The organism is Flavobacterium sp. FG68 (assembly GCF_057808895.1).
Window position 1 is genome coordinate 1 of sequence record NZ_JBMDIY010000006.1, and the last position, 195,831, is coordinate 195,831.

General features: G+C 35.4%; 120 protein-coding genes. 75 read left to right on the top strand and 45 right to left on the bottom strand.

The window, feature by feature from the left end; translation table 11 throughout:
- Positions 1–362 precede the first annotated feature (362 nt).
- From ACODSB_RS05520 to ACODSB_RS05530, 3 genes are read left to right on the top strand one after another with little or no spacing between them, the layout of a single operon-like run.
- Entirely contained in the window at positions 363–1,001 is a 639-nt protein-coding gene (locus ACODSB_RS05520) for a 2Fe-2S iron-sulfur cluster-binding protein (protein ID WP_053471955.1), read from the top strand.
- Positions 998–1,978, top strand: a complete 981-nt coding sequence (locus tag ACODSB_RS05525; protein ID WP_488936288.1) for an FAD binding domain-containing protein — start codon at positions 998–1,000, stop codon at positions 1,976–1,978. The genes ACODSB_RS05520 and ACODSB_RS05525 overlap by 4 nt, the downstream gene beginning before the upstream one ends.
- An 8-nt stretch (positions 1,979–1,986) precedes the next feature.
- On the top strand, positions 1,987–4,191 hold the full coding sequence (locus ACODSB_RS05530) for a xanthine dehydrogenase family protein molybdopterin-binding subunit (protein WP_488936289.1): 2,205 nt from the start codon (positions 1,987–1,989) through the stop codon (positions 4,189–4,191).
- Between the two features lie 102 nt (positions 4,192–4,293).
- Here ACODSB_RS05530 and ACODSB_RS05535 read toward each other — a convergent pair whose 3' ends face one another.
- The 11 genes from ACODSB_RS05535 to ACODSB_RS05585 all read right to left on the bottom strand — a co-directional run bounded on the left by ACODSB_RS05535 (position 4,294) and on the right by ACODSB_RS05585 (position 24,894).
- Positions 4,294–4,857 (bottom strand): DUF2911 domain-containing protein, encoded by a 564-nt coding sequence (locus ACODSB_RS05535; RefSeq protein WP_488936290.1) that lies wholly within the window; start codon positions 4,855–4,857, stop codon positions 4,294–4,296.
- Between the two features lie 102 nt (positions 4,858–4,959).
- Complete coding sequence (locus ACODSB_RS05540; protein ID WP_488936291.1) at positions 4,960–6,762, bottom strand: glycoside hydrolase family 2 protein; 1,803 nt, start codon at positions 6,760–6,762, stop codon at positions 4,960–4,962.
- A gap of 255 nt (positions 6,763–7,017) precedes the next feature.
- The gene (locus tag ACODSB_RS05545; protein ID WP_488936292.1) at positions 7,018–9,432 is read right to left on the bottom strand and encodes a glycoside hydrolase family 2 protein; all 2,415 of its coding nucleotides are present in this window, start codon (positions 9,430–9,432) and stop codon (positions 7,018–7,020) included.
- 120 nt (positions 9,433–9,552) lie between these two features.
- The gene (locus ACODSB_RS05550; protein ID WP_488936293.1) at positions 9,553–10,728 is read right to left on the bottom strand and encodes a glycoside hydrolase family 88 protein; all 1,176 of its coding nucleotides are present in this window, start codon (positions 10,726–10,728) and stop codon (positions 9,553–9,555) included.
- Between the two features lie 199 nt (positions 10,729–10,927).
- Positions 10,928–12,448 carry a RagB/SusD family nutrient uptake outer membrane protein gene (locus ACODSB_RS05555; RefSeq protein WP_488936294.1) on the bottom strand — a complete coding sequence of 507 codons (1,521 nt, stop codon included), beginning with the start codon at positions 12,446–12,448 and terminating at the stop codon, positions 10,928–10,930.
- Between the two features lie 13 nt (positions 12,449–12,461).
- Positions 12,462–15,464: a SusC/RagA family TonB-linked outer membrane protein gene (locus ACODSB_RS05560; protein ID WP_488936295.1), complete on the bottom strand. Its 3,003-nt coding sequence runs from the start codon at positions 15,462–15,464 to the stop codon at positions 12,462–12,464.
- A gap of 378 nt (positions 15,465–15,842) precedes the next feature.
- Positions 15,843–19,928 carry a two-component regulator propeller domain-containing protein gene (locus tag ACODSB_RS05565; protein ID WP_488936296.1) on the bottom strand — a complete coding sequence of 1,362 codons (4,086 nt, stop codon included), beginning with the start codon at positions 19,926–19,928 and terminating at the stop codon, positions 15,843–15,845.
- 265 nt (positions 19,929–20,193) lie between these two features.
- Positions 20,194–21,822: a hypothetical protein gene (locus tag ACODSB_RS05570; RefSeq protein WP_488936297.1), complete on the bottom strand. Its 1,629-nt coding sequence runs from the start codon at positions 21,820–21,822 to the stop codon at positions 20,194–20,196.
- 309 nt (positions 21,823–22,131) lie between these two features.
- Positions 22,132–23,316, bottom strand: coding sequence for a mannonate dehydratase (gene uxuA / locus ACODSB_RS05575; RefSeq protein WP_488936298.1), 1,185 nt, complete (start codon positions 23,314–23,316; stop codon positions 22,132–22,134).
- Positions 23,317–23,442: 126 nt separating this feature from the next.
- Entirely contained in the window at positions 23,443–24,255 is an 813-nt protein-coding gene (locus tag ACODSB_RS05580; RefSeq protein WP_488936299.1) for an SDR family oxidoreductase, read from the bottom strand.
- A 186-nt stretch (positions 24,256–24,441) separates the two neighbouring features.
- Positions 24,442–24,894: a NanQ anomerase/TabA/YiaL family protein gene (locus ACODSB_RS05585; protein WP_291148473.1), complete on the bottom strand. Its 453-nt coding sequence runs from the start codon at positions 24,892–24,894 to the stop codon at positions 24,442–24,444.
- 214 nt (positions 24,895–25,108) lie between these two features.
- Between ACODSB_RS05585 and ACODSB_RS05590 the strand changes: the two genes are divergently transcribed.
- Positions 25,109–26,116 (top strand): LacI family DNA-binding transcriptional regulator, encoded by a 1,008-nt coding sequence (locus tag ACODSB_RS05590; RefSeq protein ID WP_488936385.1) that lies wholly within the window; start codon positions 25,109–25,111, stop codon positions 26,114–26,116.
- A 378-nt stretch (positions 26,117–26,494) separates the two neighbouring features.
- Here the strand turns inward: ACODSB_RS05590 and ACODSB_RS05595 are convergent, their stop codons facing one another.
- On the bottom strand, positions 26,495–27,664 hold the full coding sequence (locus ACODSB_RS05595; protein WP_488936300.1) for a BT3233 family polysaccharide utilization protein: 1,170 nt from the start codon (positions 27,662–27,664) through the stop codon (positions 26,495–26,497).
- Positions 27,665–27,829: 165 nt separating this feature from the next.
- Between ACODSB_RS05595 and ACODSB_RS05600 the strand changes: the two genes are divergently transcribed.
- The 9 genes from ACODSB_RS05600 (at position 27,830) to ACODSB_RS05640 (ending at position 48,975) form a co-directional block, all read left to right on the top strand.
- Positions 27,830–28,753 (top strand): YybH family protein, encoded by a 924-nt coding sequence (locus tag ACODSB_RS05600; RefSeq protein WP_488936301.1) that lies wholly within the window; start codon positions 27,830–27,832, stop codon positions 28,751–28,753.
- A 68-nt stretch (positions 28,754–28,821) separates the two neighbouring features.
- Positions 28,822–29,289 (top strand): NUDIX hydrolase, encoded by a 468-nt coding sequence (locus ACODSB_RS05605; RefSeq protein ID WP_488936302.1) that lies wholly within the window; start codon positions 28,822–28,824, stop codon positions 29,287–29,289.
- A gap of 87 nt (positions 29,290–29,376) precedes the next feature.
- Positions 29,377–30,015, top strand: a complete 639-nt coding sequence (locus ACODSB_RS05610; protein WP_488936303.1) for an HAD family hydrolase — start codon at positions 29,377–29,379, stop codon at positions 30,013–30,015.
- Positions 30,016–30,541: 526 nt separating this feature from the next.
- Complete coding sequence (locus tag ACODSB_RS05615) at positions 30,542–33,472, top strand: triple tyrosine motif-containing protein (protein WP_488936304.1); 2,931 nt, start codon at positions 30,542–30,544, stop codon at positions 33,470–33,472.
- Positions 33,473–34,110: 638 nt separating this feature from the next.
- Entirely contained in the window at positions 34,111–38,067 is a 3,957-nt protein-coding gene (locus tag ACODSB_RS05620) for a family 16 glycosylhydrolase (RefSeq protein ID WP_488936305.1), read from the top strand.
- 176 nt (positions 38,068–38,243) lie between these two features.
- Positions 38,244–40,913, top strand: coding sequence for a beta-1,3-glucanase family protein (locus ACODSB_RS05625; RefSeq protein ID WP_488936306.1), 2,670 nt, complete (start codon positions 38,244–38,246; stop codon positions 40,911–40,913).
- 171 nt (positions 40,914–41,084) lie between these two features.
- The gene (locus tag ACODSB_RS05630) at positions 41,085–42,725 is read left to right on the top strand and encodes a glycosyl hydrolase family 18 protein (RefSeq protein ID WP_488936307.1); all 1,641 of its coding nucleotides are present in this window, start codon (positions 41,085–41,087) and stop codon (positions 42,723–42,725) included.
- A gap of 263 nt (positions 42,726–42,988) precedes the next feature.
- Entirely contained in the window at positions 42,989–45,850 is a 2,862-nt protein-coding gene (locus tag ACODSB_RS05635) for an RICIN domain-containing protein (protein ID WP_488936308.1), read from the top strand.
- Positions 45,851–47,049: 1,199 nt separating this feature from the next.
- On the top strand, positions 47,050–48,975 hold the full coding sequence (locus ACODSB_RS05640) for a metallophosphoesterase (RefSeq protein ID WP_488936309.1): 1,926 nt from the start codon (positions 47,050–47,052) through the stop codon (positions 48,973–48,975).
- A gap of 437 nt (positions 48,976–49,412) precedes the next feature.
- On the opposite strand, the gene ACODSB_RS05645 is transcribed toward ACODSB_RS05640, so the two are convergent.
- Positions 49,413–50,471, bottom strand: a complete 1,059-nt coding sequence (locus ACODSB_RS05645; protein ID WP_488936310.1) for a phosphatidylinositol-specific phospholipase C1-like protein — start codon at positions 50,469–50,471, stop codon at positions 49,413–49,415.
- 265 nt (positions 50,472–50,736) lie between these two features.
- Here ACODSB_RS05645 and ACODSB_RS05650 point away from each other — a divergent pair, with 265 nt between their 5' ends.
- The 5 genes from ACODSB_RS05650 (at position 50,737) to ACODSB_RS05670 (ending at position 58,215) form a co-directional block, all read left to right on the top strand.
- Positions 50,737–51,261 (top strand): RNA polymerase sigma-70 factor, encoded by a 525-nt coding sequence (locus tag ACODSB_RS05650; protein ID WP_073489226.1) that lies wholly within the window; start codon positions 50,737–50,739, stop codon positions 51,259–51,261.
- Positions 51,262–51,344: 83 nt separating this feature from the next.
- Positions 51,345–52,274, top strand: a complete 930-nt coding sequence (locus ACODSB_RS05655; protein ID WP_488936311.1) for a FecR family protein — start codon at positions 51,345–51,347, stop codon at positions 52,272–52,274.
- 73 nt (positions 52,275–52,347) lie between these two features.
- Positions 52,348–55,629 (top strand): SusC/RagA family TonB-linked outer membrane protein, encoded by a 3,282-nt coding sequence (locus tag ACODSB_RS05660; RefSeq protein WP_488936312.1) that lies wholly within the window; start codon positions 52,348–52,350, stop codon positions 55,627–55,629.
- Positions 55,630–55,635: 6 nt separating this feature from the next.
- Positions 55,636–57,405, top strand: coding sequence for a RagB/SusD family nutrient uptake outer membrane protein (locus ACODSB_RS05665; protein WP_256635222.1), 1,770 nt, complete (start codon positions 55,636–55,638; stop codon positions 57,403–57,405).
- 429 nt (positions 57,406–57,834) lie between these two features.
- A complete protein-coding gene (locus ACODSB_RS05670; RefSeq protein ID WP_053471925.1) occupies positions 57,835–58,215 on the top strand; it encodes a SpoIIAA family protein in 381 nt (126 codons plus the stop codon).
- A gap of 139 nt (positions 58,216–58,354) precedes the next feature.
- On the opposite strand, the gene ACODSB_RS05675 is transcribed toward ACODSB_RS05670, so the two are convergent.
- Genes ACODSB_RS05675 through ACODSB_RS05685 form a run of 3 tightly spaced genes read right to left on the bottom strand, consistent with a single transcriptional unit; the run spans position 58,355 to position 59,524 of the window.
- Positions 58,355–58,576, bottom strand: a complete 222-nt coding sequence (locus ACODSB_RS05675; protein ID WP_053471924.1) for a hypothetical protein — start codon at positions 58,574–58,576, stop codon at positions 58,355–58,357.
- A gap of 29 nt (positions 58,577–58,605) precedes the next feature.
- Positions 58,606–59,007 carry a hypothetical protein gene (locus tag ACODSB_RS05680; RefSeq protein WP_488936313.1) on the bottom strand — a complete coding sequence of 134 codons (402 nt, stop codon included), beginning with the start codon at positions 59,005–59,007 and terminating at the stop codon, positions 58,606–58,608.
- 28 nt (positions 59,008–59,035) lie between these two features.
- Positions 59,036–59,524, bottom strand: coding sequence for a hypothetical protein (locus ACODSB_RS05685; protein ID WP_053471922.1), 489 nt, complete (start codon positions 59,522–59,524; stop codon positions 59,036–59,038).
- 336 nt (positions 59,525–59,860) lie between these two features.
- Between ACODSB_RS05685 and tnpA the strand changes: the two genes are divergently transcribed.
- The 4 genes from tnpA (at position 59,861) to ACODSB_RS05705 (ending at position 62,548) form a co-directional block, all read left to right on the top strand.
- The gene (tnpA, locus tag ACODSB_RS05690) at positions 59,861–60,322 is read left to right on the top strand and encodes an IS200/IS605 family transposase (RefSeq protein ID WP_488936314.1); all 462 of its coding nucleotides are present in this window, start codon (positions 59,861–59,863) and stop codon (positions 60,320–60,322) included.
- 519 nt (positions 60,323–60,841) lie between these two features.
- Positions 60,842–61,240: a hypothetical protein gene (locus tag ACODSB_RS05695; RefSeq protein ID WP_488936315.1), complete on the top strand. Its 399-nt coding sequence runs from the start codon at positions 60,842–60,844 to the stop codon at positions 61,238–61,240.
- A 205-nt stretch (positions 61,241–61,445) separates the two neighbouring features.
- Positions 61,446–61,922, top strand: coding sequence for a TlpA family protein disulfide reductase (locus tag ACODSB_RS05700; protein ID WP_488936316.1), 477 nt, complete (start codon positions 61,446–61,448; stop codon positions 61,920–61,922).
- 11 nt (positions 61,923–61,933) lie between these two features.
- Positions 61,934–62,548, top strand: coding sequence for a thioredoxin family protein (locus ACODSB_RS05705; RefSeq protein ID WP_488936317.1), 615 nt, complete (start codon positions 61,934–61,936; stop codon positions 62,546–62,548).
- Positions 62,549–62,598: 50 nt separating this feature from the next.
- Here ACODSB_RS05705 and ACODSB_RS05710 read toward each other — a convergent pair whose 3' ends face one another.
- On the bottom strand, positions 62,599–63,330 hold the full coding sequence (locus ACODSB_RS05710; protein ID WP_488936318.1) for an AAA family ATPase: 732 nt from the start codon (positions 63,328–63,330) through the stop codon (positions 62,599–62,601).
- Between the two features lie 30 nt (positions 63,331–63,360).
- Entirely contained in the window at positions 63,361–64,092 is a 732-nt protein-coding gene (locus tag ACODSB_RS05715; RefSeq protein WP_488936319.1) for a YggS family pyridoxal phosphate-dependent enzyme, read from the bottom strand.
- Between the two features lie 184 nt (positions 64,093–64,276).
- Here ACODSB_RS05715 and ACODSB_RS05720 point away from each other — a divergent pair, with 184 nt between their 5' ends.
- From ACODSB_RS05720 to ACODSB_RS05730, 3 genes are all read left to right on the top strand, one after another.
- Complete coding sequence (locus ACODSB_RS05720) at positions 64,277–64,504, top strand: thioredoxin family protein (RefSeq protein ID WP_488936320.1); 228 nt, start codon at positions 64,277–64,279, stop codon at positions 64,502–64,504.
- A 270-nt stretch (positions 64,505–64,774) separates the two neighbouring features.
- Positions 64,775–65,038 (top strand): DUF2024 family protein, encoded by a 264-nt coding sequence (locus ACODSB_RS05725; protein ID WP_256635213.1) that lies wholly within the window; start codon positions 64,775–64,777, stop codon positions 65,036–65,038.
- 73 nt (positions 65,039–65,111) lie between these two features.
- Positions 65,112–65,717, top strand: coding sequence for a MarR family winged helix-turn-helix transcriptional regulator (locus ACODSB_RS05730; RefSeq protein WP_488936321.1), 606 nt, complete (start codon positions 65,112–65,114; stop codon positions 65,715–65,717).
- On the opposite strand, the gene pdxR is transcribed toward ACODSB_RS05730, so the two are convergent.
- From pdxR to ACODSB_RS05770, 8 genes are all read right to left on the bottom strand, one after another.
- The gene (gene pdxR / locus ACODSB_RS05735) at positions 65,712–67,124 is read right to left on the bottom strand and encodes a MocR-like pyridoxine biosynthesis transcription factor PdxR (RefSeq protein WP_488936322.1); all 1,413 of its coding nucleotides are present in this window, start codon (positions 67,122–67,124) and stop codon (positions 65,712–65,714) included. The two genes, ACODSB_RS05730 and pdxR, sit on opposite strands and share 6 nt — an antisense overlap.
- 121 nt (positions 67,125–67,245) lie before the next feature.
- Entirely contained in the window at positions 67,246–67,893 is a 648-nt protein-coding gene (locus ACODSB_RS05740; RefSeq protein WP_488936323.1) for a protoglobin domain-containing protein, read from the bottom strand.
- A gap of 119 nt (positions 67,894–68,012) precedes the next feature.
- Positions 68,013–68,579, bottom strand: a complete 567-nt coding sequence (locus ACODSB_RS05745) for a cysteine hydrolase family protein (protein ID WP_488936324.1) — start codon at positions 68,577–68,579, stop codon at positions 68,013–68,015.
- A 73-nt stretch (positions 68,580–68,652) separates the two neighbouring features.
- Positions 68,653–69,615, bottom strand: coding sequence for a GlxA family transcriptional regulator (locus ACODSB_RS05750; RefSeq protein ID WP_488936325.1), 963 nt, complete (start codon positions 69,613–69,615; stop codon positions 68,653–68,655).
- Positions 69,616–69,632: 17 nt separating this feature from the next.
- Positions 69,633–70,526 carry a dienelactone hydrolase family protein gene (locus tag ACODSB_RS05755; RefSeq protein ID WP_488936326.1) on the bottom strand — a complete coding sequence of 298 codons (894 nt, stop codon included), beginning with the start codon at positions 70,524–70,526 and terminating at the stop codon, positions 69,633–69,635.
- A 131-nt stretch (positions 70,527–70,657) separates the two neighbouring features.
- Positions 70,658–70,951 carry a DUF3861 family protein gene (locus ACODSB_RS05760; protein ID WP_053471908.1) on the bottom strand — a complete coding sequence of 98 codons (294 nt, stop codon included), beginning with the start codon at positions 70,949–70,951 and terminating at the stop codon, positions 70,658–70,660.
- A gap of 19 nt (positions 70,952–70,970) precedes the next feature.
- Positions 70,971–71,702, bottom strand: a complete 732-nt coding sequence (locus ACODSB_RS05765) for a LytR/AlgR family response regulator transcription factor (protein ID WP_488936327.1) — start codon at positions 71,700–71,702, stop codon at positions 70,971–70,973.
- Positions 71,702–72,745 carry a sensor histidine kinase gene (locus ACODSB_RS05770; protein WP_180856641.1) on the bottom strand — a complete coding sequence of 348 codons (1,044 nt, stop codon included), beginning with the start codon at positions 72,743–72,745 and terminating at the stop codon, positions 71,702–71,704. Before ACODSB_RS05770 ends, ACODSB_RS05765 begins: the two co-directional genes overlap by 1 nt.
- 266 nt (positions 72,746–73,011) lie before the next feature.
- Between ACODSB_RS05770 and ACODSB_RS05775 the strand changes: the two genes are divergently transcribed.
- The 4 genes from ACODSB_RS05775 (at position 73,012) to ACODSB_RS05790 (ending at position 79,557) form a co-directional block, all read left to right on the top strand.
- Positions 73,012–74,166 (top strand): efflux RND transporter periplasmic adaptor subunit, encoded by a 1,155-nt coding sequence (locus ACODSB_RS05775; RefSeq protein ID WP_180856640.1) that lies wholly within the window; start codon positions 73,012–73,014, stop codon positions 74,164–74,166.
- 5 nt (positions 74,167–74,171) lie between these two features.
- Positions 74,172–77,339, top strand: coding sequence for an efflux RND transporter permease subunit (locus ACODSB_RS05780; RefSeq protein ID WP_180856639.1), 3,168 nt, complete (start codon positions 74,172–74,174; stop codon positions 77,337–77,339).
- Between the two features lie 18 nt (positions 77,340–77,357).
- Positions 77,358–78,764 (top strand): efflux transporter outer membrane subunit, encoded by a 1,407-nt coding sequence (locus ACODSB_RS05785; protein WP_488936328.1) that lies wholly within the window; start codon positions 77,358–77,360, stop codon positions 78,762–78,764.
- Between the two features lie 304 nt (positions 78,765–79,068).
- Positions 79,069–79,557, top strand: a complete 489-nt coding sequence (locus ACODSB_RS05790; protein WP_053471902.1) for a hypothetical protein — start codon at positions 79,069–79,071, stop codon at positions 79,555–79,557.
- A gap of 108 nt (positions 79,558–79,665) precedes the next feature.
- On the opposite strand, the gene fucP is transcribed toward ACODSB_RS05790, so the two are convergent.
- The 7 genes from fucP to ACODSB_RS05825 all read right to left on the bottom strand — a co-directional run bounded on the left by fucP (position 79,666) and on the right by ACODSB_RS05825 (position 87,585).
- A complete protein-coding gene (gene fucP, locus ACODSB_RS05795; protein WP_488936329.1) occupies positions 79,666–80,979 on the bottom strand; it encodes an L-fucose:H+ symporter permease in 1,314 nt (437 codons plus the stop codon).
- Positions 80,980–81,138: 159 nt separating this feature from the next.
- Positions 81,139–81,579 (bottom strand): MaoC/PaaZ C-terminal domain-containing protein, encoded by a 441-nt coding sequence (locus ACODSB_RS05800; protein WP_488936330.1) that lies wholly within the window; start codon positions 81,577–81,579, stop codon positions 81,139–81,141.
- A gap of 202 nt (positions 81,580–81,781) precedes the next feature.
- The gene (locus ACODSB_RS05805; RefSeq protein WP_488936331.1) at positions 81,782–82,849 is read right to left on the bottom strand and encodes a Gfo/Idh/MocA family oxidoreductase; all 1,068 of its coding nucleotides are present in this window, start codon (positions 82,847–82,849) and stop codon (positions 81,782–81,784) included.
- Between the two features lie 78 nt (positions 82,850–82,927).
- A complete protein-coding gene (locus tag ACODSB_RS05810) occupies positions 82,928–84,154 on the bottom strand; it encodes an ABC transporter substrate-binding protein (protein ID WP_488936332.1) in 1,227 nt (408 codons plus the stop codon).
- 2 nt (positions 84,155–84,156) lie between these two features.
- Positions 84,157–85,293 (bottom strand): CaiB/BaiF CoA transferase family protein, encoded by a 1,137-nt coding sequence (locus tag ACODSB_RS05815; RefSeq protein ID WP_488936333.1) that lies wholly within the window; start codon positions 85,291–85,293, stop codon positions 84,157–84,159.
- 1 nt (position 85,294) lies between these two features.
- Positions 85,295–86,440, bottom strand: a complete 1,146-nt coding sequence (locus tag ACODSB_RS05820) for a CaiB/BaiF CoA transferase family protein (RefSeq protein ID WP_488936334.1) — start codon at positions 86,438–86,440, stop codon at positions 85,295–85,297.
- Positions 86,437–87,585, bottom strand: a complete 1,149-nt coding sequence (locus ACODSB_RS05825; protein ID WP_488936335.1) for an ABC transporter substrate-binding protein — start codon at positions 87,583–87,585, stop codon at positions 86,437–86,439. The genes ACODSB_RS05820 and ACODSB_RS05825 overlap by 4 nt, the downstream gene beginning before the upstream one ends.
- Positions 87,586–87,908: 323 nt before the next feature.
- On the opposite strand from ACODSB_RS05825, the gene ACODSB_RS05830 reads away from it, so the two are divergent.
- The 5 genes from ACODSB_RS05830 (at position 87,909) to ACODSB_RS05850 (ending at position 92,574) form a co-directional block, all read left to right on the top strand.
- Positions 87,909–88,673: an SDR family NAD(P)-dependent oxidoreductase gene (locus ACODSB_RS05830; RefSeq protein ID WP_488936336.1), complete on the top strand. Its 765-nt coding sequence runs from the start codon at positions 87,909–87,911 to the stop codon at positions 88,671–88,673.
- A gap of 102 nt (positions 88,674–88,775) precedes the next feature.
- Entirely contained in the window at positions 88,776–89,630 is an 855-nt protein-coding gene (locus ACODSB_RS05835; RefSeq protein WP_488936337.1) for a fumarylacetoacetate hydrolase family protein, read from the top strand.
- Between the two features lie 215 nt (positions 89,631–89,845).
- Entirely contained in the window at positions 89,846–90,859 is a 1,014-nt protein-coding gene (locus ACODSB_RS05840; RefSeq protein ID WP_488936338.1) for a zinc-binding alcohol dehydrogenase family protein, read from the top strand.
- 80 nt (positions 90,860–90,939) lie between these two features.
- Positions 90,940–91,737, top strand: coding sequence for an SDR family oxidoreductase (locus ACODSB_RS05845; RefSeq protein WP_291148357.1), 798 nt, complete (start codon positions 90,940–90,942; stop codon positions 91,735–91,737).
- Between the two features lie 6 nt (positions 91,738–91,743).
- Positions 91,744–92,574 (top strand): amidohydrolase family protein, encoded by an 831-nt coding sequence (locus tag ACODSB_RS05850; protein ID WP_488936339.1) that lies wholly within the window; start codon positions 91,744–91,746, stop codon positions 92,572–92,574.
- A 272-nt stretch (positions 92,575–92,846) separates the two neighbouring features.
- Here ACODSB_RS05850 and pelA read toward each other — a convergent pair whose 3' ends face one another.
- Positions 92,847–94,037 (bottom strand): pectate lyase, encoded by a 1,191-nt coding sequence (gene pelA / locus ACODSB_RS05855; RefSeq protein WP_488936340.1) that lies wholly within the window; start codon positions 94,035–94,037, stop codon positions 92,847–92,849.
- 14 nt (positions 94,038–94,051) lie between these two features.
- Positions 94,052–95,731 carry a glycoside hydrolase family 28 protein gene (locus ACODSB_RS05860; protein ID WP_488936341.1) on the bottom strand — a complete coding sequence of 560 codons (1,680 nt, stop codon included), beginning with the start codon at positions 95,729–95,731 and terminating at the stop codon, positions 94,052–94,054.
- Between the two features lie 422 nt (positions 95,732–96,153).
- On the opposite strand from ACODSB_RS05860, the gene ACODSB_RS05865 reads away from it, so the two are divergent.
- From ACODSB_RS05865 to ACODSB_RS05880, 4 genes are all read left to right on the top strand, one after another.
- On the top strand, positions 96,154–98,658 hold the full coding sequence (locus tag ACODSB_RS05865) for an L-rhamnose mutarotase (RefSeq protein WP_488936342.1): 2,505 nt from the start codon (positions 96,154–96,156) through the stop codon (positions 98,656–98,658).
- Between the two features lie 167 nt (positions 98,659–98,825).
- Positions 98,826–99,890, top strand: a complete 1,065-nt coding sequence (locus tag ACODSB_RS05870; RefSeq protein ID WP_488936343.1) for a Gfo/Idh/MocA family protein — start codon at positions 98,826–98,828, stop codon at positions 99,888–99,890.
- Positions 99,887–101,467: a sodium:solute symporter gene (locus ACODSB_RS05875; protein WP_488936344.1), complete on the top strand. Its 1,581-nt coding sequence runs from the start codon at positions 99,887–99,889 to the stop codon at positions 101,465–101,467. The genes ACODSB_RS05870 and ACODSB_RS05875 overlap by 4 nt, the downstream gene beginning before the upstream one ends.
- Before the next feature lie 199 nt (positions 101,468–101,666).
- Positions 101,667–102,929 carry a GTP pyrophosphokinase gene (locus tag ACODSB_RS05880; RefSeq protein WP_488936345.1) on the top strand — a complete coding sequence of 421 codons (1,263 nt, stop codon included), beginning with the start codon at positions 101,667–101,669 and terminating at the stop codon, positions 102,927–102,929.
- Between the two features lie 69 nt (positions 102,930–102,998).
- On the opposite strand, the gene ACODSB_RS05885 is transcribed toward ACODSB_RS05880, so the two are convergent.
- Positions 102,999–103,205 (bottom strand): helix-turn-helix transcriptional regulator, encoded by a 207-nt coding sequence (locus ACODSB_RS05885; RefSeq protein ID WP_056254593.1) that lies wholly within the window; start codon positions 103,203–103,205, stop codon positions 102,999–103,001.
- 164 nt (positions 103,206–103,369) lie between these two features.
- Between ACODSB_RS05885 and ACODSB_RS05890 the strand changes: the two genes are divergently transcribed.
- Positions 103,370–103,573, top strand: a complete 204-nt coding sequence (locus ACODSB_RS05890; protein WP_089056467.1) for a SymE family type I addiction module toxin — start codon at positions 103,370–103,372, stop codon at positions 103,571–103,573.
- A 333-nt stretch (positions 103,574–103,906) separates the two neighbouring features.
- Here ACODSB_RS05890 and ACODSB_RS05895 read toward each other — a convergent pair whose 3' ends face one another.
- Positions 103,907–105,118 carry an MFS transporter gene (locus tag ACODSB_RS05895; protein WP_488936346.1) on the bottom strand — a complete coding sequence of 404 codons (1,212 nt, stop codon included), beginning with the start codon at positions 105,116–105,118 and terminating at the stop codon, positions 103,907–103,909.
- A 101-nt stretch (positions 105,119–105,219) separates the two neighbouring features.
- Here ACODSB_RS05895 and ACODSB_RS05900 point away from each other — a divergent pair, with 101 nt between their 5' ends.
- From ACODSB_RS05900 to ACODSB_RS06050, 31 genes are all read left to right on the top strand, one after another.
- Entirely contained in the window at positions 105,220–106,038 is an 819-nt protein-coding gene (locus ACODSB_RS05900; protein ID WP_488936347.1) for an AraC family transcriptional regulator, read from the top strand.
- Positions 106,039–106,373: 335 nt separating this feature from the next.
- Complete coding sequence (locus ACODSB_RS05905) at positions 106,374–108,560, top strand: alpha-L-rhamnosidase-related protein (RefSeq protein ID WP_488936348.1); 2,187 nt, start codon at positions 106,374–106,376, stop codon at positions 108,558–108,560.
- A 272-nt stretch (positions 108,561–108,832) separates the two neighbouring features.
- Entirely contained in the window at positions 108,833–110,506 is a 1,674-nt protein-coding gene (locus ACODSB_RS05910) for a hypothetical protein (protein WP_488936349.1), read from the top strand.
- Between the two features lie 178 nt (positions 110,507–110,684).
- Positions 110,685–111,809, top strand: a complete 1,125-nt coding sequence (locus ACODSB_RS05915) for a glycoside hydrolase family protein (protein WP_488936350.1) — start codon at positions 110,685–110,687, stop codon at positions 111,807–111,809.
- Positions 111,810–112,044: 235 nt separating this feature from the next.
- Complete coding sequence (locus tag ACODSB_RS05920; RefSeq protein ID WP_488936351.1) at positions 112,045–115,386, top strand: glycoside hydrolase family 2 TIM barrel-domain containing protein; 3,342 nt, start codon at positions 112,045–112,047, stop codon at positions 115,384–115,386.
- Between the two features lie 248 nt (positions 115,387–115,634).
- Positions 115,635–119,039 carry a glycosyl hydrolase gene (locus tag ACODSB_RS05925; protein WP_488936352.1) on the top strand — a complete coding sequence of 1,135 codons (3,405 nt, stop codon included), beginning with the start codon at positions 115,635–115,637 and terminating at the stop codon, positions 119,037–119,039.
- A gap of 266 nt (positions 119,040–119,305) precedes the next feature.
- Complete coding sequence (locus ACODSB_RS05930) at positions 119,306–120,730, top strand: sialate O-acetylesterase (protein WP_488936353.1); 1,425 nt, start codon at positions 119,306–119,308, stop codon at positions 120,728–120,730.
- A gap of 109 nt (positions 120,731–120,839) precedes the next feature.
- Positions 120,840–123,170 (top strand): DUF5703 domain-containing protein, encoded by a 2,331-nt coding sequence (locus ACODSB_RS05935; RefSeq protein ID WP_488936354.1) that lies wholly within the window; start codon positions 120,840–120,842, stop codon positions 123,168–123,170.
- A 19-nt stretch (positions 123,171–123,189) separates the two neighbouring features.
- Positions 123,190–125,649 carry a pectate lyase family protein gene (locus ACODSB_RS05940; RefSeq protein WP_488936355.1) on the top strand — a complete coding sequence of 820 codons (2,460 nt, stop codon included), beginning with the start codon at positions 123,190–123,192 and terminating at the stop codon, positions 125,647–125,649.
- A 233-nt stretch (positions 125,650–125,882) separates the two neighbouring features.
- Positions 125,883–127,901, top strand: coding sequence for an aceric acid hydrolase (locus tag ACODSB_RS05945; protein WP_488936356.1), 2,019 nt, complete (start codon positions 125,883–125,885; stop codon positions 127,899–127,901).
- 148 nt (positions 127,902–128,049) lie between these two features.
- Entirely contained in the window at positions 128,050–129,033 is a 984-nt protein-coding gene (locus ACODSB_RS05950; RefSeq protein ID WP_488936357.1) for a pectinesterase family protein, read from the top strand.
- Between the two features lie 655 nt (positions 129,034–129,688).
- Positions 129,689–133,057, top strand: a complete 3,369-nt coding sequence (locus tag ACODSB_RS05955) for a SusC/RagA family TonB-linked outer membrane protein (protein WP_488936358.1) — start codon at positions 129,689–129,691, stop codon at positions 133,055–133,057.
- Positions 133,058–133,074: 17 nt separating this feature from the next.
- Positions 133,075–135,042 (top strand): RagB/SusD family nutrient uptake outer membrane protein, encoded by a 1,968-nt coding sequence (locus ACODSB_RS05960; RefSeq protein ID WP_180856605.1) that lies wholly within the window; start codon positions 133,075–133,077, stop codon positions 135,040–135,042.
- Positions 135,043–135,180: 138 nt separating this feature from the next.
- Positions 135,181–136,890: a polysaccharide lyase gene (locus ACODSB_RS05965; protein ID WP_488936359.1), complete on the top strand. Its 1,710-nt coding sequence runs from the start codon at positions 135,181–135,183 to the stop codon at positions 136,888–136,890.
- Positions 136,891–136,962: 72 nt separating this feature from the next.
- Positions 136,963–137,652, top strand: coding sequence for a DUF3826 domain-containing protein (locus ACODSB_RS05970; protein ID WP_488936360.1), 690 nt, complete (start codon positions 136,963–136,965; stop codon positions 137,650–137,652).
- Between the two features lie 49 nt (positions 137,653–137,701).
- On the top strand, positions 137,702–139,408 hold the full coding sequence (locus ACODSB_RS05975) for a polysaccharide lyase (protein WP_488936361.1): 1,707 nt from the start codon (positions 137,702–137,704) through the stop codon (positions 139,406–139,408).
- 263 nt (positions 139,409–139,671) lie between these two features.
- Positions 139,672–142,827: a DUF6298 domain-containing protein gene (locus ACODSB_RS05980; protein ID WP_488936362.1), complete on the top strand. Its 3,156-nt coding sequence runs from the start codon at positions 139,672–139,674 to the stop codon at positions 142,825–142,827.
- Positions 142,828–143,042: 215 nt separating this feature from the next.
- Positions 143,043–144,440, top strand: a complete 1,398-nt coding sequence (locus ACODSB_RS05985) for a glycoside hydrolase family 140 protein (RefSeq protein ID WP_488936363.1) — start codon at positions 143,043–143,045, stop codon at positions 144,438–144,440.
- Positions 144,441–144,672: 232 nt separating this feature from the next.
- Complete coding sequence (locus ACODSB_RS05990; protein WP_488936364.1) at positions 144,673–146,241, top strand: glycoside hydrolase family 28 protein; 1,569 nt, start codon at positions 144,673–144,675, stop codon at positions 146,239–146,241.
- Between the two features lie 104 nt (positions 146,242–146,345).
- Positions 146,346–147,263, top strand: a complete 918-nt coding sequence (locus ACODSB_RS05995; protein WP_488936365.1) for a glycoside hydrolase family 43 protein — start codon at positions 146,346–146,348, stop codon at positions 147,261–147,263.
- A gap of 177 nt (positions 147,264–147,440) precedes the next feature.
- Positions 147,441–149,303 carry a six-hairpin glycosidase gene (locus tag ACODSB_RS06000; protein WP_488936366.1) on the top strand — a complete coding sequence of 621 codons (1,863 nt, stop codon included), beginning with the start codon at positions 147,441–147,443 and terminating at the stop codon, positions 149,301–149,303.
- Positions 149,304–149,623: 320 nt separating this feature from the next.
- Positions 149,624–152,395, top strand: a complete 2,772-nt coding sequence (locus ACODSB_RS06005; protein WP_488936367.1) for a glycoside hydrolase family 78 protein — start codon at positions 149,624–149,626, stop codon at positions 152,393–152,395.
- Between the two features lie 271 nt (positions 152,396–152,666).
- On the top strand, positions 152,667–154,085 hold the full coding sequence (locus ACODSB_RS06010) for an acetylxylan esterase (protein ID WP_488936368.1): 1,419 nt from the start codon (positions 152,667–152,669) through the stop codon (positions 154,083–154,085).
- Positions 154,086–154,314: 229 nt separating this feature from the next.
- Positions 154,315–156,765: a glycoside hydrolase family 95 protein gene (locus tag ACODSB_RS06015; protein WP_488936369.1), complete on the top strand. Its 2,451-nt coding sequence runs from the start codon at positions 154,315–154,317 to the stop codon at positions 156,763–156,765.
- Positions 156,766–157,043: 278 nt separating this feature from the next.
- Positions 157,044–158,612 (top strand): MGH1-like glycoside hydrolase domain-containing protein, encoded by a 1,569-nt coding sequence (locus ACODSB_RS06020; protein ID WP_488936370.1) that lies wholly within the window; start codon positions 157,044–157,046, stop codon positions 158,610–158,612.
- 151 nt (positions 158,613–158,763) lie between these two features.
- The gene (locus ACODSB_RS06025) at positions 158,764–161,514 is read left to right on the top strand and encodes a glycoside hydrolase family 78 protein (protein WP_488936371.1); all 2,751 of its coding nucleotides are present in this window, start codon (positions 158,764–158,766) and stop codon (positions 161,512–161,514) included.
- 143 nt (positions 161,515–161,657) lie between these two features.
- Positions 161,658–162,803, top strand: a complete 1,146-nt coding sequence (locus tag ACODSB_RS06030) for a sialidase family protein (protein ID WP_488936372.1) — start codon at positions 161,658–161,660, stop codon at positions 162,801–162,803.
- A 256-nt stretch (positions 162,804–163,059) separates the two neighbouring features.
- Positions 163,060–163,941, top strand: a complete 882-nt coding sequence (locus tag ACODSB_RS06035) for a sugar phosphate isomerase/epimerase family protein (protein ID WP_488936373.1) — start codon at positions 163,060–163,062, stop codon at positions 163,939–163,941.
- 196 nt (positions 163,942–164,137) lie between these two features.
- Entirely contained in the window at positions 164,138–166,867 is a 2,730-nt protein-coding gene (locus tag ACODSB_RS06040; RefSeq protein WP_488936374.1) for an alpha-d-galacturonidase, read from the top strand.
- 340 nt (positions 166,868–167,207) lie between these two features.
- Positions 167,208–170,633 carry a malectin domain-containing carbohydrate-binding protein gene (locus ACODSB_RS06045; RefSeq protein WP_488936375.1) on the top strand — a complete coding sequence of 1,142 codons (3,426 nt, stop codon included), beginning with the start codon at positions 167,208–167,210 and terminating at the stop codon, positions 170,631–170,633.
- 276 nt (positions 170,634–170,909) lie between these two features.
- Positions 170,910–173,327: a glycoside hydrolase family 2 TIM barrel-domain containing protein gene (locus ACODSB_RS06050; RefSeq protein ID WP_488936376.1), complete on the top strand. Its 2,418-nt coding sequence runs from the start codon at positions 170,910–170,912 to the stop codon at positions 173,325–173,327.
- Positions 173,328–173,650: 323 nt separating this feature from the next.
- Here ACODSB_RS06050 and ACODSB_RS06055 read toward each other — a convergent pair whose 3' ends face one another.
- From ACODSB_RS06055 to ACODSB_RS06070, 4 genes are all read right to left on the bottom strand, one after another.
- Complete coding sequence (locus ACODSB_RS06055; protein WP_488936377.1) at positions 173,651–174,649, bottom strand: FAD:protein FMN transferase; 999 nt, start codon at positions 174,647–174,649, stop codon at positions 173,651–173,653.
- Positions 174,650–174,653: 4 nt separating this feature from the next.
- Positions 174,654–176,837 (bottom strand): PepSY domain-containing protein, encoded by a 2,184-nt coding sequence (locus ACODSB_RS06060; protein ID WP_488936378.1) that lies wholly within the window; start codon positions 176,835–176,837, stop codon positions 174,654–174,656.
- A gap of 136 nt (positions 176,838–176,973) precedes the next feature.
- Positions 176,974–177,456, bottom strand: a complete 483-nt coding sequence (locus ACODSB_RS06065; protein ID WP_488936379.1) for a DUF2271 domain-containing protein — start codon at positions 177,454–177,456, stop codon at positions 176,974–176,976.
- Between the two features lie 29 nt (positions 177,457–177,485).
- The gene (locus tag ACODSB_RS06070) at positions 177,486–178,973 is read right to left on the bottom strand and encodes an ankyrin repeat domain-containing protein (protein ID WP_488936380.1); all 1,488 of its coding nucleotides are present in this window, start codon (positions 178,971–178,973) and stop codon (positions 177,486–177,488) included.
- A 731-nt stretch (positions 178,974–179,704) separates the two neighbouring features.
- Here ACODSB_RS06070 and ACODSB_RS06075 point away from each other — a divergent pair.
- The 3 genes from ACODSB_RS06075 (at position 179,705) to ACODSB_RS06085 (ending at position 184,163) form a co-directional block, all read left to right on the top strand.
- Entirely contained in the window at positions 179,705–180,679 is a 975-nt protein-coding gene (locus tag ACODSB_RS06075; RefSeq protein WP_256635149.1) for a ribonucleotide-diphosphate reductase subunit beta, read from the top strand.
- 11 nt (positions 180,680–180,690) lie between these two features.
- Positions 180,691–182,388, top strand: coding sequence for a ribonucleoside-diphosphate reductase subunit alpha (locus tag ACODSB_RS06080; protein ID WP_180856582.1), 1,698 nt, complete (start codon positions 180,691–180,693; stop codon positions 182,386–182,388).
- Positions 182,389–182,561: 173 nt separating this feature from the next.
- Positions 182,562–184,163, top strand: a complete 1,602-nt coding sequence (locus tag ACODSB_RS06085; RefSeq protein WP_488936381.1) for a Na+/H+ antiporter — start codon at positions 182,562–182,564, stop codon at positions 184,161–184,163.
- A gap of 22 nt (positions 184,164–184,185) precedes the next feature.
- Here ACODSB_RS06085 and ACODSB_RS06090 read toward each other — a convergent pair whose 3' ends face one another.
- Positions 184,186–185,763 (bottom strand): FAD-dependent oxidoreductase, encoded by a 1,578-nt coding sequence (locus tag ACODSB_RS06090; protein ID WP_488936382.1) that lies wholly within the window; start codon positions 185,761–185,763, stop codon positions 184,186–184,188.
- 158 nt (positions 185,764–185,921) lie between these two features.
- Complete coding sequence (locus tag ACODSB_RS06095; RefSeq protein ID WP_488936383.1) at positions 185,922–186,578, bottom strand: DUF6766 family protein; 657 nt, start codon at positions 186,576–186,578, stop codon at positions 185,922–185,924.
- Between the two features lie 209 nt (positions 186,579–186,787).
- Here ACODSB_RS06095 and ACODSB_RS06100 point away from each other — a divergent pair, with 209 nt between their 5' ends.
- Entirely contained in the window at positions 186,788–186,991 is a 204-nt protein-coding gene (locus ACODSB_RS06100) for a hypothetical protein (protein WP_180856571.1), read from the top strand.
- A gap of 129 nt (positions 186,992–187,120) precedes the next feature.
- A complete protein-coding gene (locus ACODSB_RS06105) occupies positions 187,121–187,303 on the top strand; it encodes a hypothetical protein (protein ID WP_180856570.1) in 183 nt (60 codons plus the stop codon).
- A gap of 74 nt (positions 187,304–187,377) precedes the next feature.
- On the opposite strand, the gene ACODSB_RS06110 is transcribed toward ACODSB_RS06105, so the two are convergent.
- Complete coding sequence (locus ACODSB_RS06110) at positions 187,378–188,229, bottom strand: outer membrane beta-barrel protein (RefSeq protein ID WP_053471839.1); 852 nt, start codon at positions 188,227–188,229, stop codon at positions 187,378–187,380.
- A 52-nt stretch (positions 188,230–188,281) separates the two neighbouring features.
- On the bottom strand, positions 188,282–195,831 hold a 7,550-nt coding region (locus tag ACODSB_RS06115; protein ID WP_488936384.1), incomplete at its 5' end, for a T9SS type A sorting domain-containing protein.

Consider the following 195,831-nt stretch of genomic DNA (forward strand, 5'->3'; position numbering starts at 1 on the left):
CTTCGCTCAACACAATGTGAGATAAAAAACCTTTGCGCACTTTGCGTTAAAAAAATACCCCAATATTCAAATCCCAGCTTTGTGAACTTTGCCTTCGCTCAACACAATGTGAGATAAAAAACCTTTGCGCACTTTGCGTTAAAAAAACACCCCAATATTCAAATCCCAGCTTTGCGAACTTTGCCTTCATTTACCACAAACTGAGATAAAAAACCTTAGTGTTCTTTGCGTTAAAACCCACACCGAAATTGTAATTATTCTAAATAAGCACAATGTTTGAATTTCGTAACTTTTTGTGGATTAAGATTGTTAAATTTGTTAGAATACCCAAGAGTTTTTTGCTAATTTAAAAGAGAGATGGAATGGCTTCTAAAAAAACAAATCCAGATAAAGTAACAGAGAATGACTCAAATTCCCGTCGCGACTTTATAAAAAAATCAGGACTTTTTACCGCCCTTGCTCTGGCGCCGCCTTCGCTGGTTATGGCTTCAGAGAATAAGTGGGATGAAAAAATAGCGGAGTATTTAGAAACAGTACCGCTTTCTATCGAAGTAAATGGCAAAAAACACAGTCTTAATATTGAGCCAAGAACCACTTTACTCGATTTATTAAGAGAACAATTATTGCTTACAGGAACAAAAAAAGGCTGTGACCACGGACAATGCGGTGCGTGTACAGTTCACGTAAACGGAACCCGAATTTTGTCGTGTCTGACTTTGGCAACCATGCAGCAAAACGCTCAGGTTACCACAATCGAAGGACTTTCAAAAGGAAAAAAACTGCACCCAATGCAGGAAGCTTTTATCAAACATGATGGATTTCAATGTGGTTACTGTACACCCGGACAAATCATGTCGGGAATTGCCTGTATCAAAGAAGGCCATGCCAACAGCCGCGAAGAAATTAGAGAATATATGAGCGGAAACATCTGTAGATGTGGCGCTTATCATAATATCGTTGATGCCATAACAGAAGTGAAGGAAGGAGGGAAGGAATTATGAAAAATTTTCAAATAATTAAAGCATTATCCTCAAGTTCAGCGGTATCGAACATTAGCAAAGAAAAAGAAGCTATGTTTATTGCCGGCGGAACAAATCTGGTAGATTTAATGAAAAAGAATGTGGTGGCTCCAGACAAACTGGTTGACATTACAGGATTAGATTTAAAGAAAATAGAATTCCTAAACGGAAAAGTTTCAATAGGAGCCTTGGCTAAAAACAGTCAGGTTGCCGAAGATGCATCCATAAAAGAAAAACATCCTTTGCTGGCTTTGGCTTTAGCGGCCGGAGCTTCTCAGCAAATTAGGCACATGGCAACGGTTGGCGGAAATATGCTGCAAAAAACACGTTGTTCGTATTTTTATAATACCGATATGCCATGCAATAAACGAACTCCCAAAAGCGGCTGCGGTGCCATTGGCGGTTCTAACAGAATGCACGCTATTTTTGGAGCTTCAGACAGCTGTATTGCCGTTCACCCAAGTGATATGTGCGTGGCATTAGCGGCATTAGATGCAACTGTTTTAGTCGAAGGTCCAAAAGGGAAAAGACAAATAAAATTTACAGATTTTCATCGTCTGCCGGGAAATACTCCTGAGAAAGACAATACTTTAGAAAATAAGGAATTAATTACTTCGGTTGAAATTCCAGATAATAATTTCACCAAAAATGTACATTATTTAAAAGTTCGCGACAGGACTAGTTATGCTTTTGCATTAGTTTCTGTTGCTGTGGCTTTAGATTTAAAAAATAATGTAATAAATGATGTGCGACTGGCGATGGGCGGTGTAGCACATAAACCATGGAGATTAACTGAAGCAGAAGAATTTCTGAAAGGAAAAACAGTTTCAGAAGAGATATTTAGAAAAGCGGCAGATTTGTCAATGAAAGGTGCGAAAGCATACGGTGGCAATGATTTTAAATTAACGATTGGGCCAAATGCAATAACAGAAGCACTTACAATAGCAGCATCAAAATAATTAGAATTATGAGCAAGACAAGTAATATTAATAGAGTTGACGGATTTGCTAAAGTAACGGGATCAGCAACTTATTCTGCCGAATATAAAACGCCCGGAGTAGTGTATGCCTGTTTGGTTGGAAGTACAATTGCAAAAGGAAGGATCAAAACCATTGATACTAAAAAAGCAGAATGGGCGCCGGGAGTTCTGGCTGTCATTACGCATTTAAATGTGGATAAACCTTCCGGATATCAAAAAGCAAAAGACAAACATAATTTTGGACAGCCGTTGCAGATTTTCAAAGATGATTCGGTTTTGTATTACGATCAGCCCATTGCGTTGGTAATTGCCGATACTTTTGAGCGTATGCAATATGCAGCGAGTTTAATTAAGGCGGATTATTTAAAAGAAGAACATTCGACTGAACTTCAAAAAGCTGCGGATAAAGAGAAAAAAGTTGAAACAGATAAAGGGAATGATTATCACAGAGGAGTTCATGACGGTTACAAAAATGCAGAAGTAATTTTAGAAGCCGATTATACGATTCCAACTGAAGTTCATAACCCAATGGAGCTGGCGAATATTATTGCAAAATGGGATGGAAACAAACCCATTTTATATACCAAAAGTCAAGGTGTTGAAGGAACGCGAAAAAGTGTGGCAGGAGTTTTTGGAGTGCCGGTTGAAGATGTAGAAGTACATTCTGAATATCTTGGAGGTGCATTTGGAATGGGATTGCATACCTGGCCGTATGAAATCGCAGCATTAATAGGCGCAAAAAAATTAAACCGTCCTGTAAAATTAGTTTTGCACCGTGAGCAGATGTTTACCAATGTTGGTTTCAGACCTTATACGATTCAGAAAATGGGTCTTGGTGCAACAAAAGCCGGAAAACTAACTGGATTAACACACGAAGCTGTTGCGATGACTTCGAGCTATGAAGATTTCATGGAAGGAACCGTAAATATGTCCCGATTTATTTACGATTGCGAAAATGTTTCAACACGTTACAGAATTGTTCCGTTAGACACTTGTACACCAATCTGGATGCGTGGGCCGGGCGAGGCTACAGGTTCTTTTGCATTAGAATGTGCGATGGATGAAATGGCCTATAAATTAAATTTAGATCCAATTGAATTTCGAAAGCTGAATTATGCTGAGAAAGATTTGGAACAAAATAAACCGTGGAGCAGTAAATATCTTTTAGAATGTTACGAAGGCGGAATGGAACGCATTGGCTGGAAAAACCGTAAAAACGAACCTGGTTCTGTAAAAGAAGGAGAATGGCTAGTAGGTTACGGAATGGGAACCGGAACTTTTGGCTGTTATAGAAGTCCAACTTCTGTAAAAGCAAAATTTTTATCCGATGGAAATTTAGTGCTTCAGTGTAGCGTCAACGATATGGGACCGGGAACGGCAACGATGATGACGGCAATTGGTGCTGAAATTACTGGTTTACCTGCAGAGAATGTAATTATTGAAATGGGAAAAAGCGGACTGCCAAAAGGCCCAACGCAGGGAGGTTCGGCAACGACTTCGTCTGTTGGTTCTGCGGTTCATGATGCTTGTAATTTGTTGGTAAGTAAAGTATTGGGATTAGCGACTGAAAATCCTGCTTTGAAAGGAACTCCAATTACAGATTTAACTTTTGCAAATGGAATTGTTTCTTCAACAAAAGATACCGCTAAAACTGTTGCTCTAACTTCTTTGCTTAGTGCTAATAAGTTAGATGGATTAGAAGTTGAAAACCAATCGAAAGGAACGGAAGAAGCTAAGAAATATTCGATTTATTCGTTTTCAGTTCACTTTGTAAAAGTATTAGTAAATCCGAATTTGGGTAAAATACGTTTGGCGCATGTTGTTTCGTGTGCTGATATAGGAACGGTTATCAACCAAAAAACTTCTGCAGGACAAATGTATGGCGGTGCAGTAGGAGGTATCGGAATGGGATTAATGGAAGCATTGGAAATCGATCATCGTTTCGGTCGTCCAATCAACAATAATTTCGCCGATTATCATGTTCCCGTAAATGCCGATATTGAAAAACAGGAAGTTTTCTTCGTTAATAAAAAAGACCCAATCAGTAACCCGATGGGAACGAAAGGTCTGGGTGAAACGGCTTTGGTTGGAATGGCGCCTGCAATTGCAAATGCTGTTTTTAATGCTACCGGAAAACGTGTTAGAGATTTACCAATTACATTGGATAAAATTATAGAAACCGTTAAGGTTTAAAACAAAAAAGAGACATTGAAAAATGAACTGCCCCCAAATAGTGTCTAACTTTTTGGGGGCAGTTCAAAATGGCTCTTTTTTTTTATATCTGAAAATGATTAATTATTTAACCGTAATAGGCAATTCAGCAGTTGTTTTATCCCATCCAATAACAAGATTTGCTACATTACCCTGAGATGTAAAAGCAATTGATAAAGCTTCGATTACTTCATTTACAGGTTTTACAGGAACAGAAACTCTAACAACATCTTTACTTTCGTCGTAAGCATAAGCACCCCATAAATCAATTTCTTTATTGATAATGATAGTCCATTTGTCTTTTTCAGGAATAGCAAATAAGCTGTAAGTTCCTGCTGGAATATTTTTTCCGCCAATTGTTACTGCTTTGTAAAATTTAATTTCTGTATTTTCATTCGCACCAACTCTCCAAACTTCACCAAACTTCACGATATCGCCAAAAATTGTACGCCCTTTTACAGAAGGTCTTGCGTAGATAACTTTTACAACCGGACTAGGATTGTCTGTTTTTTTGAATTTAACAGATTTGTTTGGGAAATAAGAAATATCAACCGGACTTGCATCAAGCGGAGCAAATTTTACTACATCTTGAGCTTGAACTGTAAAGGCAGTAAATAAAGTAACTGCCATTAAATAAAATTTTTTCATAAGGTTACAATTTTTAGAATAACTACAAAGTAAGTTAATAATGAAGAAAAATCATATAAATACAGTCTGTTTTTTGTTAATGAATTGGTAATGGTTCTTAATTTATTTTTCTTCTTTTTTCTTTTTGTAGTACCAATTCTGCATAATGTAAAAAGCTTTCTTCTTTTCACCGTCATTTGAGATTAAACCTTTACGATTGTAACCGTCCTGAATACCCGGAAGTAATCTTTTTGGAGATCTGAAATCAACTAAAATCCACGGACTTAATCCGCTTAAATGAGGGATTTTTTCAATCATTTTCAAATTCTGGATGTATAAATATTCCTGATATTCTTCTGTCCAGCGTTCGGTTTTATCTCCGTGAAAGCCCGCTTTTGCATCACCTCCGAATTCTGAAACAAAAACAGGTTTGTTGTATGGAGTAGTCCAGAATGTTTTTTCAGCATTTTCTAAGTTACCGCCGTACCAGCCTAAATATTGATTGAAAGCAATGATGTCAAGAGATTTACCAATTTCATCGTCAATTTTTCCGTTACGCGTTAATAAAGCCGCACTAATTAATCTTGTATTATCAAGAGATTTTGTATGCGTTACTAAATTCGTGATAAAAGTGTTTCTGGCGTCAGAAATTGGAGTTTCATTTGCCATAGACCAAATTACGATACTCGCTCTGTTTTTATCTCTTGTAATGGCAGCCGTTAACTGATCTTGGGCATTTTTATAGGTATTTTCATTTTTGAATTCAACCGTCCAGTAAACCGGAATCTCTTCCCAAACCATTAATCCCATTTTATCAGCTTCTCTAATAATGTTTTCGTTATGCGGATAATGTGCTAAACGAACATAATTACAGCCTAATTCTTTTGCCCAGTTTAGTAAACGTAAAGCATCTTCCTGAGAATTTGCACGCCCGCCTTTTGCATTTTCTTCATGAATCGAAATTCCTCTTAAAAAGACCTGTTTTCCGTTCAATAAGATTTTATCTTCTTGTGTCTCAATCGTTCTAAAACCAATTTTATCATTTAATTTCTTTCCGTTAAAATCAATTGTAACATCATATAATTTCGGATTTTCCGGTGACCAATAAGAGATTTTTTTAGCTGGAATTTCAAAATTTAAAATTCCGTCAACGCCAATTTTTCCTTTGTAATTGATCTTTAATTCTGGAATAGAAATAGAAGCCTGATTTTGCGTAGGATTCAAATTATTGATTTTGATAAAACCAGAAATAATATTGGCATTATTTTTTTTAAGCTGAATGGTGTAATCTTCAATAAATGCAGATTCTTCTTCAATTAAAGTTACATCGCGCGTAATTCCGCCATAATTCCACCAATCCGTATTAACTGTTGGGACATCTTCTTTATGGCGTGTATTGTCTACTTTAATAACCAAATAATTGTCTTTTGGTTTTACAATCGTGGTAACTTCATAATTAAACGGAGTAAAACCACCTTCGTGAGTTCCCAGTTTTTTTCCGTTTAAATAAACATCGGCTTTGTAATTGATAGTTCCCAAATACACAAAAAGACGTTTATTAGTAGCCAAATTGTAATCGAAAGATTTTTTGAACCAAACATTTCCTTCGTAATATTTTAGTTCTGTAACCTGTGAATTCCAGTCGCCCGGAATATTTATTGTTGGCGATTTATCAAAATCATATTCTACTAATTCCTGTTTGTTTTGTGCATGATAATTACTGAAAAATGCGCCTTTTGCCGGTTTTTCCTGTTTGTCGTATTGGTCAAGGTGAAAGCTGTAAAAGCCTGTTTGATACGGATCAACAATGTAATTCCAAACGCCGTTTAAAGAGGTTGTGTTTCGGTTTGGAACGTTTGAAATTAAACCTTGAGATTGTCCGGCAGCGAACGTTGTCAGGAATAATAGTGTTAGGATTTTTTTCATTTTTTGTAATCTTTGTTTGTAATGTATTTATGTGTTTTGCCACAAAGGCGCGAAGGCGCAAAGTTTTTTCATTTTTGTCAAGATTGGCGATTTACATTGTGGAAATTCTAGTGCGATTTACTTCGTCCGTTCGCTATCGCTCGGGTCTCTTTCCTCGAAATGACAAACTTCACGCTTATTTTTTAAAATCTTTTTAATACTTTTAATCTGTGGCAAAAAAAACTTTCTGTCTTAGCGCCTTAGCGGCTAAAAATCTTATTGAACAGGTATTTTCAAATATTCACCTTTAAAGCTCTGATTTAAAGCCGTCATTTCAATAGGATCACCAGAACCATCAGGAATAACTTCAATCGAAGCTTTTCCGTTTGCCATTTTTATGGATTCACTTCCAGTTGGTGTTCCTTGATTCTTCAAAGTTTTTCCACCTTTCAGGCATTGGAAATAAACACTTTCTTCATAATCTAAGCAGCGTAAATTGTTATTATCAATTGCAATTGCCGTAACCAGATAATTACCATTTTTTAGTTTCTCTGAGGACAATTGTAAAGACGAAGCTGTATCATTTTTATTGAAACGATAATTAACCTTAATCGTATCAGAAACCGTTTTACCGTCTTTATTTTTACCAATAGCAACTAAAACATTTTCTCCTTTTTTAAAATTGACATCCCAAGTTAACCCATTTGCAGGATATAGAGCAAGATTTCTTTGCTTTTCGCCAAGAGATTTTCCGTCATGGAATAAGGTAACTTTTTCGCAGTTACTAAAAACATTTATTGTTCTTGGTGTATTTTCAGGACCTTGGCGTTCTGTCCAGGTATGCGATTCTATGTAAGCGAAAGGCTCTTTGCCCCAATAACTTTTAAAAACATAATACGCATCTTTCGGGTTTCCGTTTCGGTCCACCAAACCTTTTTGGTTCATATACGGAATATCATCTTCCGGACGTAAAGGCGTTGCAAAATCCTTAAATGCCCATTGTACATTTCCCACAAAATTTGGGTCATTCTCGGATATATGCAAGTGCCAGTCAAATAAATCAACGATATAATTTTCGCTCCAATCGCCAATTTGGGCAATATTCGCAACTTTAGTCTGTACAATTGCTTCTTCCCAACCTTCCGCTTTTATGACATTTTCGCCTGTTACCGGATTCTCGCTGTGACGGCCTACGTGACTGTCACCGCCATATTCGGCATGAATGAAATGTTTGTATTCTTTTTTGTAAACATCAATTGCTTTTTGGTAGTTTTTGTAACTTCCAGAATACCAGCCAGACCAGATAGAAGGGGAGAAAACATCGACAATATGCGAACCTTCATAATATTTTCTAATTGCCGTTTTTCTGGTTGGGTCCAGTTTATGCGCAATATCATTTAGTTCCGTTAAAAATATATTTGTTTTTTCTGTATTGTCACCATTAGGAAAATCAGGAAGCCAGTTCATTTCATTTCCAAGTGACCAGATTATAATACTTGGATGATTGTAATTTTGATTAATAATTTCTTTAAGCATGTTTTTAGTATTTGTCTGCCAAAGTTCATCACCAATCCCGCCGCGGCACCAAGGCAATTCATCCCAAACCAATAAACCTAATTCATCACAGGCTTTATAAATTTCAGGATCTTGCGGATAATGTGCTAAACGAACAAAGTTAGCACCCATATCTTTTATCGATTTCATGTCGGCCCAATGTTGTGCGTTGCTCATTGCCGCACCAACTCCGGCTTGCTCTTCATGGCGATGTGTTCCGCGAATCAACAAACGTTTTCCGTTTAAATAGAAAGGACCGTGATCTTTAAACTCAAACCATCTAAAACCTACTTTCTCAGAAACGCTGTCTTTAATTTGATTTTTTTCTGATAAAATAGCCGTTAAGGAATATAAATTTGGTTTTTCGGTATCCCAAAGTTCCGGGTTTTTGATGTTTTCGAAAGTGATTGTTGAAGTTTTATCTGAAACAGGAATAGTTTTGCTGGCCACTTTTTTCCCTTTCGGATTTTTAAGTGTTACCGTTAACGATAAATCTTTTGAATTATCAGAATTTATAAAAGAAGAAACAACTTGTACCGAAGCTTTTTTAGCTGAAACTTCAGGCGTTGTAATCTTCAAATTATCAATATGGTTTTTGTATTTCGAAACAAACCAAACATCGCGTGTGATTCCGCCATAAATAAAGAAATCACTTTTTTGAGATGGAATAATTTCGATGTCGTAACTATTATCAACACGAACAAAAATATCATTGTTTCCTTCTTTAATAAAGTTGGTAATGTCTATAGAAAAGCCAATGTAACCGCCAATGTGTCCGCCGGCTTCTTTTCCGTTTACATATACTTTTGTTGTAATATTTGAACCTTCAAAGTATAACGAATACACTTTGTTTTTGTCAATTTGGAGAATATTTAATTTCTTTTGATACCAGCTTGCATCACGTCGGTAACCCGGATATAAATCGGTTGCATCTTCGGCGTTCCAGGTATGTGGTAAATTTATAGAAGTCCAGTTTGAAGCCTTTTGAGCTTCGGTAAGATTTGAAGTATGATTTTCAAGATACAGCCAGTTGTCGTTAAAATTCATCTTTGTCTGAGCAAAACTGCTGCTCAGACAAATCTGAAAAAAAACAAAAAGCGCAAAAATTGAAAATGTATTGTTTTGATAATTCTTCATGTGTGTTTAGGTTCAAAGGTTCATAGGCTCAGAGGTTCAAAGGTTTTTAGGCTCAAAGGTTCAGAGGCTCAAAAGCTAAAACCTTTGTCGCTTTGTAACTCTGTACCTTTGTACCCTGTATCACTTTTTTCTAAGTAACGCTTCCAGAAAATAATAGTCGGCGTAGATTATTGGTTCGTCAATTTCGTCGTGTTTTGGCCAGTTTCCTGTGCTGTGATCAAATAGAAAAGGAGCCTTAATTTTAGGATCTAAAATATATTTATCAGTTTGAACCGATGCTATTAGTTTATCGGCGAAAGCCAAATAACTTTTATTTTGTGTATAACTGTATAATTCATATAATCCTGATGCCATTACCATTGCTGCAGAAACATCTCGCGGCGAATTTGGAATACTCGGATCTTTTAAATCCCAATACGGAATTCCGTCTTCAGGAAGGTTTTTATTCGTCATAAAAAACTTTGCTGTCGCTTCGGCTTGTTTTAAATAAGCCGGATCTTTTGTATATCGGTATGACATTGTAAATCCGTAAACTGCCCAGCCTTGTCCGCGTGCCCAAACCGAATCGTCATTAAAACCTTGTAAAGTAGTTTTCTTTCTGACTTCACCCGTATTCGGATTATAATCTATTACATGATAACAGCTGTTGTCTTCTCTAAATTGATTTTTTAAAGTGGTATTAGCGTGTTGAATGGCAACGTCACGATATTTTGGGTTTCCTGATAATTTAGATGCTTCAAAAAGCAATTCCAGATTCATCATATTGTCGATGATAACCGGATAATCCCAAATTTCTTTGTTGAAATCCCAGGAACGAATAGAACCTACTTTTGGATTAAACCTTGTGCATAAAGTTTCAGCGCCTTTAATAATTACCGCTTCGTACTCTTTCTTGTTTTCCACTTTCAGCGCTTCTCCGAAACTGCAAAACACTTTAAAACCTACGTCATGCGAATTACTGTTAACACTTTCCTTTTTGCTGAAAGGAGTCCATTTTTGAGCTTGTACTTTATATTTAGAATCGCCTGTTAATTGGTATAAATGCCAAAGATTTCCGGCAAAAAAACCGCTTGTCCAGTCTCTTGAAGGGACTTTGCGAATCTTATTGGTTTTGATATTCATGCTTCTTGGCATCGACAGAGAATCTACCGGATAATCGAGTAACATTTTGTAACGCGTTTCCAGAAGATTATTTGTTACCGCAGGGGTATTTTTTGTTTGAGAATTAATCCCGGACTTGCACGCTGTTACCAGCGATGCAAACCCAAGGATTAAAATGAAACTAACTTTATTCATATTACTAATTAATCTAATTTTTAGTTTCTAGACTTTGTTTTTAGACGCGAATTTTTTTCTCTCGCAGATTTGGCAGATTTGGCTGATTTTTTTTATTTCCAACAGATTTTTAAAAAAATAATTCAATCTGCTCAATCTGTCAAATCTGCGGGAGACAAATTATTATTGACATATCCGCGTTCAATATAATTATGCTAAATTAATAACCCGGATTATTTGGTTTTAAATTTGGATTTATTGCCAGTTCTGTTCCCGGCAATGGCCATAAATAATCTTTGTTTGGATCAAAATTTGCATGCGGTTCTAAACCTGCAGGACCAAATACTTCAGGACCATTTTTCAATCTTTTGATATCGTACCATCTGATATATTCAAAAGCTAATTCTAATCTTCTTTCGTCAATAACCATTTTTTTGAAATCAGCTTTTGACAAACCTGGTGTTACATTTGCGGGGAAAGAAACTTGTCTTCCTGCTTTATTTCTCGCTCTTGCACGAACTCGGTTTACATAACCATCAGCTTCTGCAGTTCCCGGATTAATTTCGTTTAAAGCTTCAGCAGCTGTCAATAAAACTTCGGCATAACGCATTGTAATATAGTTGTGCTGAGAAGTTCTTCCGTTTGCACCTGCTTTTCCCGGAAAACGGAAATATTTTGCAATATGCGGACGTGGCGCTTTTTCGTTGTCGCTTGAAGGATAAACCTGCAATGATCCGCCCGGCCCGGTTTTCTTTCTAATAATGGTATCAAAACTTACGGCTCTTCTGTAATCTCTTTGATCCCAAGTATTAAACACTTTTAATGACGGAACGGCAACAGAAAATCCTTGTCCGTAGCTGTAACTATCATCTTTTAATGAACCTGTAAAAAACGCCGTATAATCCTGACCGTAATTTCCAGATGTTAAGTTATTAAAATCTACTGTAAATAATGGTTCTTTTAATGAAGCTGCTTTTGTAGCATTAAATAAATCCTGAAAATCTGCATCAAGACCTAAACCAAATTTTGTTTCGTTTGTAATAACATATTTTGCTTCGTCATACGCTTTTTGATATTGACCCAAAGTTAAATAAACAGAAGCTAAATATCCTGCTGCAGTCCCTTTTCCTGGAACGGCTTTTACTTTTGGTTTGTCATCCAGCCATTGTTTTGCAAATTCTAAATCGGCAATGATTTTAGGATACACATCGGCTTCTTTAGTTTTGCTGATAGAGTTTACCTGAGAAACATCATTCACCACAAAATCAATGTACGGAATATCTCCAAAAAGACGTACTAAATGATAGTAAGTAAAAGCTCTTGCGAAATAAGCCTGAGCTACAATTGCGTTTACTTTTGCAGGATCTCCCGGTGTTTTTTTAGCACCTTCAATGGCCTGATTTGCTGCTGTAATGATAACATATGACTGCGGCCAAAAGTTAGCTACAAGCGCATTTGTATCGTTCATACTCATATCGTTTACATCGATACGTGCGGCTTGTGTAGTTCTATCACCAATGTCAGACATATCGTCGCGAAGCATTAAGGCAATTGTAAATTCTCTTCCCCAATAATTATTATGTGCAATGTTTGCAAAAGCTCCGTTTACAGCTGCCTGTAAATCGTCGGTATTATTGAAAAAGTTTTCTGGACGAATGACTCCCACCGGATGTTCTTCTAAATCAGAACATGCAAAAAAGGTAAGTGTTCCCAGGAAAAGAAAAGCTATATATTTTTTCATGATATTTTTATTGTTAGAATTTTACGTTTAGACCCATTGTAAACGTTCTCACGTTTGGATAACCTCCATAATCCAATCCTAAATTGGTATTACTTCTTGAGTTGTTGTCGTTTAAGTAACTCGTTTCAGGGTCAGTTCCCGGATAATCAGTAATGGTCCAAAGGTTTTGTGCACTGATGTAAAAACGAACTTTGCTTAATCCGAATTTAGAAACAACATTCTCACTTAAACTATATCCTAAAGAGATGTTTTTTAAACGGATGTAACTTCCGTCATAAACAAATCTAGACGTAACTCTTTTTGTTCTTGCTGCATTTTTAGGAACATTTGTATCTGTATTTGTTGGAGTCCAAGAATCTAAAACTTCTGTTGTAGCATTGTTGTTTCCAGATGCTAATTCCATTAAAGTATAGTTTAGGATTTGTCCGCCTTCTGAACCTTGGAAGAAAATATTCAAATCAAGATTTTTATACGTGAAATCATTGTTTAAACCAAAGATGAAATCAGGATTTGGATTTCCAATAATCGTTTTATCTTGTGAATCTAATTTTCCGTCACCATTGTAATCTCTGAATTTTTCACCACCTGCAGTTGTTTCAAAATTCCCAGGTAAAGCAGTTTCTCCTTGTTGAAGAACACCATCATAAATGAATCCGAAGAAAGAACCAACCGGCTCACCAACTCTCAAAATTTGAGATTCTGTTGCCAAAAAGTGACCTGGAGTTGAGTTGATCAATAAATCTTTATTATCAGCTAATTTTAATACTTTATTTTTATTTGAAGAAATATTAAAACTTGTATTCCATGTAAAATCCTGACCAATAAAGTTTTTAGAATTAATACCTAATTCCCATCCTTTGTTTTCTAATTCTCCAACGTTTTGAAGCTGAGAAGCAATTCCGGAAACTCCCGGAAGCGGCCTATTGAATAATAAATCTTTCGTGATCGTTTTATAATAATCTGCTGTAATGCTGATTCTGTTATCAAATAAACCTAAATCAATTCCGTAATCTTGTTGGTATGAAGTTTCCCATTTCAAATTCGGATTATCTAAAGATGTCAATTGAACCGCATTTACAATAACGTCACCGCTCACATCATAAATTTCAGAGAATCTTGAAAGAGTAGAGTAGGCACCAATAGATGGATTTCCTGTTGCTCCGTAACTTGCTCTCAATTTAAGATTAGAAATTGTTTTGCTGTCTTTTAAGAAATTTTCTTTACCAATATTCCATCCAATGGCTCCAGAAGGGAAAGTTCCGTATTTGTAGTTTTTACTAAAGCTTGAAGAACCATCTCGTCTGGCCGTAAACGTTAGTAAATATTTATCATCGTAATCAAAGTTCAACCTTCCGAAAGCAGAGATTAATTCCGTTTCAGATAAATTAGAATCTGGTTTTAAGAATACAGTTCCTGCACCAAGATTTCTATATGAATTCGTATTTGTTAAAAATCCTCTTGAAGCTGCGAATGAACTTTCGTTTTTGTTCTTTTGGTATGAATAACCTCCAAGAACCGTTAAAACCCCTTTTTCGATAATTTCACGTTTAAAAGTCAAATAATTCTCTGTTAAGAAAGAAGAAAATCTAGTGTTGTTTACAGAAGCTTCTCCTTTAATATTTTTTCCTGCAATTAATGTTGAAGGAATAAATCTTCCTGTTTGAGAATTATTATCTGTTAAACCTAAAGTCGTTTTAAAATCTAAATCTTTTGTGATTTTGTATTGTGCAAAGAAATTGTTTCTGTTTACAATAGAAACTGTTTCCAAAATATTTTCCATTGCCGTTGCATACGGGTTATCAATGTCATCACCAATCGGTGCAGTTGTTGTATACGTTCCGTCTTCGTTATAAATTCCTTTGTCTGGCATAAATCTGTAAGCCGATGCAATTACACCCGCAGCTCGAGTTCCTCCGGCTCCAGTCTGGCTTACAATTCCGTCCTTGTTTTGTTTACTTGTAAAAGTGTTTAAACCCACTTTGAATTTAGGGGATAAATCAGCTTCAAGATTGGCAACAATCGTATATCTGTCAATTCCTGAATTGATTACAACACCATTTTGGTTGAAATAAGTTCCGGAAACATAATATTTCACAGTGTCAGATCCGCCTGAAAATGATAATTGTGTATTCGAAATCATTCCGTCACGATAAATAACATCCTGCCAGTCTGTATTTGCAGGACCTTGCGTGTGCGTTGTAAAACTTTTTCTGTAGGCTGCAAACTGATCTGCATCTAATAAATCCAGTTTATTGTTTACAGTTTGAATAGAAGTAGAGTTGCTGAATTCAATTACCGGTTTTCCTGGTTTTCCCTTTTTAGTCGTAACCATAATAACCCCGTTTGAACCTCTTGATCCGTAGATTGCCGTTGCCGAAGCATCTTTTAAAACCTCAATAGAAGCAATATCCTGAGGAGCAGGCATTGAAACTCCTGCAAAACCGTCAACCACAACAAGAGCATCTCCACTCGCATTAATAGAAGTTCCGCCACGAACCCTGATTTTTACAGGCGCACCCGGCTCACCTCCATTATTACTTTGTACCGAAACCCCTGCTGCACGACCTTGTAAAGCTTGTTCTGCACTTAAAACAGGATAAGCAGTCAATTCTTTTGCCGTTACAGAAGATACTGAACCTGTAATGTCGCTCTTTTTGCGAGTTCCATAACCTACTACAATTACTTCTTCAAGATTTTTAGTATCTGGTTTTAAACTTACATTAATGGCAGTTTTGTTTCCAACCGGAATTTCAACGCTTTGGTATCCTACGAAATTGAATACTAAAACAGCATTTTTCTCAGAAACAAAAACGGTATAATTTCCATCCATATCTGTAGTTGCTCCAACAGAAGAATTCTTGATATAGACATTAGCACCAGGAAGACCAAGTAAATCCTCGCTCGAAGTTACTTTTCCCGTAACTTTTCGTTCCTGTGCAGTCATCATGATACTTGCCAATAAAAGAGATACTAGTAAATACCATCTAAACGATTTAATTTGTTCGTCTGTAAACATTCATTTTTTGGTTTTAAGGTTAATGTTAGAGAAAGTAGAAAAGCAATAGACTCATTCCGATTATCATAATGACAAACAAAATTTGCAGCAATAAAAAGTTTGTTTTCCTGATTTTCATATCGCAAATGTATAGGCCGAAAACGATATAGAAATACAAAAAAGGGTATCTAAAAATACAGATACCCTTTTTTAAGCCCTTTAAAAATGCGGTTTTTAAAATTTATGACAATTAATCCTGCAAGGTTTTCAAAACCTTGTAGGTGTAAATAACTGTAATGTTTTTTAACCGTGCAGGTATTAAAATTATCGTTATGTTTTTAGTGATTGGTAAGTATTGAAATTATACCTACAAGGTTTTGAAAACCTTGCAGGAATACATCAAAAAGTTTTTTCGTAAAATTTGTCAGCAAATTGCGACGGAGTTTCTCCGTATCTTTTTTGGAAGCATTTGCTAAAGTATTTCGGATTGTTAAAGCCGACTTTATAGCTGATTTCTGAAACGTTTAATTTGTTTTGTTCCAATAATTGAGCGGCACGTTTTAACCTGATTTCATGAATGAATTCGTTTGGTGTAAAATTTGTCCAGGCTTTTACTTTTAAGAATAACATGGTGCGGCTTACGCCCAATTCTGAACAGAAAAACGGAATATCAAATTGTTCGTTCGAAATATTGTCCTCGACAATTTTAAAAGCTTTTTTTAATAATTCTTCATCCAGAGATGAAACCGTGATTTCTGACGGAATAAAACTGTCTTCGCTTGAAAACTTAAGTTTCAAACGTTCGGTTGAATTTAAAAGATTTTTAACGCGAAGCCTGAATTCCATTAAATTAAACGGTTTACTAATATAATCGTCGGCACCGCTTTCTAAACCTTCAAATTTATATACTAATGAAGATCTCGAAGTCAGCAAAATAACCGGAATATGACTCGTTTTTAAGTTTTCCTTTATTTTAGAACAAAGTTCAGTTCCCACCATTTCGGGCATAATAACATCGCTGATAATCAAATTCGGAACAAATTTTAAAGCCTTTTCAAAAGCAATTTTTCCGTTTTCGGCCTCAATAATATTATAATCTTTTTTGAGCAGGTTTTTCATGAACTTTCTCAAAACCTTATGATCTTCAACAAGCAGAATCGTCTGCTTTTCTTCATTAACAATCAAATCGTCAATGTCTTCATTTTCTATAGTTTCCGAAGGTTCAAGCTGTGCCGTATATTGCGCAATATCATCGCTGATTTTAAAATCAGGAATAATCTCGCTGTCTAAAAGATGTTCACGCCCAAGCGGAAGCGTTACTTTAAAAATAACGCCGCCGGAAGTTTTATTGCTAACATCGATTGTCCCTTTATGCAGTTTTACAATATTTTTTACAATCGAAAGCCCAATTCCGGTTCCTTTATTATAATTTTTCTGAACCTGATTGTGTGTTGGCACTTCAAAAAATAAATCAAAAATCTTGTCAATATGTTCTTCTGAAATTCCCACTCCGGAATCTTCAACCTCGATAAAAAGATTTTCGGGATCGTGATTTATTTTAATGTTGATCGTTCCGCCTTTTGGCGTATATCGAAACGCATTCGAAATCAAATTATAAAATACACGCTCGAGTTTATATCGGTCAAAATAAACCGATATTTCTTCATCCGAAGTTTCAAAAGTATAATCGTAACCGCCGTCTTTGGCATATTCTATAAACGATAAAAAGATTTCTCTGGTGAATTTTACAATATTTCCGTTAGCAGATTCTAACGTAACCTGATCATTTTCAAGTTTTCTGAAATCCATTAAACGGTTAATTAAACTTAAAAGATGATTCGCGCTTCCTTCAATTACCAAAAGCTTTTTGTACATTTCATTCGTTCCGTTATAATCTGCCAGAATTTGCTGCAATGGCCCTAAAATCAACGTTAAAGGCGTTCTAAATTCATGCGAAATATTAGTGAAGAAATCTAGTTTTGCACGGTTATTTTCTTCAATACGTTTCGTTTCAAGATATTCCAGTTCTAATTTCTGTTTCAATCTCGCTTTCGATTTCATAATCCAGATCAAACCGTATAATCCTAAACCAATTACAATTCCGTACAATAAAAATGCCCAGATACTGCGCCACGGAGCCGGATTTACAACAACCGTAAGCGTTGCGGGAGTTTTGTTCCAAACGCCGTCGTTGTTTGCACCGCGGACTTCAAAAACATAAGTTCCCGGATTTTGAATCGCAAAATTAGCTTCAGCATTTTTAGTCGTTGTCCAGTTATTTTCCAATCCAATTAAGCGATAACTGTATTGATTGTTTTTTGATCGAATGTAATTTGGAATTGCAAAGTTTATCGAGAAATTAGCCTTATCATAATCCAGCGTTATGGTTTGGGTAAAACCAATACTTTTTTCTAAAATTCCGTCTTTATCTTCTGCATGAATAGTTTCATTCTTGATTTTCAAATCGGTAATTAAAACCTGCGGAGCGTATTGATTCAAGGAAATTTTGGCAGCATCAAAATAAGTAGCTCCAGACGGACTTCCGAAATAAAATTGATTGGAATCTAATTTTAAAGCCGAATTATCATTGAATTCATTACTTGCCAATCCATCTTTTTGATCATAAATCACAATATTCTTTTTCGTTGTATTGTATTTAATAATTCCCAGATTGGTGCTGATCCATAGGTTTTTATCATCATCTTCTAAAATAGAATGAATAGAAGTAATTACAGTATTTCCTATTTTAAGATTAATGTGATTGAATTTTTTTCCATCAAAATAATGCAGCCCTTTTGCTTTTGTTCCCACCCAGATTTTATGTTGAGAATCCTGAAATAAAGTCAAAATATCATCACCGGACAAAGCGGCATGATCGTAAAAGAAATGTTGAATTTTATATTGCTGCGGATTGAAATTTTTGAGCGGAATTCGGTTTAAACCGTTTTGAGTTCCAACCCAAACGTAATTTTGTTTGTCAACTAAAATAGTTCTAACAATATTATTGGTCAGAAAAACGGGTTTTGTATTATCATTTCCAATAATTTGAAAAGTTTTATTTGCTGTATCGTAACGAATTAAACCTTTTCCAAAAGTTCCAATCCATAAAACAGGACCTTCGGTTTTAAGCGAATAAACACCGCTTTCTTTCAATAAAGCAAGTAAATCTTGGGTAATTCGACTGTCTTCAATTCTTTTTGAAATCGTATTATAAGCCGATAATCCTTTGCTAAAAGTTCCAATCCATAAAATATGATCGTCAGAAAGACACATCGATTTAATATCATTTTTATTGGATTGTCCGGTTTTGCTGTTTATGTAACTTACGGCTTCGGTATTTTGGTTGAAAATCGTGATACCGCCGCCTTCTGTTCCAAAATAAATATTGTGATTTTTATCGGCAATGATCGAACTAACCACGTCAAAACTCATTGGAATCTTTTTCGAGTTCTGATTGTAATTAGAGAAATTGACATTTGAAACGTCCCAAAGATTCACGCCTTTGTAATAACAGCCAATCCAGATCGAACCTTTTTTATCCATATAAACAGATTTTACTTTATCGATTCCATTGTTGTTATTGCTGTTGTTTATTTTTTGCAGACTTTTATCCTGACCTAAAATGTAAATTCCGTCATAAGCGCCAATCCACAAAGAACCTTGCTTGTCAATTATTAAAGATCGAATGTCTGTATTGATTTCGCGGTATTTCGCAGTATCTAAAAAAGGAACATAAGCTTTTTGTTTTTGATCGAATTTTAAAAGTCCTTTATTTTTTGTCCCAACCCATAAATTACCTGTTTTATCTTCAATAACCGATTGTACCGTTAATAAATCAACAGGATTTAACGGATAATTTTTAAACGAAAATTTACTGCCTTTTCTGCTTGTCAACTGGCATAAACCTTTTGTAGTTCCAATCCAGATTTCACCTTTTTTGGTTTTTACAATGCTTAAAATATTATTGCTCGGAAGTGTAGAAGTATCCGTATCTGAATGAAAAACCGAAGTAAAATTTCCTGTCTTTTTATTCAAAATGGTCAAGCCTTTTGAAGTCCCAAACCACATTTCGTTACCAATTTCTTTAATCGTCCAAACCGCATTATTGCTTATCGTGTGATTGGCTTTGGTATGCAGATATCGGGTAAATTTGCCAGAAACAGGATCGTAACAATTTAAACCATTATAAGTTCCAACCCAGATTTTTCCGGAATTGTCTTCTACAATTGCCAGAATATCATTGTTGCTAATGGAAGATTTATCATTGACATCATTCCTGAAAATCGTAAATCGGCTGCCGTCGTATTTATTCAATCCGTCGCGCGTACCAAACCACATCTGCCCAAGCTTATCCTGATGTATGGCAATAACAGAACTCTGCGAAAGCCCGTCGGTTGTAGAAATATTTTTAAGGCGGTATTTATTTTGGGAAAACAGATTTCCGAAAATAAGTACGGTTACGAGAAAAGCTATTTTGTATTTCATAGCGTTTATTTTTTTAGGTTCAAAGAGGCAAAGGATCAGAGGTGCAAAGGTTTTTATATTGATATAGAATTTAAAACATAGCCAGCGGTTTCAACCGCTGGAACACAAAGTTTTTTCTCATTTCGACGAAGGAGAAATCTCCACAAGTAGCTCGCCAACGAGAGTCCAATCTTTGTAGAGTTTCTCGCGAAGATTTCTCCTTCGTCGAAATGACAAAAATGAGAAACTTTGCGTCTTAGCGTCTTTGCGAGATTAAAAAAGAACTTTACTTCAATCGTTTTTTTAATTGATAATCATACAGCGACGGGATTTTTTCTATCGGCGTGTTTAAAAATTCAATATAGGGATCGACATCGTATTTGATTTCAAATTTTGTATTTCCATTTACGCCAATAATTCTGGCGAAAGCCCCGTCTTTCATTCCGTATAATAAAACCGGTTTTGACTGATCCGGATTTTCGACTTGTACATTTAAATTCCAAAAAGTACTGAAAGGCCCGTGCGAAGGTTTCCAGTAATCAGCACCGCCGCCGCCAAATAAAAAGTAACTATTATTTTTATCAGCTGTAATATGAACCGTTATATTATCAAACAAATTTTGATGATTTGCACCGGAATGCTGATCTAAAAGCGCATCGGCAAATATTTCACAATCCTGATATACATTTTTAGTAGAAAAAGTATTGAAACTCAACGGATGAACCGCTTTATTGTAGATTTTAAGATTCTTCACCAAAACATTATGAACGCCTCCTAAAGTTACCGTATAATGAGATAAATGCGGTCCATCGGTAATAATATTCTGAACTGTAACATTTGAAATTTCTTCCCCTAAAATACCGCTGTCGGCATTTGTGATTTTTACATCATTCACCCAGCTGTTAAAAAGACGGGTCAGGAAAATAGCATTATTTCCCGGTTCAACGTGATGCGCCACTCTTGGAATATCAGGAAAAGTAAAGCGAAGATGTTCGATTCCTACTTCATCTAAATGTTTCCATTCTACCAATTGCGCCTGATAACTAGGTTTTATCGAAATGGTTAAAGGTGTTTTAATCGTAATTTTTGAATTTGAAATCTTCACAATTTCAACCTGTTGTCTCACAATAGGAAGTTTTGGAAACTGCCAGTGATGCGAACCCGGTTTTACTTTTGCGCCTTGATATAAATCTTTAATGATTTCGCCGTTTTCACCGTCTTTATTGAACAACTCCAATTCGACAATATCACCAACTTTTAGATTTTTTACATCAGAAACATTGATCGTAAATTCGCCCATTTTCCCAGAACTGACTTTCGCCAAAACATTAGAATCCGGTTCGTATTTATCCAAATAAGATTTTACACGTTCACCCGGAATCTGTGTCCAAATGAAACCGCCAGACCACGCATATTGCGAGAAAGGCAAATCGACATTATTTTCAGGTTCGCGTTGTCTTTTGTCAAAAGTGGTAAGATATTCACGAAGTTCCGCCAGAGATTCAGGATCTTTAAGATACATCATTGGTCTTGGGCAGTAAATTTCAGTTCCATTTTCGCCAGAACCTGTACCGCGAAGTAGAAAATTGCTTCTTTCGATATAGACAATTTCACTCAGAATAATTTTGCCTTGAGGTAATTGTAAAATAACATTTCCGTCAACAGCATTGGCTGCTTTTAAAGCCTTCAATAAAGCTTTTGAATCGTCTAAATTATCATTTGCTTTTACGCCAAAATCAACTGCATTAATAATTTTTCCATTTGCCTCAGGAATTTGGCTTTCGCCGAAATGATATCCCGCAAAACTAAAATCAGGAAGATAATCTGTTTTTGAAGTAATAATTTTAGGTATTTCCTGCGCCAATACAGCATTCATAAAAAGGCTGCAGGATATAAGAATGGTTTGGCGAATCATGGTTTTGTGGTTTTTGTGGTTAGTTAGTTTTATTGTGTGGGTTTGCCACGAAGGCACTAAGGCGCAAAGTTTTTTTGTTTTTTCTTTCACGCAGATTTACTCTCATTTTTGTCATCCTGACGAAGGAAGGATCTTCGCAAGCAGCTCCACAAAGATTGACGATTTTCATTGCGGAGCTTCTTGCGAAGATTCCTCGTTCCTCGGAATGACAATTCTACCTTTAAAACTTTGCGTCTCTGCGACTTTGCGAGACTAAAAACATAAAGCTTTAAAAAATCTTCGCGCCTTAGCGCCTTCGTGGCAAACCCATTATATAGATCGCTTAATCCCTAATTCAAGTCCTCGCAATTCTGCCAGACCTCGTAAACGGCCAATTGCAGAATAGCCCGGATTTGTTTTTTTCTTTAAATCATCCAGCATTTGATGTCCATGATCCGGGCGCATTGGCAATTTGGTTTTGTTTCTTTTCTCCACTTCCAAAATTGCTTTTACAACTTCGTACATATCAACATCACCTTCAAGATGGTTTGCTTCGTAGAAACTACCTTCTTCGTCTCTTTGCGTGCTTCTTAAATGAATAAAATTCATTTTATCACCGTGACGTCTCACAATTCCCGGTAAATCATTATCCGCTCTTACGCCGTATGAACCCGTACACATAGTAAATCCGTTTGATTTAGAAGGAGCAGCATTCATTAATTCAATCAAATCTTCCTCTGTACTAACAACTCTTGGTAAACCTAAAATCGGGTAGGGCGGATCGTCTGGATGAATCGCCATCAAAACACCTTTACTTTCGGCAACCGGAATAATCTGTTGTAAAAAGTAGAATAAATTATCTTTTAAAGCTTGTCTGTCAATATGATGGTAACCACTTAATGTAACTAGAAAATCTTCAACAGAATAAGCTTCTTCAGCACCCGGAAGTCCAGCCAGAATATTTTGTTGCAGTTTTGCTTTATCTTCATCCGTCATTGCCTGAAAATAGCTTTTGGCTTTTTGAGTTTGCTCTGCAGAATATTCTTTTTCTGCGCCCGGTCTTTTCAAAATGAATAATTCAAAAGCCGCAAAAGCATTAATGTCAAAACGTAAAGCTTTCGAACCGTCTTCAACTGTATAGGACAAATCAGTTCTTGACCAGTCTAAAACCGGCATGAAATTATAACACACACATTTGATGCCGCATAAAGCCAGATTGCGAATGCTTTCCTTATAATTTTCAATGTATTGAAGATAATTCCCCGTTTGTTTTTTAATGTCTTCGTGTACCGGAATACTTTCTACAACCGACCAAGTCAAACCCGAAGCACCTTTTTTAGGATCTCCGTTTTCGTGTTCAATTTCCACTTTTCGTTTAATAATTTCTTCAATACTCCAAACTTCTCCGTTTGGAATATGGTGTAAAGCCGTTACGATTCCGGTTGCTCCGGTTTGTGCAATATCTTGTAAAGAAACAGGATCATTTGGTCCGAACCATCTTAATGTTTGTTCCATTTGTTATGTGTTTTTGGTTTGTTCTCCTGCAAGGTTTTCAAAACCTTGTAGGTATTATTTTTTATTTATATAGATGTATAATTTAGACCTACAAGGTTTTGAAAACCTTGCAGGACTTGAGAAATCTTAAATGCTAGTTGCGGCAAAACCTCCGTCAACTTTTAAAATTGTTCCCGTAACGAATTTTGACATGTCGCTGCATAAAAATAAAAGTGCACCGTCAATATCTTCCGGAGTTCCAAATCTTCCCATTGGCGTGTGATCGATGATTTTTTCGCCTCTTGGAGTCAATTTTCCTTCTGGAGTTAATAATAAAGCACGGTTTTGTTCTCCAATAAAAAATCCCGGAGAAATGGCATTTACGCGAATTCCCTCGCCATATTTTTGAGCTAATTCAACCGCCATCCATTGTGTAAAATTGTCAATTGCCGCTTTTGAAGCAGAATATCCCACAACTCTAGTTAAAGGTCTTTGTGCCGATGCCGATGAAATATTGATAATGTTTCCTGATTTCTGTTTCGCAAAAAGTTCAGCAAAAACCTGAGTTGGAAGCATAGTACCAATAATATTCAAATCGACAACTTTTTGTAAATCATCGCTTTTCATATCATAAATGGCCTGATCCGGCTGAATTGTTGCGCCCGGCATATTTCCTCCGGCAGCATTAATTAAGATATCAAGACGACCATATTTTTCAACGATAAAGTCTTTTGCTTTTTCTAATTCTTCTTTGCTTAAAACATTCGCCTGAATCGCAAATCCTTGCCCGCCATTCGCTTCTATATCTTTTACAGTTTTGTTTGCTTTTTCAATCGATTGAGAAACAATCCCAACAATTACGCCTTGTTTTGCCAAAACATTTGCAAAGTTGCTTCCTAATACTCCGGCACCGCCTGTTATAAGTGCAATTTTTCCTTTTAGATTAAATATTGAATCCATATTTTGTGTTTAAAATTCAATACTTTAAATTCCAAATTCCAAACCTCTGGAAAGTAAAGTATATTTATATGTGTTTGATTTTATGTTTAAATCTCAATATTTTAAATCCCAAATTCCAATTTTTGAAAAATAATCTTTTAAGTTTTCACTTGGAATTTGGAATTTAAAATTTGGAATTTTTCTCCGTTAGGAGATCCTAACTTTAAATACCAGTTTTTTCAAAAAACCTTCGCCAATCATCGCGGCATGAACATCTTCGGGAAATAAAATCGCAAATTGTTTTTCCTGAAGTTCAAAAAACATATCCGGTTTATCGTGAAAAAAACGAACATCTCTTTCGTCGCTGTAATCACCGTTTGGGCTGACACATTTTTCTCTTGGTTTCCATGCAAAAGTTTCAGGGCCTTGTATTGAAATTTGAATGTCAATGTTTTTATCGTGGCATTCAAAGCCTTTAATACTTTCTTCTCTCGTACTTCCGTCGCCGTGAATTACGATTAGTTTTAAGCCTTCATTAATTTCTATAGTTCCCGCTTCAAGATTGGCAATATCAGTTTGATTTACGTACTCAAAAGCTTTTTGAAAATTAGGATGCAGACTATAATATTTAGCTGCATTATGTAATGAATCTACAATCATTGGGTAAAGTTTTGTTTTGGTTTTTGAAATAATAATATAAAAATTGTTTGCCGTTTTTATATTATGTGTATTTTTACGTGTACGCACACGGTATTTTACAAATGTATGTAAATTGTAATGTAAAACAACTTATTTTTGCTAAAAAAAATAATTTATACCAAAGAGCTTTTATTATTTTAACTAAAAAAGAATCAATATCATAACAATTAAAAAAATTGCCGAATTAGCCAATGTTTCGCCCGGAACTGTTGACAGGATTATACATAATCGCGGTCAGGCTGCACAGGAAACTGTAGATAAAGTCAATGCTATAATTGAAGAATTTGGCTATAAGCGAAATATTCTGGCCAGTAATCTTGCCTTAAATAAGAAGTTTCATTTTGCGGTTTTTCTTCCTAAATATGAAAAATTAGAATATTGGAGAAGTCAGGTTGAAGGTATTGAGAAAGCTGCTTTGGAGTTTAGCAAATTCGGAATTGTGCTGGATTATTTCTTTTACGATTTTAATGCCGCTTCTTTTAAGGAATCTGTCAATAAAGTATTGGAGTTCGATTGCGATGGATTATTATTTGCTCCAATATTTTACGAAGATTCTGTTCAGTTTTTAAACGAATACAAAAAGAAAAATATTCCGGTTGTGATGATCGATTCGAATATTTCAAATGAAGACGATCACGCTTATGTAGGTCAGGATGCTTTTCAGAGCGGTTATCTGGCCGGAAGATTAATCAGTTTTGCGGTAAAAAATGAAAGACATGTTTTGATCTTTAAAATTACCCGTGAAATCGAAAGCACATCGGTTTACTTACAGCGTATTGACGGATTTTATTCTTTCTTTAAAGGAAATGAAGAACTTACGAATTTTAAGTTTTCAGAAGTTACGATTAAAGATTCGGGAATCGACCAAATGAATTTGGAGATGTTTTCAGGAATCAGCAGTATTTTTGTGCCGAATTCAAGGGCTTATATTGTTGCCAGATTTTTGGAACAAAACAATATAAAAGGAATCCGAATTATTGGCTACGATTTATTAAATGAAAATATTGAATACCTAAACAAAGGCGTAATCGATTTTTTAATCAACCAAAGACCCGAAAGTCAGGGCTATATGGGAATCAATTATTTGTATAAAAAGCTGGTTCTTCAGGAAGATGCAGAGCGTACACATTATATTCCGCTGGAAATTATCTTAAAGGAGAATTATTTTCCTGCGAGGCGGTGAGTTTAATAGCCCGCGGGTTTTACGGATTAAACGGATTGACGCAGGTTTAATTAAAAAAATAATCTGTGTGTAAACAAATAGTATTTCAAACATAGCCCGCGGTTTCAACCGTGGGACTCAATGCATAATCACAATACGTTTCCCACGGTTTCAACCGTGGGCTATATTTAAGTTAGAAATTATCTTATAGTAGAATTATTTTCCTGTGATAAAATAAAAAATAAGGATTAAAGACAAGCTTGTCATTTCGAGGAACGAGAAATCTCCGTAAGTAACTCCGTAAAGAAAGTCGTCAATCTTTGTAGAGCTACTTGCGGAGATTTCTCCTTCCTCGAAATGACAAAAATGAGTATAAATCTTAGTGCCTTCGTGGCAAAACTATTTCTTAACCTCCACAATCAAAGGATTATTTACTTTTTCAGCGAAAGAAGTCAAATAGGTTTCCCATTCTTGTTTGGTTTGAAACGGACTTCCTTTTTTCCATCCAAAACCAACATAATAAATTGCTTTGTTGTTTTTAACCGAGATATCTCCGTAAAGGTTGCTCAAATCTTTTTCATCGGTAACATGATTATCAAAACTCGTTAAAGTACCTTTTGGAGCGACTAAACCTAAACCAATTTCAGAATCGTCGATTGGTTCCCAGTAACTCAGCCAGCCATTTTTTAAATTCGTTCCAATAGTTCCTTTTTTCTCATGAAGCGTTATTCCGGCAGAAATGGTTTTAGTTCCTGTAATATTGATTTCGAAACGCGAAAACTGACTTCCGTAATCTAAACTGATTAATTTTGATTCTGTTATTTTATTTCCTTTTGCATCCCAATCGGCGTAGGTTAAAATGAAACTCGTTCTGATTGGCCCGGTTGTAATTGTTTTCCAGCTTACGAAATTCTTAGAAAAATAATATTTACCATCTACTTTTACAGCAATTCCACCAATTCCGCGGCTGTCGCCCACGTGAAAATTATCCAGACCTTCTCCAGTATCTTTGTGATATGTTCCCGTTCCGTTAGTTGCTTTTTCGTACCATTTATTGATAATAGGATAATCGACTTTTTTTAGCCAAGCGTCAATTCCGCTGGTTAAAGTTCCGCCTGGAATTTTGTCCTCGACCATTTTTTGGGCTACAGGTCCGTAAGTTCTAAACGCCACTTTATTGTTTTCCCACGCATAATCATCTGTTCGTTCCGGAACAAATCTTGAATAACAACTCACAATTTTTGAAGCCGAAGGATTTGTTCCAACAAAAACCTCAAAATCTTGTTTTGACGAAGCTTTTACTTTAGGTTGAAACAAAAGTACATCCGCAGTTCCGTCACCGTCATTGTCTACGGTTTGGGTTTCTAAAAAGGAATTATTACTGATGTCTTTTACAGCATAATTTTCAAGTTTAGAATCTGCAGCTAATCCGAGTGATTTTTTTGTGAGTTCAACGGTTTCAAATTCTCGATCAACTTTCAGATTATTGCTGACCGTTATGATTTTATTTTGAGCCTGAATGGTAAAACTTCCAGCCAGAATTGCGGTGAATAAAAAATGTTTTTTCAAAATATAATAGTTTTAATTTTTTGCTTTTTTTATTTCATAAAAATACAAATCTAAACGGCACTCTGAATACATAAAAGGAGTAATAATGTACAAATCGTTGATATTGAATTTTATATATGTATTTTTTTTCTACTTTTAAGAGATCAATTTAAATATTCTAAAACCATGAAAAATAGATATTTATCGATTATGATCTTCCTTTTGATTTTTACGAATTTAGAAGGACAAACTATTAAAAATACAGAGCAGTTAAAAGAGAAACTAAAAGCAATAAACAGCCAGATAACAGATTCTTTTTTACATAATGATAGTAATGTTATAATACAATATTATGATGATGCAGCGCCAGTTTGTATGCCCGAATATCATAAAGCATTATATACAAAAGAAGATATAAAATCCTATTATGAGCAATGGCTTTCTAACTTTAAAATAAATGCTTATAAACGAGATATTTTTGAAGTTCAGCTGATTGATAATTATGGAATTGAAATTGGAACTTTCAATATTGATGCAGTAAACGATAAAGGCAGTGCGCTGGTTTATGACGGAAAATATATGAATGTATGGAAAATAGGAAAAGACGGAAAACTTACTTTGGTATCAGAAATTTGGGGAGCAAACAAAGCAATTGACGGAACTAATTTTGCTTCCATAAAAACAAAAGAAAGTGATACGCCAAAACCTGCTGTAAAAAAGTCTTTAGAAGATGAAGTTAATAAACGTAATCAGCGTATTGCAGAACTCGTAACAAAAAGGGAAGGCGAGAAACATGCGGTTGAATTCTTTACAAAAGATGCTATTTACCTAACATACGATACGCCAATGTTTATTGGATTTGAAAATATTAAACAGTATTTCGTTGAACACGAAAAACCAAATGGAGTTTCAATTGATTCGATATCCATTAAAGCAAGCAGAATTATTCCCATAAAGAATTTTGTTATCGAGTACGGTTATTATTATGTCGATGTTTCGTGGGACAATAAAAAGGGAAGGGCAATTGTAACCGGAAAAAGCATTAATCTTTGGAAAAGGGATGAAAACGGAATCCTAATGCTTTACCGTCAAATGGTTAACCATAATTAATCTCTGATATTCCAAAAAGTATAACGATATTTATAGACTAGATTTTTGAAAAAATAAATAACAGCCTCATGAAGAAACAAAGCGCCGGCATATTACTGTATAAATTTGTAGACAAAACAATCTTTTTCTTTTTGGTGCATCCGGGCGGACCGCTTTGGAAAAACAAAGATTTAGAAAGCTGGTCGATTCCAAAAGGGGAGTTCACAGATGATGAAGATCCGCTTGACGCTGCTATACGCGAGTTTAAGGAAGAAACAAGTTTTGAGGTCGATGGCGATTTTATTAAACTGGAATACGTAAAACTAAAATCGGGTAAAATTGTTCATGCGTGGGCGGTTGAATTTGACGTGGATGAAACTTTAATAAATAGCAACGATTTTGAAATGGAATGGCCGCCGAAATCCGGAAAATTAGAAAGTTTTCCCGAAGTAGACAGAGGCGAATGGTTTCAAACTGCCGAAGCTTTAAAGAAAATAAATCCAGCACAAGCCGATTTTATAATTCAAATGGTTTCTAAAATTTCGGCTACGTTATAAATCAAAGTAGTTTTTGAATTAATTTTTGTAATTTCCATTTTGTCATCTGATGAATTTATCAGATTAATTAAAAGTTTAAAATTAGATATGGAAGTTAAAGGTATTATTTTCGATTGTGATGGAGTTTTAGTCGATACAGAAAAAATTGGTAACGGAATTTTGCTCGAAATGGCAGCAGAACATGGTTTTGAAATGGAACTTGAAGATGCTTATCGCAATTTTAACGGCCGAAATTTAAAAGACTGTTTCCGACATATTGAAGAAGCCATTGATCAAAAACTTCCTGAATCTTTCGAGTCAGATTACCGCCAGAAAAGTTTTGAGGCTTTTAAAACGCAGGTGAAACCAATGGAAGGTGTAGTTTCGTTTATCGAAAAATTAAAGATTCCGTATTGCGTGGCCTCGAGCGGACCAGTTGATAAAATCAGATTGAATCTTGAAGTAGCTGGATTATTGGATAAATTCGAAAACAAGATATTCAGTTCCTATCAAATCAGCAGTTGGAAACCAGATCCGAGAATCTTTTTATTTGCCGCCAAAGAAATGGGTTTTAATGTAAAAGAATGTGTTGTTTTAGAAGATAGTAAAGCGGGTGTAAAAGCGGGTGTAAGCGGCGGCTTTAAAGTTTATGGTTTTGCTAATGGATATAACAATGATGATTTAGAGGAAGAAGGAGCGGTACTTTTTCATAGTTATGAAGAGTTGAGTGAGATGTTGGGAGTTTAGATTTTAGATTTTAGAATTCAGATTTTAGATTTATGCTTTGGGTTTAGTCACAGGAGGGGGCTTCGACTTCGCTCAGCCTGACATGACTGGAGCATGAGATTAAGTTATTTAAGTTGTCAGCCTGAGCGAAGTCGAAGGCACACAAAGTATATCGACAAAGATTGGTCTTTGAGAGGAACGAAGCAATCTCACGTGCTAAATCAATTACTGATCTTTGTTAGTGTGGTTGCTTCGTTCCTCGCAATGACAAGATTGTGTTTGGAATTTGGAATTTGAAGATTTGGAATTTAAAATTTAATCTTACAATTACTAATTTGTTTGATTAAATTGTAATTTGTTGCATTAAAATAAATTTTTATATATTTGAATTTCGACATTCTCTATTTTGATTTGATAATAATGAATAATTGTTATTGATACATTTAAAAAATGAATGTTTTTTGCCTGGAAAATGGCTTTCCCCAAGAGTCAATTTCCTAAAATGTGATTCCCAAAAATCACACAATAACCTACAGACAGAAACAAAATGACGAAATGTATAATTAGAATTTTAGTTTTATCGATAATACTCGTTCCTCCAATTGTAAAGGCGCAGATTAAAAAAATTGGAGTTCCATTTATAACCAATTATAATCCGAAAACGTATAAAGCCGCTTCAGAAAACTGGGATGTTTTACAGGATTCTAAGGGAATGATGTTTTTTGCCAATCACTTCGGGATCATGCAGTTTGACGGTGTTCGCTGGAGCATTGTAACGCAGCCCGAAAACAAGAGTATGGTTCGTTCGCTCGCCATCGACAAAAAAGACAAAATGTATGTTGGCGCTCAGGGCGATTTTGGTTACGTCATTCAATTGCCAAACGGGCAGTACCAATACACCTCTTTAGTAAAATTACTTCCGGAATCGGCGCGAAATTTTGGTGACGTGGTGCATACCGTTATCCGAAATAATGAAGTGATTTTTTTCTCTTATGAAGAAATTTTCATCTACAAGAATAATAAAATCAAGGTTGTAAAGTCTAAAGTGAAATTTGATGATTTCTTTGAAGTCAATAAGGAAATCTATGTTTTGGATAATGCAAAAGGTTTACTGCAGTTAAAAAATAATGCATTAACGGCGATTACAAACAGTGATCAATTTGCCGGAATGAAGATTCGAAAAATCTTTCAAACTAAAAATGGACTTTTGTTACTTTCACAAAAAAACGGACTTTTTACTTTTAAAGATAATCAGCTAAAGCCATTTGTAACAGAAGCCGATAATGTTTTAAAGCAAAATCAAATTTCTACAGGGATTCAGCTTTCGGATGGATATTTCGGAATTGGAACCCGACAATCGGGGTTGATAGTCATAGATGGTTCGGGACGTTTGATTCAGCATATCAACAAACAAATGGGTTTGCAAAATGATTATGTAACCAATTTAAAGGTTGATAAAGAAGGTAATTTATGGGTTACGCTTAAAGAAGGAATTTCGCTGATTCAGATTTCTTCGCCTTTATCCAGAGTTTTAGATACTTCAAATTCAGAAACCAAAATATACTGCAGTCAGATTTATCAGGACAAATTGTATATCGCTACAGACAACGGTTTGTTTTGGATGGATTGGCTTTCTTATAAAAACGGAAAACATGAAAATGCAAACTTTCAACACGTTTCTGGAATGTCTGAAAATGTTTGGAATATTGGTGTTTTTGGAAATTCGCTTTTAGCTTTTGAAAAAAACGGAATCTTTGAGGTTTCCGGTAATTCGGCAAAATTATTGGCAAAAACAGATGGAGCTTGGAAAGGAATATTAGTTCCTAATCATCCTGATTTATTGATCGTGGGCGGTTATAACGGAATGTATCTTCTCAAAAAAATGAATAATACGTGGGTTTATCAAAATAAAATAAAAGGTTTTGAAGAAAGCAGCCGCGTTATCGAAACCGATAAAAACGGCGATTTCTGGATTGCTCACGGTTACAAAGGAATTTATAAAATTCAGTTTAATAAAACATTCGATGCGGTTTCAAAAGTGGAATTTTACAATCAAAAGAATGGTTTCCCGTCGAGTTTGTTTCTGAATACTTTTAAAATTGACAATCAGATTCTTTTTGGAACAACAAAAGGAGTTTACAAACAAGATTCGCATTCGAAGAAAATGATTCCAGAACCTGTTTTTAGGAAATATCTTGGAATGGAAAATCATATTCGTTTATTAAAATCGGATAATCAGGATAATATCTGGTATGTTTCTGGAGAAAACACCGGAAAAATAACTAAAAGAGCCAATGGAAGTTTTGAGGTTGAAGAACTGCCTTTTAGAAAACTTCGTTATTTATACGTTCCGGGTTTTGAGAATATTCAAACCACAACGACGGGTGATGTATTTTTTGGTACGCAGGATGGTTTAATTCATTATAATACCATTAAAAACAAGCAGTATCAAACAAAATATAAAGCCGTAATTTCAGAGGTTAAATGTATTTTTCCGAAAGATAGTCTGTTATTTTCAAGCCGATTTGATGTGCTTCCAAATAAAACAAAAGAGGCGTGTGAAGAAATTTCAAATGTTTTATCGCATTCCCACAATGCACTTCATTTTTCTTTTTCATCACTTTTTTATGATGAAGCCGATGCCACAAAATACGAATACTGGCTGGAAGGTTTTGAACCAAAATGGTCAGAATACAGCCTTCAGACAGAAAAAGAATATACGAACTTACCTGAAAACGAATATGTTTTTCATGTAAGGGCAAAAAACATTTATGATGTGGTAAGCGAAGAAGCGGTTTTTCGTTTTGAAGTTTTACCGCCTTGGTACAGAACAATCTGGGCTTATATTTTGTATCTAATACTTTATAGTGTTGTGATCTATTTTATTATTAGATATCAAAAATCTCTGGCAGAACGCGATCGCCAGCAATTAATCCTGAATCAGGAAAAAGAATTGCTTCGCAGCCGAGCAGAACTTAATGAACAGAGATTGACCTTGGAACAAGAAAATATGGCCATTGTTCGCGAAAACCTTCAAACTACGATAAATCTTAAAAATGCTAAAGTTGCTTCGAATACCGTGAACCTTATTCATTTAAATGAAATCCTGCTTTCTATAAAAGAATTGATAGGGCAGATGGATAAGAAAAATGATCCGAATGTGAACTTTAGTTTATTGACTAAAATAAACAAATTGATCGATCACGAATTGCAGGGAGATAAACATTGGAACGAATTTGAGGAAATCTTCAATCAATTGCATGATAATTTTATGCAGAGGATGAAAACAACTTATCCGGAATTGACTCCGCGCGATATGCGATTGTGTGCGTATTTGCGAATGAACTTTAATACCAAAGAAATTGCTCCGCTTTTAGGAATTTCTGTTCGTGGAGTTGAAGATACCCGATACAGAATTCGAAAAAAATTGCAGCTTCCGTCTGATGCAAATATCACAGAATTCATTCTAAATTTCTAGATGGTTATTTAAACACATAGGGACATAGTTTTAATTTGTCTATAAAAAAGGCGTTTCACTAGTTTAAACAAACATAGCTATGTGTAAAAGTGAGCTTTAAATTTCTAGACGATTATTTAAACACATAGGAACATAGTTTTGCTTTGTCCATAAAAAAGGCGTTTCACTAGTTTAAACAAACATAGCTGTGTGAAAAAGAAGTAAGTAAATTACTGGACGATTATTTAAACACATAGGAACATAGTTTTGCTTTGTCTATAAAAAAGGCGTTTCACTAATATAAACAAACATAGCTATGTGTGAAAGCGAGCTTTTTTTATAATCTCAAATAAGAAACAAGAAGAAAATCCATGTTTCTATGTGTTTAAAATTTTTCACGCCTTTAAAATCTCTAGCAGCTTTTACGATTAAGAGTAACTTCCAAAAACGGGATTTCATCTCGTAAGTAATATCCTAAGTAGTTTTACGCTTTTTTTCTGCATTTTTTTTAAATCACCGTAGTCAAACCGTACTCAAAAATGTAAGTGTAGCCTGATTTATTTGTTAATATTGTCGGATTATTATTAGAATAAGAACCCATTTTTGCAAAATAGGTTTTTGTCGAGGTAATAAACTTTACTAACAAAAAACTAAAAAAAATGAATCAAAATGACTCTTTTTTCGGCCGACCACCGAAAGACAATTTCTATTATTTTAAACGATTTTTGGCTGCAACGATATTTGTGTTGCTGCCAATTTTGAATGTCCAGGCACAATGTAAAACATTGGTTTGGTCTGATGAATTTAACGGTACTACTGTCGACCTAACCAAGTGGCAGAGTATTTCAGGAAACGGTTGTCCGGCACTTTGCGGATTCGGAAATGCTGAGGCTCAGCGTTACGATCCAAATCAGGCTACAATTGTAAAAGAAGGAGCAAACAGTTATTTGAACATTCAGGCAAAATACGAGCCGAATGGCGCATTTCCTGATCAGCCTTACGCTTCTTCAAAATTAACTACAGAAGGAAAGTATTCCCTTAAATACGGAAGAGTTGAAGCCCGCATGAAGTTATCAAACGGACAAGGTGCATGGCCTGCGTTCTGGATGCTTCCGGTAGGTGGAAACTGGCCGTATACAGGTGAAATTGATATCATGGAAGCCAAACACAGAAACCCACAATCTGTAGACGGAACAATTCATTATGATGGAAACGGATATCATTTTACGGGAAGAAGTTATAGTTCTCCAACGGATTTATCTACAGACTTTCACGTGTATGCGGTAGAATGGGGACCAAATTTTATTAAATGGTATGTTGATGATGTTTTATTTCACACCGCAACTCCAAATACTACTGTAAACGGCGGATGGCCTTTTAACGATAATCAGTTTTATATCATTTTAAATCTGGCTGTTGGTAGTGCAGGAACGCCTTATACAAGTGTAAATGGGGCAGGAGTGGCACCAGTTCCGGCTGATTTTCCGGCAAAATTGCAGATAGATTATGTTCGTGTTTATGACGGAAGTTATAAATATGGCGTTGCCGGAGATGCAAAAGTGTATCAAAATGAAACGGGTAAAACGTATTCTATAAATGCTATTACCGGTGCAACTTATAATTGGACAGTTCCTGCGGGAGCAACAATTACTGCCGGACAGGGAACAAATGCCGTAACTGTAAATTGGGGAACTGCAGGCGGAGATGTTTCGGTAACAGCAACAACTTCGGGCTGTACGGCAAATACATATAAACTGGCTGTAGCGACAGAACCTGCCATTCCTGTAGAGAAAATTCAGGAAGATTTTCAAACGAACAGAAATGTTGTTTACGGAAACAAAACGGGAGTTTTAACAGAAGCCGTAGCAAATCCTTCTGCAACCGGAATTAATACTTCGGCTTTGGTTGGAAGATATGTTCGTAACTCATCTGAATTGTACGATGTTTTCAATATCAAAAATGTAGTAATCAGCAATGCAAATGATTATGTATACGGAAGAAAAAGAATTTCTTTTGATTTGTATACTTCGGCTCCGGTTGGAACTAAAGTTTCATTGCAGTTAGAAAATAGCAATGTCACCACAGCGACAAATTATCCGTTAGGAAGACACAGCGGTTACAAAGCGACTACAACAGTTCAAAACAAATGGGAAACGATTGAGTTTGAATTCGAAAAAATTATCGATGCAAATACAAGTGCTTTGACCATCAATAATGTGGCTTTACTTTTTGAATCGAATTCAAATTCTGGAGCAACATATTATTTTGATAATCTGTTGACAAGAGCTACACCAGAAAAACCAATTGTTGCCACAGACGTATTGCAGAATTACGACGGCATCAACAAAATTATAAAAGGAACTACAACAGGAACGTATTCTGTAGTAGCAAATCCGGGTTCAAACGCTGTGAATTCGTCTGCAAATGTGGCGAGATACGTTAGAAATGTTACAGAACAATACGATGTACTTTTCTTTAATACACAAAGTACGATCGAAGATGCTGGTTTATTAAAAAATCAGACGAATAAAATCATGATTGATGTATATACTTCGGCACCAATTGGTACGGTTGTAAGTTTGAATTTAGAAAACAGCGCAACATCGCTTCCTGCTAATTACCCAACAGGAAGAAACAGTAATTATGTTGCGATTACTACGAAACAAAACCAATGGGAAACTCTGACTTTTTATTTCAATTCAAGTCCTGATGCCGGAACTTCAAATTTGGCAGTAAACCAAATGGTTTTATTGTTTAACTCAGGTTCTTTTACAAGCGATACCTATTATTTTGATAATATCAGAATTGGAGCTACCAAACTTCCGGATACATTTACGCCAGGAGTTGTTTATGAAGATTATCAAACGGTTCACAATATTACATTTAGAGACGCTATCGGAACTTATACAGCAAACGTAGCAAACCCGAGTGCGACAGGAATTAATACATCTTCAAATGTTGGAAGATATGTTCGTAAGTCAACAGAATTATATGATAACTTCTCATTCAATACGACTTTAACCAATATTGGAGATTTCAAAGCGGGAACTAAAAAATTCGCTATGGATGTTTATACATCTGCTCCGGTTGGATCTGTTATTTCATGGCAGGCAGAAAGCAGTGCTTCGGTTCCGTCAAATTATCCGGTAGGAAGACACAGTATTTATCAGGGAGTTGTAAAACAAACTAATACTTGGCATACCGTAACTTTTACGTATGTAAGTACGCCAGACGCTTCGACTTTAGACAGCGAAGTAAACCGTTTTGTTTTCTTGTATGAACCGGGAACAAATTCTGGAAACACGTATTATTTTGACAATTTAAGAGCTTTAAATTTAGTTTCGACAGAAACTCCAGTTGGATTACCTGCACCGTGGGTTAGTACAGATTTAGGTGCGGTAACACCAGCGGGAGAAGCCACACATTCAAGCGGAACTTTCACTATAAAAGGTTCGGGAACTGATATTTGGGAAACCAGCGATCAATTTCAATTTGTAAATCAATCTATTACTGGTGATGCTGAAATTATTGCCAAAGTAAATTCGTTAACGAATACCAATACATATGCAAAAGCGGGAGTAATGTTTAGAGAAACGCTTACAGCAACTTCCAAACATGCTATGACAGATGTTACACCGGCTGCAGGCGTTGAATTTTTATCAAGAAATGCTACTTCGGGAGTAACGGTTGCAGATGTTGCCGCGGGAACAGCTCCAAAATGGGTTCGTGTGGTACGTACAGGAAATGTATTTACTTCTTACACATCTGATAACGGTACAACGTGGACACAACTTGGAACTCCAAAAACAATTACGATGGCAAATACCATTTATGTTGGAATGGCGGTTACTTCTCACGCAAACGGAACTTTAGGAACGGGAGTTTTCAGCGATGTTATTGTTAGAAATATTACAGCAAATCCGAATGTAAATTTAGCTTTGTCAAAAACGGCAACGGCTTCTACAGAAGAAAATGCAACATTGTCAGCCAGTAAAGCTACAGACGGAGACGGAACGGTTTCAAGATGGGCAAGTTCTTTTGCAAATGCTACCGAATGGATTTATGTTGATTTAGGAAGTAACTACAACCTGAATCGTGTAGTATTGAAATGGGAAGCAGCTTTTGCAACGCAATACAAAGTACAGCTTTCTACAGATAATATTTTTACCGAAAACGAAACTATCAACACACAAACTGCCAGCGATGGAGGAACGGATGATTTAACCGTAAGTGGAACAGGAAGATACCTGCGTATTTTATGTACAACAAAAGCTTTGGCTCCTTACGGATATTCATTATATGAAATCGAAGCGTATGGATCAGCTTCGGCGGCTAAAAAAGCGAATGTTATAGTTGAAGAAAGTGCTCCGGAAAGTGTTGTTTTTGCCATCTATCCAAATCCGGCGAGTAACTATATTCAAGTTGCCATTCCTGAAAATTTAGATAACAAAATCATCACGATTTATGACAATTCAGGAACATTGGTTCTTCAGAATAAACCGGAGAAAGAAGCGAGTGAAAGCGTAATTGATTTGAGCAGACTAACAAAAGGAATTTATATTTTGAATTTCAAATCAGATCAAAAAAGCTGGACAAAAAAGCTAATTAAGAAATAATTAAAAATCCGTTGGGTGTAGTTTGTTTTAAAATAAACCCTCTCATTCAATTGTAAGCTGGAATTAAATTTAAATGGATAGCACCAAATAATTGCACCTGACGGATGATTAAAAAGTCATGATTTAAAATGACTTCAGTTTAGAATCTATTTACATAAACCCACAATTATTTAGATATGAAAAAAAATAAACTTCAAAGATTTTCACTACTGACAGCACTGTTTTTGGTGTTTTCAAATTTTATGTTCGGGCAGGGAGCCATTCCTTTTACGATTAGCAATACTTCTACATTTAATGACAATGAATTGTATGTAGCCATTGTTGGTATCGATTATACTACCGGAAACCATGTTTGGGTAAATGCCAAAACAAGTCAGGTTTTACCAATGAGTTCTTCTTATAATACCGTTACGGGACCAACAATTGGCGGAAATACCGGACCGGGACAAAATTCAAAATACGCAGCTTGTTTTACCAAGCTGAGTGAAATTCCAAACAAAACTTTTACGCTGCCTTTAATTGCAGGCTGCAGGGTTTTTATTTCTAAAGGTTCGCAGTTGTATTTTTACTTTTTTGGTGCCAATGGAGCTCCTTCGGGATATACATCGCCAAATCCGCTGAATGCAACAGATCCAAATCAGGGAATTTTATATGAAATAATCGAATTGACTAACAATCAATATGGTTTCTTCGGAAATCCTTCAAGAGTAGATTCATATAAATATCCAATGGGACTGGAATTATTTGGCGCAAACGGATATCAAAAGAAAGTTGGTGAATTAAAAAAACACGCTGATATTGTTGCTGCTTTTAAAGCCAATGTTCCATCAGAATTTCAAGGTTGTGTAAACAATACAACAGGTGAAATTACAGCTCCGTCAAAAACACCTGCTTTCGCAGATGGAACAGGAGGAACGACAGTTGGGCCGCAAGCCAATTATTTAAAATCGTATATCGATGCGATCTGGAATAAATATAAAAATGAAGATTTAATCTTTTATGCCGGAGACGCCGGAGTTTTTAAAGGAAGAGTTATTGGCGAACAGCTTGAAATGGTAGGACAATCTGGAGGATTTGTTGGCCGTACAGGAAGAGTTCAATACAGACCAAGTACTCAGGAAGCACTTGAAGGAAAAGGTGTTTTGGACAGAAGATTGGTTGACGGAGATTTAGATCTTGTGATTCAGGCACAATTAACAGCAGCTATTAACAGACACGTTGTAAATACTACAACAGCAAATCCGGGACAGCAAAACTGGTACGATGCTTCAAAATTTTATCAGGTAAACCCAACAAATCATTATTCTAAATTCTGGCATTTACCGGGAATCAGCATTGATAATTTAGCGTATGGATTTGCTTATGATGATGTTGCAGATCAGTCACCATCGTTGCATTCGACACAGCCAACAAAAGTAATTGCCGTTTTTGGAGGTTACGCAGGAACGGTTCCTTCTGTTCCGGCTTCGACAGATGTTATTACAGTTTATAAAGATTGTAACTACACAGGTTTCTCTGGCGGATTAACAATTGGAGATTATAATTTAGCTCGTTTAAATACTTTAGGCGTATTAAATGATGATATTTCTTCATTAAAAATCACGCAGGGTTATCAGGCGATTTTATACCAAGATGATAATTTTACAGGAGCTTCAACGGTAATTAATTCTGATAATTCTTGTTTAAACGCAACCTGGAACGATAAAGTAACTTCTATCAGAATCCTTGCAAACGGAACTACAACTTTAGGAAACCAAACTTTCTTTTTACAAAACAGAAACAGCGGTTTGTATATGGATGTTTGGAATGCAAGTTTATCTAACGGAGCAGGAATTAATCAAGGTGCGTTGAATTCTGGAAATAATCAGAAATTCACCTTTACACATTTAGGTGACGGATTGTACAAAATTATTGCCAACCACAGCAGCCAGTCTTTAGACATCAATAATTTTAATAAAGCAAACGGTGCACGTTTAGAGCAATATCCATACAATGCAACAACAAATCAGCAGTTTGTATTGGTTTCTACAGGCGATGGTTTCTATAAAATTGTAGCAAGACACAGTGGTAGAATTGTTGAGGTTGCAGGAGCAAGTACAGCTTCTGGAGCAATTATACAACAATGGGATAATAACAACCAAACTTGCGGACAATGGAAATTAGTTCCTGCTACAAGTTCGCAGACTTCAGTTTTAATTCAGGCCGAAGATTACTCAGCAATGAGCGGAATTCAGGTTGAAGCAACGACAGATACAGGCGGAGGATCAAATGTTGGTTACACAGAAACTGGTGATTGGTTAGCGTATAACAGCATTAATTTCCCAACAACAGGTTCTTATTTAATTGAATACAGAGTGGCAAGTGCTGTTACTGGCGGAAGATTATCATCTGATTTAAACGGAGGAACCATTGTTTTAGGAAATGTTGATATTCCAAATACAGGAGGATGGCAAAACTGGCAGACGGTTTCGCAAACGGTAAATGTAAATGCAGGAACGTACAATTTCGGAATTTATATTCAAAATACAGGAATGAACATCAACTGGATTAAAATTACTAAAGTTGGTGCGGGCGCAGCGGCTAAAACGGCTTCGGTACAACCAGCAGAAGAACCGGTAGAAATTGCTTTAAATGTTTATCCAAGTCCGGTTGAAAATACATTGTATGTAACCACAGATCTTTCTGGCGGAAGCGTAAAAATAGTCGATTCACAAACGGGGTCTACTGTAGCATCTCAAAAAATCAATAACAACAGTTTTGATGTTTCGCATTTGAAACAAGGAATCTATTTTATTGTTTTTGAAAAAGAGGGCAAACAGACGATCAAACGTTTCATAAAAAAATAGTTTTAAAAACGATTTTAGGCTTTAGATTTTAGATAACAATTAGGGAGCGTTAGTTAGTTTGACCCAATTAGATTGCACAGCGATCAAATCTAAAATCTGAAGTTTGAAATCTAAAATTTTTCATTTCCCCCAATATTTACAAATTTTTATTAATCTATTAAACAATTTATTATGAAAAACAATTACCGAAGAATGCTGCAGAAATGCATTATTATTTTAGTGTTGGGTGTTTTTAACTTAGCTGCGGCCCAGCAGAAAAAAGTAATCGCTTATGTCCCGAACTGGGTAGATTTAAATGCTTTAGCAGGAACAATCCAGTACAGTAAATTAACGCACATTAATATTGCGTTTGAAAATCCTGATGCAAACGGATATTTAAGTTTTAATTCTGGAAATAATGCCATTATTAATACTGCACATGCTCAAAACGTTAAAGTTTTTGTTTCTCTTGGAGGAGGTGCTATTTCTGAAGGCGGTGCCATTCGCGACAATTATTTTAATTTAATTACGCCGGGAAACCGTACCGCTTTTATTCAAAAACTGTACGACTATGTGGTCGCTCACAATTTTGACGGAATCGACGTAGATTTAGAAGGTCCGGCAATTAACGGCGATTACGGCGGATTTGTTATTGCCTTGGCGAATAAACTGCATGCCAATGGAAAATTGATTTCGTCAGCACTTTCAGAAGGATATGGTGGTGCAAATGTACCTGCATCTACTTTTGCGGCTTATGACTGGATTAATATCATGGCATACGATGCAACTGGGCCATGGCAGCCAGGAAATCCGGGACAGCATTCTCCATACAGTATGGCTGTAAACCAATTTAATTACTGGACAGGAAGAGGATTACCTGCAAGTAAAGCTATTATTGGATTACCATTTTACGGATATGGCTTTGGAGCATCTGCAAATCAGGGAATTTCTTATGCTAATATCGTAGCTCAATATCCGGGAGCAGAAAATTTAGATCAGGTTGGAAATACAATTTACTATAACGGAATTCCAACAATTAAAGCAAAAACAACTTTTGCGATTCAAAACGCAGGCGGAGTTATGATTTGGGAATTATCTCAGGATGCAACAGGCTCTAAATCATTATTGACTGCCATCAATCAGGTTATTACAGGAAGTAATCCTCCTGGAACAGGAACTTTAATACAAGCCGAAAGTTATAATACAATGAGCGGTGTTCAAACAGAAGCTACAACAGATACAGGGGGAGGTTTAAATGTAGGTTATGCTGATACAGGAGACTGGATGGCATATTACAATATTAACTTTCCAACATCTGGTAATTATGTTATTGAATACAGAGTTGCAAGTGCTGTTAACGGAGCAAGATTATCATCTGATTTAAATGCAGGAACAATTCAGCTTGGTGCCGTTAATGTACCAAATACTGGAGGATGGCAAAACTGGCAGACTATTACGCAAACTGTAAACGTAAATGCTGGAACATATAATTTCGGAATCTATATTCAAGCTTCAGGAGTAAATTTAAACTGGTTTAGAATCACGAAATCAGCTTCTGGTTTAGCGGCTAAATCTGCTGCACCTGCTGCAGAAACTTCTGCTGATATTGCAAGCGTTACTATTTATCCAAACCCAACAGAAGATACACTTTTCTTTAGTTCAGAAGTTTCCGGAGCAAATGTAAGTGTTATCAATTCTGAAGGCGGCGCTACAGTTTCTTCACAAACAGTAAACAACAACAGCATTAATGTTGCTGGTTTGAAAAAAGGAATTTACCTGATTTCATTGGAAAAAGATGGAATCAAAACGGTAAGACGTTTTATTAAAAAATAAGTTTTACATAAAGCACTTTTCTTCTTTGTTTCGGTAGAGAAGATTAGTGCTTTTGTTTATAGAGTGTTTTTTAAACACATAGAAACATAGATTTTTTCTTCTGAAATAAAGGAAATTCAAAAAACTAGTTTTTACACATAGCTAAACGCAAAACACTATGATTGTTTATGCGAGTGAAACGTCTTTATCCATAATGAACTATGTCTCTATGTGTTAAAAAAAACGCTCCATTTAAATTGTAACCCCCCTTTAACCCCAATTATATGAAAAATAATTACAGATTTCGGTTAAGTTTACTCTTGATAATTTCCTTTGGATATTTTGCCACGGCGCAGACTTCTTTAGGTTCGAGCAAAACATTCTTGAATAAAATAAAAAATGGATTAGTTTCTTCAACAACTGCAAAAGGTCCTGAAAAAACAATTCTGCTTCAGGCAGCGGATTCTAAAAGCTTTAACGGAAAAATAAACTATAAAGAATCAGACGCATCAAGTGAATTTTTAATTGGAGAAATTAAAAATATTGCAGAATCTTCTTTTTATATTAAAGTTAAAGATCAATCTCTTGAAGGTCATATTATTTTAAAGAAAACCAGAGAAGCCTACAAATATTACTCTGATGCACAAGGAAATGCTTTTGTTTCTAAAGTAGATATTAATACTTTGGTTTGTATTGATTATAAAAATCTTCCATCAAAAGCAGCAAATAAAACAACAGCGGCGGCAGAAATTGCTCCGGCATTGCTAAACCTTCAAAGTTTACCGGGTGCAGCAGGCTGCGTTTTATTAGATTTTGATGGTTATTATATGCCTGCAGGAAATCTTTGGAACAATGGTAATGCTATAAACGCTGCAGCTTCAGGAATGAGCGATGCAGCAGTTCAGCAGCATTGGGAAGTAGTTTCAGAAGATTACAGACCTTTTAATTTAAACGTAACCACAAGCGAAGCTGTTTTTAATTCTTACCCAAGAAACAGAAGAATGCGTGTTGTAGTAACGCCAACAAATACGGCAGCTCCGGGCGCGGGAGGTGTGGCTTACATTGGTTCTTTTAACTGGGATAATGATGTACCTTGCTGGGTATTTATTACTTCCGGAAAATCGGGTGGTGATGCTTCTTCTCACGAAATTGGACATACTTTTGATTTGGGTCACGACGGACGTACCAATCCTGCCGAAGATTATTTCGTAGGTTTAGACGGAACTTCGTGGGCTCCAATTATGGGTGCTGGATATTACAGACCAGTTGTACAATGGAGTAAAGGTGAATATAATTTTGCTAATAATTTACAAGATGATGTAGCGACAATTGCAGGTTCTAAATTTGGAGTTGGATATCGGGGAGACGATTATGGAGATAATACCGCTTCTGCAGCCACTTTAGATTATAATGCAAGTGGAGCAATCAATCAAAAAAATGGAATTATTTCAAGTGCAGCTGATTATGATTTCTTCACATTTACAACTGGCGGCGGAAATGTTTCTATAAATGCAAACACTGTTTCAAGAGACGGAAATCTGCATCTTTTACTAAGATTATACAATTCTGCCGGAACAGAAATGGGAACGTATTGGAATTCTGATCCGTTTGCTTTAAATGCTTCAATGAATGTAAATCTTCCGGCTGGTAAATATTTTGTCGGCGTTGATGGAAACGGAGCAGGAAATGCCGGAAGTGGTGGATATTCGGCTTACGGTTCTATCGGAAGTTATTCGGTTACAGGAACAATTCCACCGGGAGGAAATATTAGTCCATCTACAGATGTAATTACCGTTTATAAAGATTGTAACTACACAGGTTTCTCAGGCGGATTAACGATTGGTGATTATAATTTGGCACGTTTAAATTCTTTAGGAGTTTTAAATGATGATATTTCTTCACTTAGAATTACACAGGGATTTCAGGCGATTTTGTACCAAGATGATAATTTTACCGGAGCTTCAACTGTAATTAATTCTGATAATTCGTGTTTAAACACAACCTGGAATGATAAAGTAAGTTCGATTCGAATTCTGGCAAACGGAGTTACAACTTTAGGGAATCAAACTTTCTTTCTTCAAAACAGAAACAGCAACCTAAATATGGATGTTTGGAATGCTAGTTTAACAAACGGAGCAGGTATCAAACAAGGAACTGCAAATACTGGAAACAATCAAAAATTTACGTTTACACATTTAGGTGACGGTTTATACAAAATTATTGCAAATCACAGCGGACAATCATTAGACGTAAATGGTTTTAATACAGCAAATGGAGTGAGTGTAGAGCAATATCCGTACAACGGAACTACAAACCAACAATTTGTGTTAGTTTCTACAGGTGACGGCTTTTATAAAATTGTAGCCAGACACAGCGGAAGAATCGTTGAGGTTGCCGGAGCAAGTACTGCAAATGGTGCTAATGTTCAGCAATGGGACAACAACAACCAAACTTGCGGGCAATGGAAATTAATTGCAACAACAACTTCTCAGACTTCTAGTTTAATTCAGGCCGAAGATTACTCAGCAATGAGCGGCATTCAGGTTGAAGCTACAACTGATACTGGCGGAGGTTCAAACGTAGGTTATACCGAAACAGGAGACTGGCTTGCGTATAACAATATTAATTTCCCAACAACGGGTTCTTATTTAATTGAATACAGAGTAGCAAGTGCCGTTACTGGCGGCAGATTATCATCTGATTTAAACGGAGGTACTATTCTTTTAGGAAATGTTGATATTCCAAATACAGGAGGCTGGCAAAACTGGCAGACAGTTACACAAACCGTAAACGTAAATGCCGGAACATATAATTTCGGAATCTACATTCAAAATACGGGAATGAACATCAACTGGATCAGAATAACGAAAGTTGGAGCAGGAGCACCGACTGCATCAAAAGATATAGATGAAAAAGTTGAAGAGGTTGTATTTAATGTTTATCCAAATCCGGTTTCAGAAACACTTTTCTTTACAAAAGATGTTTCGGGAGAAAATGTTAAAGTAATAGATTCTCAAGGTTCTGTAGTTTCATCACAAAAAAGCAATGATAATAGTTTGAATGTTTCGCATTTAAGACAAGGAATTTATTTTGTTGTTTTTGAAAAAGATGGACAAAAAACAATAAAACGTTTTATAAAGAAATAATCCATTTCGCCATAATGGTTTTATATACATTAAATTTTAGGTTTTAATGTAAAGGCTGTCAGTAATGACAGCCTTTTTTTATGATTAAAATTACTGCAAAGCACGCAAATATTTACGCAAAGTTCGCTAAGAATTTTATAAACATTCTGAGGAAGCTAACACAAGTTCGCAAAGCTTCGTGAACTTTAGTTTATTTAAAACTTACTTTGAAAAACTTCGCGAACTTTGCGAAAAACCTTTGTGGCTTTGCGTTAAAAAAAAATAGAAATGACAGCCTTTTTTTGTTGTCAATATTTATTTAGAGTTAGATAATTTTATGTGTAGTCCCTACGGGACATTTTCGGGGGGCGATAATCTATGTTCTACCGATATTTAACCTCTAACGAGGTAAACTTACTGCAATTTAGAAAACTCCGTTAGGAGTTAAATATCGGTAGAAAAAAAAATGTGATCACAATATAATTGTCCTGTAGGGACTATACATTTTTTATAATAATTATTAGTTTGATTTTTATGCGGTAATTGCTAGGGGGTGTCCCTGCGGGACATTTTTCGAGGGGCGATAATTTCTGTTCTACCGATATTTAACCTTTAACGAGGTAAACTTATTACAATTTAGAAAACTCCGTTAGGAGTTAAATAACGGTAAAAAAAAATTTGACCACAATATAATTGTCCCGTAGGGACTATACATTTTTTTATAATAAATTATTCGTTTGATTTTTATGCGGTAATTGCTAAGAGAGTTGTCCCTACAGGACAATTTTGCTTACGTCATATTCTTTTTTCTACCGACCATAAACTCCTAACGGAGTTTTTAAAATTTTGTAAAAATTACCTCGTTAGAGGTAAATCGTCGGTAAAAAAATAAACGACTCGTTCCATAAATTGTCCCATAGGGACAACTGAAATTTTAACCAATCGAAAATTCCGCAAAGCACGCTAAGATTTTATAATATTTTGAACGCAGCTATCATAAAGTTCGCAAAGCTTTGTGATCTTAGTTTTTATTAAAAACTTACTTAAAAAATCTTCGTGAACTTTGCGAAAAACCTTTGCGAACTTTGCGTTAAAAAAACAACCTCAATAAAAACATTATCATTCGATAACAATAACATAAACTCATTTCATCATTAAATCGATAAAATTGCTGCTTATTACTTTTAATAAATTCCCCATTTTGCAAAAGCTTAAAACCTATGAATTTAAAATTTACTTCGCCAATAATTATACTCTTTATAATATTCTTCAATAATACCATTTCAGCCCAAAACCAAAAGAATTTAGACGGCGTTCAGGTTGCATTTTTATCTGATGTTCATCTTCAGGATTTGTTTGGAAGCTTCTCTGATAATGAATTTAAAGGTGTTTTGAATACCAAAACCGGAAAATATGCGTTAATAAGAACGATGGCCTCGCAGTTACATTCGACGAGAATTTTCAATGAAAATTATTTTGCCTTCATCGCCGCTCTTGAAGATATTGCAAAAAGAAAAATAAAATATGTTGCACTTCCGGGCGATTACACCGATGACGGACAGCCGATACACGTGCGCGGATTGAAGAAAATTTTAGATCAGTACCAAAAAAAATATGGTATTGAATTTTTTATAACGACCGGAAATCATGATCCGGTTGGACCATTTGCTCAGGAATCGGGAAAAGAAGATTTTTTAGGAAAGGAAGGAAAAAGCCAACCCATTTTTAGCAAAGACGGCATGTATAAGCCAAACATGAATATCGAACAGCCAGTTGTCATAACAGCCGATATTGCTAAAATGGGTTATTTAGGCATAACTAATGATCTGCAAAACTTCGGATTTTATCCGAATAAAAAATACAAATTCTGGTCGACTCCTTTTGCCAGTTATAATTCCCAAAACTACAATTACAAAAAAGCCGTTGAAGCTTCTCAATTAAGCAAAAGAGTTTACAATGTTGCGCCTGGATTTGAAGTTCCGGACGTAAGTTATGTTGTTGAACCAATTGACGGCCTTTGGTTAATGGCAATTGACGGAAACGTTTATATTCCGAAGAAAACCGATGGCGATCCAAAAGATTCTAAAAGTTATTCAGAGGCAAGTACAGGATATAATAATGTACTTTCAAATAAAAAACACCTTATAAAATGGGTTCAGGATATTTCGGCGGAAGCCAAACTTCGCGGTAAAACTTTAGTTGCTTTCAGTCATTTCCCAATGATTGATTTTAATGATGACGCTTCCGCGGAAATTAAAGAATTATTAGGCCCGAATAAATGGCAGTTAAACCGAGTTCCGGTTGAAGAAGTAGCGCAGGTTTTTGCCGATGCAGGTTTGAAGATTCATTTTGGCGGACACATGCACATTAACGATACAGGATTGCGTACAACTGCAAAAGGCAATACTTTGGTTAATATTCAAACGCCGTCGCTTGCCGCATATATTCCGGCTTATAAATTATTGACGATTAAAAAAGATAATCTGGTAGATATTCAAACTATTACAATTGATGAGGTTAAAGGATTTGATGAACTTTTTGATTTGTATAAAATGGAATATCAGTTTTTACAAAGTCAGAACGCAAAGGACATTTGGAATATCGATATTCTGAAAACTAAAAATTACCACGATTTCACCGATTTCCATTTGAAGGAATTGGTTCGATTAAGATTTTTATCTGATGACTGGCCTTCTGCTTTTAAGGATTTTATTCTGAATGTTTCTGCCAATGATTTATTGGTTTTAGCTAATATTCAATCGGATAAAGATTTTGATTCTATTCTGAAAAACAAATCACAATTTCAAAAAGAATGGAATGAGGCTGAAGCAAAATCGGAACAAATTTTAGCTCAAAATAACCTCAAAAAAGAAGATTTTAACTGGAAAGGAAATGATCTTTTAATTGATTTTTACCGTTTTAGAAGCGCCGATGAATTAGCTCTTGTAGATGTTGGAGAAAAACGTGTCGCAGCTTATAAGGTTTTATCGAAGCTGTATTTAGAGAATTCTAAAGAAGAAGCGTCAAAACCTTTGCAAAAACAGATGAAGTTATTTCTTGTCATCTTTAACAAATTCATGCACGAAGTTCCCGCAGATCATTTTACAGTTGATTTGGAAACGGGTGAAGTTAAAAGCTTGAAGTAATTTTAGTGTTAGATGTATATTTTTAACGCAAAGAGCGCAAAGGTTTTTCGCAAAGAACACAGAGTTTTTTTAAAGAAGATTTTTTATAAAAATCAAAGTTCACAAAGCTGTTATTTATAAAGCTTTGTGAACTTTACGTTTATTAATAAACACTTAAAGAACCCTTTGCAAACTTTGCGAAAAACCTTTGCGCTCTTTGCGTTAAAAAAATCACAGCCATAAGCTGAAAGTAATGGCACGCAGATGACGCAGATTTAAACAGATTTTTGTCATTTCGACTGAAAGGAGAAATCGCACTCGTTAATCTACAAAGAAAATCGCCAATCTTTGTCGATACACTAGTGCGATTTCTCCTTTCAGTCGAAATGACATACTTTATGTTTTTCAAATTTCAAGTCCCAAAAGGAACCTGAAACTTGAAACAATAAAACTTGAAACTATTTTTCACCATTAACCGGATCAACTCTCACATAAGTTCCATCATCATATTTAATTTGATAAGGAGAATTAAAGAAAGTACTCGGCAGGTAATAATCTGTAGTGATGATTTGTGCTCCTGACGATTTCGCAGCGTTGAAATGCGTGTAATCATTCGCTCTTGCTTCTTTTGTATCAGCATCAGCTCTCGTTCTTATTATGTAGCCTTTTTTAACTAAATCAGGTATTGAAGCATCTTCAGGATTATTTCTGAATATTGTTGCAGCTTCTGGTTTTCCTGGCTCGGCGTTGATGAAAACCGCGCGTCCTTTTAATGACGGATGATTTAAAGCATATAAATCTCTTTTTGCTCCGTTATTATCCAAAATAAACAAGAATTTACCTTTTGCTTTCTTTAGCGTTGGCCAGTTGTTGTTTAAAACTGCTTCTTCAAGCGTTTTGTATTTTCCACGAACCATGTCTGGTGTAATTAATTTATTTCCTAAACCTTTACGAAGTTCTTTGTCTAAAGCATCAAAAAGTTCAGATGTAAATTTCTCAGCTTTTGTTCCCAAGTAGCTATCATCGTCTTTTGGTTCTAAAGTAATAAAAACCGGAACGTGATCAGGATTTGCGTCAGACCATTTTTTTAGTTCTGCAAGACAGCCCTGAAGCGTGTAGCAAGAAGTTCTAAAATCGATATCAATCATATGAAAAACTTTAAAACCCGGTTTTTTCATTTCTCCATTTGGGTCGTAAGCTTCTTGTGGTTTTACAATGTCAAGACCTTTTGGGTGTACAAATTTTCCGCCTTGAGGATCGCCCTGAACATCAATTTCTAATTGACGTAAACCTTTATTCAACTGGTCTGTAAGGCTAATGTGTGTGTATTGCAAACCTTTTAGTGAACGTGTAGTATCTTTTGCCTGAATAAAATTGAATAAGTCAGGTTCGATATTATGGCGGTAACTGTTGTGCGAACCGATAACTTGTATTTGGTTGATTTTTAAATTCTCATTTTGCGCTTGACTCAATTGTACTGTCCCGGCAAAAAGCAATGCAAACAAAATTTGTTTCATGATTTTTAGATGAAATTAGGATTAAAAAGTATGGAGACGCGGCAAAAGAGAATTACATTTTAGAGATTACTAATGTAGCGCCGCAATTTAATTTTTGTGTTAGCTAAACGAAAAGAAATCGCAAATCGATTATCATTTTTGCCCGAAAATCGTAGTATTAATAAAACAAAACAATTCAAAATTTAATTTAAAGATAACTTTCAGGCAAAAACTATTGGTATAACATTTCCTTATTTTACATCACTTAATGTGATTAAAATAACCAATGAAGAATCCTGAAATTTTTGAAAAAACGTATACTGATTACTGGCAGAAACTCAATGCCTTTTCCTATACGATGACTCAGGATAAAGACTTGGCGCAGAATATTGTTCAGGATGTTTTTATTGATTTATGGGAACGAAAAGACGATTTGAACATTAATGCAATCGAACCTTATTTATTCAGAGCGGTAAAAAATCAGATCTTTAAACATTATCAAAATAATCGTTTCGATAAGACGATTATGGAAGATAAATTTGAAGATTACATTATTGACAACTTTCAGTCAATTGATCCCGAAGTAATGGATTTACTTTATTCCTTATTAGACCAGCTTCCGGAGAAAAGAAAAGAGGTTTTATTAATGTATAAATTTCAGGATATGTCAATTGATCAAATTGCAGAAGAACTTGGAATTTCAAAACAAACGGTGAAAAACCAAATTTCATCGGCATTAAAACAATTACGCGAAGGCTTGAAAGATCTGGCCTGGATAGCTCCAATTATCTTTTTTAAACAAAATTTTTAAGATAACTTTCTGTTAATGGTTTCATAATATTTCCGGATAGTACGATTTTAAACTTTCGGTACTTATAGGTAACAATAAGTATTATGATAAAAAGAATTAAACATAGTTTAGAATATCTTATAGATAAAAGTTCTCGAAATAAAACTTCAGAGGCAGAAGAAAATCTGCTGAATAATTTTGCTTTAAGCGAATATCAAAATTCTAAATGGGATGAATCTTCAATGGGAAATTCTGTTGAAGTTTCTAAAAATATATACGACGGAATTCAACTTCGAATTGTACATAAAAAAGCATTCAATTTTAATCCGTACCTAAAATATATGGCGGCTGCCAGTATTCTTTTTCTTGCTGGTTTAGGTTTTTTCTTTAAGCCTGATTTTGCAAAAGAAAAACAATTATCATTTAAAACGTCATCGAATCCCAAATCTATCAAATTAAGTGACGGCTCGAAAATTTATCTGGCAGCAAACTCATCATTTCAGTATCCTGAAAAATTCGAAGGCGACGAAAGAAAAGTCGTTTTATTAAAAGGAAATGCCTTTTTTGAAGTTGCCAAAGACAAGAAACATCCTTTTATAATCACTTCTGGCGAGCTTAAAACTAGAGTTGTGGGAACTTCATTTCACATTCAAATGTCAAAATCTAAATGCGAAGTCATTGTTGTAACAGGAAAAGTAAATGTTACTTCAAAAGGGCAGAGCGTTGATTTAGTTCCAAATGAAGAAGCATTATTTGAATCGCAAAAACTGACCAAACAACTGGCTGATAAATCATTTTTGGTCAATTGGTACAATACAGATGTTACTCTGGATCAGACTACACTTAAACACGTTATCACCATTTTACAATATAAATACGGAGTTTTATTTCAATATGATAATGAACAAGTATTAGCAACGCCGTTAACGGTATTCATTAAAAAAGACGCAGCATTAGAGAATGTTTTAGAACAAATAAATTATATCACAAACCTAAAATTCAAAGTTTATGGCGAAATAGTAAAAGTGGATTAAAAACAAAAAAGCAGTTGCTGAGAACAACTGCCATTAATAATTAAGTATCGTAAAAAAACCAATAACTTAAATCATGTATTTTAAACCTTCTTATTTAAATCTAAAGAGTTGTATCTTTTTAGTACTAGCGTTACTAACCATTCAGGGTGGTTTTAGTAAAACTAACTTAAAAAAATCAAAAATAGAAAATAAAATAGAAAAAGCTACACTTGTTTCTATTTTTTCAAAATTAAGTCAGAAGACTGACTATAAGTTCAGTTACGGACAAGCTGTAATTGCTGATAACACATCGTATGTTGTAGATTATAGTAAAGAATCGGTTACATCAATTTTGAGTGATCTTTCAAAAAAAGCTAATTTCAATTATAACATCAACGGAAAATTAGTTTTAATTCAGAAAACAACTTCTGCTAAAATTTCTAAAGCCGTAGATGCTGAGAAAATAAAAGTAAAAGGAAAAATTGTTGACGAGAACGCAGTGCCAATGCCCGGTGTAACGATTTTAGAAGCTACAACTAAAAATGCAGCAGTTAGTAATTTTGATGGAGAATTTGAACTTTCTGTTGAAGAAGGAAAAACGCTGGAAATTGCTTATTTAGGATATAAAACTAAAACAGTTACGGCTCAAAAAGGTTTTATGACTATTCAATTAGAACCAAACACTTCAGAATTAAGTGAAGTTTTAGTGGTAGGTTACGGAAAACAATCTAAAAAAGATGTTACCGGAGCAGTTACACAATTAGAAGCTGCAAATTTCAAACAAGGAGTTAACGTTTCTGTAGATAATTTAATTCAGGGAAAAGTTGCAGGTGTACGTGTGGTAAACACAAGTGGTGAGCCAGGAGCAGGAGTAAATGTTACGATTCGTGGAGTTGGATCTATCAGAAGTGGTAGTACACCTTTATTTGTTGTTGACGGAATGCCATTGACTAATGATGATGTGAGCCCTTCTGGAAGTAATGTTGGATTTGGTAACTCATCTGCAAAAAATCCATTAAACTTTTTGAATACAAGTGATATCGAATCGATTACGGTTCTTAAAGATGCTTCGGCTGCAGCAATTTACGGTGCAAGAGGATCTAACGGAGTTGTGTTAGTTACAACTAAAAAAGGTTCAAAAGGAGAAGGAACATTAACTGTTGACTCTTATATGGGAGTTTCGACTGTTGCTAACAAATTAGACGTTTTAAGTGCAAGTCAATATAGAGGTGCTATTAAAGATAAAGCATTTGACCATGGTGGAAACACAGACTGGCAAGATGTAATTTACAGAAGTGCAGTTACTAAAAACAATGCGTTGTCTTTTGCAAAACAAACAGAATCAGGAAATTATTATGCATCTGTTGCACAAATGGATCAGGAAGGTGTTATTCGTAACAGTAATTTCAAACGTCTTTCGGGTAGAATCAATGCTGCAGAATCATTTTTAGATAACAAACGTTTAAAAGTAAAAATGAATCTTACTGCAAGTGAAACTAAAGATGATGGTGTTCCTACAAGTGATGATGGTGGTTCTAACGGACAGTTAATCGTTCATACTTTAATGGCAAACCCAACAAGATCAGTTTTTGATGAAAACGGAAACTACACAAACTTTAACATGAATGCGCATTATAATCCTGCTTATTTATTGAGTATTTATGAGGATCAAACGCGTACGCTGCGAGTTTTAGGAAATTTTGAAGCGTCTTTAAGAATTATTGACGGATTAGAATATAAATTAAATGTTGGTCTGGATCGTTCTACAGCTGAAAGAAATACTACTATTTATCCAAACGTGACGGATTTAAATCCAAAAGGAAAATATGTTCAAAATAATTTAGATTCTAAAAACTCTTTAGTTGAACATTATTTAACTTATAATCTTGCATTAGACAAACATAAAATAGAAGCTTTAGGTGGTTTCTCTTATCAAAAATTTGAAAGATCAGGAACAAGTTTCAGTATTGACGGAATTGCTGCTCAGGGAGTTGGTATAAAACCATCAATTAATCCTGGATTTGCCGGAATTCAATCAGGAACTACAGGTTATGCTCAGGAAAATGAATTACAATCGTATTTTGGCAGATTAAATTATTCTTTTAATGACAAATACCTTTTTACAGCTTCGATGAGAGCTGACGGTTCTACACGTTTTGGTGATAACAATAAATACGGTTACTTCCCGTCATTTGCTTTGGGATGGAATATTTCTAAAGAAAGTTTCTTAGAAGATGCAACCGCTATAAATAACTTAAAACTTAGAGCGAGCTGGGGACAAACAGGAAACCAGGAAGTTCAAAACAAATTGACTAAAGCAAGTTATTCATTATCTGGTCCAGACGGATATTATTTATATGATGATTTGAATTTGGTTAACGGAGTTTCTGTAACAAGAACAGCAAATCCTGATTTGAAATGGGAAGTTGTTACACAATACAATGTAGGTTTAGATTTCAGTTTATGGAATGATAAATTGTACGGAACTGTTGATTATTTCAACAAAACAACTACAGATGCGATCTTAAACGTTCCTTCAAGCCCTTTGAAACCAACAACAACGGTGTGGACAAATATTGACGGGAAAATCGTTAACAAAGGTTTTGAAATTATGTTAGGTTCAAAAATCGTTGATACTAAAGATCTTAGCTGGAATATTGATGCAAACGGAGCAACATTAAACAATAAAATTGAGGACTTACCAGTTTCAGAAATCTTAACAGGAACTATTTCAGGGCCTGGACAATCTGGGGTAAATGCTAACATTTACAAAAGTGGTTATGCAGCAGGTTCATTTTATTTGTTACAACATGTTGGTTTTGATGATAAAGGCGGAAACATCTTTAAAGATCAAAACGGTGACGGTAAAATTGATAACAGCGACAGAATTATTATTGAAGGAGCTTTACCAACTTTTTACTACGGATTTAATAGTGACATGAGATACAAAAACTTTAGTTTTTCATTCTCAATCATTGGACAAACAGGTGGTTACTTATTGAATAATACAGGATTGAACGCATTAAATATTAACAACCTAGCTTCTGACAGAAACGTTGCTACAGGTTATTATGAGTCTGGTGCAAACCCTGCAAACTCACCAATTTTATCAACACTTTTCTTAGAAAAGTCTGATTTTATTAGATTGAATGCAGCTCGTATTGGTTACAATTTTGATTTAAAAGGTCAAAACTGGATCAACGGATTAACACTTTATGTAACAGGAAATAACCTGATCACAATTACAAACTATACAGGATATGATCCGTTAATCAACAGTCCAAAATCAAACGGAGGAAATCAATCTATAGGTATTGATTACGCTGCTTACCCAACTTCGAGAACCTTCAGTTTTGGAGCAACTTTAAAACTATAATAAAACATGAAAACAAAGACATCTTTTAGCATAAAAATTATAACGATATTCTCTTTTATTTTTCTATTAAACAGCTGTACAGATCTTAATGAAGCTGTATTAGATGAAAAATTAGGAACAGATGCTACAGACCCTGCAGGTTCGCTTGCTGCAGCATATGACAGACTTGGAGACGGAACTTTTACAGATCACGGAGCTGTTTTTGCAATGCAGGAATATACTACAGATGAAGCTATTTTACCAACTCGCGGAAGTGACTGGGGAGATGGTGGAAAATGGAGAGATATGCATGAATTTACTTGGACTTCAAGTAATGCTATTATAGTAGGTAACTGGGATTTATTGACAAACGGAATTACACGTTCTTTAACGGCAATTAAATCATCTGAAGAAAATACTTTTCCTGAAAAGAAATTATTTTTAGCAGAAGCAAAAGCTCTTTTAGCATATTATACCTATACTACATTAGATCTTTACGGACAAGCTCCATATAGAGATCCGTTGAATGTAGATGCACCGATACAAATTTTAAAAGCAGATACTCAAATTGACCAATTGATCAAAGATGTTGAAGCGATATTACCAGATTTGGCTGATATTGGAACTCAAAGAACGTACCACGGAAGATTTACAAAACAAGCGGGTTATGCTTTTTTAGCGACAATGTATTTAAATCGTGCGACATTTAAAGATCGTTACAATGCTTCATCAAATTTCAATTTTAATGAACCAGCTGTATCAGGTACAGGAACAGATATGGACCGTGTTATTTATTACACTTCATTATTGATTGATTCAGGGAAGTTTAGTTTAGAAAGCGACTTTTTCAAAAACTTTGCAAGAGACAACGATAATGGTAAAGAGCTTATTTTTGCAATTTCTCAAAAGATAGATTATATCCGTAACGGATCTAACAGTTTTGCTTATGTATGTATGGAGCGTAACCAGAGAACATCTGCTTTAAACAGAGGAACAAATGCAGCATGTACAACTCCTGAATTCTACGCAAGCTGGGATGGAAATCATGACGATCCAAGATTTGAGCAGCATTATCAATATGCTGATGGTACATGGTTTATGAATGATGGTACAGATGTAAGTGTGCCTGCAACAGATATTGTTCCTAAAAGCAGCCCAGCACAACCTTGGTTCCATTTTAACAGAGGTATTCAGGCCGGACCTCAATATGGTCCTGTATTATTGACTTCTGCATCTTTTCAAATGATTGGTAACCGTATTAAAGTTTCTCCATTAGTTATGGAAAAAAGTACTACTACGAGAATGGATTTTACACCATCATTAACGTTTGCAGATCCTACTAAATCTGTTTTTGCTCAAAATGAAATCAATCAGGGTGCTCGTGTATTTAAATATGAGTTTGATCCGGAAGGAGGAAACGGAAACAGTAATGTTGATATTCCTTTATTCCGTTTAGGTGGAATGTACGCTATGAGAGCTGAAGCACTTTACAGAAAAGGAAGCACAGGACCAGCAATGGATGATTTGAACAAATTGCGTACAAGCAGAAAAAGAGAATCATTATTTGCAAATGCTCCGGGAAAAGCGCTTACTTCATTAGATGGAGCGCAATTATATAAAGAATTAGGTTTCGAATTATACTGGGAATTACAAAGAAGACCAGAGAGCATCCGTTTTGGAAAATTTGATTTAGCCGGAACTGCAAAAGCTGCTACTCAGCCATTCAGAAGATATTTTCCAATTCCACAAACAGTTATCGATCAAAAACTGTTTAAACAAAACCAAGGATACAATTAAGAGTTTGTGTTAGTTTATTTTTTATTTTTTTTTGAAAAAAGCCTGTCTTCGAAAGAAGCAGGTTTTTTCTTTTTAAGGAACAGAGGTTCAGAGATGCAAAGGGACAAAGGTTTTTATTGCAACAGGTTATATTAAATTGACAAAGATTTTCCGTAGAGACGCACAGCAGTGCGTCTAACATCGCGTGAGAACAACACATGTTTTATTGGAATGGAATATTGGACGTTAGACGCACTGCTGTGCGTCTCTACAGAAAAAAACTTAGAACCTTAGCATCTTAGAATCTCAGAAACTGAAAAAAATATAATAAACAATTAAGAAAAATGTAAGATTTAACTGTTTGAAAATAAGTAAATTTGAGTAGCATTTGATATTGGATATCAAAAGAATAAAACAACTATTTAAATAACTCAAAAAGTGTAAAAAACCATGATACATCAAATTGACACTACCGATAACATTGTTGCCTTTAGAGCATTGGCAGAAGTAACAAAAGAAGATTTTTTAACCGCTGTGGTTCCTGCAGTAGAACATTTAGTAAAGCAAACTAACGAAATCAATTTTTTATTGGTACTCGACACTGATATTAAAAATTTCACAGCCGGTGCATGGCTTCAGGATGCACTTTTAGGATTAAAACATTTAGGGAAATGGAATAGGGCGGCCATCGTAACAGATTCTGAAGATATTATCTCTTTCACAAACGGGTTCAGTTATGTAGTTCCCGGAGAATTCCACGGATTTAAAAAAGAAGCTTTCAACAAAGCCTTAAACTGGGTTGAAGGAAATATAAATTTGCCGGCTAATTAATAAATTAGCTAATTAGAGAATGCGACAATTAGATAATTGATCATCAGCAAATAAAAACAAACATGACATTAATAGAAAATGCCCGTTAGGTTTAAAACCTTAACGGGCATTTTCGCAATTAGCAAACGTTTTTCTTTTATTACTTTGCTACTTTTTTATAAACTGCTGCAGACAATAATGGCAGTGCAAGACTTCCTACAATTGCGGCAGCTTTATTATGTCCGGTTTTCTTTAAAACAGCTCCAACTAAAATAGAACCAAATCCGGCAATAGCCAGCTGTTTTACAGAAAGATTAGCAGTATTATTTTCGATAGGTTTTATTCCGTGCAATAATGGGTCAATGAATTGTAAATTTTCCATGATTTTTATTTATTTAATTATACGTATTTCTATTTGTTAATATTCTTTTCTTTATCAGTTTCAGTCTCAATTTTTTCAATTTCCACTTTTTCTTTTTTTATAGCTTGTCGAAGAAGTGCAAAAAGACTCATATAAATGTTTGCCATAAACACCAGCGAAAACCCGGCCAAAATATAACCGCGCCAGTCGTTTAACAAAAGTTTATAATCTGTCAAAAATAAAAAGCCAATTGTAACGTAATGACTAAAACAATATTCGCAGGTAAAAAGATAAAAGAACTTTCTAGTGAGTAAAAACTTCTCATTTTGAGACCGTTTTACACACCATTCATGAGGTTCTCTAAAAATCTCTTCGTGCGTTATAGTCCAGCTGATACAAGCTATGGGAACAGCCAGTATAAACAGCCAGAAAATTTGAGTTGCTATAGTCATAAACTGATAATGCTTTAACTAGTTTTTCTTATTCTCTCGGGTGGTTTTCCGGATAATGTTCAGCGTCAAAATCGTCTAACTCTTCGTCATTATCAAGATCTCCGTCTTTTTCTAAATCATCTTCAGAATCTAAATCCGGATCATACTCATCATCAAAATCATTTTCTTCACCGTCATTGGTAATGGCATCATCTTCATTTATGATTCTTTCCTCATTTGGAATATTTTCAGATCTAACATTCGAATTTTTTTCAAAATCCTGTTCAGGATGTTTCAAATCTTCGATAAACTCTTCCTGATATTGATAAGGATCTTCATCTCTTGCATAATTGTCATTATCTATCAGTGTATTTTGCTCTATAACATCAGGATCGCTTTCGCCAAATTCCCAATTATTTTCTTTCTTTAAATCCTGTTTGTATTGATCTTCATTAGAATACGTCCCATCTACAAGCGTATTTTGATCTATAAAATCCGGATCCGTATGACCGTAGTCATAGTTGTTTTGCTTTTCCATGGCTTTACGTTTTAAAGTTGTATTTTACAAAGTTAACAAGCGTGTAGACGGAATGTTTTACAGGAAAATAAATTATAGTTGCATAATTAACAGTTGGTTATATAATACAAAGTATTATTGAAAGAAACTGGTTTAGATAATTCTTCAGATGAGAATAAGCTTTTCACCCTAAATTAATATTTAAAGGACTTTTATGAGATATTCTAAATATTTGATGTTAGTTAATTTTATAGAAATTTTAGAAATGAAATGTTCCATCGGAACATTTCATTGGTAGACTTAAATAGCATTATTTTTTATTACGTTCCGTAGGAACGTTTGATAATATACACAAAGATGGCAAACACATACACACAATTACATATACAATTTGTATTCGCAGTAAAATTCAGAAAAGGATTAATTGCAGCAGAATGGAAAGACAGATTACATCAATACATAACTGGCATAATCCAATCAAATCAACATAAAATGCTTTGTATAAACAGCATGCCAGATCATATTCATATATTTATAGGAATGCGCCCAACGCAATCTGTTTCTTCACTAATTCAAAATGTAAAGACAGAAACAAGTAAATGGATTAAAGAACAAAAATTCTCCGTGAATTTTGCTTGGCAGGAAGGTTACGGAGCATTTTCATATTCAAGGAGTCATGTTCAGAATGTAATTCATTATATACAAAATCAGGAACAGCATCATAAAAAAGAAACATTTTTGGAGGAATATCAGAAGCTTTTAAAAGCATTTGAAATAGAATATGACGAACAATATATTTTTAAAGAACCAATTTTGTAATATCAAACGTTCCTATGGAACGTAACTAAAATACGTATATTTTTTTTCTACCAATGAGATGTTCCTACGGAACATTTTCGTTTTGAAGTTATCAATTGTTGGTAATGGAAGATAATTTTTTGTATTCATTAAAATATTATGTTCCGTAGGAACATCTTGTAGGTAGTCCTAAATTGATTAATGAAAATAACGTTCCGTAGGAACGTTTGATTATAATAGAGAACATTTGTATTACAATTTTGAAATAACCAATTATGTATTACCAAACGTTCCTACGGAACGATATCGAAAACGCAAATATTTTTTCTACCAATGAATTGTTCCTACGGAATAGTTCTAGCAAAATTTTATGGTTAATGATTTTTTATGATATTTAGATTATAAAAAATATTTTTGGCGACTTTTTTATTTCATTAAATTTGACTTATCATAACACATTAAAACTTTTTGCAGGAAATGCAATGTTATAGACAATCCTAAATTTACTTGGATTAATACATAATTAAAGAATAAAAGAATATGAAAAAACTAATTTTAATTCTACTGTTTTTATTGCAAATCTCAGCAGTCTTTGCACAGAATCAATCTGAAGATCCTTCATCAAAAAAAATTATCGGAACCTGGTATAATGATGCAAACCGAAATGCAAAATGGATATTTGGTTCAGATGGAAAATTGTATAATTATGACAAGGATACCTTTAAGGTTATGTTTCGCTACACTATTTCACATAGCTGTCAAAATAATTCAGATGATAATACCGAATTTATAACTTTAATGGATAAAGACGGAAATGAATTTTGTTTTAAAATAATTGCCATAAATGAGAATAAAAATGGGATTTTATCTTTAACCAAAATGGATACGATGCAGCCACTTTTGTTTGTTAATAATGTAAATATTAAAAGCGGAATGTAATATCAAAAGTTCCTACGCAACGATATCAAAAAAACTATTAAAAAAATGTTCCCATGGAACATTTTTTTGTTTTGAGAAATAAAACTTTGCGTCTTTGTGCCTTTGTGGCAATTTTTTTTCCTGCATTAAATTTTCATTAACAAAAAGTAAGATTTCATTAGTTTATATTTGTAAGGCACAAATTAATCCTAAAGCACTGTACCTCATGAAAATCAAGTCTTTTTTGTATGTATTTCTATTTGGTGTTTTTTCAATTTCAGCTTATAGTCAGAATGTGAAGCTGTTAAATATCAATCAACTTAATGAAAGAATCAAAAACGGAAAAGACAGTACTTATGTAGTCAATTTTTGGGCAACCTGGTGCGCACCCTGCATTAAAGAACTGCCGCATTTCGAAAAACTCAGCGCAGAACACAAATCCGAAAAATTGGCCGTTTTATTAGTAAGTCTTGATTTTAAATCAAAATTAAGTTCGAATGTCGTTCCGTTTGTGAAAAGAAAAAACCTTAAAAATGAAGTATTTCTTTTAAACGAAAGCAGTCCGCAGGAATTTATCGACCGAATTGATCCAAGCTGGTCAGGAAGTATTCCCGCAACACTTTTTATCAAAGATGACAAACGAAAATTTGTAGAAAGTGAATTTACCTATGAACAATTATTAACTGAATATAAAAAACTGTAAACCCGTAAACCATGAAAAAAATAATTCTATTATTCGCATTGGCACTTTCTGCCTTTTTAGCGCAGGCGCAAACAGGAACAACTCTTAAAGCCGGAGATACTGCACCGGATTTTAAGTTAAAAAATGTAGACAATAAAGAAGTTTCTTTTGGAAGTTTTCCAAATGCTAAAGGTTATATCGTTGTTTTTACTTGTAATACATGTCCTTACGCTGTAGGTTATGAGCAAAGAATCATTGATTTAGATAAAAAATTCAAACCACAGGGATATCCGGTAATTGCCATTAATCCAAACGATCCGGAAGCTTCTACGGCAGATACTTTCAATAAAATGCAGGATTTGGCAAAAGAGAAAAAATACCCTTTCCCATATTTATTTGATGCAGGACAAAAAATTACAGACGAATACGGAGCAAAACGTACACCTCACATTTTTATCGTTTCTAAAACTGCAAAAGGAAATGTAGTAGAATATGTTGGAGCAATTGACAACGATCCCGAAGGAACAAAAGCGGAAAAAGTAAAATATGCCGAAGATGTAATTGCATCTTTAAAAAGCGGTCAAAAACCAGCTGTAACTCAAACTAAAGAAATTGGCTGTACAGTAAAAAGAAAAGCAAAAGCTTAGTTATCAGAATTTAATTTGTTTAAAAAACGCCTCATTTATGAGGCGTTTTTTTATGAAATAGTTTCGCTGATTTTTTGTTCTTTAAGTTCCAGTTCAGCAATAATTTGTCTTTTCATTATCGTCTGAATATAATCTTTTGCTTCAGCATAAGAAATATCATATTTACGTGGAATATCCTGAAAATGAACAGGAAAATCAGCCAATATTTTATCGTAATAAATATCCAATTCCTTTTCGTTTGGCATTTCAAACTTTAGTTTAATTTGAAATCTTCGCAGTAAAGCTGTATCTATACTGTTGTAAAAATTGGTAGCGCAAATCAGAAAACTATCTGTTGGTAAATAATCGATTAACTGAATAATAGTATTTACCAAACGTCTCATTTCGGCAACATCTTTGTCGTCGCTTTCACGGCTTTTTCCAATTTGATCAAATTCATCCAGAAATAAAACAGCTTTTTCGCGAATCGCTTTATCGAAAATAGCTTTTACATTTTTAGACGTTTCACCAATTTTAGCATTGATTAAAGTGCTCAGATTGATAATAACAATACTTTTATTTAAAGCCGTTGCAATAGCTTTTGCAGTTGTCGTTTTCCCGCAGCCAGAATGCCCGTGAAGCAGAATTTTATTATCAACTTTTAAATTGTACTTTTTTAATTCTTCAATGTATTTATGCTCTTTTATTGTTTGAAGCAAGGCAGATTTATTCTCTTTGCTAAAAAGCAGATCTTCAAGCGCAATTTTTTCAGTATCGGTTACAACAAGTTCGTACAGATTCATTTGAGATTTTATTTGGTGCAAAATTAAGTTTTATTCTGCAATATTTTCATTCCAGACTTCTTTCCCTAAAAAACGGTTTCCAAAAATAGAAGTTCCAATTCGCACCATGTTTGAACCTTCGGCAATAGCTAACTCTAAATCCTGAGACATTCCCATCGAAAGTTTTAAATTGGTTATTCCATCAATTTTTGCATCATAAATTTCATCCCTTATTTCTCGAAGCAAACGAAGCGACGGACGCATTTTTTCTTTCTCAACATCTAATAATCCAATCGTCATTAATCCTTTGATTTTTAAAGTGTCATACTTCCTGATTTCTTTAATAAAAGAAACAACTTTTGAAGGTTGCAATCCAAATTTACTTTCTTCAAAAGAAGTGTTGACCTGAATAAAAACATCAAGATTTCGGTTTTCTTTTAAAAGTTGTTTGTGTAATTCCTCTGCGAGACTTAACCGATCCAGAGATTGAATACAGCTTACATATTTTAAAACATCTTTGACTTTATTAGTTTGTAAATGACCAATAAAATGACGTTCTATTTTTAAATCTTTTAATTCAGAATCCTTATCTCTGAACTCCTGCATTTTATTTTCACCAATCAGGTTTTCTCCGGCTTCAATTGCAATTTGTATTCTTTCTGCAGGAACAGTTTTGGTTGCCAATAATAATTGCACATCAAAAACATCTCTGCCCGAAACTTTACAGGCATTTTCAATACGATCGTGAACCTGTTTCAAATTAAAAATAATATCCTCTTTCATATTCACAAAGGTATCGCAATCGTGGAATGTAAAAAAGATCCAGTTTTTTCTATATGAACTAGTCCAGATTCTTAAAGAAACCAGACCAGAAAATGCTCAGAAATGACAAAACTGGATTATTTAATGGTTAGGTATCCTGCCTAATTTTGTCTCGGCAATAAAGTCAAATTAAAATCAAATCAAGATGAGTAATTCAATTTTTTATCATGCAGGTTGTCCAGTTTGCGTAAGCGCAGAACACGACATTTTAAATTTAGTAAAAGATGTTGAAGTAGTAAACATCGGAGAAGACAGATCTCGAATTGCTGAAGCTCAAAAGGCTGGTATAAAATCAGTTCCGGCTTTGGTAACGCCAAACGGGAATGTATTGCACATTAATTTTGGTGCTTCTATGGAAGAAGTGATTGGGTAAATACAAATAGTCTTCAAACTTTGTCAAAGTTTTAAACTTTGACAAAGTTGACTTATCAGAGTAAATAATATACTTAAAACAAAACAAGGAATTTAATTTTTAACACATAGAAACATAGATTTTTTCTTTTAAAAAGAGCGCAAAAAGAAACTAGTTTCTAACACATAGCTATGTTTGTTTAAACAAGTGAAACGCCTTTACTACGCTTTAAAAACTATGTCTCTATGTGTTTAAAAATAACAACACAACAAATAAAAAAATAAAAATAAGATGAAAGTAGCAGTATGGGATACTTATGTAACCCGAAAAGACGGTAAAATAATGCATTTTGATATTTTGGTTGATGAAACTACAGAAGATGCAAATCAGGTTTTTGAATATGGTAAAGCATACCTTAAAACAGTTTTACAGGAAGGTCAGCCTTTGACCTCAAAAGAATGCAGATTTTGTCATATCGATAAAGCTCCTGCAGATATAGAAAATCAAATTCTTAAAGACGGTTTTTCGATTATTGAAATGGAAAACTGTTATTAAATTTTTCGTTTAGAATTATTAATTCGTAGACTGAAAGTGTGGGGGCTTTCAGTCTATTTTATTTGTTATAATTATGAAAAATATCTTCGATTTAGAAACACAAAACAATAGTTTAGACGGAAAAATTACGGCAGGATTTGAACGCTTATCGCAGGTTTTCAGGGTTTTGTTGTGGGAAAAAGCAAAAAAACACGATTTGAGTCCGATACAAATTCAGGTTTTGATATTTATAAAACATCACACCAAAACTAAAGCAACGGTAAGTTATCTGGCGAAAGAATTCCATTTAACAAAAGCTACAATAAGCGACACGATTAAAATTTTGGAACAAAAAAAATACATTACAAAAGTTGTAAATGTCAATGATTCCAGAAGTTCTACAATTGAACTAACAACTAAAGGTTTAGAAATGGTTTTAGTTACCGAAGATTTTACAGATCCTTTATTTGATTTAGTAAAAATTGTACCTGAAAAGGAGAAATCAATTTTATGGAAAAATCTTAGTTCTGTAATTGAGCAATTGCATAATCTGCAAGTTATAAATGTTCAGAGTACGTGTCACAATTGCGGTTATTTTGTACAGCAAAACGGAAATAAGTATTGCCGATTAATGGGCATTAAATTAGAAACAAAAGACATCAGATTAGATTGTAACGATCACAAACCAGTTCGTTTATAAATATTTTGAAATTGCTTTTATTCCTTCTTCCATTTGTTCTTCGGTAAGCGATGCATATCCTAATCTAAATCCATTTATTGGAGTGCCAAAACTGAATTTTTCAGGAAACATAATTTTGATTCCTTTTGAAAGCAATTCGGTGCAGATTTTTTCTGAGTTAACAATTTTATTCGGAACAATCCAAAAAGCCAAACCGCCTTCGGGTTTAATAAAAGTAATTTTATCTTTTAAATGAAGTTTGCAAAGGCTTTCAAAATGATCTCTTTTGGCTTTGTAAATCAGGTTTGTTTTTTTGAGATGTCTCTTAATTTTCCCTTCATTGATAAGATGCAGAACCGCTTCTTCCATAATATTATCACCCTGAACATCAATTATTCTGCGGTGATTCGCTATTTTTTCAATATTTTGAGAAGAACTTGCAACGTAACCAATTCGCAAAGCCGGAGCTACAATTTTACTCAAAGTTCCAATGTAAATAAAGTTTTTCGCATTGCTGTAACTCGAAATGGGCAATATTGGACGTTGTCCGAAATGAAACTCATTATCATAATCATCTTCAATAATCGTAAATCCGTATTGATTCGAAAGTTTAATAAGTTTTAATCTTTTCTTCAAACTCATCGTAACCGTAGTTGGAAACTGGTGATGCGGCGTTACATAAATCGCTTTTACAGAAGAATGTTTTTTAAGATGATTTTCGACTTCATCTAAATCCAAACCATCTTTGGTAACACTAACCGGAAGCAGACTCGCACCGGCATTTTCAAACGCTTCCCAGGCAGGTTTATAACCGGGATTTTCGATTATCACATAATCTCCTTTTGACAATAAACAATGCGCCGCCAGATACATTGCCATTTGACTGCCGCGTGTTATGCAGATTTCATCCAGAGAAACATTCATTCCGCGTTTAAAATTCAGCATTTGTACAATCGCTTTTCGAAATTCGATATTCCCAAGTTCATTGCTGTAACCCATAATCTGCCAGCGCGATTTTCTGTTGAATATTTCTCGATATGCACGGGCCAGATCGTTCATAGGAGCAAGGCGGCTGTCGGGAAGTCCGTCATCAAAAACGAGATGCGGTTTATGGTTTTCGACTGTAATATTTACTTGTGTTTCTGCTTTTTTATTCGGGCTGATTTCAGGCAGGATATCGGCAATAAAAGTTCCTTTTCGTTCCATCGTAATCAGCCAGCCTTCGGCAATTAAAACATCTAAAGCTTCAATTACCGTATTTCTGTTCACATTTAATAGTCCAGCAAGTTGACGGCTTCCGGGCAAAGCATTTCCACTGGTTAGTTTTCCGGATTTAACCGCATTGATAATAGCATCAGCAATTTGCAGGTAAAGTGCTTTGTCTGATTTTTTATCTAAGTGAATTTCAAATTGCCAAGGTCTGAGCATCTGGACTAGTGATTTAAATTAAAAGTGTATTTTGTGGATAGACCAAATTTACAATAATTTTGTCGTGCAATAAATAAAAAAACAGCCAGAACTGATCATTAGTTTAGGCTGTTTTTTGGTTTTAGAATTCTCCTTTTTTCATGTAAGGCTGACCCCAAAGTATACTTTGCATTAAAACACTTTTTACCCAGGCATTATACATTTTATCAACATCGGCAGTACTTGCTCCGGTTTTTGCCAAAAATGGTTTTAACGTCGTTGTAACCGGAATGGTTAAAGCCGGAATATAACGATAATTGATCACAGGAACAGAAGTAACGTTATCTGTTTTGTTTTTCTTGGTGGTGTAATGTCTTAAGCCAATTTCATATTGGTAATTAAGCCAATCCTGATCGTATTTTGCTTCAGTCGTTTGGAGAATCCACATTTTAAAACGACCTCTGACTTTTGCCAAATATTCTCCGTCTGGTTTTCCGGTTTTGGTGTTTCCAAAAAAGTAAACCAATTGCGGCGTCGATCCCACAAATCCGTACCAAACGTCCAAAATGGCATCTGTTTGGCCTTCAAGAATGTCGTGACTCATTTGTAAATACTTTACATCTTCTTCAGAAAAAAGTAAAGATTGTTCTAAAAGTTTTAATTCTTCAAGTGTAAATGGTGATTTTGCTACTTCTTTAGTTCCGTACGTATAACCTTGCGGTGCTTTTGTTTCCTGCGCTGCGGTTTGCAGGGTAATAACTAGTATTACTGCTAAAATTGCTTTTTTCATTTTTTTGATTTTTTGTTAGGACATTATTGTCATGACAAACTTAGGTAGGCATCCTAACTAAAAAATGATCCAGTTTTTTGATTTATAATGCTAAACTGGTTTAAAAAGCTGTGATTATTTTATACTAATTCCAATAGTTTTTCTGTCGTAATTACTTCTGCAAATTCCTTATGCAGACTGGCTAAAGTAGTTTGATGAATTAATTCTGAATCAAACTTTTCGCCATTTACACCCATTCTGTCAAACGTAGCTGTAGCATCCGCAATTAATAAAGTTTCATAACCATAATTTCCGGACATTCTGGTTGTTGTAGAAACACAGTGATTGGTAGTTAAACCCACAATAACAAGATTGGTGATGTTTTGCGAGTCTAGTCTTTCTTTTAAATCCGTGCCAATAAAAGCGCTGTTTACATTTTTTGTAATTACAGGTTCATTGCCAATTGGTTTTGCTTCATCTTTAATTTCAAATCCGGGATTAGAAGGATGCAATTTTGAATTTGGATGTACAGAACTGTGCACAATGTGAAAAATGGGTAATTGCAGCGTTCTCCATTCTTTAAGAATTATTGCAATTTTTGTTTCGGCATCTTTATTGTTTCGGTTGCCGCCCCAAAAGTCTTCTTCATTAAAACCTTTTTGCATGTCAATTATGACCAAAGCGGGATTTTTTTCTCTAAGTTTCATTTGTTTATCTATTTGATTAGATTACAAATGTACTTTGGAACTAAATGCAGAAAAAGGACAAACAATAGTCGGTTTAGGACAACAGACTTTTGATAGAAGAACTCAAAGTATCGCTATTTTGATGCAGTACAATTTTTAATTGTTTAGAAGTTTTATAACCGCATAAATGTGCAATATGTTCAATTTTATAATCTGAATTAGCGAGAAGACTTTTTGCTTTTTCAATTCTTAATTTGGTGCGATATTCAGCAATTGTTACGCCTGTTTCTTTCTTAAAAATTCGAGTGAGATTTCGCGGACTTACATAAACTAATTCGGCTAAAAATTCAATTGTCGACGTTTTTTCTAAATTGTAAATAATCCAATCCTGAATGGTATGGATTTTTTCATCGCGATGATTTCGGTATTGTAAATAAACACTTTCCTGTTCTTCGGTTCCGTTTCTTCTTTTATAAACTACGAGTTCTTTGGCTATTTTTGATGCTGTTTCTTTACCGTGTCTTTCTTCAATTAGAAATAAAGCCAAATCAATTCCGGTAACAATTCCGGCACTTGTATAAATATTTTCAGATTTAGTATAAAGCGTATTTTTTTGTGTTTTTAGAAGAGGAAAATCACTTTTAAGTTTCTCAACAAATTTCCAATGCGTGGTACATTCTTTATAATCTAAAAGACCGGATTTTGCCAAAAGAAATGCTCCGGTACAAACACTGCAAATTGTAGTTTGATTTTGATTTGCTTTATGCAGCCAGTCAAAAAAATCTGGATCATCAGAAATGGTATGTAAAGAACGAGTGCTAAATCCGGAGATAAAAATAATATCTTCTTTCTGAGGGTTAACTTTTGTAAAATGAATTAAGGAAGAAAGTTCTAAACCTGAATTTGAACTTACAGAAGATTGCCCGCTGATAAATACCAGCTGATAATCTAAACCCAAATCACGAGCTTCCTGAAATACTTCGACAACTCCGCTCAAATCAAGTAAAGTTACCTGTTTTGGAATATAGAAATAAACCGATGGTTTGGTTTTTGTCATTGTTGGAGAATTCCCGTTTATTTTTTCAGTTTGGTTTTAAAAAAATCGATAGTCCTCGTCCACGACAGCGTTGCCGCTGCTTCATCGTATCTTGGCGTTGTATTGTTATGAAAACCGTGATTTACATTTGGATAAAAATAAGCGGTATTTTCGACTTTATTTTTGTTTAAAACTTCCTGAAATACCGGCCAGCCTTCGTTTACACGAGTATCTAAACCTGCGTAATGCAATAGGAGCGGAGTCTTTATTTTTTCAGCTTCTTCTTTTGTTGGCTGTCCGCCGTAATACGGAACCGCAGCCTTTAAATCGGGAATTTTTACCGCCATCATATTCGAAATCCATCCACCAAAACAAAAACCAACAACGCCAATATAACCGTTACAATCTGGGTGCGCTTTAAGATATTCGTAAGCAGCAATAAAGTCTTCGAGCATTTCTTCTTTGGTACGTTTCTTTTGCAGTTCTCGACCTTGGTCATCATTGCCGGGATAACCGCCTAATGGCGACAAGGCATCTGGTGCAAGAGTAATAAATCCTTCAATTGCAGCTCTTCTTCCCACATCTTCAATATACGGATTAAGTCCGCGATTTTCGTGAACCACAATTATTCCGGGTAATTTCTTTTTGGTTTCAGCGGGCTGCGATAAAAGCCCTTTTATAGAACCGCCGCCTTTTGGAGAATCGTAGTTGATGTAGCCCGTTTTTAATCTAGGATCTGTTGGCTGCACTAAAATACTGTCGACATAATTGGGCGTCATAAAACTTAAAAGTGACGGAAGTGTAAGCGAACCAACCGCAAATATGGAAAGTTTTTCTACAAACTGTCTTCGGTTAATTTTATTATGAGCATAATCATCATATAAATCAAATACTTCCTGACTGATATCTTCTTTGGTTATTTTGTTATCCATGATCTTGATTTTTTGGGATAACTAAATTAGGGAATAAAAAGTTAATTGTTGATTATGAATTATGAATATTCCTTAGTGAATAGTTTTAGCTGGAGAAACTGAAAACTGTGACTGCGACTGAAAACTTCCGTTTAAAGACTTTTCAACTTCTTCATAAAAACAGGAAACACTTCATTCAATTCATCAAATAAAGGATTATTTCGGTGTTTTAGTTTTATTTCGCTGAACAATTTTAAACCAAGTGCAAATTGTGTGGCTTCATGCGGATTTTCGAATATATTTTTGTCTTTTATTTTTTGGATGATTCCGAAAATTTCGTCGTGATTATCGAATTCTATTCCCAGTTCTTTTGCCGGATGCGTGTCGCCGTTGGCATATTCTTTTAAGCTTAGAGTTAGATAATATTTGTTGGATCTTTTTTGCATGATATTTTAATTTTCAATATTATTTCAGCCATTTATCGACAATCGTTTTAAACGTTTCTTTGTATTGTTCGCCCACCGTAATTTCAGTTTTTCCAATGAAAATTGAATTCTTGGTAATGGCGTTTATTTTGTCAAGAGAAACGATAAACGAGCGATGAACACGCATAAATTTTGCCGATGGTAGTTTTTCTTCTAAAGCTTTTAAGGATATCAGCGAAAGCACTCCTTTTTGAGAATCGTCAAGATGTACTTTTACATAATCTTTTAAACTTTCGATATATAAAATTTCTTTAAGTGGAATTCGAACCCATTGATATTCTACTTTTAAGAAAATAAATTCGTCATCTGCAGCAACCGTCTGGAAGTTGTTTGAAGCTTCTTCTGTTATTTGCAATACTTTATTTGCAGCGCGCAGAAATTCCTCATAACTAAAAGGTTTTAAAAGATAATCGACTGCATTTACTTTATAACCTTCAATAGCATAATGATTGTAAGCCGTTGTAAAAACGATTTTTGGCACTAAACCCGGCTGTTCCTGCAAAAGTCTCGCCAGTTCCATTCCCGTTAAATTAGGCATATTGATATCCAGAAAAACAAGATCTGGCTGTTTTTCCCGAATTATACTCATGGCTTCAACAGCATTATCACAGCTTGCCGTTAATTGTAAAAAAGGAGTTTGTTCGATAAAAGTTTCGACAAGTCTTAATGCGAGAGGTTCATCATCTACTGCTATACATTTTAATGTTGTCATTACTCTAAGTTTATTTGCAGTTTTACATCATACATTCCGTTTTTACCAATGCCGGCTGTCAGCGTATGTTTATTTGGGTAAATTAAATGAAGTCTGCGTTTTGTATTCGTTAAACCAATTCCGCCTTCATCAGTCGTTGCTGTTTTTTCGAAATAGGTGTTTTTTACCTCAAATTCAAGATTACTTCCGTCTTGTCTCAGCGAAATATAAATTTCACTTTTATCCGTAGCATGAATGCCGTGTTTAAAAGCATTTTCTACTAAAGGTAGTAATAACATCGGAACAATTGGGTAATCGTGTATCTTTTCCGGAATATCGGTTGTAATCGTTAATTTTTTGTTTGCACGAAGTTTCATCAGCGAGATAAAATCTCTCATAAACTCGGCTTCTTTTAATAAAGTAGTTGTTTCTTCCGTACTGTAAAGTAAGTAGCGCATCATTCGGCTTAACGTATGAAGCGCATTTCTCGAATCTTCAATATTTGTATACGTAAGCGAATAAATACTGTTTAGGGAATTAAAGAAAAAATGCGGATTAATCTGCGCTTTCAACATTGCCAGTTCGGCCATCGTTTTATCCTGTTCCAGTTTTTGTTTGTGCTGTGCGGCTTTCTGCCAATGCTGTAACATTGCCCAGCTCGTGCTGATTCCTAAAACCAATAAAGTGAGCATTAAAACATAATTGTCAAAATATGGATTTCGGTATTTTTTAAACCCTAAAACTAAACTGATTTTATTGTGAAGATCGGTTTGAGAAGTATAAAAATAAGCAATAACCTGCATGGCAAAAACGGTGAGAAAAGCCCAAATCAAAAACGGAGAAGTATTGTCTTTTATAATGGTTTTTGGAACTATGATTTTAGCATTAGAATAAAAAATGATAATTAGTAAAACCAATACAACGATCTGCCAAATCCAAAACACACCGGGAAGTATTACATTCCAGGTTAAAGGCATGTAAAACAACATGATAAATCCCAATAATACCCAGCTCAGAATATGAAGTCCGGTAAAATAATAAGGTCTGTATATTTTTGGTGCCATTTCGAATTTTATCTTTTTTTGACAATATTACTCTTTATTTAAATGCGATTTTGAACCAATCGCTAAAAACAGAATTACAGTCCGTAAAAACCATTTTTGAGCCGATGAGTTTAGGAATTAAACGCTTGTTTAACTTTTAAAAAATCCCATCGTGTGTCAGGCTATCTTTATCGATTGTCATTTGCTCTCCGTCTATTTCAAAATTTTTGCTTGTTATATTTTATTTCTTTTGTTGTCATATAATCGATAATTAGATATTATTTCAAATGAATAAGCAATCATTTTTAAGCATTCTCGCAGCATCAGTTATTATCGCATCTTGCGGTAAAAATGATAAATCGGCTCAGGCCGGAGGCGCACCGCAGGTTAAAGAGTATAAAACGCTGACTTTACAGCCGGAATCTGCTACATTAAACAGCGATTATCCAGCCAGTATTCAAGGCCAGCAGAATATAGAAATCCGACCTAGAGTTGAAGGATACATCGATAAAATTTTTGTTGATGAAGGAGCAGTTGTAAAAGCAGGACAGCCATTATTTAAAATAAGCGCGCCAGAATACGAGCAGCAAGTTCGTACAGCATCTGCCAGTATTAAAAGTGCTCAGGCTGATTTAAGTGCAGCAAAATTAGCTGTAAACAAAGTAAGGCCCTTGGTTGAAAAAGGAATTATTAGTAAATACGATTTAGAATCGGCACAATATACTTATGAATCTGCTGTAGCCTCTTTAGCTCAGGCAAATGCCGCTTTAGTAAATGCTAAAACTAATTTAGGATATACAACTGTAACAAGTCCGGTTGACGGCGTTGTAGGTTCGATCCCGTTTCGTTTAGGAAGTTTGGTAAGTTCAAATACAACAGAGCCTTTAACTACTGTTTCGAGCATTGGAAATGTATATGCTTATTTTGCTTTAAATGAAAAAGCACTTTTGAATTTTACTAAAGATTCCGGAGCTTCATTAAATCAAAAAATTAAAAGTCTGCCGGCAGTTTCTTTATTGCTTTCAGATGGTTCTGCATACGATCAAAAAGGTAAAATAGAAACCGTAAACGGATTAATTAATACGGAAACCGGAACGGTAAATATCAGAGCTCGTTTTCCAAATCCAAGAGGAGTTATCAGAAGTGGAAGCAGCACAACAGTTAGAATTCCAAATGACGTGAAAGATGTAATCATAGTTCCTCAAAGCGCAACTTTTGAACTTCAGGATAAAATATTCGCAGTAGTTTTAGGAAAAGACAATAAAACTAAAAATGTGAATATCACGGTACTTGAAAACACAACTAATAATTATTATGTAGTAACAAGCGGTTTAAAAGCAGGTGACGAAATTGTATTAGAAGGAGTTGCTGCTCTTAAAGAAGGAAGCGAGATTAAAGCTCAAAATCAAAAAGCAGAAACAGTATACGCCGATTTAAAATAAAAGAAATGTTTAAAAAATTTATACAAAGACCTGTACTCTCGACAGTAATATCTGTTATTATTGTCATTTTAGGTGTTCTGGGCCTAATTGAGTTACCTATTTCTCAGTATCCGGATATTGCGCCGCCTACGGTAAACGTGTCGGCAAGTTATACAGGTGCCAATGCAGATGTGGTATTAAAAAGTATTGTAATTCCGCTTGAAGAGCAAATTAATGGTGTAGAAAACATGACCTACATGACTTCTTCAGCTACCAATGATGGAAATGCATCGATCAAAATTTTCTTTAAAGTAGGAACAAATCCTGATTTAGCAGCGGTAAACGTTCAAAACAGGGTTTCAAGAGCAACCAGTTTACTGCCAGTAGAGGTAACTCAGGCTGGGGTTACAGTAACTAAAAGCCAGAGTAGTAACTTATTGATTTTCTCTTTATACAGTGAAGATAAAGCTTACGATCAGACATTCCTTCAAAATTATGCGAAGATCAATCTTGTACCGCAAATTCAGCGTGTAGTTGGAGTAGGAGATGTAACCGTTTTTGGTGCCAAAGATTATTCGATGAGAATCTGGCTGAAACCAGACGTAATGCAGCAATACAAATTGATTCCGAGCGATATATCGGCTGCTTTGGCAGAACAGAATATCGAAGCTGCACCGGGTAAATTTGGTGAAAACGGAAATCAGGCTTTTCAATATGTAATTAAATACAAAGGACGTTTAACAAGTGCTCAGGAATTTGAGAATATTGTTATAAAATCTGTTGGAAACGGACAAATGCTTCGCCTTAAAGATGTGGCAAAAGTTGAGTTAGGATCTTTGAGTTATGCTTCAACGATTAAAACAAACGGTGTAGAATCGGCAGCGATGGCGATCAGCCAGACTCCGGGATCGAATGCGCGTGACGTAATCAACAATTCTAAAAAATTGATTGAAGAAGCAGCGAAGAGTTTTCCAAAAGGAGTAAAATATACGATTCTGGTTGACGTTAACGAAAACTTAGATGCCTCTATTGAAAAAGTAATTCATACTTTGATCGAAGCTTTTATACTGGTTTTCATTGTAGTATTTATTTTCCTTCAGGATTTTAGATCTACTTTAATTCCGGCAATTGCAGTTCCGGTTGCGATTGTAGGAACGTTTTTCTTCCTGAGTTTATTCGGATTTACGATTAACTTATTGACGCTTTTTGCGATGGTTCTTGCCATTGGTATTGTGGTCGATGATGCCATTGTGGTCGTTGAGGCGGTGCATGCCAAATTAGATCATGGTTATAAATCGGCTAAGAAAGCTACGATTGATGCGATGAGCGAAATTTCGGGAGCCATTATTTCGATTACATTGGTAATGGCTGCGGTATTTATTCCGGTAACTTTTATCAACGGATCAACAGGGGTTTTCTACAAACAATTTGGTATCACGCTGGCTGTTGCGATTATTCTTTCGGCAGTAAATGCCTTGACTTTGAGTCCGGCTTTGTGTGCTTTGCTTTTAAAACCACACGCAGACGATCATAAACATAAAAGTTATCTGCAAAGATTTTATACGTCGTTTAACGTTGCATTTGAAAATGTAACCGAAAGATACAAGCGTTCGGTAAGTTTCCTTTCCGTTAAAAAATGGATTGTGTTGGCAGCTATTGTTATTGCTGGTGCGAGTTTATTTTATATGATGAAAACTACGCCATCGGCTTTCGTTCCTGCGGAAGATCAGGGAACTGTTTTTGCCAATATTAGTTTGCCGCCATCGGCTTCGATGGAACGTTCTGATGTAATTGCGAAGAAAGTGGATAGTATTGCGAAAACTATTCCGGGAGTAAAAAATACACTTCGTATTGTGGGGCAAAACTTTACGGCTGGAGCAGGAAGTGCTTACAGTATGGTTATTGTAAAATTATATCCTTGGGATCAGCGTGAGTTAAGTGTTAATGATGTTATCGGACAGCTTTTTGCTAAAACAAGCGGCATTCGTGAAGCTAATATTTTCTTTATTTCACCGCCAACAATTCAAGGTTTTGGACAAAGTGGTGGATTCGAATTCCAGCTTCAGGATAAAGGCGGACACACAACTGCTGAATTCTTTAAAGTAAATACGGAGTTCTTGGAAAAATTATCAAAACGTCCCGAAATACAATACGCAACAACGCCGTTTAATCCTGGTTTCCCTCAATATATGATGGATATTAATTTGGCAAAAGCCAAAGATGCAGGAGTTTCGATAAATTCAATTTTATCAACAATGCAGGGATATTATGGCGGATTGTATGCTTCGAACTTTAATAAATTCGGAAAACAATACCGTGTAATGATTCAGGCTTCACCGGAATTCCGTACCAATACCGAAGGACTGAACAAAATCTTTATTAGAAACAGTGCCGGAAACATGGCGCCAATTACAGAATTTGTAAAAATGACCAGAGTTTTTGGACCGGAATCTATTTCAAGATTTAACCTTTTCTCTTCAATTGCTATTACGGGAGCGCCAAATCCTGGATTTAGTTCCGGTGATGCGATTAAAGCAATTCAGGAAGTGGCAGCAGAAGATCTTCCGGCGGGTTATGGATATGAATTTTCAGGATTAACACGTGAGGAATTAGCCTCTGGAAGTGAAACGATTTTCATCTTTATTCTATGTTTGGTTTTCGTTTATTTCTTACTGAGTGCACAATACGAAAGTTATATTTTACCGTTTGCGGTTTTATTCTCAATTCCGTTTGGATTAGCGGGAGCGTATTTATTCTCGATTATTTTTAAACTGAACAGTAATATTTACCTGCAGATTTCCTTAATTATGTTAATTGGACTTTTGGCCAAGAACGGTATTTTGATTGTCGAATTTGCTTTGGACAGAAGACGAAAAGGTCTGCCAATTGTACAAGCTGCAATTGAAGGAGCCGTGGCGCGTTTGCGACCAATTTTGATGACTTCTTTCGCCTTTATTTTAGGATTAGTTCCGTTGATGTTTGCTACCGGAGCAGGAGCTGTGGGGAACAAATCGATTGGTACAGGAGCAGTTGGAGGGATGTTAATTGGAACCATTTTAGGAGTATTTGTTATTCCGGTTTTATTTATCATTTTCCAGACTTTACAAGAAAGAGTGAGCGGCCCTGCAAAAGATGGTTATGATGATGAAGACGATGACGAGGAAATTCAGTTAATAGAAGCTCACAAAGAGTAAAATTAAATTAAAACAGAGATGACTAATAGTTCAAATAAATATATTCTTATGGTAATTGCAGCCACGCTTTTAAGTGCGTGCTCGATTACCAAAAAGTACGAACGCCCAACAACACTCTCGACAGATAAACTGTATCGTGATGAAGCTTCTGCCGATTCGACTACGATTGCAGATATGCCGTGGCAGAGCGTTTTTAAAGATGAAAAACTGAATGCATTAATTCAAAAAGGATTAGACAATAACCTTAATTTGAAAAATGCAATTGAGAATACCATACAGGCACAAGCTTCACTTCGTCAAAGTAAATTAGCGTATTATCCAACCTTACAATTGGATGCCAATGCAACCCACACGAAACAATCAGAAGCAGGGCTAAACTTTCCCGCGGGAATCAACATTAATACCTTAACTACGACTTATAAATTAGGTTTAAGTACGTCTTGGGAAGCTGATATCTGGGGAAAACTGAGCAGTTCTAAAAGAGCGGCTTTAGCAGCTTATTTAGCTACAGATGCGGCGAAACAAGCGGTTCAGACGCAATTGATTTCAGATATTGCGAACAATTATTTTAGATTGCTGGCTTATGATAAATCTTTAAAAATCACACAGGAGACATTAGAAAGCCGTATTAAAAATGTGGCAACCATTAAAGATTTAAAAGAAGGCGCAATTGTAACAGGTGCGGCGGTTGTACAAAGTGAAGCTAATCAGTATGCGGCAGAAGTTTTGATTCCGGATTTGAAGCAAAGTATTCGTGAAACCGAAAATGCTTTGAATATCTTATTAGGACAAGCTCCGGGACCAATTGACAGAGGTGAATTAGGAACGCAGGTTATTCCCGAAAATATCGCCGTTGGAGTGCCTTCGCAGTTATTACAAAACCGACCTGATGTTCGTCAGGCTGAGTTTAATTTTAGAGTTGCTTTTGAATCTACAAATTTGGCTAAAACCTATTTCTATCCAAGTTTAACGCTTACAGCAAGCGGCGGATTTTCGAATTTAGAGTTAAAAGATTTCTTTAGTAATTCTATTTTTTATTCGATTATTGGAGGATTAACACAGCCTATTTTTAATCAGGGAAAAAACAAATTGAGATTAACAACTGCGCAGTCGCAGCAATTACAAGCTTACAATAACTTCCAGCAGAGCCTTTTAACGGCAGGTCAGGAAGTTTCGAATGCTTTGTATGCGTATCAAATGGCAGTTGAAAAAGAAGATTCAAGACAAAAACAAATTGAAGCCCTTGAAAAAGCAGTCGATTTTACGCAGCAGCTTTTAGAATACAGCTCTGCAACCAATTATACAGATGTATTAACTTCTGAACAAAATCTTTTAGCGGCGCAATTAAGCGGAATCAACGATAATTTACAAAAATTGCAAGCCGTTGTGAACTTATACAGAGCTTTGGGCGGAGGCTGGAAATAAAATTGTTTCAATTTGAATATTACGTTCGTCGTCAAAATTCAGACCTTGGTCTAAAAGATAATTTAGTGTAAAAAAAAGATTATATTTTTGATTGGTTAAAAATATTAGTATATCCGCCATTAAATTAAATTGAAACATGACTAAAACGCCTCAGAAATGGGGCGTTTTAAATTTAATATATATCGGTTGAAAAGTACTCTTCGTCGATTGATTTAATGTTTTTGTATAATGGATATTGTAAATGTAGATTTTGGCACTACTTTAGATTAATATCTACTAAAATTAATATTAAAAACTCAAAATCATGAAAAAATTAGTATTCGCCTCAGTATTATTTATGAGTGTATTTTTTGCCCATGCGCAGGTATCAGTCAATGTTAATATTGGAACACCTCCAAGCTGGGGACCAGAAGGGTACGATAACGACAGGTATTATTATTTGCCTGACATCGATGTGTATTATGATGTAAACCAAAGTGTATTTATTTACGACAACAGCGGAAATTGGACTCGTGCTAAAAGGCTTCCTTCAAGATACAGACAATATGATTTGTATTCAGGTTATAAAGTAGTTTTGACCAATTATAGAGGAGACGCTCCGTATACGTATCATACCAAACACAGAGCTAATTATCCAAAAGGTTATCACGGAAAACCTCAAAAAAACAGAGGCCCAAAACCTGAAAAGTACAACAAACCTAAAGGTGAGCACAAACACGATAATAAAAACAACAATAAATCTAAAAAAGATTCAAAAAAAGACCACGATCATTCCCACAATGATCATCATTAATTAAATAAACATGACAAAAAACGCCTCAGTAATGAGGCGTTTTTTTATAAATAAAATTGATGTAAGATTTATTTTCATCATTCACAATTCACAATTAACAATTCGCAATTAACCATTCACAATTTGATTGAGATTTTTTACTTTATGTCCATACAAACCAAACGATAAAATAATCACAAAACAAACCAGAGGAATTATATATCCAGACTGAATATCATCGTGTTTCATATCAATTAAAGTTCCCATTGCGTATGGAAGAATCGCTCCGCCTACAATTGACATTACCAGCCATGAAGAACCAGTTTCAGTATTTGATTTTAAACCAACCAATCCTAAAGAGAAAATAGTTGGAAACATAATTGACATAAAAAATCCAATGCCGCCAAGTGCATAAATAACTACAATTCCGGTTCCGTAAATGGCTAATAAACAAAGTACAATACTGGCACCACAGTAAATCGAAAGTAAGACATAATCTTTTACAAACTTGAGGAAGAAAGTACCAATAAAACGCCCCGCCATAAACAAGAAACCATAAACACCAAGATAATATCCGGCTGTTTTTTCGTCTAAATGTGCACCTTGTTGTGCAATTCTAATAAAGAAACTCGTGATACAAACCTGTGCGCCAACATAAAAAAACTGCGCCACAACTGCCCAGCTTAAATGACGGAATTTTAAAACAGAGAAAAATCCAGGTTTTATTTCAGCTTCTGTATGTTGTGGTTTCATCGAAGGCAAATGCATGAAATAGAATATAATTGCGACTAAAACCAATACACTTCCTAAAATGATATAAGGCATTTTTACCGCAGCTGCTTCACCTAATAAATACGTTGCTTTTTCAGCTTCGGGCATCGCTGCCATTTGTGCCGGAGTATGATTTTTTCCTGATAAGATGAATAATGAACCTACAATTGGAGCCACCATTGCTGCTAATCCGTTGAAAGAAGCCGCTAAATTCAATCTTTTAGAAGAAGATTCTGCAGGACCCAAAATCGCAGCATACGGATTGGCACTTGTTTCTAAAATTGTTAAGCCGCAGCCAATAACAAACAAAGCGAATAAAAACAATTCATAAGTTCTTGAATTGGCGGCAGGCACAAATAAAAATGCTCCGGCAGCGAAAACCAATAATCCGGTAATGATGCTATTTTTATAACCAAATCGTTTAATGAGCATTCCCGCCGGAATCGCCATTATAAAATAAGCAAAGAATACCGAAGTATCAATCAATGTCGATTGGCGGTTGTTTAATTCACACGCTTTTTTCAAATGCGGAATTAAAATAGAATCCAGATTGTGTGCCATTCCCCAAAGGAAAAATAAGCTGGTAATTAAAATAAATGGCAGAAGATAGTTGGTTTTTCCGCCTTCAGTCGGCACTTCGTGTAGATCGCCTGTTTGGTTTGTTACTTGCATTTGTTAGATAGTTTTTTTTTAAGGTTCAAAGTGACAGAGTGACAAAGGTTCAAAGGTTTTTCTGTAGAGACGCACTGCAGTGCGTCTATTCTAAAGGTACTGAAAGGAGAAAAAACCTCTGTCCCTTTGGCACTTTGAACCTTTGTACCTCAAAAAGGATTATTTCTTTTTGACCAGAAGAAGGTGGTCGCAGATCAAAACCACTTCACCTCTTTGGTTGATGATTTCGACATGTTCTGTTACGGTTCCCATTTCTGGATTTTTTGCTTCGCCTTTTTCAGAAATCGTGATTTCAGAATGGATTGTATCGCCAATATGAACTGGTTTTACAAAACGCATTTTGTCGTATCCTCTTGAAAAAGCTTCAGGATTTATTTCTGATGCCGTTAATCCGATTCCGATGGCAAAAACCATAGTTCCGTGTGCAATACGCTGTCCGAATGGCTGTGTTTTGCACCATTCCTCATCCATATGATGCGGGAAAAAATCTCCCGTGTGTCCGGCATGAACCACAAAATCGGTTTCTGTAATAGTCCTTCCTAATGTAACTCTTTTATCTTCAAGTTGATAATCTTCGAAAAAGGTTGATTTGAAATACATAATATTGTTTTTTTATTTCACCATATAAGTGATATAAGATAATTTAAGCAATGCGTTGAGTTTAAGAGCGTTTATTTTAGGTCATAAAAGCTATGCGCAAAATGATTTAAATGAACTTAAATTACTTATATGGTTTTAAATTATTTATTGTTTTATACACAAAGTGATTAAATGAACTTATATCACTTATATGGTTTAAAAATTATAGTTCAGTGAGGGAAATTCCTCCATTGTTATTACTGATATAGCAGGCTTCAACGACTTTCATGGTGTCTAAAACGTCTTGAACACTTGTTAATAATTTAGAATCTGAACCTTCTTTAAAGCGCATTAGATTCGACATTGTCCCGATGAAAGCTTCTGGAAACCAAGAACCTTCAAGGTTGATTTTTTTCCATTCATATTGACCTTTTTCGTCCTCAATTGCATATTCAAAAATGTCAGGAAGTCCGTCAGGGTAATTCATTAATAATCCCATTTTGGCTTTAATGGCGCCTTTTGTGCCTTCCCATTTTATGTAGCTTTCTTCGTGATTTGGGCCAAAATGATGATCGTGATTCGTATTGATCACCACATGTTTATCGTCACCATAATCTAAAATAATAGTAGAACGGCTCGATGATAATTTTTTAAGCGGATGTTTGGCTGTTTTCGCCATCACACTTTTCGGATTTCCCATAAAAGACCGAATGCAATCGATATAGTGAACACTATGAAAAAGAATTTCTAATCGAGGATGTTCCTTAATCAGCGGAAACAATTCCCATGGTGTATTTACGGTTACTTTAAACTCAAAATCGTATAAATCGCCAAGCAGTCCTTCGTTAATTAAATATCTCGCAGCGCTGACAAAAGGGGAGAATCGAAGCTGAAAATTGATAGCAGCAATAAGGTTTTTTCTTTCGCATACTGCTGCAATCTCTCTTGCCTGAGTCAAATCATTTCCCATTGGTTTCTGAATCAAAACTGCTGCTCCATTAGGCAATTGCTCTAATATTTCGATATATTGATCCGGTAAAACGGTAATATCGTAAACCGCATTTGACGGTGCATTTTTAACCGCATCGGCAACATTTTCAAAAACATGCTGAATCTCAAATTCTTTGGATAAATCATGTGCTTTTGCAATCGTTCTGTTCGTAATACCAAAAACTGTAAAACCAGCCATTTTGTAAGCGGGCAAGTGCGCATCTTTTACGATTCCGCTAGCGCCGATAATGATAATGGGCTGTTTGGTTTCGGGTAGTAAAGGTTTATATGGAATATTCATTTTGTAACTATTTTAAGTTCATTTAGTGGCGCGAACTTTGTCAAAGTTTTAAACTTTGACAAAGTTGACTACACGTAATCAGTTCGTTAATTTTTCAATATTTTGCTGCGTTTCTTCTAAAAGTATTTCCGACGAAATATCCGTTTCAATTGCTTTTAAAACCATTTGATCAATTAATTCTGCTACTTTTGGCCAAATTGGAGTTTGCGGTAATGTCAAAGCATTTTCATGCAGCATTTCCAGCTTATGATAATACGGAATCGTTTTGTTGATTTCGGTATCACTCCAGGTTGATTTTCTGCATCCAATTCCGCCTTCGGTAGTCAATAATTTATCGCTTTCTGCTGTTGTTGCAAATCGTAAAAAATCATAGGCAAGCGCTTTATTTTTACTTCCAATGCCAATTGTATAAAGCCAATACACATTTAATGAAGCCGTTTTGTGGTTTTCATCATGCGGTAATTCGGTAATATCAACTTTGCCTTTTACTTTCGATTCTTCAATTACTTCACACATCGAAGCAAATCCAAACCAATTGATTGCCATTGCGGCTTGTCCTTCGGCGAAAGCCATTCCTGCTTCAACAGAACCAAAATTCTTCGAACCCGGATGAACTGCATTTTTATTATTAACGATTTCTCTATAATAATCTAAAGCTTCAATTGCTTGACTATGATTGATATTTATTTTGTTTAGAGGATTTAAAAGAGATCCCCCGCGCGTCCATAACTGCAGGCAGAAATCGAAAACCATATTATGACCGTCAGGATAATTGGCAAAAACACAGCCGAATAAGTTACTTTCCGGCCGATTAAAAAATGTGGCAATTTGGGTGAATTGCTCCCAAGTTTTTGGAGGGAACAATTCGTAACCAAATTGTTTCTTGAAGTTTTCTTTTTCGGATAAATCTTCAAATAAATCTTTTCTGTAAATCAAACATTCAGGTCCATCGTGAAACGGAAGTCCGTAAGTTCCGCCATTAATCTGCTGCAGATTTAATAACGATTGATGCCAGCCTTCAGGATAATCCTGCGGCGGATTTTGATTGATAAAAGAAGTTAAATCCAGAACAGCTCTTTCATTTGCGGCATCAAAAATCCAATCGGTATTTAAGTGTGCTATATCCCATTTTCCGTTTTTTAAACCTTTATTGACGATGGTTTCTTCATAAAGATCGTGCAGTTCCAGCGGAACCATTTCAACCTCAATCTCAATATTGTTTTTCAGGCAAAATGCGTCCCACAGCTTTTGCAGCGTACTTTCAAAAGGAGAAAATTTTCTAACAGCGATTCTGAATTTGTCCATACTTATGCTATAAATTCTTTTATAATTCGCTCGTTATCTTGTCCTAATTTTGGAGAACCTTTATCAGATGTAAAATATTCGCCGTCAATTTTTATGGGACATCTTGTAGTTTTATACGAATAGCCATCAAGCATTTCAACTTGCTGCGTAAACTCTAAAACTTTAAAACCATCTTCTTTGAAGAGCTGTTCGTAGTTTAAAACTCCCGCACACCAAATGTCAGCTGGTTCTAAAATATCCAGCCAAAACTGCGTTTCCTGTGTCAATAGGTGAGAAGCCAGGATATTTTTTATTTCGTCTCTTAGCGTAAATTTATTCTCTGGAAATTGTAATAATTCATCACATTTCAACAGTGAAGCCAAAACCGGAATCGATCCCATTGCCAAAGCCAGATAACCATTTTTAGTTTGATAAATTCCGTATGGCGCGCCTAAATAAGCGTGAGCATTATTAGTTTTAGTTCTAACGGGTAATTCTCCGCCATCATTAAAGAAAGTAGTAATCGTTTCAAACTGAAAATCAAAAGCAGATTCAAGCATACTTACCTGAACCGTTCCGCCTATATTTTGTGTTACTTTTCGATATAAAGCCGCTAAAATTCCTTGTGCTAAATGTGCGCCCGCAAGCATATCTACAATCGATAATCCCATTGGTACCGGGCCGTCTTCCTGATTACCGCTCAGCCAGGTTAAAGCCGTTAAAGATTGTAGTAACAAATCTTGTCCTGGTAAATCTTTAAGTTCTGGATGATTCCCGAAACCAGAAATCGAAGCGTAAACTACCGTAGGATTTATCGCTTTTACATCATCATAACTTAAACCAATGCGTTCCATAACGCCAGGTCTGAAATTGTGCATGACAACATCGGCTTTAGCCAGTAATTTTTTTAATTTTTGAAGTTCCTCCGGCTGTTTAAAATCAATGGCAAACGATTCTTTATTTCTGTTTATGGTATGAAAAACAGACGATTCGCCGTTCATGATTAAGTCAGAAGTATATAAGGTTCTGCAAATATCACCAGTTCCCGGTTTTTCAATTTTTATAACGCGTGCGCCCAAATCAGCCAAGCGAAGACTTGCCGACGGACCAGAAAGAAACTGACTAAAATCTACTATTAAATAATCTTCTAAAGGTTTCATTCTACTCGTTTAAAAATTGCTCGTGTATTATTAAATTATCTTCGCCCACTTTAGGCGCTGCTTTTGTGCTGCTTAAAATTTTGCCATCAAGCTGAATCGGACTTCGGGTTGTAACCAAAGTTTCGCCGTCTGAGTTTTTTACGGTTTGTTTTAAGTTTAATTCCTTTACAAAAGGCTGCTTATCCAACGTTTCATAATTGAGAACTTTTCCAGCCCAAATACCTTGTTTTTGAAGTAATTCTAGCCAATAATCTGCTTTTTGTTCGGCTAATTTATTGGCTAAAAGAATTCTGATTTCGTCTCTTTTTTCAAACCAAAGATGTTTATCAGCATATTGATTTAAATCGACTCCGAGCGTATTTCCTATGAAAAGTAAATCACCCATTGCCAGCGAAATATAATCGTCTTGTGTTTTGTAAACTCCGTAAGGCGCACTTAAAAAAGCGTGTGCACTTCCTTTAATATCGCCTCTTTCCGGTTGTTGCCCGCCATCGTTTAAGAAAGAAGTAATCGCTTCAAACTGAACATCTAAAATAGATTCCAGTAAACTCACTTCAACCAAAACACCTTTTCCGGTTTTGGCTCTTTTTAATAATGCCGCTAAAATTCCCTGCACAAAATGATTCCCGCACATTAAATCGGCGACAGCCAGACCAAACGGAACTGGTCCCTGACTTTTTCGGCCGCTCAGCCAGCTTAAACCCGAGAGTGACTGTAAAAGCAAATCCTGTCCCGGTTTTTTTGCCCAAGGGCCTTTATCTCCGTAACCTGTTATAGTTCCGTATATTATCTTCGGATTTATGGTAAGCGTTGTAGTATAATCTAAACCGATTTTTTCCATCACACCCGGTCTGAAATTATGCGTCATAATATCGGCCTTTTCGATTAGTTTTTTAATTAAAACTAAATCGTCGGGATTTTTTAAATCGGCTGCAAACGATTCTTTATTTCTGTTAATTGTATGAAACAAAAGACTGCTGTCGTCAACAAAAAGATCTTTAATGCTTAATTGTCGGCACGCTTCGCCTTTTATAGGACGTTCAATTTTAATAACTCTCGCGCCTAAATCGGCTAACTTTAATCCGGCAGAAGGACCCGCCAAAAACTGGCAGAACTCTAATATAATTAATCCTTCTAATGGTTTCATGAGTTTTGCAGTTTTAAAGATTTAGCATAAAGTGCGTTTAATGCATCTAAAACCAGTTCTTCGTCACCGCCATTCATTAAATAATCACGAACTACATTGCCCGCATGATCCTGAAAATACATGTGTCCGGAATATCTTGGTCGTAGAAAAGCTCTTTCTAAAGCGGGTAAAGTATTTTTAAAATAATTGTTGGTTATAGAATTGATTCGGTCGTTTTCCCAGGCCTGTAAATGTCCCGGCTGACCTCCGTTATCAGCAAAAATATTCTGCTGTACCGGAGACGAACCTGTAAATTCAGCATAACGAATGGCTTCCGGAATATGTTTACTGAAAGATGAAACCGCTAATCCTGTTCCGCCCAGAGAACTTATCATAGGCGCATTATTGAGCTTAACCAAATCATAAAAATGAAGTAGGTTTTTGCTGTATCCGGCTCTCGAATAATTTGAATATCCGTAAGCAAAAGGGCAGTAGGCAATTTCATCTGAATTTACCATCGCTTCATAAACCTGAATTGGATTTCGGTTAAAGTTAGCCGGATCAATTAATTGTGCCAATTCATGAAACATCTGTAATGCTTTTTTTCCTGTTTCTACAGAAATAACTTTTTCTTCAGACTGAAACGGGGCTTCGCTTAAACTGCAGCAAAACATATAAAAACTCATTAAAACATCAACCGGGATTCCGGCAAATGCGACTAATCCTTTTTTGGCTAAAGCCAATAAATCATCGTATGTCTGAGGTACTTCAAGTCCCTTTTTTTCTAAAATATCCAAACGTGCGGCAGCAACCGGAGTCGCAGCGTCAATTGGCAAAGCCCATAATTTATTGCTGAAAACATAGCTTCCGTATGATTTCCCTACCGTATTTATTTCCTGATCTTTAATATAATCGGCAGGCAGATAATCAGAGAGTGGGAGGATAGCATTTGTATGTGCTCCAAAACCTGTCCATGGATGATCGATAACCAACAAATCAAATCGTTTTGCTAAATCTTCGATAGAAGCATCTGCAAATTCTTGTAAACTTCTTTTCTCCCAGGTAATTTCGATATCCGGATTTAACTCGGTAAAGCGTTGTGCCGTTGCAACCATCGGTAATAAACCTCTTGTATGGTTCCACGTTATGCCTTTTAATACTGCCATTTTTCTTGAATTATGTATTTGGAAAATAATAAATGTAAAAAATACAATTACAAAATTAGGAATTAGATTGAATTGAGCAAGAAAATGTAACTTTTTACATTGATTTTTTTATCAAAAGTTTTGAACAAGGCATATTTTTTTACAAAGCAAATAAAAATTGTTATAATTTATTAAAGAATGATCATTTTATTATATTAGTAGAAAAATAAAATGCAAAATTATATTTAATCGATTACATTTGTAATTGTGTATTTTACATTTATTAAATTAACCACATTATTGGTCCCATTAATTAAGATTCTTAAATATTAAATTATATTAAAATGTTTTCATTACAAAGTAAAAAAGCAGTCATAACAGGAGGCGGAAGCGGAATAGGAAGAGCAATTGCGGTCTTGTTTGCCAAACAGGGAGCAGAAGTTCATATTATTGATTTATCTATTGAAAGTGCGCAGGATGCCGTTGACGAAATTAAAAATGCAGGAGGAAATGTGTTTTCGTATGCGTGTAATGTTTCCAGTCAGGCTGATGTTAAAGCGACTTTTGAAAAAATAGGAAACATTAATATCTTAATCAACAATGCCGGAATTGCCAATGTTGGAAAAGCCGACACGACTTCTGAAGCTGATTTTGATCGTGTAATGGACGTAAACGTAAAAGGAGTTTACAACTGTTTGTTTGCTGCGATTCCACAATTTCGACTTTCAGGCGGTGGTGTAATTTTAAACATGGCGTCAATTGCGGCATGGGTTGGAATCTCAGACCGATTTGCTTATTCAACTGCAAAAGGAGCTGTAATGGCGATGACTTTATCTGTAGCAAGAGATTATTTAAGTGAAAATATCAGATGTAATTCTATTTCTCCGGCAAGGGTTCACACGCCTTTTGTAGATGGATTTATTTCTAAAAATTACGTCGGAAAAGAAGAAGAAATGTTCGAAAAACTTTCTAAATCGCAGCCAATTGGTCGTATGGGAAAACCAGACGAAATTGCTGCTTTGGCTTTATACTTATGCAGCGAAGAAGCCGGATTCATCACCGGATGCGATTACCCAATCGACGGAGGATTTATTAAATTAAACAATTAGATACTGAGATTCTAAGATGTTAAAACTCTAAGAAAAAGCTCAGTATCTTAGAATCTCAGCATCTTAGCAACTTTTAAAAAATAACCTAAAAATAAGAATACAATGAAATTAATACGTTTTGGAGAAATCGGAAAAGAAAAACCAGGAGTTTTAATTAATGAAAAAAGATATGATGTTTCTTCTATCGTTTCAGACTTTAACGAAAGCTTTTTTGAAGATAATGGTTTAGAAAAATTACAAAAAGCATTAGAAAGCAACCCAACTTTACCAGAAGTTGATGCGAGTGTACGTTTGGGATCGCCAGTTGCGAGACCTTCAAAAATAATCTGTATTGGATTAAATTATGTGGATCACTGTAAAGAAACAGGTGCTCCAATTCCAACAGAACCAATCATCTTTTTTAAATCCACGACTTCTTTATGCGGTCCTGACGATGATGTAATTATTCCGAAAAACAGTGTAAAAACAGACTGGGAAGTGGAATTAGCATTTGTTGTAGGTAAAAAAGCAAGTTATGTTGAAGAAGCGGAAGCTTTAGATTACGTTGCAGGTTATGCTTTATTGAATGATTACAGCGAAAGAGAATTTCAAATCGAGCGCGGCGGACAATGGGCAAAAGGAAAAGGATGCGATACATTTGCGCCTCTTGGACCATTTTTGGCTACGAAAGATGAAGTGATAGATGTTGATAATTTATCGATGTGGCTAAGTGTAAACGGTAAAAAATACCAAGACAGCAACACGTTAAATTTGGTTTTCAAAATCCCTTATTTACTGCATTATTTAAGTCAGTTTATGACTTTGCTTCCGGGCGATATTATTAGTACAGGAACGCCTCCGGGAGTTGGTTTGGGTATTAAACCAGATCCGATTTACTTAAAAGCAGGTGATGTTGTAGAACTTGGAATTGAAGGTTTAGGTACAAGTAAGCAGACTGCAGTTGCATATAAAAAGTAATTATTAACTCGTTGAGTATAATTATAACACATAGAGACATAGATATTCTATGCTCAAAAAAAGGCGTTTCACTTGTCTAAATGCACATAGCTATGTTTAAATGATATATCATTTATTTTCGTCTTCTTATTAAAAAAGGAAAAACCTATGTTTCTATGTGTTAAATAAAATTTTTACGAATTGTATCCTACGAGTTAGTTTTAAAAAAATCAAAGATGAAATTTATTGTATGCGAAAAGCCGCAGGAATTTAAATTAAAAGAAAAAGAAATTCCCGAACCAAAAGACGGTGAAGTTCTCTTAAAAATAAAAAGAATCGGAATCTGCGGGACTGATATTCACGCTTTTGGCGGAACGCAGCCGTATTTTGAATATCCCAGAATTTTGGGTCACGAACTGGCAGCAGAATATGTAAAAGGAAATGCAGCAGGTTTTAAACCGGGCGATAAAGTAACTTTTATTCCGTATTTCAACTGCGGAACTTGTGTTGCCTGCCGAAACGGATTAACAAACTGCTGTGTAAATATCAAAGTTTTTGGAGTTCATATTGATGGCGGAATGGCCGAGTATGTAACAATTCCAGAACAGTATTTACTTCATGGTCAGGGATTAGATTACGATGAACTGGCGTTGGTTGAACCTTTGGCAATTGCAGCCCACGGAGTACGAAGAGCGGCTGTTAAGTCAACCGATACCGTTTTGGTAATGGGAGCTGGGCCAATTGGAATTGGATTGATTCAGTTTGCTAAAATTGCCGGCGCAAAAGTTATCGTAATGGATATCAACGATTACAGATTAAACTTCTGTAAAACTGAATTAAATGCTGATGAAACTATTAATCCGTTAAACGATGATGTAGCAGTGAAATTGGCAGAATTAACAAACGGTGATATGGCCAATGTTGTGATCGACGCAACCGGAAATCAGAAAGTAATGAACAGTGCTTTCAATTATATTTCGCATGGCGGAAGATTTGTTTTAGTTGGGCTTCAAAAAGGAGAATTGAGTTTCAGTCATCCTGATTTCCATAAAAGAGAATCGACTTTAATGAGCAGCAGAAATGCGACTATTGAAGATTTTGAATATGTAATGAAATGTTTGAAAGAAGGCAAAATCGATCCTAAAAAATACATTACGCACAGAACAAGTTTCTCAGAAATGATTACTGATTTCGGACAATTAATTGATCCTAAGAATAATGTAATCAAAGCGTTAATTGAGATAGAATAGCAAATATCTACAGCCTAGGAAACCCGACAGGTTTTTAAAACCTGTCGGGTTTAATTAGCTAACCTTAATAACCACAAAAAATGGATTTAAATTTAAAAAATAAGATTGTTGTCGTTTCCGGTTCTGCTGGAAAGGAAGGCAGTATTGGAGAAACAATTATTAACCGAATTGCAGACGAAGGTGCGATTCCGGTTTTGGTTGACAGAAATGCAAGAGGTTTCGCTTACGCGGAAGCTTTCCAAAAAAGAGGAATAGATTCTTTATTTGTGCAGACTGATGTTACTGATCCTGTTGAAATCGAAAATGCTGTAAAAACAATCGTGGCAAAATACGGAAGAATCGATGCTGTTATCAATAATGTTGGTGTAAATGACGGCGCAGGTTTAGACGCTTCTTACGAAGAATTTATGGATTCTTTAAAACTGAATGTAGTAAGTTATTTTTTGCTGGTTAAATATGCGCTTCCGTACTTAAAAGAAACAAAAGGAAATATCTTAAATATTGGTTCAAAAGTAGCTTTAACAGGGCAGGGTGGAACTTCGGGTTACGCTGCTGCTAAAGGCGGAGTTTTAGGACTTACAAGAGAATGGGCCGTAGATTTGATTCAATTCGGAATCCGTTCGAATGCGATTATTATTGCAGAAAGTTATACTCCGGCGTACGAAGACTGGATTAAAACATTGGCAGATGGAGAAACCGTTTTAAAGAAAATCAATAAAAGTATTCCGTTTGAAGGCAGAATGACCAAAACAGAAGAAATTGCAGATACGGCGCTTTTCATTATTTCTGATCGTTCTTCGCATACTACAGGACAATTTGTTTTTGTTGATGGCGGTTACGTGCATTTAGATCGTGCTTTAATCAACGATGTAAACTAATTCATAATGAATAACCGAATTGATTCTCATCAGCATTTTTGGAAATTTGATCCCGTTAGAGACAGCTGGATCGATGAAAGTATGTCGAAAATTCAAAGAGATTTCCTTCCGGAAGATTTATTGCCACTGCTTAAAGAAAACAAATTTTCGGGTTGTGTAGCGGTTCAGGCAAGTCAGTCTGAGGACGAAACCAATTTCCTTGCAGATTTGGCTTCAAAAAATGATTTTATAAAAGGAATTGTAGGCTGGGTTGATCTTCGTGCAGATAATATACCAGAACGTTTACTTCATTTTTCTTCGAATAAAACTATTAAAGGTTTCCGACATGTTGTGCAAGGCGAAGCCGATAATTTTATGTTTAGAGAAGATTTTCGAAACGGAATTTCTGCTTTAAAAGAGTTTAATTTTACGTACGATATTCTGATTTTTCATCGTCAGTTACCGGCTGCGATAAGTTTGGTAAGAGATTTTCCAGACCAAAAGTTTGTGATTGATCATATTGCGAAACCTGATATTAAATCAGGAAGCATTGATTCGTGGAAAAAAGGCATCGAAGAAATCGCAAAATACGACAATGTATGGTGTAAAGTCTCCGGAATGGTAACAGAAGCCGATTGGAAAAACTGGAAACCAGAAGATTTAAAACCGTATTTAGATATAATTTTTGAAAATTTCTCAACAGATAAATTGATGTATGGTTCAGATTGGCCTGTTCTAAATGTGGCTTCTGATTATAACGAGGTTGTAAAAACTTTAGAGGATTATATTTCGAAATTTTCTATCGAAGATCAAAATAAGATTTGGTTTGAAAATGCGGTTTCGTTTTATAATCTCTAATAGATTTTTTGCCACAGATTAAAATGATTTTTACAGATTTTTTACTCGTAAACTTGTCAAACATAGCCCGTGGTTTCAACCACGGGAACATAATATGAGACGTGACAATATTGCGACCCCGTGGTTGAAACCACGGGCTATGTTTGAAGATAGAGGGGCTAGTTTGTCATTTCGACCGAAGGGAGAAATCGCACTCGAAATTCCGCAATCTGGTATCGCCAATCTTTGTCGATTATTCTAGTGAGATTGCTTCGTTCCTCGCAATGACATCCCTAATTCTTCAAAACATCATTGCCAGGATCCCATTTCTTTTGCCAGGCTGGATATTTCTTCAAAACTTTTTCCGGTTTATCGGTATACCACGCATAACCGCTTCTGCGCTCTCGGCTTACTTCTGCTAAAGAATACAAAAACTGACTGTCTCTATCGCAAAATAAAGGTTTATGAGTTCCTAATTCATAATATCTCGTCCAGATTGGCGGTGCAGTAGAATCTGTTACGATACGCACATCATTGGTGATTTTTTTGTATTTAGATTCCATTTCGGGAGCCTTGAAACTTTCAACTCTTGTGTTGTAGATTTTTGAATCCTGAAACCATTTTACGGCACTTTGCACCGAGTTAATTATCTTTTCATTCGGATTATCGATTGCCATTAAAAACAGGACAACATCAACACTTTCGGCATTACAGATACTTGGCGGTTCAAACTTACGTGCCCATGCCGGTAAAAGTGTAATTTCATCATGCTGCTGACACCAGGCCGTTAGTTTTCCATCGTCTTTAATCTGCATTTTTAAAATACAGTCAATTCCTTTTTCGTATGATGCCGTTACTTTTTTTCTGGTTTTAGCATCGATAAATGCAAAATCAGGATCGTTGTTTACTATCTTTTTCAAAAGATTCATAATGCCCATATAAGCGCCATCATTAAAGGTAATATGTCGGCTGTAACCTTTTTCTAAAGGAGAATATTGAGGCCATCCACCGTTATTGTATTGCGCTTCCAAAATAAAATCAATTCCTTTTAATGCACCGTCTTTGTATTTTACCTCTTTAGTCAAAGTATAAACCTGAGCCAGATAATTGACATGCGTATAAGTCGTTTCATTGTCAAAAGTAGTATGCAGAATGGGTTTGGTTTTAATAACCGTATCGATTTGTTTTGGAGTCAGAATCGCTTTCATATCGTAATTTTTCGGCCATCCACCATTATTACGCTGAAAAAGCAAAATATTATCAGCGATTTTACCATAATCTGTTTCAGCATATTGTGGATGATTCGGAACCGGATTTACAATATTGGTCGCATCTTTAATGTGATACCAATGATTGGTTCCATCTGTAAAAGGTTTTGTGCTGATTTCTGATTTTTCTTCTTTGTTATTTTGTGCATTCGAATGTAGAAACGAAAAAGCACACAGACTTAAAACAACTGCTTTTGAACTATTGATAAAATTCATTTTTGAAATTGGGATTAAAATTTTACAGCTCCTTTTGGAACATCATTTCCAAGCGTCGTTGTTTTAGAAAAATCTAGATTTCTAGAAGAAACCAATTCGATATTAGCGTTTCCTTCACCATTGATATTTACAGCTTTTGGAGAAGTAGAATTGAACTCAATATCTTTTAAAGACATATTTTTTGCGTTGTAAATTTCGAATATAGTATTGTCTTTAATATCCAGTTTCGCATTGCTGATTTTGATTCCATTCGCGTCAATAATCGAAAATCCTTTTTCTGCCGTAACCGTTAAGTTTGAGATTTCGATATTCTCTAAATTCATTTCGGGAAGACCTTGTAAAAATACCGCTTGCTGCGCACCTTTAATCGTAATGTTTTTGATGGAAATATTTTTAAACTGAGGCGTTTTTTCATTTACCGGAACCGCTTTTGTACTAACTGTATTTCCGCCTTCGGCCAAAGTTTCCGCGATCGATTTTCCTCCATAATATAAATCAAAAGAAATAGCCTGAGAAGGAATATCAGTCATAAAAATATCTGAGATATAAATGTTCTCTACAATTCCGCCGCGTCCGCGGGTACTTTTAAAACGCAAACCAACATCAGTTCCCATAAAAGTACAATTGGAAACATGGAGATTTTTTACACCGCCAGACATTTCACTTCCAACTGTTACACCGCCGTGTCCGTGATATACAATGTTGTTTCTTACGATAATATTTTCGCACGGAATTCCTCTTTCACGTCCATCTTTATCTTTACCGGATTTAATGCAAATAGCATCATCACCAACATCAAAACTTGAATTTTCGATCAAAACATTTTTGCAGGATTCAACATCAAGTCCGTCACCATTTTGAGAATACCAAGGATTACGAACTGTTATATTACGGACAATTAATTCATCAACCATTAAGGGATGAATATTCCACGCCGGAGAATTTTGAAAAACAGGTCCATCAAACAAAACTCTTTTACTATTTTGAATGCTTACTAAAACAGGGCGAAGAAAATCATGAATAGCTTCAAAATCTTCTTTGGTTTTTAAATCAGGACGAACATTTTGGTCAGCACCTTTAGCGCCTTTTAAATATTGTTCAGACGGATACCAGCTGTCTTTCTTTTCATTTAAAACACCACCCGAAGCCACAAATTTTTTCCATTGTTCATCTGTTAATTTACTTTTTTTAACTTGTCGCCAGGCTTCGCCAGAACCATCCCAAACACCATTTCCGGTAAAGGCAACATTCTCTAAGTTTTTGCCATAAATAGGTGAGATACAACGCCAAGTATTCAAACCTTCAAAACTGGTTTCGATTATTGGATATAAAGTTTTATCTGTAGAAAATTTGATTAAAGCTCCTTTTTGTGCATGTAATTCAATATTGCTTTTTAGGATAATTGGCCCCGTAAGCCAGATTCCAGGCGGAATAATAACTTTCCCGCCACCTTTTTTAGAAACAGCATCGATAGCATCGGCGAAAGCCTTAGTATTTAAAACATAACCGCCATTAACGGCACCAAAATCTTTTATGTTTACGCTCCTTGAAGGGATTTTAGGCTCGTTAATTTTTACCATTTTAAATTCAATGTTTTTGTAAACATTTAGTTTTTGAGCAAAACCTGTAGTAGATAAACTCGTTACCAAAATGATTATAACGGTGCAAACAAGGTTAATTCGGTTAGTTTTCATTCTTATTGTATTGTGGTTATTATTTTCTTCGGAATGCTAAGTCAGTCTTTTATGTGTTAATTTTTTATTCAATGAATAAAAATACTGTTTTATAAATTATAATTTATAAATGTAATCGATTACACAAATCTATTAAAAAAATATTATGAAACGACAATTTTGATAAGTTTATCACAGATTTTTTGAGAATTTAACTTTTTTCGAATGCAAAACGAAAGAATATTTAAAAGTTAATTTCCCGATTTTGATTTATAAAACCGAAGGATCATCAATATTACAGGAGGGTACAGGATGCATAGTTGTTTATGTTCGATTAAATTGTGCCGTATATTTAATTTAATTGTTAAAAATAATCAGAATGTAAAATATTTAGTATTTTAAATTTAGTTTCTGATAAGTTTAATGATGAAAAAAAGAAAATAATGCGTTTAATTCCTTTCAACAAATTACTGGTCGTTTTTTTAATGGTATTCACTCTGTTTTCAGCAAATGCGGCTGAAATTTGGGTTTCATCATCAGGAAAAGATTCGAATCTCGGAACAAAATCAAATCCGCTGGCAACGGTTCAAATGGCAATGCGAAAAGCCAGAGAACTTCGTCGTTTAAAAGATCCATCAATAAAAGACGGAATCCGAATCATTGTAATGAATGGAATTTATTATTTAAACGAACCATTATTTGTGCGTCCTGAAGACTCTGGAACTGCAGAAAGCCCAACAACAATTGAAGCTGATGTAAATGCAAAACCAATTATAAGCGGCGGAATTGAAATTAAAAATTGGAAAAAAATCAGCATTTTAAATGGCAAAAAAGGAACATTCTGGGTTGCCGATGCGCCTCAAAAAGCAGGTTCATTAATCAATTACAGACAATTATGGGTAAACGGAAAAAAAGCCGTTAGAGCCAAAAATACCGCAGGAAATGCAATGGACAGAATTTTGTCTTGGGATCATGAATCGCAAACCTGCTGGATTCCGTTTAAAGACAAGTCGGTTAAGTTCGAACCGGGAATGGAAATGTTTATCGTACAATGGTGGTCGATTGCGAATCTTCGAATTAAAAATATTGAAGTACAAAAAGACAGTGCCAGACTTTCGTTTGAAGAACCAGAAAGCCGTATTCAAAGTGAACATCCGTGGCCAGCGCCGTGGATTTCTAAAAACAACGGAAACTCAGCTTATTTCTTAAACAATGCTTTTTCGCTTTTAAATGAACCGGGAGAATGGCATTTGGACAAGAAAAATGCTAAAATCTATTATATTCCAAGAGCTGGAGAAGATATTAATTCGGTTACCGTTACGGCTCCAGTTTTAGAAAATCTGGTTGAAGTAAAAGGAACAATCGATTCTCCTGTGAGCCATTTTAGATTTAAAGGAATTTCATTTCAGTACAGCAACTGGCTTCGTCCTTCTCAGCAAGGTCATGTGCCGTTGCAGTCTGGATTATACTTGTTGGATGCTTATAAATTAAAAGTTCCAGGAACGCCAAATCAGGCGAATTTAGAAAATCAGGCTTGGGTGGGAAGACCACGCTCGGCAGTTGAAGTAAATTATGCCAACAATATTCAGTTTGAATCATGCCGTTTTGAGCATTTGTCTTCGACTGGTTTAGATTTAAATAAAGGAACAAATCATAATATCGTAAAAGGAAATTTATTTAAAGATATTGGCGGAAGTGCCATCAATGTTGGGATTTTCTCTGAAGAAGCTTTCGAAGCACATTTGCCTTTAATTATAAAAGATGAAAGAGAAATGTGTTCGGATGAAGTAATCGCTGATAATTTACTTACCAACGTAACCAATGAAGATTGGGGAACTTTAGGAATCAGCGCTGGTTTTGTTCGAAATATTACAATTGAACACAACGAAATTTCGGATGTATCGTATTCTGGAATGGCGATGGGCTGGGGTTGGACGCATACGCCAAACGTGATGCAGAACAATAAAATTCTGGGTAATAAAATTCATCATTATGCGAAACATTTACATGATGTTGCTGGAATTTACACGCTTTCTGCTCAGCCAAACAGCCGAATCGAAGAAAATTATATCAACAAAGTTTACAACAGTCCGTATGCACACGATCCATTTTTATGGCTGTATTTATATACCGATGAAGGAAGTGAAGGTTTTACAATAAAAAACAACTGGATTGCCGAAAAGAAAATCCTTAAAAATCATAATGGTCCAAAAGGAAATATTTGGGAGCATAACGATCCGTATGTTAGCTCTAAAATTAAAGACAATGCCGGAATCAGAGCGCCTTACAAAGATTTAGAAAAGGAAGTTGTAATTGATGAAAAATGGGGATTGCAGGAAATGCCAAAACCATATGCGATTGAATTGATCGGTTCTGATTTTGATATCGAAAAAATCAAATCGACTTTAGTTGGTTTTAGAATTGTAGGTCAGGAATTGTATCAATGGAAAAATCATTTGGTGATTTACGGAAAAATGAATCAGCCCGAAAGAACAAAGCGTAAACTGGCAGGTGCTTTTCCTTCTTTAGAAATTAAAATCTATGATGATTTAGTTTACGATTTCCAAAATTTCGAAAGATGTAAAGACTCAAAACCAGCATCAGATTGGGAAAATGTGGTTTTAACAGCAAATCTTCCTGCCGGCGAAAAATTGCAAAAAGAATACGTGGATTATCATAAAACGCAATTTGAAAAATGGCCAGAAGTAGCCAAAGGTTTCTGTAATGCCGATTTTCAGCAATTGCAGGTTTTCAAAAAAGACAGACAATTAATCTTAGTAATCAGTATTCCGAAAGGAGAAAATCTGGATAAACTAAATCCAAAAACAACCCAAAATAATCCACGTGTAGACGAATGGAACGCCTTAATGAAAAAATACCAAAGCGGAATCGAAGGCGCGAAACCAGATGAAACCTGGATTTTCTTAAACAAAGTAGAAGCGAAATAGTACGTTACGTTAAACCCGACAGGTTTTTAAAACCTGTCGGGTTTGTAATGCAGAAAATATTTTGCCACAGATTAAAAAGATTTTTCTAATCTGTGAAAATCGTTTTAATCTGTGGCAAGAAAAAAAATCTAAAATCTAAAATCAACAATCTAAAATAACCACAACCAATGTTAAAAATAGCCATTCTAGGACTTGGAGAAGGACGAAGCACGATGTCGGCTGCTATAGAAAGTTCAAAACTAGAACTCGTTAAAATATGCGATCGAAACGAAGAATTGTGTAAACAGCGAGCAAAAGAATTCGATTTTCATTCGTACACAACTAATTATGATGATTTATTGAATGATGAATCAATTGATATTATCGCGATTTATACGCCAGATCATTTGCATGCACAACATGTGAAACAAGCTTTACTGCACGGAAAACATGTCGTTTGTACAAAACCGTTTATTGATGATCTTTCTGATGCAAAAGAACTCTTAGAATTAAGCAAATCAACAGGAAAGAAAGTTTTCATTGGTCAAAGTTCTCGTTTCTTTGAACCAGCCAAAAGACAAAGAGCCGATTATGAAGCAGGTTTAATTGGAGTTTTAATTACGATTGAAGCTCAATATCATGCCGATCACAGATGGTTTTTGAAGAAAGAATGGTCGCTTTTACAATCGTTTAAATGGTTGTATGGAGGTTTGAGTCATCCTGTAGATTTCATCAGATGGTATTTGCCAAATATTCAGGAAGTAATGGGTTACGGAATGATCAGCAGTAACGGACAAAATGCAGGATTGAAGAATGAAGATACAATGCATTTTATCTTCAAAGCAACGGATGGAAGAATCGCCCGTGTAAGCGGTGTTTATACTTCGCCGACTCAGCCCGCACAACGCGACAGTGGAATGAGCACGATTTTAAGAGCTACAGAAGGAGCCAGTCAGGCCGATTACCATGAATTGCGTTATGCCGTTACAGATAAAACAGGAGAAGAAAAAGTAATTACTTGGGGGGACAGTACGATAAAATATTATTTCCGTTTTGAAGGACAAAGTCATCACGGCGGGGAATATCAGAACTATTTAGAATATTTTACAGATAGTATCGAGCAAGGTTTTGAAGCTTATCCAAATATGGAAGAAGGAATTGGAACCGTTGCTTTATTACAGGCAATGGATAAATCTTTGCAAACTGGAATGCCGGTTAAAATTGCCGATACTCTTAACGAATACGGACTATGAACAGTATCTACGATAAATTAACCACGCTCGATTTTGTAATTGTTGCCAGTTATTTAGTAGCTTTATTGGTCATTGGATACGTGGTAAGTATGAAACAGAGAAAGAAAAATGAAACGCTTTTTCTGGCCGGAAACTCCTTAAACTGGTACAGCATCGGGTTTAATATGTGGGGTACCAATGTTGGGCCTTCGTCATTACTGGCTTTCGCGAGTATAGGTTACGCTACGGGAATTGTAGCCGGAAATTTCGAATGGTACGCTTTTGTGTTTTTACTGCTTTTAGCAATGGTTTTTGCGCCAAGATATATTGCCAGTAAAGTAAGTACGATGCCCGAATATATGGGAAAACGCTACGGCGACAGTACGCAGAATATATTAGCTTGGTACGCTTTGGTAAAAATATTAGTGAGCTGGTTGTCTTTAGGATTATTCAGCGGAGGCGTTTTAGTACGCCAGATTTTGGGAATCCCGATGTGGCAGAGCGTTACCGTTTTAGTGATTTTCTCTGGAATATTTACGTTTGCCGGAGGATTAAAAGCGATTGCAAAAGTGAATGTTTTTCAGATGATTTTGCTGATTGTAGTTTCATTGACACTTTCCTTTTTAGGTTTGCAAAAACTGGGAGGAATCGATGTTTTAATAGCTAAAACTCCTTCAAACTTTTGGAATTTAGTTCGTCCTTCAGATGATGCGCACTATCCGTGGCCGGCTATTTTATTGGGATATCCTGTTGCTGCGGTTGCTTTTTTCTGTACCGATCAATCGATGGTACAGAGTGTTTTAGGAGCTAAAAATCTGGAACAGGGACAATTAGGCGTAAACTTTATTGGATGGTTAAAAGTTATGGCTTTGCCGTTGTTTATTCTTCCCGGAATTTTGTGTTATGCGTTATATCCAGAATTAGGAAGTAATTCTGATTTGGCTTATATGACCATGGTTACGAACCTTTTCCCAAGCGGAATGAACGGTTTGGTAATCTGCGTGATGATCGCGGTTTTGGTGGGAACAATTGGTTCTTCGTTAAACGCTTTAAGCACCGTTTTTACGAATGATATTTATGTAAAGAAAATCAACCCAACAGCGACGATTCAAGATCAAATTAAAATTGGCCGTTTAACAATTGCTGCTGGATGTGTGTTTGCGATTTTGATTGCCGTTGCGATTGACAATATCAAAGGACAGAATTTATTCAACATTTTTCAGGCGGTTTTGGGTTTCCTGGCGCCTTCGTTGTCTGTTGTTTTCCTTTTGAGTGTTTTCTGGAAGCGCACCACCAAAAAAGCAGTAAATGCAACGCTTTCTTGGGGCTCGGCCTTTAGTTTGTTTGTTGGGGTTTTATATCTATGGATTTTTCCTGCGGATAAATATCCAGCTTGGCCTCACTTTTTATTGATTTCCTTTTACATTTTTGCTGTGCTTTTAATTACAGCAGTGATTATTTCTTTAACCGATAAAAATCCTGAAGTTAATGTTTCAGATGAAAGGGATATTCCTAAAACTAGCAAGAAGGTAAAGCTTTTATTTGGTTTGTTGGGGTTGATGATTTTGGTTTTGTATTTGGTTTTTAATGGGAATTGAATATTTAAAAATTTTATAAAAAGCGCTTTCTTACTAGAAAGCGTTTTTTATTTTTATCAAATAAAGAATAGTGAAAACGCGTGTAAATACGTATGAATTTAAGGAGAATAAATAGTAGGTTTGTTTATGTAACTTTTTGGTAAATCAAAATTTTATAATTTATAAGTTTGTTGTCACCAATTTCTATAAAAAGCAGTTAATGAATATTATTGAAGAATTTATTAAGCAGTATAACAAGGAATATGATTATTACCAAAAGTTATCGCAAATAATTGCAACGAAAATTGAAGATCAGTTGTCTAATAGAGGAATTAAGGCAATAGTATCATTTAGAGCTAAGAAACCTGACAGATTATTTGATAAGTTAGTTAAAAGAAATGAATCAAAAAAATATAAAAATATCCAAGAGATATATAATGATATCGTCGATTTATCAGGCGTAAGAGTGTCATTATATTTTCCTTCTGAGAGAGAATTATTAGATGAAATAATTAATGATATATTTGACGTAAAAGTAAAAAAAATATTTCCTAATGAAACTCATAAACCAAAGCATGAAAAAAGATTTTCAGGATACTGGGCAACTCATTATAGAGTGAATTTAAAAGAAAATTCCGTTTTAACTAATCGATATATGGATTCAACTACTGAAATCCAAGTTGCATCAGTTTTAATGCATGCATGGTCGGAAGTTGAGCATGATTTAGTTTATAAACCATATTCAGGGGATTTGTCTAAAGAAGAACTAGCAATTTTAGACGAAATAAATGGATTAGTCTTATCAGGTGAAATTGCTTTGGAAAGACTTCAATCTGCAATGGCAGAAAGAACACGAAAATCCAATAAAGTTGATGATAAATATGAACTGACAAACTATATCTATACCAGATTTAAGGACAATGATAAAATAAGATTGGGAAATACTAATTTTATTAATAATTTAATGAAGTCTAATAAGGATTTGGACATCAATTTATTAAATGAATATTTATCACTTATAAATTTAGATAATAAAGATGATACTATTGCAAATCAACTATTTGATATTTACATAAGCAATAATAAAAATATAGATGAAAAGTCGATAAAAAATTATATTAAAGATTTAAATTTATCTAGTTCAAAAGCGACTAATTTTGAAAGTTTCATTAATTGCTGGAAATTATTGAATGAAGCGTCAGATCATTTTGTAAACAATGGGAATGAAAGTAAGAATATAGTAATTCCTCTTGTTAAATTTAAATTGTTATATGAAAATAATGTCCTTAATAGTTTTGAGTATGATGAATTATCAAGGCTACGATTATTAAGAAATGATATGATTCATAAACTTAATGCCCCTAACTTTCTAGATTCTGATTTTAAAATTCTTTTAGATATAACCGAAACAATAATTGATAAAATTGAAGTTAAGACGGTAAGAGATAAGTTAAAAAAAGAATTAAAAAAATTACAACTTTAATCTTTGGTAGAAAATTAAATTGATTTAGATATAAGTTATCAGAAAACGCGTTTAGATATAAACGCGTTTTTATTTTGTAGAAACCAACAACTCCCGAATATCAACCTTCAAATATTTAGAAACCTCATAAAGTGTTTCAATAGAAGGCTGAGCTTCATTTGTACACCAACGAGAAACAGTTGATACAGTTTTACCTAAATGATTAGCTAATTCCTTACTAGTTCGATTGTTTTCAACCAAAACAACTTTTATTCTATTTAACTTAAGTTTCGACACAATGTTGATTTATTGACATTTCATGCAAATATCTTATAATTTAAATATAATAAAAAGTATACTTGAAATACTTAAAATTGCCCTAAAACAATAATTTATTGTCTTAAAAATATTATTTGTAGTATAATTTTCACTATTTTTGTTTCAATGAAAGAAAAAATAAAATGAAACAATCAGCGAAAAGACGATTAAAAATACAGCCAAAACATATTGCAAGATCATATCATCGATACGTTATATTTCCAGAAATTCGTCTTTGCGGAAAATGGCTTCAGAAAATTGGTTTTAATTACGGGAATTTCGTAACGATTGAACATCAGCAAAATAAAATCATTATTACAACCAATAATGAAATTGAAACGAAATAAAAATCATCTATTTAAACATAACCCGTGGTTTCAACCACGGGGACGCAATGTATAACATTCTGTTTATCAAAATACGTTTTCGTGGTTGAAACCACGGGCTATGTTTTGAAAAAGATTATAAATAATAATGCGAAGCTATTTTATAAGTTGCCTCCAGTTTTAACTGGAGGTATATTTAAAAAGAATAGAAAAAGGCTTTAGCCAAATTGTAGATATTTTGGCTAAAGCCTTTTGAGCTTTATATTTTTTCTCATCCCGATTTATCGGGACGCAATTAAATCTTATTTTTTTAATAAAAACTTTGCGTCTTAGCGACTTTGTGGCATAAAAAAATCACTCAAGCTTCTTTTTCTTCTCCAAATTAGGCAAGAACCCAGTAATAACACCAATTAAAGGCAGAAACGCACAAATCTTAAATACATATTCAATACTTGTAGCATCGGCAATTTTTCCTAAAATAGCAGAACCTAAACCGCCCATTCCGAAAGCAAATCCGAAGAAAAGACCCGCAACAAGTCCGACTTTTCCGGGCATTAATTCAGTTGCATAAACTAGAATTGCTGAGAATGCAGAAGAAAGAATCAATCCGATAATTACAGATAAAGTTCCAACCCAGAATAAAGAAACGTAAGGAAGTAACAAAGTAAAAGGAGCAACGCCAAGAATTGAAACCCAGATTACATATTTTCTGCCGTATCGATCGCCAATTGGCCCTCCAATTAAAGTTCCAGCTGCAACAGCGCCTGAAAACAAGAACAGATAGACTTGCGACTGCTGAATTGAAATATGGAATTTGTCAATCAAAAAGAAAGTGTAATAGCTTGTGATACTGCTCATATAGAAAAACTTAGAGAAAATCAGAATCAATAAAACAACTAACGAAACAGTAGCTTTATTTTTTGATAAATGATGCGTTTCAACTTTATATGCCGATTTATTAGCATTTCTCTCGGACAAATGTGCGGTGTACCAAATGGCAATTTTATACAATGCAAAAATGCCGACTAAAGCAATAATGCAGAACCAAGCGACAAAACTCTGTCCGTGTGGAATAATGATAAACGCTGCCAATAAAGGACCAATAGCGCTTCCTGCATTTCCTCCTAATTGAAAGATAGACTGCGCTAAACCTTTTTTTCCGCCTGAAGCTAAATGGGCTACACGAGAAGATTCTGGGTGGAAAATAGAAGATCCAATTCCGATTAAACTTACCGAAAGCAGCAAAAAGGTAAAGTTGGTCGAAATAGAAACCAAAAATAATCCAATCATTGTAAAACACATTCCGACAATTAACGAATACGGTCTTGAATTTTTATCGGTATACATTCCCACAAACGGCTGTAAAATAGAGGCAACCATTTGGTAAGTCAAAGTAATAATACCAATTTGAGTAAAACTTAAACTGAAATTTTCTTTTAAAAGCGGATAAATTGAAGGAACAACAGCCTGTAAAAGATCATTAATTAAATGAGAAAAACTGATGATGAATAAGATCGAATAAGTGGTTTTTTTTACTATGTCAGGATTTGCTTTAATAGTTTCCATGAGATATTTTTTGATTTTTAAATTAGGTTAAAAAACAACAGCTGTATTATTTTTTGCAAAGATTAAAAGAATACTAATGTCAGAATTGCTATATTTGGACAATGAATAACCAGATTCGGACATATCGAATGGCGCAGGAACATGGATACAGAGTTGATCCATCGATTCCTGTTATTGGCTACACCGAAATGGTAACCAATGAAATGTGTATTTCGCACTCACATCCACGTGGACAACTTATTTATGCGACACGTGGTGTAATGAATGTTGTCGTGGGCAATCATATTTGGGTTGTAAATCCGTTGCAGGGCTTGTGGCTTCCGGGCGGAGTAGAACATCAGGTTACTTTTCAGAAAGACGTTAATTACTACAGCGTTTTTATCGATCCATCGGCAATTGAAGGATTGCCGACAAATAGTTTTTCCTTTGATATTCCGATGTTTTTAAAGCAGTTGGTTTTTAAAATTATTTCTTTTGGAGTTGAAGGAAATCTTACGCCATCGCAAAAAAGAATTAGTGACGTTTTTTTAGACGAATTAGCTTTAATTGAGCCAAGTGCAACTTTTCTCCCAACAACCAATCACGAAAGACTTCAAAAAGTTGTTGAACTTTTAATGAATGATGTTTCAAGCAAAAACACAATAGAATATTACGCCGAACTTTCTTTTATGAGCACCAGAACTTTGTCTCGCTTGTTTATTAAAGAACTGGGAATGAATTTCAGCGACTGGCGTACCAGATTAAAGTTGTTAGAAGCCATAAAACGTTTAGGTGAAAAGCAATCTATTAAAGAAATTGCCTTTAATTTAGGTTACGAAACTACAAGTGCCTTTATTTATATGTTTAAGAAACATTTGGGTAAAACGCCTTCTAACTATATTTTAGAAGATGAAAATGAATCTGAAAGGATGATTGCTTAGATTATAATTTACACAAAAATAACCACAATCATTGTCATTTCGACGAAGGAGAAATCTTCGCAAGTAACTCCGCAACGAATGTTCAATCTTTGTCGAGCTTCTTGTTGAGATTTCTACTTCGTCGAAATGACAAAAAACACTAAAATAATTAGAATCCGTCTCATCAGTGTCCCATAAAATTATAACATCATTTTTTTTAGTACTAAAAAAGTGATACCTCATAATTTTTACCTTAAAAAATTATCAATAAGTATTATTTTTTATGAAATAGCAGGATAGTGCAGGTTGTGAAATGTAAAGATAACACTTATCTTTAGTCCCAAAATAAACTTACTATGCTAAACCGCTTTTCCATTTTTAAAATTTTACTTCTTTTTGTTGCTCTTTTTTCTTGTTCGCTGTCATCAGCACAGGAAAAACCAAAAGAAGCGACATGGATCTGGTATCCAGGGGATTTTGAAGTTTGGTTAAGCAATAAAATGCAGGTAAGACGTACAGAACGTGAAGCAGTATTTCCGCCACTTTGGCAATACTACAGTCCTTATGCCTTGGTCACTTTTCAGACAGAAGTAGATATTCCAAAGCCAGATGAAGTGAAAATCTTCTCAGAAGGACCTTTTCAATTACTTCTTGACGGCGTTCAAATTTACGGACAGCCAAAATCGATTACAGTTCCTGCTGGAAAACACAAAATTTCTTTTAAAGTTTACAATCAGGAAGTATTGCCGGCTATTTATATTGCTGGTAATTATGTTAAATCTGATGCGTCTTGGAAAGTAACCAACGAAGATAAACTTTGGATTGATGAAACTGGAAAAGCACAACAATCTGGTACACCGTGGGTTCCTGTTGGTTCTTGGAATTTTAATTCACCAGAAAATAAACCTTCTGGATTTAAACTTACAACTAAACCTTTGAATGCTAAGAAAACAGAAAAAATAGGTGCAGGTCAGTTAGTAGATTTTGGCAAAGAAACTTTCGGTTACATTAAAATTCATGGTTTAAAAGGAAAAGGTAAAGTAGCACTTTACTATGGAGAATCTCGTGAAGAAGCACTGGATTCTGCCAAATGCGAAACTTTAGATCATTTATCTTTTGATGGAAATCAGCCTCAAACTTATACACATGATGGCTCGAAAGCATTCCGTTATGTTCAAGTGCAAGCAGATGCAGGTGTCAAATACGATTCTATTTCGATGTTGTATGAATATTTGCCATTAGACTATCGTGGTGCATTTAAATCTTCGGATGAACAATTGAATAAAATTTGGGATGTGTCGGCTTATACGATGCATTTAACCTCTCGTGAATTTTTTATAGACGGAATTAAACGTGACCGCTGGGTTTGGTCGGGCGACGCTTATCAAAGTTATTTAATGAATTATTATTTATTCTTTGATTTGGCTTCTGTAGAACGAACGTTGTTAGCGCTTCGCGGAAAAGATCCTGTAACGGCTCACGTCAATATCATAATGGATTATTCACTCTATTGGTTTGTAGGTGTTTACGATTACTATTTACATACAGGCGACACGAAATTCATCAAAACTTTTTATCCAAGAATGAAATCGCTTATGGATTTCTGTTTAGAAAGAAGAAACAAAAACGGATTTTTGGAACCATTAGAAGGCGATTGGGTTTTTATTGATTGGGCAGATGGATTACCAAAAACAGGCGAAGTTAGTTTTGAGCAAATGCTTTTAGCAAGAAGTTTAGAAGCCATGGCTGTTAGTGCAGAAATTGCTGGCAAAAGTGAAGACCAAAAACAATATCAAAAATTAGCTGCTGACTTAAAAACAAAGCTATTTGATGTATTTTGGGATAAAATAGAAAATGTCATGAAGCACCAGCGTATAGAGGGTAAAATGCAAAATATTGTAACCAGATATGCTAATATGTTTGGTATTTTCTTTAATTATTTTACTGAAGAACAAAAACAAAGCGTAAAAAATAAAGTACTACTAAATAAAGATGTACTTCAAATCACAACGCCGTACATGCGTTTTTATGAGTTGGAAGCGTTGTGCGCGATGGGCGAACAAGATTACGTTTTAAAAGAAATGAAAGATTATTGGGGCGGAATGCTGAATGAAGGTGCAACATCTTTCTGGGAAGAATACAATCCAAATAAAAAAGGAACAGAGCATTTAGCGATGTATGGTCGCCCTTATGGGAAAAGTCTTTGTCACGCTTGGGGAGCAAGTCCGATTTACTTATTAGGAAAATATTATTTAGGTGTAAAACCAACAGCTCCCGGTTATTCCCAATATGAAATCAAACCAAATCTTGGCGGTTTAAAATGGATGGAAGGAAAAGTACCAACACCAAACGGAGAAGTTGCTGTGTATTGCAGTACCAAAGAAATCAAAGTAAAAGCAGGCGAAGGAGAAGGAAAATTGATTTTTGAAAGTTCATCTAAACCAAAAACAAGTTCGGGAACGATTACAGAATTAGCAAAGAATAAATATCAATTGATTGTAAAACCGAATGTGGAGTATAAAGTGAGTTATAAGGCTTTGTGAGTTATGAGTGATTAGTAATTAGCCGCTAGTTTATAACGTCTAGTTTGTCATTCCGACGAAGGAGACCCGAGCGATAGCGAATAGGCGAAGCAAATCCCACTCGTAACCACAAAGATTATCACGTACAGTTTGTCATTTCGACGTAAGGAGAAATCTTCGTAAGTAGCTCCGCACCGAATGTCGCCAATCTTTGTAGAGTTTCTCGCGAAGATTTCTCGTTCCTCGAAATGACAAGATTGAAGAAATTCAGAGTCAATAAAAATAAAAAAACAATGTTTTCAAAAAATAAAATACACAACTTCAAATTAAAAACCGCTTTCCTAATGCTGTTTGTAACCTGCATCCAAGCCACAGCACAAACGGCATGGAAACCAGCATCATTTGAAATCGTAAAATCCAATTACAAAACATTCAAAACCACCCAATATGCTCATGTTTTCTCAGGAAGCAAACAAAATATTGTTCGTTTAGCTCCAGAATTGCAAGGTTTGACTGGGATTGAACTTCCTTTAGATAAATATAAAAATGGAACAAATTCTCCATTACAATTAAAGTTTAAAGAGCCAGTTCATGTTTTAATTGGTGTTTTTCAGGATAAAAATGCGGAATATCTTCAGGCAGATAAACTTCAAAATGCCAAATTAATTTTAGAAAACGGATTGACGATTACAGGTTTACCTCCATTAAATGTATATGCGGTTTCTTTTTCAAAAGGAACACAAACATTAAATCTTGGAAAAGGATTATTTGCTGTTTTAGGAGTTGTAAAAGCTTCTGAAAAGCTAGAACCAAGAAATGCCAATTTTCCAGACGGAAAACTTTGGAACCCAACCTTTATCGTTGAAGGATTTTCAGATGAAAAACCACTTTTCGAAATTATCGGTGGAGAAAACAAACCTGTTATTGATGAAGGAATGTCAGGAACAGAAGGCATTCAAGGTGGTTTTGAAGGCGGACGAGTAGTAAAAGTCGGCGATACCTATCATATGTTTCCAACCGAAAGAGCTGGAGAAAAAGGTGTTGATTACTATTACGATCGTGTAAAAACAAGAATCGGACATTGGACAAGTAAAGATGCAATTCATTGGAAAAGAGAATCTACAATCTATCAAGCCAGCGGAACTTACGCAGTAACCGAAGACGATAATCCGATGAATGATCGTCGTGCAGCTATTTGGTCTTATATGCCAATTTTTAATGAAAAAGCAAACAAATGGTACGGCTATTATTTGGCTTATACCGTAAGTAAAGAAATAGAACCGAATCACTCTTTCGGAAGAATTTGGCGTTGTGAATCAACGGTTGAAGGAATCAACGGAATTGGTGGGCCGTATAAAGATATGGGAATTATTATGGAACCAGGATTGGATTCTCAGCCTTGGGAAGGACGTCAGGGTGTTGCTTCGTTTTTTCCGTATCAAGTAGGAGATAAATATTTCGGATTTTATAGCGGTGCATATCCGTTTAATTCTTGGGCAGATTATCCGAAGAAATCAGGAAAAGGCTGGTTTGTGGCTTTAGCTGAATCCAAAAGTTTAGAAGGCCCTTGGTTGAGAATGAATAAAGGTTTGGAACCAATTAAAACCATGCATCCACTTTTTGTTGAAAATCCAATTGTAAGTCAATTGCCAAACGGAATGTACATTGCTATTTTCGACGGAGGTCCAGACGGCTGGGGACATCATTTACCAAATATGATTGCGTATTCATTATCAGTAAACGGCGTTAATTGGGCAGAAGCACATTATCTTCCAATAGAAACTAAAGTCGATAAATGGTGGGATATTATGAGAACACCTTTGTGTTTAATCCCAGAAGGAAATGATGTTTACACAATCGTATACAATGCAATCGATTTGAAGAGAAGATTTCATCCAACAGGAATGGTAAAAGTAAAATTGAATAAAGATGTAATGGATTCTCGTTTAAAAGAATTGAAGAAATAAAAGAGAGTCGGAAGAAGAAAGATGCAAGAAGCAAGATTTTAGAATATAGAAAATAGAGTATAGAATATAGAATATAGAAACTTTGCGACTCTGCGACTTTGCGAGATTAAATTGTTCGCAAACAAAACAAAAAAACTTAGAGCCTTAGTGCCTTCGTGGCAAACCAAACATAACCAAAATGAAAATTAAATATCTAATCCTAGCCATTTCGGCACTAGCCATAACCAGCTGTGCAATCAAATACAAGAAAAGAGGAATTACCGACAACGTAATGCAGGAGATTTACGAAGAAATCAAGACGCCTTATAAATACGGTTTGGTGATGGTTCCCACAGACAACTCATATAAAATGGATTGTCCTAGTGTATTTAGGAAAGACGGAAAATGGTATATGACGTATTTAATTTATGACGGAAGAGGTTATGAAACGTGGTTAGCAGAAAGTGACAATCTTTTAGACTGGAAATATCTGGGAAAAGTAATGTCATTTTCAGAAAATGAAAAACACTGGGACGTCAACCAAAAAGCAGGATATATTTCGTTGCAAGATCCAACTTGGGGCGGAAGCTACGAATGGGAAAAATACGATGACAAATACTGGATGAGTTATTTTGGCGGAGACAGTAAAGGTTACGAAGCTGGAGTTTTATCAATCGGAATGGCGTATACCAAAGAAGCACCGACAAAACCGCACGAATTTCAAAGATTAGAAAATCCAGTTTTAACTCCAAAAGACAAAGACGCCAGATGGTGGGATAATAGCACGATGTACAAAAACAGTGTTATTCGTGATAAAGACAAAGTTACAGGACACAATTTTATCATGTATTACAATGCCCGTGGCGATAGTTTAAATCCGGCTAAAGGCGCTGAGCGTATTGCTATGGCAGTATCAAACGATATGAAAACATGGAAGCGTTATGGCAATAAACCTTTAATCAACCATCATAAAGGAATTTCGGGAGATGCTTATATTCAGCGAATTAATGATACTTGGGTAATGTTCTATTTTGGAGCTTTCTGGACGGGTTGGAATCAAGGCGCATTTAACCGTTTTGCAGTTTCAAATGATTTAGTAAACTGGACCGACTGGAAAGGCGACGATTTAATCAAATCATCTGAACCTTACGATGATATGTTTGCCCATAAATCTTTTGTAGTAAAACATGATGGTGTAGTATATCATTTTTACTGTGCTGTAAACAAAGCCGAACAAAGAGGAATTGCAATTGCAACGTCTAAAGATTTAGGGAAAAGCAAATTGAATTTTGTGGCACCTCCTGAAAAAAAAGTAAAGAAGTAAAAATATAGATATAGTCCCTACGGGACATTTTTACAGGTCTGATTTTTGGTTACCGATATCTAATCTCTATGAGATATTCCAATAGAGTTTAATATTGTAATGCTGATTTAATATCGTCTGGAAATCAACAATATTAATCTCTACGAGATACTCCGATAGGAGTTAAATATTGGTAGAAAAATGATTACCGAAAAACAAATTTTGTCCCGTAGGGACTACACAATTAGAAAATATAATGAACAATAATATAAAACCAATGTTTACGCCAAAATCAAAATACAAAAATCCATTTTTCAGTCTTCGATTTGTGACGTATGCATTTTACATTTTAGTATTCACAACTTACACGCATGCCCAATCCGTAACAGGAGAACCTGCGGGAATTCCAGAATTACATAAAAAATACGAATTCGCTCCGTGGGAAGATCCAACGGTTACAAGCATCAACAGACAGCCATCAAGAGTGACTGCTTATTCATATGCAAGTGTTGAAGACGCTTTAAAAGGTGATAGAACCAAAAGCCGAATCCAGATGCTAAACGGCGATTGGGATTTTAAATATGCCGTAAATTTAAAAGAAGCATCAAAAGATTTTTATAAAAATACCGTTTCAGGCTGGGATAAAATCGAAGTGCCTTCAAATTGGGAAATGAAAGGATACGATAATCCAATTTACAAAAGTGCCGTTTATCCGTTTAGACCCATAAATCCACCTTATATTCCTAAAGATTATAACGGAGTTGGTTCTTACCAAAGAAGTTTTACGGTTCCAGAAAACTGGAAAGATATGACCGTTACTTTACATTTCGGAGCTGTAAGTTCAGGTTTTGAGGTTTGGTTAAATGGAGAATTTTTAGGTTATGGCGAAGACAGTTTTCTGCCATCAGAATTTGATATTACGCCTTACTTGAAAGCAGGAGAAAATGTAGTTTCAGTTCGTGTAATCCGTTGGACAGATGGTTCTTATTTAGAAGATCAGGATCACTGGCGCATGAGTGGAATCCAGCGTGAGGTTTTCATTATGGCCGAGCCAAAACTGCGTATTCAGGATTTCTTTGTTCAAACCAAATTAGATAAACAATACACAGATGCGATTTTTAAACTGCGTCCGAAAGTGGAGAATTTAACAGGAGAAAAAATAAAAGATTACACGATGAATGTTCAATTGTATGATGGTAATAATACGGCAATGTTCAAAGAACCGCTTCAAAGACCTGTGATTGATTTGATCAACGAAAGTTATCCTCGTCTGGATAATGTACGTTTCGGATTCTTTCAAGAAACCATTAAAAATCCAAAGAAATGGAGTTCAGAAGAACCGAATTTATACACAATGGTCATTTCCATAAAAGATAAAAACGGAAATGTTACCGAAGCCAAAAGTTGTAAAGTTGGTTTCCGTTCAATTGAATTTTCGAAAGAAAATGGAAAAATGCTCATTAACGGAAAAGAAACCTATGTATATGGCGTAAACCGTCACGACCATCATCCAACAAGAGGAAAAGCGGTTACGAGAGCAGATATCAAACAAGATATTACCACGATTAAAAAGTTCAATTTCAACTTTATACGTACGAGCCATTATCCAAACGATCCGTATTTCTACGAATTATGCGATCAATACGGAATCATGGTAATGGATGAAGCGAATCAAGAAACTCACGGAATTGGCGGAAAATTAAGCAACGATCCGCTTTGGACAAATGCTTATATGGAACGAATGATTCGAATGGTCGAAAGAGATAAAAACCATCCATCGGTTGTAATGTGGAGTTTAGGAAACGAAGGAGGAAAAGGGCCAAATCATTCGGCAATGTCAGGCTGGGTTCACGATTTCGACATTACGCGTCCCGTACATTATGAACCAGCGCAGGGAAATGCAAAATTAGACGGATATATCGATCCGCTTGATCCAAGATATCCAAAAACAATCGATCACGCATACCGTTTCGAAAATCCGCAGGATGATTCGTATGTTGATATGGTCAGCCGTTTTTATCCGGGTGTTTTCACTCCGAAATTTTTAGTCGATCAAAAGAAAGATACTAGACCAATTATTTTCGTTGAATATTCACATGCGATGGGAAATTCAGTTGGAAATTTAAAAGAATTGTGGGATGAATTCCGTTCGCTTCCTAGAGTTATCGGAGGCTGTATTTGGGAATTCAAAGATCAGGGAATCGTAAAATTTGATTCAAGATCAGGTCAGAATTATTTTGCTCACGGAGGAGATTTTGGCGAAAAATACCATGATGGAAATTTCAATACAAAAGGAATTGTAGATTCTAACGGAAAACCAAAAGGTTCTATTTTTGAAAACAAATGGGTGTATCAGCCAGCGATTTCAACTTTAAACGGAAATCAATTGGAAATCAAAAACCGTCAGGCTGTTAAATCATTAGAAGATTATATTCCGGTTTTAAAAGTGTTAGAAAATGGAAACGTAATTAAAACTCAGATTTTAAAACCATTAAAAGTAGAAGCCGGGCAATCAACAATTTTAGATATAAGCTCTTATCTTCCAAAAATTAAAGCTGATGCTGAATATATTTTAAATATAGAATTCCAGCTTTCAAAGGATGAATTGTGGGCTTCAAAAGGTTACGCTGTCGCGGAAGATCAGTTTGTATTGAAAAAGAAAGAAGTGATTTCTCCAGAATCTAAGAAAGAAAATTTAAACGTTTCTGAATCAGATTCAGATTTCAAAATAAAAGGGAAAACTTTTGATATTACAATTGGGAAAATAAACGGAGCTTTGAGTTCGTATATTTTTAATGGAGAAGAACAGGTTTTTGCACCGCTATTGCCAAACTTCGTAAGACCGCTTACAGACAATGATAAACGTGGTTGGAAATCGCAAAAGCTGTTGAGACAATGGTACAAAGCAAAACCAAAATTGGTTAACATTTCAATTGATAAATCGGCTTCTGAAATCAAAATAACAAGCGATTATGAAGTTATAAAAGATAGTGCGAGCGTAAAAGTGGTCTATAATATTTTACCAAACGGATTAATAAAAGTAGATTACAGTTTAAAATCGTCAAACAAACTGCCAAACATTCCAAAAATCGGAATGCAGATGGGAGTTCAGAGAAAATTCGACCAAATTTCTTGGTACGGAAAAGGGGAACTGGAAAATTACAGCGACAGAAGTTTTGGTTCGTTTGTTGGGAAATATTCGCTTCCAATAAATGATTTTATCGAACATTATCCAAAACCGCAAGAAAACGGAAACCGATGTGATGTGAGATGGATGGCATTAAGTACTCCACAGAAAAACAAAGGATTTTTAGTAGTAAACGATTCTAAACTTTTAAGCATGAGCGCATGGCCGTACACACAAGAAAATCTAAGTTCAGCGGGACATACGTACGATTTGAAAGATCCAGGATTTTTAACTGTAAACATCGATTTAATCCAAATGGGAGTGGGAGGAAATGATAGTTGGACGATTGTTGCACAGCCATTAGAACAATATCAGATTAAGTCTGGAGATTACGAGTACAGTTTTTATTTGACTCCTTTCAGCGGTTCAAAAAATCAGTTGGAAAGTAGTTTGAAGAAATTTAAGTATTAATAATTGACAATTAAAAATTAAAAGGTACAGTTTGTCATTTCGAGGAACGAGAAATCACACGCGTATATCGACAAAGATTGAGATTTAGTTTGCGGAGTTTCTAGTGCAATTTCTCCTTACGTCGAAATGACAAAAAACACGAAATGACAAAAAAAATAAAAATAATCTGCCAAATCAGCCAAATCTGCGAGAGTAAATTTTTCCCGCTGATTTAGCAGATAAAGCAGATTATCAAAAAATAATTAACAATGTTTCAAAAAAAACACCTCTTTTTTATCCTCCTTTTTGCAAGCTTCGTCTCCGCACAGGAAATCTATAAAAAAGAAAACACCTTTTTTCAGCCTACCAAAGAATCCTCAAAACCGTGGACGTATTGGTATTGGATGCAAAGCGCGTATTCTAAAGAAGGCATCACAGCCGATTTAGAAGCGATGAAAAGGGCAGGTATTGAAGGTGCGTATTTAATGACGATTAAAGGACCAGCAAATCCGCCTTTGATTGATCCGCCTGTTTTGCAGTTAAGCAAAGAATTCTGGGATTTAGTGCATTGGGCTTTAACAGAAGCCGATCGGGTTGGAGTAAAAATTGGATTTCATCCTGCCGATGGTTTTGCCGTTGCCGGAGGCCCTTGGATAACGCCCGAAATGTCAATGCAAAAGGTAGTTTGGAAAGATACTATTGTTAGCGGAAACAACTTTAAAAATCTAAAATTAGCCGTTCCAAATCATTACAAAGACTATTATCAAGATATTGCAACTTTTGCTATTCCGGTAAAAGAAAGTTTTATTACTTCGGATAAAAAACGTCCAAAAATAACATCAACCAATCCCGAATCTGATGCGACTATTTTAAGTTCATCAGATAAAGACGGATTATTTAGAATGCCAAAAAAGGGTTGGATTCAGTATGAATTTGATGAACCTTTTTTATGCAAATCCATTCAAATTGAAACCAAAGGAAATAATTATCAGGCACATCGTTTACTAATTGAAGTTAGCGATGATGGAAAAAACTTCAGAAGTTTAGGAAGATTAACAACACCACGTCACGGCTGGCAGGATGTTGATGCATTTTACACACACAGCATTGTTCCCACAAAAGCCAAATATTTTAGATTCGTGTACGATCCCGAAGGAACAGAACCAGGTGCAGAAGATTTAGATCCTGCAAAATGGAATCAAGGCTTAAAAGTGTCAAAAATCTATTTGTCAAATGAACCTTTAATTGACAATTACCAAGGAAAATCGGGAGCTATTTGGCGATTGAGTCCGCAGACAACCGAAAAAGAAATTAATGCTTCAGATTGTATCGATCCATCAAAAATGATCAATATTTCGAAGTTTATTGATACAAACGGTGTTTTAAATTGGAAAGCTTCTGCAAAAGGAAATTGGAGAATTATCCGTTTCGGACATACTTCAACAGGACATGAAAATGCAACAGCAGGAGCGGGAAGAGGCTTGGAAGTTGACAAATTTAATGCTGAAGCCATTCGTTTTCAGCTGGATCATTGGTTTGGCGAAATGCTTCGAGTTGCAGGCCCTGAATTAGCTTCAAAAGTGGTTAAAATCCTTCACATGGATAGTTGGGAATGCGGAAGCCAAAACTGGTCGCCTGTTTTTAGAACCGAATTTAAAACCCGTAGAGGCTATGATATTGTAGATTACATGCCTGTTATGGCGGGAATTCCTGTAAAAGATATTCAAACTTCGGAGAAGGTTTTATTTGATGTTCGAAAAACCATTTCAGAATTAGTTGCTGAAAATTTCTTTGGAACTTTACGACAAATTGCGGATGATGCCAATGTAAAATTCAGTTCAGAAAATGTCGCGCCAACGATGATGAGCGATGGACTTTTGCATTTTAAATATATTGATTATCCAAGTGGTGAATTTTGGCTGAAAAGCCCAACGCACGACAAACCAAATGATATGTTAGATGCTATTTCGGGCGGACATATTTATGGAAAAGATATCATTCAGGCAGAAGCTTTTACAGCTTTAAAAATGGATTGGGACGAACATCCGGGAAATTTAAAAGTGGTTGCCGACAGAAATTATGCTCTCGGAATTAACCGTTTTTTCTACCACGTTTTTGTACATAATCCGTGGCTGGACAGAAAACCCGGAATGACTTTAGACGGAATTGGAAGCTATTTTCAAAGAGACCAGACTTGGTGGGAACCCGGAAAAGCCTGGTTTGAATATTGCCAAAGAGTGCAGTTTCAGTTGCAAAAAGGAAAACCAGTGATTGATTTAGCTGTCTTTATTGGCGAAGATTTGCCTTCTCGTTCCATGCTTCCGGATCGTTTAGTGCCTTTTATTCCGAATGTTTTTGGAAAGGAAAGAATTGAAAGTGAAGCAATTCGTTTGAAAAATGAAGGTCAGCCGAGTACTAAAATGCCGAAAGAAGTAAGTTTTTCTAAAAATTCAACCGATTTATCGCAATGGATTAATGCCATGAATGGTTATCAGTACGATTCATTCAATTCAGATGTTTTGATAAACCGCGCAAAAGTAGAGAACGGAAAAATCTCTTTTGGAGGCGGAATTGAATACGGAGCTTTACTGTTTCCGGGAAGTCACAAAATGGCACCAAATAAGCTGCTTTCTTTGGCTTCCGCCGAAAAAATCTTGCAGTTAGTAAAAGACGGTGCAACGATTTTTGTGGATGAAAAACCAAATTTACAACCCGGTTTACAATCGAATGATTATTTTAAAAAATGGCAAAATGTAATTGGTGAAATTTGGAATAACTCTAGTGCATCAACTTGGAAAATAGGAAAAGGAACATTTATAAAATTACCTTATTTAGAAAATGATTTTGCTTCAATTGGAATTACTCAAGATGTTTATTTTCCAAATTTAAACAGAGCCGATTCTGAAACAATTGCCTGGACACATCGTAAATCTGATACCGAAGATGTTTATTTTATTTCGAATCAAAAAGAAGAAAAAAGGACATTTGAAGCTTCGTTTAGAATAGCTGGTAAAATTCCGGTTTGGTACAATCCCGTAACTGATAAAACTTCGGCTTTAGCCAATTGGAAAATAGTAAATGGGAGAACAATTGCCGCTATTAATTTAGATGCAAATGAATCTGGTTTTGTGGTTTTTAAAGAGGAGACAAAAGAAGTTTTAGCTCAGGGAAAATCTGTTGAATTTGAGAAAGTTCAGGTTCTGGATGAAAAGTGGGAATTACAATTTGATCCAGCTTTTAAAGGCCCGAAAGAGATTGTAAAAACAAATAAACTTTTTGACTGGAGTACTTCAGAAAATGATCAGATTAAGTATTATTCGGGAACTGTAGTTTATAGCAAAGAGTTTATCTGGAAAGGAAAAGATACGGATAAAATCTGGCTTGATTTGGGTGAAATTGCCAATATTGTAGAAATCAAAATCAATGGGAAAGATTGTGTGACGCTTTGGACTTTCCCTTTCAAAACAGATATTTCAAAAGCTTTACAAAAAGGAGAAAATACTATAAAAATAAAAATCACAAATACTTGGGCAAACCGACTAATGGGCGACCAAAAACTTCCAAAAGAAGAACGATTAACATGGACAAATGCTGCATTTCGTTTAGAAGGAGAGCCGTTGCTGAAAGCAGGATTATTAGGGCCGGTTTTGCTTGTGAAAGAAAAGATTAAATAATTTTTTTGCCACAGATTAAATGGATTAAAAAAGATTTTTCTAATCTGTAATAAAAGAAAAAAATCAATTGCCTCCAGCTTTAGCTGGAGGTTTAAAAAGATAATAAGATAAAGGCTTTAGCCAAATAGTTAGTTTGGCTAAAGCCTGAGATGTTGAAAAATAATATAACCTCCAGCTAAAGCTAGAGGCAATTGAAAAATAAAAATATCCACAGATTAATAATCCTTTTTAATCCATTTAATCTGTGGCAAAAAAAATATATAGAAATGAAAAAATCAATTATTGCATTATTAACGATTTTAGCGAGCTTTCAAATTAATGCCAAAATCAAATTACCAGCATTGTTTACGGACAATATGATGCTACAGCAAAAATCAAACGCACCAATTTGGGGCTGGGCAGAAAAGAATGCAAATATTGCGATAAAAACATCATGGAATTCTAAAATCTACAAAGTAAAAGCAAACAATTCAGGTAAATGGAAAACAGAATTACAAACGCCATCATTTGGCGGGCCGTTTGTAATTGAAGTTTCAGAAGGAACTGAAAAAGTTCTCATTAAAAATGTTTTAATTGGTGAAGTCTGGCTTTGTTCTGGACAATCAAATATGGAAATGCCTTTAAAAGGATTTCAGGGTCAGCCTGTTAAAAACGGAAACGAAATTATTGTAAGATCAGCCAATAAAAACATTCGGTTAATTACAATTCCGCGTGCTACAGTTTTAGAACCTTTGCAGGATTTTGAAGGAAATTGGGAAGTGGCTTCTCCAAAATCAACAGCTAATTTTAGTGCAACGGCTTGGTATTTTGGTTCGCTTTTACAGCAAGTTTTAGATGTTCCTGTTGGTTTGATTCATGTTTCTTACGGAGGTTCAAGTATGGAAGCATGGATGAATCAGGAAATGCTGAAAGATTTTACAAGTGCTAAAATTCCGACTACAAAAGAAGAATTGGCAAAAGATCCAAATCGTGTTCCGACGACTTTATTTAACGGAATGCTTTCGCCTGTAATTGGTTATGGAATAAAAGGCTGTATTTGGTATCAGGGAGAATCAAATTATGAAAGAGCTTCTGAGTATACTGCTTTAATGAAAAAAATGGTAAGCAGTTGGAGAGCTTTATGGAAACAAGGCGATTTTCCGTTTTACTATGCTCAGATCGCACCGTTTAATTATGCTTCTTTTCATCCAAAAGATTATTTAGAAAAATACAATTCGGCTTATATAAGAGAAGCGCAGTTGAAAGCTTCAAAGGAAATTCCGAATTCAGGAATGGCTGTTTTAATGGATGTTGGTGAAGAAAATAATATTCATCCAATGGATAAAGAAAAAGGAGGGAATAGACTGGCCTTTCAGGCTTTGGCAAGAACGTACGGAATTGAAGGTTTTGAATTTGAAAGTCCGAAATACAAATCGATGGAAATAAAAGACGGCGCAGTAACAGTTTCTTTTGATGACGTAGCAAACGGAATTACATCGTATGATAAGGAAGTTACCGGTTTTGAAATATCAGGAGAAGACAAAGTTTTTTATCCCGCAAAAACGGTTGTAAGAAGGAAATCAGTTGTTCTGACTTCAGATAAAGTTAAAAATCCAGTTGCTGTTCGCTATTTATGGAAAGATTTTGCAAAAGCGGAATTGTTTAGTGCAGGCGGTTTGCCGATTTCTTCGTTTAGAACGGATGAATGGTAATATACGGAAGCTCCTGCAAGGTTTTCAAAACCTTGTAGGTGTCTGATTGACTGTCAACTTAAAAAAAATATACCTACAAGGTTTTGGAAACCTTGCAGGAAAGAAAACGATGAAAAATAATATAATATTTATACTTCTCTTCACAACGCTTTGTATCAAAGCGCAAATTCCTGCGCTCGATAATTATAATCAGGTTTGGAATACGCAGAGCAGCAATTCATCAGAATCTATGCCTTTGGGAGGCGGAGATGTTGGTATGAATGTCTGGGTAGAAAATGGCGATTTGTATTTTTATTTTTCACGAAGCGGAACTTTTGATGAACATAATACTCTATTAAAATTAGGTCGGGTAAAAGTAACTTTAAGTCCGAATCCGTTTAGTGAAAAAGAAGGTTTTTATCAGGAATTAAAATTAAAAGATGGTTATATTTTAGTTGGGCAGAATGATACTAAAATCAAACTTTGGGTTGACGTTTTTAAACCGATAATCCATTTAGATTTAGAAAGTAAAACTTCGCTTAAAATGACGGCTTCTTATGAAAGCTGGCGTTTTCAGAATCGTTATCCTAAAGGAAAAGAAAACAATGCTAATTCTTATAAATGGGCACCTCAGGGAGAACTTATTACCTATAAAGATTCTGTTTCGTTTGAAAATAACGGTATTAAATTCTACCACAGAAATAGAGAAAATACTGTTTTTGATGTCGCAGTTAAACAACAGAAAATGGAATCGGTTAAAGAACAAATGCTGAACCCGATTGCGAATTTGACTTTCGGCGGATTTATGACGGGCGATAACCTAAAACCCGATGGAACATATTTAGGAAAATACCAATCGACAGATTTTAAAGGTTTTAATTTAACGAGCATAAAACCATCCAAAAAACATTCAGTAGAAATTTATTTAAATACCAGTCAATCTGATTTAAATACTTGGAATACTGGACTGCAGCATCAGATTTCTTCCAATAAAAACACTTCAAAACAAGCAGAAAAAAACACTCAAAAATGGTGGAATAATTTCTGGAATCGCAGTTTTATTTTTACTCAAAAAAATCAATCGATTGAGAAAGATTCGGTTTACCAAATTGGGCAGAATTATCAGTTGTTTCGATACATGTTAGGATGTAATACGTATGGAAAATATCCAACAAAATTCAATGGCGGATTATTTACAGTTGATCCTGTTTTTACTAATCCGGATTTAAATTTCACACCTGATTTCAGGAATTGGGGCGGAGGAACGATGACGGCTCAAAACCAGCGTTTGGTTTATTTCCCGATGGTAAAAAGCGGTGATTTTGATATGATGAAATCGCAGCTGGATTATTATTTAAGTCTTCAAAAAAATGCTGAATTAAGAAGTAAAGTTTACTGGAACCATAACGGAGCCTCATTTACAGAACAATTAGAAAATTTCGGCTTACCAAATCCTGCCGAATACGAATGGAAACGTCCTGCAGATTACGATCCTGGAATGGAATATAATGCGTGGTTGGAATACGAGTGGGATACGGTATTTGAATTCTGTCAAATGATGTTACAACAGAAAGAATATGCAGGAGAAGACATTCAAAAATACAATTCGTTTATTATAAGCTGTCTTCGATTTTTTGATGAACATTACCAATATCTGGCAAAGCAACGAGGAAGAAAAGCTTTGGACGGAAATGGAAAATTAATTTTATATCCGGGTTCGGGAGCTGAAACTTATAAAATGGCGTATAATTCTAATAGTACGATCTCTGCGTTGCAGGTAATTACAGCCAATCTTTTAGAACTTTCTTCGGAACAATTATCAAAAGAAGAATTAGAATACCTAAAAGGTTTTCAAACGAGAATTCCGCCTTTAAACTTCGGGCAAATCGAAAATCATAAAGTATTAGTTCCGGCAAAATCTTGGGAACGAGTTAATAATTCTGAGGTTCCGCAATTGTATTCTGTTTATCCGTGGGGAATTTACGGCATTGGAAAGCCAGATTTAGAAACGGCTTTAAATACATGGAAATACGATCCCGATGCTTTAAAATTCAGAAGTCATATTGGATGGAAACAGGATAATATTTTTTCGGCTCGTTTGGGTTTAACCGAACAAGCAGCAAAGTATAACACTTTAAAAATGGCAAATTCTGACCGACGTTTCCCTGCATTTTGGGGTCCGGGATTTGACTGGGTTCCAGATCATAATTGGGGCGGATCGGGAATGATTGGTATGCAGGAAATGCTTTTGCAGGAAACGGATGGGAAAATTTATCTTTTTCCGGCATGGCCAAAAGATTGGAATGTTCATTTCAAATTACATGCAAAACAAAATACTATAATTGAAGCCGAACTTCTAAATGGAGAATTGAAGGTTTTAAAAGTAATTCCGGAACAAAGGAAAAAAGACATTATAAATCTGTTAGGGATTTCAATAGAAAAAAAGAAAAAATTAAACTAACTAACTATTACCAAATAAAATGATTAAGAAATTACTAAGTGCTGCAGTTTTGTCTATGCTTTTGACAGCAAACGGACAAGCACAATCAGTTCAAAATACTGATAAACAAATTGTAAAAGTAGACTTCGATTTTTTTCAAAGAAAATTGGAAGAAGTTCATGATGTAAGTTATGATTCCTGGGTTGTCAGCGATCAAAAAGAAGCCGAAAAAACGTTTAATAATATAGCATTTAAACTAAAAGGAAACTTTACCTCAAAATGGTATAAAGTGGGGATGAACGCTCCGTTTTATAATAAATTAGGAAGCGACGGTTTGGTTACGGCTGAAAATTTAGAAATGAAAATCAGCGGATTAAAAACGGGCAAGCATACACTTTTGACTTTTCATAACGCTTTTGATGTAATTACCGGAAAAACTTTTTCTCCTATAAAAATTTACGTAAGCGGAAAATTGGAGCAAACCGTAAATGCAAGCCAGAGAGCGAATGCTAAAATTGATGCAGCAATGGCGTATATCACTTTTAATGCAGAAAATGGCAAAGATGTAATCGTTCGTTTTGAGATTGATCCAACTTCAAATCCTGATGTTGTGAAGCAGATTGTAATTAATGGTTTTGAAATTGATACGCCAAACTTGATGAATCAGGCGCGTACTCCGGAACCAAAAAACAGAGACGAACATGTGGAAGTAAGTAAAAATTTGATTTTAAAATGGGATGCTGTAAAAAATGTGGCATTTCATAAGTTGTATTTTGGTGAAGACAAAAATGCTGTAGAAAATGCAACAGAATCTTCAAAAGAATTTAAAGGAAAATTGACTGATAAATCTTTTTCAGTTTCTGATTTATACAGTGGTACAACCTATTATTGGAGAGTGGATGAAGTAGATAATAATGGTCAAGTAACCCTAGGAAATGTTTGGTCGTTTAAGCCAGCACAATTAGCTTTTCCGGGAGCTGAAGGTTACGGACGTTACGCTGTGGGAGGACGCGGCGGAAAAGTAATTGAAGTAACCAATTTAAATGACGACGGACCGGGAAGTTTGCGTGATGCTGTAAATCAGGAAATTGGACCAAGAACGATTGTTTTTAATGTTTCGGGAAATATAAAACTGGCTTCGAGATTAGTGGCAAATCAACCGTATATTACTATTGCCGGACAAACAGCTCCGGGCGAAGGAATTACAATAAGCAGAGCACCAATGGGACTTACTGGAAATGATGGCGTTATACGATTTTTGAAAGTTAGAATTGGTGGCGGAACTACTTATGACGGAATGGGATTAACGGGCGCAGATTATAGTATTATTGATCACTGTTCGATTAGCTGGACAATTGATGAATCTTTTAGTTCGCGTGGTGCGCATCATATTTCTTTACAAAGAACTTTAATTTCTGAAGCATTAAATGTGGCGGGACATGATAAATATGAGGTTGGAAAAATGCACGGATTTGCGGCTACAATTGGTGGTGATATTGGTAGTTTTCATCACAATTTATTATCTCATAATTATGGAAGAAACTGGAGTATTGGCGGTGGTTTAAACGGAGATGGTTATTATACCGGAAGACTGGATATTACTAATAATGTGGTTTACAACTGGGGACAAAGAACTACAGACGGTGGTGCAAACGAGGTAAATTTTGTAAATAATTATTACAAACCGGGAGCTTCAACTAAGATATTTGTGGCGTTAAATGCACAGCACGAAGGTGTTGGAAAAGGAATGCAGCGTTATTATTTTAACGGAAATATTATGCCGGGTTATTTTGATGAGAAATCTCAGGAGAAAGGAAGAAAATCTACTATAACAAATAAAGAAATTGTACAGTATGAAACATTTGTCGACAAACCATTTTTTCCTTCGTATGTAGAAACGCAATCAGCGAAAGCGGCTTATAAAAATGTACTTTCAGATGTTGGGGCAAATCAGCCGTTTTATGATAAACATGATAACCGAATTATAGATGAAACTTTAAAAGGGACTTTTACTTATAAAGGAAGCAAAAGTGGTTTAGGCGGTATGATCGATAATGAACAAGATGCAGGAGGATGGCCAAATTTTGCCTCAGAAACTCGTCCGACAGATTGGGATACAGATCATGACGGATTACCAAACTGGTGGGAAAAAGCCTTTGGTCTAAACGAAAATTCAAAAGCTGGAGATTTTTCAGATGCAAATCAGGATGCAGATAAAGACGGGTTTACACAATTGGATAATTATTTAGACTGGCTGGCTCAGCCTCATTATTTTGTAAATTCAGGAGAGAAAAAGGTTTTAAGTGCTGCAGATTATTTCAAAGGTTATGAAAATAAACCTGTTTATACTTTTTCTGATCTTAAAAATGGAAAAGTGGTTTTAAAAGGAAAAGAAATTGAATTTACAGCAGTTGAAAAAGGATTTGCTTCTTTCGTTCTAACGGTAAAAGATGCAGACGGAGATTCAATGAGCAGAACCATAAATTTCTTTGTTAGGTAAAAAGATTTCACGCAGATTCAGCGGATTTAGGCAGATCTGCGCAGATTTTAAAGAGTAAAAATACAGAAAATAATCTGCTAAAATCTGCTAAATCTGCGTGAAAAAAAAGCCTAAGATTAGGAGATTATAATAGATTAAAAGAAAAAAATAAATCGGCGCAATCTGCTAAATCTGCGAGAAAAATTTAAACTCTCGCAGATTTAGCAGATCAAGCAGATTAAATTTATATCAAAATGAAAAAGAACATCATCATCTCAAGTTTGTTTCTTTCAACCGTAATCTTTGCACAGAATAAAGGTTTGGTTGCGAATTCAGAAAGCCCGTATTCGAAACTGCAAAGTGTAGGTTTACAAGATGTAAAATGGACAAAGGGTTTTTGGAAAGAACAATTTGATGTAGAAACCAAAAATACGCTGCCGTATATGTGGGATTTGTATCATAACGATTCGATTTCGCACGCTTATAAAAACTTCGAAATAGCAGCGGGTTTAAGCAAAGGAGCTTTCAAAGGGCCTTCGTTTCATGATGGTGATTTCTATAAGATTTTTGAAGGAATGGCAGCCACTTATGCCGTAACAAAAGATAAAAAGCTCGATGCTGAAATGGATAAAGCCATTGCGCTTTTCGCGAAAGTACAGCGCAAAGACGGTTATATTCATACGCCAGTTTTAATTGACGAACGATGGGGAACTTTAGGTCCGGAAGAAGTAAAAAAACAATTAGGTTTTGAGAAATACAACATGGGACATTTAATGACTGCAGCCTGCATTCATTATCGTGCTACACGAAAAACAAATTTTTTGAATATTGCAAAAGGCGTTGCAGATTTTTTGTATGATTTTTACAAAAAAGCTTCACCAGAATTAGCTCGAAATGCGATTTGTCCGTCACATTATATGGGAATTGTTGAAATGTACAGAACGACTAAAAATCCGAAATATCTGGAATTAGCGAATAATTTAATTGACATTCGCGGAACAACAAATGACGGAACCGATGATAATCAGGACAGAGTTCCGTTTAGACAACAGACAACTGCAATGGGACACGCCGTGAGAGCAAATTATCTTTACGCCGGAGTTGCCGATTTATATGCTGAAACGGGAGAAAAGAAATTGCTAGATAATCTAGAATCCATTTGGGATGATGTAACGTATCGTAAAATGTACATTACAGGTGGTTGTGGTTCTTTGTATGATGGAGTTTCGCCAGACGGAACTTCTTATGATCCAACTGTAGTGCAGAAAATCCACCAAGCTTACGGAAGACCTTTTCAATTACCAAATGCAACGGCACATACTGAAACCTGCGCTAATATTGGAAACGTTTTATGGAACTGGAGAATGCTTCAAATTACGGGCGATGCCAAATATGCTGATATTATAGAATTGGCATTATACAACAGCGTTCTTTCAGGAATGGATTTAGAAGGTGAAAAATTCTTGTATAATAATCCGCTGAATGTTTCTAATGATTTACCATTTCAACAGCGTTGGGGAAATGAGCGTGAAGGATATATAGCTTTATCAAACTGCTGTGCTCCAAACGTAACCAGAACGGTTGCCGAAATAGGAAATTATGCTTACAATATTTCGAAAGAAGGTTTGTATGTTAATTTATACGGAAGTAACCAATTGAAAACAAAATTTTTAAACGGAGAAGAAATTGAAATTGAACAGCAGACGAATTATCCTTGGGACGGAAAAATAACCTTGAAAATTGTAAAGACACCAAAAGATTTACAGAATTTCTTTTTAAGAATTCCGGGTTGGAGTCAGAACGCTTCGGTTTCCATTAATAATTCAAAAATTACTGATAAGATCGTTTCGGGTACTTATTTAAAATTAAATCAAAAATGGAAAAAAGGAGATGTGATTGAATTGAATCTCCCAATGCCGGTTGAATTAATGGAAGCCAATCCGTTGGTTGAAGAAGTTAAAAATCAGGTTGCCGTAAAAAGAGGGCCTTTAGTTTATTGTTTAGAATCTGATCAGCTTCCGGCAAAAACAAGTGTAAATGATGTGTCTTTAAATGTGAATTCGAAATTTGCAACTAACAGTTTTACATTAAATAATAGAAATTTAGTCAGCATTGATGCTGAAGCGGTTCTAAATTCTAATAATTCATGGAATAAAACTTTATACAAACCGCTTTCTTCTAAAGATGCAACTGTGGTATCAGTAAAATTGATTCCGTATTTTGCATGGGGAAATAAAGGAAAAGGAGAAATGACGGTTTGGATGTCGCATTAAAATTATATATAGATTCCTGTTTTTTCGTAGAGACGCACCGCAGTGCGTCTAACGTAACGTAGCCACAATGTTTGATATACATGGCGTAGACGCACTGCGGTGCGTCTCTACAGATAAACTTTGTCTAAAAATCCTAACATTAAATACTATGAAACATATTCTGTTTTTATTTCTAATAACACTTTCAATATCAGCCCAAACACTAGATAATAAATTGGTATTAACCGTTGCCCAAGATGGTTCTGGAGATTTTAAAACCATTCAGGAAGCGGTGAATAATGTCAAAGATAATTCAGAAAAAAGAGTTGTAATAACAATAAAGCCAGGAAAGTACATAGAAAAATTAGAGATTCCGACTGCTAAAACATTCATTACTTTAAAAGGAACGGACAGAGAGAAAACCATTATTTCATTTGATGATTATTCGGGGAAACCGCTTCGTGAAAATGATCCATCTGGAAAAAAGACTCTTGGAACTTCAACTTCGTATTCTTTTTTAATTAAAGGAAACGATTGCACGCTGGAAAATCTTACCATTGAAAATACGGCAGGAAGAGTTGGACAGGCAGTGGCACTGCATATAAAAAGTGATCGGGTTATTGTAAAGAACTGTAATATTTTAGGAAATCAGGATACGCTATTTTTATCACAAGAAAATACCCGCGCTTACTTTGAAAACTGTTTCATAAACGGAACAACCGATTTTATCTTCGGAGCGGCAACAGCTTATTTTTATAAATGTACAATTGAAAGTTTAACTAATTCCTATATTACAGCCGCTTCAACTCCGCAAGGTCAGGCATATGGATTTGTTTTTACAGATTGTAAACTTACTGCAAAGGACAAATCGGTAGATAAAGTTTTTTTAGGAAGACCGTGGAGACCTTATGCACAAACGGTTTTTATGAACACAGATATTGGTTCGCATATCATACCAGAAGGCTGGAACGCATGGATTGATACCAGATTTCCTGATAAAGATAAAACAGCTTATTATGCAGAATATGGCAGTAAAGGTTCAAGCGCAAAAGATTTGTCACAAAGAGTATCCTGGTCGCATCAGTTGAAAAAAGGGGATATTAAAAAATACAATCGCGATTTGGTTTTAAATGGATGGAATCCGGATAAATAATGATGAAGATTTAAACTATTTAATATTCAATTGCTATCACGTTGATAACTATAGGTTTTTTCTGGATTTTGTGTCCAAAAAACATTTCTAATTTTTTTATTGGTCAGATTTTACGTTTAAAAAAACATTTTTTTAGTAAAATTTTAAGGAATGTTTTGTAAAGCGAAAACGTTTTCAGGTTGTAAGATTTCTACTTTAAAAAATGGCTTTTCTTTAAAAATAGAAGCCATTTTTTCGTTTAATAATGCTAAACTTAACTCATTAAATAACAGTATTTCAGTACCTGATTTTGCAGAAAAAACAGCTATTTTTTGTTTTTAATGCTAATTCTTCTGTATTTGTTTTAAAAGCAGTTCTTCTATTTAATTATACTCAAACTTATTACTCGTTTTTTCTATTTTGTCTATTTTTTCCTTCTTTTTTTTATTAATATTGTTTTTTTGAGTTAGTTTTTTTTAGATAATGCCAGTAAAGCAGGATAGAACAGGACGGTTCTAATTCGTCATCGTTATATTTTTGGTATACAAAATAAATGTGTTTTTAACATTTAATTTAAGGCCTATTAAACTTTTTTTAATTTTTGATATCTTTAAGTGAAACACATTTAACATGACTAACTAACACTAAATAAAACCTAACCAAAACAAAAACATTTATGAAACAAGCACTTTTAAAGAGATGTAGTTTTCTTTTGTTTACACTGATGAGTGTGATGAGTTATGCTCAAAACTCAAATCTAGTTACAGTAACAGGAACTGTGACTGATCATGTGTCTGGTTTACTTCCAGGAGTAAACGTAACAGAGAAATCTACAAAGAATAATGTTACGACAGATTTTAATGGTCAATTTCAAATTAAAGTTAAGCCAAATGCAACTTTAGTTTTTTCTTTTATCGGAATGAGAAAACAAGAAGTAGCAATTGGAACACGTACAACTGTAAATGTTAAACTAACAGAAGATTCAAACGAATTACAGAATATTGTTGTAGTTGGATATGGTTCTCAGAAAAAAGAGAAACTTACAGGAGCTATTGCTACAATTAATGCAACAGATATTCAGGAGCTTCCGGTGTCAAATTTATCAGATGCCTTAAGAGGTTTAGTGCCTGGTTTGAGCGTTATAGATGGAGGCGGGCGTCCAGGCGATGCAGGGTCAATCGAAATTCGTCAAACTTATGGTTTCTCAAAAGATGGTAGTTCAAAAACACCATTAATTGTAATTGATGATATGATTCAGGTAGATCCTGTTACAGGTAGAGCTTCTTTGGAAGCATTTAATAGATTAGATCCTTCAGAGATAGAAAGCATGACTGTTTTGAAAGATGCTTCAGCTGCAATTTATGGATCTCGTGCATCTCAAGGAGCAATTGTTATTAAAACTAAAAGAGGAAAAAGCGGTGTGCCTTCATTTTCATATTTTAGTCAGTTTGCTGTAAACGATGCTGTTAGTCACAGTAAAACGATGAGTGCATATGACTATGGTGTTTTTTCTAATAGATTTTTTACTGGAGGAAATAATATTGGTACTAATGGATCATACCTTTTTACTCCAACAGAATTAGAAGAAATGAAAGGATTGAATTATGACTGGTTAGAAGAAGCATGGAAGCCTGCAATACAGCAAAAACATACTTTAAGTGTAAATGGCGGTACAGAAAAAGCAACTTATTTTGCTGGGATCAATTACTTTACGCAAGGAGCAAATTTAGGAAAGCAAGATTATAATAAATGGAATTTCCGTACGGGTATGACAGCAAAAATCTCAAGCTCTTTAGATTTTTCTGCAGCAGTTTCCGGAAATTCAGGAGATATTGAAAAATCATTTACTAAAGCTTCATCTGGTATTAATGACAGTAGTTATGCTTCTGCATCAGGTGGAGAACAAGCTGATTATGGATTTTTACTTCATATGCCAAAATATATTCCGTGGGAAACTGTTGTAGATGGCAAGGAGTATTATATGTCACCATTTGCTCGTACAGATCGTACATTAGGTAGTGCAAATGCAAATAATACAATTGCAGGATATAATTATTTTGCTTCTCTAAATAATGGCTCTAAACAAATTTCAAGTGATTTTTCTTATAATGTAAATATGTCACTTAACTGGAAAGTTCCATTTATTAAAGGATTGTCTATTAAAGGAACTTATTCAAGAACACAAAATTCAGAAAGTACAGAGCAAGTTCAATTGCCATATGATTTGGCAAGAATAATGGGGTATGAAAAATTAGACGGCCATTTAGCAAGTGCAGCATTGCCAACAACTACAAATAATGGAGTTGATAATTATTATGTAATTGAAACTAATACTCGTAGTTCAAGAGTATACTATGATAGTTTTAATTCTAAAGCTATGCAAGCCAACTTTTTTATAGATTACAATAGAACATTTGATAACCATGAAATAGGTGCTATGTTCTCTGTAGAACGATCAGAAACAGAATTCAACAGCACGCGTTTAGCATTTGAAAATACAGGTAAAGATTATGCAGGTTCTTACCAAACTGCAGGTACCTTAACTACAAATTCAACAGCATTAAAAGGAGAGCAAGGAACTTTGTCTTATTTAGGACGTGTTAATTATAGCTATAAATCACGATATATGCTTCAGTTCCTTTTTAGAAGTGATGCATCTACAAAATTTGCACCAGAAAACTATTGGGGATTCTTCCCTTCACTGCAAGCAGGATGGATTGTTTCAAAAGAAGACTGGTTTACTAATAACGTATCATGGATAGATTTTCTTAAGGTACGTTATTCAATTGGAAAAACAGGAAATGATAATATTAATCCATGGAGGTGGATGAAATTGTATGATGTAAATGCAGACAAAGGATTTCAGTTTGGATCAAACGGAGGAACGTTAGGAGGATCTGTAACGCCTAGAGTAGAACCAAACAGAAATGTAGGATGGGATGCAACCGTAAAAAACAACCTAGGTATTGATTTGGCGGTACTAAAAAATAGATTGTCTTTAACAGCTGATTTTTATTATGATAAGTCTAAAGACATGTTAACAGGTATGGCTGGCGTAGTTGGAGTGCCAATTTCTGTAGGTGGTGGATTCGCTGAAGAAAACTACGCAGCAGTTGATTCTTGGGGAGCAGAGTTTAGCTTGACATGGAAAGATAAGATTAATAAAGATTTTAATTATAATGTTGGTGTTAACTTTGGTTTATCTGATAACGAAATTAAAAAATATCCTGAACCAGCTTTAATGCATCCGTCAAATAACCTGACACAAGCAGGTCAGTCTACATTTTTCCCACAATGGGGATTCAGAACATGGAAAGGAACTTCAACAGGAGATGGTATATTACGTACAGATGAAGATGTTACTAACTACTGGAATTATTTAACAGCAAATGCCGCTGCAGTTGGTGGGGCACCAAATTACATGGGGATTTCTTCTGTATCAAATATGAGGCGAGGAATGCTTGCTTATGAAGATGCCGGAGGACAGTTTAATGATAAAGACGGTACTCAGGCAGGGCCAAACGGGCAAATTCAAAAAAATGAAGACTACGTAAAATTGGTTAACAAAAACAGAACTTACGGATTTACTACAAATTTAGGAGCAAGATATAAATCGTTTTTCTTCAAAACACAAATTGCTACATCTTGGGGAGGTTATCGCGCTATAGATGTTGTAAAACAAGGAACAGGATCTACACACAATATGTGGGCACGTGAAACTTTTTGGAATGATATGTATGCAGATGATAATCCAAATGGAAAATATCCAAATTTAGCTAATCAGGATTATATTGCTGTTCCATCTGATTTCTGGCAGTTAGATACATTCCGTTGTACAGTAAGAAACTTAACATTAGGATTTGACATGCCAAAAGAGATTTTAGATAAAGTTAAAATTGCAAAATGGTCAATTGGTGTAACGGGTAATAATCTTTGGGATTTATATAACCCTTATCCAGATCACTACCGTAATATGTACGATAGTTCTTCTGAGAATTATCCAACATTAAGAACATGGGCCGTTACATTTAATATTACATTCTAATTTAATTAATACTAAAGATGAAACTAAAAATTAATAAATATATAACTTTAGCACTTGTTGCAGTGTTAAGTGCTTCTTGTAGTGATAGTTTTTTGGAAGAAAAGAAAAATTACGGAAGTGTAGATGATTCATTTTATGAAAGCCAGGAAAAAGCTAACTGGTATGTTAATAATGTTTACTTTGATTATTATTCTGCTTTTAAATCTCCTAACCAAAGTTTAGTTGGGTCTTTTACAGATGTATATTCTAAAATGACCGAAGAAATAGGAGGAATACAGCCCCTTATTAATCCAACAATTACGTATGTAAATGCAGCTGATGGATCTGGTTATTACGGAGGAAAATTGGAAGACAAAATTAATAATGTTCCTTATAACAGAATTAGAGACTGTAACTCTTTTATTAGGGATATAGATGTAAAAGGAGCTAATTTAGACAAAACATTTCGCGATCAGGCAAAAGGGCAGTTATATTATTTGCGCGCTGTTCAGTACTTTGATTTGATGAAAGTATATGGAGGTGTTCCAATTGTTACAGAAGTTCAGACTCCAAATTCAGAAAACGAAGAAATTAAAGTACCTAGAGCTACAGTAACTCAAGTTGTAGAGCAAATCGTAAAAGATTTAGATATGGCGGCAAGTTTATTGCCTCCAAATTGGACAGGCGAATATGGACGTGTTACAAAAGGTGCAGCTTTAGCAGTAAAATCTAGAGTATTGTTAACATATGCAAGTCCATTATTTAATAAAAACTGGGATAATTCTAACGAACGTTGGGAAGCAGCATTAAAAGCTGGTTTAGAAGCTGAAACGGCATTAACAGCAGCAGGCTATGGACTTTATGGAAACTCAGCCAAAGACTGGCAGAATATGTTTGCCCTTGGCGGTAATGCTTTCTGTTCTGAAGCGATTACAACACAGCTTTTAACAGTCACTAATAGTAATGTAGCAATGAATAACTCTTGGGAAAAGGCTATTCGCCCAATAAGCCAGGGTGGAACAGGTTCTCTTGAAGCACCTAAAGAAATGATTGATTTATTTCCTATGGATAATGGTGCAAGACCAACAACTGCAAATGGTTATAATTCATTTCTTTTCTTCATGAAACGTGACCCAAGATTTTACAGAACATTTGCTTTTTCTGGAGTTAAATGGGATTATAAAGAAAGTGCAAAACCAGTTGTTTGGGCTTATCGTTGGTTAGACGGTTCAAATAAATCTTACTATAGCGATTCAAACAATGAGACAAGTCCAGCTTTAGTTAGAAAAATGACAGATGTAACAGCTACTAATGCAAGTAGTTTTCAATATTCTGGAAATGATATTTTAGAATATCGTTATGCAGAATTATTATTGAATATTGCTGAATGTTATGCTGCATTAGGACAAACAGGTAATGCTACAGCTTATTTAGGAAGAATTAGAAAAAGAGTAGGTATCAGTGCTACAAATAATTACGGAATAGGAACACTATCAGATAAATATGCAGCAATAGAAGCCGTATTATACGAAAGAAGAGTTGAGTTAGCTTACGAAGGAAAACGTTTTTGGGATATTCAACGCTGGATGCTTTATGATAACGCTACAGTTTCGGGAACGACTAGCGGAAGTACTATTACTAAATTAGGGTTACAGCCAATAAATGGTACACAAAGAACAGGAAACTATTTGCAATATAAAAATACAGCAACAAACGCAGATCCTTTAGCAGCAGCTCGTGCAAGTATTTCAGCAGATCCGGATTCAGCTAATTTCCAAACACAGTTAACAGCTTTAGCAACATTCTATACAGATAACTTCGTATTTGTAGCGCCGCCAACTCCTATGGATAATGTTAATAATGCAGCGGTTAAAATTAAATTTAATCCGAACTATTACATTATGGGATTACAAAATACAGTTTTATCACAAAACCCTTGGTTGAAACAAACAATCGGTTGGAAAGATGCTTCTGGTGGTGATGGAGATTATAATTATCAAGAATAAGATAAGCACGATGAATTGCCCTAAATCATTAAGCATATCTAATAATAAAAAACAAAATTAAACATGACAAACCTTCACCTGTATTCTACTTAGATGCAGGTGATTTGTTTAAACAGAATTACCAAAATCAAAATTAACATGAAAAATTCCGCATTATTTATCTTGACACTCCTGTTTTTGGGAAATGCAAAATGTTTCGCTCAGTATCCAAAACTAAGTGCAGAAGTTCAGGCGCAGGAAAAAGCTATTAAAGATGAAGCAAACAGACTTTCTGATGAAGCTTGGGCGAAAGCTTTAGTAGTTATTGAAGAAGAAGCAAAACATGGTAAACCATACATTCCATGGGCATCTCGTCCAAATGACTTACCACAGGCAGAAATTCCTGCTTTCCCGGGTGCAGAAGGAGGCGGAATGTTCACTTTTGGAGGTCGCGGCGGAAAAGTGTACACGGTAACAAGTTTAGAAGACCGTGGGCCAGGAACACTTCGTGATGCATGTGAACAAGGAGGAGCAAGAATAATAGTATTTAATGTTTCAGGAATTATCAGAATCAAAAGTCCGTTAATTATTCGCGCGCCATATATTACAATTGCAGGACAAACAGCTCCCGGAGACGGAATTTGTGTTGCCGGAGAATCAGTTTGGATTGATACGCACGATGTAATTATCAGACACATGCGTTTCCGCAGAGGAGAAACTTTCGTTGGGCGTCGTGATGATGCAATTGGAGGAAATCCTGTTGGAAACATTATGATCGACCACGTATCAGCAACTTGGGGATTAGACGAAAATATGTCAATTTACAGACACATTTACAGCCCGGGTCCAGGTTACCCAGATATAAAAGTAGGAACCGTAAATATTACAATCCAAAACAGTTTATTTGGAGAAGCATTAGACACTTACAACCACGCTTTCGGAAGTACTTTAGGTGGTGAAAACTGTTCCTTTATGAGAAACATGTGGGCTAATAATGCAGGTAGAAATCCTTCTATCGGTTGGAATGGAATTTTCAATTTTGTAAACAATGTAGTTTTCAACTGGTACAACAGATCTACAGACGGAGGTGATTATACAGCAAATTACAACATCATCAATAACTTTTACAAACCAGGTCCAGTTACTGATTTATCTCAGCCAATAAGCTATAGAATCTTAAAACCAGAATCAGGAAGAAGTAAATTACCATACATGGTTTTTGGTAGAGTTTATGCAAACGGAAACGTCATAAACAATAACGAAAAAGTAACAAAAGACAACTGGGACGGCGGAATTCAACTTGAAAATAAAAAAGGAGAATTAATGACATATGACGAAGCAAAAGTCTATTTCGATAAAATGAAAGCAGACAAACCTTTCCCAATGCCTTGGTTCAACAAATTCATGACAGCAGAAGAATCATATGAATTTGTACTTAAAAATGTTGGAGCAACTTTGCCAATTAGAGATAAAGTTGACGAAAGAATCGTAAGAACAGTAAAAACAGGAGTTCCTGAATATGCAAAAGGATTAGAGAAAAAAGAATTCTATCAATTTGAACACAGACGTTTACCGATGGATTCTTATAAAAAAGGAATCATTACAGATATTTCTCAAGTTGGAGGATATCCGGAATACAAAGGAAAACCTTATGTAGATACAGATAAAGACGGAATGCCGGATGCATGGGAGAAAAAATACGGATTAAATCCAAATGATCCATCAGATGCACAAGGAGATTTAAACGAAGACGGATACACAAATATTGAAGATTACATCAACGGTGTAAACCCTGCAATAAAAGTTAACTGGAAAGATCTTGCTAATAATAAAGAAACATTAGTTCGACCAATATTAGATTTAAAATAAGAAACATTTTGAAAACATTCTTGTTTCGCAATGAAATGAGAATATTTTTAAATATTAAAATATCACGAAAAGATGGCATTAAGAAAATTTAATATCAGTTTTTTAGCATTGGTTTTTGCATTTTCGGCTTTAAATGCGCAGCAGCATTTAGATCCTGAATATATTAAAGTTACCAATGAAAGAGCAGCAAAAATAGTTGCCAAATTAGACTTAAAAGATGCTAAAAAAGAAACATCAGTTTCAAATATTATAGCACAGCAATTCAGGGATTTAAGCGAAATTCAGGATGGAAGAGATTCTGAAATCAAAAAAGTAAAAGAAGATACAGGTTTAGCAAAAGAAAAACAAAACGAAAAGATTGATAAACTGAAATCAAAAGCAGATGAATCAATTGAAAAACTGCATAAATCTTACCTTAAAAAATTAGGAAAAGAATTATCAGAAGACAAAATTACTGAAGTTAAAGACGGAATGACTTATGGTGTGCTTCCAATTACAGTTGCAGGTTATAACGATATGCTTCCAAATTTAACTACAGAGCAAAAAGATTATATCTACAAGGCTTTAGTAGAAGCCAGAGAACATGCAATGGACGGCGGCTCATCTAAAGAAAAGCACGGATGGTTTGGCAAATACAAAGGAAGAATCAACAACTATTTATCAAAACAGGGTTACGATCTAAACAAGGAAAGTACTGACTGGCACAAGCGTCTTGAAGAAAGAGAGAAAAGTAAAGTGAAAGATTCTACTTCAAAAGAATAATACACTATAAACTTTACACCAAAAACTATAAACCTTAGATTATCTTTTCATGCAGACTATCTTCCCAATAACCACATTAAAAAGAACCATGATGATTTTTTCATTTTGTTCTTTCTTTACTTCAGCATATGCACAATATCCGGAAATACCGAAACCGCTTCAAGACAAAGCCGATGCAATATTGGCAGATGAAGAAAAAAGGTTAGCCGAAATCTGGAAAAATAATTACAGTACAATACAGGCAGAAGCTAAACAAGGAAAACCTTATTTACCTTGGGCATCTTATCCTAAAGATTTCGTTCAGGCAGATATTCCTGCTTTTCCGGGAGCTGAAGGCGGCGGCGCATTTACACAAGGCGGCCGCGGCGGAAAAATATTTGTAGTGACCAGCTTGGAAGACAGCGGAAAAGGAACTTTTCGTGAAGCATGCGAAGCTGTTGGAGCCAGAACAATCGTATTTAATGTTTCTGGAATAATTCAATTGAAAAAAAGAATCAGCATGCGTGCGCCTTATGTTACAATTGCAGGACAAACGGCTCCGGGCGACGGAATTTGCATTGCAGGAGAAACTTTGGAAATTGATACACACGACGTAATTATCAGACATATGCGTTTCCGTCGTGGAGCAACAGAAGTAACCAGAAGAGATGACGCACTTGGCGGAAATCCAATAGGAAATATAATCGTAGATCATTGCTCTGTAAGTTGGGGATTAGACGAAAATATTTCATTATACAGACATCAGTTTGCGGCAAATGAAAAATCAAAATTAGAAAAACTTCCAGCCTGTAATATTACCATTCAAAATACCATTTCTTCAGAAGGTTTAGATACTTACAATCATGCCTTTGGAAGTACAATTGGCGGATTAAACAGCACATTTATGCGTAATTTATGGGCCGATAATATTTCAAGAAATGCCTCAATCGGAATGTATGGCGATTTTAATTTTGTAAACAATGTGATTTTCAATTGGTGGAATCGTTCTCTTGACGGAGGAGATTATCGTTCAATGTTTAACATCATCAATAATTACTTTAAACCGGGACCAATAACACCAACAGATCAGCCAATTCGCTATAGAATTCTAAAACCGGAATCAGGATATATGAAACCAAAAACATACGGAAGAGCTTATGTTTCTGGAAACTTTATTGTTGGTTCTCCAGAAGTCACAGCCGATAACTGGAATGGCGGTGTACAATTAGAAGACCTTCCGGAAGCAGAAGTAAAATCATATTTAGAATATATCAAACAGCCAAAAGCTTTTACAATGCCTCATATCACTATCATGAAAGCAGAAGAAGCCTATGAATTTGTTTTAAATAATGTTGGAGCAACAATTCCCAAAAGAGATATGGTTGATGAAAGAATTATCAAACAAGTGCGCACAGGAAAAATTGAAGTGAAAGACGGTTTAGAAAACGCAATTGGAAAAGATTTTATTAAAAGAAGATTACCTGCAGACTCTTATAAAAAAGGAATAATTACACATCCTGATCAAGTAGGCGGTTATCCGGTTTACAAAGGAAAAGCCTATAAAGATTCTGATAATGATGGAATTCCAGATGCTTGGGAAAAGAAAAACGGTTTAAACCCGAATGATCCTTCAGACGCCAACAAAGATGCAAACGGCGACGGATACACAAACATCGAGAAATATTTTAACGGAATTGATCCAAACAGTAAAATAGACTGGACAAAAATCGAAAACAATACAGATACATTAGCAAAATCAAAAGGATTATTGCAATAAAGTATTAAATTTAGTCACAGCAATATTCTCGAAGCAAACCAGACAGGTTTTTAAAACCTGTCTGGTTTAATAAGCATACACACAAAGTTTGTCATTTCGACGAAGGAGACTCGAGCGATAGCGAATAGACGAAGTAAATCTCCGCAAGTAACTAACACAAAGTTTATCAAGCAAGCGGAGCAACTAACGGAGATTTCTCCTTCGTCGAAATGACAAGATTGTGGAAATTAGGAATACAAATAATAAACCTAAAAATTATTAAGGTGAATTTTATTCAATTTAAAAATAACATCTTCCTTCAAAAAGATAAAATAGTTTTGTCTGGTTTGGCGTTGTTTTTCAGCATCAACATCACAGCACAAAACACTTTCCCAGATATTGTCAAAACCAAAGAAGGAAAACTTTCTTTTACTGCAGACAGCAAAGGGAATCAAATACCTGATTTTTCATATGCGGGATATATGGCTTCTGAAAAAGCAATTCCAAATGTGGAGAATAAAATTTTTGTTCCGAAACAAGAAGAAGACGCTACCGAAAGAATTCAGGCAGCAATTGATTATGTGAGCAATTTGAAGCCAAATAAATCAGGTTTTCGCGGAGCAATACTTTTAGACAAAGGAATTTTTAAAATAAGCGGAACTTTATTCATTAAAAAATCGGGAGTCATTTTACGCGGAAGCGGAAACACTGAAAACGGAACCGTTCTTTTAGGAACAGGATTAAAAAGAGAAGCACTAATTAGAGTTTTAGGAACTGATGACAAAAAATTAGGAGAAACTTTTGAATTCAATACATCTTACACACCACTTGGAACAAAAAAAATCCAATTAAAAAATACTTCTAAATTAAAACCATATGATGAAATTATCATCAGCAAACCTTTAACCGATAATTGGATTAAAGAGCTAAAAATGGATGATTTTGGAGCAGAAACCGGTTGGGTCGGCTGGAAAAAAAATGATTGGGATATTACTTGGAACAGAGTCGTAACCAATATCAATGGCAACGAGGTAACGCTAAACGCACCATTGACAATGACTCTTGATGATGTTTACGGAACTGCAAAAGTAACTTTATACACTTGGTCAGGAAGAATTGAACAAATCGGGATCGAAAATATTCTGATGAAATCAACTTATGATCAGTCAAAACCAAAAGACGAAGAACACAGATGGTTAGGAATCAGCATTGAAAACACAAAAAATGCATGGGTAAAACAAGTAAACTTCAAGCATTTTTCTGGAGGAGCAGTTGCGTTATTAAAATCGGCACAGCAAATTACCGTTGAAGATTGTATTGCAATCGAACCTGTTTCTGAAATTGCAGGTTTTAGACGTCATACTTTTTATACCGAAGGTCAGCAAACACTGTTTCAACGTTGTTACTCAGAATATGGTTACCACGATTTTGCAGTAGGCGGATTTGGAACAACAGGACCAAATGCGTTTATTCAATGCGAGTCGTTTATGCCTTTCAATAATAGCGGAGCAATTGGCAGTTGGGCAACAGGAGTATTATTTGAAGTTTCGTATATAGACGGACATGCTTTAAGTTATAACAATAGAGAACAAAACGGCAGAGGCGCAGGCTGGACTGCAGCTAATAGCGTAATCTGGGAAACTTCAGCATCTAAAATAGAATGTTACAGCCCGCCAACAGCACAAAACTGGGCTTTTGGAACTTGGGGTGGAATCATGGCTGGCGACGGTCATTGGAAAGATGTAAACGGTCATATCAATCCGAGAAGTTTGTTTTATGCACAATTAGAAAACCGTTTAGGACAGCTTCCTGTAAAACCTTTTATTTACGATTTAGGTTCAGAGCCTTCATCAAGTCCTGAAGTTGAAGCAGCACAAGAATTAACTAAAAATTCTCTTGCTCCAAAAGAAAGTTTACTGGAATGGATTGCCGAAGTTTCAAAAGCGAATCCAATTGATACGAACAATTCAGGACTTAAAAATGCTAATGATTTAAAAATAAATGCAGCACAAAATATAATTTCCACCAACAAAGTAATAACAAAAAACGGATGGCTTACTTATGATAATAAAGTAATTGCCGGAAACCGATTAAGTGTGCCTTGGTGGAGAGGAAGCCTTAGAGACAGCGATATTTCTAAATCATTGCCAGACGTTACCAGATTTGTTCCCGGCAGAACTGGAACAGGTTTTACAGATAATATCAACGAAGTAACAGATTATTTGAACACCAATAATATGGTCGCTTTAGAACATAATTACGGATTATGGTACGAGCGAAGAATGGACGATCACGAACGAGTTCGCCGTTTTGATGCCGATGTTTGGCCGCCATTCTACGAACAGCCATTCGCAAGAAGCGGACAAGATTTAGCCTGGGATCAATTAAGTAAATATGATTTGACAAAATTCAATGATTGGTATTGGGATCGTTTGTCGCTTTTTGCAAATTTGGCAGAAACCAAAGGACAATTGCTAATCAATCAGCAGTATTTTCAACATAACATTATAGAAGCCGGAGCGCATTGGACGAGTTCACCTTGGCGTTCGGCAAATAATATGAACAGTACAGGTTTTCCGGAACCGCCGCCATATGCAGGAGACAAACGTATTTTCATGGCAGAACAATTTTATGATGTTAACAATCCTGCCAGAAGGAAATTACACCAAGGATTTATTCGTAAATCATTAGAAAATTTTCAGGAAAACAGCAATGTAATTCAATTAACAAGTGCCGAATATACAGGCCCGCTTCATTTCATGCAGTTTTGGATTGATGAAGTTCAAAAATGGAAAGACGAAACAGGCAAAAAAGGAATCATTGGTTTAAGTGCGACAAAAGATGTTCAGGATGCTATTTTAAATGATGTACAAAGAGCCAAAACAGTAGATTTAATTGATATCCGTTATTGGTATTATAAAGAAGACGGCACAGCTTACGCACCGCAAGGCGGATTAAATTTAGCGCCAAGACAACATGCCAGAAAATTAAAAACAGGAAAAGAAACAGACGATCAGGTGTATCGTGCCGTTCGTGAATACAGAGAAAAATACCCTGAAAAAGTGATTTTGTATTCTACAGATGCATCTTCAAGATTTGGATGGCCGGCATTAATGGCAGGAGCTTCATTGCCAAATATTCCAAAAATTGAACTGCCTGCATTTTATTCCGCTTTAAGCGAAATGAAATTAGTGAATGGAGATACCTTTTCAGATAATCTGTGGAAATTAGAAAATAAAGGAAAAAGCTATCTTTTCTATTTAAAAAACAACCAAGATATCACAATTGATTTAACAGATACAAAAGGAACTTTCGAAGTATATACAATAAGCACAGCAACAGGAACCATCACCAAAAAAGCAAACATAAACGGAGGAAAACAAATAACAATTCCACAATCCGAAATAAAAGAAAAAGTACTTTTTGTAGTGAAAAAGTAAAAATAAGAGTTAGCCACGAATTTCACGAATTAGCACGAATTAATTTAAAATAATCTGGTTACTCTACCTTAGTGATGTAGACAAACAGAATAAAGAAATCTTTTTAATCTGTAAAATCTGCGGGAAACAAAAAAACACAAGAAAAATAAAAATTCGAGAAAATTAGTGTAATTCGTGGCAAACAACTAAAAAACATAAATTCAAAATAAACCAAAATGAATCTGAAAATTAAATATTTATATGCCTTAAGTATAAGCTTTTTGTTGACAGCACAAAGCGGATTTTCGCAAGCAACAAAAGGAGCTCTGCCTCAAATCAAAGTTTCTAAAAATCAGCATTATTTTGTTACCGAAAATGGAAAACCATTTTTTTGGTTAGGCGATACAGGTTGGTTAACATTCGGAAAATTAGACAGAGCAGGCGTTGATAAATATTTTAAAGACAGAAAAGAAAAAGGATTCAATGTTGTTCAGGTAATGGTTTTACATAATATAAATGCCGTTAACGTTTATGGCGATGCAGCTTTAATCAATGAAGACGTTTCAAAACCATTAACAACAGCTGGAAACAACTTCAACAACAAGGAAGAATATGATTACTGGGACCACGTAGATTACACTTTAGACGTGGCTCAAAAAAACGGAATTTATGTAGCAATGGTTCCGGTTTGGGGAACAAACGTTTCAAAAGGAAATAAAGTAAGTAAAGAACAAGCAATAGTATACGCTAAATTCTTAGCTGACAGATATAAAAACAGAACCAACGTCATTTGGTTAAACGGTGGAGATACTCACGGAAATGAATTTCAGGATATCTGGAACGCCATCGGAAATACTTTAAAAACAAATAATCCAAATCAATTGGTGACTTTTCATCCGTTTGGGAGAACCGATTCTTCAGAAAACTTCCACAACGAAAAATGGCTGGATTTTAACATGTTTCAATCAGGACACAGAAGATACGATCAGGATTCATCAAAAACGAATTTCAAAGAAGACAATTACAAATTTGTGCTAAGAGATTTCGAATTAAAACCAACAAAACCAACACTTGACGGAGAACCATCTTACGAAGGAATTCCACACGGCTTACACGACACTTTACAACCAAAATGGACGTCAAATGATGTTCGCCGTTACGGATATTGGTCGGTGCTTTCAGGCGCGGCAGGTTACACTTACGGACACAACGCTGTAATGCAAATGTTCAGAAAAGGTGATAACCCAGCCTACGGAAACAAAGAATTGTGGACATCAGCAATCGATGCTCCCGGAGCAAAACAGATGATTTACATTAAGAAATTAATGGAAGAAGTGCCATTTTTAGAAGGAGTTCCAGATATTTCCTTAATTGCAAATCAAGGAGAAAAATACGATTATATTCCAGCAATAGAAGGAAAAAATTATGCCTTACTATATACTTACAACGGAAGAAAAATCGAAGTAAATATGGGTAAAATCGAAGGTGATAAAGTTACAGCAGCTTGGTACAACCCAAGAAACGGGCAAAAAACAAAAATTGGAATTGTAGATAATAAAGGAACCAAAGAATTTCAGCCATCAGGAAATAAAGAAGATGGAAATGATTGGGTTTTGATTTTAGAATCAAAGTAATCACATAGTTTAGTCATTGCGAGGAACGAAGCAACCTCACTAACATAAACCACAAAATTTGATCTTGTAAATGTGGTTGCTTCGTTCCTCGCAATGACAAAATGAGAATAAAAACTCTCGCAGATTTTGCAGATCAAGCAGATAAAAAATCATTTTAATCTGTGAAATCAGTGGCAAAAAAATAAATCTGCACAATCTGCCAAATCTGCGAGAGAACAAAAAAATATAACTTATGAAAAACATACTAATAATTCTCTGCCTCATAACAGGATTAAACACCGCTCTAGCAAACGACGGCTGGTTAAACATCCTAAACGAAGGAGGAAACAACAAAGGAATAAAATGCACCGAAGCCATTCAGAATGCAATAGAAAAAGCATCTAAAAACAGTGGCGGAACAATTTTTTTTCCTGCCGGAGAATATTTAACAGGAGCTTTAAAATTGAAAAGCAACATCACCATTCATTTAGATTCTGGTGCACTTTTAAAATTTTCAGACAATTTTGATGATTATCTCCCATATGTAGAAATGCGTTATGAAGGATTAGTAATGAAATCATTCTTGCCATTATTTTACGCCAAAGATGCTGAAAATATCACCATTACTGGAAGAGGCGTAATCGACGGACAAGGAAAAGCATGGTGGAATGAAGTCTACAGAATCGAAACCGCAAAAGAAGCGATTCCGTTAACGAAATACCAAAAAATGTGGGACGAACAAAATCAAGGAATTGTATATTCTGATTATTACAAAAGAACAATCGACAAAAAGTTTTTCAGGCCTTCTTTCTTTCAGGCTTATGGCTGTAAAAATATTTTAATCGAAGGCGTAACGTTTCAAAACTCGCCTTTCTGGACAATCAATCCGGAGTTCTGCGATAATGTAACCGTAACCGGAATCACAATTTTTAATCCGCATTCACCAAATACAGACGGAATTAATCCTTCGTCTTGCAAAAATGTTCATATTTCAAATTGTCACATCAGTGTTGGAGACGACTGTATTACCATCAAATCAGGAAGAGACGAAGACGGACGTAAATATGGAGTTCCAACAGAAAATGTTACGATTACCAATTGTACCATGTTAAGCGGTCACGGCGGTGTTGTTATTGGAAGTGAAATGTCGGGCGGAATCAAAAAAATTACGATTTCAAATTGTGTTTTCGATGGAACAGACCGCGGAATTCGTATTAAAGCAGCACGCGGAAGAGGCGGTGTTGTAGAAGATATTCGCGTAGATAATATCGTAATGAAAAACATTAAAGAAGAAGCAATTGTATTGAGCCTTTTTTATGATAAAGACACCAAAGCGGAACCTGTAACCGAGAAAACACCGATTTTTAGAAACATTCACATGAGTAATATTACGGCTTCGAATGTAAACAAAGCGGGTCAGATTTTAGGAATTACCGAAATGCCAATTCAAAACATCACGTTCTCTAACATCAATATGGATGGAAAAGAAGGTTTTACAGTAAGCACGGCGACAGATGTTGAATTTCATGATGTAAAAGTAAATGCGACAATTGGTTCTTCTTTCAAAATTTCAGATTCAAAAAATATCATTTTAGATAATGTTGGATCTTCAACACCAATAAAAGGCGTTCCGGTTATTAAATTAGACAATGTTTCAAATACAATGATCAACAATAATTTTCCATTTAATGCAACCGATATTTTTATCGAAGCAAATGGAAAAGAAACAAAGAATGTTTTCCTGAAAAACAATGTTTTTAACAACGTAATAACAGCTGTTAAAAAAGGAAAAGATTTAGATAAAAAAGCAATTACGGAATAACGCAACGCAATCCTGCAAGGTCTTTTTCTGACCTTGTAGGTTTAATTTGTGCGTATAGAATACCTACAAGGTTTTGGAAACCTTGCAGGAAAGAAAAACAAGACATGAAAAAAATATTCATCATCATAACGCTTTTCATTTTCGCGATGAGTTATTCGCAGAAAAAGAAAGATTTATATCTTTTTACGTCATTTAGAGAACCAGCAACAGAAGGTTTATATCTGGCGTATAGCGAAGACGGTTACAACTGGAAAGGCTTAGAAGGATCATTCTTAAAACCAGAAATTGGAGCCAGTAAAATCATGCGTGACCCGTCAATCACAAAAGGAGGAGACGGAACGTATCACATGGTTTGGACAACCGACTGGAAAGGCGGAAACGGTTTTGGATATGCAAGTTCAAAAGATTTAATTCATTGGTCAAAACAAGAATATATTCCGGTAATGAAAAACGAACCGGAAGTCGTAAACGTTTGGGCACCTGAGATTTTTTATGATGATGTCAAAAAAGAATACATCATTATTTGGGCATCGACAATCCCGTTTAGATTTGAAAAAGGAGTTGAAGAAGAAAAAAACAACCACCGAATGTATTACGTAACGACTATAGATTTTAAAACATTTTCAAATACAAAATTATATTACGATCCAGGTTTCAGCGTAATTGACTGTGTGATTGTAAAGAAAAGCAAGAAAGATTATGTCTTGGTTTTGAAAGACAATACGAGACCCATGCGAAACATAAAAGTAGCTTTCGGAAAATCGCCTTTAGGTCCGTTTGAAAAGAGTTCAGAGCCATTAACAGAATATTTATCTGAAGGACCAACAGTAGTAAAAGTCGGTAAAAACTGGCTGTTGTATTATGATAATTACGGCTCAAAAAATTATAAAGCTTTAAGCACTTCAGATTTTGTTCATTTTGAAGATGTTTCATCAAAAATAAGCCTTCCCGAAGGACACAAACACGGAACGATCACAACAATCTCTGAAGAAGTTTTAAAAGGATTAATTGATAAAAAATAAAAGATAAGGCCACAGATTTCAAAGATTTAAATAATTTTTATAGTATTTAATAATCAAAAAAATAAATCTGCGTAATCTGCCAAATCTGCGAGACTAAATTTTTCTCCCGCAGATTTTGCAGATCAAGCAGAAAAAAATCTTTTTAATCTGTGCAATCTGTGGCAAAAAAAAATACGAATGATTACTTTTCAAAACATAAAAACCAACATTATTACAGCCACAATTCTTTTGACTTGTACGGCTGTAAATGCACAAAACGACACCGTACGTTATGTTGGTAAAACACTCTCAAACATCGATTATCATCACGGACAATTAAGTCCGGCGGTTGGAGTTCACACAACACAAATTATGCGTGCAAGCCGCGAACATCCCGAAAAAGCAGATGGTTTTGGATGGACATACAATCACCAGCCTACAATGGCGTATTGGAACGATACTTTTTATCTGCAATATTTGAGCGATCCTGCGGGAGAACATATTCCGCCGAGCCAGACTTTAATTATGACTTCAAAAGACGGCGTAAGCTGGAAAATGCCAAAAGTAATTTTTCCAATTTATCATATTCCTGACGGATGGAAAAAAGAAGGCGTAGAGGGTGTTGCCAAAAATCTTGATGCGATTATGCACCAGAGAATGGGTTTTTATACCTCAAAAGACAAACGACTTTATGCTTTAGCGTATTACGGAATCGCAATGGATGAAAAAGATGATCCAAACGACGGAAAAGGAATTGGACGTGTGATTCGTGAAATCAAAAAAGACGGAAGTTTTGGTGAAATTTATTTCATCAGATACAATAAATCTTGGGATAAATCGAAATCGGCATTTCCCTTTTATGCACAAGCAAAAGACAAAGGTTTAAAAAAAGCCTGCGAAGAAATTCTATCTGATCCTTTGATTTTACAGCAATGGGTTGAAGAAGCAGATCGTGATGATGAATTGATTCCGTTAAAAAAGCCTTATAAAGCTTTAAGTTCCTATCATTTACCAAACGGGAATGTGGTGGGTTTATGGAAACACGCTTTAACTTCGATCAGCAAAGACGGTGGAAAAACATGGGAATACACACCCGTTCGTGCTCCCGGTTTTGTAAACAGCAATGCCAAAATCTGGGGACAAAAAACATCAGATAATCGTTATGCAACTGTTTATAATCCATCAGAATACCGTTGGCCTTTGGCAATTTCTACAAGTGATGACGGATTGAATTACAAAGATTTATTATTGGTACATGGCGAAATCAGTCCAATGCGTTATGGCGGCAACTACAAATCAGCAGGCCCTCAATACGTTCGCGGTATTTCAGAAGGTGACGGAATTCCGCCTGACGGAAAACTTTGGGTAAGTTACAGCGTAAACAAAGAAGATATTTGGGTAGCGTCGATTCCCGTTCCTGTTACTTCGGTTGTTACAGAACATGCCAATGACATTTTTAACAATCTTCCAGACGGACAAGAATTAAAATTATGGAATACCTATGATTTAGCTTGGGCTTCCACTAAAATTGAAAAGAAGTCAGATGGTAAAAAATGGCTTACTTTAAGAGATCAGGACAATTTTGATTATGCTCGTGCAGAACGTGTTATTCCGTTTGCAGAAAAAATGGAAGTGACTTTTACCGTAAAACCAGAACAAAACAATCATGGTTTATTGCAGGTTGAATTTCAAAACAAACAAGGACTACCAGCTGTAAGATTAACTTTTGATTCGGATGGGCAATTGAAAACAAAAACGGGAGCTCGTTTTAATACCATTGCAAAATACGAAGCTGGAAAAGAATACAAAGTCAATGTAAAGCTAAACGTTAAAACCCGTTCGTACACGATAAAAGTAAATGATGGAAAAGAATCAACGAGAATTTTCTATGCTCCAGTAGATGGTTTTGAGCGAATTATGTTCCGCACAGGCGAACAAAGGTATTCACCTAATCCGGATACAGCACCAGACACAGACGATTACGACGATCTGCCTCAAACCGGAAAATTAATCCCAGAAGCAGTATTCAATATCGAATCGTTGATTACTAAAAAAATGTAAAGAAAAAATAGCCACGACCCGAGCGATAGCGAACGGGCGAAGCAATTCACGAATTATTTTTATAATCGATACGTAGTTTTTGTCATAAATTAATCGAATTAATGCTTTCGGTAAAAATTAGAGAAATAAAACGCAAAGAATAATTAGAGAAAATTCGTGAATTCGTGGCGAAAAAAAAATAGAACGCGGATTAAACAGATTCGCTATCGAAGACGCAGATTTGCGCGGATTTTATATTTTTAAACAGAAAAAAATCCGTTTTATCCGCGTCTTTACGAAGTAAATCTGCGTCATCCGCGTGCTAATCTTAACAATAATAAATGAAGTATTTTAAAATTATAGTATTCCTTTTAGTCACGTTCATTTCGAATGGACAAATTTTGCCTGTAAATCTAACAACAGAAATGGCGGAAAATCCATTAGCAGTGGTTCAGAATCAGCCGAGATTAAGCTGGCAGTTGGTTTCAAAAGAATCGAATGCATCGCAAATCGCTTACATTATTTTGGTTGCTTCTTCTGAAGAAAAACTAAAAAATGACGAAGGTGATATCTGGAACAGCGGAAGAATAAATTCGAATAAAAATCTGCAGATAGCTTATGGCGGAAGTCCGTTAAAAAATGAAACCAAATATTTCTGGAAAGTAAAAGTTTGGAATCAAACAGGCAAAATTTCTAAATGGAGTAGAACGGCCACTTTCAGAACCGCTTCATTAGAATCAGATTTAAATCCGGTTTGGATTGGCGCCATTACCAAAGCTGACAGTCATCTGCCGGAAGGCCGAAATTACCACACAGCCACTTTCAACAGAGAAAAAAAGAACTCGTTTATCAATGCTTCAGATTCGTTGTCACGCAGAAGTATCATGTTTCGTAAACCTTTCGAAGTAAAAAAAGAAATCAAAGAAGCTGTTATTTACATTTCAGGTTTAGGACATTACGAATTAACGATTAACAGCAAGAAAGTTGGAAACAGCGAATTTGCACCCTTGTGGACAGATTATGATAAAACAGTTAATTACAATGTTTATGAATTAAATGCCAAAGAATTAGAAAAAGGCGAAAACGTAATTGGTGTTCTTTTAGGAAACGGAATGTACAATACATTGGCTGAACGATATACCAAATTCTTCGTGAGTTTTGGTCCGCCGACTTTGTTCTTCAAAATGAAAATAAAGTACAAAGACGGTTCAGAAGAAATTATAAAATCAGATGAAACCTGGAAATACAGCAAAAGTCCAATTACGTACAATAGCATTTTTGGAGGAGAAGATTATAATGCTAATTTAGAGCAAAAGGGCTGGAATCGTAAAGGTTTTAAAGATTCGGATTGGAAAAAAGTTGTGATTCAGGAAGCGCCAAAAGGAGTTCTTAGACCGCAGACAGCAACACCAGTTACGATTCAGAAACAATACGAAGTTAAAACCGTAAAAGAGCTGAAACCAAATTTCTATGTTTTTGATATGGGACAGAATCTTTCAGGATTTCCAACCATCAAAGTAAAAGGAAAAAAAAGGCAGACAATTCGTGTTTGGGTTGCCGAAGGTTTAAATGAAGAAGGCACGATCGCGCAGGGAAGATCAGGAAAACCATACTATTACGATTATACTTTAAAAGGCGATGGAGTGGAAGAATGGACGCCAAAATTCAGTTTCTACGGTTATCAATATGTTCAAATTGAAAACATTAATTACAAAGAAGATAAGAATAAAGAGCTTCCAACTTTGGTTGATTTAAAATCGAATTTCATTTATAATTCGGCAGGAGAAGCAGGAAGTTTCGCTTGTTCGAATGAAATTTTCAATAAAACACACGAACTGATTAATAATTCGATAAAAAGTAATTTTCAAAGTGTTTTTACCGATTGTCCGCAGCGTGAAAAGTTAGGATGGTTGGAAGAAATTCAGCTGAATGGTCCGGGTTTAATGTTCAATTATAATTTGGAAAATTACATCCCGGCATTAATGCAGAACATTTCAGATTCACAGCGTGATAATGGTCTGATCCCGACAATTGTTCCCGAATATGTGGTTTTCGGAGGTGATTTTACCGATTCTCCAGAATGGGGCGTAACAGGCGTGATTCTGCCTTGGATGTATTATGAATATTACGGAGACGCTTCGTTATTAGAAAAATATTTTCCTGTAATGAAAAACTATGTGGATTATCTGGGAACAAAAGCCGAAAATCATATCGTTTCGCACGGATTAGGCGATTGGTACGATTATGGAACACATGCTGCAGGATATTCTAAAAATAGTCCGATTGCGCTTTCTGCGACTTCGCATTACTATTATGGAGCTTATTTAGTCGCAAAAGCAGCTAAATTATTAGGTAAAACAGAAGATATTGAAAAGTACGAAACATTGGCTTCTGAGATTAAAATGGCTTTCAACGAGAAGTTTTTTAATGCTGAGACTAAACAATACGGAAAAAATAGTCAGTTTAGTAATGCTGTACCGATTTTTATGAATATCGTAGAACCTCAGTACAAAGAGGCTGTAATGCAGAATTTATTAGCTGATATTGCAGCAAAAGGCGATCGTTTAACAACGGGAGATGTTGGAAACCGTTATTTGTTTCAAGCTTTGGCAAGAAATGGCGAAAACGAAACCATGTACAGAATGCACAATCATTATGATGCGCCGGGTTATGGTTTTCAGATTAAATTTGGCCTGACCACTTTAACCGAACAATGGGATCCAAGAAAAGGAAATTCATGGAATCACTTTATGTTAGGACAAATCGAAGAATGGTTTTACCAAAGCTTGGCCGGAATTATGTCCGATCCTGAAAAACCTGGATTCAAACATTTCTTCATTCAGCCGGAAGTGGTTGGCGATATGACTTTCGCGAAAGCGGATTATCAATCGGTTTACGGAAAAATTGCTTCTTCTTGGGAAAAGAAAGACGGCAAATTTATTCTGACGGTTCAAATTCCGGTTAATACAACAGCGACAATAAAATTGCCTGTTTCTAAAAATTCAGAAATAAGAATCGATAAAAAAGTGATAAAGACAGATTTTAATGAGAAAACACAAAAACCTGTTTTAGAATTAGGATCTGGAATTTATATAATAGAATGCCAATTGTAATTTTGAGTTATGAGTTTTGAATTGTAATTAAACTCGAAAAAAACAGAAAAAATTAATTGCCTCCAGCTTTAGCTGGAGGTTCAAAATAAGATAAGTTAAAGGGCTTTAGCCAAACGACTAAGTTAGGCTAAAGCCAATGGAGAAATCAAAAATATTTTCCTCCAGCTAAAGCAGGAGGCAATTAAAAAAGAATAAAAAAAATCCGTGTAAATCAGCGTTTTCGCGATAGCGAATCCGTGTCATCCGCGGTCCAATATACAACAATATCAAAATGAAAAATTTAAAATACATCTTTATAGTTTCCATTTTTGCTTTGACATTTGCGAATGCACAAAGCACTTCTGATACTAATTTTAGAAAACCGGTTTCAGAAACTCTAAAGAAAATAGAAACCGTTTTTAACGTAACGATCAACGATGACAGAGGTTTATTAAAAGGAAAAGAACTCGATTATGCCGATTGGAGAATTGAACCTGGAAATTTACCGCTTTCGCTGACTAATATTCTAGCGCCGTTTGAATTGATGTATTTTAAACAACCCGATGGAACCTACATTATTCGTAAATATGAAAACCATAAAGTTTCGTTAGATAAAGGAAAAGAACGCTTATTTTACTTAGAAAGCCTTTATTCGATCAAAGAAGAATGGGAAAAACGCAAAACGGAGTTAAAAGCTTGTATGATAACCTCATTTGGATTAGAAAAGGCTCCCCCAATGCCAAAATCTAAACCACTTTTAACTCCAAAAAGAATTTATAAAGATTACAGCGTAGAAAATATTGCTTTAGAAATTCTGCCAGGCGTTTATGCGACAGGATCGATTTACAAACCGTATCCGTTAAATAAAAAAGCAGCAGTCATTTTAACTCCTGACGGACATTTTGGTGACGGAAGATATAGAAAAGACGAACAATATCGTTGTGCTATGATGGCCAAAATGGGAGCAATTGTAGTGGGTTATGATTTATTTGCTTGGGGAGAATCGTTGCTTCAATTTCCGGAAGAAACGCATAGAAACAGTATTGCATCGACGGTTCAGGTTTTAACGGGAATTCGTTTTCTGGATTATTTAGCAACGGTAAAAAATGCCGATATGTCAAGAGTTGGTGTTACAGGCGGTTCTGGCGGAGGATCTCATACCATGTTTTTAGGAGCGATTGATGATAGAGTAAAAGTTTCTGCTCCGGTTGTGATGGTTTCTTCTCATTTTTCAGGCGGTTGCCCATGTGAAAGCGGACGCGGTATTCACTTATGTGGAAACGGAACAAACAATGCCGAAATCTCTGCAATGATGGCGCCAAAACCGCAATTGATTGTTTCGGATGGAAAAGACTGGACATTGGCGGTTCCGGAATTGGAATTTCCTTTTATCCAGAGAACGTATGAATTGTACGGAAAGAAGGATTTAGTAGAAAATGCTCATTTTGCCAAAGAAGGACATGATTTTGGAGTTTCAAAACGTATGGCTTTGTATCCGTTTATGGCGAAATATTTAGGTTTAGATTTGAATAAAGTGAAAAACGACAAAGGCGAAATCGACGAATCGACTTGTGTGATTGAACCAAAAGAAAAGCTGCTTGTCTTTGGAGATAAAGGTGAAAAACTGCCGAAAAATGCTTTAAAAGACATCAACAAATTATATGAAATGTTCGGAGAAAAAAATCTGAAAGTTTACGAGGTTAAGAAATAGCCACGAATTCACGATTTTTTTTTGCCACAGATTAAAAGGATTAAAAGGATTTTTTTATCTCTTTAATCTGCAAAATCTGCGAGAGTAAATTTTTCACGCAGATTTAGCAGATCTAGCAGATTTTTAATCAGTGGAAATCCTTTAATCAGTGGCAAATAAATTAGAGAAATAAAACACAAAGAATAATTAGAGCAAATTCGTGTAATTCGCGGCGAAAAAAAAATATACTATGAAGTTAAAAATTAAAATAACGGCAATCTGTTTTGGAATTTTTTCCTTAACAGCAACAGCTCAAAACGACCTAAAATTATGGTACGATAAACCAGCTGCAATCTGGAACGAAGCATTGCCTTTAGGTAACGGACGTTTTGGGGCCATGGTTTTTGGTGATCCGGCAGTAGAACGTTTGCAGTTGAACGAAGAAACGATTTGGGCAGGTTCTCCAAACAGTAATGCGCATAATAAGTCTATTAAAGCACTTCCAATTGTTCGTCAATTAATTTTTGACGGTAAGTTTGATGAAGCGCAGGATTTAGCGACTCAGGATATCATGTCGCAGACAAATGACGGAATGCCGTACCAGACTTTCGGAAGTGTTTATATTTCGTTTGCTGGACATCAAAAATATACCGATTATTACCGTGATTTAGATATCAGCAACGCTACGGCGAAAGTAAAATACAAAGTAAACGGTGTTGAATTTACACGAGAAATTCTAACCGCATTTTCAGATCAGGTAATTGTAATAAAACTTTCTGCAAGTCAGCCGGGACAGATTACTTGTAATGTTTTTATGAACAGTCCAATTGATAAAACAGTCGCTTCGACAGAAGGAAACCAGATCATACTTTCGGGAGTTGGGACTAACTTTGAAGGCGTAAAAGGAAAAGTAAAGTTTCAGGGAAGACTTACTGCTAAGAATAAAGGCGGTGAAATTGATGTCAGTAACGGAGTTTTAAGCATTAATAAAGCTGATGAAGTGACTTTATATATTTCGATCGCTACGAACTTCAAAAACTATAAGGATATATCAGGGGATGAAATTGCAAAAAGCAAAGATTATTTGGCTAAAGCCGAAGTAAAAGATTTTGAAACGATTAAGAAAGCTCACGTTGATTATTATCAAAAATTCTTCAACAGAGTATCTTTAGATTTAGGTTCAAATGACTTAGTGAAGCAGCCAACAAACGAAAGAATCAAAGATTTCTCAAAACAATTTGATCCGCAATTGGCGGCTTTATATTTCCAGTTCGGACGTTATCTTTTAATCTCAAGTTCACAGCCAGGCGGACAGCCAGCCAATTTACAAGGAATCTGGAACGATATGGTAACACCGCCTTGGGACAGCAAATACACGACAAATATCAATGCCGAAATGAATTATTGGCCGGCACAGGTAACCAATTTACAGGAAATGCACGAACCTTTTGTGCAAATGGCAAAAGAATTAAGCGTTACTGGAGCAGAAACGGCTAAAACGATGTACAATGCCAATGGTTGGGTTTTGCACCACAATACCGATATCTGGCGTGTTACTGCTCCGGTAGATGCAGCTGCTTCGGGAATGTGGCCGACTGGCGGTGCTTGGGTTTGTCAGGATTTATGGGAAAGATATTTATATACGGGAGATAAAAAATATTTGGCTGAAATTTATCCGATCATGAAAGGCGCAGCAGATTTCTTCCTTGATTTTATGGTGATAGATCCTAACACAAAATATTTAGTAGTTGTTCCGTCAAGTTCTCCTGAAAACACACATGCAGGCGGAACTGGAAAAGCAACAATTGCATCGGGAACGACAATGGATAATCAGCTGGTTTTTGATTTGTTTACGCATGTTATGGAAGCTTCGGCTTTAGTTTCTCCAGATGCAGCTTATACGAAAAAAGTGAGTGATGCTTTGGCAAAAATGCCTCCAATGAAAGTGGGTAAACACAATCAGTTGCAGGAATGGCAGGACGATTGGGATAATCCGAAAGACAATCACAGACACGTTTCGCATTTGTACGGATTGTATCCGAGTAATCAGATTTCGCCAATTAAAACGCCTGAATTATTTGAAGCCGCGAAACAATCGTTAATTTACAGAACAGATGAATCGACAGGCTGGTCAATGGGATGGAAAGTGAATTTATGGGCGAGATTATTAGACGGAAATCACGCTTATAAATTAATTCAGGATCAATTGCATTTGGTTACAGCTGACCAGAGAAAAGGAGGCGGAACGTATCCGAATATGTTAGATGCGCATCAGCCATTTCAAATTGATGGTAACTTTGGATGCACAGCCGGTTTTGCCGAAATGCTGATGCAGAGTCAGGAAGATGCGATTCATTTATTGCCGGCATTACCAAATGTTTGGAAAGACGGAAGTATAAAAGGTTTGGTTGCCAGAGGCGGTTTTGTAATTGATATGACTTGGAAAAATAATAAAGTTTCGGAGTTGAAAATTTATTCGAAAATTGGAGGAAATTGTAGATTGAAAGTTGAAAATACGTTGAAAGGTTCTTCGCTTAAAAAAGCAAAAGGGAAAAATTCAAATCCGTTGTTTTATGATGTGGAAGTGAAGAAACCGATTATTTCTAAAGAAACAAAATTGCCTAAAGTCCAATTGCCAAATTATAATACTTATGATGTGAATATGAAAGCAGGGCAGACTTATACTTTTACTGGGAATTAAAAATATTTTAAAACCATATAAGTGATATAAGGAAATATAAAGTTTAGGACGTTCCTGCAAGGTTTCTAAAACCTTGTAGGTATAAATGATAAACTCGGCGATTAAAAATAAGACACCTACAAGGTTTTTGAAACCTTGCAGGAGTGGGAAAGCGTAAAGGTCTCTTGCGTGAGTGATGGAAGTGGAGCTCTCCCGATTTTTCATCGGGAAGCGGGAACGGACAGCACGACCCGAAGGGACACGCCCAAAGAATTAGTTTTAAAAATAATAATTAGAATATGTTACAACATTTCAAACATAAAATAATAACACTTTCAATCGTAATTGCTTGTATAAACAGCGGTTGTAAATCGGGAGTGTCACATTCTCAAAGTGGAAAAGCAGTGATTTTAAAAGAAAAAAACTTCAAACATTATGTGGATTATTTCAACACGATGGAAGATGAGAATTTGAAATTTGCGATTCCGAATGACAGTGCTTGGACTTGGATGGAAAAGAATATTCCGTTGTTTGAATGTCCGCAGCAGAATTTTGAGGAAATCTATTATTTCAGATGGTGGAGCGTTAGAAAACACATTAAAAATACACCGCAGGGATTTGCAATTACAGAGTTTTTGGTTGATCGTTCGTATGCCGATAAATACAATATGATCAGCTGTGCTTTGGGGCATCATATTAACGAATTCAGATGGGTTCATGATCCGCAGTATATTGAGCAGGATGTTCATTTATGGTTTAGAGGGAATGATGGTAAACCAATGAAAAAATTGCGAACTTTTAGCAGTTGGACGGCTGATGCTTTGTATAATAGATATTTAGTAAATAAAGACGAAAAGTTTTTATTGGATATGTATCCTGATTTATTTGCAGAATATATTGCTTGGGAAGAAGACAGACAACGAAAAGATGGTTTGTTTTGGCAATTTGATGTAAAAGACGGAATGGAAGAATCGCTTAGCGGAGCTAGAAAACTTAGAAATGCCCGCCCAACAATTAACAGTTATATGTTTGGAAATGCAGTAGCGTTGTCTAAAATAGCGGCTATGAAAGGCGATAAAGCAGGAGAAATAGTGTTCAAAGCTAGAGCTGCTGTTTTACAGCAATTAGTGGAAACCAAATTATGGAATCCAAAAAGCGAGTTTTTTGAAACTCTCACAGAAAAAGATACATTGGCTCAGGTTCGAGAAGCCATCGGATTTATTCCGTGGTATTTTAATCTTCCTGAAAAAGGAAAAGGTTTTGAAAAAGCCTGGGAGCAAATTAAGGACGAAAAAGGATTTTCGGCTCCGTTTGGTTTGACAACGGCAGAAAGAAGAAGTCCACGTTTTAGAACACACGGAACCGGAACCTGCGAATGGGACGGTGCGATCTGGCCATTTGCAAGTTCGCAGACGTTAACAGCTTTAGCCAATGTTTTGAATAATTACAATCAGAATTTTGTTGCCAAGACGGATTATTTCAAGCAAATGGATTTGTATGTGCAATCGCAATATTACCGCGGAAAACCCTATTTAGGAGAATATTTAGACGAAACAACGGGTTATTGGTTAATGGGCGACAGAGAACGCAGCCGTTATTATAATCATTCGACTTTCAACGATTTGGTAATTACCGGTTTGGTTGGTTTACGTCCGAGAGTTGATGAAAAAATAGAAGTAAATCCGTTGATTCCTCAAGAAAAATGGGATTGGTTTTGTCTGGATAATGTTTTGTATCATGGCAATATTATCACGATTCTTTGGGATAAAACAGGAGAAAAATATAAAAAAGGAAAAGGTTTCAGGATCTTTAAAAACGGGAAGGAAATTGCGACTTCTGAGAAATTGGAGCGTGTGATTTCTGAGTAAAATTTTTAGCCCACGGGTTTGACGGATTAAACAGGTTTGCGCTAATGTTTTAATCTAGTTGAGACAAAAAAAATCTGTGTGCACCAGTTTAAATCAGTAAAATCAGTGGCCAAAAATCACCAGCATATTACATTACGCTTAAAATAATATCATGAAAAAGTTTTTTTTACATCTTACCTTAATCATTTCACTTTGCACATTTTCGGCGAAAGCCCAAAACAAAATCATTGTGAGTGATTTAAAATGCGAAATGCTGGCAAATCCAGAAGGAATTGACGTTTTACAGCCAAGATTGAGCTGGAAAATAAAAGCAAGTGTAAACGATGTAAAACAAACTCATTATCAAATTTTAGCCTCTTCATCTTTAGAGAAACTAAATGCTGGAAATGCAGATTTATGGGATAGCGGGAAAGTACAAAGCGACGAATCTATTAATGTAATTTACAACGGAAAAAAACTAAAAGACCGACAAGACGTTTATTGGAAAGTAACGGTTTTCACCAATAAAGGCGAAGTAAAATCGACAGAAACGGCACATTTCAGCATTGGAATTTTAACGTATGCCGATTGGAAATCGACACGATGGATTGGGTATGAAAAAGCTTCTCCGGGAGATAGTATTTCGCAGTATTCGAGATTATCAGCGAGATATTTAAGAAAAGAAATTGACTTAAAAAAGAAAGTCAAAAGTGCTAAAGTTTATATCATGGGAATGGGTTTGTACGAGCTATACATTAACGGAAATAAAATTGGCGATCAGGTTTTAGCTCCGGTTCCTACGGATTATACGAAGAATGTAAAATACAATGTTTTTGATGTGACTTCGCAATTGAAAGAAGGAAAAAATGCATTGGGAACTATTTTAGGAAACGGACGTTTTTTTACGATGCGTCAAGATTATAAACCGTATAAAATCAAAACATTTGGCTATCCGAAAATGGCTCTGCAGTTGTTTGTAGAATATACAGATGGAAGCAAAGACGTAATAAGGACAGATGATACTTGGAAAATTACTACAGATGGTCCGATATTATCAAACAACGAATACGACGGTGAGGAATACGATGCCCGTAAAGGAATGAAAGGCTGGAATACTATTAATTTTGATGATAAAAAATGGCTTTTAGCAGAATATGTGCAAGAACCGGGCGGATTCTATGAAGGGCAGATGTCGGCAAATATGAAGGTAAAACGTGAAGTAAAACCGATTTCGATTAAACAGACATCAAAAGGAACTTATATCTTAGATATGGGACAAAATATGGTGGGTTGGCTGCAATTGAAAGTGAAAGGAAATGCGGGCGATAAAATCACGATGAAATTTGCGGAATCTTTACAGCCTGACGGTTCATTATATATTGCCAATCTGCGCGATGCCAAAACAACTGATATTTATACTTTAAATGGTGAAGGCGAAGAAGTTTGGGAACCTCGTTTTATTTTTCACGGATTCCGATTTGTAGAAATTTCGGGTTTCAAAACCAAACCTACTTTAGATAATTTCGTTGGAAAAGTCGTTTACGATGATATTACAACAACGGGAACTTTTGATTCTTCAAACGCTATAATGAATCAGATTTTTAAAAATGCTTGGTGGGGAATCAGCGGAAATTATAAAGGAATGCCAATCGATTGTCCACAGAGAAATGAGCGTCAGCCTTGGTTGGGAGACAGAACAACGGGAGCTTATGGAGAAAGTTTCTTATTCGATAATCAGACTTTGTATGCGAAATGGTTAGATGATATTAAAAATGCCCAAACCATCGATGGCGGAATTCCAGATGTCGCGCCTGCTTTCTGGCGTTATTATGGGGATAATGTAACTTGGCCGGGAACGTATATTACAGTTGCTGATATGCTGTATCAGCAATTTGGCGATAAAAAAGTGGTAGAAAAACAATATCCGTCTATGAAAAAATGGATGGATTATATGGAAGAAAACTATTTGGTTGATGATATTATGACCAAAGATAAATACGGTGATTGGTGTGTTCCACCAGAATCGTTGGAATTAATCCGTTCAAAAGATCCTTCTCGTTTAACAGATGGCGAACTAATTTCGAGTGCTTTTTATTATCAGCTTCTAAATATCATGAAAAAGTTTGCTGTAATCGCCAATGCTCAGAATGATATTAAACATTATGATGAATTGGCTATAAGAATTAAAAAAGCATTTAACGCTAAATATTTTAACTCAGCCAAAAATAATTATGCCAATAATACAGTAACAGCCAATTTACTGCCTTTGACATTCGGAATGGTTCCAGAAGAATTACAGCAAAAAGTCTTTGAAAATCTAGTGCATGAAGTAGAAGTGACAAAAAACGGTCACGTAAGTACAGGCGTTATTGGAACACAGTTTTTAATGAGAACCTTAACCAATTTTGGTCGTGGAGATTTGGCTTTTAAATTGGCATCAAACAAAACGTATCCAAGTTGGGGTTATATGGTTGAAAACGGAGCGACAACAATTTGGGAACTTTGGAACGGAAACACTGCTGATCCTGCTATGAATTCTCAAAATCACGTAATGCTTTTAGGTGATTTATTGATTTGGTATTACGAAAATATGGCGGGAATCAAGAGCAATCCTCAAACTCCCGGTTTTAAGCAAATTATCATGAAACCAGATTTTAATACGGGATTGACTTATGTAAATGCTTCTTACGAATCGATTTATGGAACAATTAAAAGCGATTGGAAAAAAGACAAAAAAGCTTTGGTTTGGAATATTACCATTCCGGCAAATACTTCTGCTGTTGTTTATCTTCCAACAAATGAGATTTCGGCTGTTTCAATTGATAAACAAAAATTAGATAAAACTTCGCATTCTTATAAAACAGAAAAAAGTAATCTAGTTATTACACTTTCATCAGGTTCTTATATTTTAAACGTTAAATAGTCAGCATTTTCAATAATTCGGGACAGTACAGGATACATCTTTAATTTTTTAGTGTCATTTTTACATTTATTAAATAATTTTGTGCGAAAAATTATTAGTAATGTATTTATAATCAAAAATTTTAATTCATAATAAAATTAAAAATGCGAATAATAAAATTGACATTTGTCTTGTTTGGACTTTTCCTTTTAGGAAGTTGTAAGTCGGCTTTAGAAAAAAAGACCTGGAAAGAGGGGATTTTGGTAGATGAATTTATTTATGATAAAGCGCCTTATCCGTCTTGCCACGCCGTTACAATTGTCGAAGCAACAAATGGCGATTTAGTTTCATCTTGGTTTGGAGGAACTGCAGAAAGAAATCCTGATGTCTGCATTTATGTAGCAATCAAACCTAAAGGAAGCGATAAATGGGGCGAAGGCGTAAAAGTAGCCGATGGCGTGATGAAAGAGGGACCGAGATTACCTACATGGAATCCGGTTTTATATCAAATTCCGGGCGGTGATTTAATATTATTCTACAAAATTGGGCCAAAACCATCTGAATGGTGGGGCGTAATCAGAACTTCATCTGATGGCGGAAAAACTTGGTCAGAGGCGCAAAAAATGCCAGACGGTTTCTTAGGGCCAATCAAAAACAAACCTGTTTTATTAAGCAACGGAACATTATTATGTCCGTCAAGTATTGAAGGCGATGGCTGGAGACTTCGTATGGAATCTACTCCGGATTTCGGAAAAACCTGGGTAATGGGTGATACACTCCCAAGAGGAAAACAAAAAATCAATGCGATTCAGCCAAGTATTTTATTCCATAAAGACGGAAGTATTCAAGCCATTGGAAGAACTCGAAACAGAGCTATTTTCAGTACATTCTCAAAAGATAACGGAAAAACATGGTCAGATGTTGAGTTAATCGGACTTCCAAATAACAACTCAGGAACAGATGCTGTAACACTTAAAGATGTCAGACATTTATTAGTTTACAATCATGTTCTTCCTCCGGGAAAAGAAGCAAAAGGGCCAAGAACACCTTTGAATGTTTCGGTTTCTAAAGACGGTATAAATTGGAACGCGGCTTTAGTTTTAGAAGATTCAAAAATCAGTCAATATTCTTATCCATCCATAATTCAAAGTTCTGACGGAATGGTTCATATTGTTTACACTTGGAGAAGAGAAAAACTGAAATATGTAAAAATTGATCCAAGTAAACTGGTGGCACTTCCAATTAAAAACGGAATCTGGCCGGGCGACGAAAACAAAGTGGTTACAGCAGTAAAAGCGGAAGAAGAGTAAAGAAAAGTTCGCCACGAATTTCACTAATTTCCACAAATTTTTTTAAATATTAATTCGTGAAAATTGGTGCAATTCGAGGCAAAAAATATAAAGCCACAGATTAAAAGGATTAAAATGATTTTTTATTCTAGTTAATCTCTAAAATCTGCGAGAGTAATTTTTTTCACGCTCCCGATAGCTATCGGGATAGCAGATCGAGCAGATTTTTTTTTTAATCTATTTAATCTTTATAATCTGTGGCAAAAAAAATATAAGCATGAAATCTAAAAGAAATTTATTAATTGCAATGCTTGTTGTTATTTCGACAACATTCAACAGTTGTGCAACGGCTCAGTCTTCCAAAAGGCAAAAATACAAAGTGGCAGTTTGCGACTGGATGATTTTAAAAAGACAAAAATTAGGTGCTTTTGGTTTAGCTGCTGAATTAAAAGCGGACGGAATCGAACTGGATATGGGAGGTTTAGGAACTAGACCAACTTTTGACAGCAAATTAGGCGATCCTGTAGAAAGACAAAAGTTTTTAGATAAATCGAAAGAAACAGACGTTGGAATCAGTTCTATTGCCATGTCAGGATTTTATGCACAGTCTTTTGCTACAAGAGAAATTACCCCAATGATTACGGATTGTATTCAGGCTATGAAAAACATGAAAGTAAAGGTGGCTTATCTTCCATTAGGAACACAAACGGATTTGGTTAAAAATCCTGAATTACGTCCAGAAGTGATTAAAAGACTGCAATGGGCAGGAAAAGAAGTGGGGAAAATTGGCGGGGTTATCGCAATCGAAACTTCTTTAAGCGCGACTGAAGAGAAAAAGCTTTTAGAGGAAGTCGGTTCAAAATACATTAAAAGTTCTTTCAATTTTGCCAATGCTTTAGATAATAAAAGAGATATTTCATCGGAATTGAAAATATTAGGAAAGAAATATTTAGCACAAATTCATGCTTCGAATACGGATCAATTTTGGTTAGAAAATGACAAAGCGATCGACATGCCAAAAATCAAACAAACTTTGGACGAAATGAAATGGATCGGATGGCTAATTGTAGAGCGTTCACGTGACGTAACACAAGTGCATAATGTAAAAGCTAATTACGGAGCCAACGTAGCTTATTTGAAGAAAATTTTTCAGAATTAATTTTATTATAGCCACAGATTAAAAGGATTAAAATGATTTTTTAATCTGTGGAAATCTTTTTAATCTGTGGCAAAAAAATCAAAAAATAATCTGCTTAGATCTGCCTGATCTGCGTGCAAAAAATTTCACGCAGATTTTATAGATATAAGCAGATTTAGCAGATTATTTTTAAAAAGAATACCCAAAACAGCATACCATGAAATATTTACAATTACTTTTTTTATGTCTTTACGTCTCTTTCGCTACAGCACAGAACATCACTGTTGTTAGTGATGTGAATTCGCCGAGAGCAAAATTTGGAGCAACCAAATTATCTGAAACGCTTAAAGCAAAAGGATTCAGCGTAACTTCTTCTGATAAATTCAAAAAATCAAAAGATAAAATAATTGTAATTGGAGAAAAAGGAACTGATTTCTGGAAACAAAATGCTAAAAGCGCTAAAATTGATGATAGCAAATTAACGAAGAAAGAAGGTTTTCAAATCCGTACTCAAAAAAATATCATTTATATTGAAGGAACAGATGCTTCAGGAGCTTTGTATGGTGCTTTGGAATTAACAGATAAAATTAAAAGTTCAGGTCAGCTTCCTTCAGAAATCAATATTGATGACAGTCCAGAAATGGTTTTGAGAGGCGCTTGTATCGGAATGCAGAAACCAGTTTATCTTCCGGGTCGTGATGTTTACGAATATCCGTATACTCCAGAAACTTTTCCGTGGTTTTACGATAAAGCTTTATGGGTAAAGTATTTAGATATGCTTGTAGAAAACCGCATGAACTCGCTTTATTTATGGAACGGACATCCTTTTGCTTCTTTAGTAAAATTAAAAGAATATCCTTTTGCGGTTGAGGTAAGCGACGAAGATTTCAAAAAGAACGAAGAAATCTATAAATTCTTAACGGTTGAAGCCAATAAACGCGGAATTTGGGTAATTCAGATGTTTTATAATATTATAGTTTCTAAGCCTTTTGCAGAGCATTATAACATTAAAACGCAGGATCGTTCAAGACCAATTACGCCTTTGTTGTCAGATTATACAAGAAAATCTATTGCTGCTTTTATCGAAAAATATCCAAACGTTGGATTATTGGTTTGTTTAGGAGAAGCTATAAATACAGTTGATGACGATGTAGAATGGTTTACCAAAACGATTATTCCGGGTGTTCAAGACGGATTAAAAGCGTTGGGAAGAACAGATGAACCGCCAATTATCCTTCGTTCGCACGATACTGATGGGCCTTTGGTAATGGAAAAATCACTTCCGTTATACAAAAACTTATATACAGAAAGTAAATATACAGGAGAATCATTAACGACTTACACGCCGGGCGGACCTTGGGGAGAAACGCACAAACAGTTGAGTTCTCTTAAATCAATTCATATTGAAAATGTTCATATTCTGGCCAATTTAGAACCTTTTAGATACGGTTCGCCAGATTTTATTCAGAAAACGGTAAAAGCGATGCACAGCGTTCACGGAGCAAATGCATTGCATTTATATCCGCAGGCATCGTATTGGGATTGGCCATATTCTGCTGATAAAACAAAGTCAGGAGAACGTTTATTAGAAATGGATCGCGACTGGATTTGGTACAAAGCCTGGGCAAGATATGCCTGGGACAGTAAAAGAGATCGAAACGAAGAAGTTAAATTTTGGGATAATGATTTAGCGGCGAAATTCGGAACGAGTCAGGAAGCGGCCAACAATATTTTAAAAGCTTACGAAGAAACAGGAGAAATTGCGCCAAAAACCTTAAGACGTTTCGGAATTACCGAAGGAAACCGTCAAACCTTATTATTGGGAATGTTCGAAAGCCAATTGGTAAATCCGTCGAAATGGCGTGTTTATCCGGGATTCCATGAATCTTGCGGGCCAGCGGGCGAATTGCTTTTAGAATATGCTAAAAAAGAATGGAACAAAGAACCGCATTCGGGCGAACTTCCAACGCAGATTATTGCTGAAATTACTGAACACGGAAGATTAGCGGTTGAAGCAATCGACAAAGCCGAAGCCAGTGTAACGAAAGATAAAGAGGAATTCGAACGTCTTAAAAATGATATACATGCTTATAAGGCTTTCGCCGATTTTTTCTCAGAAAAAGTAAAAGCAGCTTTATTGGTTTTGAGATACAGTTATTCGAACGATATTACAGATTTGGATAAAGCCATGCCTCATTTGGAGAAAAGTATCGAATACTACGAATTATTGGTAAAACTGACAAAAGACACCTATTACTATGCCAACAGTATGCAGACGGCTCAACGCCGAATCCCGATTGGAGGAGACGACGGAAACAACAAAACCTGGGCGGAATTATTACCGCATTATGAACGTGAATTGGCTAATTTCAAAAGAAATCTGGAGAAATTAAAATCTTCAAAAGATGGTAAAATCGAAACCAAAGAAGGTAAACCTTGGAAAACAGCCGAAGTAACTTTTATCGATGAAAAACCAGGAACATATTTAGTAAAAACGGGAACAAAAGTTTACGGAACAGATATTTCTGAGTTAACTAAAATTGCTCCTGAACTTCAAAACTTAAGAGGATATTCATTCGTAGAAAACGATCAGAACGAAAAAGGAACACATTTGAAGTTTAGAAACACAAAAGCGGTTAAATTAGTGGTGGGGTATTTTAATTCAGATCAAAAGAGATTTTTGTTACCGCCAAGTTTAGAAACAGATGCAGCAGGAAATGCGCACGGTCAGGCCGAAGTTATTCTGGCAAGTGCTATGAATTTAAAAGAATTGCCACGTGTAAATATTCATACCTATACTTTCCAGCCGGGCGAGAATAAATTAGATTTAGGAAAAGGAAAAGTATTAATTTTAGGCTTTATTGACGCAGATCAAACTATAACACCGCGCGATGTTGGGTATATCGATGCAGGAGAAAAAGCGGCAATAGACTGGTTGTTTTATTAATAATTTGGGCGTGTCCCTCCGGGTCGGGCTGTACGTTCCCGCTTTTTTTAGGGCAAGAAAAATGCCCTAAAAATCCCTCACGCGAATCAACGTTGAGTTAAACCTGACGGGTTTTCAAAACCCGTCAGGTTTGCTAATTATCCGCGTTCCTGCAAGGTTTTCAAAACCTTGTAGGTATTCTAATATGAACGTTAAAAAGTAAACCTACAAGGTTTTGAAAACCTTGCAGGACATAGAAAATATGAACAGATTAGTTTTTTTTATTTTTTGTTTTTTTTCAAGTCTTTGCTTTGTTTGGAGTCAGAGCAAAGATTCGGGGAAGTTTCGCAAAGAAATTTCGTTGAATTCCTCTTGGGAAACTATTCTTTTGGATAATCCGCAAGGGGAAAAATCTTTTGTCGAGAATCCAAAGTCAGATAAATGGTTGATCGTAAATGTGCCGCACAACTGGGATCAATATTATGGTTTCAGAAGAACAAAACACGGAAATTTACATGGTACAGCCTGGTATAAAAAAACTTTAAAACTGGATAAAAAAGACGTTTCAAAACAGCTTTTTCTCTATTTCGAAGGCGTAAGTTCGTACGCGACCGTTTGGGTTAATGGCCAAAAAATAGGCGAACACAAAGGCGGACGAACGACTTTTACCTTAAACATTACAAAGGCAGTTTCTTTTGATAAAGAAAATACGATTTTAGTAAAAGCAGCGCATCCATCCTTTATTGCAGATCTTCCTTGGGTTTGTGGCGGCTGTTCCGGCGAATGGGGATTCTCTGAAGGTTCACAGCCAATGGGAATTTTCAGGCCAGTTTCTTTGGTTGTTACCAACGATATTAGAATTCAGCCGTTTGGTGTTCATATTTGGAATGATAAATCGGTTTCAAAACAAAAAGCGATTCTTCATACTACAACCGAAATCAAGAATTACAGTACTTCAGATAGAAATTTAACGATTGAAAATATTCTTTTTGATGCTGCAGGAAAGAAAGTGGTCAGAAAGAAAAGTGATGTCAAAAATATTTCCGGAGAAACAAAAGAAATAGCACAGACACTTCCTGAAATTATAAAACCGAAATTATGGTCGCCGTCCAATCCGTATTTGTATAAACTGGTGACTTCGGTTTATGATAACGGAAAAATAATAGATCAGTTAACAACGTCTTACGGAATCCGCTGGGTGAGCTGGCCGGTAAGCCGTGACGGAAAAGATAATCGTTTTTTCATCAATGACGAACCTGTTTATATAAATGGCGTTTGCGAATACGAACATTTAATTGGAAAAAGTCATTCGTTTTCAGACGAAATGATTCATTCCAGAATTGAGCAGATCAAAGCTGGCGGATTCAACGCTTTTAGAGAAGCGCATCAGCCTCATAATTTATTGTATCAAAAAGAATTAGACGAAAACGGAATCTTGTTTTGGAGTCAGTTTTCGGCACATATTTGGTACGATACGCCTGAGTTTAAAGAAAACTTCAAAACCTTATTACGAGAATGGATTAAGGAACGCAGAAACAGCCCGTCGGTTGTGATGTGGGGATTGCAGAATGAAAGTACCATTCCAGCGGCATTTGCCGAAGAATGCACACAGATTATCCGCGAAATGGATCCATTATCAGCTTCACAACGTATTGTAACAACTTGTAATGGTGGAGAAGGAACAGATTGGAATGTAGTACAAAACTGGTCAGGAACGTATGGAGGAGATCCGTTAAAATACCATCTGGAAATGACGACTCAGTTGTTAAATGGAGAATACGGCGCTTGGCGTTCTGCCGATTTACATACCGAAGGTGAGTTTGACCAAAAAGGAACTTTGAGCGAAAACCGCTTTTCTCAATTAATGGAAATTAAAGTCCGCGAAGCTGAATCTGTAAAAGATAAAATTGCCGGACAATTTAACTGGCTTTTTGCTTCGCATGAAAATCCGGGACGCGTACAAAATGGAGAAGGGTTTAGAGATATTGACAAAGTTGGTCCAGTAAATTACAAAGGACTTTTTACGATTTGGGGCGAACCTCTGGATGCGTTTTATATGTACCGTGCTAATTATGTTTCAAACAAAACCAATCCGATGGTTTATATTGTTTCGCACACTTGGCCAAGCCGTTGGGAAAAACCGGGAATCAAAAACGGAATCGATATTTATTCGAATTGCGACGAAGTAGAATTGTTCAACGACGTGAATAAATCTTCTTTAGGGAAATTAAAAAATCCGGGCATCGGACAACATTTTCAGTTTAATAATGTCAATATTCAATACAATGTTTTATATGCTGTTGGGTATGTAAATGGAAAGGCTGTTGCCAAAGATTATATCGTTTTAAATACACTTCCGAAAGCACCAAATTTTGATGCTTTAATATCTGATAAAACCGATATTACAAAAGCAAAAAGCGGTTATAATTATATTTACAGAGTCAATTGCGGAGGTTCTGAATTTACAGATTCTTCAGGAAATACATGGTTTACCGATACTCATAAAAACGGACAGCATACTTGGGGATCTTTATCCTGGACAGATAATTTTGAGAAACTCCCAGACTTTTTTGCGAGCCAAAGAAGAATTTTTGATCCAATAAACGGTACAAAAGATCCAGAATTATTTCAAAGTTTCAGATATGGTGTTGACAAATTGCGTTATGAATTTCCTGCGCCAGATGGAGAATATTTGGTAGAATTATATTTCACAGAACCGTGGTACGGAACCGGAGGCGGAATGGATTGCAAAGGCTGGCGATTGTTTGATGTTGCCATCAACGATAATATTGTTTTAAAAGATTTTGATATTTGGGCAGAAGCCGGACATGATAATGCTTTGAAGAAAGCATTTAAAGTAAAAAGCAAAAACGGCAAAATTGTGATTTCGTTTCCAAATGTAAAAGCTTCGCAGGCGATAATTTCGGCAATTGCGATAGCAACAAAAGATATTCATGCAAGACCAGCAGCCGAATCTCCAAAAAACATAGAAAATTATGTACAAGAGACTTATAATAAAAGCCGTAACACGATAGCTTCCTGGCTGGATATTAATTCAAAACAATATTCAGATTCAGAGATTGTTTTTACGGAATTGCCTTCTGAAGTTTTTGGTGCAGATTATTTACAATTTTCTGATCATTCTAAAATTAAGGGGACTTTTTCTGCTAAAGAAGATTCGGATTTATATCTTTTTATAGATAATAAAAATTTGACTTTAGAGAAGTTTACAGATTATAAAAAGTTAGAAGAAAAAGCTAAAAATAGTAATCAAACTGAATTTATAATTTTTACTAAAAAGGTAAAAAAGGGCGAAAAAATTTCTTTTGATAATAGTGAAGAGATAACTACAATTGCGATCGTTCCAACTTATGATATGGGTGAAAAAGACGATTCAAGACCTGTAGTAATAATTGAAGCGGAAAATGCCAAAACCACGGGAAGCGGAATTGAAAAAGGAAATTTCAAAAAAGCCGATTATATTGAGTTTACTCAAAAAACAAATAACAGTATTCAGTTTGAAGTTAAACCCGGTGTGGCAGGGATTTATTTAATGCGTTTTAAATTTATGAATAGAAATGAAACGCCGTTAAAAGTCAAATTCAAAATGGAAGATGCGTATGGAATTTTAATGCGAAATGATACAATTGAATTCTTTCCTTCACCAGAAAAATGGAAAGTTTTAAATACGACTTCTGGTGGTTATATTAATGCAGGTACGTATAAAATTACTTTGGAAGGAGATGATTTGAAGGGATTGATGTTGGATAATTTTGAGTTTCAATAAGGAGTGTTTGCCACGAAGGCACAAAGACGCAAAGGTTTTTCTGTAGAGACGCACTGCAGTGCGTCTACGCTCCAATTGTCGATACTTTGTGTTAGACGCACTGCAGTGCGTCTCTACGGAAAAACATTACGATTATAACGTTCAGCTTGTCATCCTGAGGAACGAAGGATTACACCAGAAACTCGACAAAGATTGGCGATTTAGTTTGCGTGGGCTTCGACTTCGCTCAGCCTGACAAAACGGTGTAAAAATTAGACTAGAATAAAAAACATATTTATGATTAAACATAAAAACATATTTCAAAAAATTACAATTGCCTTATTGTTTTCGTTTTCAATTTTTGCACAAAAACAAGTCAGAATTGTAGAAGATTTCAATAAAAACTGGAACTTCAAATTAGGTGATTATCCCGAAGCAGTCAATGCTAATTATAATGTGTCAGACTGGAGAACACTTCAATTACCGCACGATTGGAGCATTGAAGGAACTTTTGACAAAGACAGCAAAACGAAACAAGCGCAAGGCTTTTTACCTGCCGGGAAAGGTTGGTACCGTAAAGTTTTTACTATTCCGGCGAGTTGGAAAAGCAAAACGATTTCAATTGAATTTGACGGTGTTTTTAAGAATAGCGAAGTTTTTATAAATGGGAAATCATTAGGAATGCGTCCAAATGGTTATATCTCTTTTAGTTATGATTTGTCTCTGTATTTAAATTATGGACAAGCCAATACTATCGCCGTCAAAGTTGATAATGATGCTCAGCCAAACTCAAGATGGTATACAGGTTCTGGGATTTACAGAAATGTGAGATTGGTGACAAATGAAAAACTGCATGTAGGGAAGTGGGGGACTTTTATAACTACGCCTGAAGTTTCAACAAAGCAATCAAAAGTGCATTTAGAAGTTACGATTGATAATGATAACGATACCGCCAGAGAATTTACATTGGTCACTTCTATTTTAGATGCTAAGAATAAGGAAGTGTCGAATAATATTTCTATAGAGAAAATTGAAGCTAAAACATTCGAAACGAAGGTGCATAATCTTGATGTTTTAAAACCACAATTATGGAATACTGAAAATCCGTATTTGTATAAAGTAATTACAAAAATCTACGAGAAATCTCTACTAGTCGATAATTATGAAACACCGCTTGGATTTAGATTTTTCAATTTTGATTCAGAAAAAGGATTTTCTTTAAATGGAAAACCAACAAAAATATTAGGAGTTTGCCTGCACCATGATAATGGTGCTTTGGGTTCAGTAGAAAATATTCATGCCGTTAGAAGAAAACTGACTTTGCTGAAAGAAATGGGAGCAAACGCAATCAGAATGTCACATAATCCGCATTCGTTGGAAATGATGCAATTGTGCGACGAAATGGGATTCATCGTTCAGGACGAAGCTTTTGACGTTTGGAAGAAGAAAAAAGTAACCAACGATTACCATAAAGATTGGGATGTCTGGCACAAACAAGATTTAGAAGATTTTATTAAAAGAGACCGTAATCATCCATCGGTTATGATGTGGAGTATTGGTAACGAAATCAGGGAACAATTTGATTCTACGGGAATTGCGATTACCAGAGAATTAGCTAAAATTGTAAAATCTTTAGACACAACACGTCCTGTAACTTCGGCTTTGACCGAAAATATTATTGAGAAGAATTTCATTTACCAATCAGGAGCTTTGGATCTTTTAGGATTTAATTATAAACACGAAGATTATAAAGATTTTCCGGAACGTTTTAAAGGACAAAAGATATTAGCTTCTGAAAGTGTTTCGGCATTAGAAACACGCGGTCATTATGATTTTCCAGATGGAATTAAAGCTTGGCCAACAAAACACGGAGCTCCGTTTGACGGAAATCCAGATTGGACTGTTTCGGCTTACGATCAGGTGAAATCGTATTGGGGTGCAACGCATGAAGAAAACTGGAAAACAATCAAAAAACAGGATTTCATGGCAGGTACTTTTATCTGGACAGGTTTTGATTATATCGGTGAACCTGATCCGTATCCATTTCCGGCAAGAAGTTCTTATTTCGGAATTGTTGATTTAGCGGGACTTCCAAAAGATGTGTATTATATGTATCAAAGTGAATGGTCAACAAAACCTGTTTTGCATATTTTCCCGCATTGGAACTGGAAAAAAGATCAGGAAGTTGATGTTTGGGCGTATTACAATAATGCTGATGAAGTGGAATTATTCTTAAACAGAAAATCTCTCGGCATAAAATCAAAACAAAATGATGATCTGCATATTTCATGGAAAGTAAAATTTGAACCAGGAACTATAAAAGCTATCTCAAGAAAGAACGGAAAAGTAGTTTTAGAGGCAGCAATTCATACAGCGGGAGAAGCTTCTAAAATAGCTTTAAAAGCAGATAAAACTATTATCAAAAACGATACTTATGATTTGGTTTATGTAACCGTTTCTACAGTTGACAAAGATGGAAACTTATTACCAAATGCAACAGATTTAATTAATTTTGAAGTTACTGGCGGCGGAAAATTAGTTGGGGTTGATAATGGTTATCAGGCTAATTTGGATTCTTTTAAAACGAATTCTTGTAAGTTATTCAGTGGAAAATGTATTGCGATTATTCAGTCGAATGGAAAGAAAGAAAATATTAAGTTAAAGGCTTCAACAAGAAATTTACAAGCAACGACAATTGAAGTTAAAGTAAAGTAAATTTATCTCTCGCAAAGTTTTTTAAACCATATAAGTTATATAAGTTAATTTAAGTTTGAGGTGTTTTTAATCTCGCAAAGACGCTAAGTCGCAAAGTTTTTAATTGCCTCCAGCTTTAGCTGGTGGATATAGGAGGCTTTAGCCAAAATGTGAAGTTCGGCTAAAGCCTTTTATTATTGAAATTTGTTACCTCCAACTAAAGCTGGAGGTTATTGAACTCAACTTTCCTTTATTTAGATAATACTTTGCGACTTAGCGTCTTTGCGAGATTAAAAACATAAAAACTTAATTCATAACTTATAACTCACAACTCATAATTGAACTCATAACTTATAAGCAAAATTCTTTGACTTGATCACCTTTCCATTATCAGTAATCATTACACAGCTGTAATCAGGGAATTTTTGAAGTAAGAGCAAACCTTCTTTTTGACCTAAAACCATTAAAGAAGTGCTTAATCCGTTTGCGGTTTCGGCATTGGGGCCAAAAACGGTGACGCTGCATAAACCAGTTGCAGGATATCCGGTTGCGGGATTTATAATGTGTGAATATCGTTTTCCGTTAAAAACAACGAATTTTTCATAACTGCCAGATGTCGTTACTGCGCCTTGATTTAGTGGAACAACAGCCAAAACCTTTTCAGGTTTAAACGGATTTGTAATTCCTATTTTCCAAGGCTGTCCGTTGGGTTGTTTTCCCCAAGTGCTCATGTCTCCGGAGCCGTTTATGATTCCGGCTTGAATGCCTTTTGCAATCATCATGGTTCGGCATTTATCCGTTGCGTAGCCTTCGCCAAGAGCGCCAAAACCAATTTTCATTCCTTTTAACTTTAAGAATATTGTCGATTCAACGCTGTCGAGAATAATATTTTTATAGCCCACTTTTTCCACCGACTTTTTTATGGCTTCCGCCGAAGGCATTTCGGTCATTGATCCGTCAAATTTCCAGATTCTGTCCATAGCAGCAAAACTAACGTCAAAACCGCCATTTGTAATTTCCGATAATTTTATGGCTCTTTGCGTAAGTTCAAAAACTTCACGATCTACTTTTATAGCTTTTATTCCGGCATTTTGATTGACTTGAGAAACTTGAGAATCCGGTTTCCAATCGGAGATTAAATTTTCAATTCGGGTAATTTCGGCAATTACTTCGTTGATGTTTTGTTCGGCAGTTAAAGAATCTTTGGCAACAATACTAATATCAAAACGTCCACCCATAAGTAAAGTCGTTCTTTTTTGTAATATTTGCGAATGCGCTGATAAACAACAGCTAATTGCAAAAACACATAAAACTTTATTTAGGAAAGATATCTTTGTCATCATTTTATTAATAGCAATCGGTTAATAATTGCCCATTTTCTTTATATTCTATTAGACTTTTAGTTCCGTTAGCAAGGCACAATTCATCCAGAATTGTTTCAACATCTTTTTGCATCGCAAGAGATCCGCAAATCATAATAACGCCGCCTTGTTTCAATAAATCAATAAAAAAAGCAGTATCCCTTTTTATTAAATCCATTACATAAATATGTTCGGCTTCGCGCGATAAAGCAACGTGAAAATTTTCCAAATGTTCCTTTTGAATCATTATTCCGGCAAACTTTTTATAAGCCTGAAGCGTTGGTGTTTCCATTCTAAATCCGCTGTACAACTGTATTTCTTTCTTGGCACTATTTTGTTCGATCATTCCTAAGAAAGGCGCAATTCCGGTTCCGTTGGAAATAAAAGCCACTTTTGGAGCTTTATTAGGAAAATGAAAAGCTCTATTATTAATAATTCTGGCTTTGATTGTATCTCCAATTTCTAAATTATTTAAAAACCCGGAACCTAATCCGTTTGGATGCAGTTTTACAACCAATTGTACATTTCCAGAATGATTTCCGATAGAATAAAGACGTTCTCTCGAATCATTCGCCGGATAAATAGCCAGTAAATCACCCGAAGCAAATTTAGTTCGGCTATTGGCGCGTAAAGTCAAAATGAAAGTATGTTCCTTATCAGAAATTGGCGTTTTGTCTAAAACCATTAATTTCTGCAAACCTTTCGGAACGTGATTGTATAAAGATGGAGTAGTGGCTAGCGGAATTTCAGCTTTGGCACTCCATAATTTTATCCATTCTACAAATTCTACAGCCGATTTATCATTAACCGTCTGTAAATCTAAAAAACGTTCTGCCCAGCTTTGAGTTTCTAAAAACTGGTCAATTTCTATTGCAAATTGGCAGAAATCAGGATAAGATTTTGAACCAAAACCAACGACAGAGAATTTAATTTTCTGTTCCTGATTTTGTTTCTGTAAAAGCGCTTTAAATTTTGTTGCGTTTGAAGGCGCATCTCCCAAACCGTGTGTTGACGAAAAAACAATAATATGCTCTGCTTTCGGGTAAACCGAAAAACTATTTAATTCTGCAATAAAAGCTTTTTTTCCGTGTCCAATTAATTGTTTCAAAATCGCGTTGGCAAATCTAAAAGAACTTCCATTTTCAGAACCAACCAAAAGAATGTATTTACTTTCATTGGCTTTGAACTTATTTTTAATTCGGCTTGATCTTCTTTTTAAAGTAATGGCAAAACCAGAATAAATAAAGAAAAGGATATTGATACAGGCAATAGCCAAAATAACGGCCCAGATTCCGTTAATTCTTCCTGTATGAAGGTCAAGGCTTAAAGCTGCAAACTGAATTGTCTTTGGCGAAAGCTTTTCAGAAATCAAAGTTCCATCAACCTGATTTACTTCAATTTCACGATCTTTAAGTTCAATGATATAATATTCTTCTGGATCATCAGTAAAAGGAAATTCGATTTTTTTTACGTCAGACAGCAATGTGGTTTTAAATATTGAAGTTTTTTTGGCTTCCGCCGAAAGCTCTGTTTTTACAGGTTTTGGTTTTTCTTCGCCCATAAAAAAGTTGAATCTTTCGAGCGATAAATACGTTCCGGTAAGTGCAATAATAAAAATCGGAATTAAAGCCAGACGTCCTAAAAGAACATGATAATATTGAGCAAAATATTCTTTAATGACTTTCGAAAAGAAATTACGGATTCCTCTTTGTCTTTTTAAAACCAATACAAAACCCGAAATGGAAATTAATAACAAACAAAAAGAGATTACGCCCACAAAAAATCGTCCAGTTTCATGAAGAAACAGCGAACGGTGAAAACCGGTAACCCATTGAATAAATTCGCTTTTTTTTTCAGGCTTTCCTAATGTTTTTCCAGTTTTGGGATCGATGTAAGCATTAATGTCATTTCCGTCTGCATCAATTGCCTGCAGCGTTACAAACTGATTATGATCGACACTTAATTCTGTAATTTCTGAATACTCTTTTTTCAATATTGGCAATGTTTCCCCCAACGTTATTTTATCAAAATTGGCAGCTTTATACGGAAGTGTTTTTTCCTGTACGGCATCGACAGCCAGAATGATTCCGGTAACAGATGCTAAAAGCAGAAATATCGAAGAAAATAAGGCTAAAGCCAAATGTGCGTAACGCCAGAAAGAAAGAGTCATTTAGTGTATTCTAGAAATGTAATAAAATATTTAAAGCTTTGCCAAAATTAAAAACTTTGACAAAGCCTGAATTCAAGTTTAAGCAGAAAAAATAAAATTCATGCTTATTATGAGGTTAAGAAATAATTACTAAAAATTATATTTTGTTTAGTCGTACATATTTGATGTAACCTTTTCCGTCTGTTTTATCAGCAAGACCTTCTGTTGAAAGCGGAATTTCAAGATCGCTTACGTAATATTTTTGATCTTCAACAGCAGTTTCAAAACGTAATTTGTAACCTTTATTAATTTTCGAATCTTCGATTTCTATTGTGGTTACGCTACGATCACCGCCTGTTACAGATGCGCCTGTTTTTGCACTGATGTCTTCTCCTTTTTGAGCGTGGAATTTATTCCATTCTTTTAAAGATTTGTACCATTTTTTGTCATCGCCCATTACATAAAGCGTTTTTTCGCATGCACCAGTTGGGTTAATAAGCGAAACTACGATATAGGCACCTTCTCCCATATAATTTGTCATTTGAAGCATGCATTTGTATTTACTTGATTGAGCATTTGCTTGTAAAGAAACAAGAAGGATAAGAGCGCTTGTAAGTGCAATTTTGAATATTGATTTCATTTTTTAATTGGAATTTGGAATTTTAAGACTTATTTTAAAAAGTCAATTGATACGTTATTTTTTGTAAGCAGTTCATTTTCTTTAGCCAGTGCATAAGCCGTTTCATCAAATTCTGTGTTGATGTCTTTTTTTGCTCCGGCAGAAATAAGATATTTTAAAACAGCATCATCTTTAGAGGTCATTGCTGCTCTGTGTAAAGCGGTTAAACCATCTTTGTTTTTAGCATTTATATCTACTTTTAAATCCGTTATTTTTTTAAGAAGTGTGATGTCATTTTTTGTAATTGCTAAATGATACAAAGTATTTCCGTCTTTTTGAGCTGCTGCTAAATTTAACCCTTTGTTCTGAAGTAATTTTGCTTTTGCATCAAAAGGATCAGCAGCAATTTCTTTTCCGGCAGGTTTGTAAGACTGAACCAAATAAACACCTAAATTGTTTCCGTCTTTATCTTTTACATTTACATCGGCACCTTTGTTTAAAAGTAAAGCTACAGCTTCTGGCGTTCCAGTTCGTACTGCGTTTGTTAAAGCCGATTCTCCTTTTAAGTTTTGTACATTAATATTTTTTGTTGTTGGAAGTAAAATTTCTAAAACCGCAGTTTCTTTAGCCAAAGCCGCAGCCATTAAAGGTGTATTTCCTTCTTTATCAGCTTTATTGGCATCAGCACCTTTGCTTAAAAAATATGTAACAATTTCAGCCTGATTTGGTTTTCCTGCTAAAATGTGCAATACATTTTGTCCTGCTTTATTTTGTGCATTTGCTTTTAGTTTTACTTCTTCAACTAAATATTTATAGGTTTCAATTGTATTCGTTTCTCTACGGCTTCCTTGTGCTGCAGTAAAAAGTGCATTATCATTTGGTTTTATTCCCTTTTCAATAAGTTTTTTCAGGAAAGGAATGTTTCCAGATCGTGCAGCGTATGTAAAAGCAGTATTTCCGTCACTATCAACATCTTTAAGAGATAATCCTTTTGTAGAAAAATATTCAGCCGCTTTTAAGTCTTTATCAGAAGAAATGGCCAAAAGCAATAAGTTAGCTCCGTTTGCATATTTTTTCTTCGGATCGATTCCGGCTTTGAAGAAAGCTTCATATAAAGCAGGATTTGCCTGCCCGTTTGAAGCTGCAAAATCTGCCGGAGCTGTACCGTGGCTGTCTTCAAAATTAACATCAGAACCTTTACTTATAAGATATTGTACTAATTCTGTATTTCCTCTGTAAGCTGCCCAGTGTAAATAAATACGATTGTCGTGCGTTAATTTCGTAATGGAGTTTCCAGGCTGATCGATTAAAAATTTGATCGTTTCATTTGGTGCATCGTTGTTGATTGCCAGTGTAGTAACATCAAAAGCATTTATGTTGGCTTCTGCCGGATTGTTTCCTTTTGCTATTTCTGCTTTTACTGTTTCGACATTTGGAGATGTTTTCCAGAATGATGCTTCTAAAAGCGTATTTTTTTGCTGTGCATTAACTAATGAAACAGCTGCAAATGCTAAAGAAATAAAAAGATTCTTTTTCATATTTTGTTATGTTGTTTATTGGAGTTCTTGTTCCAAAAATTATAGATGAGATTAAAGTCTATTTAGAATAAATCAAAATAATGACAAATGTAAAGATTAATATTTTTATAGCAAGTTTTATTGCTTTTAAAAGTTTAATTCTAATGAATTTTAATCTAATCCTAAGTTTTCGATTGTCTTTTCTCTGCAACAACTATTTTTTAAAATTTTAAGACAACGGTTTTATATTTTGGTTTAATAAGTGTTTAATGTTTTTTATTATTTTAAATTTTAAATAGTTGAATATTAGTTTATTAATATTTTTAAAAGTAGAACATTTTCTAAATTTCAGACTTTATTTTCTATCAGATAAAACTCTTTTAAGAGGAAATTTGACGTTTACTTTTACTCAAAATTGGATCAAAAAAGTCCAAATTTGAATTTTGGATGTTAATAAGTGTTTTTCCATTCTACGGTTTTTTTTCAATTTTTATGTTGACAACTCTATTTAGATTTAGTATAAATAACTGGTATTTGGGCAACTACGAAAAATTATGTGCTTGTTAATAAATTGTTTTTTTAATGGTTTTCAAACTAATTTTTTCCTGTTGATAATTGTTCGGATTTTTAACATCAAAACCTAGTCTAAAGGAGAATCGTGGGTTAATTTTGTAGGTATAGAAAACGCAGTTCCTTACCTCAAATCCTGTAATTTTCTATTCTTAATTAGTCACCGTTAAATACTATATACTATGTCTATATTTGATAAAAGAGTCAATTATAAACCTTTTGAATACCCGGAGGTTTTGCAATTTACAGAAGCGATAAATAAAGCGTATTGGGTTCATACAGAAGTTGATTTTACTGCTGATACTCAGGATTTTCATGCTCATTTAACAACCGCAGAAAAAACGGCTGTGAAGAATAGTTTACTGGCAATTGCACAGATTGAGGTAGCTGTAAAAAGTTTTTGGGGAAATATTTATGAGCACTTTCCAAAACCTGAATTTAATGGTTTAGGGACGACTTTTGCTGAGTGCGAATTCAGGCATTCTGAAGCCTATTCGCGCCTTCTTGAAGTATTAGGTTATAACGATGAATTTGAAAAACTGCTGGACGTTCCGGTTATCCGCAGACGTGTCGATTATCTTTCGAATGTTTTAAAAGATACTCGTTCTCAGGATAACAGAAAATATATGGTTTCGCTGATTTTGTTCAGTATTTTAATTGAAAACGTTTCGCTTTTCAGCCAGTTTGCTATTCTGCTTTCTTTTACAAGATTTAAAGGTTACATGAAAAATGTGAGCAATATTATTGCATGGACTTCTATCGATGAGCAGATTCATGCTAATGGTGGAATTTTCATCATCAATAAAATCAGAGAAGAATTCCCGGATTATTTTGATGCTGATACTTTAGAGTTAATTAGAGAAACGGTTAAGGATTCTATTGCAGTCGAATCAGACATATTAGACTGGATATTTGAAGAAGGTGAAATTGAGAGTATTAAAAAAGGTGATTTGGTGAATTTTATGAAATTTAGACTTGACGAAAGCTTAAAACAAATTGGAATTCCTACCATATTCAACGTTAATATGGAAGATTACAAAGCTTTGGCCTGGTTTGAAGAAGAAGTTTTTGCAAACAGTCTGGATGATTTTTTTGCAAAACGTCCGGTAGAATATACCAAACACGATAAAAGTATTACGGCAAACGATCTTTTCTAATAGCAAAAAGTATGAGTACAATAGATATAAATGAAGTAAATAGTCTTCCACAAAATGAAGCAGGAACCAAAATGTGGTGGAAGAACTCTGAGAGTGAACAAATTTTAAACCGCGGTTATCTTTTAAAAGGAGAAACGGTTGAAGGTGCAATTGACAGGATTTGTACGGCTGCCGCAAGAAGATTGTATAAACCGGAATTAAAAGAATCTTTTGTAGAAATGATTGAACGCGGCTGGATGAGTATCAGCTCGCCGGTTTGGGCGAATATGGGAACCGAAAGAGGTTTGCCTATTTCTTGTTTTAATGTACATGTTCCGGATAAAATTGAAGGAATTACACATAAACTGGGTGAAGTAATCATGCAGACTAAAATAGGCGGTGGAACATCGGGTTATTTTGGAGAATTGCGCGAACGCGGAAGTGCGGTGACCGATAACGGAAAGAGTAGCGGCGCAGTAAGTTTTATGAAACTTTTTGATACAGCTATGGACACGATTTCGCAAGGCGGAGTTCGTCGCGGCGCATTTGCTGCATATTTAGATATCGACCATCCGGATATTGAAGAATTCCTGAAAATTAAAAGTATTGGAAACCCAATCCAGAATTTGTTTACGGGAATTTGTGTTCCTGATTACTGGATGCAGGAAATGATTGATGGTGATAATGATAAAAGGCAAATTTGGGCAAAGGTTTTAGAAAGCCGTCAGCAAAAAGGACTGCCTTATATCTTTTTCAGTGATAACGTAAATAAAAGCAAACCGCAGGTTTATAAAGATCAAAACCTGAGAATCAACGCGAGTAATTTATGCAGTGAGATTATGCTGCCGTCAACTCAGGACGAATCGTTTATCTGCTGTTTATCATCTATGAATTTGGAGCTTTACGAAGAATGGAAAGATACTGAAGCGGTAAAACTGGCTATCTTTTTCCTTGATGCGGTATTGCAGGAATTCATCGAAAAAACGGAAGGTAACTATTATCTTTCGGCAGCGAATAAATTTGCTAAAAGACATCGTGCTTTAGGTTTAGGTGTTTTAGGCTGGCATTCTTATTTACAGAAAAACATGATTCCGTTTGAAGGAATGGAAGCTAAATTGAAAACGACAGAAATTTTTAAACATATAAGCGATAAAGCGGATAAAGCAACTCAGGAATTAGCCAGAATTTATGGTGAACCTGAATTGTTAAAAGGTTATGGAAGACGTAATACGACAACAATGGCAATTGCGCCAACGACTTCATCATCAGCAATTTTAGGGCAGACTTCTCCGGGAATTGAACCTTTTAGCAGTAATTATTATAAAGCTGGTTTGAGTAAAGGTAATTTTATGCGTAAAAATAAATACCTGAAAAAACTGCTTGAAGAAAAAGGCTTGGATAATGAAGAAGTTTGGAGAGAAATTATGCTAAATGGCGGAAGTGTTCAGCATATGTCTCAGCTTTCTCAAACGGAGAAAGATGTTTTTAAAACTTTTAAAGAAATCAGTCAGCTGGAAATTGTACAGCAGGCAGGAATTCGCCAGAAGTTTGTAGATCAGGGACAGAGTTTAAATCTTAATATTCCGGCAGAACTGCCAATTAAGGAAGTAAACCGTTTAATGATCGAAGCATGGCAATTGGGTGTAAAAAGTTTGTATTACCAAAGAAGCCAAAGTGTTTCTAAAGAATTGGTAACAAGTTTGGTCACTTGTAGTAGTTGTGAATCGTAAAAAAGAAAAAAAGCCGAATCTTATTTTAGATTCGGCTTTTTTTATGTGTTTGAATTAAAGATATATGCCAATAAATGCAGTATTCTTTTTAATAAGAATTTAATTTAGTTCTCATAAAATATTAATTTAGCAACCAGAAATTATCATCCAAAACAAATAAATACCCGCAGTAAATGGAAAATATCACAGTAATTATAATGTTACTTTTTGGCGTAGCTTTTCTTAGTTTAGTAAGTAAAAGGTATAATTTTCCAATTCCTATTGTACTTGTACTTTGTGGTGTAATTATTAGTGTAGTGCCGGGACTGCCGGTTATTGCGCTGAGTCCTGAGGTTGTTTTTATTATCTTCCTTCCTCCGCTTTTATATCATGCTGCATGGCATACAAGCTGGTCTGATTTTAAACAGACCATTCGTCCGATAACTTTGGCGGCTGTTGGTTTGGTTTTTTTTACTACAGGATTGGTTGCTGTTGTGGCACACTGGCTTATAGATGATATTTCCTGGCCGTTAGCATTTTTACTTGGTGCTATTGTTTCGCCTCCCGATGCAGTTTCTGCAACATCTATAACTAAAGGTTTAGGTTTACATCCAAGATTAATTGCCATTCTTGAAGGAGAGAGTTTGGTGAATGATGCCAGCGGTCTTGTGGCGTATAAATATGCTTTAACAGCAATTACTGCAGGAAATTTTGTTTTGTGGCAGGCAGGATTAAACTTTGTTTTGATGTCGGTTTTAGGAATTGCAATAGGAGTGGCTGTTGGTTTTATAATGTATTATATCCATAAAAGGTTCGTTTGTGATGATATTATTGAGGTAACACTTACGTTATTGACACCATTTTCATCTTATTTGATTGCAGAGCATTTTCATGGTTCCGGAGTTTTGGCAGTAGTATCAACCGGACTTTTTTTGGCTGCAAGATCCGGAGCTATTTTTTCGCATGAAAGCCGAATCATGACCAATACGATATGGGATGTTTTAAGTAATATTCTAAACGGTTTAATCTTCATTTTAATTGGATTGCAGCTACGGCAGATTATTGAAGGAATAAGTAATTATTCTGGAGATTCGTTATTTATTTGGGGAGCTGTAATTAGTATTGTTGTAATTGTTGTTCGCTTTTTATGGGTAGTTCCGGCAACGATGATTCCGAGGATGCTCAGTAAAAAAATCCGAATGAAGGAAGAATTTGATTATCGAAATATGATTGTTTTCGGGTGGTCGGGAATGCGCGGCGTGGTTTCGATGGCTGCGGCTTTGGCATTGCCGTTAATGCTGAATAAAACCGAAGAATTTCCGCTTAGAAACCTGATTATTTATTTGGTTTTTTGTGTGATTCTTTCCACTTTGGTCATTCAGGGACTTACGCTTCCGTGGCTGATTAAAAAACTTAAAATTGAGCGTTATTCTATTTTGGCTGAAGAATATGATGTTCGAAATATTATTGTTTCTGAAACCATTGCGCATATCGAAGATAATTTATCGCTGCTTGATGATGAATTGCTTCATAATATTAAAAGTAAATATGAAGTAAAATTTAATCGTTTGCAGAAAACCGAACTTCCAGCCAACTTTTTTGGAAACGGAAAAGTATTTGGAAATGAAATTTTTAATGATTTTACCAAAATTCAAATTGATCTATTGAATGTAGAACGTAGTAAACTCGAAGTTATGCATAAAGCGGGTTCCGTAAACGAAGAGATTTTTAGAAAAATAGAAAAAGAACTTGATCTTGAGGAAACGCGTCTTTGGATGGAAATGTATGAGGAATAGATTTTAAATAAGCTGTAAATCTTTATTTGACTTGAATTTTGTTCAGATCGTTTTTTGCAGGGCCATTTATAACTGTACCGTCGGCGGCAAATCTTGAACCGTGGCAAGGACAGTCAAATGATTTTTCATCGGGATTCCACTGTACAATACAGCCTAAATGTGGGCAGACTGCAGAAAAAGCTTGGAGCGTATTATCATAATCCCGATAGGCGGCAATTTTTTTTAATCCAAGTGAGAGAATCCCGCCTTCGCCGGCTTTTAAGTCTGCCGTATTATTTATATCAGATGCGGTAATCCAATCCAGATATTGTGCTGCCATATTTCCGGCTTCTTTCATAAAATCTCCTAAGGCTTTAAAAGTGATTCGTGATGGATTATATAAATCTTCCCATTTGTTTTTAATTCCCAAAATTTGATCTGTAATAATCATGGCGCCAATTGTGGCGTGTGTCATACCATTTCCAGAATCCCCAGTGATAATATATATGTTTTCATCGCCTGGATTTTTACCCATAAACCCTAAAGAATCGAAAGGTTCCATAACCTGTCCAGACCATTTATAGTTAATTTCGTCCAGCATTGGAAAATATTTTCTGGTCCAGATTTCCAGCTTTTCATATCTTGATAATGCAGATATTCCTTCTTCATCTTCTTGTCCGGTTTTGTGATCTTCTCCGCCTGAAATCAGCAAATCGTATTGATCATCAAATTTTTCTAAACGAACATAATGATAGGGCTGCGAAACCCATTTTGCTGCCATATCGCCCGTGTCCCACCATAGAGAATAGGGTATCACTCCTTTTGGAATTTTTCCGGCAATAACATAAGTTCTGTAAGCGTGTTGTTTGGTATGCATGGTTAAAACATCGTTGACTGGCGTGTTGGTTGCCACAACAATGTGTTTTGCAGTAAAATTGAAACCATTTACTGAAGCTCCTTCTTTTGTAATACTGTCTGCATGTGCTTCAGTGAAAATGGTTCCACCGAGTGCTGTAACAGCTTCGGCAAGTCCTTTTAAATAATGTAAAACATGAAACTGTCCCTGATTTCTAAATTCAATAGATCTTTGGTTTTGAGCTCCGTTTAAATATGGTGTATTGTTTAATAGTGAGGTTTGGAGTCCGGCATCTTTTGATGCCTGAAATTCTTTGTCGAGATTTTCTTCTTTATCGCTTGGATGAAGAAATAAATAACCCTTTACTCTTTTAAAATCACAGTCTATATTTAATCTAGTAACTATTTTTTCAATTTCATCAATTGCTGCGGTATGGCTTTCAGCTGCAAGGTGAGCACTTTCTTTGCCAAATGTATTTTCAAGATAGTAATATCTGTCATCGAGTGCGCAGGTTAAATGTGCTGTAGTTCTTCCGGTTTCGCCGCTTCCTATAAATCCATCTTCGACTAAAACTACTTTTTTTCCTGCTTTTAAAAGTTTATATGCAGTTGTTAAGCCGGCAATTCCGCCGCCAATGATTAGTACTTCAGTTGAAATATCCTCACTTGGTTTATCAAAAGACAAAATTGGAGTTGTATCAATCCAAAAGGAAACATTATCGCCAGAAGTTATACTTCCTTCATTTAAGTTATCTGAATTATTCATATTGTAGTTTTAAATAAATGAAAATCATATAAGTACACTCAAAGCTACAACCAAGAATAAAAAAGAGGCTTACATTTTTATTGTCAATATTTTATAGTATTTCCAGTAAGAATAGGAGTAAGTCAAAATTTCAGTATTAAAAAATTTATATTTTTAAATTAAACTCCGGTTTCCATGTTGGGAGCATCTACGGGTTTTGATTGAGAAGAGCCAATTTGGCGTAGGTATATAGATAATATTACGATAGCAAATACTGATAGAAATTCGCTCTGCCAATTTTGAAAAGATTCAAACCAAAATCTTGAATTTTTTATAAAGGACGAAATCGTTTCTAATTGTTTTCCTTCCAAAAGTAATTTTTCATTTTCGTCTTTAAGACTTCCATAAAAATGAAGTATTAATGAAATAAGAAATAGTAGCATTAGTGAAGCTGAAAGGGAATGTTTGTACAGTGTCAAAAGAAAGCCTCCTTTTTTAACGGGCCACGGAGCATTTTTTCGGTTAGGATCTGGTTCCCGGTCTACTTCTTCTTTTTGATTAATTTTTTTTGATTCTGATGACCCTTTTTGTTTTAAGAAAATAGTAAATACAACAAAAAGGCCCATTTGAAGAAATTCACTTTCCCAGTTTTCAAAAGTAGATTCAATGAAATGTCCTGATAAAAGATACGAGCTCAGATTTATTATTTTTCCTCCTTCGCTAATAAGTTCCTTATTGTGTTCTTCAAAACCAAATAAAATCTGACCAATTAAAGTTCCTCCAAATAGTATCAAAAAGCAGATACTTAAACCATTATTGCGAAAATAAGTTTTCATTTTAATATTGTTTCTACAAATTTCACAAAATCACCGTTTATGCAGTTATATAATTAAATTTTCAATTTATACATTTTGCATTGTATAACAATAGTTTAACACATTTCTTTGATTCATATAAAGGATTGCAGAAATTATGTAATAGTTTTGATATTCAGAAAGTTAAATTTGAAATATTAAAATGAATGCAAACAGAAAAAAATATAATTATGAAAACGATATTAAAAATTAAAATTGCAATGTTGGTTCTGTTAACGGGATTAGCATTTTCTTGTAAAAAGAATGAACCAACAATAGAGTCTCAAAACAGTATAGATTCGACTGAAGCTATTATTGATACTGTAGGACCAGATGTTGATACAGTTACAAATGATACGGTTAGAACTATTACTACAGATTCTGTTAAGAAATAGAATATAAATAGCAATCGAAATTAGAAAAACCTGTAATGGATTAGTCCGTTACAGGTTTTTGTTATTTATAATGATTATAAGTTTTTTTTAATAGTCAAAACAGTATTTTTGGTTATAAAAAACAAATTTATGAAAATGACAAACTTTATTAAAATTTTATCTTTTACTTTATTGATAGTAAGTATTGTGAGCTGCAGTGTTCATAACTCTTCTTCATCATCAGGAAAAATTCCTCCTGGACAGGCTAAAAAAGCGTCTGGAAGTAAAAGTGCAAAAGCTTATGCTCCGGGTCAGCAAAAGAAGAGAAGATAATTGCTCTGGATTTATTTATAAAACAAAAAAAGCTATTCAATACTGAATAGCTTTTTTTAATTGGTCAAAAATTATTATCGCAATGCAAATCTTAATTTAAGACCGTATGAAACAAGTCTGGCACTGCTGCTTAAAGGAGAATTAAGTAAGGTATCATATCCTAATTGTACGGGTTGTTGAGCATTGTATATAACAATTTGCCCGTTTCCGGTTTTGTCATAGATATTATTTAGACCATACTCAAAATAGGCACCAATATAAAAAGAATTTCTAGTTCCTAATTCTTGTTTTAAACCAGTTTCAAAAGTGGCTGAATAAGAAACTTCTGTATTAAGATCTTGTTTACCGGTTACTAAATCATTTGTACTTGCAAAACCTGCAAAAGCCGGACTAAACAATTCTACATTGTATTGTGGATAGTAACCGCTTGTAGTTAGATTTTGAAAAGTTGTTTGGTAACTTCCGCTTGACGCGAAACCAATTTTAGCCCCCGCAGCGACATATAATTTAGATGTTCCCGGAGTTTCAAATTGAACATTAATTGGCACATTGATATAAGCCAGTTTTTGTTCTTCTCTCACATTCGTACCTTTGTATCTAAATTGAAAATTCTCATTTTCAGCGTCAGTAGCAGCGTATGCTCCTGCAAAGAAATTATATTTTAAATCTGAATTGTAGGTTTGATATTCAACTCCAATTCCTAAGCTTAAACTTTCGCTTAAATAATAAGAATAACGAAGACCTGCATTAACGCCAATTCCCGGTACTGTTTTTCCGGAAGAATTAGCATCGATATAAGAAAATGGCCCTCCTAAAGAAATCGAAAATTCTTGTTTTTTATCCTGGCCATAACTATTTAAAGACGCTGCTAAAAATGCCGTGAAAATGGCAATGGATGTGATATAGCTGTAAATATTTTTTTTCATCTTAAGTTATATTATGCCAGTACTATTTTTATCTAGTACTGGCAGGGTTTATTTATTTTACAATTACTTTGAAAGTTTTTTTGATGTTAGGCGTTTCAAGAACTACCATGTACATATTGCTCTCAGTTGTTTGAGGTAATTGTATTTCAGTTTTAGCTGTAGATGATTGTACAGTTTTTACCAATTGACCTGTAACAGTGTAAAGGCTAATTTGCATTTTCGCTAATTCTTCCTCAGGGAAATCTGCTTCAACAGTAACTACTTTTCCAATTTCAATTGGGTTAGGATAAACTTTAGCCAGCAGCGTATTTGTCAATGTAACTTTAGAAGCACATACATATAGTACTTTTCCATCTTTAGTTGTCATTTTTACACTATAATCTGCCGTTGGATCTAATAATGAAGTAATGCTGTTTCCTGCAGAATAATACTGACCAGTTCCTATTGGCTCATCGTTTTTGAACCATTCGTAAGAAGCAAACTCATAACCGCCATTTGTCTGTGGATTGTTATTTACAAGGAGTACGTTATTAAATTTCTGTTTAACAATGTCAAAGAAATTAAATGGTTTCACAACTACTAAAGAGTAAGTTGCAGATAAACTTCCGTCTTGTGATGTAATTGTTACATTCTGACTGTAAATTCCTGGTTTAGGAGTTTGAATTGTAAAATTAGAAGAAGGAGTTATTATTGCACCTGATTCATTTAAGATAGATACATTTGGATTTGTTTCCCCACATGGAAGTACATAAAAAATTGTTTTTCCAGGGTTATCAAAAACTTTCGTTCCAATAGTGATTTTCTTAACATCGATATTGTTGTTTAAGATCACTAACAACTGTGAAACATCGGCAGCAGGAAGATAGTTATTATCTCCAGGCTGATGAGCCGTAATTAATACATCACCAGATCTTAACATATTTACCACGCCTGTAGCAGAAACTGTTGCAGGAGCTAATGGTGCAGTATATGTTGATGTGTAAGTAACAGCTAAATTTGAATTTGAAGTCGCTGTTAAATTAAAGGTATTATTTGCTCCAAGTGTTTTAACCGGAATTGCATTAAATGTAATTTGCTGTGCTGCTTTATTAATAACAAGATTAGCTGTTAGGGTTACTACTGCACAATTTGACGCGCTGGCTGATGGTGTTACTGTCGCAGTAACTACATAAGTACCAGCATTTGTTGACGTATTGTTTGCAGAATAGGTAACAGTTGCTCCAGTTGGCAGATTTGCAACTTGCAATGCATGAGCATTTCCATCGTATGTAAATTGAGCGCCGGTAAAAGTTACAGCATTCAATGGAGAAGCAAGTACTTTTACTGTTTGCGGTTGTGTTGCAATGTTTCCATTTCCGTCATCATATTTCCATGTAATTACATAAGTTCCTACTGAATTGTAGCTTAAAGGATCAGTTGTAGTTCCATTTAGGATTCCTGCACAATTATCTGTAGCAGTTGGAATAGCGATATCTGATGCTGAAACTGAACAATAGTTACTTATTTCCGGAAGACTAGCTACAGTTGGTACTGGCGCTGTTGCATCTGGAGTTGTAATAATAGTTATTGTTTGAGTTAATAAACATCCATTAGCATCTGTAATTGTTACAGAATAAGTTCCTGCGCTTAATCCAGTTGCTGTTGCAGATGTTCCACCGACTGGTGACCAAGCATAAGTATATGGTGCTGTTCCTCCAGTTGCAGTTACTGTTGCAGTTCCGTTAGTTCCTCCGTTGCAAGAAACATCAGTTTTAGATATTGTTGCAGCAAGAATTGTTGGTTGAGCAATAGTAACAGATTGTGTTGTAGTACAACCGTTAGCGTCTGTAATAGTTGCAGTGTAAGTTCCTGCACTTAATCCAGTTGCTGTTGCAGCTGTTCCACCTGATGGTGACCAAGAATAAGTATAAGCTCCAGTTCCTCCAGTTGCAGTTACCGTTGCAGATCCATTATTTCCTCCGTTGCAAGAAATATCTGTTTTAGATGTTGTTGCAGCAAGAATTGTTGGTTGAGCAATAATAATAGATTGTGTTGTTGTACAACCATTAGCATCTGTAATAGTTGCAGTGTAAGTTCCTGCGCTTAATCCAGTTGCTGTTGCAGCTGTTCCACCTGATGGTGCCCAAGAATAAGTATAAGCCCCAGTTCCTCCAGTTACATTTACAGTTGCAGATCCGTTAGCTACTCCGTTACAAGAAACATCTGTTTTAGATGATGTTACAGAAAGGGCAGAAGGTTCACTGATTGTTACTGTTTGTGTGGTAAAACATCCGTTAGCATCTGTAATAGTTGCAGTATAAGTTCCTGCGCTTAATCCAGAAGCTGTTGCAGCTGTTCCACCTAATGGTGACCAAGAATAAGTATATGGTGCTGTTCCTCCAGCTGCAGTTACAGTTGCAGTTCCGTTAGTTCCCGCGTTACAAGAAACATCTGTTTTAGATGCTGTTGCAGTAAGAATTGTAGGTTCTGTAATTGTAACAGATTGTGTTGTAGTACATCCGTTAGCATCTGTAATAGTTGCAGTATAAGTTCCTGCAGCAAGACCAGAAGCTGTTGCAGCTGTTCCTCCAGATGGTGACCAAGAATAAGTATATGGTGCTGTTCCTCCAGTTGGAGTTACTGTTGCAGTTCCGTTAGTTCCTCCATTACAAGAAACATCTGTTTGTGATGCTGTTGCAGAAAGAATTGCAGGTTCAGTAATAATAATACTTTGTGTTGTCTGACACGCGTTTGCATCTGTTACAGTTACTGTATAAGTTCCTGCGTTTAATCCAGTTGCTGTTGCAGCTGATCCTCCAAAAGGTGCCCATGAATAAGTATAAGCTCCAGTTCCTCCAGTTACAGTTACAGTCGCAGTTCCGTTAGTTCCTGCGTTGCAAGAAACATCTGTTTTAGATATTGTTGCAGCAAGGATTGTTGGTTCAGCAATAGTAACAGATTGAGTTGTAGTACATCCGTTAGCATCTGTAATTGTTGCAGTATATGTTCCTGCGCTTAATCCATTTGCTGTTGCATTTGTTCCTCCAGATGGAGCCCAAGAGTATGTATAACCAGGAGTTCCTCCGGTTACATTTACAGTTGCAGATCCGTTAGCTCCTCCGTTACAAGAAACATCTGTTTTAGATGATGTTACAGAAAGGGCAGAAGGTTCAGTGATTGTTACTGTTTGTGTTGTAAAACATCCGTTAGCATCTGTAATTGTAGCAGTATAAGTTCCAGCACTTAATCCAGAAGCTGTTGCAGCTGTTCCACCTGATGGTGACCAAGAATAAGTATATGGTGCTGTTCCTCCGGCTGCAGTTACAGTGGCAGTTCCGTTAGTTCCTGCATTACAAGAAACATCTGTTTGAAATGCTGTTGCAGTAAGAATTGTAGGTTCTGTAATTGTAACAGATTGTGTTGTAGTACATCCGTTAGCATCAGTTACAGTTACTGTATAAGTTCCTGCAGCAAGACCAGAAGCATTAGCTGTTGTTCCTCCAGAAGGAGACCAAGAATAAGTATATGGTGCTGTTCCTCCAGTTGCAGTTACAGTTGCAGTTCCGTTAGTTCCTCCGTTGCAAGAAACGTCTGTTTGAGATATTGCTGCAGAAAGAACAGCAGGTTCAATGATTGTTACTGTTTGTATTGTTTGGCATCCATTAGCATCAGTAATGGTTGCTGTAAAAAGTCCTGCGGCAAGACCTGTTGCAGTCGCAGCAGTTCCTCCATAAGGAGACCAAGAGTAAGTATATGCTCCAGTTCCTCCTGATACAGTTACAGTTGCGGTTCCGTTTGCTGCACCATTACAAGAAATATCTGTTTGTGATGCAGATGTTGTCATAGCAGTTGGTTCTGTAATAACAATAGATTCAGTCGCAGTACAACCATTAGCGTCTGTAACGGTTACAGTGTAAGTTCCTGGAATAAGATTGTTTATCAATGCAGTAGTTTCTCCAGAAGGACTCCAAGAATAAGTGTAAGGAGCGGTTCCTCCAACAGGAGTTATAGTTGCAGTTCCGTTTGCCCCTCCATTACAAGAAACATCTGTATGAGATGGAGTTAAAGTAAGTAGAGTAGGTTCTGTAATTGTAACAGATTGAGTTGTAAAACAACCATTAGCATCTGTAATTGTTGCTGTATAAGTTCCAGGACTTAATCCAGAAGCAGTAGCTGCTGTTCCTCCAGAAGGAGACCAAGAATAAGTATATGGTACTGTACCTCCAGTTGCAATTACTGTGGCAGTTCCGTTGTTTAATCCATTACAAGTAACATCAGTTTGAGATGCTGTTGCAGCAAGACTAGCTGGTTCTGTAATAGTAACAGATGCAGATATCTGACAGAAGTTTGCATCTTGTACCGTTACTGTATAAGTTCCTGCAGCAAGGCCAGAAGCAGTAGCAGCATTTCCTCCAGTTGGAGCCCAAGAGTATGTATAAGCACCAGTTCCTCCAGTTACATTTACTGTAGCAGTTCCATTAGTTCCTCCGTTGCAAGAAACATCTGTTTGTGATGTAGTAACAGCAAGGATTGTTGGTTCTGTAATAGTAAAGCTTTGTGTTTTGGTACATAAGTTAGCGTCTGTAACAGTTACAGTATAAGTTCCTGCAGAAAGGCCATTTGCTGTTGCAGCTGTTCCTCCAGAAGGTGCCCAAGAATAGGTATAACCTCCGGTTCCTCCTGTAACGGTAACACTTGCAGATCCGTTTGCTCCTCCATTACAAGAAGTATTTATTTGCGGATTTGGTGTTACTATAAGTTCAGTTGGTTCTGTAATAGTAAAGTTTTTTACAATAGAACATCCGTTAGCAGATGTAATTGTTACAGAATAATTACCCGCTGTAAGATTAGTTGCTGTATCAGCATTTCCGCCAGAAGGTGACCATACGTAAGTAAAAGGTCCAGGCGCTCCGCTTGGAACTACAGCAGCAGATCCTGTATTAGTCCCAAAACATAATACATCAGTTTGTGAAGTAGTTGCAACTAAAGTATTTGTGGTAGTAATTGTAAAATTTTTTGTTATTGTACAACCATTAGCATCAGTAATTAGAACACTATTAGCTCCGGCAGTTAATCCGGTTGCTATTGCAGTTGTATCACCAGATGGGGACCATAAATAAGAATATGGAGTTGTACCACCGCTAACACTTACGGCTGCCTGACCACCAGTTGAACAAGTTGCATTTATTTGACTTTGTGTAGCGAATAAGGCGCTTGGCTGCGTGATTGTAAAACTTTGTGTTATTGAACAGCCATTAGAGTCTGTTACTAAAACACTATAATTTCCTATTGCTAATCCTGTAGCAGTTGCAGCAGTTCCTCCAGAAGGTGACCATAAATAAGTATATGGAGATGTACCTCCAGATACAACTACTGAAGCCGTTCCCGTTGCACCACCATTGCACAGAACATCCGTTTGTGATGATGTTAACGATAAAATTGCAGGTTCAGTAATAGTAAAACTTTGTGTACTTTGACATACATTAGCATCTGTAACAGTTACTGTGTAAGTTCCTTGTGCTAAACCAGACGCAGTAGCAGCATTTCCTCCGGTTGGTGACCATGAGTAAGTGTAAGCTCCGGTTCCACCAGTTACATTTACAGTTGCAGTACCATTTGTACCACCGTTACAAGAAACATTAGTTTGAGAACCAAAACTTGCTACAAGAGCAGCAGGTTCCGTAATAGTAAAGCTTTGAGTAGCCTGACATCCATTTGCATCGGTAACCGTAACAGTATAGGTTCCTGCCGATAGTCCATTTGCACTAGCAGTATTTCCTCCGGTTGGAGCCCAAGAATAAGTATATCCAGGAGTTCCTCCGCTTACAGAAACTGTAGCAGTTCCATTTGCACCTCCATTACATGAAACATCTGTTTGTCCGACAGCAGTAGCTGTAAGTGCAGCAGCAGGTTCAGTAAGTGTAAAACTTTGAGTTTTCTGACATAAGTTACTATCAGTAACTGTAACCGTATATGTTCCAGCTGTTAGTCCAGTTGCAGTTGCAGCAGTTCCTCCAGATGGAGACCAAGAATAGGTATATCCTCCAGTTCCTCCAGTTGCACTTATAGTTGCAGATCCAGTGTTACCACCAAAGCAAGCTATGTTAGTTTGTGCTACTGGTGATGCTGTTAAAGCAGCAGGTTCTGTAATAGTAAAACTTTGTGTTATCTGACAGCTATTAGCGTCAGTAACTGTAACAGTATATGTTCCTGCTGTTAGTCCAGTTGCAGTTGCAGCAGTTCCTCCAGAAGGTGACCAAGAATAAGTGTAAGCACTAGTTCCTCCTGAAACGGCTACACTAGCAGATCCAGTTGCAGCACCGTTACATAAAACATCAGTTTGTGATGGTACAACCGCAAGTGCAGCTGGTTCTGAAATAATAAAACTTTGTGTAGTTTGACAGTTATTAGCGTCGGTTACAGTAACTGTATAGGTTCCTGCAGCCAGACCAGAAGCAGTAGCAGCAGTCCCTCCAGAAGGAGACCATGAATAAGTATAACCAGGAGTTCCTCCAGTTACTACTACTGTTGCTGTTCCGTTTGTTCCAGAGTTACAGCTTACATTATTTATAGTTCCCTGAGAAGCCACTAATAAAGGTGGTTCATTTATGGTAAAGTTTAATATTTTTTCGCATAGAATAGCATCTTTTATACTAACAGTATAATTTCCAGGTGCTAAATTACTAATAGAAGAAGATGTAGCAGCATTTGACCAAAGATAAGTGTAAGATCCTACACCTCCTAATGGTACAACTGATAAGGAACCATTAGCAGCTCCATTGCAGCTAATATCTACTTTTGTTGAAGATGCACCTATATTAGAAACTTGTAATGTAACTGCATTTGAAACTGCAGCTGGAGTACAATTTCCAGTTGCTATTAAACGATATTGATAATTATTTAATGAAGCAGTTGCGCCTGTTATGGTAAGTGTTGCTGTAGTCTCTCCAGAGTAAGGAGCACCACTTGTAACATTACTAAATCCAGATCCTGAATTTACCTGCCATTGATATCCTGTAGCATTAGAAACTCCAGCGCTAAATGTTGTATTAGATCCTGAACAAATAGCACTATCAGTTGGCTGTGCTGTGATAGATGGAGCAGTATTGACAGTTAAAGAAGCACTGTTTGAAGTTGCATCAGGCGTACATAAACCTGTAGCAACGACTCTGTATAAATATCCACTTAATCCTGCGGTTGCGCCAGTAATAGTTAATGTTGCAGAAGTTGTACCAGAATATGGTGCAGCGGCCGGAACATTAGCAAAACCAGTACCCTGATCTACCTGCCATTGATATCCAGTTGCATTTGCAGCAGTAGCTGAGAAAGTTGTATTAGCACCAGCACAAATTGTACTTGCAGATGGCTGCGCAGTGATTGCCGGAGCTTGATTTACCGTTAAAGATGCACTATTTGAAGTTGCAGCAGGAGTACAAGAACCAGTTGCGACAACTCTATATATATATCCATTTAATCCAGCAGTTGCTCCAGTTATAGTTAATGTTGCAGTATTTGCACCAGAATAAACTCCACTGTTAGTTATGCTAGAAAAACCGGAACCATCATCGACCTGCCATTGATATCCAGTTGCATTTGCAGCAGTAGCTGAGAAAGTTGTATTAG

Coding starts and splice junctions, on each gene's coding strand:
- ACODSB_RS05520 (WP_053471955.1), top strand. CDS start 363: ATGGCTTCTAAAAAAACAAATCCAGATAAAGTAACAGAGAATGACTCA.
- ACODSB_RS05525 (WP_488936288.1), top strand. CDS start 998: ATGAAAAATTTTCAAATAATTAAAGCATTATCCTCAAGTTCAGCGGTA.
- ACODSB_RS05530 (WP_488936289.1), top strand. CDS start 1,987: ATGAGCAAGACAAGTAATATTAATAGAGTTGACGGATTTGCTAAAGTA.
- ACODSB_RS05535 (WP_488936290.1), bottom strand. CDS start 4,857: ATGAAAAAATTTTATTTAATGGCAGTTACTTTATTTACTGCCTTTACA.
- ACODSB_RS05540 (WP_488936291.1), bottom strand. CDS start 6,762: ATGAAAAAAATCCTAACACTATTATTCCTGACAACGTTCGCTGCCGGA.
- ACODSB_RS05545 (WP_488936292.1), bottom strand. CDS start 9,432: ATGAAGAATTATCAAAACAATACATTTTCAATTTTTGCGCTTTTTGTT.
- ACODSB_RS05550 (WP_488936293.1), bottom strand. CDS start 10,728: ATGAATAAAGTTAGTTTCATTTTAATCCTTGGGTTTGCATCGCTGGTA.
- ACODSB_RS05555 (WP_488936294.1), bottom strand. CDS start 12,448: ATGAAAAAATATATAGCTTTTCTTTTCCTGGGAACACTTACCTTTTTT.
- ACODSB_RS05560 (WP_488936295.1), bottom strand. CDS start 15,464: ATGTTTACAGACGAACAAATTAAATCGTTTAGATGGTATTTACTAGTA.
- ACODSB_RS05565 (WP_488936296.1), bottom strand. CDS start 19,928: ATGAAATACAAAATAGCTTTTCTCGTAACCGTACTTATTTTCGGAAAT.
- ACODSB_RS05570 (WP_488936297.1), bottom strand. CDS start 21,822: ATGATTCGCCAAACCATTCTTATATCCTGCAGCCTTTTTATGAATGCT.
- uxuA (WP_488936298.1), bottom strand. CDS start 23,316: ATGGAACAAACATTAAGATGGTTCGGACCAAATGATCCTGTTTCTTTA.
- ACODSB_RS05580 (WP_488936299.1), bottom strand. CDS start 24,255: ATGGATTCAATATTTAATCTAAAAGGAAAAATTGCACTTATAACAGGC.
- ACODSB_RS05585 (WP_291148473.1), bottom strand. CDS start 24,894: ATGATTGTAGATTCATTACATAATGCAGCTAAATATTATAGTCTGCAT.
- ACODSB_RS05600 (WP_488936301.1), top strand. CDS start 27,830: ATGAAAAATAGATATTTATCGATTATGATCTTCCTTTTGATTTTTACG.
- ACODSB_RS05605 (WP_488936302.1), top strand. CDS start 28,822: ATGAAGAAACAAAGCGCCGGCATATTACTGTATAAATTTGTAGACAAA.
- ACODSB_RS05610 (WP_488936303.1), top strand. CDS start 29,377: ATGGAAGTTAAAGGTATTATTTTCGATTGTGATGGAGTTTTAGTCGAT.
- ACODSB_RS05615 (WP_488936304.1), top strand. CDS start 30,542: ATGACGAAATGTATAATTAGAATTTTAGTTTTATCGATAATACTCGTT.
- ACODSB_RS05620 (WP_488936305.1), top strand. CDS start 34,111: ATGAATCAAAATGACTCTTTTTTCGGCCGACCACCGAAAGACAATTTC.
- ACODSB_RS05625 (WP_488936306.1), top strand. CDS start 38,244: ATGAAAAAAAATAAACTTCAAAGATTTTCACTACTGACAGCACTGTTT.
- ACODSB_RS05630 (WP_488936307.1), top strand. CDS start 41,085: ATGAAAAACAATTACCGAAGAATGCTGCAGAAATGCATTATTATTTTA.
- ACODSB_RS05635 (WP_488936308.1), top strand. CDS start 42,989: ATGAAAAATAATTACAGATTTCGGTTAAGTTTACTCTTGATAATTTCC.
- ACODSB_RS05640 (WP_488936309.1), top strand. CDS start 47,050: ATGAATTTAAAATTTACTTCGCCAATAATTATACTCTTTATAATATTC.
- ACODSB_RS05645 (WP_488936310.1), bottom strand. CDS start 50,471: ATGAAACAAATTTTGTTTGCATTGCTTTTTGCCGGGACAGTACAATTG.
- ACODSB_RS05650 (WP_073489226.1), top strand. CDS start 50,737: ATGAAGAATCCTGAAATTTTTGAAAAAACGTATACTGATTACTGGCAG.
- ACODSB_RS05655 (WP_488936311.1), top strand. CDS start 51,345: ATGATAAAAAGAATTAAACATAGTTTAGAATATCTTATAGATAAAAGT.
- ACODSB_RS05660 (WP_488936312.1), top strand. CDS start 52,348: ATGTATTTTAAACCTTCTTATTTAAATCTAAAGAGTTGTATCTTTTTA.
- ACODSB_RS05665 (WP_256635222.1), top strand. CDS start 55,636: ATGAAAACAAAGACATCTTTTAGCATAAAAATTATAACGATATTCTCT.
- ACODSB_RS05670 (WP_053471925.1), top strand. CDS start 57,835: ATGATACATCAAATTGACACTACCGATAACATTGTTGCCTTTAGAGCA.
- ACODSB_RS05675 (WP_053471924.1), bottom strand. CDS start 58,576: ATGGAAAATTTACAATTCATTGACCCATTATTGCACGGAATAAAACCT.
- ACODSB_RS05680 (WP_488936313.1), bottom strand. CDS start 59,007: ATGACTATAGCAACTCAAATTTTCTGGCTGTTTATACTGGCTGTTCCC.
- ACODSB_RS05685 (WP_053471922.1), bottom strand. CDS start 59,524: ATGGAAAAGCAAAACAACTATGACTACGGTCATACGGATCCGGATTTT.
- tnpA (WP_488936314.1), top strand. CDS start 59,861: ATGGCAAACACATACACACAATTACATATACAATTTGTATTCGCAGTA.
- ACODSB_RS05695 (WP_488936315.1), top strand. CDS start 60,842: ATGAAAAAACTAATTTTAATTCTACTGTTTTTATTGCAAATCTCAGCA.
- ACODSB_RS05700 (WP_488936316.1), top strand. CDS start 61,446: ATGAAAATCAAGTCTTTTTTGTATGTATTTCTATTTGGTGTTTTTTCA.
- ACODSB_RS05705 (WP_488936317.1), top strand. CDS start 61,934: ATGAAAAAAATAATTCTATTATTCGCATTGGCACTTTCTGCCTTTTTA.
- ACODSB_RS05710 (WP_488936318.1), bottom strand. CDS start 63,330: ATGAATCTGTACGAACTTGTTGTAACCGATACTGAAAAAATTGCGCTT.
- ACODSB_RS05715 (WP_488936319.1), bottom strand. CDS start 64,092: ATGAAAGAGGATATTATTTTTAATTTGAAACAGGTTCACGATCGTATT.
- ACODSB_RS05720 (WP_488936320.1), top strand. CDS start 64,277: ATGAGTAATTCAATTTTTTATCATGCAGGTTGTCCAGTTTGCGTAAGC.
- ACODSB_RS05725 (WP_256635213.1), top strand. CDS start 64,775: ATGAAAGTAGCAGTATGGGATACTTATGTAACCCGAAAAGACGGTAAA.
- ACODSB_RS05730 (WP_488936321.1), top strand. CDS start 65,112: ATGAAAAATATCTTCGATTTAGAAACACAAAACAATAGTTTAGACGGA.
- pdxR (WP_488936322.1), bottom strand. CDS start 67,124: ATGCTCAGACCTTGGCAATTTGAAATTCACTTAGATAAAAAATCAGAC.
- ACODSB_RS05740 (WP_488936323.1), bottom strand. CDS start 67,893: ATGAAAAAAGCAATTTTAGCAGTAATACTAGTTATTACCCTGCAAACC.
- ACODSB_RS05745 (WP_488936324.1), bottom strand. CDS start 68,579: ATGAAACTTAGAGAAAAAAATCCCGCTTTGGTCATAATTGACATGCAA.
- ACODSB_RS05750 (WP_488936325.1), bottom strand. CDS start 69,615: ATGACAAAAACCAAACCATCGGTTTATTTCTATATTCCAAAACAGGTA.
- ACODSB_RS05755 (WP_488936326.1), bottom strand. CDS start 70,526: ATGGATAACAAAATAACCAAAGAAGATATCAGTCAGGAAGTATTTGAT.
- ACODSB_RS05760 (WP_053471908.1), bottom strand. CDS start 70,951: ATGCAAAAAAGATCCAACAAATATTATCTAACTCTAAGCTTAAAAGAA.
- ACODSB_RS05765 (WP_488936327.1), bottom strand. CDS start 71,702: ATGACAACATTAAAATGTATAGCAGTAGATGATGAACCTCTCGCATTA.
- ACODSB_RS05770 (WP_180856641.1), bottom strand. CDS start 72,745: ATGGCACCAAAAATATACAGACCTTATTATTTTACCGGACTTCATATT.
- ACODSB_RS05775 (WP_180856640.1), top strand. CDS start 73,012: ATGAATAAGCAATCATTTTTAAGCATTCTCGCAGCATCAGTTATTATC.
- ACODSB_RS05780 (WP_180856639.1), top strand. CDS start 74,172: ATGTTTAAAAAATTTATACAAAGACCTGTACTCTCGACAGTAATATCT.
- ACODSB_RS05785 (WP_488936328.1), top strand. CDS start 77,358: ATGACTAATAGTTCAAATAAATATATTCTTATGGTAATTGCAGCCACG.
- ACODSB_RS05790 (WP_053471902.1), top strand. CDS start 79,069: ATGAAAAAATTAGTATTCGCCTCAGTATTATTTATGAGTGTATTTTTT.
- fucP (WP_488936329.1), bottom strand. CDS start 80,979: ATGCAAGTAACAAACCAAACAGGCGATCTACACGAAGTGCCGACTGAA.
- ACODSB_RS05800 (WP_488936330.1), bottom strand. CDS start 81,579: ATGTATTTCAAATCAACCTTTTTCGAAGATTATCAACTTGAAGATAAA.
- ACODSB_RS05805 (WP_488936331.1), bottom strand. CDS start 82,849: ATGAATATTCCATATAAACCTTTACTACCCGAAACCAAACAGCCCATT.
- ACODSB_RS05810 (WP_488936332.1), bottom strand. CDS start 84,154: ATGGACAAATTCAGAATCGCTGTTAGAAAATTTTCTCCTTTTGAAAGT.
- ACODSB_RS05815 (WP_488936333.1), bottom strand. CDS start 85,293: ATGAAACCTTTAGAAGATTATTTAATAGTAGATTTTAGTCAGTTTCTT.
- ACODSB_RS05820 (WP_488936334.1), bottom strand. CDS start 86,440: ATGAAACCATTAGAAGGATTAATTATATTAGAGTTCTGCCAGTTTTTG.
- ACODSB_RS05825 (WP_488936335.1), bottom strand. CDS start 87,585: ATGGCAGTATTAAAAGGCATAACGTGGAACCATACAAGAGGTTTATTA.
- ACODSB_RS05830 (WP_488936336.1), top strand. CDS start 87,909: ATGTTTTCATTACAAAGTAAAAAAGCAGTCATAACAGGAGGCGGAAGC.
- ACODSB_RS05835 (WP_488936337.1), top strand. CDS start 88,776: ATGAAATTAATACGTTTTGGAGAAATCGGAAAAGAAAAACCAGGAGTT.
- ACODSB_RS05840 (WP_488936338.1), top strand. CDS start 89,846: ATGAAATTTATTGTATGCGAAAAGCCGCAGGAATTTAAATTAAAAGAA.
- ACODSB_RS05845 (WP_291148357.1), top strand. CDS start 90,940: ATGGATTTAAATTTAAAAAATAAGATTGTTGTCGTTTCCGGTTCTGCT.
- ACODSB_RS05850 (WP_488936339.1), top strand. CDS start 91,744: ATGAATAACCGAATTGATTCTCATCAGCATTTTTGGAAATTTGATCCC.
- pelA (WP_488936340.1), bottom strand. CDS start 94,037: ATGAATTTTATCAATAGTTCAAAAGCAGTTGTTTTAAGTCTGTGTGCT.
- ACODSB_RS05860 (WP_488936341.1), bottom strand. CDS start 95,731: ATGAAAACTAACCGAATTAACCTTGTTTGCACCGTTATAATCATTTTG.
- ACODSB_RS05865 (WP_488936342.1), top strand. CDS start 96,154: ATGCGTTTAATTCCTTTCAACAAATTACTGGTCGTTTTTTTAATGGTA.
- ACODSB_RS05870 (WP_488936343.1), top strand. CDS start 98,826: ATGTTAAAAATAGCCATTCTAGGACTTGGAGAAGGACGAAGCACGATG.
- ACODSB_RS05875 (WP_488936344.1), top strand. CDS start 99,887: ATGAACAGTATCTACGATAAATTAACCACGCTCGATTTTGTAATTGTT.
- ACODSB_RS05880 (WP_488936345.1), top strand. CDS start 101,667: ATGAATATTATTGAAGAATTTATTAAGCAGTATAACAAGGAATATGAT.
- ACODSB_RS05890 (WP_089056467.1), top strand. CDS start 103,370: ATGAAACAATCAGCGAAAAGACGATTAAAAATACAGCCAAAACATATT.
- ACODSB_RS05895 (WP_488936346.1), bottom strand. CDS start 105,118: ATGGAAACTATTAAAGCAAATCCTGACATAGTAAAAAAAACCACTTAT.
- ACODSB_RS05900 (WP_488936347.1), top strand. CDS start 105,220: ATGAATAACCAGATTCGGACATATCGAATGGCGCAGGAACATGGATAC.
- ACODSB_RS05905 (WP_488936348.1), top strand. CDS start 106,374: ATGCTAAACCGCTTTTCCATTTTTAAAATTTTACTTCTTTTTGTTGCT.
- ACODSB_RS05910 (WP_488936349.1), top strand. CDS start 108,833: ATGTTTTCAAAAAATAAAATACACAACTTCAAATTAAAAACCGCTTTC.
- ACODSB_RS05915 (WP_488936350.1), top strand. CDS start 110,685: ATGAAAATTAAATATCTAATCCTAGCCATTTCGGCACTAGCCATAACC.
- ACODSB_RS05920 (WP_488936351.1), top strand. CDS start 112,045: ATGAACAATAATATAAAACCAATGTTTACGCCAAAATCAAAATACAAA.
- ACODSB_RS05925 (WP_488936352.1), top strand. CDS start 115,635: ATGTTTCAAAAAAAACACCTCTTTTTTATCCTCCTTTTTGCAAGCTTC.
- ACODSB_RS05930 (WP_488936353.1), top strand. CDS start 119,306: ATGAAAAAATCAATTATTGCATTATTAACGATTTTAGCGAGCTTTCAA.
- ACODSB_RS05935 (WP_488936354.1), top strand. CDS start 120,840: ATGAAAAATAATATAATATTTATACTTCTCTTCACAACGCTTTGTATC.
- ACODSB_RS05940 (WP_488936355.1), top strand. CDS start 123,190: ATGATTAAGAAATTACTAAGTGCTGCAGTTTTGTCTATGCTTTTGACA.
- ACODSB_RS05945 (WP_488936356.1), top strand. CDS start 125,883: ATGAAAAAGAACATCATCATCTCAAGTTTGTTTCTTTCAACCGTAATC.
- ACODSB_RS05950 (WP_488936357.1), top strand. CDS start 128,050: ATGAAACATATTCTGTTTTTATTTCTAATAACACTTTCAATATCAGCC.
- ACODSB_RS05955 (WP_488936358.1), top strand. CDS start 129,689: ATGAAACAAGCACTTTTAAAGAGATGTAGTTTTCTTTTGTTTACACTG.
- ACODSB_RS05960 (WP_180856605.1), top strand. CDS start 133,075: ATGAAACTAAAAATTAATAAATATATAACTTTAGCACTTGTTGCAGTG.
- ACODSB_RS05965 (WP_488936359.1), top strand. CDS start 135,181: ATGAAAAATTCCGCATTATTTATCTTGACACTCCTGTTTTTGGGAAAT.
- ACODSB_RS05970 (WP_488936360.1), top strand. CDS start 136,963: ATGGCATTAAGAAAATTTAATATCAGTTTTTTAGCATTGGTTTTTGCA.
- ACODSB_RS05975 (WP_488936361.1), top strand. CDS start 137,702: ATGCAGACTATCTTCCCAATAACCACATTAAAAAGAACCATGATGATT.
- ACODSB_RS05985 (WP_488936363.1), top strand. CDS start 143,043: ATGAATCTGAAAATTAAATATTTATATGCCTTAAGTATAAGCTTTTTG.
- ACODSB_RS05990 (WP_488936364.1), top strand. CDS start 144,673: ATGAAAAACATACTAATAATTCTCTGCCTCATAACAGGATTAAACACC.
- ACODSB_RS05995 (WP_488936365.1), top strand. CDS start 146,346: ATGAAAAAAATATTCATCATCATAACGCTTTTCATTTTCGCGATGAGT.
- ACODSB_RS06000 (WP_488936366.1), top strand. CDS start 147,441: ATGATTACTTTTCAAAACATAAAAACCAACATTATTACAGCCACAATT.
- ACODSB_RS06005 (WP_488936367.1), top strand. CDS start 149,624: ATGAAGTATTTTAAAATTATAGTATTCCTTTTAGTCACGTTCATTTCG.
- ACODSB_RS06010 (WP_488936368.1), top strand. CDS start 152,667: ATGAAAAATTTAAAATACATCTTTATAGTTTCCATTTTTGCTTTGACA.
- ACODSB_RS06015 (WP_488936369.1), top strand. CDS start 154,315: ATGAAGTTAAAAATTAAAATAACGGCAATCTGTTTTGGAATTTTTTCC.
- ACODSB_RS06020 (WP_488936370.1), top strand. CDS start 157,044: ATGTTACAACATTTCAAACATAAAATAATAACACTTTCAATCGTAATT.
- ACODSB_RS06025 (WP_488936371.1), top strand. CDS start 158,764: ATGAAAAAGTTTTTTTTACATCTTACCTTAATCATTTCACTTTGCACA.
- ACODSB_RS06030 (WP_488936372.1), top strand. CDS start 161,658: ATGCGAATAATAAAATTGACATTTGTCTTGTTTGGACTTTTCCTTTTA.
- ACODSB_RS06035 (WP_488936373.1), top strand. CDS start 163,060: ATGAAATCTAAAAGAAATTTATTAATTGCAATGCTTGTTGTTATTTCG.
- ACODSB_RS06040 (WP_488936374.1), top strand. CDS start 164,138: ATGAAATATTTACAATTACTTTTTTTATGTCTTTACGTCTCTTTCGCT.
- ACODSB_RS06050 (WP_488936376.1), top strand. CDS start 170,910: ATGATTAAACATAAAAACATATTTCAAAAAATTACAATTGCCTTATTG.
- ACODSB_RS06055 (WP_488936377.1), bottom strand. CDS start 174,649: ATGATGACAAAGATATCTTTCCTAAATAAAGTTTTATGTGTTTTTGCA.
- ACODSB_RS06060 (WP_488936378.1), bottom strand. CDS start 176,837: ATGACTCTTTCTTTCTGGCGTTACGCACATTTGGCTTTAGCCTTATTT.
- ACODSB_RS06065 (WP_488936379.1), bottom strand. CDS start 177,456: ATGAAATCAATATTCAAAATTGCACTTACAAGCGCTCTTATCCTTCTT.
- ACODSB_RS06070 (WP_488936380.1), bottom strand. CDS start 178,973: ATGAAAAAGAATCTTTTTATTTCTTTAGCATTTGCAGCTGTTTCATTA.
- ACODSB_RS06075 (WP_256635149.1), top strand. CDS start 179,705: ATGTCTATATTTGATAAAAGAGTCAATTATAAACCTTTTGAATACCCG.
- ACODSB_RS06080 (WP_180856582.1), top strand. CDS start 180,691: ATGAGTACAATAGATATAAATGAAGTAAATAGTCTTCCACAAAATGAA.
- ACODSB_RS06085 (WP_488936381.1), top strand. CDS start 182,562: ATGGAAAATATCACAGTAATTATAATGTTACTTTTTGGCGTAGCTTTT.
- ACODSB_RS06090 (WP_488936382.1), bottom strand. CDS start 185,763: ATGAATAATTCAGATAACTTAAATGAAGGAAGTATAACTTCTGGCGAT.
- ACODSB_RS06095 (WP_488936383.1), bottom strand. CDS start 186,578: ATGAAAACTTATTTTCGCAATAATGGTTTAAGTATCTGCTTTTTGATA.
- ACODSB_RS06100 (WP_180856571.1), top strand. CDS start 186,788: ATGAAAACGATATTAAAAATTAAAATTGCAATGTTGGTTCTGTTAACG.
- ACODSB_RS06105 (WP_180856570.1), top strand. CDS start 187,121: ATGAAAATGACAAACTTTATTAAAATTTTATCTTTTACTTTATTGATA.
- ACODSB_RS06110 (WP_053471839.1), bottom strand. CDS start 188,229: ATGAAAAAAAATATTTACAGCTATATCACATCCATTGCCATTTTCACG.